The organism is Arthrobacter sp. ERGS1:01 (assembly GCF_001281315.1).
In the GTDB taxonomy this organism is placed as follows: domain Bacteria; phylum Actinomycetota; class Actinomycetes; order Actinomycetales; family Micrococcaceae; genus Specibacter.
Genome location: NZ_CP012479.1, coordinates 916,432 through 1,147,117, shown reverse-complemented (window position 1 = coordinate 1,147,117; position 230,686 = coordinate 916,432). Strand labels below are relative to the sequence as shown.

At 66.1% G+C, this 230,686-nt stretch carries 212 protein-coding genes, 7 tRNA genes, 2 pseudogenes and 1 riboswitch (2 of these 222 running past the window's edge); of the genes and pseudogenes, 110 read left to right on the top strand and 111 right to left on the bottom strand.

The features are described from left to right. From def to AL755_RS09050, 3 genes are all read right to left on the bottom strand, one after another. Positions 1-232: the 5' end (the start) of a peptide deformylase gene (gene def, locus AL755_RS09060; RefSeq protein WP_054012965.1), read on the bottom strand. Its footprint begins 332 nt before the window's first position; 232 of the gene's 564 nt are visible here — the first part of the coding sequence; its start codon is at positions 230-232; the stop codon falls past the left edge of the window. Positions 233-313: 81 nt separating this feature from the next. Then, complete coding sequence (locus AL755_RS09055; protein WP_054010726.1) at positions 314-1,156, bottom strand: PD-(D/E)XK nuclease family protein; 843 nt, start codon at positions 1,154-1,156, stop codon at positions 314-316. Between the two features lie 163 nt (positions 1,157-1,319). Further along, a tRNA-Val gene (locus tag AL755_RS09050) sits at positions 1,320-1,391 on the bottom strand. A gap of 510 nt (positions 1,392-1,901) precedes the next feature. Between AL755_RS09050 and AL755_RS09045 the strand changes: the two genes are divergently transcribed. The 5 genes from AL755_RS09045 (at position 1,902) to AL755_RS09025 (ending at position 2,465) form a co-directional block, all read left to right on the top strand. Beyond that, positions 1,902-1,974: transfer RNA gene (locus tag AL755_RS09045), tRNA-Gly, on the top strand. A 24-nt stretch (positions 1,975-1,998) separates the two neighbouring features. Continuing rightward, positions 1,999-2,072 (top strand) — tRNA-Cys (locus AL755_RS09040). Between the two features lie 48 nt (positions 2,073-2,120). After that, a tRNA-Val gene (locus tag AL755_RS09035) sits at positions 2,121-2,192 on the top strand. Between the two features lie 52 nt (positions 2,193-2,244). Beyond that, positions 2,245-2,317 (top strand) — tRNA-Gly (locus AL755_RS09030). 73 nt (positions 2,318-2,390) lie between these two features. Continuing rightward, positions 2,391-2,465: transfer RNA gene (locus tag AL755_RS09025), tRNA-Val, on the top strand. 45 nt (positions 2,466-2,510) lie between these two features. Here the strand turns inward: AL755_RS09025 and AL755_RS09020 are convergent. Next, positions 2,511-3,404 carry a helix-turn-helix transcriptional regulator gene (locus tag AL755_RS09020; protein ID WP_054010725.1) on the bottom strand — a complete coding sequence of 298 codons (894 nt, stop codon included), beginning with the start codon at positions 3,402-3,404 and terminating at the stop codon, positions 2,511-2,513. A gap of 139 nt (positions 3,405-3,543) precedes the next feature. On the opposite strand from AL755_RS09020, the gene AL755_RS09015 reads away from it, so the two are divergent. From AL755_RS09015 to AL755_RS09000, 4 genes are all read left to right on the top strand, one after another. Further along, positions 3,544-3,888 (top strand): carboxymuconolactone decarboxylase family protein, encoded by a 345-nt coding sequence (locus tag AL755_RS09015; RefSeq protein WP_054010724.1) that lies wholly within the window; start codon positions 3,544-3,546, stop codon positions 3,886-3,888. Between the two features lie 17 nt (positions 3,889-3,905). Continuing rightward, positions 3,906-4,892, top strand: a complete 987-nt coding sequence (locus AL755_RS09010; RefSeq protein ID WP_054010723.1) for an aldo/keto reductase — start codon at positions 3,906-3,908, stop codon at positions 4,890-4,892. A 64-nt stretch (positions 4,893-4,956) separates the two neighbouring features. Then, a complete protein-coding gene (locus tag AL755_RS09005) occupies positions 4,957-5,790 on the top strand; it encodes an SDR family NAD(P)-dependent oxidoreductase (RefSeq protein WP_054010722.1) in 834 nt (277 codons plus the stop codon). A gap of 11 nt (positions 5,791-5,801) precedes the next feature. Beyond that, positions 5,802-6,212 carry a (R)-mandelonitrile lyase gene (locus tag AL755_RS09000; RefSeq protein ID WP_054010721.1) on the top strand — a complete coding sequence of 137 codons (411 nt, stop codon included), beginning with the start codon at positions 5,802-5,804 and terminating at the stop codon, positions 6,210-6,212. Positions 6,213-6,250: 38 nt separating this feature from the next. On the opposite strand, the gene AL755_RS08995 is transcribed toward AL755_RS09000, so the two are convergent. Continuing rightward, entirely contained in the window at positions 6,251-6,565 is a 315-nt protein-coding gene (locus tag AL755_RS08995) for a DMT family transporter (RefSeq protein ID WP_054010720.1), read from the bottom strand. A 12-nt stretch (positions 6,566-6,577) separates the two neighbouring features. After that, a riboswitch (guanidine-III (ykkC-III) riboswitch) is annotated at positions 6,578-6,639 on the bottom strand. A 121-nt stretch (positions 6,640-6,760) separates the two neighbouring features. Here AL755_RS08995 and AL755_RS08990 point away from each other — a divergent pair. Next, positions 6,761-6,949, top strand: a complete 189-nt coding sequence (locus tag AL755_RS08990; protein ID WP_054010719.1) for an antitoxin — start codon at positions 6,761-6,763, stop codon at positions 6,947-6,949. Between the two features lie 87 nt (positions 6,950-7,036). On the opposite strand, the gene zapE is transcribed toward AL755_RS08990, so the two are convergent. Next, complete coding sequence (zapE, locus tag AL755_RS08985; protein WP_054010718.1) at positions 7,037-8,095, bottom strand: cell division protein ZapE; 1,059 nt, start codon at positions 8,093-8,095, stop codon at positions 7,037-7,039. A gap of 199 nt (positions 8,096-8,294) precedes the next feature. On the opposite strand from zapE, the gene AL755_RS08980 reads away from it, so the two are divergent. The 3 genes from AL755_RS08980 to ybaK are packed head-to-tail and all read left to right on the top strand — an operon-like array spanning position 8,295 to position 10,238. Further along, a complete protein-coding gene (locus AL755_RS08980; RefSeq protein WP_054010717.1) occupies positions 8,295-9,212 on the top strand; it encodes a sulfurtransferase in 918 nt (305 codons plus the stop codon). A gap of 42 nt (positions 9,213-9,254) precedes the next feature. Further along, entirely contained in the window at positions 9,255-9,713 is a 459-nt protein-coding gene (locus tag AL755_RS08975; protein WP_054010716.1) for a SufE family protein, read from the top strand. 21 nt (positions 9,714-9,734) lie between these two features. Next, on the top strand, positions 9,735-10,238 hold the full coding sequence (gene ybaK, locus AL755_RS08970) for a Cys-tRNA(Pro) deacylase (protein WP_054010715.1): 504 nt from the start codon (positions 9,735-9,737) through the stop codon (positions 10,236-10,238). A 10-nt stretch (positions 10,239-10,248) separates the two neighbouring features. Here the strand turns inward: ybaK and AL755_RS08965 are convergent, their stop codons facing one another. Then, positions 10,249-11,466 (bottom strand): alpha/beta hydrolase family protein, encoded by a 1,218-nt coding sequence (locus AL755_RS08965; RefSeq protein ID WP_054010714.1) that lies wholly within the window; start codon positions 11,464-11,466, stop codon positions 10,249-10,251. A gap of 122 nt (positions 11,467-11,588) precedes the next feature. Between AL755_RS08965 and AL755_RS08960 the strand changes: the two genes are divergently transcribed. From AL755_RS08960 to AL755_RS23605, 12 genes are all read left to right on the top strand, one after another. Further along, positions 11,589-12,080: a hypothetical protein gene (locus tag AL755_RS08960; protein WP_054010713.1), complete on the top strand. Its 492-nt coding sequence runs from the start codon at positions 11,589-11,591 to the stop codon at positions 12,078-12,080. A gap of 14 nt (positions 12,081-12,094) precedes the next feature. Further along, positions 12,095-12,514, top strand: coding sequence for a peptide-methionine (R)-S-oxide reductase MsrB (gene msrB, locus AL755_RS08955; protein ID WP_054010712.1), 420 nt, complete (start codon positions 12,095-12,097; stop codon positions 12,512-12,514). A gap of 161 nt (positions 12,515-12,675) precedes the next feature. Beyond that, the gene (locus AL755_RS08950) at positions 12,676-14,061 is read left to right on the top strand and encodes a DUF6421 family protein (protein WP_054010711.1); all 1,386 of its coding nucleotides are present in this window, start codon (positions 12,676-12,678) and stop codon (positions 14,059-14,061) included. A 19-nt stretch (positions 14,062-14,080) separates the two neighbouring features. Further along, positions 14,081-14,797 (top strand): SDR family NAD(P)-dependent oxidoreductase, encoded by a 717-nt coding sequence (locus AL755_RS08945; protein WP_054010710.1) that lies wholly within the window; start codon positions 14,081-14,083, stop codon positions 14,795-14,797. An 11-nt stretch (positions 14,798-14,808) separates the two neighbouring features. After that, on the top strand, positions 14,809-15,882 hold the full coding sequence (locus tag AL755_RS08940; RefSeq protein WP_054010709.1) for a threonine aldolase family protein: 1,074 nt from the start codon (positions 14,809-14,811) through the stop codon (positions 15,880-15,882). 50 nt (positions 15,883-15,932) lie between these two features. Further along, entirely contained in the window at positions 15,933-16,508 is a 576-nt protein-coding gene (locus AL755_RS08935; RefSeq protein ID WP_054010708.1) for a DUF3000 domain-containing protein, read from the top strand. Between the two features lie 65 nt (positions 16,509-16,573). Next, complete coding sequence (locus AL755_RS08930) at positions 16,574-17,983, top strand: HRDC domain-containing protein (RefSeq protein ID WP_082369035.1); 1,410 nt, start codon at positions 16,574-16,576, stop codon at positions 17,981-17,983. A 146-nt stretch (positions 17,984-18,129) separates the two neighbouring features. After that, positions 18,130-19,350, top strand: coding sequence for a thiolase family protein (locus AL755_RS08925; RefSeq protein ID WP_107503829.1), 1,221 nt, complete (start codon positions 18,130-18,132; stop codon positions 19,348-19,350). Beyond that, on the top strand, positions 19,347-21,488 hold the full coding sequence (locus AL755_RS08920; protein ID WP_054010706.1) for a 3-hydroxyacyl-CoA dehydrogenase NAD-binding domain-containing protein: 2,142 nt from the start codon (positions 19,347-19,349) through the stop codon (positions 21,486-21,488). The genes AL755_RS08925 and AL755_RS08920 overlap by 4 nt, the downstream gene beginning before the upstream one ends. Positions 21,489-21,589: 101 nt before the next feature. After that, on the top strand, positions 21,590-22,042 hold the full coding sequence (locus tag AL755_RS08915) for a Rieske (2Fe-2S) protein (protein WP_054010705.1): 453 nt from the start codon (positions 21,590-21,592) through the stop codon (positions 22,040-22,042). Next, positions 22,035-22,598: a GNAT family N-acetyltransferase gene (locus tag AL755_RS08910; RefSeq protein ID WP_192841661.1), complete on the top strand. Its 564-nt coding sequence runs from the start codon at positions 22,035-22,037 to the stop codon at positions 22,596-22,598. Before AL755_RS08915 ends, AL755_RS08910 begins: the two co-directional genes overlap by 8 nt. 369 nt (positions 22,599-22,967) lie before the next feature. Then, entirely contained in the window at positions 22,968-24,950 is a 1,983-nt protein-coding gene (locus AL755_RS23605; RefSeq protein ID WP_192841660.1) for an HNH endonuclease, read from the top strand. A gap of 112 nt (positions 24,951-25,062) precedes the next feature. Here AL755_RS23605 and AL755_RS08900 read toward each other — a convergent pair whose 3' ends face one another. Together AL755_RS08900 and AL755_RS08895 are read right to left on the bottom strand one after the other, a co-directional pair. After that, positions 25,063-25,722 (bottom strand): response regulator, encoded by a 660-nt coding sequence (locus AL755_RS08900; RefSeq protein ID WP_054012962.1) that lies wholly within the window; start codon positions 25,720-25,722, stop codon positions 25,063-25,065. Further along, positions 25,712-27,367, bottom strand: coding sequence for a sensor histidine kinase (locus tag AL755_RS08895; RefSeq protein ID WP_082369033.1), 1,656 nt, complete (start codon positions 27,365-27,367; stop codon positions 25,712-25,714). The genes AL755_RS08900 and AL755_RS08895 overlap by 11 nt, the downstream gene beginning before the upstream one ends. 302 nt (positions 27,368-27,669) lie before the next feature. Between AL755_RS08895 and AL755_RS08890 the strand changes: the two genes are divergently transcribed. The 4 genes from AL755_RS08890 to AL755_RS08875 all read left to right on the top strand — a co-directional run bounded on the left by AL755_RS08890 (position 27,670) and on the right by AL755_RS08875 (position 31,441). Then, positions 27,670-28,494 carry an ABC transporter ATP-binding protein gene (locus tag AL755_RS08890; protein WP_054010703.1) on the top strand — a complete coding sequence of 275 codons (825 nt, stop codon included), beginning with the start codon at positions 27,670-27,672 and terminating at the stop codon, positions 28,492-28,494. A gap of 11 nt (positions 28,495-28,505) precedes the next feature. Next, a complete protein-coding gene (locus AL755_RS08885; RefSeq protein ID WP_054010702.1) occupies positions 28,506-29,384 on the top strand; it encodes an ABC transporter permease in 879 nt (292 codons plus the stop codon). A 12-nt stretch (positions 29,385-29,396) separates the two neighbouring features. After that, the gene (locus AL755_RS08880) at positions 29,397-30,458 is read left to right on the top strand and encodes an ABC transporter substrate-binding protein (RefSeq protein ID WP_237762640.1); all 1,062 of its coding nucleotides are present in this window, start codon (positions 29,397-29,399) and stop codon (positions 30,456-30,458) included. Positions 30,459-30,556: 98 nt separating this feature from the next. Next, complete coding sequence (locus tag AL755_RS08875) at positions 30,557-31,441, top strand: hypothetical protein (protein WP_054010701.1); 885 nt, start codon at positions 30,557-30,559, stop codon at positions 31,439-31,441. 23 nt (positions 31,442-31,464) lie between these two features. On the opposite strand, the gene AL755_RS08870 is transcribed toward AL755_RS08875, so the two are convergent. From AL755_RS08870 to AL755_RS08835, 8 genes are all read right to left on the bottom strand, one after another. Beyond that, entirely contained in the window at positions 31,465-32,442 is a 978-nt protein-coding gene (locus AL755_RS08870) for an aldo/keto reductase (protein ID WP_054010700.1), read from the bottom strand. A 51-nt stretch (positions 32,443-32,493) separates the two neighbouring features. After that, on the bottom strand, positions 32,494-33,123 hold the full coding sequence (locus tag AL755_RS08865; protein ID WP_054010699.1) for a hypothetical protein: 630 nt from the start codon (positions 33,121-33,123) through the stop codon (positions 32,494-32,496). Then, a complete protein-coding gene (locus tag AL755_RS08860) occupies positions 33,120-33,692 on the bottom strand; it encodes a DUF402 domain-containing protein (protein WP_237762639.1) in 573 nt (190 codons plus the stop codon). The genes AL755_RS08865 and AL755_RS08860 overlap by 4 nt, the downstream gene beginning before the upstream one ends. Next, positions 33,689-35,677, bottom strand: coding sequence for a 1-deoxy-D-xylulose-5-phosphate synthase (gene dxs / locus AL755_RS08855; protein WP_054010698.1), 1,989 nt, complete (start codon positions 35,675-35,677; stop codon positions 33,689-33,691). The genes AL755_RS08860 and dxs overlap by 4 nt, the downstream gene beginning before the upstream one ends. A 168-nt stretch (positions 35,678-35,845) precedes the next feature. Further along, a complete protein-coding gene (gene acnA, locus AL755_RS08850) occupies positions 35,846-38,671 on the bottom strand; it encodes an aconitate hydratase AcnA (protein WP_054010697.1) in 2,826 nt (941 codons plus the stop codon). A 68-nt stretch (positions 38,672-38,739) separates the two neighbouring features. Further along, positions 38,740-41,298 carry an HAD-IC family P-type ATPase gene (locus AL755_RS08845; protein WP_107503828.1) on the bottom strand — a complete coding sequence of 853 codons (2,559 nt, stop codon included), beginning with the start codon at positions 41,296-41,298 and terminating at the stop codon, positions 38,740-38,742. Between the two features lie 8 nt (positions 41,299-41,306). Then, positions 41,307-42,713 carry a class I SAM-dependent RNA methyltransferase gene (locus AL755_RS08840; RefSeq protein ID WP_054010696.1) on the bottom strand — a complete coding sequence of 469 codons (1,407 nt, stop codon included), beginning with the start codon at positions 42,711-42,713 and terminating at the stop codon, positions 41,307-41,309. Positions 42,714-42,728: 15 nt separating this feature from the next. Beyond that, a complete protein-coding gene (locus tag AL755_RS08835) occupies positions 42,729-44,735 on the bottom strand; it encodes an APC family permease (protein WP_082369032.1) in 2,007 nt (668 codons plus the stop codon). A 126-nt stretch (positions 44,736-44,861) separates the two neighbouring features. Here AL755_RS08835 and AL755_RS08830 point away from each other — a divergent pair, with 126 nt between their 5' ends. Continuing rightward, positions 44,862-45,533 (top strand): potassium channel family protein, encoded by a 672-nt coding sequence (locus tag AL755_RS08830; RefSeq protein ID WP_054010694.1) that lies wholly within the window; start codon positions 44,862-44,864, stop codon positions 45,531-45,533. A gap of 1 nt (position 45,534) precedes the next feature. Further along, complete coding sequence (locus AL755_RS08825) at positions 45,535-46,209, top strand: potassium channel family protein (protein ID WP_054010693.1); 675 nt, start codon at positions 45,535-45,537, stop codon at positions 46,207-46,209. A gap of 10 nt (positions 46,210-46,219) precedes the next feature. Here AL755_RS08825 and AL755_RS08820 read toward each other — a convergent pair whose 3' ends face one another. The 4 genes from AL755_RS08820 to dut are packed head-to-tail and all read right to left on the bottom strand — an operon-like array spanning position 46,220 to position 48,602. Next, positions 46,220-46,921: a DUF3159 domain-containing protein gene (locus tag AL755_RS08820; RefSeq protein WP_445290498.1), complete on the bottom strand. Its 702-nt coding sequence runs from the start codon at positions 46,919-46,921 to the stop codon at positions 46,220-46,222. Then, positions 46,922-47,257, bottom strand: a complete 336-nt coding sequence (locus AL755_RS23475; protein WP_054010692.1) for an OB-fold nucleic acid binding domain-containing protein — start codon at positions 47,255-47,257, stop codon at positions 46,922-46,924. Positions 47,258-47,259: 2 nt separating this feature from the next. After that, a complete protein-coding gene (locus AL755_RS08810) occupies positions 47,260-48,042 on the bottom strand; it encodes a DUF3710 domain-containing protein (RefSeq protein WP_082369031.1) in 783 nt (260 codons plus the stop codon). Between the two features lie 35 nt (positions 48,043-48,077). After that, positions 48,078-48,602: a dUTP diphosphatase gene (dut, locus tag AL755_RS08805; RefSeq protein ID WP_054010691.1), complete on the bottom strand. Its 525-nt coding sequence runs from the start codon at positions 48,600-48,602 to the stop codon at positions 48,078-48,080. Between the two features lie 96 nt (positions 48,603-48,698). Here dut and AL755_RS08800 point away from each other — a divergent pair, with 96 nt between their 5' ends. Continuing rightward, positions 48,699-49,187 carry a DUF3093 domain-containing protein gene (locus AL755_RS08800; RefSeq protein WP_054010690.1) on the top strand — a complete coding sequence of 163 codons (489 nt, stop codon included), beginning with the start codon at positions 48,699-48,701 and terminating at the stop codon, positions 49,185-49,187. Here AL755_RS08800 and AL755_RS08795 read toward each other — a convergent pair. After that, positions 49,184-49,483, bottom strand: coding sequence for a DUF4193 domain-containing protein (locus AL755_RS08795; protein WP_054010689.1), 300 nt, complete (start codon positions 49,481-49,483; stop codon positions 49,184-49,186). The genes AL755_RS08800 and AL755_RS08795 overlap by 4 nt on opposite strands. A gap of 247 nt (positions 49,484-49,730) precedes the next feature. Here AL755_RS08795 and sepH point away from each other — a divergent pair, with 247 nt between their 5' ends. Further along, the gene (gene sepH / locus AL755_RS08790; RefSeq protein ID WP_054010688.1) at positions 49,731-51,065 is read left to right on the top strand and encodes a septation protein SepH; all 1,335 of its coding nucleotides are present in this window, start codon (positions 49,731-49,733) and stop codon (positions 51,063-51,065) included. A gap of 246 nt (positions 51,066-51,311) precedes the next feature. Here sepH and AL755_RS23215 read toward each other — a convergent pair whose 3' ends face one another. After that, entirely contained in the window at positions 51,312-51,590 is a 279-nt protein-coding gene (locus AL755_RS23215) for a hypothetical protein (protein WP_150117081.1), read from the bottom strand. A gap of 497 nt (positions 51,591-52,087) precedes the next feature. Here AL755_RS23215 and AL755_RS08785 point away from each other — a divergent pair, with 497 nt between their 5' ends. After that, positions 52,088-52,585 (top strand): hypothetical protein, encoded by a 498-nt coding sequence (locus tag AL755_RS08785; protein WP_054010687.1) that lies wholly within the window; start codon positions 52,088-52,090, stop codon positions 52,583-52,585. Positions 52,586-52,676: 91 nt separating this feature from the next. On the opposite strand, the gene AL755_RS08780 is transcribed toward AL755_RS08785, so the two are convergent. The 3 genes from AL755_RS08780 to AL755_RS08770 all read right to left on the bottom strand — a co-directional run bounded on the left by AL755_RS08780 (position 52,677) and on the right by AL755_RS08770 (position 57,305). Further along, positions 52,677-53,861, bottom strand: a complete 1,185-nt coding sequence (locus AL755_RS08780; RefSeq protein ID WP_237762638.1) for an alkaline phosphatase family protein — start codon at positions 53,859-53,861, stop codon at positions 52,677-52,679. A gap of 5 nt (positions 53,862-53,866) precedes the next feature. Continuing rightward, positions 53,867-54,553: a DUF5998 family protein gene (locus AL755_RS08775; protein ID WP_054010685.1), complete on the bottom strand. Its 687-nt coding sequence runs from the start codon at positions 54,551-54,553 to the stop codon at positions 53,867-53,869. A gap of 76 nt (positions 54,554-54,629) precedes the next feature. Then, positions 54,630-57,305, bottom strand: coding sequence for a bifunctional acetate--CoA ligase family protein/GNAT family N-acetyltransferase (locus AL755_RS08770; RefSeq protein WP_054010684.1), 2,676 nt, complete (start codon positions 57,303-57,305; stop codon positions 54,630-54,632). An 86-nt stretch (positions 57,306-57,391) separates the two neighbouring features. Here AL755_RS08770 and AL755_RS08765 point away from each other — a divergent pair, with 86 nt between their 5' ends. Both AL755_RS08765 and AL755_RS08760 read left to right on the top strand, forming a co-directional pair. Beyond that, a complete protein-coding gene (locus AL755_RS08765; RefSeq protein WP_082369030.1) occupies positions 57,392-60,010 on the top strand; it encodes a DNA gyrase/topoisomerase IV subunit A in 2,619 nt (872 codons plus the stop codon). 17 nt (positions 60,011-60,027) lie between these two features. Continuing rightward, positions 60,028-60,546 (top strand): DinB family protein, encoded by a 519-nt coding sequence (locus AL755_RS08760; RefSeq protein ID WP_054010683.1) that lies wholly within the window; start codon positions 60,028-60,030, stop codon positions 60,544-60,546. A 4-nt stretch (positions 60,547-60,550) separates the two neighbouring features. Here the strand turns inward: AL755_RS08760 and AL755_RS08755 are convergent, their stop codons facing one another. The 4 genes from AL755_RS08755 to AL755_RS08740 are packed head-to-tail and all read right to left on the bottom strand — an operon-like array spanning position 60,551 to position 67,647. After that, positions 60,551-61,534 carry a GNAT family N-acetyltransferase gene (locus tag AL755_RS08755; protein WP_054010682.1) on the bottom strand — a complete coding sequence of 328 codons (984 nt, stop codon included), beginning with the start codon at positions 61,532-61,534 and terminating at the stop codon, positions 60,551-60,553. 9 nt (positions 61,535-61,543) lie between these two features. Then, on the bottom strand, positions 61,544-64,957 hold the full coding sequence (gene cydC, locus AL755_RS08750; protein WP_054010681.1) for a thiol reductant ABC exporter subunit CydC: 3,414 nt from the start codon (positions 64,955-64,957) through the stop codon (positions 61,544-61,546). 1 nt (position 64,958) lies between these two features. Next, positions 64,959-65,999: a cytochrome d ubiquinol oxidase subunit II gene (cydB, locus tag AL755_RS08745; RefSeq protein WP_054010680.1), complete on the bottom strand. Its 1,041-nt coding sequence runs from the start codon at positions 65,997-65,999 to the stop codon at positions 64,959-64,961. Positions 66,000-66,045: 46 nt separating this feature from the next. Then, complete coding sequence (locus AL755_RS08740; RefSeq protein WP_054010679.1) at positions 66,046-67,647, bottom strand: cytochrome ubiquinol oxidase subunit I; 1,602 nt, start codon at positions 67,645-67,647, stop codon at positions 66,046-66,048. Positions 67,648-67,867: 220 nt separating this feature from the next. Between AL755_RS08740 and AL755_RS08735 the strand changes: the two genes are divergently transcribed. Together AL755_RS08735 and AL755_RS08730 are read left to right on the top strand one after the other, a co-directional pair. After that, on the top strand, positions 67,868-68,239 hold the full coding sequence (locus tag AL755_RS08735; RefSeq protein ID WP_054010678.1) for a BlaI/MecI/CopY family transcriptional regulator: 372 nt from the start codon (positions 67,868-67,870) through the stop codon (positions 68,237-68,239). A gap of 44 nt (positions 68,240-68,283) precedes the next feature. Next, positions 68,284-69,234 (top strand): M56 family metallopeptidase, encoded by a 951-nt coding sequence (locus tag AL755_RS08730; RefSeq protein ID WP_054010677.1) that lies wholly within the window; start codon positions 68,284-68,286, stop codon positions 69,232-69,234. A 9-nt stretch (positions 69,235-69,243) separates the two neighbouring features. Here the strand turns inward: AL755_RS08730 and AL755_RS08725 are convergent, their stop codons facing one another. Beyond that, positions 69,244-71,346 carry a DNA gyrase/topoisomerase IV subunit B gene (locus AL755_RS08725; protein ID WP_054010676.1) on the bottom strand — a complete coding sequence of 701 codons (2,103 nt, stop codon included), beginning with the start codon at positions 71,344-71,346 and terminating at the stop codon, positions 69,244-69,246. A gap of 216 nt (positions 71,347-71,562) precedes the next feature. Here AL755_RS08725 and AL755_RS08720 point away from each other — a divergent pair, with 216 nt between their 5' ends. Next, positions 71,563-71,787, top strand: a complete 225-nt coding sequence (locus AL755_RS08720; protein ID WP_054010675.1) for a DUF7455 domain-containing protein — start codon at positions 71,563-71,565, stop codon at positions 71,785-71,787. 182 nt (positions 71,788-71,969) lie between these two features. Next, positions 71,970-75,095, top strand: coding sequence for a helix-turn-helix transcriptional regulator (locus AL755_RS08715; RefSeq protein WP_082369029.1), 3,126 nt, complete (start codon positions 71,970-71,972; stop codon positions 75,093-75,095). Between the two features lie 41 nt (positions 75,096-75,136). On the opposite strand, the gene AL755_RS08710 is transcribed toward AL755_RS08715, so the two are convergent. The 5 genes from AL755_RS08710 to gcvT all read right to left on the bottom strand — a co-directional run bounded on the left by AL755_RS08710 (position 75,137) and on the right by gcvT (position 81,701). Further along, positions 75,137-76,396 (bottom strand): RNA polymerase sigma factor, encoded by a 1,260-nt coding sequence (locus tag AL755_RS08710; protein ID WP_054010673.1) that lies wholly within the window; start codon positions 76,394-76,396, stop codon positions 75,137-75,139. Between the two features lie 302 nt (positions 76,397-76,698). After that, on the bottom strand, positions 76,699-77,955 hold the full coding sequence (locus AL755_RS08705) for a DUF4192 domain-containing protein (protein WP_054010672.1): 1,257 nt from the start codon (positions 77,953-77,955) through the stop codon (positions 76,699-76,701). An 88-nt stretch (positions 77,956-78,043) separates the two neighbouring features. Further along, positions 78,044-79,414, bottom strand: coding sequence for an MFS transporter (locus AL755_RS08700; protein WP_054010671.1), 1,371 nt, complete (start codon positions 79,412-79,414; stop codon positions 78,044-78,046). A 58-nt stretch (positions 79,415-79,472) separates the two neighbouring features. Next, positions 79,473-80,444, bottom strand: coding sequence for a proteasome assembly chaperone family protein (locus tag AL755_RS08695; RefSeq protein ID WP_054010670.1), 972 nt, complete (start codon positions 80,442-80,444; stop codon positions 79,473-79,475). Between the two features lie 123 nt (positions 80,445-80,567). Next, positions 80,568-81,701, bottom strand: coding sequence for a glycine cleavage system aminomethyltransferase GcvT (gene gcvT, locus AL755_RS08690; protein WP_054010669.1), 1,134 nt, complete (start codon positions 81,699-81,701; stop codon positions 80,568-80,570). A 139-nt stretch (positions 81,702-81,840) separates the two neighbouring features. Between gcvT and AL755_RS08685 the strand changes: the two genes are divergently transcribed. The 4 genes and pseudogenes from AL755_RS08685 to AL755_RS08670 all read left to right on the top strand — a co-directional run bounded on the left by AL755_RS08685 (position 81,841) and on the right by AL755_RS08670 (position 87,313). Next, entirely contained in the window at positions 81,841-83,364 is a 1,524-nt protein-coding gene (locus AL755_RS08685; RefSeq protein ID WP_054010668.1) for a leucyl aminopeptidase, read from the top strand. A 263-nt stretch (positions 83,365-83,627) separates the two neighbouring features. After that, a complete protein-coding gene (lpdA, locus tag AL755_RS08680; protein ID WP_054010667.1) occupies positions 83,628-85,010 on the top strand; it encodes a dihydrolipoyl dehydrogenase in 1,383 nt (460 codons plus the stop codon). Positions 85,011-85,137: 127 nt separating this feature from the next. Next, a pseudogene (gene sucB, locus AL755_RS08675) lies at positions 85,138-86,858 on the top strand (2-oxoglutarate dehydrogenase, E2 component, dihydrolipoamide succinyltransferase). Positions 86,859-86,962: 104 nt separating this feature from the next. Next, entirely contained in the window at positions 86,963-87,313 is a 351-nt protein-coding gene (locus AL755_RS08670) for a hypothetical protein (protein ID WP_054010666.1), read from the top strand. Between the two features lie 89 nt (positions 87,314-87,402). On the opposite strand, the gene AL755_RS08665 is transcribed toward AL755_RS08670, so the two are convergent. Then, the gene (locus tag AL755_RS08665) at positions 87,403-87,750 is read right to left on the bottom strand and encodes a VOC family protein (protein ID WP_054010665.1); all 348 of its coding nucleotides are present in this window, start codon (positions 87,748-87,750) and stop codon (positions 87,403-87,405) included. A gap of 105 nt (positions 87,751-87,855) precedes the next feature. Here AL755_RS08665 and AL755_RS08660 point away from each other — a divergent pair, with 105 nt between their 5' ends. Beyond that, the gene (locus AL755_RS08660; RefSeq protein ID WP_054010664.1) at positions 87,856-88,287 is read left to right on the top strand and encodes an OsmC family peroxiredoxin; all 432 of its coding nucleotides are present in this window, start codon (positions 87,856-87,858) and stop codon (positions 88,285-88,287) included. 123 nt (positions 88,288-88,410) lie between these two features. Here the strand turns inward: AL755_RS08660 and AL755_RS08655 are convergent, their stop codons facing one another. From AL755_RS08655 to AL755_RS08645, 3 genes are read right to left on the bottom strand one after another with little or no spacing between them, the layout of a single operon-like run. After that, positions 88,411-91,932, bottom strand: coding sequence for a S41 family peptidase (locus AL755_RS08655; protein ID WP_054010663.1), 3,522 nt, complete (start codon positions 91,930-91,932; stop codon positions 88,411-88,413). 47 nt (positions 91,933-91,979) lie between these two features. Further along, the gene (locus tag AL755_RS08650) at positions 91,980-93,101 is read right to left on the bottom strand and encodes a hypothetical protein (RefSeq protein WP_054010662.1); all 1,122 of its coding nucleotides are present in this window, start codon (positions 93,099-93,101) and stop codon (positions 91,980-91,982) included. Beyond that, positions 93,098-93,616 carry a protein kinase domain-containing protein gene (locus AL755_RS08645; RefSeq protein ID WP_054010661.1) on the bottom strand — a complete coding sequence of 173 codons (519 nt, stop codon included), beginning with the start codon at positions 93,614-93,616 and terminating at the stop codon, positions 93,098-93,100. Before AL755_RS08645 ends, AL755_RS08650 begins: the two co-directional genes overlap by 4 nt. Positions 93,617-93,719: 103 nt before the next feature. On the opposite strand from AL755_RS08645, the gene lipB reads away from it, so the two are divergent. Genes lipB through AL755_RS08630 form a run of 3 tightly spaced genes read left to right on the top strand, consistent with a single transcriptional unit; the run spans position 93,720 to position 96,278 of the window. After that, complete coding sequence (lipB, locus tag AL755_RS08640; protein WP_082369541.1) at positions 93,720-94,448, top strand: lipoyl(octanoyl) transferase LipB; 729 nt, start codon at positions 93,720-93,722, stop codon at positions 94,446-94,448. After that, complete coding sequence (gene lipA / locus AL755_RS08635) at positions 94,445-95,461, top strand: lipoyl synthase (protein ID WP_054010660.1); 1,017 nt, start codon at positions 94,445-94,447, stop codon at positions 95,459-95,461. The genes lipB and lipA overlap by 4 nt, the downstream gene beginning before the upstream one ends. A 46-nt stretch (positions 95,462-95,507) precedes the next feature. Next, entirely contained in the window at positions 95,508-96,278 is a 771-nt protein-coding gene (locus tag AL755_RS08630; RefSeq protein WP_054010659.1) for a DUF4191 domain-containing protein, read from the top strand. A 110-nt stretch (positions 96,279-96,388) separates the two neighbouring features. On the opposite strand, the gene AL755_RS08625 is transcribed toward AL755_RS08630, so the two are convergent. Beyond that, positions 96,389-96,826, bottom strand: a complete 438-nt coding sequence (locus AL755_RS08625) for an RDD family protein (RefSeq protein ID WP_054010658.1) — start codon at positions 96,824-96,826, stop codon at positions 96,389-96,391. Positions 96,827-97,007: 181 nt separating this feature from the next. Here AL755_RS08625 and glnA (AL755_RS08620) point away from each other — a divergent pair, with 181 nt between their 5' ends. Then, a complete protein-coding gene (gene glnA, locus AL755_RS08620) occupies positions 97,008-98,432 on the top strand; it encodes a type I glutamate--ammonia ligase (protein ID WP_054010657.1) in 1,425 nt (474 codons plus the stop codon). A gap of 118 nt (positions 98,433-98,550) precedes the next feature. On the opposite strand, the gene AL755_RS08615 is transcribed toward glnA (AL755_RS08620), so the two are convergent. Together AL755_RS08615 and AL755_RS08610 are read right to left on the bottom strand one after the other, a co-directional pair. Next, positions 98,551-99,663 carry a tyrosine-type recombinase/integrase gene (locus AL755_RS08615; protein WP_054012955.1) on the bottom strand — a complete coding sequence of 371 codons (1,113 nt, stop codon included), beginning with the start codon at positions 99,661-99,663 and terminating at the stop codon, positions 98,551-98,553. Further along, positions 99,638-100,201, bottom strand: coding sequence for a helix-turn-helix transcriptional regulator (locus AL755_RS08610; protein WP_150117080.1), 564 nt, complete (start codon positions 100,199-100,201; stop codon positions 99,638-99,640). Before AL755_RS08610 ends, AL755_RS08615 begins: the two co-directional genes overlap by 26 nt. 95 nt (positions 100,202-100,296) lie before the next feature. On the opposite strand from AL755_RS08610, the gene AL755_RS08605 reads away from it, so the two are divergent. The 34 genes from AL755_RS08605 to AL755_RS08445 all read left to right on the top strand — a co-directional run bounded on the left by AL755_RS08605 (position 100,297) and on the right by AL755_RS08445 (position 129,528). Continuing rightward, complete coding sequence (locus AL755_RS08605; protein ID WP_237762637.1) at positions 100,297-100,494, top strand: helix-turn-helix transcriptional regulator; 198 nt, start codon at positions 100,297-100,299, stop codon at positions 100,492-100,494. 32 nt (positions 100,495-100,526) lie between these two features. Beyond that, the gene (locus tag AL755_RS08600; RefSeq protein WP_150117079.1) at positions 100,527-101,282 is read left to right on the top strand and encodes a hypothetical protein; all 756 of its coding nucleotides are present in this window, start codon (positions 100,527-100,529) and stop codon (positions 101,280-101,282) included. Then, positions 101,279-101,998 (top strand): hypothetical protein, encoded by a 720-nt coding sequence (locus tag AL755_RS08595; RefSeq protein ID WP_054010654.1) that lies wholly within the window; start codon positions 101,279-101,281, stop codon positions 101,996-101,998. The genes AL755_RS08600 and AL755_RS08595 overlap by 4 nt, the downstream gene beginning before the upstream one ends. Positions 101,999-102,580: 582 nt before the next feature. Continuing rightward, positions 102,581-103,216: a hypothetical protein gene (locus tag AL755_RS08585; RefSeq protein ID WP_150117078.1), complete on the top strand. Its 636-nt coding sequence runs from the start codon at positions 102,581-102,583 to the stop codon at positions 103,214-103,216. Positions 103,217-103,218: 2 nt separating this feature from the next. Beyond that, positions 103,219-103,620, top strand: coding sequence for a hypothetical protein (locus tag AL755_RS08580; protein ID WP_054010651.1), 402 nt, complete (start codon positions 103,219-103,221; stop codon positions 103,618-103,620). Further along, positions 103,617-104,876: a replicative DNA helicase gene (locus AL755_RS08575; protein WP_054010650.1), complete on the top strand. Its 1,260-nt coding sequence runs from the start codon at positions 103,617-103,619 to the stop codon at positions 104,874-104,876. Before AL755_RS08580 ends, AL755_RS08575 begins: the two co-directional genes overlap by 4 nt. A gap of 104 nt (positions 104,877-104,980) precedes the next feature. Continuing rightward, positions 104,981-105,541 carry a hypothetical protein gene (locus tag AL755_RS08570; protein WP_054010649.1) on the top strand — a complete coding sequence of 187 codons (561 nt, stop codon included), beginning with the start codon at positions 104,981-104,983 and terminating at the stop codon, positions 105,539-105,541. Further along, on the top strand, positions 105,538-105,783 hold the full coding sequence (locus AL755_RS08565) for a hypothetical protein (RefSeq protein WP_054010648.1): 246 nt from the start codon (positions 105,538-105,540) through the stop codon (positions 105,781-105,783). Before AL755_RS08570 ends, AL755_RS08565 begins: the two co-directional genes overlap by 4 nt. Positions 105,784-106,164: 381 nt before the next feature. Beyond that, a complete protein-coding gene (locus AL755_RS24535; protein ID WP_445290497.1) occupies positions 106,165-106,365 on the top strand; it encodes a helix-turn-helix domain-containing protein in 201 nt (66 codons plus the stop codon). A gap of 752 nt (positions 106,366-107,117) precedes the next feature. Then, positions 107,118-107,891: a hypothetical protein gene (locus tag AL755_RS08560; RefSeq protein WP_054010647.1), complete on the top strand. Its 774-nt coding sequence runs from the start codon at positions 107,118-107,120 to the stop codon at positions 107,889-107,891. Between the two features lie 728 nt (positions 107,892-108,619). After that, positions 108,620-108,955 carry a hypothetical protein gene (locus tag AL755_RS08555; RefSeq protein WP_054010646.1) on the top strand — a complete coding sequence of 112 codons (336 nt, stop codon included), beginning with the start codon at positions 108,620-108,622 and terminating at the stop codon, positions 108,953-108,955. A gap of 20 nt (positions 108,956-108,975) precedes the next feature. Then, entirely contained in the window at positions 108,976-109,275 is a 300-nt protein-coding gene (locus tag AL755_RS24530; RefSeq protein WP_445290496.1) for an HNH endonuclease, read from the top strand. Positions 109,276-109,426: 151 nt separating this feature from the next. Further along, positions 109,427-109,771 carry a terminase small subunit gene (locus AL755_RS08550; RefSeq protein ID WP_054010645.1) on the top strand — a complete coding sequence of 115 codons (345 nt, stop codon included), beginning with the start codon at positions 109,427-109,429 and terminating at the stop codon, positions 109,769-109,771. Then, complete coding sequence (locus AL755_RS08545; RefSeq protein ID WP_107503827.1) at positions 109,716-111,329, top strand: terminase large subunit domain-containing protein; 1,614 nt, start codon at positions 109,716-109,718, stop codon at positions 111,327-111,329. Before AL755_RS08550 ends, AL755_RS08545 begins: the two co-directional genes overlap by 56 nt. Before the next feature lie 19 nt (positions 111,330-111,348). After that, on the top strand, positions 111,349-111,549 hold the full coding sequence (locus AL755_RS08540; protein ID WP_054010643.1) for a hypothetical protein: 201 nt from the start codon (positions 111,349-111,351) through the stop codon (positions 111,547-111,549). After that, a complete protein-coding gene (locus AL755_RS08535) occupies positions 111,549-112,997 on the top strand; it encodes a phage portal protein (protein ID WP_054010642.1) in 1,449 nt (482 codons plus the stop codon). Before AL755_RS08540 ends, AL755_RS08535 begins: the two co-directional genes overlap by 1 nt. Beyond that, complete coding sequence (locus AL755_RS08530) at positions 112,978-113,703, top strand: HK97 family phage prohead protease (RefSeq protein WP_054010641.1); 726 nt, start codon at positions 112,978-112,980, stop codon at positions 113,701-113,703. The genes AL755_RS08535 and AL755_RS08530 overlap by 20 nt, the downstream gene beginning before the upstream one ends. A gap of 17 nt (positions 113,704-113,720) precedes the next feature. Further along, positions 113,721-114,962, top strand: coding sequence for a phage major capsid protein (locus AL755_RS08525; RefSeq protein WP_054010640.1), 1,242 nt, complete (start codon positions 113,721-113,723; stop codon positions 114,960-114,962). A gap of 2 nt (positions 114,963-114,964) precedes the next feature. Next, on the top strand, positions 114,965-115,120 hold the full coding sequence (locus AL755_RS23470; RefSeq protein WP_160318876.1) for a hypothetical protein: 156 nt from the start codon (positions 114,965-114,967) through the stop codon (positions 115,118-115,120). Between the two features lie 20 nt (positions 115,121-115,140). Continuing rightward, entirely contained in the window at positions 115,141-115,668 is a 528-nt protein-coding gene (locus AL755_RS08520; RefSeq protein WP_150117077.1) for a hypothetical protein, read from the top strand. Beyond that, positions 115,668-116,009, top strand: coding sequence for a hypothetical protein (locus AL755_RS08515; RefSeq protein WP_054010638.1), 342 nt, complete (start codon positions 115,668-115,670; stop codon positions 116,007-116,009). The genes AL755_RS08520 and AL755_RS08515 overlap by 1 nt, the downstream gene beginning before the upstream one ends. Beyond that, positions 116,002-116,256 carry a hypothetical protein gene (locus AL755_RS08510; RefSeq protein WP_054010637.1) on the top strand — a complete coding sequence of 85 codons (255 nt, stop codon included), beginning with the start codon at positions 116,002-116,004 and terminating at the stop codon, positions 116,254-116,256. The genes AL755_RS08515 and AL755_RS08510 overlap by 8 nt, the downstream gene beginning before the upstream one ends. Further along, the gene (locus AL755_RS08505) at positions 116,249-116,653 is read left to right on the top strand and encodes a hypothetical protein (protein ID WP_150117076.1); all 405 of its coding nucleotides are present in this window, start codon (positions 116,249-116,251) and stop codon (positions 116,651-116,653) included. The genes AL755_RS08510 and AL755_RS08505 overlap by 8 nt, the downstream gene beginning before the upstream one ends. A 64-nt stretch (positions 116,654-116,717) precedes the next feature. Beyond that, a complete protein-coding gene (locus AL755_RS08500) occupies positions 116,718-117,278 on the top strand; it encodes a phage tail tube protein (RefSeq protein WP_054010635.1) in 561 nt (186 codons plus the stop codon). A 99-nt stretch (positions 117,279-117,377) separates the two neighbouring features. After that, positions 117,378-117,671 carry a hypothetical protein gene (locus AL755_RS08495; protein ID WP_054010634.1) on the top strand — a complete coding sequence of 98 codons (294 nt, stop codon included), beginning with the start codon at positions 117,378-117,380 and terminating at the stop codon, positions 117,669-117,671. A gap of 390 nt (positions 117,672-118,061) precedes the next feature. Continuing rightward, positions 118,062-122,057 carry a peptidoglycan DD-metalloendopeptidase family protein gene (locus AL755_RS08485; protein ID WP_054010632.1) on the top strand — a complete coding sequence of 1,332 codons (3,996 nt, stop codon included), beginning with the start codon at positions 118,062-118,064 and terminating at the stop codon, positions 122,055-122,057. A 167-nt stretch (positions 122,058-122,224) separates the two neighbouring features. Next, positions 122,225-122,914 carry a hypothetical protein gene (locus AL755_RS08480; protein ID WP_160318875.1) on the top strand — a complete coding sequence of 230 codons (690 nt, stop codon included), beginning with the start codon at positions 122,225-122,227 and terminating at the stop codon, positions 122,912-122,914. Positions 122,915-122,977: 63 nt separating this feature from the next. Next, positions 122,978-123,946, top strand: coding sequence for a hypothetical protein (locus AL755_RS08475; RefSeq protein WP_054010630.1), 969 nt, complete (start codon positions 122,978-122,980; stop codon positions 123,944-123,946). 74 nt (positions 123,947-124,020) lie between these two features. Beyond that, the gene (locus tag AL755_RS08470) at positions 124,021-125,394 is read left to right on the top strand and encodes a hypothetical protein (RefSeq protein WP_150117074.1); all 1,374 of its coding nucleotides are present in this window, start codon (positions 124,021-124,023) and stop codon (positions 125,392-125,394) included. Next, positions 125,391-127,535 (top strand): hypothetical protein, encoded by a 2,145-nt coding sequence (locus tag AL755_RS08465; RefSeq protein ID WP_054010628.1) that lies wholly within the window; start codon positions 125,391-125,393, stop codon positions 127,533-127,535. The genes AL755_RS08470 and AL755_RS08465 overlap by 4 nt, the downstream gene beginning before the upstream one ends. 11 nt (positions 127,536-127,546) lie before the next feature. After that, a complete protein-coding gene (locus tag AL755_RS08460; protein WP_054010627.1) occupies positions 127,547-127,888 on the top strand; it encodes a hypothetical protein in 342 nt (113 codons plus the stop codon). Next, on the top strand, positions 127,885-128,355 hold the full coding sequence (locus tag AL755_RS08455; RefSeq protein ID WP_054010626.1) for a hypothetical protein: 471 nt from the start codon (positions 127,885-127,887) through the stop codon (positions 128,353-128,355). The genes AL755_RS08460 and AL755_RS08455 overlap by 4 nt, the downstream gene beginning before the upstream one ends. A gap of 34 nt (positions 128,356-128,389) precedes the next feature. Beyond that, entirely contained in the window at positions 128,390-129,211 is an 822-nt protein-coding gene (locus tag AL755_RS08450; RefSeq protein WP_054010625.1) for a CHAP domain-containing protein, read from the top strand. Further along, on the top strand, positions 129,208-129,528 hold the full coding sequence (locus AL755_RS08445; protein ID WP_054010624.1) for a hypothetical protein: 321 nt from the start codon (positions 129,208-129,210) through the stop codon (positions 129,526-129,528). Before AL755_RS08450 ends, AL755_RS08445 begins: the two co-directional genes overlap by 4 nt. A gap of 48 nt (positions 129,529-129,576) precedes the next feature. On the opposite strand, the gene AL755_RS08440 is transcribed toward AL755_RS08445, so the two are convergent. The 6 genes from AL755_RS08440 to AL755_RS08420 form a co-directional block, all read right to left on the bottom strand. Further along, positions 129,577-130,578 (bottom strand): Abi family protein, encoded by a 1,002-nt coding sequence (locus tag AL755_RS08440; RefSeq protein WP_054010623.1) that lies wholly within the window; start codon positions 130,576-130,578, stop codon positions 129,577-129,579. A gap of 240 nt (positions 130,579-130,818) precedes the next feature. Beyond that, positions 130,819-131,013, bottom strand: coding sequence for a hypothetical protein (locus AL755_RS08435; protein WP_054010622.1), 195 nt, complete (start codon positions 131,011-131,013; stop codon positions 130,819-130,821). Next, entirely contained in the window at positions 131,003-131,179 is a 177-nt protein-coding gene (locus AL755_RS23465) for a hypothetical protein (RefSeq protein ID WP_160318874.1), read from the bottom strand. The genes AL755_RS08435 and AL755_RS23465 overlap by 11 nt, the downstream gene beginning before the upstream one ends. Before the next feature lie 488 nt (positions 131,180-131,667). Continuing rightward, entirely contained in the window at positions 131,668-132,138 is a 471-nt protein-coding gene (locus AL755_RS08425) for a hypothetical protein (RefSeq protein ID WP_054010620.1), read from the bottom strand. Then, on the bottom strand, positions 132,131-132,529 hold the full coding sequence (locus tag AL755_RS22375) for a helix-turn-helix domain-containing protein (protein ID WP_082369026.1): 399 nt from the start codon (positions 132,527-132,529) through the stop codon (positions 132,131-132,133). Before AL755_RS22375 ends, AL755_RS08425 begins: the two co-directional genes overlap by 8 nt. Before the next feature lie 20 nt (positions 132,530-132,549). Then, entirely contained in the window at positions 132,550-133,023 is a 474-nt protein-coding gene (locus tag AL755_RS08420) for a hypothetical protein (RefSeq protein WP_150117073.1), read from the bottom strand. A gap of 228 nt (positions 133,024-133,251) precedes the next feature. Here AL755_RS08420 and AL755_RS08415 point away from each other — a divergent pair, with 228 nt between their 5' ends. After that, a complete protein-coding gene (locus tag AL755_RS08415) occupies positions 133,252-133,893 on the top strand; it encodes a helicase associated domain-containing protein (RefSeq protein ID WP_054010618.1) in 642 nt (213 codons plus the stop codon). 1,272 nt (positions 133,894-135,165) lie between these two features. Here AL755_RS08415 and AL755_RS08410 read toward each other — a convergent pair. From AL755_RS08410 to AL755_RS08380, 8 genes are all read right to left on the bottom strand, one after another. Further along, a complete protein-coding gene (locus AL755_RS08410; protein WP_150117072.1) occupies positions 135,166-135,669 on the bottom strand; it encodes a hypothetical protein in 504 nt (167 codons plus the stop codon). A 380-nt stretch (positions 135,670-136,049) separates the two neighbouring features. Continuing rightward, entirely contained in the window at positions 136,050-136,250 is a 201-nt protein-coding gene (locus tag AL755_RS08405; RefSeq protein WP_054010616.1) for a transcriptional regulator, read from the bottom strand. Positions 136,251-136,297: 47 nt separating this feature from the next. After that, positions 136,298-136,840 (bottom strand): GNAT family N-acetyltransferase, encoded by a 543-nt coding sequence (locus tag AL755_RS08400; RefSeq protein WP_054010615.1) that lies wholly within the window; start codon positions 136,838-136,840, stop codon positions 136,298-136,300. A 55-nt stretch (positions 136,841-136,895) separates the two neighbouring features. Next, positions 136,896-137,807 (bottom strand): glutaminase, encoded by a 912-nt coding sequence (locus AL755_RS08395; protein WP_054010614.1) that lies wholly within the window; start codon positions 137,805-137,807, stop codon positions 136,896-136,898. Between the two features lie 94 nt (positions 137,808-137,901). After that, positions 137,902-138,642 (bottom strand): amino acid ABC transporter ATP-binding protein, encoded by a 741-nt coding sequence (locus tag AL755_RS08390; protein WP_054010613.1) that lies wholly within the window; start codon positions 138,640-138,642, stop codon positions 137,902-137,904. Further along, positions 138,639-140,153, bottom strand: coding sequence for an amino acid ABC transporter substrate-binding protein/permease (locus tag AL755_RS08385; RefSeq protein ID WP_337589577.1), 1,515 nt, complete (start codon positions 140,151-140,153; stop codon positions 138,639-138,641). The genes AL755_RS08390 and AL755_RS08385 overlap by 4 nt, the downstream gene beginning before the upstream one ends. 145 nt (positions 140,154-140,298) lie before the next feature. Next, complete coding sequence (locus tag AL755_RS23460) at positions 140,299-140,454, bottom strand: hypothetical protein (RefSeq protein ID WP_160318873.1); 156 nt, start codon at positions 140,452-140,454, stop codon at positions 140,299-140,301. A 360-nt stretch (positions 140,455-140,814) separates the two neighbouring features. After that, positions 140,815-141,348: a hypothetical protein gene (locus tag AL755_RS08380; RefSeq protein WP_150117071.1), complete on the bottom strand. Its 534-nt coding sequence runs from the start codon at positions 141,346-141,348 to the stop codon at positions 140,815-140,817. A gap of 263 nt (positions 141,349-141,611) precedes the next feature. Here AL755_RS08380 and AL755_RS08375 point away from each other — a divergent pair, with 263 nt between their 5' ends. Next, positions 141,612-143,123, top strand: a complete 1,512-nt coding sequence (locus AL755_RS08375) for an arylsulfatase (protein ID WP_054010611.1) — start codon at positions 141,612-141,614, stop codon at positions 143,121-143,123. On the opposite strand, the gene AL755_RS08370 is transcribed toward AL755_RS08375, so the two are convergent. Both AL755_RS08370 and glnA (AL755_RS08365) read right to left on the bottom strand, forming a co-directional pair. Next, positions 143,120-146,161, bottom strand: a complete 3,042-nt coding sequence (locus AL755_RS08370; RefSeq protein WP_054010610.1) for a bifunctional [glutamine synthetase] adenylyltransferase/[glutamine synthetase]-adenylyl-L-tyrosine phosphorylase — start codon at positions 146,159-146,161, stop codon at positions 143,120-143,122. The genes AL755_RS08375 and AL755_RS08370 overlap by 4 nt on opposite strands. Positions 146,162-146,169: 8 nt before the next feature. Beyond that, positions 146,170-147,510 (bottom strand): type I glutamate--ammonia ligase, encoded by a 1,341-nt coding sequence (gene glnA, locus AL755_RS08365; RefSeq protein WP_054010609.1) that lies wholly within the window; start codon positions 147,508-147,510, stop codon positions 146,170-146,172. 163 nt (positions 147,511-147,673) lie between these two features. Between glnA (AL755_RS08365) and panB the strand changes: the two genes are divergently transcribed. Both panB and AL755_RS08355 read left to right on the top strand, forming a co-directional pair. Beyond that, positions 147,674-148,573 (top strand): 3-methyl-2-oxobutanoate hydroxymethyltransferase, encoded by a 900-nt coding sequence (panB, locus tag AL755_RS08360; protein ID WP_054010608.1) that lies wholly within the window; start codon positions 147,674-147,676, stop codon positions 148,571-148,573. 314 nt (positions 148,574-148,887) lie between these two features. Continuing rightward, a complete protein-coding gene (locus tag AL755_RS08355; protein WP_054010607.1) occupies positions 148,888-150,987 on the top strand; it encodes a hypothetical protein in 2,100 nt (699 codons plus the stop codon). A gap of 55 nt (positions 150,988-151,042) precedes the next feature. Here AL755_RS08355 and AL755_RS22850 read toward each other — a convergent pair whose 3' ends face one another. Beyond that, positions 151,043-151,207, bottom strand: coding sequence for an SPOR domain-containing protein (locus AL755_RS22850; protein ID WP_107503826.1), 165 nt, complete (start codon positions 151,205-151,207; stop codon positions 151,043-151,045). Positions 151,208-151,323: 116 nt separating this feature from the next. On the opposite strand from AL755_RS22850, the gene map reads away from it, so the two are divergent. From map to AL755_RS08340, 3 genes are read left to right on the top strand one after another with little or no spacing between them, the layout of a single operon-like run. Further along, the gene (gene map, locus AL755_RS08350; RefSeq protein WP_054010606.1) at positions 151,324-152,202 is read left to right on the top strand and encodes a type I methionyl aminopeptidase; all 879 of its coding nucleotides are present in this window, start codon (positions 151,324-151,326) and stop codon (positions 152,200-152,202) included. Between the two features lie 47 nt (positions 152,203-152,249). Further along, complete coding sequence (gene ppgK, locus AL755_RS08345; RefSeq protein WP_054010605.1) at positions 152,250-153,044, top strand: polyphosphate--glucose phosphotransferase; 795 nt, start codon at positions 152,250-152,252, stop codon at positions 153,042-153,044. Between the two features lie 23 nt (positions 153,045-153,067). Next, entirely contained in the window at positions 153,068-153,805 is a 738-nt protein-coding gene (locus tag AL755_RS08340) for an SDR family oxidoreductase (protein WP_054012952.1), read from the top strand. 44 nt (positions 153,806-153,849) lie between these two features. Here AL755_RS08340 and nrdR read toward each other — a convergent pair whose 3' ends face one another. The 26 genes and pseudogenes from nrdR to dinB form a co-directional block, all read right to left on the bottom strand. Continuing rightward, positions 153,850-154,326 (bottom strand): transcriptional regulator NrdR, encoded by a 477-nt coding sequence (nrdR, locus tag AL755_RS08335; protein ID WP_054010604.1) that lies wholly within the window; start codon positions 154,324-154,326, stop codon positions 153,850-153,852. Between the two features lie 121 nt (positions 154,327-154,447). Continuing rightward, entirely contained in the window at positions 154,448-155,746 is a 1,299-nt protein-coding gene (gene hisD, locus AL755_RS08330) for a histidinol dehydrogenase (protein WP_107503919.1), read from the bottom strand. 186 nt (positions 155,747-155,932) lie between these two features. Continuing rightward, entirely contained in the window at positions 155,933-156,526 is a 594-nt protein-coding gene (locus tag AL755_RS08325; RefSeq protein WP_054010603.1) for a hypothetical protein, read from the bottom strand. 35 nt (positions 156,527-156,561) lie between these two features. Further along, positions 156,562-160,074 (bottom strand): DNA polymerase III subunit alpha, encoded by a 3,513-nt coding sequence (dnaE, locus tag AL755_RS08320; protein ID WP_054010602.1) that lies wholly within the window; start codon positions 160,072-160,074, stop codon positions 156,562-156,564. A 314-nt stretch (positions 160,075-160,388) separates the two neighbouring features. Beyond that, positions 160,389-161,312, bottom strand: a complete 924-nt coding sequence (locus tag AL755_RS08315) for an RluA family pseudouridine synthase (protein ID WP_054010601.1) — start codon at positions 161,310-161,312, stop codon at positions 160,389-160,391. Beyond that, positions 161,305-161,826 carry a signal peptidase II gene (lspA, locus tag AL755_RS08310; RefSeq protein WP_445290507.1) on the bottom strand — a complete coding sequence of 174 codons (522 nt, stop codon included), beginning with the start codon at positions 161,824-161,826 and terminating at the stop codon, positions 161,305-161,307. The genes AL755_RS08315 and lspA overlap by 8 nt, the downstream gene beginning before the upstream one ends. 283 nt (positions 161,827-162,109) lie before the next feature. After that, a complete protein-coding gene (locus AL755_RS08305) occupies positions 162,110-162,802 on the bottom strand; it encodes a DivIVA domain-containing protein (protein WP_054010600.1) in 693 nt (230 codons plus the stop codon). 145 nt (positions 162,803-162,947) lie between these two features. Then, positions 162,948-163,238 carry a YggT family protein gene (locus tag AL755_RS08300; RefSeq protein ID WP_054010599.1) on the bottom strand — a complete coding sequence of 97 codons (291 nt, stop codon included), beginning with the start codon at positions 163,236-163,238 and terminating at the stop codon, positions 162,948-162,950. Positions 163,239-163,392: 154 nt separating this feature from the next. Beyond that, positions 163,393-163,919, bottom strand: a pseudogene (locus tag AL755_RS08295) (cell division protein SepF). A gap of 76 nt (positions 163,920-163,995) precedes the next feature. Beyond that, on the bottom strand, positions 163,996-164,745 hold the full coding sequence (locus AL755_RS08290) for a YggS family pyridoxal phosphate enzyme (RefSeq protein WP_054010598.1): 750 nt from the start codon (positions 164,743-164,745) through the stop codon (positions 163,996-163,998). Continuing rightward, the gene (locus AL755_RS08285) at positions 164,742-165,476 is read right to left on the bottom strand and encodes a polyphenol oxidase family protein (RefSeq protein WP_237762636.1); all 735 of its coding nucleotides are present in this window, start codon (positions 165,474-165,476) and stop codon (positions 164,742-164,744) included. The genes AL755_RS08290 and AL755_RS08285 overlap by 4 nt, the downstream gene beginning before the upstream one ends. 106 nt (positions 165,477-165,582) lie before the next feature. Continuing rightward, positions 165,583-166,758: a cell division protein FtsZ gene (gene ftsZ / locus AL755_RS08280; RefSeq protein ID WP_054010596.1), complete on the bottom strand. Its 1,176-nt coding sequence runs from the start codon at positions 166,756-166,758 to the stop codon at positions 165,583-165,585. A gap of 235 nt (positions 166,759-166,993) precedes the next feature. Continuing rightward, positions 166,994-168,082, bottom strand: coding sequence for a cell division protein FtsQ/DivIB (locus AL755_RS08275; RefSeq protein WP_082369022.1), 1,089 nt, complete (start codon positions 168,080-168,082; stop codon positions 166,994-166,996). Beyond that, positions 168,075-169,535 (bottom strand): UDP-N-acetylmuramate--L-alanine ligase, encoded by a 1,461-nt coding sequence (gene murC, locus AL755_RS08270; RefSeq protein ID WP_054010595.1) that lies wholly within the window; start codon positions 169,533-169,535, stop codon positions 168,075-168,077. The genes AL755_RS08275 and murC overlap by 8 nt, the downstream gene beginning before the upstream one ends. A 20-nt stretch (positions 169,536-169,555) precedes the next feature. Beyond that, positions 169,556-170,665, bottom strand: a complete 1,110-nt coding sequence (gene murG / locus AL755_RS08265) for an undecaprenyldiphospho-muramoylpentapeptide beta-N-acetylglucosaminyltransferase (RefSeq protein WP_054010594.1) — start codon at positions 170,663-170,665, stop codon at positions 169,556-169,558. Beyond that, complete coding sequence (locus AL755_RS08260; RefSeq protein ID WP_082369020.1) at positions 170,662-171,972, bottom strand: FtsW/RodA/SpoVE family cell cycle protein; 1,311 nt, start codon at positions 171,970-171,972, stop codon at positions 170,662-170,664. Before AL755_RS08260 ends, murG begins: the two co-directional genes overlap by 4 nt. Further along, on the bottom strand, positions 171,972-173,534 hold the full coding sequence (murD, locus tag AL755_RS08255) for a UDP-N-acetylmuramoyl-L-alanine--D-glutamate ligase (RefSeq protein ID WP_054010593.1): 1,563 nt from the start codon (positions 173,532-173,534) through the stop codon (positions 171,972-171,974). The genes AL755_RS08260 and murD overlap by 1 nt, the downstream gene beginning before the upstream one ends. Continuing rightward, positions 173,516-174,628 (bottom strand): phospho-N-acetylmuramoyl-pentapeptide-transferase, encoded by a 1,113-nt coding sequence (gene mraY / locus AL755_RS08250; RefSeq protein ID WP_054010592.1) that lies wholly within the window; start codon positions 174,626-174,628, stop codon positions 173,516-173,518. The genes murD and mraY overlap by 19 nt, the downstream gene beginning before the upstream one ends. After that, the gene (locus AL755_RS08245) at positions 174,625-176,124 is read right to left on the bottom strand and encodes a UDP-N-acetylmuramoyl-tripeptide--D-alanyl-D-alanine ligase (protein WP_054010591.1); all 1,500 of its coding nucleotides are present in this window, start codon (positions 176,122-176,124) and stop codon (positions 174,625-174,627) included. The genes mraY and AL755_RS08245 overlap by 4 nt, the downstream gene beginning before the upstream one ends. A gap of 6 nt (positions 176,125-176,130) precedes the next feature. Further along, complete coding sequence (locus tag AL755_RS08240) at positions 176,131-177,792, bottom strand: UDP-N-acetylmuramoyl-L-alanyl-D-glutamate--2,6-diaminopimelate ligase (protein WP_054010590.1); 1,662 nt, start codon at positions 177,790-177,792, stop codon at positions 176,131-176,133. A gap of 19 nt (positions 177,793-177,811) precedes the next feature. Continuing rightward, positions 177,812-179,620 (bottom strand): peptidoglycan D,D-transpeptidase FtsI family protein, encoded by a 1,809-nt coding sequence (locus AL755_RS08235; protein WP_337589576.1) that lies wholly within the window; start codon positions 179,618-179,620, stop codon positions 177,812-177,814. 64 nt (positions 179,621-179,684) lie between these two features. Continuing rightward, positions 179,685-180,386: a hypothetical protein gene (locus tag AL755_RS08230; protein ID WP_054010589.1), complete on the bottom strand. Its 702-nt coding sequence runs from the start codon at positions 180,384-180,386 to the stop codon at positions 179,685-179,687. Then, positions 180,383-181,381 (bottom strand): 16S rRNA (cytosine(1402)-N(4))-methyltransferase RsmH, encoded by a 999-nt coding sequence (gene rsmH / locus AL755_RS08225; RefSeq protein ID WP_054010588.1) that lies wholly within the window; start codon positions 181,379-181,381, stop codon positions 180,383-180,385. Before rsmH ends, AL755_RS08230 begins: the two co-directional genes overlap by 4 nt. A 209-nt stretch (positions 181,382-181,590) precedes the next feature. Continuing rightward, positions 181,591-182,022 carry a division/cell wall cluster transcriptional repressor MraZ gene (gene mraZ, locus AL755_RS08220; RefSeq protein WP_054010587.1) on the bottom strand — a complete coding sequence of 144 codons (432 nt, stop codon included), beginning with the start codon at positions 182,020-182,022 and terminating at the stop codon, positions 181,591-181,593. 456 nt (positions 182,023-182,478) lie between these two features. Then, complete coding sequence (locus AL755_RS08215) at positions 182,479-182,844, bottom strand: DUF3040 domain-containing protein (RefSeq protein ID WP_054010586.1); 366 nt, start codon at positions 182,842-182,844, stop codon at positions 182,479-182,481. Positions 182,845-183,054: 210 nt separating this feature from the next. Beyond that, a complete protein-coding gene (dinB, locus tag AL755_RS08210; RefSeq protein WP_054012948.1) occupies positions 183,055-184,269 on the bottom strand; it encodes a DNA polymerase IV in 1,215 nt (404 codons plus the stop codon). Positions 184,270-184,571: 302 nt separating this feature from the next. Here dinB and AL755_RS23985 point away from each other — a divergent pair, with 302 nt between their 5' ends. Together AL755_RS23985 and AL755_RS08200 are read left to right on the top strand one after the other, a co-directional pair. Next, positions 184,572-185,123: a hypothetical protein gene (locus tag AL755_RS23985; RefSeq protein ID WP_237762634.1), complete on the top strand. Its 552-nt coding sequence runs from the start codon at positions 184,572-184,574 to the stop codon at positions 185,121-185,123. A gap of 70 nt (positions 185,124-185,193) precedes the next feature. Continuing rightward, the gene (locus AL755_RS08200; protein WP_054010585.1) at positions 185,194-186,297 is read left to right on the top strand and encodes a polyprenyl synthetase family protein; all 1,104 of its coding nucleotides are present in this window, start codon (positions 185,194-185,196) and stop codon (positions 186,295-186,297) included. Between the two features lie 99 nt (positions 186,298-186,396). Here AL755_RS08200 and AL755_RS08195 read toward each other — a convergent pair whose 3' ends face one another. Then, positions 186,397-186,750 (bottom strand): Rv2175c family DNA-binding protein, encoded by a 354-nt coding sequence (locus tag AL755_RS08195; RefSeq protein ID WP_054010584.1) that lies wholly within the window; start codon positions 186,748-186,750, stop codon positions 186,397-186,399. A 174-nt stretch (positions 186,751-186,924) separates the two neighbouring features. Here AL755_RS08195 and AL755_RS08190 point away from each other — a divergent pair, with 174 nt between their 5' ends. Then, complete coding sequence (locus AL755_RS08190; protein ID WP_054010583.1) at positions 186,925-188,316, top strand: LysM peptidoglycan-binding domain-containing protein; 1,392 nt, start codon at positions 186,925-186,927, stop codon at positions 188,314-188,316. A gap of 80 nt (positions 188,317-188,396) precedes the next feature. Beyond that, positions 188,397-190,520 (top strand): Stk1 family PASTA domain-containing Ser/Thr kinase, encoded by a 2,124-nt coding sequence (locus tag AL755_RS08185; RefSeq protein ID WP_054010582.1) that lies wholly within the window; start codon positions 188,397-188,399, stop codon positions 190,518-190,520. 601 nt (positions 190,521-191,121) lie between these two features. On the opposite strand, the gene AL755_RS08180 is transcribed toward AL755_RS08185, so the two are convergent. Together AL755_RS08180 and AL755_RS08175 are read right to left on the bottom strand one after the other, a co-directional pair. Next, the gene (locus AL755_RS08180) at positions 191,122-192,510 is read right to left on the bottom strand and encodes a class II 3-deoxy-7-phosphoheptulonate synthase (RefSeq protein WP_054010581.1); all 1,389 of its coding nucleotides are present in this window, start codon (positions 192,508-192,510) and stop codon (positions 191,122-191,124) included. A gap of 115 nt (positions 192,511-192,625) precedes the next feature. Beyond that, a complete protein-coding gene (locus AL755_RS08175; protein ID WP_082369019.1) occupies positions 192,626-193,525 on the bottom strand; it encodes a lysophospholipid acyltransferase family protein in 900 nt (299 codons plus the stop codon). Positions 193,526-193,693: 168 nt separating this feature from the next. Here AL755_RS08175 and AL755_RS08170 point away from each other — a divergent pair, with 168 nt between their 5' ends. Next, the gene (locus AL755_RS08170) at positions 193,694-194,443 is read left to right on the top strand and encodes an alpha/beta hydrolase (RefSeq protein ID WP_054010580.1); all 750 of its coding nucleotides are present in this window, start codon (positions 193,694-193,696) and stop codon (positions 194,441-194,443) included. Further along, positions 194,433-194,978, top strand: a complete 546-nt coding sequence (locus AL755_RS23455) for a hypothetical protein (RefSeq protein ID WP_054010579.1) — start codon at positions 194,433-194,435, stop codon at positions 194,976-194,978. Before AL755_RS08170 ends, AL755_RS23455 begins: the two co-directional genes overlap by 11 nt. On the opposite strand, the gene AL755_RS08160 is transcribed toward AL755_RS23455, so the two are convergent. After that, positions 194,975-196,045: an ROK family glucokinase gene (locus AL755_RS08160; protein WP_054010578.1), complete on the bottom strand. Its 1,071-nt coding sequence runs from the start codon at positions 196,043-196,045 to the stop codon at positions 194,975-194,977. The genes AL755_RS23455 and AL755_RS08160 overlap by 4 nt on opposite strands. A gap of 161 nt (positions 196,046-196,206) precedes the next feature. On the opposite strand from AL755_RS08160, the gene AL755_RS08155 reads away from it, so the two are divergent. Further along, entirely contained in the window at positions 196,207-198,021 is a 1,815-nt protein-coding gene (locus tag AL755_RS08155) for an AMP-dependent synthetase/ligase (protein WP_054010577.1), read from the top strand. Here the strand turns inward: AL755_RS08155 and AL755_RS08150 are convergent. The 3 genes from AL755_RS08150 to gcvP form a co-directional block, all read right to left on the bottom strand. Then, the gene (locus AL755_RS08150; protein ID WP_082369018.1) at positions 198,018-199,580 is read right to left on the bottom strand and encodes a nucleotide-binding protein; all 1,563 of its coding nucleotides are present in this window, start codon (positions 199,578-199,580) and stop codon (positions 198,018-198,020) included. The two genes, AL755_RS08155 and AL755_RS08150, sit on opposite strands and share 4 nt — an antisense overlap. A 132-nt stretch (positions 199,581-199,712) precedes the next feature. Further along, entirely contained in the window at positions 199,713-203,111 is a 3,399-nt protein-coding gene (locus AL755_RS08145; RefSeq protein WP_054010576.1) for a pyruvate carboxylase, read from the bottom strand. Positions 203,112-203,399: 288 nt separating this feature from the next. Further along, entirely contained in the window at positions 203,400-206,264 is a 2,865-nt protein-coding gene (gene gcvP / locus AL755_RS08140) for an aminomethyl-transferring glycine dehydrogenase (RefSeq protein WP_202813572.1), read from the bottom strand. Positions 206,265-206,429: 165 nt separating this feature from the next. Here gcvP and AL755_RS08135 point away from each other — a divergent pair, with 165 nt between their 5' ends. Continuing rightward, entirely contained in the window at positions 206,430-207,266 is an 837-nt protein-coding gene (locus AL755_RS08135; protein WP_054010574.1) for a ParA family protein, read from the top strand. A gap of 98 nt (positions 207,267-207,364) precedes the next feature. On the opposite strand, the gene AL755_RS08130 is transcribed toward AL755_RS08135, so the two are convergent. The 5 genes from AL755_RS08130 to gcvH form a co-directional block, all read right to left on the bottom strand. Next, positions 207,365-207,958 (bottom strand): MerR family transcriptional regulator, encoded by a 594-nt coding sequence (locus AL755_RS08130; RefSeq protein ID WP_054010573.1) that lies wholly within the window; start codon positions 207,956-207,958, stop codon positions 207,365-207,367. Between the two features lie 258 nt (positions 207,959-208,216). Next, complete coding sequence (locus tag AL755_RS08125) at positions 208,217-208,720, bottom strand: bifunctional nuclease family protein (RefSeq protein ID WP_054010572.1); 504 nt, start codon at positions 208,718-208,720, stop codon at positions 208,217-208,219. Continuing rightward, positions 208,717-209,475 carry a transcriptional regulator FtsR gene (gene ftsR / locus AL755_RS08120; RefSeq protein WP_082369017.1) on the bottom strand — a complete coding sequence of 253 codons (759 nt, stop codon included), beginning with the start codon at positions 209,473-209,475 and terminating at the stop codon, positions 208,717-208,719. Before ftsR ends, AL755_RS08125 begins: the two co-directional genes overlap by 4 nt. Before the next feature lie 17 nt (positions 209,476-209,492). Then, positions 209,493-209,966 (bottom strand): FHA domain-containing protein, encoded by a 474-nt coding sequence (locus AL755_RS08115; RefSeq protein ID WP_054012944.1) that lies wholly within the window; start codon positions 209,964-209,966, stop codon positions 209,493-209,495. 114 nt (positions 209,967-210,080) lie between these two features. Then, on the bottom strand, positions 210,081-210,467 hold the full coding sequence (gene gcvH, locus AL755_RS08110; protein WP_054010571.1) for a glycine cleavage system protein GcvH: 387 nt from the start codon (positions 210,465-210,467) through the stop codon (positions 210,081-210,083). Positions 210,468-210,673: 206 nt separating this feature from the next. On the opposite strand from gcvH, the gene AL755_RS08105 reads away from it, so the two are divergent. Genes AL755_RS08105 through AL755_RS08090 form a run of 4 tightly spaced genes read left to right on the top strand, consistent with a single transcriptional unit; the run spans position 210,674 to position 212,797 of the window. After that, a complete protein-coding gene (locus AL755_RS08105) occupies positions 210,674-211,393 on the top strand; it encodes a hypothetical protein (protein WP_054010570.1) in 720 nt (239 codons plus the stop codon). Between the two features lie 50 nt (positions 211,394-211,443). Next, complete coding sequence (locus tag AL755_RS08100; RefSeq protein WP_054010569.1) at positions 211,444-211,959, top strand: universal stress protein; 516 nt, start codon at positions 211,444-211,446, stop codon at positions 211,957-211,959. A 38-nt stretch (positions 211,960-211,997) separates the two neighbouring features. Next, positions 211,998-212,423 carry a fluoride efflux transporter FluC gene (locus AL755_RS08095; protein ID WP_237762631.1) on the top strand — a complete coding sequence of 142 codons (426 nt, stop codon included), beginning with the start codon at positions 211,998-212,000 and terminating at the stop codon, positions 212,421-212,423. Then, positions 212,420-212,797 carry a fluoride efflux transporter FluC gene (locus AL755_RS08090; protein ID WP_054010567.1) on the top strand — a complete coding sequence of 126 codons (378 nt, stop codon included), beginning with the start codon at positions 212,420-212,422 and terminating at the stop codon, positions 212,795-212,797. Before AL755_RS08095 ends, AL755_RS08090 begins: the two co-directional genes overlap by 4 nt. A gap of 5 nt (positions 212,798-212,802) precedes the next feature. Here AL755_RS08090 and AL755_RS08085 read toward each other — a convergent pair whose 3' ends face one another. From AL755_RS08085 to AL755_RS08075, 3 genes are all read right to left on the bottom strand, one after another. Beyond that, the gene (locus AL755_RS08085) at positions 212,803-213,738 is read right to left on the bottom strand and encodes an urea transporter (RefSeq protein ID WP_054010566.1); all 936 of its coding nucleotides are present in this window, start codon (positions 213,736-213,738) and stop codon (positions 212,803-212,805) included. A gap of 1 nt (position 213,739) precedes the next feature. Beyond that, positions 213,740-214,012, bottom strand: coding sequence for a hypothetical protein (locus tag AL755_RS08080; protein WP_150117069.1), 273 nt, complete (start codon positions 214,010-214,012; stop codon positions 213,740-213,742). 317 nt (positions 214,013-214,329) lie between these two features. Further along, a complete protein-coding gene (locus tag AL755_RS08075; RefSeq protein ID WP_054010564.1) occupies positions 214,330-215,163 on the bottom strand; it encodes an SMP-30/gluconolactonase/LRE family protein in 834 nt (277 codons plus the stop codon). 165 nt (positions 215,164-215,328) lie between these two features. Here AL755_RS08075 and AL755_RS08070 point away from each other — a divergent pair, with 165 nt between their 5' ends. Beyond that, positions 215,329-216,108, top strand: a complete 780-nt coding sequence (locus AL755_RS08070) for an SDR family oxidoreductase (protein WP_054010563.1) — start codon at positions 215,329-215,331, stop codon at positions 216,106-216,108. A 27-nt stretch (positions 216,109-216,135) separates the two neighbouring features. Here AL755_RS08070 and AL755_RS23600 read toward each other — a convergent pair whose 3' ends face one another. Further along, positions 216,136-216,294 carry a hypothetical protein gene (locus tag AL755_RS23600; protein ID WP_192841659.1) on the bottom strand — a complete coding sequence of 53 codons (159 nt, stop codon included), beginning with the start codon at positions 216,292-216,294 and terminating at the stop codon, positions 216,136-216,138. Between the two features lie 218 nt (positions 216,295-216,512). On the opposite strand from AL755_RS23600, the gene AL755_RS08065 reads away from it, so the two are divergent. After that, entirely contained in the window at positions 216,513-216,719 is a 207-nt protein-coding gene (locus tag AL755_RS08065; RefSeq protein WP_054010562.1) for a TOBE domain-containing protein, read from the top strand. Positions 216,720-216,887: 168 nt separating this feature from the next. Here AL755_RS08065 and AL755_RS08060 read toward each other — a convergent pair. The 9 genes from AL755_RS08060 to AL755_RS08020 form a co-directional block, all read right to left on the bottom strand. Further along, positions 216,888-216,963 (bottom strand) — tRNA-OTHER (locus AL755_RS08060). 147 nt (positions 216,964-217,110) lie between these two features. Then, positions 217,111-218,667: a ribosome biogenesis GTPase Der gene (der, locus tag AL755_RS08055; RefSeq protein ID WP_054010561.1), complete on the bottom strand. Its 1,557-nt coding sequence runs from the start codon at positions 218,665-218,667 to the stop codon at positions 217,111-217,113. Positions 218,668-218,669: 2 nt separating this feature from the next. Continuing rightward, positions 218,670-219,398, bottom strand: a complete 729-nt coding sequence (locus AL755_RS08050; RefSeq protein ID WP_082369015.1) for a lysophospholipid acyltransferase family protein — start codon at positions 219,396-219,398, stop codon at positions 218,670-218,672. Next, positions 219,395-220,108 (bottom strand): (d)CMP kinase, encoded by a 714-nt coding sequence (gene cmk, locus AL755_RS08045; protein ID WP_054012942.1) that lies wholly within the window; start codon positions 220,106-220,108, stop codon positions 219,395-219,397. The genes AL755_RS08050 and cmk overlap by 4 nt, the downstream gene beginning before the upstream one ends. A gap of 5 nt (positions 220,109-220,113) precedes the next feature. Then, positions 220,114-221,217 carry a prephenate dehydrogenase gene (locus AL755_RS08040; protein WP_054010560.1) on the bottom strand — a complete coding sequence of 368 codons (1,104 nt, stop codon included), beginning with the start codon at positions 221,215-221,217 and terminating at the stop codon, positions 220,114-220,116. Between the two features lie 7 nt (positions 221,218-221,224). Further along, entirely contained in the window at positions 221,225-222,427 is a 1,203-nt protein-coding gene (locus tag AL755_RS08035) for a pseudouridine synthase (RefSeq protein WP_054010559.1), read from the bottom strand. Positions 222,428-222,505: 78 nt separating this feature from the next. Next, the gene (gene scpB, locus AL755_RS08030) at positions 222,506-223,120 is read right to left on the bottom strand and encodes an SMC-Scp complex subunit ScpB (RefSeq protein ID WP_107503916.1); all 615 of its coding nucleotides are present in this window, start codon (positions 223,118-223,120) and stop codon (positions 222,506-222,508) included. Between the two features lie 38 nt (positions 223,121-223,158). Next, on the bottom strand, positions 223,159-224,064 hold the full coding sequence (locus AL755_RS08025) for a segregation and condensation protein A (protein ID WP_054010558.1): 906 nt from the start codon (positions 224,062-224,064) through the stop codon (positions 223,159-223,161). Positions 224,065-224,080: 16 nt separating this feature from the next. Then, entirely contained in the window at positions 224,081-224,941 is an 861-nt protein-coding gene (locus AL755_RS08020) for a ParA family protein (RefSeq protein WP_107503915.1), read from the bottom strand. Between the two features lie 182 nt (positions 224,942-225,123). Here AL755_RS08020 and AL755_RS08015 point away from each other — a divergent pair, with 182 nt between their 5' ends. The 6 genes from AL755_RS08015 to AL755_RS07990 form a co-directional block, all read left to right on the top strand. Continuing rightward, positions 225,124-225,858 carry an ABC transporter ATP-binding protein gene (locus AL755_RS08015; protein WP_054010556.1) on the top strand — a complete coding sequence of 245 codons (735 nt, stop codon included), beginning with the start codon at positions 225,124-225,126 and terminating at the stop codon, positions 225,856-225,858. Between the two features lie 5 nt (positions 225,859-225,863). After that, positions 225,864-227,438, top strand: coding sequence for a DUF6297 family protein (locus AL755_RS08010; RefSeq protein WP_054010555.1), 1,575 nt, complete (start codon positions 225,864-225,866; stop codon positions 227,436-227,438). A 321-nt stretch (positions 227,439-227,759) separates the two neighbouring features. Then, positions 227,760-228,647, top strand: coding sequence for an ABC transporter permease (locus tag AL755_RS08005; protein WP_237762630.1), 888 nt, complete (start codon positions 227,760-227,762; stop codon positions 228,645-228,647). 9 nt (positions 228,648-228,656) lie between these two features. After that, the gene (locus AL755_RS08000; protein WP_054010554.1) at positions 228,657-229,454 is read left to right on the top strand and encodes an ABC transporter ATP-binding protein; all 798 of its coding nucleotides are present in this window, start codon (positions 228,657-228,659) and stop codon (positions 229,452-229,454) included. A 79-nt stretch (positions 229,455-229,533) separates the two neighbouring features. After that, complete coding sequence (locus AL755_RS07995; protein ID WP_054010553.1) at positions 229,534-230,547, top strand: aliphatic sulfonate ABC transporter substrate-binding protein; 1,014 nt, start codon at positions 229,534-229,536, stop codon at positions 230,545-230,547. 6 nt (positions 230,548-230,553) lie between these two features. Next, positions 230,554-230,686 carry the beginning of a sulfatase-like hydrolase/transferase gene (locus tag AL755_RS07990; RefSeq protein WP_054010552.1) on the top strand. Its footprint extends 1,403 nt past the window's final position, so only the first 133 of its 1,536 coding nucleotides appear in the window; the start codon lies at positions 230,554-230,556; its stop codon lies off the right edge, out of view.

Here is a 230,686-nt window from a genome sequence, read left to right as displayed (position 1 = left end):
TGGCTGCGATCACGGGGTTGATCACGTGTCCGGACTCCCCGTCCACGGAATACGTGAAGATCCGCTTGTTCACGCCGATCTGGGGTGCCGCCAGGCCGGCGCCGCGGACGTCTTCCATGGTCTCGGCCATGTCATCGATCAACTTGGCCAGCTCCGGGCCAAACTCGGTCACCTCCTCCGCCGTGGTGCGCAGGACGGGGTCGCCAATGATGCGAATGCTCAGGATGGCCATGGTGGGCACCTCACTTTGATAATGGTTGCGTTCCAGGCGCGGAGCGGAACTTGCGTAGGAAGTAAGTCTAGTTGGCGTTTGTCAGCCGGCGGGAGGAGCGATCGGCAGCAAGGGGGCCCCGGCCGCCGCCGCATCCTGCGTTGTCTGCCATACGCGGCGCAGGGAAGCGAACTTGAACCAGTGTTCCTTGAGCACGGCCGGGTTGGCGCGCAACGTGCGGACCTCCGTCTCACCGATGGCAACGCCGAGCAGGATGGGATCCTGCCCGTACTTCCAGGCCTCCCACGTACCGGCGGCCTCATCCACAATGGATTCCTCGGCCTTCATGCCGGCCACCAGCTGCATGACCACCTTCGCGTCGAGGCTCTTGACCTGGCCGTTCCTGTCGGTGCCCTTGGTCTTGTAGTCGATGATGCACAGCTTCCCGCCGATGGTCGCCACCAGGTCAAGGGTGCCGGCGTAGCCAACGGATTCGTTCCACACCGTGATCTCCGGTGCCAGCGGCTGGACCTTGTACTCCTCCCACCAGGCATCAAAGCGGTCGGCGAACTTTTCCTCACCGCGTCCGGCCAGGGCATCGCGAGCTTCCTCCACCAGGTGGGGCCGGTCAAGGACCCGCAGCGCCACCTGCTCGCAGTAGTGGTGCACCCGGTCCCCGCGGGCGGCCGCGGCGTCGCGGTATTGTTCCGCCGCGTTGGAGCTGTCGCGGACCACGGTGCGCAGCTGGCCGGGATTGCCGACGGCGGAGGCCAGATCCGGGTGTTTGGAGACGGCGGTGGCAGCCATGTAACCGATCCAGCCGTCGAGGCTGGTGGCCTGTTGGCCAATGACGGTGGTGATGGAGGGAACCTTGGGCGGATCCGTCAGGGAACGGGCGTACATGCGCCCCAGATCTGTGCTGTGTGCCAATGCCGGTGAACTCATGGTTCCACTATTTCATTACCCGCCGACACCGCACAGCCGCCGGCGGCGTCCATGTGGATAACCGCCACGATGGAGGGCGGAGGCGGGCACGTGCGGCGTCCGGGCATACAAAAAAGCCCTCCCGACCAGCATTTCTGCCGTCCGGAAGGGCTCCTTTAATATGTGGGCGATACTGGGTTCGAACCAGTGACCTCTCCGGTGTGAACGGAACGCGCTACCACTGCGCCAATCGCCCAAATCATGTTCAAAGACCCGCGGGCGGATCAACGATCATTCCTTGGTGCGCTCAAAACAATAGCCCAAACTTTTCCATGTTCATAATCGACCCCAATTCGGCGCAGGCGCACCCCATTGCTCCAACGACAGTCACCCGCCCCAGGCAACGCACGGTCAGGGGCGCAACGAAAGCAGTGCCGGCCGGACGCCACCGCAAGCAACTCCGTGAACGATGCCGGAAATCCACGGAAGACCCCACAAAAGGGCCCGAATGTGACGAGGGCCTCACAAGTACTTTTTGGCAAAAGTGGTCAAAACGGGCCAAAACGGCCCCGGAATCACATGGCTGTAATTCGAAGCCACGGCCCAAAAACCCCGCCAATTCAAGGATTTTCGCCGCCGGTACCAAGCCGGGCACGCCGCACCCGAGCCTCGATTTGGTGTTTGGGAAAAAGCTCGGGTAATGTTTTCACCGCAGCAACACGGACTACCGAAGCGGAAACGCAAACGGTAGGAAAATGTAGCTCATGCGGTTGTAGCTCAGCTGGTAGAGCACCACCTTGCCAAGGTGGATGTCGCGAGTTCGAATCTCGTCAACCGCTCGCATGACACCGTTCAGTTTTCACGGTGGGGTGGCCGAGAGGCGAGGCAACGGCCTGCAAAGCCGTGTACACGGGTTCGAATCCCGTTCCCACCTCCATTTGGCTGAACCAAGTGATTTTGCTGTATAGTACAGCGGGATGCATTTGGGCGATTGGCGCAGCGGTAGCGCGCTTCCCTGACACGGAAGAGGTCACTGGTTCGATCCCAGTATCGCCCACGGATGGACTTGTCCATCTAGCTGATGAAAGTCAGCGAAAGTAGTAGGAAATGCGGTTGTAGCTCAGCTGGTAGAGCACCACCTTGCCAAGGTGGATGTCGCGAGTTCGAATCTCGTCAACCGCTCGGATGCATGTTATGGAACTGCCGGAATCCCTTCATGGATTCCGGCAGTTCTATATCAATTTCCAGCCCAGATGGGCGATTGGCGCAGCGGTAGCGCGCTTCCCTGACACGGAAGAGGTCACTGGTTCGATCCCAGTATCGCCCACCACACAAAAAGGCACCCCTCACGGGGTGCCTTTTGCTTTAACTTCCTTCATTTGGCCCAAGCCTTGGAAGCCGCCTCCTCGCCGCCCGGTTGCTCGGCGGCCCAACCGGCCAGGAGGCGCAGGCGTTCCTGCGATGGCGACCCCGGTTCCGCCGCGTAGATGAGGAAGGACAAGTCGGGTTCGGTGGTCAGCTCGAGTCCCTCATAGGCCAAGGTGAGGTCGCCGACGATCGCGTGGTGGAAATTCTTGACCCCGGTACCGTGCCGACGCACATTGTGGGCACCCCACCGCGTCCTAAAATCATCGCTGCGGGTGGACAGTTCCCCGATGAGGTCCGCAAGTCCCTTGTCGTACGGGTTGCGTCCGGCCTCGGTGCGGAGGATGGCAACCGAGACATCCGCGGCCCCGTCCCAGTCGGGGTAGAAGATCTGGGACCGTTCCAGGTCGAGGAAGTTGAACCGGGCAAGGTTTCCGAGGCCGGGAGCCGCGAACACATCCTCGTAGAACGCCCTGCCCAGGGCATTGGTGGCCAGGATGTCCATGCGGCCGTTGCGTACAAAGGCCGGCCCGGCGGTGATGGTATCCAGGGCCAGTTGCAGGCCCCGCCGAATGGGCGCGTGCTTTTTGGCGGCCCGCCGCTGGAGTTTGGGGCCCGGGGACGCGGCGGCACGGGCGAGATCGCCCAGGTGCGCCCGCTCGGCGTCATCGAGTTGGAGCGCACCGGCAATGGCTTCCAGGACTCCGGCCGACGCCCCCGCGATATTGCCGCGCTCCAGCTTGGCGTAGTACTCCACGCTGAGGTCGGCCAGCATCGCGACCTCGGCCCGGCGCAATCCGGCGACCCGCCGGTGGCTGCCGCCGGAGGGAAGTCCCGCCTGTTCGGGACTGATGCGTGCCCGCCGCGATGTCAGGAATTCGCGAACCTCCGATTGATTCTCCACTCCTCAACGGTAAGCGCCAACGCAGCCGGAAGGGGTGCCCTGACAGTACACGTCTCATCAGGGACTCCCCCGCCCATGGGAAACAGCGTTGACTGGAGGAATCGAGACAAACCGGACACCTCAAGCAAGGGAGACACCCGTGACGGACAACGCAGGCAATAAATGGACCGGAGGCCGGCAAGCGTTTGGCGATTTCGCACCAGCTCTGGTCCACTACACCGATGAAGTGCTTTTTGATGAAGTCTGGGAACGCCCCGAACTCTCCAAGCGCGATCGCAGCCTGGTCACCGTGAGCGCACTCGTCGCAGGTGGCAATACCGAGCAACTTTCCTTCCATTTCTCCTTCGCCCGGGACAACGGCGTGACCGAGAACGAATTGATCGAAGCGATCACCCATCTGGCCTTCTACACAGGATGGCCGAAGGCCATGTCCGCCATGACCGTGGCAAAACGCGTGTTCTCCCCTACCCGGCAAGACACCTAGAAGAAGGGACCACCGCGATGCACACACGAACCCTCGGACAGGGCCTGCACGTCTCAGCGATCGGGCTCGGCTGCATGGGCATGTCCCAAAGTTATGGCCCCAACCCGGGCGACCGCCGAGCCATGATCGGCGTCCTGCGCGGCGCCGTCGAGGCTGGCATCACCTTCTTCGACACCGCGGAGGTGTACGGCCCCTTCGTCAACGAGGAGCTTGTGGGCGAAGCGCTCCGCCCTGTTCGTGAGGAGGTGGTGATCGCAACCAAGTTCGGCTGGGACATCCGCAACGGCACATCGCTCGGTCTGGACAGCTCACCGGCCCGCATCAAGACGGTCGCCGAGGAATCCCTCCGGCGCCTGGGCGTCGACTCAATCGACCTCTTCTACCAGCACCGGGTCGATCCCAACGTCCCCATTGAAGAGGTGGCCGGAGCCGTCGGCGAACTCGTCCAGGCCGGCAAGGTGCGCCACTTTGGCCTGTCCGAAGCGGCGGCCGGGACCATCCGCAAGGCACACGCCGTCTTTCCCGTCACCGCCGTCCAGAGCGAATACTCGCTGTGGACGCGGGACCCCGAACGGGAGGTGCTGCCCACCCTGGCCGAGCTGGGGATCGGGTTCGTCCCCTTCAGTCCCCTCGGCAAGGGATTCCTCACCGGAACCGTCAACCCGACCACCGCGTTCACGGACGGCGACATCCGGGCCACCATTCCACGCTTCACTTCCGAAAACCGTGCGGCCAACCAGGCGCTCGTGGACCATGTGGCCCGGCTCGCGGCGGCGAAGAACGCAACCTCCGGGCAAATCGCCCTGGCCTGGCTCCTGGCCCAACAACCGTGGATCGCCCCCATCCCCGGTACCCGGCGACGCTCCCGCGTGGAGGAGAATGCCGCGGCAACCTCCGTGCCGCTCTCGGCCGACGAGCTCGCCGACCTCAACACGATCGCGAACCGGATCGGCGTCTTCGGCGACCGGTACAACGAGGCCCAGATGGGATTCGTCGGCCGCTGATCCGGCACGGCGACGATCCACCCACGGACACACCACCTCACGAAGAAACGAGCACATCGCCATCATGAGCAAGGTCATTTTCATCACCGGGGCAGGGCGCGGGCTCGGCCCCGCCATCGCCCGACAGGCGCTCGACGCCGGCCACCGGGTCATTGCCACCGGCCGCCGGCCCGGGAAGATCAGCGAGCTGCTGGGCGAGAGTGGGAACCTCCTGGTCGCCGCCCTGGACATCACCAACCCCGACGACGCCGAAACCGTCACGGCCGCCGCGGTGGCCAAATTCGGGAGGATCGACGTGCTCGTCAACAACGCCTCCACGTTCCAGGCCGGCTTCTTCGAGGAAATCTCGCCGGAGGCCATGCGCCGGCAACTTGAGACGAACTTGTTTGGCCCGATGAACGTCACCCGCGCCGTCCTGCCTCAAATGCGCCGGCAACGATCCGGCCATGTCCTCACCATCTCCTCGACGGCGGGGATGATCGGCCAGGAGTTCTGCGCGGCCTATGCGAGCAGCAAGTTCGGTGTTGAAGGGTGGATGGAATCCCTCCGCTTCGACCTGGAACCGTTCGGCATCACGACCACGATCGTCGAACCCGGATTCTTCCGCACCGAACTCCTCGAGGAGGCCTCGACCACCTGGGCCGACACCTCCATTGCGGACTACGCCGCCCGCACCTCCGAGACCAAGGCCGGCTGGCAGTCGATGAACGGACGGCAGGCCGGCGATCCGGCCAAGCTGGCGAAGGCACTGATCCAGGTCATTGGACTGGACGAGCCGCCGTTGCGGTTCGTCGCCGGCGCCGATGCCATCCCGGCCATCATCGCCAAGGGCCGGGAGATCAGCCAACAGGCCGAAGACTCCCGCGCACTCGGCTTTGACCTCAATTTCAACAACTAGGGAGACCCCTCATGGAATTCACCACCACAGTCCCGACAGGCAAGGGACCGGCAGCACAGTTCACCGGCGACGTCTGGTACGACGTCATATACTCCGGCAAGGAACCCTCCAGAACGCGCACGAACATGGTCCGCTTCGCCCCCGGCGCCCACACCTTCTGGCACCACCACGTCCTGGGACAAACCCTGCACGTTGTTGCCGGAATTGCCCTGGTCGGTACCCGTGACGGTGTGGTCTTCGAGGCCCACCCCGGCGACACCGTAACGTGCCCTCCCGGTGAGGAACACTGGCACGGCGCCGCCGAGGACCGGTTCATGGAACACCTCGCCATCTGGGAAAGCGATGGCACCGGTGCACCGGAAACCACCTGGCTCGAAGAGGTCGCCGACGAACACTACGGTGCTCCGCGAACCCGCCGGTAACCCGGCAAAAGAGCCGAGTACGACGCCGGGACCTTCCCTTAGTGCGCGAGCTTGAGTCCCACGATGCAGGAGACCAAGCCCAGCAGCAGCAATACCTTCACCACGGAGACGGCCTCGGATCCGGTGGCCATCGCGTAGCCGACGGTGAGGGCGGCGCCAATCCCCACCCAGACGGCGTAGGAGGTTCCCGTGGGCAGCGTGCGCATGGCCCAGGCCAGTCCGGCCATGCTGGCGATGATCGCCACTGCGAAGGTGATGGTGGGGGCCAGCTTGCTGAAACCCTCGCTCTTGCCGAGGGCGGTGGCCCACACGGCTTCAAGCATTCCCGAGATAATTAAGACGATCCATGCCATGACAATTCCTCCATGGCGCCGTCTTGTCGCTGGCCGGGTACGGCGCACCTCGTCCGGGTGCCTAGCGGCTCATTCCATATTCGCACGCACGAATGTCCCGGCAAAATTCCTTTCGGCCCATTGACAACTTCAGAGCGCCGATTAGGCTGGAAGAAGTTGGGGCGCCAATAGCCCCCGAGCGAAGGGAGGTGCCTGTTGTCTATTTTTGACGATATCAAGGGCAAGGCCGAGGGACTTATCAGCGGCAAGGAAGACGCGATCAAGGACGGCATTGAGAAGGCCGGCGACTTTGTCGACGGCAAGACCGGTGACAAGTTCAAGGATCAAGTCGACGGCGTCCAGAAGGCAGCATCCGACTTTGTCGATGGTGCCGGGAACAAGTAGGCTCGCCCTTCGCCCTTAGATTATGGCGTCAATAGGGGCGTCGGTACCGTCGAGAGACGGAACCGACGCTTCTTGGCATTTAACGGCTTAAGCGACAGGCGCCGGCACTGCCGCGGCCTCCTGGGCCTCGCGGGCCAGTGCGGTCAGGCGGGACACGGCACGGAAGTACTTCTTCTGGTAGCCGCCGGTCATCATCTCCGGGGTGAACAGCTGATCCAGCGGGGCGCCGCTGGCCAGGATCGGCACGTCCTTGTCGTACAGGCGGTCGGCCAGCACCACGAAGCGCAGCGCCACGGATTGTTCGGTGATGGTGTGCACGTCGCGCCACACCACGGCGTCGACCCCGTCCAGCAACTGCCGGTAACGGGAGGGATGGACCCCGGCAAGGTGGTCCACGAGGGTGGCAAAGTCGTCCACGGCAACGGTCTTCTCACCGAACTCGCGGCGCATGGCGGCGTCGAGGTCGCTGTTGGCCAACGGCTGGGGCGGGGTGGGCAGTCCGCGGTGGCGGAAGTCCTCGCCGTCGATGTGCAGGATCTCGAACTGGTCCGCCAGCACCTGGATTTCCCGTTGGAAGTCGACGGCGGCAAAGCGGCCGTCACCCAGGGCGCCGGGCAGGGTGTTGGACGTGGCTGCGAGCTTCACGCCGGCGTCGGCCAGTTCACGCATGAGCCGGGACATCAGCACGGTGTCCCCCGGATCATCGAGCTCAAACTCGTCGATGCACACCAGCTTGTAGCTGCTCAAGGCCTCCACGGTCTTGCGGAACGACAACGCGCCCACCAAGTTCGTGTACTCCACAAAGGTGCCGATGGCCTTGGGCCCCTCCACCTGGTGCCACAGCGAGGACAGCAGGTGGGTCTTGCCCACGCCAAAGCCGCCGTCGAGGTAGATCCCGGCCCGCGAGTCCGTCTTCTTTGCCTTGCCGCCAAAGAACTTGCGCAGCCCCGACGCCGGTTTGCCGGCCACCGTGCTCCCGAACTCCGACAAAACCCGCACGGCCTCGGCCTGGGACGGTTGGGACGGGTCCGGACGGTAGCTGGCAAAGGACACCTCGCCAAAGCGCGGCGACGGGACGAAGCCTTTTAGCAGTTCCTCCACCGACACGGCCGGGCGGCGGGTGGAAAGTTGCTCTACGTGTACCAAGGACCTTGTCCATTCATCTGGGGAAAACAATAAAGTGTTGCGGCGGCCCAATATGGCCCTTGGCAAGTTTACCCACTCGGATATTGCCTTACGTTAACGTGCGGAAGTATTCGGCCCGCCGGATGGTTAGTGTAGATGGAAGAGGACCCGGCGCTGCGTCCTTTCGCCGCGCCACCACACCGAGTAAAAAAGGGACACCATGACTGTTGCAGTTGAAAGCAATGAGAAGTTTTCCGCCTACGCCCACCCGGAGCGGCTGGTTTCCACCGAGTGGCTTGCCGCCGCACTGGCCGGCGGGGCCAACGGCGGCCTGGTGGTGGTGGAATCCGATGAGGACGTGCTGCTCTATGAGACCGGGCATATCCCCGGCGCCGTCAAGATCGACTGGCACACCGACCTGAACGACGACGTCACCCGGGACTACATTGACGGCGCCGCTTTTGCCAAGCTCGCCGCCGCGAAGGGCATCTCCCGCGACACGACGATCGTGGTCTACGGCGACAAGTCCAACTGGTGGGCCGCGTACGCCCTGTGGGTGTTCACCTTGTTCGGCCACGAGGACGTCCGCCTGCTCGACGGCGGCCGCGACAAGTGGATCGCCGAGGGCCGCGAACTGACGACCGACGCCACCGACGTGACGCCGTCCGCCGGCTACCCGGTGGTGGAGCGCAACGACGCCCCCATCCGCGCCTACAAGGAAGACGTCCTGGCACGTTTGGGCAGCAACCCGCTGATCGACGTCCGCTCCCCCGAGGAATACTCCGGCGAACGCACGCACATGCCCGCCTACCCCCAGGAAGGCACGTTGCGCGGCGGCCACATCCCCACGGCCGCGTCCATCCCGTGGGCCCGCGCGGCCGCCGAGGACGGCACCTACCGCAGCCGCGAGGAACTCGAAGCCCTGTACCTGGGCGAAGCCGGGCTCAAGGCCGGCGACGACGTGGTGGCCTACTGCCGGATCGGCGAGCGTTCCAGCCACACCTGGTTCGCACTGAAGTACCTGCTCGGCTTTGACACGGTGCGCAACTACGACGGCTCCTGGACCGAATGGGGCAACGCCGTGCGCGTCCCGATCGTCAAGGGCACCGAACGCGGCGAATGGCCCGGAAACAACTAAGCGATTCACCGCCCGAGCCAAAAGAAACGTACGCTTTAGTTGATGACTACTTCACAAGCACTCCCGCCGGCGTTGGCGGAGATCGTCAATGATTTCCAGGAACTTGAGGAGCGTGAGCGGCTCACGCTCCTGCTGGAATTCTCACGGTCCCTGCCGGCGCTGCCGGAACGTTTAACGTCCCACCCCGAATTGCTCGAACAGGTGGTGGAATGCCAGTCGCCGCTGTTCCTGACCGTTGAATCGGAAATGACCGACCACGGCGAGGTCATTCGGTTGTTCTTCCAGGCACCCCCCGAGGCGCCCACGACCCGCGGCTTCGCCTCGGTCCTTTTTGAGGGGCTCGACGGGCTGACGGCGGAGGAGATCCTGGCCGTGCCCGACGACATGCCCGAGCAGCTGGGCCTGACGCGGGCCATCTCGCCGTTGCGCATGCGCGGGATGTCGGCCATGCTGGGCCGCGTGAAGCGCAAGATCGCCGGCGGCGTCCGCCCGGCAGCCTGACCGGCGCGCCGGAATCGTTTCATGGCAAAGAAGAAGGCACCCGCCCATGCGGGCACCCCTGCCACCGTGGCCCTGACCGCGGCCGGCGTGCCGTTCACGGCGCACGCCTACACCCACGACCCCGCCGCCGCCAGCTACGGCATGGAGGCGGCGGAGGTTTTGGGGGTGGCGCCCGGGCGGGTGTTCAAGACGTTGATGGCCGACGTCGACGGCACCCTCGCGGCCGCCGTCGTGCCCGTCAACGGGACCCTGGACCTGAAGGCCCTGGCCCACGCCCTGGGAAGGAAGAAGGCCGCCATGGCCGATCCCGCCCTGGCGCAACGGCGCACGGGCTATGTGCTCGGCGGCATCTCACCGCTGGGCCAGCGCCAGGCCTCCCCCACCGTGCTGGACGAGTCCGCCCTGGGTTTTGACAGCATCTACGTGTCCGGCGGACGCCGCGGCTTCGACGTGGAGCTGGCCCCAGCGGACCTGATCGCACTGACCAGCGCGATGACGGCGCCGATCGGCAACCCCGGCAACTAGCAACCGGCAGCTAGTCCCGCGGCAGGCCGTAGCGGCCCAGCCGCGGACGCAGCCAGGACTCCACGACGTTCTCCCAGCGTGCCGAGTCGAGGTTCCATTCCTTGGTGTGCCGGGCCTTGCTGAACGGCTCGAAGGTGACCATCTCGGGATTGAGTTTTGCCAATTTCGCGGTGGGCCCGTAGGGGACGAAGTCGTCGTCGATGCTGTGCAGCACCAGGGTGGGCGTGCGCAGCTCCACGGCCCGGGTCACCCAGTCCATGCTCTTGAGGTTGACGGGGGCGGCCAGGCCCGTGATGCGCCGGCCCAGCCGGTGGCTGAGCATGAGCTGGCCGTAGCGGCCAATGTAATCCGGGATCCTGTTCAGCTGCGCCTGGTGCGCCAACACGTTGACCCAGCTGATGACGGGCGCGTCAAGCACCATGGCCAGGATGTGCCGGCGGCTGCGGGAAAGATCGGCCGCCTGCAGGCAGATGGCCCCGCCCATCGAGAAGCCAAACAACACCACGTCCTTCGCTCCGCGGGCCACGGCGTAATCGATCGCGACCTCCACGTCCTGCCATTCGGTCACGCCCAGGCCGTAGCGTCCGTCCGCGGCCGCGGGAGCGTCGCCGTCGTTCCGGTAGGAGATCAGGAGCGAATTCATGCCCAGTCGCTGGGCGGCGGCCACGGCCCGCAGGCCCTCGGCCCGGGTGGCGCCGCGGCCGTGCACCATGATGGCCCAGGTGGGCAGGGCATGGGGCGCCGGCACCAGCCAGGCCGGTGCGGGGCCGTCGGGCAGCTCCAGGATGACGTCCTCGGAGTCGAGGCCCATCTCGGACGGGTGCGCGTAGATGCTCCCGGACCACCAGCCTGCCGTGGCCGTGCGCAAGTCCCCGCCCACCACGTCCAGCACCTCCCGGGTGACGCTTCCCTCGCGGGGAACATAGGAGACGATGTCCCCGATCACGGCGTGGGCGCGGGCGTTGTCGAAGTAGATCGCGTAGCGGCCCTCCACGATGGTGTCCGGGGTCGCCTCGAGGACCACCTGCAGATTGGGTCCGTTGGGGATCACGGCGAGGATCGCGACGTCGTCTATCCGGGCCTTTTCCGGCGTGACCACACGCCGGGCAAAGTAGGCGGCCAGTGCGGAGGTCGCCGTGACTACCGTGAATGCGGCGGCGCCGGCGGCACCGGCACCCAGCAGGCCCCACTTGAGCCAGGTGTTGGAGGAGTGCGCCGAAGATGCCATAGGACCATTCTGCCCACCCGCCGGGGGCGCGTCGAGCGGCGCACCGGGGCTGCGGCGTTTCTTTCGCCCCAACATGTGGCCATGGTGGCGGATTTGGCCGTGCGTGAGCCTATGCTGGTGCCATGAGCGACTCGATCATCATCCTGACGGAAGAACCCCTGAGCGCCGTCGACGCGGAGAACATCACCGATCTGTACGGCCCCGACGACGACGTGGAGCTGGTGCTGCTGGTACCCGCCGACACCAAAAGGCACCTGCTGGTGGACGTGATTGACCAGTTGACCATGCTCGACCTGCCCGGCGCGCTGCACGAATTCCGGGAGAAACCCGACACCGCAACGGTGCGCGCGGCCGCCCAGGAAACCCTTGACACCTCCCTCGCGGTCCTGGCCGCGGCGGGTGCCAAGGCCTCCGGCCGGGTTGCCGACGGCGACGCCGTCGCCTCCCTCGTCGCCCAGGTCACCGAGACCGGCGCCCGGCAGGCTGTGGTGGTCACCCGCCCGCATGCCGTGGCCGACACGTTCCGGCGGGATTGGGCCAACCAGGCCCAGCGCAAGCTGGGACTGCCCGTGCTGCATCTGTATGCCGGTTCGGGATTTATTGGCGACTCCTAAGCGTTGAGGACATTATGACTGCTTCCGAAAATCCATCCGTGGTGAAGACCGACGAGCAATGGCGGGCCGAGCTGACGCCCGATGAATACGCCGTGCTGCGCAAGGCCGGCACCGAACGCGCCTACACCGGCGAATACTGGGACTCCATGACGGAGGGCGTGTACGCCTGCCGCGCCTGCGGGGCCGAGCTGTTCACCTCCAAGGAAAAGTTCGCTTCCCACTGCGGGTGGCCTTCCTTCTTCGCGCCGCTGGCCGAAGGCACCGTGCGGTACCTGCACGACAACACGCTGGGCATGAAGCGGATCGAGGTGCGCTGCGCCGCCTGCGACTCGCACCTGGGCCACCTGTTCGAGGGCGAGGGCTACGACACCCCCACCGACCAGCGCTTTTGCATCAACTCCATCTCCCTGCGGCTCAAGGAAGCCGGGGAGTAACGGAAGGCGGCGCGCCGCAAGCATGGTCAATGCTGTGGCAGCGCCGCTTTTTCATGCCCCTGAGCACGCGGGTTGCTAATGCTTGGGAATATGGCACATTAGTTTTGCTGTTCCATTGCTACGCTCGAAAAAATGGTATTCGGCAGCAAAGGAAGACGCACATGACCAACACACTTGAGGCAACGGGCCCGCTCACCGGCATGGACGCAGCCGGCCTCGCCACCGACCCCGCATGGCTCTCCTTGAAGGCCGCGGCAACGGCGCTGCAGGGATTGCAGGTCAAGGATGGTTCCGTCCCCAATCCCGGGGACCATGGGCAGGCCCGTGAGCTGATCACTTCCATTACCGACGCCGTCGCGACCCTGGCCCCACACTTCCCGCACGACGCCGACTACCTGCGCCTGCTGATCGCCGACTTTGGCCGCTGGGCGGACTCCGGCCTGGGCGTGCCCGATTTCCTGGACTCCCTGCTCGCCTTCAACCCGCAGGAACACCGCGTCAACGGCCTGGGCCACCTGGTGGTGTTCCCCATGTACACCCAGAACGGTTCCACCTCCCGCTTCGTGGAGGCGGTGCTCGTGGAGGTCATCTGGCCCGAGTTCATTGGCGAACTCGAAGCCGGCAACTACTCCAACAAGCTTTTCGTGCCGCTGCGCTTCATCGACTTCACCCCCGGCTACGACAGCAACTCGGCCGTCCTGTTCCCGGAAAGCGTCGCCGTCCGTGAAACCCCCACCTTCACGTGGGGCGCCATCTTCCAGGACCGCGAAGCCGCCCGGTACCGCCGCGTGCTCCGTGCCGCCGCAGACGTCACCCGGCTGGAACTGCCCGCCGAGGCCGCCGAAATGCTCAACGACCAGGCGCTGACCCAGGAAACGTTCGTCATGTGGGACCTGATCCACGACCGCACGCACATGCGCGGGGACCTGCCCTTCGACCCGTTCATGATCAAGCAGCGCATGCCGTACTTCCTGTACTCGCTGGAGGAACTGCGCTGCGACCTGACCGCCTACCGCGAGTCCGTGGCCGTGGAACATGACGAATCCGCCTCCCCCGAGGCCCGCCGGCAGGCCAAGCTGGTCCAGTACGCCGTGATCTTCGACAGGATCTTCCGCTTCGCCATCACCGGCAGCCGGGTGCGCAACTACGACGGCCTGGGCGGGCAGCTGCTCTTTGCCTGGCTGCACCAGCACCACGTGCTGCACTGGACCGACACCAAGCTCACGATCGACTGGGCCGAGGTGCCCGACGTCGTGATCGCCCTGGGCCACGCCATCGAGGACCTGTACTGGCGCTCGATCGACCGGCCCAAGCTGGCACACTGGCTGGCCGCCTACGAGCTGGTCTCCGGCACCCTGACTCCCAACCCGGCCTCCACCTGGGCCAAGGGCCCGGACGCCCTGCCGCTCACGGCGCCGCTGCGCGAGATGACCGACCAGGTCATGGACGACGAATTCCCGCTGTCCATGTTCTACGAAGCCCTCTCCAAGAAGATGCAGGGCGTCATAGATTCAACCTCCGGAATCACCGGCGCCAGCGAAGCGTAAGAGGAGTACCTTGGAGTCCATGACCTCCACCTCCTTGTCCTCCGCACCCCTGGTCCTGATAGCCGGCGGCAGCAGTGCCGCCGGCGTCGCCGTGGCCGCCGCACTGGTGCAGGCCGGCCAGCGCGTGCTCACCGTGGGCTCCGACGCCGGCCGGATCCAGGCCGCGGCGGCGCCCACCGGGGCAACCCCCCTGGTGTGCGACCTCGCCGATCCCGACGCCGTCGCCGCCTTGGCGGACTCCGTGCACCGCGACTTTGGCCCCGTTGACGGCCTCATCCACCTGGTGGGCGGCTGGCGCGGCGGCAAGGACCTGGCAGCACAGTCGGACGCCGACTGGGACTTCCTGCACACTTCGGTGCTGACCACCCTGCGCAACACCAGCCGGGCGTTTTATGCCGACATTGCCGCCTCTCCCGCCGGGCGGCTCGCGATCGTCTCCTCGACGGCCGTGTCAGCCCCGACCCCCGGCAACGCCAACTACGTTGCCGTCAAGGCCGCCGCGGAGGCCTGGGTCCAGGCCATCGCCGCGGGGCTGGCATCTGCAGCCGGTGGCGAAACCGGGCCAGCCGCCGTCGTGCTCGCGGTGAAGGCCCTGGTAGATCCGGCCATGCGTGCCGCGTCCCCCGAACGCTCCTTTCCGGGTTTCACCGATGTCGCCGATTTGGGGCACACTGTGGTGGGGCTCTTTTCCACTCCCGCGAGTGCCCTCAACGGCTCGCGAATCGTACTCTCCTAGAAGGTTTTGCAGTGACTACTGACACGATTTCCACCTCCGCACGCCTGCACGACCCCGCCGTGCGCAGCTTCGCCTCGGATAACTACTCCGGCGTCCACCCGGAGGTGCTGGCAGCCCTGGCCGCCGCCAACGACGGCCACCAGGTGGCGTACGGCGAGGACGCCTACACCGCCCGCCTGCACGAGGTCATGTCCGAGCTGTTCGGCAAGAAGGTCGATGTTTTCCCCGTGTTCAACGGCACCGGCGCCAACGTCACGGCCCTGATGTCGCTGTTGCCGCGCTGGGGCGCCGTGGTCTGTGCCACCACGGCGCACATCAACTGCGACGAAAACGGCGCGCCGGAACGCGTGGGCGGCATGAAGCTGCTGTCCGTGCCGACCACCGACGGCAAACTGACCCCGGAGCTGATCGACAAGGAAGCCTGGGGCTTTGGCGACGAGCACCGCGCCCAGCCGCTGGCCGTCTCCATCACCCAGACCACCGAGCTGGGCACCTGCTACACGCCCGCCGAGGTCAAGGCGATCTGCGACCACGCCCACTCCCTCGGGATGAAGGTCCACATGGACGGTGCCCGGCTGGCCAACGCCGCCGCATCCCTGAACGTGCCCCTGCGCGAATTCACCTCCGACGCCGGCGTGGACGTGCTGTCCTTTGGCGGCACCAAGAACGGGATCATGTTCGGCGAAGCCATCGTGGCGCTGAACCCGGAGGCCGCCGACGGCCTGATCTACCTGCGCAAGATGAACATGCAGCTGGCCTCCAAGATGCGCTTCATCTCCGCCCAGCTGCTGGCCATGTTCGAGGACGATCTGTGGCTCAAGTCCGCCGGCCACGCCAACGCCATGGCCGCGAAACTGCGTGCCGCCGTCGACGAAATTCCCGGCGTCCGGGCCACCCAGCCCACCGAGTCCAACGGCGTGTTCGCGATCCTCCCCGAGGGGGTGGCCGACCGGCTGCGCACCGTGTTCCGCTTCTACGATTGGAACGAGGCCGCCCGCGAGGTGCGCTGGATGTGTTCCTTCGACACGACGGAGGCGGACATCGACGCTTTTGTCGCCGCGATCCGGGCCGAACTCGGCGCCTGAGCGGCGCGGCGCGCCTGCGGCGGAATGTGGCGTACACCCCATAATCTGCGATGGTGAGCTCACAACCGCAGCTTCCAGCTGACTTCCAGGCCGCCCTTGCCTCGCTTCGTGCCGCGCAAAAACGGACCGAATTGAAGCTTGAGGAGATCCCGGCACCGACCAGGCTGGCCCCGTACGGGGCCGCCCTGGGCGCCGAGGTGATTCTCGACGGCGAGGAACAGGCCACCGGACGCTTCATCCTGCTCCACGACCCCGACGGCTCCTCCCTGTGGGAGGGCACCTTCCGGATCGTCACTTACATCCGGGCCCAGCTGGAACCGGACATCGGCAACGACGCCCTGCTGGGCAATGTGGCGTGGGCGTGGCTTGTGGAGGCCCTGGATGAGCACGGCGCCGAGCACCGCTCCGCGGGCGGCACGGCCACCCGAATCCTGTCCGAAAGTTACGGAACCCTGGCCGCCCGCCCGGACGCCGTCGACATTGAGTTGCGGGCGTCCTGGACACCCGTGGGACCCTCCGTCCAGGCCCATCTTGAGGCATGGTCGCAGATGGTGTGCACCTTTGCCGGGCTGCCGCCGGTGCCCGACGGCGTGACGCTGCTGCCCCAGCGCCGCCGCCAGCCCTGACTCCCGCCGGACCCCCGACGCGTGGTCGACGCCAACCGGGGCCGGTTCGCTAGACTGGAGGCATCATGACCACGCCAGAAACCACCGCACACAGCCGCGCACGCAGTAAAAAGTCCACCGATTTGAAAATTCCCGGCCAAGCCAAGGGCGCCGCAGCCCTCATCACCACCCTCGACGACTCCCCCCTGACCCACGTGGTCATCGACGGCGTCCGCGTGGACCTCGAGGACCTGCCGACGCTCGTGGAACTGGACATGCCGCGCGAAGGCATCCCCGACGTCATCACCACCGAACCCGCACTCAAGCGCTGCGCCGCGGCCCTGGCCGCCGGCCACGGACCCGCCGGCGTGGACACCGAACGGGCCTCCGGCTTCCGCTACGGCCAGCGCGCCTTCCTGGTGCAGATCCGCCGCGAAGGCGCCGGCACCTGGCTGATCGACCCCGAGGCGTTCGAGGACCTGAAGATCATCGACGAGGCCCTGCGCGGGGTGGAATGGATCCTGCACGCCGCCAGCCAGGACCTACCCTGCCTGGCCGAGGTGGGCATGTGGCCGGATAAACTCTTTGACACCGAACTTGCCGCCCGCCTCGCCGGGCTTCCGCGCGTGGGCCTGGGCGCCGTCGTCGAATCGCTGCTGGGCTACCACCTGGCCAAGGAGCATTCGGCGGCCGACTGGTCCCGCCGGCCGCTGCCCGAACCGTGGCTGCGCTACGCCGCCCTGGACGTGGAGGTGCTGGCCGAGCTGGAAGAGGAGCTCGTGGCCCTGCTCGCCGCCGACGGGAAGCTCGACTACGCCGCCCAGGAATTCGCTCACCTGGTCGATTCCGGCGTGCCCGCACCCCGGGTGGACCCGTGGCGGCGTACCTCCGGCTCCCACGCGATCCGCAACCGCGTGCAGCTGGCAGCCGTCCGTGAACTTTGGCACACGCGGGACAAGCTGGCCCAGCACCGCGACATTGCCCCGAGCCGGCTGATCCCGGACTCGGCCATCATCGCCGCGGCAAAAGCCATGCCCACCACGGTTCCGGCCCTGTTGGGCCTGTCCGGATTCCACGGCCGGGCCGCCAAACGCGACGCCCCCAAGTGGCTCCATGCGCTGCAGACCGCCAAGAACAGCACCGACCTGCCGCCGTTGCAGGTGGCCAACAACGCCCCGCCGCCCCCGCGCATTTGGGCCGATCGCGACCCCGAGGCCGCCGCCCGCCTCGCCACGGTGCGGCCGCGGCTGGCGCAGCTCGCCGAGGACGTGAACATCCCGGCCGAGAACATCCTCACCCCCGACTTCCTGCGGCGGATCTGCTGGCGGCCGCCGTCGCCCATCACGGAGGAGACCGTGGCCGACGCCCTGGCCGGGCTCGGCGCCCGCCCCTGGCAGATCGAGATGACGGCGGCCCTGTTGACCGAGGCCATGGCGCATCCCGAGCCGCTGCCGCCCAAGGAGCCGCGGGCGCCCAAGGGCGACGACGGGGCGTAAGCCGCCGGCTACCTGCGGCGCGGGGCGCTGCGGCGTGTGGCCTTGAACTCTTTAGTTACTCACGAGTAACATGATGCACGACACAGTCGTCCCGTGCTTGGATGCGGGAACGACCCTTTTTGTTGTTTGCACTCAAGGAGCCACACGTGAGCCAGAATCGGCAGATCAGGGACGTCGTGTTTGTTGACGGCGTCCGCACACCCTTTGGACGGGCCGGGGAGAAGGGCATCTACGCCTCCACCCGCGCCGACGACCTGGTGGTCAAGTGCATCCGCGAGCTCATGCGCCGCAACCCGCAGCTCCCCGCCGCCCGGATCGACGACGTCGCCATCGCCGCGACCACCCAAACCGGCGACCAGGGCCTGACGATCGGGCGCACGGCCGCCCTTTTGGCCGGGCTGCCGCAGTCCGTCCCCGGCTTCGCCATTGACAGGATGTGCGCCGGAGCCATGACGGCAGTCACCACCACGGCCTCCGGCATCGGCTTTGGCGCGTACGACGTGGTCATCGCCGGCGGCGTGGAGCATATGGGCCACCACCCCATGGGCGCAGGCGCCGACCCGAACCCGCGGTTCATGAGCGAACGCATCGTGGACCCGGCCGCCCTGAACATGGGCAACACGGCCGAAAACCTGCACGATCGCTTCCCGGCCATCACCAAGGAACGCACCGACGCCTACGCCGTCGCCAGCCAAAACAAGCTCGCCGCCGCCTACGCCAGGGAACAAATCCAGCCCGACCTGGTGCCCGTGGCCACGCTCAAGCCCGGCGCCGGCTGGACCGTCAACACCGTGGACGAACCGCCCCGGCCCGGCACCACCCTTGACGACCTTGCAGCCCTGCGCACCCCGTTCCGTGCCCACGGCCGCGTGACCGCCGGCAATGCGGCGGGCCTGAACGACGGTGCCACCGCGGCACTGCTGGCCTCCGCCGACGCCGCCGCCGAACTGGGCCTGCCCGTGAAGATGCGCCTGGTCACCTACGCATTTGCCGGCGTCGAACCCGAGGTCATGGGCATCGGCCCGGTGCCCGCCACCGAGAAGGCGCTGCGCCTGGCCGGGCTCACGATCGAGGACATCGGCCTGTTTGAAATCAACGAGGCCTTCGCCGTCCAGGTGCTGAGCTTCCTTGACCACTTTGGGATCGCCGACGACGACCCCCGCGTCAACCGCTACGGCGGCGCCATCGCCGTGGGCCACCCCCTGGCCTCCTCCGGGGTGCGGCTCATGAACCAGCTGGCCCGCCAATTCGAGGAGGACCCCTCCGTGCGGTACGGCATCACCACCATGTGCATCGGCCTGGGCATGGGCGCCACCGTCATCTGGGAAAACCCGCACTTCACAACCACCGAAGGGAGCGCCGCATGAGCGCCAACGACTTCCACCAGCTGGCCGAACTGTTCCCGGATGAGGTGGTGACGCACTCCTACGTCCAGGACGTTCCACTGCCCGGCGTCGGCGGAGCCCCGAGCGCAGGCACTTTCGCCCTCATCACCCTCGACAACGGCCTCGACCACCGCCGGCCCAGCACGCTGGGCCCCACCACGCTGATCGAGCTGGGCACGGTCCTGGAAGCCCAGCGCGAACGGGCCGCCCGCGGCGAGATTGCCGGCGTCGGCGTGACCGGCAAACCGTTCTTCCTGGCCGCCGGCGCCGACCTTTCCGCCGTCAAGGGGCTCAAGGACCGCGAGGCCGGGCACCAAATGGCACAGCTGGGCCACGACGTCTACTCCACCCTCAACGAGCTGGGCGTCCCCAGCTTTGTCTTCATCAACGGCCTGGCCCTGGGCGGCGGTCTGGAGATCGCGTTGAACGCGAACTACCGCACCGTCTCCACCGGTGCCGGGGCGCTGGGCCTGCCCGAGGCCTTCCTGGGCCTGGTGCCCGGCTGGGGCGGGGTGTACCTGCTCCCCCGGCTGATCGGCCCGGCCAACGCCGTCACCGTCATGCTTGAAAATGCGCTGAGCAACAACCGCACGCTCAGCGGCCCCGCGGCCTACAAGCTGGGCATCGCCGACGCGCTCTTCGAGCCGGCGGACTTCCTCGAACAGTCGCTGAACTGGGCCGCCCGGGTGCTGGCCGGCGCCGAGGCCGTCCCCCGCCCGAACGCCGTGGCCGAGCCGCTCAGCGAGGAAAACAGCGCAGCCTGGGATGCCGCCGTCGAACGTGCCAAAGCGTTCGTGGAGGCCAAGACCTCCAACGCGGCCCCCGCGCCGGCCCGCGTGATCGAGCTGCTGGAAAAGGGCAAGCACTTCACGAAGGCGGAATCCTTCGCCGCGGAGAACGAGGCGCTGGCGGATTTGATGCAGACGCCGCAGTTCCGCGACACCGTCTATGCGTTCCTGGACCTGGTGCAAAAGCGCGGCAAACGCCCCGCCGGCGCCCCGGATGCCGGTTTGGCCCGCCCCGTCACCAAGGTGGGCGTGGTGGGCGCCGGGCTCATGGCCGGGCAGTTTGCGCTGCTCTTTGCGCAGCGGCTCAAGGTCCCCGTGGTCATGACCGACATCGACGCGGCCCGGGTGGAGGCCGGCGTGGGCCATGTGCACGCGGAGGTGGACAAGCTGCTCGCCAAGGGGCGGATCAGCCAGGATGCCGCCAACCGCACCAAGGCGCTCGTGACCGGTTCCGTGTCCAAGGAGGCGTTCGCGGACGCCGACTTCGTCATCGAGGCCGTGTTCGAGGAACTCAACGTCAAGAAGCAGGTGTTTGCCGAGGTCGAGGCCATTGTCTCCGCCGACTGCATCCTCGCCACCAACACATCGTCCCTGTCCGTGACTGCCATGGCCGAGGGCCTGCTGCACCCCGAGCGCCTCGTGGGCTTCCACTTCTTCAACCCGGTGGCGCTCATGCCGCTGCTGGAGATCGTGCGGGCCCCCAGGACCGACGACGCCGCCGTCGCCACCGCTTTCGCCACGGCGAAGGCGTTGCGCAAGACGGCGGTGCTGGTCAAGGACGCGGCCGCCTTTGTGGTGAACCGGGTGCTGCTGCGCATGATGGCCGAGGTCTCCGCGGCCTTCGACAACGGCACCGACGCCCACGTCGCGGACAACGCACTGCGCCCTCTGGGCCTGCCCATGACGCCGTTCAACCTGCTGGCCATGGTGGGCATCCCGGTGGCGCAGCATGTCACTGAGTCACTGCATGACGCGTTTGGCGAGCGGTTCCATGTTTCGGCCAACCAGCAGGCGCTCATTGACGGCGGCAAGGAGAGCTTGTGGGAAAAGGCCGCGGACGGCTCCGTTTCGATTCCGGCCGACACCCTGGCCCTGTTGTCCTTTGGCAATGCGCCCTCCACAGCCGAGGAACTGCTGCGCAACACCCAGGACGCGTTGGCCGAGGAGATCGGCCTCATGCTCGGCGAGGGCGTGGTGGCCGGACCCGAGGACATCGACCTGTGCATGATCCTCGGCGCCGGCTGGCCCATGCACCTGGGCGGAATCACGCCATACCTTGACCGGGTGGGCGCCTCCGAGCGGGTCAACGGCATCAAGTTCCACACCGCCTAGTTTCCTGTTCCACCGCACGACGCCGGCCGCGCACCCAAGGTGCGTGGCCGGCGTCGTGCGCTTTTGGCATTCACCCAGCCTTGGCTGGTAAGAATAGGCTCATGACCTTTGAGCCGTCCCTGACCCGCCGCAACATCCTCCGCGCCACCACCGCCGTTTCCGGCGGCGCCTGCGCCCTGGCCCTGGCCGGCTGCGTGCCCGCCGCCGCGCCCGGCGCCGATACGGGTGCCACGCCGCAGCCCATTGCCACGACGGGAAAGCCCGTGCGCGTCGGAAAGCTCTCCGAAGTGCCCGTGGGGTCCACTGCGTCGGGGTCCGGCAACGGCGTCAACCTGGTGATCTTCCGCCCTGACGAAAAAACCGTCCTGGCGTACAGCGACGTCTGCACCCACGCGGGCTGCCAGGTGGCCCCCTCCGGGACCGACTTCAAGTGCCCCTGCCACGGCTCCATCTTCAAGGGCGCCGACGGCACCGTGATCTCCGGGCCGGCCAAGATGGCGCTGCCGCGCTTTGCCGCCGCGATCGACGGCGAGTGGATCACCGTCAGTGTCTGACCCCGCCGAGGGCCCTTCCGTATTGCGCGACGGCGTGTCCATCCGGTTCGTGACCGAGGACGACGCCGGTGCCGTGGCGGCTGCCTACGTCCGCAACCGTGCATTCCTGCAACCGTGGGAGCCCGTACGGCCCGAAGCCTTCTACACGCCCGCCGGACAGCGCCCGCTGCTGGCCAACGCCGTTGCCGAACAGGCCGCCGGGCGCGGCTTGTTCTGGGTTTTGCTGGACGGACAGGCCGTGGTGGGCCGCATTTCGCTGAACGACATTGTCCGCGGTGCCTTCCAGAACGGGCACCTGGGCTACTGGATCGCACAGGACTACCAGGGCCGGGGCCTGGCCACGGCCGCCGCCAGTTTTGCCTGCTCGGCGGCTGCCGGATTGGGCCTCCACCGGCTCCAGGCGGGCACGCTTGTCCACAACACCGGTTCCCAGACGGTGCTCGGCCGGAACGGTTTTTCCCGGATCGGCCTGGCGGAAAACTACATCCGCATTGACGGCCGCTGGCAGGACCATGTGCTGTTCCAAAGGATCCTTCCGGATACGCTGGGCGGTTGATTCCTCCACAGCCGGGTGCCCGGGTTTTGTTCTCCACAGATTCACCTGCGGGGCCGTTTTTGGGTGGTTTGTGTCGGTGCCACGATCTAGAATTTATGTAGTAGGAAGATAAATCCTTCTCAAACATTGATTCTTATTCAGCATATTTTCTGGTCAAGCATTGCTTCTGTTTGAGGGGTTCTCAGGGTTTCTTTGGATTCGCGGGCGGTGATGAACATGGCGGCACCGGAGTGGTTGGACCCCTCCCACCTCACTACCCCTGCGTCGAGGCCCTCCAGCGCTGATGAAATGCCGGACCCTCTTCCCTCGCTTCCGGCCACGACCCTGAGGTTGGCTGGTATCCATTCCGCCGACTGCCAGGCGGATCCGGTGGACTGTGGCACCCTGGTCGTCGCAGCAACCGCGTTGACCGCCCGGTGTTCGGCGTTTTTTGATCCGGTGCTGGTGGCGCAGCTCGATGCGGCCCTCGCCCACGTGTTAGCGGACCGGGCGGCCGTGCGGGCCGGCGACGCTGACGATCTGCTCCAGGCGGCGTTGGGTGAGGGGCGGTCGTTGGAGGCGGTGGCTGATCTGGCCGGCCACGCCGGCGGCACCAAAACCGCCGCCACGAAGGCCGCGACCCGGGCCGGTGATGCCACGGCTGTCCTGGCTGCCCTGGGTGGGGTAGTGGAGGCGGGGGTGGGTTTTGACCCATTCGTGGTGGACCGGGTGGATCCCGGCGCCCTGGTCGATGTCATCTCGGCCGCTGAAGGGGCGAAGAACGCCCTGTGCGCGGTCCAAGCCCGGGCCGAAGTTCTCTTGATGGCCCAGCAACGCCTCACCCAGGCCCGGTCCGGGATCGAGACCAACAAACTCGGCCAGGGTGTGGGGACCCAAATCGGATTAGCCAGGTCGGAGTCGCCGCATCGGGGCCGACAACTCTGTGAACTCGCCCAAGTCCTGGTGCGGGAACTACCCCACACCCTCACCGCCCTAGGGACCGGAGCGTTGAATGAGTACCGGGCCGGAATCATCGCCCGCGAAACCGTCTTCCTCACCCAAGACCACCGAGCCGCTGTTGATAACCAACTCTGTACCGACCCGAGACAACTATCCGGGTGGGGGAATCGTGAACTGGCCGCCCGGGCCCGCAAAGCCGCCTACCGGTTGGAACCGGAAGTCTTCGTGCAGCGGTTGGAGAAAGCAGAAACCGACCGCTATGTTTCCCTGCGTCCGGCCGCGGACGGCATGACCCTGCTCACCGCACTCCTACCCCTCCGCCACGGCGTGAAAGTCCTCGCGACCCTGACCCGGATCGCCGACAACGCGAAAGCCGCCGGCGACGTGCGGGGCAAGGGCCAACTCATGGCCGACACCCTCCTCCACCGCCTCACAAACCACACCCCCTGCACCCCACACCCAAACCCAGACCGGACCCCTGACCCGACACTCGCAGGATCCTCAGACCCCTCGGAAACCCCGGGGGTGAGGGGCGACGGGACCCCTCCCACCCCACTCACCGGTACCACTCCGGCCACCGCTGACGGCCCCTACATCCCGGGCATCCGGAGTCCCCGGACCGGGGGCAGCGCGGTCACTGATGCGTGGGTCGCCTCGTGTACGCAGGTGGTGGAGCCGGAGATCCTGGTGGAGTTGATCATGACGGATAGGGCGCTCTTCGACGGTGCGAACGATCCCGCGATCCTGGCTGGCTACGACCCGATCCCAGCCCCGACCGCCCGCACCTGGATACTAGGCACCACCACCAATGCCACCAGTGAAAACAAGGCCCCTGGTGGAGGCTCCACAACGGAGGATAGTCCGGGCCTGGTTGGCGACAGCGACGATCGTGGCGGTGGCGGTGGTGCGCGTGGTGGTGGGGGCCGGGCGTCACGGGTGTGGTTGAAACGCCTCTTCACCCACCCCGACAACAACATACTGTTGGCCATGGATTCGAAAGCGAGGTTGTTTCCGGAGGGCATGAAGGAATTCCTGCGCCTGCGCGATCAACGCTGTGCGACGCCCTGGTGTGATGCGCCGATCCGTCAATACGACCACATCAAGGCCTACGCCGCCGGCGGCCCCACCACCGTATCCAACGGCCAGGGACTGTGCACCGCCTGCAACCAAATCAAGGAAACCCCCGGCTGGCACACCCACACACACCAGCCAGAAAACCCGGACCCCGACGTTGACCACTACGCCGACAACACCAGCAAGGCCAGCCCAACCCACCACGGCACCACCATCGATGACACCACCACCGACGGCACCACCACCGACGGCACCACCCTGCCCGGCACCCGAATCACCACCCCCACCGGCCACCACTACACCACCCAACCACCACCCCTCCCGGGCACGACGGGCTAAAGTCAGTGGCTCACCCGTCCGAATGGCTCTCCGTGAGCGGTTGCCGTCTGCGTTCCCGCCTTCCGCCCGGGCACGGAGGACCAGGCACAGTCGAGGCAGCCCACGCGGCTACCTATTCCGCCCGCACCCGATATTCGTGTTCCGGCCGGCCGGCCGCCCCATACCTCAGGGCCACCGCAACGGAGCCCTCCTCCACCAGCGAAGACAAGTACCTTTGCGCCGTGGCGCGGGACATGCCCACGGCGGCCGCTACCTCCGCAGCGGTCGACGCTCCCGGCACCCGAGTCACGGCCTCGAGCACCGCTTTCTCCGTGACCGTACGAGGCTTCGCGCCGGCGTTTCCCGGGCTGAGCTGGCGCAGCGCCCGGGAGACAGCCTCCTGGTCCAGGACTGCGTCGGTGTCCAGCAGCCGCCGGTAACGGGCGTAACCGCGAAGCCGCTCCGCAAGCATCTCCTGCGTGAACGGTTTGATCAGGTAGGCCAGCGCCCCGCGCCGGACCGCCTTGCGCAACGACTCGGCGTCGGCCGCGGCAGAAAGCACAAAGGCGTCAACATCCACGCCGCGCAATACGTCCAGGCCATTCCAGTCCGGCAGGTAGACATCCACGAGCAACAGGTCGGGGCGCAAAGACTGCACGGCCCGCAGGGCAGCCTCACCGCCACCCACCGGTTCGAGCGCCGCAAATCCCGGCACGGCATCCACATACGCCTTGTGCAGCTGCGCCACATGGAAGTCGTCGTCGACTATCAATACGCGAAGTTCAGCCGTCATGGCCTCCCCCTTCCCCATCAAGTGCGTTGTTCAGCCGCGCAGCAAACACCGCTCCGGCCCCGTCTCCCCCGTCGCTTAGCAGCCATACGTCGCCACCGCCAATACGCGCGATTTGCCGTGACAGTGCCAACCCAAGCCCCTCCCCGTGGCCGTCCGCATGCCCATCGGGCAGCTGCGGTGCCGTGGTGAAGCCTTCCCGGAATGCGAGTTCCCGGTGATCGGGTTCGACGCCGTTGCCGGAGTCGGCCACCGTCATGAACAGCTCGGTGCCGTCGCTGAGCAGCTCGACCTCCACCCAACGGTCCGTCGCAACACCCTGCACGGCGGCAACCACGGCGTTGTCCACCAGATTGCCCAGGACCGTGGTGACGTTTGCGGCGTCGCTGACGCCGCTGTGCAGCAGGGTCGCCGCGCCGAGCCGGAGCCGGACACCTTTCTCGGCCGCCTGCGTACTCTTGGCCCCAAGGAACGCCAGCAAATATGTGTCCGATAGCAGTGCCGCATTTTCCAAGGGGTACTTCAGCGGCCCCGATTCAAGGGTTGTGTGCAGATAGTCCGCTGCCTGGTCCGGACGACCAATGTCAAGGAGCCCGGATACGGTGTGCAGCCGGTTCGCGAACTCGTGGCGCTGCGCGCGCAGGGCCGTGGTCAGGGCGCCCACGGCATCCAACTGCCGGGTCAACGCCTGCACATCCGTCCTGTCCCGCACCATCAGCACCCAGCCAAGGTCGCGGCCGGCGCGCACCACTTTGCGTGCTGACACGAGCAATACGTGTTCGGAGACAACCACCTGGACCGCGGTTCCGTCGTCGTCGGCTCCGGCATCGAGCAGCAGGGGCACGGCGGCGGGGAGACCGAGCTCGGCCAGGGTGCGGCCCTCCGGTTCGTCCAGGTCCAGCAGCCGCCGCGCCTTGGCGTTGCACACCGTCACGCGTCGGTCCGGACCCACCCCGATCACGCCCTCGTCCACCCCGAACAGCACCACCTCCTGGTCCTGCACCAGCGTGCCGATCTCCACCGGTTCCAGCCCCAGCGTGTCCCTGCGCAGGCGGCGGCTCAGCATGGTGGATCCGACGGCACCCAGCACCATGGCCCCAACACCCACACCCACAATGGCCCAGCCGGAGGACACGACGCCGTCCAGGACCAGCTGGGTCGGGTAGCCGACGCTGACCTCGCCCACGATTTCCGTCCCATCGATGGAGCGGACGGGCACCTTTGAGCGCACTGACGGCCCAAGGCTGCCCACCTCGCTCGTGGTGACCTCCTGGCCACTCAGCGCGGCGTCGGGGCTGGTGCTGACGAGTCGCCCCAGCAGTGCGGGGTTGGGGTGTGCCCAGCGGATGCCGTCCCTGTCGGTCACGACGACGAACAAGGCGCCGGTGCGTCCGCGGACGTGTTGCGCCAATTGCTGCACGGGGCCGGTGGCAAGCGTTTCCGGTGAGAGTACCTTGGGCGGCGGAGCGGAGAGGACGGCCCGGAGGTCATCGTCCTCCGCAACGGTCTGGGCTACCGCCAGGGTCTTTCCGCCCACGGCCTCGTTCACCCGGTGGAAAGTCAGCCAGCCATAGACGACGGTGGCCAGCACCACCATGAGGGCAATGACCAGCAGTTGCTGGAGGAGCATGCGCGCGGAAAAGGACAATCCGCGCCGCCTTTGGCGCGGTCCTGCAAGATCTGGCACCGGCCGTTGCTCCATTCCGTCATCGGCACCCATTGTGACCCGCCGCACATCAACGGTAACCAGCCGGCGCCCATCGCGCCAATTCCCCATGAGCACAATGCGCAAAACAAGTTCAACGATTCCCATGCGGCATCAACCAGCTAAACCGGCCGCAGCCCACACAACCACCCGTAACGTCTTCTCCACCAACCAAACTGTGACCCGGATCACCAATTCACGGCACGGCCTCCACGAATTTCTTGCCACCACTCCAAGGAGCGAAAATGCGTTCAACGCTTGACCCGCCCGCCGCGCCGCTGATCGAACTGCGCGGCGCCACGAAACGATTCCCCAAAAACGGCGGGGGCATCCACACAGCCATCCACAACGTCACCCTCAGCGTGGCACCCGGGGAGTTCGTCGCCGTCGTCGGCCCCACGGGGTGCGGCAAGTCCACGACCCTTTCCCTGGTCTCGGGACTGGAGCGGGCCTCCGAAGGCGAGACCTACGTCCGCGGCAAGCTCGTCACCAGCATCCCCAAGGGCGTTGGCTACATGTTCCAGACCGATGCCACACTGCCGTGGCAGTCGGTGCTGGACAACGTTGCCTCCGGCCCCCGCTACCAGGGCCTTGACCGGGCCACGGCCCGTGAGAAGGCCCGCGTCTGGGTCGAAAAGGTGGGGCTGGCAAAGTTTGAAAAGTACTACCCACACCAGCTTTCCGGCGGCATGCGCAAACGCGTGGCACTCGCCCAAACCCTGGTGAACGAGCCCGAAATCATCCTGATGGACGAACCGTTCAGTGCCCTTGACGTCCAGACCCGGCAGCTCATGCAGACCGAATTGCTCCGCCTGTGGCAGGGCTCGAACGCCGCGATCGTGTTCGTCACCCACGACCTCGAGGAAGCCATTGCACTGGCGGACCGGGTGGTGGTCATGACGGCCAGCCCGGCCACCATCAAGGCCGATTTCCCGGTCACCCTCCCCCGCCCGCGCGATGTGGAGGAAGTCCGGCTCACCCCCGAATTCCTGTCCATCTACCGGGATGTGTGGAATTCCCTGCGCGAAGAAGTGGAACAGGCCCGCTCCGCGGCAAGCCTGGCCGGATAGGAACCGCAACCATGACAACCATCACCCCCGCCCCCGCCTACAAGTTGGCGCCCGAACGCGAGGCCGAACTGCTGGCCAACGCCCGCAAGTCGGTGCGCGCCACCACCGCCAAGGTATGGACGCTGCGCGCCTTGATCGTGGTGCTGTGGCTTGGCAGCTGGGAAATCGCCGCCACCTACTTCATCGACCCGTTCTTCTACTCACGGCCCTCGGAAATCTGGGCCAGGCTCGTCCAATGGTTCACCTCGGGAACCCAATTCGGCTCGGTCTGGGAAAACCTCGGCTACACGGTCCTTGAGGCGGTCCTTGGCTTCATCATCGGCACGATCGCCGGCATCGTCCTGGGCGTGCTCCTGGGCCGCAGCGACTTCCTGGCCAATGTGTTCTCCCCGTTCATCAAGGGCGCCAACGCCGTCCCCCGCATCGTCCTCGCCGCACTGTTCATCCTCTGGTTCGGCTTCGACATCAGCTCCAAGGTGGCCACAGTGGTGGTCCTGGTGTTCTTTGCCGTGTTCTTCAACGCGTTCACGGGGGCTCGCGAGGTGGACAAAAACGTGGTCAACAACGCCCGCATCCTCGGCGCCAGCGAGGGGAAGATCCTGCGCTCCATCGTGCTCCCCAGCGCCACCACCTGGATCCTGTCCTCCCTGCACACCGCGTTTGGCTTCGCCTTGATCGGCGCCATCGTGGGCGAATATGCCGGCGCCAAAAAGGGCATGGGCATGCTGATCGCCAATGCCCAGGGCACGTTCGACTCCGCAGGCATCTACGCCGGCATGATCATCGTCACCGTGGTGGCGCTGTTGGCCGAAATGCTCATCACCGGCGCCGAGAACAGGCTCCTGAAGTGGCGCCCCACCCAGTCCAAAACCCAATCACTCGGCATCTAAAGAAGGAATCCCGTGAAGAACAATTCCGTGCAACGACGCACGCTCCAGGCAGCCTCCCTCGTCATGACGGCAGCACTCGCCGTGGGGCTCAGCGGCTGCCGCACCAGCAGCAACGAGGTCAAGGCCGACGCCGCCGGCAAGCCCGAGGTGACCATCATCGTGGGCGGCCTGGAAAAGGTCATCTACATGCCGGCCAAACTGGCCGAAGGCCTCGGTCTCTTTGAAAAGGAAGGCGTGAAGGTCAACCTGCTGAACGAACAATCCGGCGCCAACGCCGAGAACTCCCTGCTGACGGGCGCCTCCCAGGGCGTTGTGGGCTTCTACGACCACACCGTGGACCTGCAGGCGAAGGGGCAGTGCATCGAATCAGTGGTGCAGCTGGCCAACATTCCCGGCGAGGCGGAGATGGTGGCCGCGAGCAAGGCCGCCACCATCACCAGCGCGAAGGACTTCGAGGGGAAGAACCTGGGCATCACGTCCCTGGGCTCCTCCACGGACTTCCTAACCCAGGCACTGGCCGGGCAGGCCGGCGTCAAGGCGTACACTCCCGCCAAGGTCGGTGCCGGGCAAACGTTCATTGCCGCCATGAACAACGGCGGGATCGACGCCGGCATGACCACCGATCCCACGATCGCCCAGCTCGTCAAGAGCGGCCAGGGCAAGGTGCTCATCGACATGCGCACGGAAGAAGGGACCAAGGCGGCCCTGGGCGGGCTGTACCCGGCGGCGTCCGTCTACATGTCCTGCGACTTCGTGAAGAAGAACCCCGAAACCGTGCAAAAGGTCGCCAACGCGTTTGTGGGCGCGCTGAAGTTCATCAACGCGCACTCCGCGGCGGAGATTGCGGCCAAGATGCCCAAGGACTACGCCAACGCCGGCCCGGAACTCTATGAGAAGTCCATCGATGGAACCAAGGCGATGTTCAATGCCGACGGCAAGATGGACGCCGACGGCGCCAAGAACGTGTTACGGATCCTTGACCTGTACTCCACGAACGTCAAAGGCAAGGGAGCCACGATCGATCTGTCCAAGACCTACACCACCGAGTTCGTCGACAAGGTCCCGGCCAAGTAGCGGCCCCTGACCTAGAAACGCAAGGGCGCACCCCACCCGGGGTGCGCCCTTGCGCGTGTCCGCCACCGGTGCTTAGCTTGGCCTGCAAGGGACTGCCATTGGACCGATCCGAACGGGCCCACGGCTTCCTGGCGGGGCGAGTTGGGGTGGTAGAGGTGTACAACCGCATGATGTGGACGGTTGCCGTCGTCATTGTCGCGGCCTTTGCCGTGACGGTGGCACTCTTGACCGCCAATGTCCCCTCCACGCAGTCCGGCAACCAGCTAGGGACCCAATCCGCGACGCAAGCAGCCAACCGGCCCGCCAGCTCCTACGGCAACGACATTTCGTGGCCCCAATGCCCCGCGGCACAGGGCGGCTACGGCTTGCCGCTGCCGGCCGCGTCGGCGCAATTCGTCGTCATCGGCCTCACCAAGGGCCTGCCGTTCACGGAGAACCCGTGCCTGACGTCCCAGGCCGGTTGGGCGAAAGACCACCAGGTACCGGCACAGGCCTACGCCATGGCGGCCTTCCCCACCCCCAAGCAGTTATCCGCCTACCGCAGCCAGGGTCCGTGGCCCGCAAGCACCAAGGCGGGCCAACTGTCCAACGCGGGCTACGCCGAGGCCATGGCCGCCACGGCGTCTCTGAAGCGCGTGGGATTCAAGCCCGCCATGGTGTGGATCGACGTCGAACCGCACATCGTCCAGCCATGGCCGGCAAAGGGCACCGCCTCCCAACAGGAGAACCGCTCTGTGCTCGAGGGCATGATGCGCGGGCTGCACGACGCCGGGTACCCCTACGGCGTCTATTCCTTCACCTCGAGTTGGCGGGCCATCACGGGTTCATGGCAGCTCCCGGCGGTGCCGGTGTGGGCCACTGCGGGCCAGACCGACCAGCCCGCTGACGCTGCAGCGCTCTGCAATAAGGCAAGCTTCTCCGGCGGACCCGTCAAACTGGCGCAGCGGTATGACGCAACTCGGGACTATGACATCGACTGCTAGCGCTGCCGTGGGCCCGGGCTTCGCTAGAAGAGGGCCACCTTGGGGGTGCGCGGGAAGATCGCGTCCAGCTCGGCCAGTTCTTCCGCGGACGGCTTCCAGTCGGCAGCCTGCGCGTTCTGGCGGATTTGTTCGGGCTTCGTGGCGCCGGCGATGACGCTGGCCACCGACGGCTGCGCGGCGAGCCAGGAGAACGCGACCTGCAGCTCGTTCAGCCCGCGCGCGGCGGCAAAGTCGCCGAAGGCCCGCAGCTGGTCATAGTCGGCATCCGCCACCAGGTTTTGCCGCACATGGCTTAGCCGGCTGCCTTCCGGGGCCACGCCGGCGCTGTACTTGCCCGTGAGCAGGCCGTTGGCGAGCGGGAAGTACGGCAGCACGCCCAGGCCAAAGGCTTCGGCGGCGGGGGTGACCTCCAGCTCGGCGCGGCGGTCCAGCAGGTTGTAATGGTTTTGGCTGGAAATGAAGCGGCTGCCGCCGGAGATGCGGGCCGTGAATTCGGCCTCGGCAATCTGCCAGCCGGCCATGTTCGAGTTGCCGATGTAGCGGACCTTGCCGGCCGTGACGAGCTCGTCCAGGGCCGCAAGGGTCTCGGCGATCGGCGTGAAACGGTCGGGCGTGTGGAACTGGTACAGGTCGATGAAGTCGGTGTTCAGGCGGCGCAGCGACGCCTCCACGGACTGCATGATGTACTTGCGCGAGCCGCGGCGGCCCCAGTCGACGCCGTTGGCACCCTGGGCGTCCATGCCGAACTTGGTCGCGACAATGACGTTTTCGCGTTCCTTGCCAAGCGCCTTGCCGAGGAAAGTTTCGCTGACCCCGGGCGCCTTGCCGTAGGTGTCGGCCACGTCAAAGAGCGTAATCCCGGCGTCCAGCGCGGCGTGCACGACGGCGTCGGACCCCTCCTGCGATTCGGTCACCGTGCCGCTGCGGCCCAGATTGTTGCAGCCCAGTCCTACGGTGGATACGGTCAGTCCGGAGGCGCCCACTTGGCGGTATTCAATCATGGTTCCACTGTACCCAAGCCAGGCAGGCGCCCGGACCGCGCCCCCAAGCGCCTAGAGCGAGAAGGCGGTTCCGCCGGACGGGCTGTGCCGGGCCTTGATGGCGGAGAGGTCGTTGGCGGGGGCCACGCCGATGCTCAGCTTCGTAAAGTCGAGCTTGTGTTCTCGGACGCACACCTTGACGTTGGCCACGGTGCGGGCAGCGTCGGGAGAGAGGATGTAGATGTTCAGCTTGCCCGTATTATGTGGGCCCTCAACGAATTCGCTCTTCTCCACCACGCCGCTGCCGCGCCAGGCCAGGTGCGCGGTGAGGGCCTCGAGGGCCTTCTCCTGAAGGTACTTGTCGCGGTCCGTCACCCGGGCGTTCTTCAGCGCGAACTGGGCCACCACGGTGCTCTGCTCATCGCGGGAGAGCTCGGCGTAGCCGTCCGCAATGCACTGTTCAGCGAAGGCGGCCAGCATGCCGTGCGCCTCCTCGAGCGAACCGGCTTCGGCGTCCTTGGACGTGCTTTGCTGGCCCACGGGGCCGTGGTTGAGGACAAAGTACACCTCGCCGTCGTCCTCGCCATCCCCCGCATCGACCCAGGCTTCACGGAAAACCATCACGCCGTCGTCGTCCGTCTTGTACATGCGCACAATGTTGGCGTCGGCCGCGGCCTCGGGGGTGTCCAGGGTGTCGCTCATGGCAGTGTCCTTCCTAGGGTGAACCAGGCCGCGTCGCGGCCGTCAAAGGGCGCCCGGCGGGACGCTACGGCGTCCACCAGTTCGGCGCAGGCCTCTTCCATGCGGGTGCACAGTTCGGCCGGGTAATTCATCAGCACGCGGTGGTGCGCAAACTCGTCTTCGTCGTCGACATACAGTCCCCGCTCCTTGGTGCGGACCACATCAAGGTCCATGTCGACCATGTGGAATTCCACGACGCCGGGCCGGATCCGCCGCCAACCGAAGTCGGTGGCGAGGTCGATGTAGAGTTCCACGCCGCCCGGGTGGGCGTCGTCGTAGAACGTCGCCACCCAGTCGCCGCCGTGCGGGACCAGCAGGACGGCGTCCGAGGCCGTGTACAGGGCGGCGCCTGGGCGCGAAATGAACTCGTTGGTGCCCTGGAAGATCCAGTGCCCGTGCTCGTCCTCGCCCAGATACCGCCCGGGCACCACCCAGTGGGCCAGCCCGTCGTATTTGCGGTTGCGGGCAACAATCAACTCGCCCTGCCGGGGGTTTGCCTCCGCCACGGTTCCGGTGTCCGGCGCCGTCACAGGATGGGCAGCTGGCCGGTGCGCGGTGCCGGGTGGCCGGGCAGCGGGCGGGCGAACGGCACCTTGGTGCCCAGGACCTGCTCGACGACGTCCTGCGCCACCCGCTGTCCGGTCAGCCCGACGCGTTCGAGGACCTCGCCGCGGGTGCCGTGGTCAAGGAACTCCACCGGCAGGCCCACCTCGTTCAGGGCGGTGTCGACGCCGGCGGCCCGCAGTTCCTGGCGGATCCGCGAACCGACCCCGCCGGCCCGCACGCCGTCCTCGATGACGATGACGATCCGGTGGTGGGAGGCCAGCTGCACGATCGAGGCGGGCACGGGCATGACCCAGCGCGGGTCTACGACCGTCGCCGTGATGCCCTGGGCCTTGATGCGTCCGGCCACGTCCAGGGCCAGTTCGCTCATGGCGCCGACGCTGACAATGAGCACATCGGAGTCGGGGTGCGTGCCGTTGGAGACGGCGTCGGAGGTGCGGGACAGGATGTCCACGCCGTCGCGCAGGCGCTCGATGGCCTTGATCTCCGGCCCCACGGTGCCCTTGGAGTAGCGGACCACGCTGGGGGCGTCGGAAATGGCCACGGCCTCGCGCAGTTCCTCCCGCAGCCGCACGGCGTCGCGCGGGGCGGCCAGGTGCAGGCCGGGGATGATCTGCAGCATGGACATGTCCCACATGCCGTGGTGGCTGGCGCCGTCGGGGCCCGTGACGCCGGCACGGTCCAGGACCACCGTGACGCCGGCCTTGTGCAGGGCCACGTCCATGAGCAGCTGGTCGAAGCCGCGGTTCAGGAAGGTCGCATAGATTGCCACCACTGGGTGCAGGCCGCCAAACGCCATGCCGGCGGCCATGGTCAGGGCGTGCTGTTCGGCAATGCCGACGTCGATCACGCGGTCGGGGAACCTGTCGGCGAACTTTTGCAGGCCCACGGGGATCAGCATGGCGCCGGTGATGCCCACGATGTCGGGGCGTTCGGCGGCGATCTGGGCGATTTCCTCGCCAAAAACGCCGGTCCAGGACTTGCCGCTGGGGGCCTCCACGGAGATGCCCGTCTCGGGGTCGATGACGCCCACGGCGTGGAACTGGTCGTCCTGGTGTGCGCGGGCCGGCGCGTAGCCGCGGCCCTTCTGCGTGAAGGCGTGCACGATCACGGGGCCGCCGTAGTTCTTGGCGGCGGTCAGTGCGGCCTCCATGGCTTTCTCGTCGTGGCCGTCCACGGGGCCCACATACTTCAGGCCGAGGTCGTCGAAGAGGCCCTGCGGCGCCCACCAGTCCTTGATGCCCTTCTTGGCGGCATGCAGGCTCTTGTAGACAAACTGGCCGGCGACATTGCCGTCCTGGAGCCGCTTCTTGCCCCACGACATGGAGGCCTCGTACTTCTTGTGCGTGCGCACGTGGTCGATCGCGGGCCGCAGCGACGCGAGGTAGTCGGCCAGGCCGCCCACCGTGGGCGCGTAGGAGCGGCCGTTGTCGTTGACCACGATGATCACGCGGCGGTCCTTGTCGGCGGCGATGTTGTTCAGCGCCTCCCAGGTCATGCCGCCGGTCAGGGCGCCGTCGCCAATGACCGCGACGACGTACCGGTCGCCTTCGCCGTTAAGCTTGCGGGCCCGGGAAATGCCGTCGGCCCAGGACAGTGAGGAGGATGCGTGGGAGCTTTCGACGATGTCGTGGACGGATTCGGCCCGGGACGGGTAGCCCGACATGCCGCCTTGTTGGCGCAGGGTGGAGAAGTCCTGCCGGCCGGTGACCAGCTTGTGCACATAGGACTGGTGGCCGGTGTCGAAGATGACGGAGTCCCGCGGGGAGTCAAACACGCGGTGAATGGCAAGGGTCAGCTCCACCACGCCCAGGTTGGGGCCCAGGTGGCCGCCGGTCTGGGAGACGTTGCTGATCAGAAATTCCCTGATTTCCGCGGCAAGCGCTTCCATCTGGGCGTCGTTGAGCTTGTTGAGATCCCGCGGATGCGCGATGGTTTCCAAAAGTCCCATTGGTACCTCCTTGGGTCCACTATCAACGTCTAACAATATCGCGTCCCGGCGCCGTGGCCGACTGCCTTGCTGCCCCGGGGGCCGATTCGGTGGCGGAAAGCACATTAAACGCCGCGAGGGCGGGTACCCGGAAAACCGGGTACCCGCCCTTGCGGACGTGCGTTGCTGCTAGGATCCGGAGATCTGGCGCAGCACGTACTGCAGGATGCCGCCGTTGCGGTAGTAGTCCGCTTCGCCTGGGGTGTCGATGCGCAGCACGGCGTCGAAGCTGACCGGCGTGCCGTCCTCGGCGGTGGCGGTGACCTTGAGCGTCTTCGGCGTGGTGCCGTTGTTCAGCTCGGTCACACCCTCGACGGAGAACGTCTCGGTGCCGCTCAGGCCCAGGGACTCGGCGTTCTGGCCGGCCGGGTACTGCAGCGGCAGCACGCCCATGCCGATCAGGTTGGAACGGTGGATGCGCTCGTAGCTTTCGGCCACAACCGCCTTCACGCCCAACAGTGCCGTACCCTTGGCAGCCCAGTCACGCGAGGAGCCGGAACCGTATTCCTTGCCCGCGAGGACCACCAGCGGGGTGCCCGCGGCCTGGTAGTTGATGGAGGCGTCGTAGACGTAGGCCTGCGGGCCGCCGGCAACCGTGAAGTCGCGGGTGAAACCGCCCTCCACGTTGTCCAGGAGCTGGTTGCGGATGCGGATGTTCGCGAAGGTGCCGCGAATCATGACCTCGTGGTTTCCACGGCGTGAGCCGTAGGAGTTGAAGTCCTTGCGTTCCACGCCGTTGGCCAGCAGGTACTGGCCGGCGGGGGTTTCGGACTTGAACGAACCGGCCGGGCTGATGTGGTCGGTCGTGACCGAGTCGCCCAGCTTGAGCAGGACGCGGGCGCCGGTGATGTCCTCAACGGGCTCGGCCTCGGCCTTCATGCCCTCGAAGTACGGGGGCTTGCGCACGTAGGTGGACTTGGGATCCCATTCGAAGGTGTTGCCTTCCGGGGTCTCCAGGGACTTCCAGCGGTCGTCACCGTCGAAGATGGTGGCGTAGGAGTTCGTGAACATCTCGCGGTCGATCGAGGCGTCCATGACTTCCTGGACTTCCACCGGGTTCGGCCAGATGTCGGCAAGGAAGACGTCGTTGCCGGCGTCGTCCTGGCCCAGGGCGTCGGTCTCGAAGTCGAAGTCCATGCTTCCGGCCAGGGCGTAGGCGATGACCAGTGGCGGGGAGGCCAGGTAGTTCATCTTCACGTCCGGGTTGATGCGGCCCTCGAAGTTGCGGTTACCGGAGAGCACGGCCGTCACGGAGAGGTCGTTCTCGGCGATGGCCGCGGAGATTTCGGTGTCCAGCGGGCCGGAGTTGCCGATGCAGGTGGCGCAGCCGTAGCCGACCGTGTAGAAGCCGAGCTTCTCCAGGTACGGCACCAGGCCGGACTTTTCGTAGTAGTCGGTGACTACCTTGGAGCCGGGGGCAACGGAGGTCTTGACCCAGGGCTTGGAGACCAGGCCCTTGTTGACGGCGTTGCGGGCCAGCACTGCCGCCGCCAGCATGACCGACGGGTTGGACGTGTTGGTGCAGGAGGTGATCGAGGCGATCGAGACGGCACCGTGGTCGAGTTCAAACTCGACGCCGGATTCGTTCTTCACGTGGATCGGGGCCGACGCGCGGCCGTTGGCACCGGCGGCGGCGGAAACCACTACGCGCTCGGTGTCGTTGGCGTGGTTGTCGGCATGCGTGAAGGACGGGGCGTCGGAGGCCGGGAAGGATTCTTCCAGCGACTCGTCCACCGTGTTGCCGTCGGCGTTTGCATCCGCTGCAACGTAGTTCTTCAGGTCCGAACGGAACTGGCCCTTGGCGTTCGTGAGCTCGATGCGGTCCTGGGGACGCTTCGGGCCGGAGATCGAGGGAACCACCGTGGAGAGGTCCAGCTCGAGGTACTCGGAGAACTTGATCTCGACGGAGGGATCGTGCCAGAGGCCCTGCTCCTTGGCGTACGCCTCGACCAGGGCAAGCTGGTCGTCGGAACGGCCGGTCAGGCGCAGGTAGTCGATCGTGACGGAGTCGATCGGGAACATGGCAGCCGTGGAGCCGAACTCCGGGCTCATGTTGCCGATCGTGGCGCGGTTGGCCAGCGGCACTGCCGCAACACCCTCGCCGTAGAATTCCACGAACTTGCCGACAACACCGTGCTTGCGCAGCTTCTCGGTGATGGTCAGCACGACGTCGGTCGCGGTGGCGCCGGCCGGGATGGCGCCGGTCAGCTTGAAGCCGACGACGCGCGGGATCAGCATGGAGACGGGCTGGCCCAGCATGGCGGCCTCGGCCTCGATGCCGCCAACGCCCCAACCCAGCACGCCCAGGCCGTTGACCATGGTGGTGTGCGAGTCGGTGCCGACCAGGGTGTCCGGGTAGGCGCGGAGCACGCCGTCGACCGTGCGGGTCATGACGGTACGGGCCAGGTACTCAATGTTGACCTGGTGCACGATGCCCATGCCCGGGGGGACGACCTTGAAGTCTTCGAATGCGGTCTGGCCCCAGCGCAGGAACTGGTAACGCTCGCCGTTGCGCTGGTATTCGATCTCCATGTTGCGCTCAACGGCGCCGGAGTTGCCGAACACGTCAATCTGCACGGAGTGGTCGATCACCATCTCGGCCGGAGCCAGCGGGTTCACCCGGGTCGGGTCACCGCCAAGTTCCTTCACGGCCTCGCGCATGGTGGCCAGGTCAACGATGCAGGGAACTCCGGTGAAGTCCTGCATGATGACGCGGGCCGGGGTGAACTGGATTTCGGTGTCGGGCTCCGCGTTAGGGTCCCAACCTGCCAATGCACGCACGTGATCGGCGGTGATATTCGCACCGTCTTCGGTGCGCAAAAGGTTCTCCAGCAATACCTTGAGGCTGAACGGAAGGCTCTTCGCGCCTTCAACCGAGTTCAGTCGGAAAATCTCGTAGTCGGTTCCGGCAACATTAAGTACGCCTTTGGAACCAAAACTGTCCACATTTGTCATCGATGGACTCCTCTCGCCACTACTTTTATCTTTGTCACGCAAAGGAATCGGTGCCAGTTAGGCACACCTTACTCGCGTTCGGAGACGGCCCCGTGCTTTTTCAGGAAACGGTACAGCAGTTCGACCGCCAGGCAACCTGTTGCAGTTACGCCAATCGTAACCGCTAGGAGGGGTCCGGACGGGATGTCGAGGGCAAAGAAATTCCGGGCGAACGGGATGGCCATGATCAACACCAGCCCGGCCACCATGGCTGCCACCAGCAGGGCCCGCCAAACGTCGAACGGCCGGGCCAGGGCGCCCAGCACCCACAGGGCCACCAGCAGCACCGTCATGGTCGTGGCGGTTTGGCCCGTGGTGACGGCTTCGGCGTCGGTAAGCAGCGGGTTGGGGAACGCCCGGGAGAATGCGTACACGGCCATGATGCAGCCGGCCAGGATGGCGCCGGCCGGGACGGAGAACAGCAGCGCCCGGCGCAGGAATCCGGGCTGGTAGCGCCGGGCGTTGGGCAGCAACGCAAGGAAGAACGCCGGGATGCCGATGGTCATGGAACTCACAATGGACAGCTGCCGCGGCAGGAACGGGTAGCGCCACAACAGGATGCCGATCACGATCGAGATGATGACGGCGTAGGCGGTCTTGGTCAGGAACAGGTTGGCCACGCGCTCCACATTGGCGATGACCCGCCGCCCTTCCGCCACCACGGAGGGCAGGTGCGAGAACTGGCCGTCCAGGAGCACCAGGCGCGAGACTGCCTTCGTCGCGGGTGCGCCCGTGCCCATCGCGATGCCGATGTCGGCGTGCTTGAGCGCCAGGGCGTCGTTGACGCCGTCGCCCGTCATGGCCACCACGTGGCCGCGGCTCTGCAGGGCCAGCACAATGGACTTTTTTTGCTCGGGTGTTACGCGTCCCAGAACGCTTTCGCGGGCCAGGACCTCCGCCATGGCGTCGCGCTCGGCGGGCAGTTCCCGGGCGTCGAAGCCGTCGCCGGAGAAGTCAAAGCCGACGTCGCGGGCCACGGCCGCCACGGTGCGCGGGTTGTCGCCGGAGATGATCTTCAGCGCCACGCCCTGGTCGCGGAAGTATTGCAGGGTGGCGGCGGCGTCCGGGCGCACCTTTTCCCGGAACGCCAGCAGCGCCACGGGCACCAGGCCGGCCAGCTCCAGCTCGCCTTCACCTTCCACGAGGTTCGACGCCGGCCGGTGGGCCAGGACGACGGCGCGCAGTCCGCGCCCGGCGAGGTCGTGGGAGAGCGTCAGCGCGTCGTCGTGGCCCGTCTCAAGACTGCCGTCGACGCTGCCGTCGAGGCTGCCCGCGGCCAGCACGATGTCGGGCGCGCCGAGCACCCAGGTGCCGGCCGCCGTCGAGCCGGTACCAAACGTGGCGGCGCTGTATTTGCGGGCGCTGCTGAACGGGACGATCCAAGCCGGCGCGTCCGTGGGCGGGGTCCCGTAGGCGGGGGCCAGGGCGGCCGCCGTCGCGTTGGCGTTGGGGTGGACGGCCGAGAACGCCAGAGCGCTTTCCCAGCCGGGCACGGCGGCCAGGACGGTGGTGTCGGCCAGCTCCATCCGCCCCTCGGTCAGCGTGCCGGTCTTGTCCAGGCACACCATGTCCACGCGGGCCAGGCCCTCCACGGCCGGCAGCTCCTGGACCAGCACGTTGCGCCGGGCCAGCGTCACGGCGGCCAGGCCGAAGGAAACACTGGTCAGCAGCACCAGGCCCTCGGGGATCATCGCCACGATGCTGGCCACGGCGCTCACCACGGCCTCTCGCCATTTGCCGGAGTTGATGGATTCGGCCCAGCCGCCGTGGGCGTTCATCTGGCCGTTGATGACGAGCAGGATGATGGGAATCAATGCCCAGGTGATGTACAGGATGATCCGGTTGATCGAATTGCGGATTTCCGAGTTGACCAGCGAGAACCGGCGGGCCTCGGCCGTGAGAGCGCTGGCGTAGGACTCGGCACCGACCCGGTGGACCCTCGCGGCGCCGTGTCCGGCCACGACGGCCGAGCCGGACAGCGCCAAGTCCCCGGGTCCCTTGACGACGGGGTCCGACTCCCCCGTCAGCAGCGATTCGTCAACCTCCAGCGACTCGGCGGAGAGGACGATCGCGTCCGCCGGGATCTGGTCGCCGGTGCGCAGCAGCAGGACGTCGTCCTGAAGGACCTCGGCCACGGCGATGTCGTGGTCGGTGCCGCCGCGGCGCACCCGGGCCTTGGGTGCGTGCAGCACGGCGAGTTTGTCGAGCGTGCGCTTGGCCCGGTATTCCTGCAGCACCCCGATCGCGGCGTTGGCCAGCACGATGAAGCCAAACAGGGCGTCCCGGGGGTCCCCGACCAGCAGCACCAGCACAAGGGCGCTGCCCAGCACTCCGTTGAACAACGTCAACACGTTGGAGCGCACGATCGCGGCAATGCTGCGGCTGCTCTCGTGCGCCACCACGTTGACGAGCTCGGCGTCCCGGCGTTCGGCCAGCTGGGCGGCGTCGAGCCCGTCCCGTGCCAGCACGACGGCGTCGACCGGCGCCAGCCTTGCCCGGGCCTCGGCCAGGGCGGCGCGACGGTGTTCGTCGCGCCGCTCAGCCAGGATGGTGCTTTTTGGTTTGCTGCGGGTCAGGTCCCGGTTCAAGGACGCGCCTAGACTGCCCGGGCCGCCGGGGTCAGCAGTGCCACCGTCTCCACGTGGTGGGTGTGCGGGTACAAATCGAACGCGCGCAGCTTCGAAACGGTCCAGCCGGCCGCGGCGAAGTAGGACACGTCGCGGGCAAAGGCTGCCGGGTCGCAGGAGACGTAGGCGATGGCCGCGGGCCGGGTGGCGATGAGCGCCCGGACGGCGATCTTGCCGGCGCCTGCGCGCGGCGGGTCAAGGACCACGGCGTCGAAGCGGCGGCGCCCGCCCTCGGGCAGCTTTTCGGCCAGCACGCGCTCGACGCGGCCCTGGACAATCTGCACCTGGCTCGCGGCGTGGAGGTTCTTGCGCGCGTCCCGGCTGGTGCCGGGTGCGCCCTCCACGGACAGGACGCTGCCCTCGGGGCCGACGGCGTCGGCCAGGGGTGCGGTGAACAGCCCGGCGCCCGCGTACAGGTCGGCGACGTTGGCGCCGTCGTTGAGGTGCCCGCCCGCAAGCAGGAAGCCGAGGGCGGCATCGGTGAGGACCTTGGGGGCGTTGCGGTGGATCTGCCAGAAGCCGTCGCCGGTGACCCGGAACTCGTGGTCGTCGGTGGTTTCCTTGACCCAGCCGCGGCCGTTGATGACCGAGATGGCCCCGGTTTCCGGGTTCCAGCCGGCAACCGACGGCGGCACGGGACGGCCGGCCAGGGCGCGGGAGATGCGCTTGAGCGCGTGCCCGGCGGCCTTCTCCCCCAGTCCGGGGGCCGGGGCCAGCAGCACCAGCACGCCGGAGCCGTTGGCGGGGGCCGCAACCTCCACGCGCTCGATGCCGGTGTAGTCAAGCTCCCACAGGCGGAGGTCGTCGACGACCGGGACGGCCAGCGGCATTTCATGGACGGGCAGCACCGTGTGGGAGCGGTGTGCGTGCATGCCCAGCTTGCCGCCGGGGGTGACCGCGAAGCCCACGCGGGTGCGCCAGCCCAGGCCGGCCGCCTGCGCTTCGCTGCCGTTGGCATCCACGTCCTCGACGCCGGCGAACACCGCGTCGATGTCGGCAGCAGCCATCTTGCCGAGGCGTTCGAGCTGTTCGCGGACCACTGCGGTTTTCAGGGCCAGCTGGCCCGGCCGGGAAATGTGGCCGAACTCGGCCCCGCCGATGGGGGACGCGCCGCGGGCACCGGCGCGCAGGGCGTCGGCCTCGGGCCAGAAGTGGTTGACGCGCTCGGGGGCCGCTTCGAGGACCTTGGTGACGTCGGCGCGCCAGAACTTGGCGTCGTCGTCGTGCTCGGTCAGCGCAATCTCCACGGTCTCGCCGGGGATGGCGTGCCGGACAAAGATGACGCGGCCCTCATGCCGGGCCACACAGTGGCCGCCGTGGGCCACGGGTCCCACGGTGACGGTGAGGCGGGACATGGTGCTGGGGGTATCGCTCATGGGCTTTATGCTCTTCTATTCTTGGTACTTCTTTGCGTCGGTGGAGGACTTGAGCTGCCAGGGCACGCTCGCCACCACGACGCCGGGTTCAAAATGCAATCGCGTCTTTATGCGCAGGGCCGTCTGGTTGTGCACCAGCTGCTCCCACCATTTGCCCACCACGTATTCCGGGATGTACACCACAATCAGGTCGCGCGGAGAGTCGCGCCGCATGGCCTTGATGTGGCTGATCAGCGGTGTCAGCGTCTCCCGGTACGGGCTCGCCAACACAGTCAACGGTACCGGGATGGAGAGCCTGTCCCAATCCGCGATGGTTGCCTCGGTCTCCGCGGGGTCCAAATCAACCGTGATGGCCTCCAACGACGACGGCCGTGACGCCCGGGCAAACGCCAGGGCCCGCATGACGGGCTTGCGGACGTGCGAGACCAGGATGATGGCGTGGATCCGGGACGGCAGGGCCCCCACGGTGGAGTCCGTCTCCACGGCCAGTTCCTTTGCCACGTTCGTGTAGTGGGCGTGGATGCTCCACATGATGGCGAACAGCACCGCCATGGCCAGCAGGGCGATCCAGGCGCCCTGTTCGAACTTGGTGATCAGCACGATGATCAGCACCGTCAGCGTCATGAAGAAGCCCACGCTGTTGATCACCCGTGAGCGCTTCATGCGGAACCGGACGGCCTTGTCCTTCACGGTGCGCAGTTCCCGCGTCCAGTGCCGGACCATGCCGATCTGGCTGGCAGTGAAGGAGATGAACACGCCCACGATGTAGAGCTGGATCAGCTTTGTGACGTCGGCGTCGAAGGAAATGATCAGCACCAGGGCGCCGATGGCCAGCAGGATCACGCCGTTGCTGAACGCCAGCCGGTCCCCGCGGGTGCGCAGCTGGCGGGGCAGGTAGCCGTCGCGGGCCAGGATCGAGGCGAGCACGGGGAAGCCGTTGAAGGCGGTGTTGGAGGCGAACACCAGGATCACGCCGGTGGCGGCCACGATGATGAAGAACGGGATGGAGCCGATGCCGAAGATGGTGCCGGCGATCTGGCTGATGGAGGGGTTTTGCACGTAGCCGGCCGCGGGCGGCTGGCCGTTGACGAGGAATTCGGTGGCGGGGTCGGCCACGATGTGCACGCCGGTGGCGTTGGCCAGGAACAGGATGCCGGCCATCATGCCGGCGGCCATGGCGCCGAGCAGCAGCAAGGTGGTGGCGGCGTTCTTGCTCTTGGGTTTCTTGAAGTTCGGCACGCCGTTGCTGATGGCCTCCACACCGGTCAGGGCCGCGGCACCGGAGGAGAACGCGCGCAGCAGCAGGAACGCCCCGGCAAGGCCCACCAGGCCCTGGTTGAAGGCCGCCTCCGGGACGATCGTGAAGTCGGCCGACGGCGCCCGCCCCAGGCTGCCGGTGGCGGCCTGGAACAGCCCCACGCCGGTCATGGCGAAGATGCAGAACATGAAGATATAGGTCGGCACGGCAAACACGCTGCCGGCCTCCTTGATGCCGCGCAGGTTCACGAGCGCCAGGACTATGACGCCGATGACGGCGACCACGGCCTGGGTGCCGTGCATGCCGGGCACCGCCGTGGCCAGGTAGTTGGCGGCCGAGGACATCGACACGGCCACCGTCAGCACGTAGTCGACCAGCAGGGCCGACGCCACCGTCAGGCCGGCCGACTTGCCAAGGTTGACGTTCGCGATCTCATAGTCGCCGCCGCCGGACGGGTAGGCGTGGACATTTTGCCGGTAGGAGGCCACCACCGTGAGCAGCACCACCATGACGGCCAGGCCCACCCAGGGCGCCAGGGCCACCGAGGCGACGCCGGCCAGGGCCAGGGTCAGGAGGATTTCGTCGGGCGCATACGCCACCGAGGACAGCGCGTCCGAGGCAAAAACGGGCAGCGCGATACGTTTGGGCAGCAGCGTATGGGCGAGCTTGTCGTTGCGGAAGGGCCGCCCGACAAGGACTCGCTTGAACGCGTTGAAGAAATTCAGCACGCGGGTAACGCTAGTCCCTCGCGGGGCTAAAGTCATGACGGACGCCGCCCGTGACAGACTTCCCTTGTAGGAACGTCCGCCGTCCCGACTTGACCGGCGGGCGCCCAACGCGTCAGATTAGTAGCCGCACTGCATTGCAGTGCCCTTAAACGAGGAGCATCATTGGCACACTTTGTGATCATGGGCTGCGGACGCGTGGGGGCCACCCTGGCCCACACCCTGGAAGATTCCGGCCATTCCGTGGCCATCATCGACCAGGACGAACGCGCCTTCCGCCGCTTGCGCACAGGCTTCGGCGGTCGCAAGATCACCGGCGTCGGCTTTGACCAGGCCACCCTGAAGCAGGCCGACATTGAGAACGCCTACGCCTTTGCCGCGGTCTCCAGTGGTGACAACTCCAACATCCTGGCCACCCGCGTGGCCCGGGAGACCTTCCATGTGGAGCACGTGGTGGCGCGGATCTACGATCCCGGCCGCGCCGAGATCTACCAGCGCCTGGGCATCCCCACGGTCGCGGCCGTGCGCTGGAGCGCCGACCAGGTGCTGCGCCGGATCCTGCCCGAAACCGCCATCAAGGGCGATTTCCGGGAGCCTTCCGGCCGGCTGATCCTGACCGAGCTTTCGCTCAATGACGGCTGGATTGGCCGGCACATTGACGACCTGGAAAATGCGGCGCCCCTGCGGGTGGCCTACCTGACCCGCTTTGGCGAGGGCATGCTGCCCGGACCCGACACCAGTTACCAGCAAGGTGACACCGTCCATGCCATGGTGCAGGGCACAGACACGGCGGAGGTGGCCCGGATCTTGGCGGCCCCGCCGGTAAAGGAGAATTGACGTGCTAGTTGTCATTGTGGGGGCCGGCAGCGTTGGCTGCTCCATTGCCCGCGAACTGCTCTCGCACGGCCACGAGCTGCTGCTGATCGACCCCAAGCCCGAGGTGATCGGCAAGAGCGGGCTGCGCGGCGCGCGCTGGCTCGTGGGTGATGCCTGCGAAATCAGCACCCTGCGGGAGGCCAAGCTGGAGGAGGCCGACGTCGTGGTCTCCGCCACGGGGGATGACAAGGTCAACCTGGTGGTCTCGCTGCTGGCCAAGACCGAATTTGGCGTGGGCCGCACCGTGGGGCGCGTGAACAATCCCAAGAACGACTGGATGTTTGACGACTCCTGGGGCGTTGATGTGGCAGTGAACACCCCGCGCCTGATGACGGCGCTGGTGGAGGAGGCCGTGGAGATCGGCGACCTGGTGCGCCTGCTGACTTTGCAGGCCGGTGTGGCCTCCCTCGTGGAGTTCACGGTCCCCGGGGAATCCCACGTAATTGGCCGCATGGTGGGTGCCGTGGACTGGCCGCAGGATGCCACCCTGGTGGCGATCCTGCGCGACGAGGCCCCCATAACGCCCAGCAACGACGACGTGATCGAGGGCGGGGACGAGCTGTTCTTCATCTCCACGATCGCCGCCGAGGACGAGCTTCGGGCGCTCCTGTCCTCCGATCCCGGCCTGGCGGGCTAGCCTCCTCCGGCTAGCCTTCGGTGGCCACGGGGCGGCTGAGCAGCCATGCCACCCACAGGCCCAGCGCGTACAGCGGCACGCCCATGATCAGGCGCATGGCGCCCAGGGCGTCCACGTTGTTGGTGAAGTACAGGGGCAGCTGCACGGCGAGCCGGGCGGCCATGACGGCCACGATGATCCAGGTGGCCACCCGGTAGGCGCGCAGCCGCTCGGGCTTGGCCCGCCAGCGCACGCCCTCGTTGCGGGCGTAGCCGAAGAGCAGGCCCAGGACGGGCCAGCGGACGGCGATCGAGACCACCATGGCCGCAATGTAGCCGGCGTTGGTCAGGAACCCCACCAGGTAGTAGTTTTCGGCCTTGCCCGTGGTCATGGCCAGCACCGCCGACAGCGCGACGCCGGCAATGCCGGCCAGTGCCTGGGTCAGCGGCGTCCGCTGGACCAGCCGCATCACGAGGAACACGAGCGCCACGGCCACCGAAGCCAGCAGCGACCAGTTCAGGTTGCGGCTGACCGTGAAGATCACCAGGAACACGAGGCCCGGCAGCACGCTTTCGGCGATGCCGCGCACTCCCCCGGCGGCGGCCAGCAGGTCGATGTGGCCATTGTCCTTGCGCACCAGGGCCGACTTTGCCGCCATTTCCTGGGCCAGCCCGGCGAAGCCGCCGGCTGCCGCGGGGGTTCCGGCGTCGTCTTTGTCCATGTTCGTGGCCAACTATGTCTCCTGCGTTCCAATAATTTCGTAGCGGGGGTTGTAGACGGTGGGCAGGCCGTCGCGGCGTGAAACCATGCCCTCGATGCGCAGGCGGGTGCCCACCACCACGCCGGGCACCCGGCGCCGGCCCAGCCACACCAGGCGGACCCGGTGGCTGCCGCCGTCGCCGGCAACCCGGTGGAACTCCCGGTCCGTCATGATGGCGGTGAATTCCGGGGCCGCTGATGCCGGGAGGATCGTGACGGCGTCGATCACGCCGCTGCATACGGCGCGGCCGCGCACCGGCAGCTCATTGATGGCCACCGATGCCGGCCAGGACCCCTGCTCAAGCGGCATGTTTAGCCGATCGCCGTGATTTCGGGGCCGCGGCGGAACGGTTCCCCACCCTGGGCGGGTGCGGCGTGGTCGCCGGGGACCATGCCCTCGGGGCCGGCCACGGCGTCCTTGGGCAGGCGCAGCACCAGCAGGTCGCGCGGGGGCAGCGGGGTTTCCCCACGCACCACCACTACGCCGCGGAACAGGTTTTCCAGTTCCTCCGCGGCTTCACGGTTCACCGCGGCGTCCCCGCCCAGCACACCGCGCAGGAACCAGCGGGGGCCGTCGACGCCGATGAAGCGCGCCACGCGGAAGCCCTTGCTGCCGTCGGCGGCCTGTGCCGGAACCTTGGCCAGGACTTCCTTGCCGAAGGTGCCGTCGAGGATCTCGATCTCGCCGCCCTGCGAACCGACGGACAAGCCGATCTGTTCGCGGATGTCACGCCACAGCTTTTCCGACCGCGACGCCGCAAAGGCCTGCAACTGCAGGCTTGAACCGTTCAGGTCAAGGGTGACCGCGATGACGCGCTGGGTGCTTTCCTCAACCTCCAGGCGCAGGGCCAGGCCTTCGCGCGGGGTGATGAGCAGGGCGCCAAGGTCGACGTAGCCGTCGGTCGTCTCAATTTCGGCGGCGTCGAACGGGCCGTGCAGGGCTCGGTCGTACGCGGTGTCGGACGGATCCGGAGGCAGTGCCACCACACCGTCGGCGGGCTGTGCCGCGTCGGATGCAGTGTCCTGCGGGGCGTCCTGCCCGGCCGCGTCGTCAACGGTGCCGGTGTTCTTTTTCTTGCCGAACCCAAAAGCCATGGGATGAAAACTCCTTGTGAATGATGGAACGGTGGTTAGCCGACGCCGGGCACGGTTTGCGGGGCTGCGGAGCCAAATCCGCCGGTGGAGCCAAACCCGCCGGTGCCGCGCTGGGAATCGGGCAATTCGGCCACCAGTTCAAACGCTGCCTGCTCGACGCGTTGAATGACCAGTTGGGCAATTCTATCGCCCCGGGACAACGTGATGGGGTGGTGGGTGTCGGTGTTCAGGAGCGTGACGGAGATTTCGCCACGGTACCCGGCATCGACCGTGCCCGGGCTGTTGACAATGGTGAGCCCGTGCTTGGTGGCAAGCCCGGACCGCGGGTGGACGAGCGCCACATAGCCGAACGGGAGGGCGATCGCGACGCCCGTGGGCACCAGCACGCGCTGCCCGGGGGCCAGTACGACGTCGATCCTGGTGCGCAGGTCGGCGCCGGCATCACCGGGGTGGGCGTAGCTGGGGGCCTCGATGCCGTCGTCGAGCATGCGCAGCTGGACCGTCAGCACGTGCGCGGCGTCGGCAGCTTCGGGGGAAGGGGGGAAAGTCTGATTGGTCACAACAACTCACTCTATCGCGAACCAACGCCGGGGCGCCCACCGCCCGGCAGGCGGGCCCAAGATGAATTAAGGGCCAAAAGGTGAAAAGCTTGACCCATGTCTTCCGAGTCGGCGCTCAACGCCACCCCCCTGTCCACAGCGACGTACACCGAAAAACTGTGGCCCAATGTTTGGGCCTGGGTGATCGTGCTGGGGTTGTCGTCAGCGGGCATCCTGATCCTGATCCCCATCAGCCCGCTGGCCGGCTACTTGGCGTTCGCCGGCCTGCTGGTGCTCCAGACCGTGCTGCTGGTGCTGTCGACACCGAAGATCGAGGTCACCGCCACCACCTTGCAGGTGGGGCGGGCCGTGATCGAACGCCAGTACATCGGTGAGGTCACCGCCTACCGCGGCGAGGACGCCACGGCGCAGCGCGGAACCAAGCTCAACGGCCTGGCCTACCTGTGCATCCGCGGCTGGATCAACCCCGTGGTCAAGATCGAGATCACGGACCCCAACGACGCCACGCCGTACTGGCTTGCGTCCTCCCGCAATCCCGAGCACCTGGCCGCCGCCCTGGGCGCAAACCCGGACCGCGCCAACTAGCCTTCGCAGTCCCGGCAGTACATCAGCCCGTCCTTTTCGCGGGCCAGCTGGGAGCGGTGCCGCACCAGGAAGCACGACGAACACGTAAATTCGTCGGCCTGGGCCGGCATCACCTCAACGGCGAGCTCCTCCCCCGACAGGTCCGCACCGGGAAGCTCATAGCTGTCGGCAAGATCGGTCTCGTCAAAATCGACGACGGCCGAGGACTGTCCCGACGGGCGCACCGTCTGGAGTTGGAAGCTCTCGCGGGCCGTTTCCTCCTCGGTCTTGCGCGGTGCATCATAATCAGTTGCCATTTTTACTCCACTACCTTTTTCGTTGACTTCACCACCAGGGCAAATACAGCCATTACCCTAGAGACGTCAACGATTGGCACGGCCACAAATATGCCCGCGTTCGCGGCAGGCGTAGCGGCCGGTCGCTCTGGCGGCGAATAGGCGGGAATTTCAGACCCGTTCACGCCACGCCTGCGCCGGTCGTAGGATTTGCCGGCGTTCAGTGGCAAAGTTTTTCAGTGTAACTAGAGGACCTTTGGAGGGCAGCATGACGGATCTACGTTTGGTGGGTGTCCATGAAGATGGCGAACACCTGCTTCTCAGTGGAACCGGCGGAGAAATTTTCCTGCTGCCCATTGACGAAGCGTTGCGCATGGCAACCACCCGGTCCCCGCGCCGGCCCTCGCAGGGCGGCTCCTCCGGGACCCGTTTGTCCCCGCGGGAAATCCAGGCCCAGATCCGTGGCGGTGCCACGGCCGCCGACGTGGCCGAACATTCCGGGCTTTCCCTGGAGCAGGTGCGCCGTTACGAGGGCCCCGTGCTGGCCGAACGCGAGCACGTCGCCGCGCAGGCCCGCAAGGTGGAGGTGGCTGGCGCCACTCCCGGCAATGACGGCTACCGTTCCGCCTTTGGAGAGAACTCGGCGACGCTGGATGAAATGGTCGTGCACCGCTTGGGCGCCTTTGGCATTGACCCGCGCACGCTGCGCTGGGACGCCTGGCGCGTCCACGACGGTTCCTGGACCGTCACGGCGGACTTTGAACCCGGCACCGAATGGGCCTCCACGAGCATTGGCGAGCCGGCCCCGGCCCGCTGGACGTACCACACCGGCCGGAAATCGCTGTTCAACGCCAACCGTTGGGCGCAGCAGCTCAGCGAGCTGGAACCGGTGGACGGCCCCGTCCCCGAACGCCGCCTCGCCGCTGTCGCGGACCGCCCCTTTGATTTTGAAACCGACACCTCCGAGCTGGACGATCCGGAGGCCGACGGCGTCGACGCCGGGGCCGCCGAGGACCAGGCCGACGACGAGTACCCGGGGACGGGCCTGCTGGACATGCTGCGTTCGCGCCGCGGCCAGCGCTTGGGCATCGACGAGGACGGCGACGACGAACTTGCCGCCATGCTGGGCACGCACGTGCCGGCCGCGCACCCCCGCGATGAGCAGGATGCCCCCGAGGAGGCGGCGGAGGCCGCTGCCGACGACGCCGCACCGGCCGACGACGTCGATCACACCGAGGCCCGCGCCACCGAACACGCCGCGCACGGCAAGAAGCGGCTGCGGTCCATCCCGTTCCTGTCCCTGGCGCCGAACCTGCACGGCCACGACCACGACGACCACCACGCGGTGGGCGTGAGCGAGGTCAGCACGGACACCCGCGAAATCACGCTTTCGGGCGCACCGTCGCTGCGCAGCACGGCCGACGAGCACGGCGTCGACACCACCCCCGCCCCGGCACAGACCCCGGCTCCGGCCCCCGTGGAGGCCGACGGCCCCTCGGACAGCGAGGTCGCTGCCCGGCTGGAACGCAAGGCTGCCGCCAAGCCCAAGCGCTCCAGCGTCCCCAGCTGGGACGAGATCGTGTTTGGCACCAAGGGCGACTAAAGGCGTTTGTCAGGTGGCAAGGCTAGGCTTTTAGGAATGGCCTGTGAAAAAGTGAAATATCCGACGATTGGGGCCGGATATTTCACTTTTTCACAAATCACCCTCGAACTCGATAATCAAATTTCGATGGCCATCAACCGTCGGTAAATAGCACCTGCGATTGCGTCCTTGTTGGGCATCAATTTCCTCGGGCCTGGAGTATTTGATGGTGTTCGGGACATTGGCTGTAACGAGCCCAGTCTGGCGTTAGTTGCTGTAGGTGCGTTCTGTCTTGTAGCAATACGAGTACCAGGCTGCGAGTCCACCCGTCAGGCTGCCGGCAGGCTTGGCGCAAAATGCTGACGTCCGCTTGTAGGTTTTTGTATATGTGCAGGATTCGCCCCAGCTAGCGTGAAAGCAGCTTTTTGTGCTGCTCTGGAGTGCCCAGCCAGTAGCGGCCTGCGCAGGCGCTACAGCCACGGCTCCTGCACCGGTAAGCAATCCGACCGTGAGCGCGACGGCGGCGAGTTTACGTTTGATATTCATAATTACTCCTTGGAATAGTCAGCCATCAGGCGAACCGTTACGGATAGTGTATTCATCTTCGCTATCTACAAATTCCACCGGGGTGCGAGGTAATGATGGTTTTGTTGTTTGACGAGATGGTGTCGATCCTATTGCAAGCAGGATAACTTTCCTCGCGACAAGGATGGATCGGCGTGTTGGTGACGTAATGGAACACGCCATGCGTTTTATCGCGGTGAGGGTCGTCAGTGCGTCAAAATGTGTCCACCCAAATACAAACCGCTAAGACACTCGACAAATCCTATGCGTTGGATATTTCACTATTTCAAAGGCCACACTTATTACCTTGCTGCGGGACGGGATCCGGGAGGGGCCGGGATCACGAGTAATGCCTGCCGAGCCAGGATGGGCATCCGCGCAGGGAATGGCCAGCTCCAGATGTCACCCGTTTGGGGTCTGGCCCCGTCACCGCCGGCCTTTCTCAAGTAGAACATCGGCTACTAACCAGGGGGTTTGAGATGTTCAAGAACTGGAAGACAGCAGTTCTTGCAGGCATGGTGGCGGCGAGTTTTGGGGTGCTGAGCGCGGTGCCGGCTCAAGCGGCAAGTAGTACGAGCTTTGGGGGCAATGGAGACCCATCCGGGTACTCGAACGCGATGACCGTGGAGTCCGTGAAGTCCGTGGGGATTTACGGCCAGCGCGGGGTCACGATGGGTAAGGAGATTGGCAAACTGGAAATTCGCTGGTCGCTCGGTTGCTACGGAAACTGGGCCAGGGTGGTTCTGTACAGTCAGTCGTTTCCGAGCCCGGTGACGATCGAACAGACAATCGCGGCGGAGGGACGCCAGGCCGGCTCCACGGCATTTGGGGTGAGTATCCGCAACACAACTGCCTCAGCCTGGACCCCGTACCTGCGTCTCGCGAACTCACAGAGCACCGCTTGCGCAAATGCGTGGTTGTCATCCGATTTCGGAACCCCGAACATCCACACCGTTAGAGCTGGTCTCTGTGCGTAGTTAGCCACTGGATCGCCGGAATCTTGGTATTGGGCTGCCGCAGCGCAGTGTTTCGCCCGTCAGGCACTAGCCCGGCGAACGAGGCAGTCCCCTAGCGGCGGCGCGGCTTGCCGGTGGCCGGAATGCGCAGCAGCGGAACCTCGCGTTCGGCCTTCGTGATGGAGCCGTGCTGGCCCACCACCTCGATGGCCTGCGGGCGGACCCGGCGCATGTCGTAGAAGGCGATCGTTTCGCGCGCCACCACCAGGACGTCGCCGATCCGGCCGGCCGCCTCGGGACGGACCTCGCCGAAGTACCCGGCGGCCACTGCCTCGTCCCGGGTGAGCACCCAGGCCTTCTTGCCAAAACGTTCCAGCCAGGCCTCGACGAGGCGGTCGCGGGCCGCAGCTCCGGCGTCGGGCTCCAGGTACAGGTGCACCATGCGCGGCTCGCCGGCTGTGTGCCGCACGCCCACCACCAGATCGGGGAACTGCGAGAAGTCGATCCGCGCCGAACGGGGCACATCCACCATGCCGTGGTCGGCGGTCAACAGAATCAGGGTATCCGTCGGAGCCGTGGCGGCCAACCGCTTCATGCCGGCGTCGAGCTCCTCCAGCTGGTGTTCCCACTGGGGGGAATCGGTGCCGTGTGCGTGCCCGGCCTTGTCCAGTTCGCTCCAGTAGAGGTACATGAGCATGCGGGGATTTTCCGCCAGCGTCTGTGCGGCCAGTTCAACGCGGGCCTGCGGGGATGTGGCGCCCAGGAACGTGCTGCCGCGCAGGGCCGCCTTGGTCATGGGTGAGTGTTCGAACTTGGGCAGGCTGACGGTAGCGGTGGGGATGTGTCCGGCCAATTGCTCGAACACCGTGGGGTTGGGCTGCCAGCTGTGGGGGTCGACGCCGGCATCCCAGTTGCCCAGCAGGTTCACCACCTTGTCCTGGTCAGGGTCCAGGACGTCGTAGCCGAGCATGCCGTGGCTGCCGGGGACCGTGCCCGTGCCCAGGCTGGCCAGCGAGGTGGCCGTGGTGCTGGGGAACGCGGCCTGGAGGGTGCGCGGGTGCTCACCGCTGCCGTCGGCCGCCATGACCCCGCGCAGGAAAGGTGCGTGGCCGGCGCGCTGCTTCAACAGGGCCTTGCCGAGCCCGTCCACGAGCACCACGCAAATGCGCTTGCTTGTTGGCAGGCGCAGGGCGTTGCTGAAGCGTTCGTCGCCCAGGGCCGCCGCGGCGCTGGTGAACACCTCGGCGACGGTGCCGCTTCCATAGGCGGGTGCTGCGGGCAGTGCCGGTTGTCCCACGCCCGTCAGCGCCGGTAGTGGGATCGGCCCAGGCGCTGGCCCAGGACGGGGAACTTGGGCCCCGGCGCCGGCGTGCCGGCGTGGACGGGGGCGCCCGTGGCCGTGTTGACGGCCCGCAGTGCCCGGGCAAAGGCCTTGGCGTCAGCCACGGCCTGCAGGCCCTCGGCCTCGGCGCTGATCCGCAGGGCGAGGTCCTCCTGGACAATGGTGCCGGTGTAGCCGTGGTCGGCGTCGCAGTTGGGGTCCCCGCAGGCAGCCGGCCCCATGTCGACGCGCTGCCCGCCGGACCAGGCGATCGAGACAGTCAGTTCACGGGCCGGGTCGGAGGGCTTGTAGTCCTGCGGCTGGGCGTAGGTGTAACTGAGCACCACGGAGCGGATCTGGCTGACCGGCACCGACTCGGTGGAGACCTGGGCCACCACCTGCTCGCCGGCGTCGTCGAGCTGCTGGTCGTCCACGTGGGTGATGACCAGCATGTCCTCGGTCAGCACCAGGACGGTGATGTGGCGGTGCACCTCGGTCCTGTCGAAGTGGGTTTCCAGGTGCACCAGATGGGCCAGGCACTCCTGTCCGTCCAGGGCGTCATTGACCACGTCCGCCACGAGCCGCGGGTAGAAGCCGGCGCGTTGAAGTGCAGATTCCAGGTCGCGGCCCTTGGTGTTGGCCGGGGCGCCGGCTCCGAAGCTGTTCATTCAACCATTTTGGCACTTTGCCACGACCGTTGCGAACCGGGCCGTGCCGTCCGGGCACCCCGGCGGCGGGCCCGGGCTAGGAAACCAGGGCCCGGCGGGCGCTGTCGGTGCGTCGTGCCGGGTTGCCGATGCGAAGTTCGACGGCGAGCACCGTCACCCGGCTGGGTCCCACCAGGATCGGGTTGAACTCCACCCACGCAATTTCCGGGTGTTCGTCCTTCATGAGCCCCACCCGGGCAACCAGGTCCTCGAGCGCCGCAACGTTTCCGGCCGGCAGCCCCCCGTAGCCAAACAGCTTCACGGCGGCCCGGGGTGAGCGGACCAGTTCGGCCGTGTCGCCCACGGACAGCGGCGGCACCCGGTGCGCCCAATCGTCGAGGAGGTTCACCGCATCCCCGGACAGCCCGAACGACACCACGGGACCCAGCAGCGGGTCCTCGATGGCGCGCAGGGTGCACGACTGGCCCACCTCGGCCATGGACTGGACCTCCAGTTCGACGTGGCCGTACTGTTCGAGCAGTTTGCGCATCTGGCCGATGTTCCGGCGCAGCGACGGGGCGTTTTCAATGTTGATGCGCACCCCGCCCAGGTCCAGCCGGTGCCGCAACGCCGGGTCAAGGGTCTTGATGGCCACCGGCCAGCCGAGCCGTTCGGCGGCCGCCACGGCCTCGTCGTCGCTGTGGAACGGCACGGATTCGAGCACCTCGATCCCGTAGTGGCCCAACAGCTCCCGGGTGCGGCCCGCATCCAGGCTCAGCAGCCCATCCCCCTCGATGCCCTCCAGCCATTGCTCCAAGAGGGCTGTCACGGCGTCGGTGTCCACGCCGGCGGGGCGGTCGAAGCTTGGCTTTTCCAGCGTGAGCCAGTGGGCGTAGCGCGTCACGGCTGCGAGCGCCGCGATGGCGGTGCCGGGGCTCGAATAGGACGGCAGGCCGCCGTCGAGCTGGCGGTTGACCTGGATGCCGGCGTCCACGATGCCGGTGAAGACGGCGATGACGGGTTTGCCCGCCGTCTCCGAGCAGGCCCTGAGCGTACCGGCGATCGCGTCGATGGTGAGCCCGGTGACGGGCAGCAGGGTCACGATGGCGGAATCGACGTCGTCGCGGGCCAGGGCCTCCCCCAGGGTGTGGGCCAACAACGGCAGGGCCCGTGACTGGCCGGTGTCCAGCGCCAGGGCGTTGTCCATGCTGGTGACCGTGAGGCCGAGTTGTTCGGCGGAGTCGGCGACCACGGTGCCAAGGGCCAGGGAGTTGCCCACGACGGCGAGCCTGGGCCCCCGTGGCAGCGGCTGGCCGACCACGATCTGTGCGACGTCGGCCAGCTCCTCGATCGTGTTGACGCGGATGACGCCGGATTGGCGCAGCATGGCGTCAAGCGCGCCGGCCGGTGCCTGGGTGGTGCGTACTGCGTGCCCCGGGGGCAGTCGCAGCCCCATGGTGTCGGACTTGGCGACGATGACGGGTTTGCTGCGGGCCAGCCGCCGGGAGATCCGGGAGAACTTGCGCGGGTTGCCGATGGATTCCAGGTACAGTCCGCATACGGTGGTGTGGGGGTCGTCCTCCCAGAACTGCATGAGGTCGTTGCCGGAAACGTCGGCTCGGTTCCCGGCGGACAGCACCGTGGACAGGCCGATCTCGCGCCGGCTCATGGACGCGTAGAGGGACACCCCCAGGGCGGCCGACTGGCTGAAGATGCCCAGCCCTCCCCGCAGGGGCAGGCCGGGCGCCATGGAGGCGTTCAGTGACACGGCGGGATCCGTGTTGGCCAGGCCCAGAGAGGCCGGTCCCACCAGGCGCATGCCGTTGGCCCGGGCCTGGCGCACCAGGGCGCGCTGGCGGGCCAGCCCGCGAGCGCCGTCGTCGGCGAATCCGGCGGTGACCACCACGATGCCCTTCACCCCTGCGGCCCCGCACTGGTCCACGACGGCGGGCACTTGGTCGTAGGGGACGGCGATCACGGCCAGGTCCACGGGTCCGGGGACCTCGGCGATCCTGGCGTGCGGCATCATGCCCGACACCTCCAGGGCGTCGTGGTTGACCGCGTGCACGGCGCCGGTGAACCGCCCCTCCACAATGTGCTCCAGGAGCTGCTGGCCCACGCTCCCCCAGGCCCGGCTGGCGCCGATGACGGCCACCGATGCCGGGGCCAGGAGACCGGCCACGCTGCGCGCCTCGGCGCGGTGTTCCCGGGATTCCATGACCGCCCGGGATTTTTCCGTCGGGTCGATCTGGAACTCCAGGGACACGACGCCGTCCTCGAAGTGCCGGTGCACCTCGTAGCCGGCGTCGGAGAAGACCTGGAGCATCTTGCGGTTTTCCGGCAGGACCTCGGCGGTGAACTTGTCGATGCCGTTCTCCCGGGCGGCCGCGGCCAGGTGCTCGAGCAGGATGGAGCCAAGCCCGCGGCCCTGGTTGGCGTCGGAGACGTTGAACGCCACCTCCGCCTCGGTGGGATCATCGAGGCGGTCGTAGCGGCCAATGCCGATGATCTCCGCACCACGGGTGATGACCAGCGCCACCCGGTCCCGATAGTCCAGTTCGGTGAAGCGGCGCAGCTCCTTGGCGGTCAGCTTGGACTTGTAGGTGAAGAAGCGCAGGTAGATGGAATTTTGCGACTGGGCCATGTGGAAGGCCTGCACGGCGTCGGCGTCCGCGGCCGTCATGGGCCGCAAATGGCCCGTTCCGCCGTCGCGCAGCACGACATCGGCCTCCCAATGCGCCGGATATTCGGGCACGTCCCCTGGCTTCACCATAGAATTACTGTACCGACATGATTGCCTTTAGCGCCCATGCCCGCCCGCAACACCCGCACCACACAAGGTAAGGAACCAACACCACCATGGCCAAGCGCCAACAACCCGCCAATGAAACGATGGGCGAAGACTTCACCGAGAACATCGTTGACATTGACGTCTCCAGTGAAATGGAAGGTTCCTTCCTTGAGTACGCCTATTCGGTGATCTACTCCCGGGCGCTCCCCGATGCCCGGGACGGCCTGAAGCCGGTGCAGCGGCGCATCCTTTACATGATGAGCGAGATGGGCCTGCGCCCCGACAAGGGACACGTCAAGAGCGCCCGCGTGGTGGGCGAGGTCATGGGCAAGCTGCACCCGCACGGCGACACCGCCATCTACGACACCATGGTGCGCATGGCCCAGGACTTCTCCCTGCGCCTGCCCCTGATCGACGGGCACGGCAACTTTGGCTCGCTCGACGACGGCCCCGCCGCCCCCCGGTACACGGAGGCCCGCATGGCCGCCCCAGCCCTGGAGCTGACGGGCAACCTGGGCGAAGACGTGGTGGACTTCGTGCCCAGCTACGACAACGAGATGATGCAGCCCTCGGTGCTGCCGGCCGCGTACCCTAACCTTTTGGTCAACGGCGCCAGCGGCATTGCCGTGGGCATGGCCACCAACATGGCCCCGCACAACCTGGGCGAGGTCATTGCCGCCGCCCAGCACCTGATCGCCAACCCCGAGGCAACCCTTGAGGACGTCATGGCGTACGTCCCCGGGCCGGACCTGCCCTCGGGCGGGCGCATCGTGGGCCTGCAGGGCATCCGCGACGCCTACGCCACGGGCCGCGGCTCCTTCAAGACCCGGGCCACGATGGCCGTCGAACAGCTCTCCCCCCGCCGGGTGGGCCTGGTCGTCACCGAACTGCCGTACCTGGTGGGCCCGGAAAAGGTCATCGAGAAGATCAAGGACGCCATCAACACCAAGAAACTGGTGGGCATTGCGGACCTCGTGGACCTGACCGACCGCAAGCACGGGCTGCGCCTGGTCATCGAGATCAAGAACGGCTTCAACCCGGCCGCCGTCATGGCCCAGCTGTACCGCTACACCCCCATGGAAGACTCCTTCGGCATCAACAACGTCTGCCTCGTGGACGGGCAGCCGCAAACCCTGGGCCTGCTGCCGCTGCTGCAGGTCTTCGTGGCCCACCGCATCGACGTGGTCCGCCGCCGCACCGCGTTCCGGCTGGGCAAGAAGCAGGACCGCCTGCACCTGGTGGAGGGCATGCTGCTGGCCATCGTCGACATCGACGAGGTCATCCAGATCATCCGCAGCTCCGACGAGGTCGCGGCCGCCCGCGAACGCCTCATGGCCATCTACGACCTCTCCGAAATCCAGACCAACTACATCCTGGACCTGCAGCTGCGCCGGCTCACCCGCTTCTCCATGGTGGAGCTGGAGGCCGAACGCGACGAACTCCGCCGCGAAATCGCCGCCCTCGAAGCCATCCTCGGGTCGAAGGAACTGCTCCACCAGCTGGTCTCCGACGAACTCGGCGAGGTCGCGGCCAAGTACTCCACCCCGCGCCGCACCGTGCTGCTGGAATCCGAGGCCATGGCCCCGTCCGTCGCCAAGGCGCTGGCGGCCGCCGGCCCCGCGGGCAAGGGCAAGGTGGCCCCGCTGGCCCTGGAGATCGCCGACGACCCCTGCTGGGTGCTGCTGAGCGCCTCGGGGCAGATCGCGCGCACCTCCACGGCGGAGACGCTGGTCGAGGCCGGCGGGCGCACCAAGCACGACGTGTTCACCTCCATCATCAAAACCAGTGCCCGGGCCGAGATCGGCGCCCTGACCTCACTGGGCCGGATGCTGCGCCTGCAGGTCGTGGACATGCCCGTGCTGCCGCCCACCAACTCGCTGCCCAATCTGGCCGGCGGCGTGGCGGCCAAGGAATTCATCACGCTCACCAAGGGCGAAACCCTCATCGGCTTCGTGCCGCTCAACACGGTCTTCGCCGTGGGCACGGCCGCCGGCGTCGTCAAGCGGGTCACCCCCGAGTACCCGCTGAACCGGGACGAGTGGGAGTACATCATGCTCAAGCCCAGGGACGTCGTGGTGGGTGCCGCCGTGGCCGTGAACGACGACGACGAACTCGTCTTCATCACCGAACGCGCCCAACTGCTGCGCTACAGTGCCGCCAACGTGCGCCCGCAGGGCCGCACGGCCGGCGGCATGGCCGGAATCAAGCTTGCCGCGGACGATTCCGTGCTCAGCTTCGGCGTAGTGTCCGTTGCGGACCCCGACGCCGTGGTGGTCACGGTGGCCGGCGGGCAGGACGCCCTGCCCGGCACGCCGTCGGGCAGCGCGAAGGTCACCGCGTTCACCGAATACCCGGCCAAGGGGCGGGCCACCGGCGGCGTGCGCGCACACCGCTTCCTGAAGGGCGAGGACCGGCTAATGGTGTCCTGGGCGGGGCACGGCCCGGCCAAGGCGTCCACTGCCACCGGCGTGGCCCGGGCATTGCCCGTGGAGCACGGGCACCGGGACGGTTCCGGCGTGGCCCTGTCCGCGGCCATCGAACTGGTGGGACCCAGCGTGGGCGGAGAAGGCTCGCACGCAGCCGAGCCGACACCCAAGGCTCCCCCGGCTGCCGTCTCGGCGCCGGCGTCGGATCCGGCGCCAATTCCGGAGGCAACCCAGGAAGCATTTGAGCTGCCCCTCCAGTAACCGCATACACTGGGCGCATGCCTATCATTCCGGATGACAAAGACTGGACCTGGGTGCTGTCCGCACCGTGCCCGGAGTGCGGTTTCGAGGCGGCCAAAACCACCCCGGCCGCCGTCGCCACCGCCATCCCGGCCCTGCTGCCGCGCTGGCAGGCGGCCCTGAACCGGGCGACGGCGGACCAGCGCCCCGACGACTCAACGTGGTCGGTGCTTGAGTATGCCGCCCACGTCCGCGACGTCTTCGACGTGTTCGAGGCCCGTCTGCAACTCATGCTCACGCAGGAGAACCCGGTGTTTGCCAACTGGGACCAGGACCAGGCGGCCCTCGATGGGAACTATGCGGGGCTTGACGCCCGGGAGGTCTACCACCAACTGGTGCAGGCCGGCAGCGACGTGGCGGACGCCTTTGGCTCCGTCACACAGGAGCAGTGGGAGCGGCGCGGGCTGCGCAGCAACGGCTCGGAATTCACGGTGCTGACCCTGGCCGGCTACTTCCTGCACGACGTCATCCACCACCTGCACGACATCGACGCGTAGGCGGCTACAGCACCTTGTCCCAGGCCATGCTGCGGCGCAGCGGCCGGTAGCCCAGGAACTCGTAGAGGCCCAGGGCACCCGAGGGATTTTCGGTGTCCACGTCCAGGCTGGCGTGGTCCATGCCGGCCGCCTTGTACCGGGCCATGGCGTCGGCCAGCAGGGCCTGGGCGATGCCGCGGCCCCGCCACGCGCGCCGGACGCCGAGGATCTCCGTGTAGCCCTCCCGGCGGCCCTCCCTGGCAAACCGTTCGGGGTCGTACATGGAGAGCTGGTAGCCGGCAACCTCGCCCGTGGCGGCGTCGAGCGCCACGGCCGACCAGTCGGGGCGCAGGTCCTCGTGTTTGAGCAGGAAAGCCCATTTTTGTTCGCTGCGCGGCGCCGAGCCCCAGTGGTCGGTGAACGCCTCGTTGTGGGCGAGCCTGACGGGTTCGGCCAGCTCGGGGGTGAACGGCACGAGCCGGATGCCGTGCGCCTCCCGGACCTCGGGGGCGTCCGTCAGCGGGCGCAGCATCTCCGAAAAATACCGCACGATGCCGTAGTCGGCACTGGTCAGCAGGGCGTTGCGGGCGGGGTTGCCCTCCTCGGTGTACGTGCGCACCATGGGGGTTTCGCTGCCGTCGGCCGCACAGCGCCGGCGCACGTGCGCCTCCTGCCAGGCCAGCACCGCCCTGCCGATCCCCCGCCGCTGCCAGGTGGGGTCGACGCCGCCAAAGGCATAGCCGTAGGCGGAGGCGGGGTTCTTGGCCACGAATCCATAGGCCCGGGGCGCGCCGTCGGTATCGACGCCAATCAGGGTGTTCTCGGCCACCGGGTCCTGCTCCGATTCCAGCACCTCCACCAGGTCCGAGCGCTGGTCGTGCCAGGGCGCCTTCTCGGCCTCGGCGATGCGCACCACGAGCTCCAGCCACCCTTGGAGATCGGCTTCCGAAAGCGGCCGGAAGTACAGTCCGTCGGCGGCGGGCAGGGCGATGGGGGCCTGGTTCGTCATTCCCCCAGCCTAAACGCCGGCCCCTGCCCGCACCACGGAATCGGCGGTGACGGCCTGTCGAGATTCAAGCACCAGGCGGGTGTCACCCTCCGCAGCCAGGGCGGAATCGTGCGTCACGAGCACCACGGCGGCGTCCTTGAGGGCACCGCGCAGCTCCACGACCAGCTCCACGGCCTCGTCGGCGCCCAAGTGTGCCGTGGGTTCATCGAGCAGCACGACGCCGGCGCCGGCCACGAGCGTGCGGGCCACGGCCACCCGGGTGCGCTGCCCGCCGGAGAGCGAGTGCCCGCCGGGGCCCACACGGGTTTCCAAGCCGTCCGGCAGGCCGGCCAACCAAGGGCCCAGGCCCACGGTTTCCAGGACTGACTCAAGTTCGGCGTCGTCCGGCGGCGACGTGGCCGGACGGGCCAGCGCCAGGTTTCCGCGCAGGGTGGAGTTGAACAGGTAGGCCTCCTGCGGGCACCAGGCGATGTTCCGCAGCGTCTCCGCGTTCGCGGCTGTGTCATTGAGCGTGTACCGTCCCGCCTCCGGGGCGAGGAAGCCGAGCAATACGGCCAGGAGGGTGGATTTCCCGGAGCCCGACGGCCCGGTCACGGACCACCACTGCCCGCGGCTTGTGCCCCCGCTGATGCCCGTGAAGACGGGCTCAGCAGCGTCCGGGTAGCGGGCCGTGACGTTGTCCAGCCGCAGCGTTTCCACCTCGGTGGTGGCGTCTGCCCCTGCACCCTCAAGCACGGCTCCGTCCCGTGCAGCTCCGGCACCCACGGTGGGCGGGGCGTCCAGCAGCGGCATGGTGCGGGCCAGCATGGCGCCCAGCACGGGAAGCTCGGCCACGGCGTCAACGTACTGGCCCAGGGGTTCGGCGAGGGCCAGCATGAGCAGGGCCGCCACGGCCGCGGCGCGCGGGTCGATCCCGGCGGCGATCGCGGCCGCCGTGACGGCAACGGCCGCCAATGAGGTCAGCACGGACACGGCCGACTGTCCCAGCCCGTTGGACCAGGCCAGCCGGCGCAGCGGGGCGGAGACGGCCAGGTCACGGCGGGCAAAGTCAGCCGCCTGCGCCTCCCCCACGCCGTTGGCGGACAGCTGCCCGGCCGCGGACAGCAAGGTGGTGGCCCGGCCGGCCAGCCAGGAGCGGTGCAGGGCGGCAGCGGCGGAGGCCCGGCGTTGTGAGCGGAAGACCACCACAGGCAGCACCAGCAGGGCCAGCACGCCCAGGACCACCACCACGCCGGTGGCCGGCGGAGCCAGCCAGAGAACGGCGGCCAGCACGGCCAGGAAGGAGATGGCGGCGGCCGGGATCGGCACCACGGCGCGCGGCAGGGCGTCGCGGAGTTCGTCGACGTCGGCCACGAGCGTGCCCAGCGAGCCGCCGGAGCGGGTCAGCCTGCCCCAGTGGCGGACGTTCGAGCCCAGCGCGTCCCACAGCTTCAGGCGCAGCCCGGCGGCCCAGCGGAACACGGCGTCGTGCGTGAGGAGCCGCTCGCAGTACCGCAGCACGGAGCGGCCCAAGCCAAAGGCTCGGACGCCAACAATGAGCGTCATGAGGTACAGCATGGGCGGGCGGTCGGCGGCCCACACGATCAGCCAGCCGGAGACCCCGGACAAGGCGGCGGCGCTTAGGGTCGCCAAGGCGGAAACGATGACGCCGGCCGCAAACCGCGGCGAGCGCCACGGCAACTGCCGCAGCCAGGACCATTTGAACCGTGCGGGCCCGGTCTCGGTGCCGTTCTGGTCGGCTGAGGACGGGGCTGCGGACTCTTGCGCGGACCCCTGTGAGTCCGGTAGGGGCTCCACGGTGGCGGGGTGGGACTGCGCGCCGTGGGACTGCGCGGGCGCCGTTTCGCCGCGAAGAAGGGCGGCCAGCACGGTGTCGTGGGTGGCCACCACCAGGGCCACGGTGCCGCGGAGTGCGGCCAGGGCCCGGCGGACGGCGTCGGCGGATTCCGGGTCAAGGTGGGCGGTGGGCTCGTCCAGGAGGGCCACGTCGAAGGCGGGATCGGCCGCTATGCGGGCCAGCGCCCGGGCCACGGCCACGCGGCGCAGTTCCCCCGGGCTGCAATCCCACGGTGACCGGCCCGCCAGGTGTGCGGCGTTGACGCGGACCAGCGCGTCCGCGACAACGGTCTCGGGGACGGGAATTCCGGCGGGGCCGGCCGCGTAGAGCGCAACATCGGCTGCGACGGTGTCCTCGGTGAAGGCCGGATGCTGGGCCACCCACACGGCGGTGCCCGGGCGGGCCGGCCGCAGTTCGCCGGACAGACCGGCGCCGCTGCCTGACAGGACTCCGGCGAAGGCTGCAAGGGCCGTTGACTTTCCCGTGCCGCTGGCACCGTCCAGGACCAGCACGCCGCCGGGCTCGACGGAGGCAGAGAAGTCGGCGAGCGCCGGTTCGGTCCGGTCCGGGTAGCTCACGGCCAGGTGAGCGGCCGCGACAACCGGATTGCCAGCGTCGAACGTGGCGGGCACGTCGGTAGCCGCCCCGTCGGCAAGGATTTCATTGACCCGGCGCAGCGCCTCGACGCCGTCCTCGCTGCCATGGTGGGCGGCGCCCACCTCGCGCAGCGGCCGGAAGCATTCGGGGGCCAGCATGAGGGCCAGCAGCCCGGCTTCCAGCGGCATGTCCCCGTAGACCAGCCGCACGCCGATGAACACGGCCACCACGGCCACGGAGATGGTGCTGATCAATTCCAGCGCCATGGAGGACAGGAATGCCGTGCGCAGTGTGGCCATGGTGGAGCTGCGGTAGCGTTCGGACACGTCGGCGAGCGCCTTGCGCTGGGCGCCGGCGCGGCGCAGGCCCACCAATACGGGCAGCCCGCGGGCCAGTTCCAGCAGGTGGTTGGAGAGCCGGTCGAGCCCCTTGGCGGCCAGTTCCACCCGTTCCTGGGTGTGGAAGCCGATCAGGATCATGAACACCGGCACCAGGGGGACGGTGAGGACCACGATGAGTGCGCTGACCCAGTCGGAGATGAGGATTTGCACGCCCAGCATGAGCGGCAGCACGGCGCAGCTGACGAGCGCCGGCAGGTAGGCGGTGAAGTAGTCGTCCAGGCCGTCCAGGCCGCGGCTGGCCAGCATGCCCTCGGCGCCGACGTCGCCCCGGCTCCCGGCCAGTCCGCGCGGGCTCAGCCGGTGGGCGATGAGTTTAGCGCGCAATTCCTCCTTGGTGCCGAGGGCGGCGCGGCGGGCCAGGATTTGCTGGCCCCACACGGCACCGCCCAACAACAGCGCGCCCACTCCGCCTTGCACGGCGAGCCTGACGGCGTCCGGGTTGGCGCCGCCGGCCCAACGGGCCAGGGCGTGGGCCAGGGCTGCCATGATCAGCACCAGGGCCACGGCCTTCAGGGCCGCGAGTGCCGCCAGGCCGGCCAGGGCCCGGCGGGTGCGTTTGCCGGCGGGGATGGCGGGGCGCGGGCTCATGCTAGGCGTTCCCTCCGGGGGCGACGGCGGCGGCAAAGTCGTGCGGTTCGGGCAGGTTCGCCACGGAGATGCGCTTGCGGAAGATCCAGTACGTCCATGCCTGGTAGGCCAGCACGAGCGGCACGCCGACGGCCGCCACGATGGACATGAGGCGCAGCGTATATGGGGAGGACGAGGCGTTGGACACCGTCAGGTTCCAGGCGTCGTTGAGCGTTGAGGGCAGCACCACGGGGAACACGGCGCTGAAGATGGCGGCACTGCCCACCACCAGGAACACGCCCATGGCCAGGAAGCTGAAGCCCTCCCGGTCCCGCCGGTTGGCCAGCCAGGATGCCGCGGCGGCTACGACGGCGACACCGATCAACAGCCAGCTGAACCATTTGCCGTTCATCACGGCCACGGACACGGCCCAAGCGGCCAGCGGCAGCAGTCCCAGCGGGAGCCACCGCCCCACGAGGCGGCGGGCACGGAGGCGCACGGCGCCGTCGGTCTTCAGGGCCAGGAACGCTGCGGCGTGGACCAGGGCAAAGCACACCACGGCGAGCCCGCCCAGCACGGCGTACCAGGTGAACCAGGCGAACGGCCCGCCCACGCGGTCGCCGTTGGCGTTCAGCGGCAGGCCCGTGGTGGTCAGGCCCAGCATGGCGCCGATGCCGAATGCGGCTACGAAGGAGCCCAGCGCGATGGCCCAGTCCCAGGCGGTCCGCCACCTGTCTGCGTGCACCTTGCCGCGGTATTCGAAGGCCACGGCCCGGAAGATCAGGGCCAGGAGTACGAACACGAGCGGAATGTACAGGGAGGAGAACAAGGATGCGTACCAGAACGGGAACGCTGCGAAGGTGGCTCCGGCGGCCGTCAGCAGCCACACCTCGTTGCCGTCCCACACCGGTCCAACCGTGTTCAGCAGGAGCCGGCGCTCCTTTTCATCCCGGGCGAAGGTCTTCATGAGCATGCCGACGCCGAGGTCGAAGCCCTCAAGGAACAGGTAGCCGGTCCACAGCACGGCGATGAGAATGAACCACAGGGTGGGGAGGAAGTCCATGGGTAGTCCTTAAATCCAGCGGGTCGGCGCGGGGTTGGCGGTGGGCTCAGTAGGCAAAGGCAAGGACATCGTCGCCGGCCTTCCCGTCATCGCCGGTGGCGTCGTCGTCGGCCCCGTCAGCGGGACCCTTGGGCGGATGGGCCAGCTCCGGCATGGCGGAAACGGCGCCGCCGCGGATGTACTTGGTCAGCAATACCACCTCCACCACCAGCAGCACGGCGTACACGGTGCCCAGGGCCGCGACGGAGAAGATCAGCTCCCCTGCCGAAACGCCGGGCGAGACGGCGGCCGCGGTGAACATGAACACCTGGTCGATGCCGCTCATCGACGGGTTGGGCGCCACCACGAATGGCTGCCTGCCCATTTCGGTAAAGATCCAGCCGGCCGCGTTGGCGCCGAACGGGGCCAGGATGCCCACCAGGGCCAGTCGCATGAGCCATTTGGGGCGCGGCACGGTCCCCTTGCGGGTGGCGTAGAGCGCCACGGCCGCGGCCAGGGCGGCAAGCCCGCCAAAGCCGATCATCATGCGGAAGCCCCAGTAGGTCACGGGCATGACGGGCACGTAGTTGATGGCCTGGCCGGCGCGGCTGCCGTAGATGGGGTTGTCGGGCAGGTTGGTGCCGTATTTGGCCTGGTATTCGGGCACCAGCGTGTTGACGCCCTTGACGTCGGTCGTGAAGTCGCTGTGGGCCAGGAAGGAGAGCAGGCCGGGGATCTCGATGACGGCCTTGACGTCGTCGCAGTTGCGGCTGCTGAGGTTGCCGATCGACAGCACCGAGAAGCTGGTGCCGTCGTGGCAGGCGGCCTCGGCGGCGGCCATCTTCATGGGCTGCTGTTCAAACATGAGCTTGCCGGAGAGGTCCCCGGAGATCGCGGAGCCGCCAAAGCCGATGATCGCCACCACGGCGCCGATCCGTAGGGACTTGATCCACAGGGAGTGGTCCTTCTTGTCCCTGCCCGGGATGGTGGCCGACTCCCCCACCACCACGCGTCCGTTCGCGTCTACGGTGTCGATGCCGTCGTGGCGGCGGCGCCACAGGTGGTACCAGGCGATGCCGAGCAGGAAGGCGCCGGCAACGGCCAGGGCGCCGGTGATGGTGTGGAAGAAGGCCACGAGGGCGGTGTTGTTCGTGAAGACGGCCCAGGCGTCCACCATCTGGGGGTGGCCGTTGTGCATTTCAACGCCCACGGGGTGCTGCATCCAGGAGTTGGCGACAAGGATGAAGTAGGCGGAGACGATGGAGCCACAGACGGCGATCCACAGGCAGGCCAGGTGGATTTTGGCGGGCAGTTTCTTCCAGCCGAAGATCCACAGGCCCAGGAAGGTTGATTCGACGAAGAACGCGAGCAGCGCCTCCATGGCCAGCGGGGCGCCGAAGACGTCGCCCACGAAGCGGCTGTATTCGCTCCATGCCATGCCGAACTGGAATTCCTGCACGATGCCCGTGGCGACACCCATGATGAAGTTGATGAGGAAGAGTTTCCCCCAGAACTTCGTCATGCGCAGGTATTCCTCCTTGCCCGTGCGCAGCCAGGTGGTTTGCATGATGGCCACCAGCGTGCCGAGCCCGATCGTCAGCGGAACCATCAAAAAGTGGTACACCGTGACGATTCCGAACTGCCACCGGGCAATGTCCAGAGCTTCCATCAACTTCCCTCAATCCGCGTATAGGCGCCGAGCCCCAAGAAACTTTCTACAACATGTAGAAGTTCAAGTTCTACCCCGTGTAGAACATTGCTGTCAAAACCTGTACATTTGTCGTAACGGCAAAACGTCGCCTGACCCACAGTTTAGGGTCGGGCCGTTCGTGCCGGACAGACTTTTGATGAAGTACGGCAACAAGAAAGACAGTGGGGAAGGATCTGACATGGCGACTCTTGGGGACCTTGAACGGGCCGTGATGGATCTCTTGTGGGAGCACCAGGAGGCCATTACGGCCAACATCCTGCGTGACCTGCTCTCGCAGCGGCCGTCCTCAACCGAGGCCGATTCCCGGCCGCTGGCCGTCACCACCGTCCTGACGGTGCTCTCGCGGCTGGAGAAGAAGGGGCTGGTGGAACGTGAGCGTTCCTCCCGCCCGCACCGCTACCGCGCCGTCACGAGCCGCGCCGACCACACGGCCGAGCTCATGCTCGAGGTGCTGGGCTCGGCGCCGGACCGGGAGGCGGTCCTGGCACGCTTCATCGGCACCGTCAGCGAGGGCGAGGCCGAGACCCTGCGCAAGCTGCTCGGGCACTAGCCGGGCCGCAGTACCGGCCGTCCCGACACGGTAGATTTGCTTATATGTTTTGGACCTCGTGGTTCCTTGCGGGCCTGGCCGTCGCCCTTGCGTGGCCGGTGCCCGTCTTCCTTTCGCGCGCGCACTGGCCGGCGCGCGCACCGTTCGCGGCGATGGTGCTGTGGCAGTCCATAGCCCTTGCCGGTGGGCTTTCCATGATCGGCGCCATGCTCTGCTACGGCCTGGTCCCGCTCGGGGCGAACCTTGTTGAGGGGCTGCACGGGCTCGTCGAGGTGGCTCTGGGCCAGGAGTCCCTGGACACTCTGGGCATCACCCACGCGTTTGCGCTCAGCGCCGCCGCCCTGCTCACGGCACACCTGTTGTTCACGCTGTGGCTGACCTACTTCCGCATCAACCGCCAGCGCCGCCGCCACCGCGAACTGCTGCACCTGCTCAGCTCCCCCTCCAGCGACCGGCCGGACACCCTGGTCATTAGCCACGAAGCGCCCGTCGCCTACTGCCTGCCGGGCGGTTCCCGCTCCGTCACGGTGCTCTCCGACGGGCTCATGACGCTCCTGTCCGAGGAGGAGCTGCGGGCCGTGCTGCTGCACGAGGAAACCCACCTGGCCCAACGCCATCACCTGTTGCTGTGGGCCTTCGCCGCCTGGCGGTCGGCCCTGCCGTGGCTGCCCACCTCCAAGCTGGCCCAGCGGGCCGTGTCCTCGCTGATCGAGATCATGGCCGACGACGTCGCCCTGCGTTCGGTGAGCAAGTCCACCCTGGTCACGGCGATCGCGCTGGTGGCCAGCGGTTCGGCCCAGCTGCCCGCCGCGGCGCTGGTGGGCGGGGATGCGGACAAGATTGACACTCCGGCGACGACGTCTGCCCGGCTGGGCCGGTTGCTTAACCCAACGCCCGCCCTGGGCACCGGACCCCAGGCCCTGATCGTGGCCGGCGCCGTGCTGGTGCTGGCTTTGCCGACGGCCCTGTTGATCGTGCCCGGCATCCTGCCCTAGCGGCGGGGATTACGCGTCAATGCGGTCGGCGTCGAGGTACTCGCTGCCGGCCACGATGAATTCCTTGCGCGGTGCCACGTCGGAGCCCATGAGCAGCTCGAAGGTGTGCTCGGCACGGTCGGCGTCGGCGCTGGTGACCCGGCGCAGCATGCGGTGGCGCGGGTCCATGGTGGTTTCGGCCAGCTGTTCGGCGTCCATCTCACCCAAGCCCTTGTAGCGCTGGATCGGCTTCTTGTACTGCTTGTTCGTTTTCTCCAGCTTGGCCAGGAGCGTGTGGAGCTCCTTCTCGGAGTAGGTGTAGACCATCTCGTTGGGTTTGGCTCCGGCGTTGACCACCTCCACCCGGTGCAGCGGCGGGACGGCCGCAAACACGCGCCCTTCATCGATCATGGGGCGCATGTAGCGGAAAAACAGCGTCAGCAGCAGGGTGCGGATGTGGGCGCCGTCGACGTCGGCGTCGGTCATCAGGATCACCTTGCCGTAACGGGCGGCCTCCAGGTCGAAGCTGCGGCCCGAACCGGCGCCGACCACCTGGATGAGCGCGGCGCATTCGGCGTTGGCCAGCATGTCCCCCACCGACGCTTTTTGGACGTTGAGGATCTTCCCGCGGATGGGCAGCAGCGCCTGGAAGTCGGAGGAGCGCGCCAGCTTGGCGGTGCCAAGCGCGCTGTCACCCTCGACGATGAACAGTTCGCTCTTCTTGACGTCGCTGCTGCGGCAGTCCGCCAGCTTGGTGGGCAGCGAGGAGGTCTCCAGGGCGTTCTTTCGGCGCTGGGTTTCCTTGTGGACGCGGGCGGAGATGCGCGATTTCATCTCGGACACCACTTTTTCCAGCAGCGTGGCGGCCTGCGCCTTGTCGGCGCGCTGGGTGGATTCGAGCTTCGCCTTCAGCTCCTTCTCCACCACCTTGGCCACGATGTTCTTCACGGCCGGGGTGCCCAGGATTTCCTTGGTCTGGCCCTCGAACTGGGGCTCGGCCAGGCGCACTGTCAGCACGGCCGTCAGGCCGGCCATGACGTCGTCCTTTTCGATCTTGTCGTTGCCGGCCTTGAGCTTGCGGGCGTTGGTCTCGATGACCTTGCGGAACGTCTTGAGCAGGGCCTGCTCGAAACCTTCCTGGTGCCGGCCGCCCTTGGGGGTGGCGATGATGTTCACGAAGCTGCGCATCGTGGTGTCGTAGCCGACGCCCCAGCGTAGCGCGATGTCCACCTCGCAGTCGCGGGCCACGGCGGTGCTTTCCATGTGGCCCTCGGCGTTGAGCACGGGCACGGTTTCGGTGAAGGAACCGTGGCCCTGGAGCCGCCAAATGTCCGTCACGGCCCCGCCCACGGCCAGGAAGTCCACGAACTCGGACAGGCCGCCGTCGTGGTGGAACACTTCCTCGTGTGCGGCGAACTCCCCCGGCGTGCCGGGGAGCCGGCGTTCGTCGCGGACGGTGATCTTCAGCCCCGGCACAAGGAACGAGGTCTGGCGGGCGCGGGCGGAGAGTTCGTCGTAGGAGAACTTGGCGTCGGCCGTGAAGATCTGCCGGTCGGCCCAGTACCGGATCCGGGTGCCGGTGACGCCGCGCTTGGTGGTGCCGACAATGTCAAGGCTTGAATTCTCGATGAACGGTTCAAAGTCCACGGTGGGGCTCAGGGTCCTGCCCGAGTCCTTGAAGTGGCCGGGCTCGCCGCGCCGGAAACTCATCTGGTAGGTCTTGCCGCCGCGGTCCACCTGGGCATCCATGCGGGCCGAGAGGGCGTTGACCACGCTGGCGCCCACACCGTGCAGGCCGCCCGAGGCGGCGTAGGAGGAGCCGCCGAACTTGCCGCCGGCGTGCAGCTTGGTCAGCACCACCTCCAGGCCGGTGAGGCCCGTCTTGGGTTCGACGTCGACGGGAATGCCGCGGCCGTCGTCGTGCACCTCGACGGAATTGTCCTTGTGCAGGATCACCAGGATGTTTTGGCCGTAGCCGGCAAGCGCCTCATCGACGGAGTTGTCGATGATCTCCCACAGGCAGTGCATGAGGCCGCGGGAGTCGGTGGAGCCGATGTACATGCCGGGGCGCTTCCGAACCGCTTCCAAACCCTCCAGGACGGAAAGGTGGCGGGCGTTGTAGTCGGAATTCATTCGTGCCACGGCTGGCGTGCTCCTTGTGACGGTGGGTCTGCGATGGGGACGGGCGGTCATTGGGCGCCCACTCAAGGTTAACGCGTCAACCATGCGGCCGCTGACAGGCGTGCCGGGCGCCACAGCTACGCGGTAAGCGAAAGTGGGGCCATCCAAGGATGGAACCGCTACGAATAATGGTTATATGGGTACCAAGATCTTACAAAGGAGGCCATCATGACTACCACCGCCATTGCCAGCCCCGAGCTGAACACGATGGATCGTTGCGACCGTTGCGGCGCACAAGCGTACGTCCGGGTTGTGCTGGAATCCTCCGGCGGCGAGCTTCTGTTCTGCGGTCACCACGCCCGCGCCGTTGAAGCCTCGCTCAAGCCGTTGTCTTCGATGTGGCACGACGAAACCGCCCGCCTGACCGAAAAGGCGCCGGTCCCCGTCGACTGATTGCACGCACGACACAGTGGGGCCCCGGATTTTCCGGGGCCCCACTTTTTTGTGCCCACGGGCCTAAGGCGCCTTAGGCTGCCGGGGTGCCTTAGCCCGCCGGGATACGGCAAAAGATAGGTCAAGCACCCGATGTTGGCACACCCCCGCCCGGACAAAAATGGAGTCATCCAAGGAAAGGGATGAGGACAATGAACGACTTCATGGTGCTGACGATCGCCCGGCAACGCGACACCGAACTGCAGCTTGCCGCGCAACGGCGCAGGCTCCTGGCGGAAATCAAGGCAAACAACCAACGGGCCCGCGTGACGCCCGGGCGCTGGCACCGGGCGTGGACCCGCACGTTCCACCAAGCCCCGGCCCTGCACGGCAGCACCCCATGGGCTGAGGCGATCGTGCAGGTGCCGGGACCCCGCGGACAGGGCCAGGCGTGGCAGGATTGGATGATGCAAACCCCGCAGGCAAGCGCCCGAATGATCGGCCGCGACGACGAGCTACGTGCCCTCAACGACTCCTACGGGCTCGCGGCCGCAGGCTCTCCCCAGGCTGTGGTCATTGGCGGCGAGGCGGGGCTGGGCAAGACACGCCTGCTGCACGAGTTCGTGGCCGGCGTTCCCGCGGAAACCCGCATCATCACCGGCCAGTGCGTGGACCTGGGCCAGCTGGCACCGCCCTACGCACCCATCACGGCGGTGTTGCGGTCCCTGGCCACCCAGGTGGGTTTGGAGGCCGTGGTCGACTTCGCCGGGCCGGGCGGCGACGCCCTGTCCCTGCTCCTGCCCGAGATTGGGCCGGGACCGGGCGGGCGGCCCAACGGCAACCGGATCCTTGAAGTGGTCGCCACGATCCTCGAGCATGCCAGCGCCACCCAGCCGACCGTCGTCGTCATTGAGGACCTGCACTGGGCAGACGACGCCACCCTGGCCGTGCTCCGCTTCATCCTGCGTGCCTTCGGCGGCGGGAAGTTCCTGCTGGCCCTGACCTACCGCAGCGACGACGTCGGTCGCGGCCATCCGCTGCGTGACTTCCTCTCCGAGGTCGAACGCGGCCGCTTTGCCAAGAACATCCGGCTCGGGCGGTTGGACAAGGACCACGTGCGCAGCCAGATCGAGGCCATCACGGGGCGCATGGCAAGCTACGGGCTCGTGGAAAACGTCTACATGCGCAGTGACGGAATCCCGTTCTTCGTGGAGGAGCTGCTGGGGCTCGGCGACGTCGAGGCGGCCGGGGAGCTGCCTACCAACCTGCGGGACCTGCTCCTGGCCCGGTATGAGCGCCTGGACGAGCCCGTCCAGTACTTCCTGCGCGTCGTCGCCGCCGGGGGTGTCAGCGTGCCGCACCCCCAGGCGCTGGGGGCCTACGACCGGGCCGCGGCGGACTTCGATTCCGCCGCCCGTGGGGCATTGCACGCCAACCTGCTGCACCTTGACGGGAGCTGCTACGCATTTGGCCATGCGTTGCTCCGGGAGGCGATCCACGCCGACCTGCTCCCCGGCGAACGCACCAGATTCCACACCCGCTATGCCGAGGTCATGGAGGACGGCGCCACCACACGCCGCGATTCGGCCGAAATCGCCTACCACTGGCATGCCGCCAACGTTCCGGAGAAGTCCTTCGGGGCCTCCATCGCGGCGATGGGCGACGCCGAATGCAGCTACGCGTATTCGACGGCCGCGCGCATGGGTGAGCGCGCCCTGGACCTGTGGGACAGGGTGGCCGACGCCGAGGGGGTGGCCGGCATGCCGCGCTTTGCCCTGATGGGCCGGACTGCCTCGGCCCACAACCTGGCCGGCGACGGCGAACGGTCCCTGGCCATGATCCGGCTGGCGGTGGCCGACGGCGGCGCCACCGGTCCGGCCCTCGCCAAGCTCCTGGCCGACCAGTCACGCTACCTGGCGTTCAACGCCCAAACCGGTTCGGTCCCGCTGCTGCTCCGCGCCCTTGAGCTGACCCCGCCGGGATCCGATGAAGATCTGCGCGCGTCCCTCCTGAACCGTTTGGCGGCCCGTTACATGTTGGAGGCCGATCTTGGCCTGGCCGTCGAGGTAGCCACCGAGGCCCTTGAGCTTTCGACGGCCATCGGCAACCCGGCCGAGCGCTCCGTCGCGTCCAATTTGCGCGGCGTCACCCGGATTATGTCCGGGGACGTCTCCGGCGGCCGGGAGGACATCGAGGCCGCCGAGGCCCTGGCGGAGGGAGATGCCGACGCGCTCCTGCGATTCCGGGTCAACTACTCCGACATCCTGCACCTGATGGGCCTCTACGACGAGTCCATCCGGGTTGCCGAGGACGGCATCGAGAGCGCCCGGGCACTGGGCGTGGAACGCACCACGGGCGCCCTGCTCTCCTCCAACGCCGTCGAACCGCTGTTTGCCCGGGGCGACTGGGCCCGGGCCGGTGAATTGCTCACGAGGATCCTGGCGCTTTCCCCGCCCCGGGCCTTTCACGGCTACCTGCTGCGCTCACGGATCTTTTCGCTGCTGTGGGGCGGGGACCTTCCCAGCGTCGAGGCGGTGTTGAACCGGTGGAGGCCGTTGTTGCGCAAACTGGCCGGGGTGGAGTCGCAGTCCAGCCTGCCGTTCATGGCGCTTGCGGGTGAGCAGGCGTGGGTCCGTGGCGACCTTGACGGCGCCTGGCACGAGGTAAGTTCCATCCTGGGCAAGGATTTCAAGTCACTGCCCGGCTACGACCTTCCGCTGCTGGCGGTCGTAGCCCGGATACTGGCCGCCCGCCGCGCCGCCGGCCTGGCCACCGCCGATGACGCCGAACCACGCATGCGTGAGTTGCTGGCCAACTGTTCGTTCTGGCCAACGTTTGCGGGCTGGTCGGCACTGTTCGAGGCCGAGTTGGGCGGGCCTGGCGGCGACGGCTCCGAGCCGGCCCTGTGGAAGCACGCGCTGACCGTGGCGGACACCTTGCCCGCCCATCTGCGGCTCTACATCTCGCTGCGCACGGGACAGGCCGAATACGGCGCCGGCAACCGCCAGCTCGCCACCGAGGCATTACGGGCCGCCCGCGACGGGGCCGAAACCCTCGGCGCCGGTCTTCTGGTGGGGATGGCCCGGGACTTTGCGCAGCGGAGCGGGCTGGTGCTGGACGGGCGCAACACCCGCCCCAACGACGACTCCCTCACGGGCCGGGAAGCGCAGGTGCTGGCCCTCGTGGCCGAGGGACTGACAAACAAGCAGATCGGCGAGCAGCTCTTCATCAGTGGCAAGACCGTCAGCGTCCATGTGTCGGCCATCATGCGCAAGCTCGGCGCCGCAAGCCGCACCGAGGCGGCCGCCCACGCCCTTAAACAAAACTGACCCGCAACGGCGAGGCCGCTGCGGGTCAGTTTAAGAGACTGTCAGTCCAGGTAGTCGCGGAGGACCTGTGAGCGCGACGGGTGGCGCAGCTTGGACATGGTCTTCGATTCGATCTGGCGGATGCGCTCGCGCGTGACTCCGTAGACCTTGCCGATTTCGTCTAAAGTCTTCGGCTGGCCATCGGTCAGGCCGAAGCGCATGGCAACCACGCCGGCTTCACGCTCGGAGAGGGTGTCCAGCACGGAGTGCAGCTGTTCCTGCAGCAGCGTGAAGGATACGGCGTCGGCGGGGACCACTGCCTCGGAGTCCTCAATGAGGTCACCGAATTCTGAGTCGCCGTCTTCACCCAGCGGGGTGTGCAGCGAGATGGGCTCGCGGCCGTACTTTTGGACCTCGACAACCTTTTCCGGGGTCATGTCCAATTCCTTGGCCAGTTCTTCCGGTGTTGGTTCGCGGCCCAGGTCCTGGAGCATCTGCCGCTGCACGCGGGCCAGCTTGTTGATGACTTCCACCATGTGCACGGGGATGCGGATGGTGCGGGCCTGGTCGGCCATGGCGCGGGTGATGGCCTGGCGGATCCACCAGGTGGCGTAGGTGGAGAACTTGAAGCCCTTGGTGTAGTCGAACTTCTCGACGGCACGGATCAGGCCCAGGTTTCCTTCCTGGATCAGGTCCAGGAAGAGCATGCCGCGGCCGGTGTAGCGCTTGGCCAGGGACACCACGAGGCGCAGGTTGGCCTCGAGCAGGTGGTTCTTGGCCCGCTTGCCGTCGTGCACGATGCGCTGCAAGTCGCGCTTGAGCTGGGCGTCCATGCTGCCGTCGTCGGCTTCAAGCTTCTCGTTGGCGAAAAGCCCGGCCTCGATGCGCAGGGCGAGGTCGACTTCCTGCTCGGCGTTGAGCAGGGCAACCTTGCCGATCTGCTTGAGGTAGTCCTTGACGGGGTCGGCGGTGGCGCCGGCGGACATGACCTGCTGGACGGGGGCGTCGTCGTCGTCGGAGTCGGAGTAGACGAAGCCGGTGCCTGTGGCGACGGGCTGTTCGGCCTTCTCGGCGGCGACGTCCTCGACGTCGGCTTCCTCATGGTCGGAGGAATCGGCGGACTCGTCGTCGGAGGACTTGGCCTTCGCGCGGCGGGTCGTTGCGGCCTTGGGGGCGTCGTCGCCCGAGGCCGTTGCGGCAGCCTTCTTGGCGGCGATCGTGGCGGCCCTCTTCTGCGCCGGGGTCAGCGTCTCCGCTGCTGACGTTGCAGGGTCCTTAAGCTCGTTTGTTGTGGAGTCTTTGCTCGTGGAAGTAGCAGACACAGAAAACCTTTCTTGCGGCGGTCTGTGGAGTCACCGTCGGGCAACACCACTATGACCCTGTCAAGTCCGTGTTGCTTTTACACATCACTGCCGCTTGGAGGGTCTTTCTGTATAACTCCCGACGTCCCGGCATTGTTCCCACCGGGGCGCACAGAGATTATTCAGAGATCCTGCCAACTCACTGCGCTGCGTAAAACACGGACCCAACCGGGTCTCGGCTTATATTGTCTCACGTTTTCACCGCCATTTTGGCACCGGCGGGACCGTGGCATGCCGGTCCCCCGCCCGGGATCTGAGGCGGCTCAGGCGGCCTCCAACCGCTCCTGGTAGCCGGGCCAGGCGGTGGCCTTGTCCTTGGCCCAGGCCGCGATGGCGCCCGCGTCCAGGAGCCGTTCCAGCAAGTAGGCGAGCTTGTAGCCGGGCACCGATTCCTGGGCGGCTTGGAAGAAGGTGCCGGCCCAGGTGCCGCGCCCCCGGCACCAGTGGATCCAGCCGAGCATGCACAAGACCGGTGCCTTTCCGGCTCCCTCGACGGAGCGGGCCAAGAAGAGCAGCAGTTCCTCGGCCCGGTCCAGCCGCGCCCACGAGGGTGCGCAGCATGGGTGGCCGGGGTCGGGCGAGCCGCCCACCAGGACATTGCTGAAGGTCTCCCCGGCCGCAACGATCGCGGCGTCGGATTCGTCGCCGATCACGATGTCGTAGCCGGCGGCCTGGTTGCCGCCAAACCAGGCTGCCGGCACCACGGGTTCGGGCACGTCCCGGCAGAGGTATCCGGTTCCCACCACCCCGGCCAGGGATTGCTCGGGCGAGGTGGCCAGGGAGACCAGGACGGCGTCGCGCACGCAGGTGGCACCGAGGCTGGCCAGCAGATAGGCCGTCATCGAGGCGTCGGGCGGCTCGGGCCAGTGGGCTAGGGCGCGTTCCCAGGATCCCAGCGTCACGCTCAGCTGGTTCTCGGCCAGGCCGTCCGCGCACAGTGGGGCCAGGACCGCCTCGATTCCTTTCGCCACCTTGCCGGCAAAGTCCCGGTCGGTGACGGCCGTCATGGCCGGAATCCGCTCCCGGGGGTCCCCGCCCACGGCGCTGCCGCGGAACACGAATTCGGCGTTGACGAAGCTGGCGTTGATGGCCGTGTTGCTTCGCCCCGGCCAGGGGCAACAAGAGGCGTTGGTGCACTCAATGGCGCGCCAGTGGTCCTTCCCCACATACCAGGCGTCGCGCACGGGCAGCCCGGCCCGGCCAAAGGCGTCCCGCAGTGCCGCGTACAACTCCTTGTGCGGGAAGGTGCGGGGTTCGTTCCAGTCGCTGTCGGCGAAGAAGGCGAGAAGGCAACCGTCGGCCTCGGCGTCGCTGGAGAGTTGGGCGGCGGCAAGCGCCGCGAATTGGGCGGGGTTTCCGGCGCCGGCAGGGGGCAGGTCCAGGCGCATGGTGGCCCGCAGCGCCTTCCCGGCCATGCCGATGCACACCACGCTGTTCCGGGGCCAGTAGCCCACAATGTGCGGGATGAATGCGAGCAGGTCCTCACCGGCACTGACCTTGATCTTGTCAATTTTTCTCATGCCCCAAGGCTGTCCCGCCGGACGCCGCGGCAACAGGCCAGATTGGCCGGCAGCCCCGATCTGTGGATAACGGGGCCCCGGATCCCGGCTAAGGCTTCGTAGAATCCTTGCGCTCGGCACGGTCGGCCCTCAGTTCGCGCCGGTACTGGGCCCGGCGGCGACGGTTGTCCGCCAGGGCCTCCCGCAGCGGCGGCACCGTCTCCCCCGTCAGCGCCATGCGCCGGCGCACCTCGCGGCGGACGGAGACGACGGCCGTGATCCCCACGGCCAGGACGATGAACTGGAAGGACAGCGCAATCCGGAAGGAGTCCAGCGAGTACAGGCCGCCGCCGGAAAAGCCGCTGTTGTGGAGCAGGTCAAGGATCAGGCCCACCACGTACATGGTCACGAGTGCCGCGAAGAAGCCGCCCACGTTCACGATTCCGGTGGCCGTGCCGATCCGGTGGGACGGGTTGAAGGTGCGGGCAAAGTCGAAGCCGATCATGGAGGCGGGGCCGCCCAGTGCCAGGGTCAACACCAGGAGCACCAGCAGCCAGAGGGGCGCCGGGCCCGGGTACAGGATCACGGCGAGCCAGGCGACGGTGATGGCACCCGTGACGGCCAGGACCATGGTGGAACGCCGCAGGGGATGCCGGCCCACCCAGCCGCCCAGCATGGGGCCGCAGACGATTCCCACCAGCACGAACAGGCTCAGCAGCACGCTGGCCTCGGCCGGGTCAAGGCCCTGCCCGGAGACAAGGAACGGGTAGCCCCAGGTCATGACGAACACGTTCCCGGCGAACTGGGTGGAAAAGTGGCTCCACATGCCCAGCCGGGTGCCCGGTTGCAGCCAGGCCCGGGCCAGGTCGGCGGCGGTTTCCTTCATGCCGGTGCCCGCCGCCGCCGGGATGGACGACGCCGGGGCGTTGCGGAGCAGGGCGACCGACAGGGCCGCGGCCAGCAGGCCCAGGGCGGCCAGGCCCAGGAAGGCCGGACTCCAGCCCCACACATGGAGCACGATCGCAAAGGGCGCAATCGAGATCAGCTGGCCAAACTGCCCGAGCTGGCCCGTGAGCTGGGTCAGCAACGGCACCCGCCGGGAGGGGAACCAGGCGGGAACCAGCCGGATCACGGAGATGAACGTCATGGCGTCCCCGGCGCCCACGAACACGCGGCCCACCACGCCGCCGGGCACCGAGGTGGCGGCGGCAAGCTGGAGCTGGCCGATCGTCATCAGGGCCGCCCCGGAGGCGATCATCAGGCGCGGGCCCAGCCGGTCCACCAGGACGCCCACGGGAATCTGCAGGACCGCGTAGACCAGGAGTTGGATGACGGTGAACGCCGAGAGCGCTGAGGCACTGGCGCCAAACCGTTCGGTGGCCTCCAGCCCGGCCACTCCGAAGGAGGTCCGCTGGGTGACGGCCACGAGGTAGGCGAAAACGCCCACGCTCCAAACTATCCATGCACGCTTACTGTCCACGCGCCCCAGCCTATGCCCGATGCGGCCCGGGACGGGGCCGCATCAGCGCACGCAACACCTAGATGTTGCTTGAATCACCCTCATCGGGGGCGCCCGGCGCGGAGTCGCGGCTGGCCAGGTATGCCTCCACGGCGGCCCCGAGCTCGTCGGCGTCGGGCAGTTCGTCGTTGTCGCCGGCCAGCAGCGAACGGCGGGACGTGCCGTCGGTGTGGTCGTCGTACTGCTTTTCCAGGTTGGCCACCACGGCGGCCACCTCGGCGGACCCTTCCACCTGTTCGGTGATCTGGCGTTCCACGGCCCGGCCGGCCTCGCGGAGCCGCTCGCTGGGCAGCATGAGCGCCGCGGCGGCACCCAGGTATTCCAGGCCGGCGACGGCGGCGGGCGGGTACTCGGCGTCGGCCAGGTAGTGCGGGACGTGGATGGCGTAGCCCACCACGTTCCGCCCCTCGGCGGCGAGCCGGAATTCAAGCAGGTGCCCGATCGCGGACGGGATTTCCAGGGTGGTCTTCCACGCCGAAATGCCCTCGATGAGTTCGGGCCGGTTGCCGTGCACGGTGGTGCCGATGGGCCGGGTGTGCGGGACCGGCATGGGCACCGAATGGACCCATGCGGTCAGGTTCACATCCAGGCGCCGCACCAGGCCCAGCACGGCCAGCGTGAACCGCTCCCATTGCAGGTCCGGTTCGCTGCCGGTCAAGTACAGGAACGGCTGGCCCAGCGCGTCAACCATCCTGTACAGCACCAGCGACGGGGCCGCGTAGTTGCTCAGGTGGTCCTCGCTGAAGGTCATGCGGGGCCGGCGGGAGCGGTAGTCGATGAGCTGGTCGATATCAAAGACCGCCACGGGCTCGGAGGCCAGGTTGTCGGAGAGTTCCCCGGCAATCTGGCTCACCACGTGGCCGGCGTCGGCGAAGCCGGTGAAGGACATCAACAGGTTCAGCCCGTGCAGGTCCTCGGCGTCCAGCAGTACCTCGTTGAGGGCGTAGAGGGATTCGGGGTCTTGGAACGGCGTGTACTCGATGTTGTTCATAGTCTTCCTCGCAAGCGTCAGTCTCTAGTGTGCACAACACCGTGGGTGCCCGGAATCATTCCGGACACCCACGGCAATTTTGTGCAGCTTGTGCCTTGGTGGCGGTTTTCCGCCGTCGAACCCCTAGCTGGAGACGCGCATCTGGACAAACGGCGGCTTGACCACGGTGACGCCCAGCCGGCGGCCGCGAATGTCAAGGGCCAGGGTGTCCCCCAGCTGCACCGACGGGTCCACCAGGGCCAGGGCGATTCCGTTGCCCAGGGTGGGCGAGAACGTGCCGGACGTCGTGGCACCAAGAACCGCGCCTTCGGCGCCCAGGACGTTGACGCCGGCCCGGGGAACGCCGCGCTCGGTGGCCAGCAGGCCCACCGACTTCCGGGGCGCGCCGGCCGCCTTCTGCGCGGCGAGCACGTCCTTGCCCCAGAACGACTCCTTCTTCCAGCCCACGGCCCAACCGACACCGGCCTCCACGGGGGTGATCGAGGTGGAGAGTTCGTGGCCGTGCAGGGCATAACCCATTTCGGTGCGCAGGGTGTCGCGGGCGCCCAGGCCCGCAGCCTTGCCTCCGGCGGCCTCGACGGCGGCGGCCAGTGCCTCCCACACCGTGAGCGCGTCGTCCCAGCGGGGCACGATCTCGTAACCGTGTTCACCCGTGTAGCCGGTGCGGCAGATGGTCAGCGGCAGCTCCACGCCGTTGATGACGGCCGTGGCGTCGACGAAGGACATGTACCCGGCCGGCTGCGGCAGGCCCAGGGCCGCCATGACGGCGGCGGATTCCGGGCCCTGCAGGGCGAAGACGCCAAAGTCCCGGTGCAGATTGGTGATCTCAAGCTCGGCGCCCTCGGCATCGCGGGCACCCTGGAGGGCGGCCACGACGGCGGCCGTGTTGGCGGCGTTGGGGATCAGGAAGAGGTCGTCGGCGGCGCGCAGGTAGGCGATCAGATCATCGGTGACGGTTCCCTCATCGGTCAGCGCCAGAGTGTACTGGGCGCTGCCGGGCCGGATGCGGCCCAGATCGTTGGACAGGCACCGGTTGGCGAAGTCGACGGCACCGGCGCCGCGGATTCCGGCCTTGCCCAGGTGGGAGACGTCGAAGAGTCCCACGGTGGTGCGCACCGCTGTGTGCTCGGAAACCACCCCGCCGCCGTCGTACTGCAGCGGCATCAGCCAGCCGCCGAACTCGGCCATCTTGGCCCCGTGGTCAACATGCCACTCGTGCAGCGGCCCATGCAGGACCCCTTCGGGAATTTCACTCATGGCTCATACGGTACCGCAGCGCCGGCCGACGAGGGCCGCCGGGCGGCGGGGCCCCGGCGCCCAAAGCCGCGGCGTTGAGACTACGATCGTTAGCAGCGTCACCTTATCTACCGTCTCCAAACGTGAGGAATCATTCACTGTGAATGCGAGCCAAAACATCACTTTCAACGTCATCGGCACGGACCTCAAAAAGGTCTCCGCCGATGCTCTCGTCATCGGCGTCGGCAAGGGTGCCGACGGTCCGGTCATCCTCGATTCCCCGCTGTCGGCCTCGGCTGTCACCTCGCTGAAGGCCTCCCTGTCCGCCCTGGGCGTCACGGGCGCCCCCGACCAGCTGCTGCGCCTCCCGGGCCTGCCCGACACCGGCGCGCAGATCCTGGTCCTGGCCGGCGTCGGCAAGCTCGCCGGCACCGAAATCACGGAGGAGTCGCTGCGCCGCGCGGCCGGTTCCGCCATCCGCCAGCTGTCCGGCCTGTCCCATGTGGTGCTGGCCCTGCCGACGACGACGGTGGGCCAGGTTTCCGCGATCGCCGAGGGTGCCGCGCTGGGCGCCTACCAGTACGCGAGCCTGCACACGGGCACGGGCTCCAAGAAGGACTCCGTTGCCACGGTGACGATCTTCTCCGCCCTGGCCAAGGACCCGGCCCTGGCCTCCGCACTCGACCGTGCCGCCATCGTCGCCCAGGCAGTGAACGCGACGCGCACCCTGGTCAACGAGCCCCCGAGCAAGCTGTACCCCTCCACCTTTGCCGACGCCGCGAAGGATCTGGCCAAGGGCCTGCCGGTCAAGGTCACCGTCATGGATGAAAAGCGCCTCCTCAAGGACGGCTACGGCGGCATCATGGGCGTGGGCCAGGGCTCCTCGCGCCCGCCGCGCATGGTCAAGCTGGAATACAAGTCGGACAAGGCCGTGGCCGACCTGGCCCTCGTGGGCAAGGGCATCACCTTTGACTCCGGCGGCATCTCCATCAAGCCCGGCGCCGGCATGGTCACCATGAAGTGCGACATGGCCGGCGCGGCCGCCGTGCTCAACACCGTCCTGGCCGTGGCCGGCCTCGGCCTGCCGGTCAACGTCACCGGCTGGCTCTGCATCGCCGAGAACATGCCCTCCGGCACGGCCATCCGCCCCTCCGACGTACTGACGATCTTCGGCGGCAAGACCGTCGAGGTGCTCAACACCGACGCCGAGGGCCGTTTGGTCATGGCCGACGGCCTCGTGGCCGCCTCGCAGGAATTCCCCGACGTCATCATCGACGTCGCCACCCTCACCGGTGCGCAGGTCGTGGCCCTGGGCCACCGCACCGCCGGCGTCATGGGCGACGACGGCGTCAGCGCGGCCCTGAAGGCCGCCGCGGACCGCTCGGGCGAGCTCGTGTGGCCCATGCCGTTGCCGGAGGAGCTGCGCCCGTCGCTGGACTCCCCCGTGGCCGACATGGCCAACATCGGTGAGCGCATGGGCGGCATGATGACCGCCGCCGTGTTCCTGCAGGAATTCATTGGCAAGGGCAAAGACGGCGAAACCATCCCCTGGGCCCACCTGGACATCGCCGGCCCCGCCTTCAACGAGGGCGCGGCCTACGGCTACACGCCCAAGCAGGGTACCGGCATGGCCGTGCGCACCCTTGTCAGCTACGTCGAGGACGTCGTGGCCCGCAGCGTCTAACGGACGCCGCCCCGGAAGCGGCACTGTGGGAATGGCACCGGGTTTCCGGTGACCATTCCCACAGTGAGTATGACCACAATGCCCTTTCATGTGACAACCCCGTGGTGGAGCATGGAAGAACTGGCAGCTAAGGTAAATGCTGAAAGTATTTATCTTTTACTTGGCAGAGCCGCCACGGATTATCAATCCACCCGGCCTTGCCACGACAATTGATGAGATGGCGCGCGATCCCGTGCGCCACCCGAACGCGAGGGAGCGTCTAAGTGGCCGATCAGGCAGCTGGGCAAGAATTCGACATCCTGATTCTCGGTGGTGGCAGTGGCGGTTACGCCGCAGCATTGCGTGCCATCCAATTGGGCATGACCGTTGGACTGGTGGAAAAGAACAAGTTGGGCGGCACCTGCCTGCACAACGGTTGTATCCCCACCAAGGCCCTTCTGCACGCCGCAGAAGTCGCCGACCACGCCCGTGAGGGCTCCAAGGTGGGTGTCAACGTTGAGCTGACCAGCATCGACATGAATGCCGTCAACGCGTACAAGGACGGCATCATTGCCGGCAAGTACAAGGGCCTGCAGGGTCTCATCAAGGGCAAGGGCATCACCGTCATCGACGGCGAAGGCAAGCTCACCGCCCCGAACACGATCACCGTGAACGGCGTGAACTACACGGGCAAGAACATCGTGCTGGCCACGGGTTCCTACTCCCGCAGCCTCCCCGGCCTGGAAATTGGCGGCAAGGTCATCACCTCCGACCAGGCCCTGACCATGGACTACGTGCCCAAGAGCGCAATCGTGCTCGGCGGCGGCGTGATCGGCGTCGAGTTCGCTTCCGTCTGGAAGTCCTTCGGCGTGGACGTCACCATCATCGAAGGCATGGCCTCCCTGGTCCCCAACGAAGATGCCTCCATCATCAAGGTCCTTGAGCGCACGTTCCGCAAGCGCGGCATCAAGTTCAACACCGGCACCTTCTTCCAGGGCGTGGAGCAGACCGCCGACGGCGTCAAGGCCACCCTCGTGGACGGCAAGACGTTCGAAGCGGACCTCATGCTCGTGGCAGTCGGCCGTGGCCCGTCCACCGCAGGCATGGGCTTCGAGGAAGCCGGCGTCACGATCGACCGCGGCTTTGTCATCACCAACGAGCGCCTGCACACCGGCGTCGGCAACATCTACGCCGTGGGCGACATCGTCCCCGGCGTCCAGCTGGCCCACCGCGGCTTCCAACAGGGCATCTTCGTGGCCGAGGAAATCGCCGGCCTGAACCCCGTAGTGGTCGAGGACATCAACGTCCCGAAGGTCACCTTCTGCGATCCCGAGATCGCCTCGGTCGGCTTGAACGAAAAGCAGGCCAAGGAAAAGTTTGGCGACGCCAACGTCGAAAGCACCGAATACAACCTTGCCGGCAACGGCAAGAGCGCCATTCTGGGCACCGGCGGCATCATCAAGTTCGTCCGCGAAAAGGACGGCCCCGTGGTGGGCGTGCACATGATCGGCAGCCGCGTTGGCGAGCAGATCGGTGAGGCACAGCTCATCGTGAACTGGGAAGCCTACCCGGAGGATGTTGCGAGCCTGATCCACGCACACCCCACCCAGAACGAAGCCCTCGGGGAAGCGGCCATGGCATTGGCCGGCCGCCCGCTCCACGGCTAGCAAACGTTTTTTAGTGCACCCGGCGTTCGCGCCGGGTGCACTAAGCTCAAATACACATCATCATTACTCATGAATTTCATGTCTGGTGCACAGAAATGCACTGCACAAAAAGGAGAACGGGGACGAAATGTCTGAATCCGTGAACTTGCCCGCCTTGGGTGAAAGCGTCACCGAAGGTACCGTCACACGATGGCTCAAGCAGGTAGGCGACCGCGTCGAAGTTGACGAGCCCCTGCTGGAGGTTTCCACCGACAAGGTTGACACCGAAATCCCCTCGCCCTTTGCCGGCATCCTGGAGCAGATCCTGGTCCCCGAGGACGAGACCGCAGAAGTTGGTGCACCGCTGGCCCTGATCGGCAGCGGAGACGGTGCCGGCGCTGCCGCATCCGCACCGGCCGCCGAGCCGGCTCCCGCAGCCGAGCCCGCCCCGGCAGCACCGGCAGCCGCCCCCGTCGAGGCTCCCGCCGCACCGGCTGCCGCGCCCGCCGCAGCCCCCGCCGGCGACACCTTCGAGGTCAAGCTTCCCGCCCTGGGCGAGAGCGTCACCGAAGGCACCGTCACGCGCTGGTTGAAGGCCGTTGGCGAGAGTGTTGAGGTTGACGAGCCGCTGCTGGAGGTGTCCACCGACAAGGTTGACACCGAGATCCCGTCCCCCGTGGCCGGCACCCTGCTGGAAATCCGCGTACCGGAAGACGAGACCGCTGAGGTTGGCGGCGTCCTGGCATTGATCGGCTCCGGCGCACCCGCCGCCGCTGCTCCCGCCGCCCCGGCTGCTCCGGCTCCCGTTGCCGCGCCCGCCCCTGTTGCTGCCCCCGCTCCGGTAGCTGCTCCGGCTCCTGTTGCCGCTCCGGCTCCCGTTGCTGCTCCGGCTCCCGTCGCTCCGGCCGCGGCTCCGGCTGCACCCGCCGCAGCCAGCGATTCAAGCTACGTCACTCCCCTGGTGCGCAAGCTTGCCAACCAGCACGGCGTGGACATCACCACCGTCACCGGTTCCGGCGTCGGCGGTCGCATTCGCAAGCAGGACGTCCTGGCTGTGGCCGAGGCCGCCAAGGCAGCTGCCGCACCGGCTCCGGCCGCCGCAGCCGCAGCAGCTCCCAAGGCTGCACCCGCCGTCGTACCGTCCTCCCTGCGAGGCACCACGGTCAAGGCTCCCCGCATCCGCCAGGTCATCGCCCGCCGCATGCGCGAGTCGCTGGACATCTCCACGCAGCTCACGCAGGTGCACGAGGTTGACATGACGCGCATCGTGAAGCTGCGCAACTCGGCCAAGAACCAGTTCCAGGCCGTCAACGGCACCAAGCTGACGTTCCTGCCGTTCATTGCCAAGGCCGTCACCGAGGCGCTCAAGCAGCACCCCGCGGTCAACGGTGAGTACAACGAGGAAACTCAGCAGATCACGTACCACAACGCCGAGCACGTGGCCATCGCCGTGGACACGGACAAGGGCCTGCTGGTTCCCGTCATCTCCAACGCCGGTGACCTGAACCTGGCCGGCCTGGCCGGGAAGATCGCCGATGTTGCCTCACGCACCCGCAGCGGCAAGATCGGTCCGGACGAGCTCTCCGGCGGCACGTTCTCGATCACGAACATCGGTAGCGTCGGCGCACTGTTCGACACCCCGATCATCAACCAGCCCAACGTGGCGATCCTGGGCACCGGCGGCATCGTCAAGCGCGCCGTCGTGGTCACGGACGCCGACGGTGACGACACCATCGCCATCCGTCACATGATGTACCTGTGCCTGACGTACGACCACCGCCTGGTGGACGGCGCGGACGCCGGCCGCTTCCTGCAGACCTTGAAGGCCGCCTGGAAGACGGCGCGTTCGAGGCCGACCTGGGCCTCTAACACGGCCCTTGCGGTAACCCGCTTGAAATGACCAATGGGTCGCCTTCCTCACAGGAAGGCGACCCATTGGTGTTTTGCGGACACTTTGTCGCTAAACTGGTGGCATGACTGTACTCACGAACATCCTGGTATTCCTGCACGTGCTCGGCGCAGCCGCGATCGTTGGCGGCTGGTTCGCCTCGTTCAAGAAGCCCACCGTGCTTCCCATCCAGCTGTGGGGCGCCATTGCCCAGCTCGTCACCGGCCTGGCCCTGGTGGGCATCCTCGGCGCCACACACGCCGACGTCAACTACGCGAAGATCACGGTCAAGCTCATCATCGCCATCGCCGTGCTGATCCCGGCCATCATCGGCTACCGCAAGGCCAAGGCCGGCCAGGAGGTCCCCACCGGACTGGCACACGCCGTCGGCGGCATGGCGCTGATCAACATCGCCGTGGCCACCATCTGGTCCTAAGCGGTTTCACGACATAACGGCGCTTTCTTCGCTTGCAGGGGGTTCCTTACTCCCCTGCAAGCGAAGAAAGCGCCGTTATGTCGTTTGAGCTAGCCGTGGTTGGGCGAGATGCAGAACTCGTTGCCGTCGGGATCGGCCAGCACCACCCAGGCAAAGTCGCCGATCGAATGCTCCTCCAGGCGTTTGGCGCCCAGCGACACAGCCCTGGCGGCCTCGGCCACCATGTCGGCGGCCGCGAAATCCAGGTGCAGCCGGCGCCGGCCCGCCGTGGGGGCGGCCACCTCCTGGATTGCCAGGCGCGGCATCCCCTCACCCAGGGAGAGCCAGGTGAAGCCGCTGCCCGATGCGGCGACCTCCGTTTCAAGGAAAGCCGACCAAAAACCAACAAGTTCGGCCGGATTGGCGGAATTAATGACCACTGAGGAAAGTTTGACCATGCCGACAGTGTAATCCGCGACACCCGGAGCCGCTACGGCATAGGGTGGAGGGGCGTGCCCGCTGTTCGAAGGGTACGCACCACTGATATTTCATAAGGAGTGAACATGGCTACAATTCGCAACGCCCACACTGGATGGGTTGGCGATCTTCCCACGGGTGCCGGACAGGTTACCCTGGACAGCTCGGGACTGGGCACGTTCGACGTCACCTGGAAGGCCCGCGCCGAAGCGGCCGAAGGCAAGACCAGCCCCGAAGAGCTCATCGCGGCCGCCCACTCGTCCTGCTTCGCCATGGCGTTCAGCAATGCACTGTCCGAAGCCGGCAAGGCCGCCGACTACGTCAACACCTCCGCCGCCGTCACGTTCGTGCCCGGCACCGGAATCACCGGCAGCCACCTGACCCTGGCCGCCCGGATCCCCGGCATCACCGCGGAAGAGTTCGCCACCATCGCCGAGGGCGCCAAGGCCGGCTGCCCCGTCTCCGCTGCCCTCGCCGGCATCGAGATCACCCTGGACGCGACGCTCGACGCCTCGTAGTCCCCACCCGCTCCCAAACCTCGTACCTCGGTTCGGGGCCCTCGCGGGCTAGGTGTTTGGGTCCGGATTGCAGATATGGCCGCCTCCCCGTCGGGTAGGCGGCCATATCCTTTTTACAGGGCCTTACGGACGCGGCGGGAGCGCTCCCGGTGCCACGTTGCGGTAACCGGCCAGTGCGGGCGGTTGCACGGTGGGGATCTCCTGGAGCATCTCCAGGAGCACACCCACGGCGGCCTCCAGCTGGGGATCGTTGCCGGCCATGTGGTCGTGCGGTGCGAACGGCACCTCAATGTCCGGTTCCACGCCGAAGTTTTCCACGTGGAAGCCCTGGCCGTCCCGGAACCAGAAAGCGTAGCGCGGCTGGGTCACTTCTGTTCCGTCGGCCAGCGAGAAGCGCCCGTCGATGCCCACCACGCCGCCCCAGGTGCGCATGCCCACCACGGGGCCGATCCCCCGCAGTTTCGCCACGGCCGTAATGATGTCCCCGTCGGAGCCGGCAAATTCGTCGGCCAGGATCACCACGGGTCCCCGGGGCGCCTGCGACGGGTAGATCTGGGGTCCTTGTCCACGGGCCAGGCACCAGGCGTCCATGCGCCGGCTGATGACCTCGGCCACGAGTTGCGAGGTGTGGCCGCCGCGGTTGCGCCGAATGTCGATGACCAGGGCGTCGGCCGCCGTTTCGGTGTCGAGGTCGCGGTGCAGCTGCGCCCATCCGCGCGGCATCATGTCCGGGACGTGCAGGTAGCCGAACGCGCCCTTGGAGGCCTTGCGCACCATGGCCCGGTTGGCGCCGACCCATTCCTGGTAGCGCAGGCGTTCCTCGCTCTTGAGCGGGACGACGGCGACCCTGCGGCGGGTGGGTGCGCCGGCGTCGCCCGCACCGCTGCCGGGGGCGCTGCGCAGGGTCAGTTCGACAATCTTTCCGGCAGTTCCGGCCAGCAGCACCGCGGGGCCCTGTTCCGGCACTGGGATGCCGTTCACGGCTTCGAGGATCTCGCCCTGGCGGACGGCGACGCCGGCCGCAGCCAGCGGGGAGTATGCCTGCGGGTCGGAGGAGTCCCCCGCCATGATGTCCGTGATGGCGAAGCCGTCGGGAGTCGCGACAAACCCGGCGCCGAGGTATCCCTGGCCTGCGGCGTCGTCGTTGCTCGTTGCCGGGGTCACATAGGCGTGGGAGGTGCCCAGCTCGCCGTGGAGTTCCCACAGCAGGTCCATGAGGTCGTCGTGGCTGCCCAGCCGTTCCACGATGGGGCGGTAGCGGGCGTGGACGGCGTTCCAATCGGTTCCCGCCATGTCCGGCGTGTAGTAGAAGTCGCGCTGGAGCCGCCAGGCCTCGTCGAAGGCCTGGCCCCAGACGCGCACGGGGTCAAGCATGAGGACGATCCGCTCCAGGTCGACAGTGACGGTGTCGGCGGCGTCCTTGGCGGGCTTGGACCCGACCGGCAGCACCGAAACGGCCTCGTCGTGGACCGTGACGATCCATTTGCCGTCGCCGCTGAGCCGGAAGTCGTCCAGTTCCTCAACGACCCGGCTGACCTTGCCGGTGGCAAAATCGAAGCGGTCAAGGCGTGCCGGCGCCGCTTTGTCGGCCGTGGTGGCCAGGCCGTCCCCCGTGGCTCCGTCGCCGCGCTCCACCAGCCACAGCAGGCCGCCCGCCGTTGCGGACAGCGCCGTGTAGCGGTCCTGCGGCACGGGCACGGCAATGATGCGTGCGGCCAACCCGGCAACGTCCACTGCGACCGTGGGAACGGGTGCGTCGTGGTGGTCCTTGGCGTGCTCGGGGTGCGGGGCGCCGTCCACCGAAGGCCCGAAGGGCGACGGCGTCGTGGCGGCCATCGCGATCAGGAACGGTTTTGTTGCGACCGGGAACGAAAGGTCAAAGGAGTGGGTGTCATAGACCGGATCAAAGCTGCGACGGGACAGGAACGCCACGTACTTCCCGTCCGGGGTGAAGTCGGCGCCGAAGTCGGCGAAGCGGCCGTCGGTGAGCTCGATGATGCGTTCACCTTGGTGCTTTTCGGCGTCCACGGCGGCCATCCGGAGCCGTGAATGCCGTTCGTCGGAATCCAGCGGCTCCACCCACAGCAGCCACGCCGAGTCGGGGCTGAACACCAGTTCCTCCACCGCGCCCGCGTCGGTGTGCGCCACGAGTTCCATGGATCCATCATGCACATCCACCAGCAGGACCTCGCCGGATTCCGTGCCGATCGCGATCTTGGTGCCGTCCGGGCTTGCCACGGCCTCGGCGGCCCGGGTGCGGGCCGGGTAGTCAAGGCGCCGCAGCTCGCGGGCATCCTGCCCGGAATCAGCTTGGGCGGCTTCGGGCTGGCCCGCCGTTGCGGCCGCGGGTGCCGCTGCAGCCTGGTCCGCGGTGGCCTGGCTTGCGGGGGCGGCGGCCTGGGCCGGAACGTCGAACACGGCACCGTTGACGGCGTGCGCCGAGACCGGGCGCGGCAGTTGCGCGGCGTCGCCGTCGGATTCGCCCTCGGGGTCGGCGGGTGCGGGGGCGGTCAAGGGCGCCGCGTCGGCGGGGGCCGGCGGAGCGGACTGCGGCGACGGATCGGCCAGGGCCCGGATGTACAGGGCCTCCTCGCCGCCGGCGTCGGCAACGTAGAAGACGTGGCCGGCATCCAGGGGCCGGGCAAGCCGGGCGCGGACGCCGGGCTCGGCGGCGATGACCCGTGCGGGGCCGTCGCGGTGCGTGATCCAGTGGACGGTGCCGTGCGATTCCACCACGCTGGCGCGGCCGTCGCGGCTGGGCACAACCTCGTTGAGGTGCTTGCCCACGTCCAGCTTCCGGGGACTGCGGGCCTGGTTTGTGGCGCCGAGGGTGATTTCCAGCTGGACGGCTTCGTCGTTGAGGCTGTTCAGGACGAACAGGTTTCCGGCCGATTCAAACACGATCCTGGTGCCGTCGGTGCTGGCGTGGCGGACGTAGAAGCCCTCAAAGTCGGTGTGGCGCTGGAGGTTGCCGCCGTCCGGGAGCACCGAGTACAGGTTGCCGTGGCCTTCATGGTCGGAAAGGAAGGCGATCCGGCCGGAAACCCACATGGGGTCGCAAACATTGCCGTCCACCTCCGGCAGGAGCCGGGCAAATTCGCCCGAACCGTCGGCGTCGATCCACAGTTTTCCCGCGGTGCCGCCGCGGTACCGCTTCCAGGCGGCGGGCTCCCGGGAGAGCACCGAGGACAACACAACGGGCCGCTCGTCACCGACGACGGTGCCAAAGGCGACGCTGTCCACCGGGCCGTAGGGCAGCCGGCGGCGCTGCCCGTCCCCGACGGACACCGCATACGCCCAGGTGAGGCGTGCGTCGGGCTGTTCAAAGGCGCTCGTGACCACCACGTCGCCGTCGGCGGTGAAGCCCTTGACCTTGGTGCCGGCATGGCCCCAGTGGGTCAGCTGCTTCAGCGCACCGCCGTCCACGGGGGCAGTCACCACTTCGGGCACAGCCCCCCGCGTCACGGTCCAGACCAGGTTTTTCCCGTCGGGGGTGAAGCGCGGATTGCGCGGGGGCGAGGTTTCTGCCGAGACCCGCCACGCACGGCCGCCGGCCAGCGGGGCAACCCAGACGTCGTCCTGGGCCACAAATGTCAGCAGGTCTTGGTGCAGATGCGGGTAACGGAAATAGCTCGAGGAGGTCATTACCGTATCTTAGCCACACAGTTTGCCGGTGCGGCGGGGACCGGCCGCTATCTTGCACCGTTTCCCCCGGCCGGGAGGATTTCCTGGATCACCCACCTTCCCTGGAGCAGCACGAGCACGATGCGCAGCTTTTGTTGCTGTTGGCGTTGTTGCTGGTACACCACGGCACCGGCGGCATCGTTTTCGGCAAACGGGCTGGTGGTGACGGTGGCGGCCACCGTGGCCGTGACGGGAGTGGCACCGGCGGGCGTGCTCCGGCTTTGTTCCCTGGCCGCGGTGACCGTGGTCTCAAGTCCGGAGTAGGAGTGTTTGGCGCCGGTCAGCGCACGGAGCGTCGCGGTGTCCGCTTTCACGGCCGGCGAGCCGGGTGCGTTCACGGCCGCCAGCAATGCTGCGTCGGCAGTCGAGAGCGCGTAGGACCTCAACCAGGCAAGCGCCGGCAGGACCTTGGCGGGGTCCTCCGACACGAGCCCCTTCCGGATCTCCCCCGGCACCCGACCCGCCACCGGGCCAAGGGCTGCCAGTGCTGCCGCGGATCCGCCGCCCGTCGACGGCGGGACCGTTACGGCAGTGGGAGCGCCTCCCCCGGCTTGATCGGGCACCCCTGCCTGCACGGATCGGGCCACCAGTTGCCACCCCACCAGGAGCGCCGCGACGACGGCTACGCCGGCTAGCAGGGGAATCCAGCGGCTGGGCAGCCGGCTGGGCACGCGACGGGGAACACGGCGGCGCATCCACGAAGGAATGCCCCGGACTCGCGGGCGGTCGCCCCTCGGAAACAGCCGACCCAGGCCGCGGCGCGGCGGCTGATGCGCGCGCCGCCGGGTGAGCAGGTCCGGGAGCACGCTGGGATGGACGGCCAGTGCCAGGGCCACGGGTTCGGCCCGGGCACTGCGGAAGACGGCCTGGGCCAGGGCGGCCGGCGTCGGGCGTTGGGCGGCGTTGTCGGCCAGCCCCGCCTCCAGCGCCGCGGTTAGTTCGGCCGGAACTCCGGGGACAGACAAGGAAAGCGGCATGCGGTCCCGGGTGGGCGGCGGTGCCGAACCCGTGAGCGCATACCAGCCGACGGCGGCCATCGCGTAGACGTCCGAGGCCGCCGTGGCCTGGTCATCCTGCGCGCAGAAAAAGCCCGGCGTGCCACCCGGGGAATCATGGGTCTGGCCCGTCATGCGGCCGCAGCCCAGGTCCCCAGGAGCGGCTTGCCGTGCGCAGTCAACAGGACATTGCCCGGCGAAACATCCCCATGCACCACCCCGCGCCCGTGCAAATACGACAACACCTCCCCCAGCGGGGTCAGGATGGTCACCACCTCGCCCGGGGTCAGCGGGCCTCGGGCCGCCACGATATCCCGCACCGAACCGCCCGCGGCGTAGTCCATGAGCAGCGCCCAGCCGCTGCCACCATCCCCGTCCAGGGGCACCACGTCGTGGACCCGGATCAGATGTTCATGGTCATATTGGGCCAGAATGCGCCATTCTTGTGTGATTTCGCTTTCATTGTGACACCCGGCGCCGGAGCCGGCAGGGCCCGGCAGCAGGCACTTGGCCGCCAGCGGCACGGTGCCGTCCCGCGGCTGCACCAGCCAGACAGTCCCGGAGGCGCCGCCGCCCAGCCTGCGCACCGGATCACAGCCCGGAATGTCCGGGGGCCGCCCATTGCCGTGGTCATCGCTGAAAGTCTCCATAGGTCAGTGATAGTCCAATTCGCCCGATCCCGCTTGAAGTTATCCACAGGCCGGCCGGTTTTCGGATTTAGGCGAAATTGCAACGTCAACTAAAGTGGCCTACATGACTGTTGAGTTCAAAGAAGTCGGTTTTGCCCCGGATTTCATCGACTACAACGGCGCTTGGAATCATCAACGCGAAGTGCACGACGCCGTCGTCGCTGGCACCGCGGTGAATACAGTGCTGTTGCTCGAACATTCCGCTGTCTACACGGCCGGAAAACGCACCGAAGACCACGAACGCCCCTTTGACGGAACACCCGTCATCAATGTTGACAGGGGTGGAAAGCTGACCTGGCATGGTCCGGGGCAGCTTGTCATGTACCCGATCGTCCGGCTCAAGGACGCCCACGGCATCCGCCAGTACGTCACGGTGTTGGAGGACATCATCATCGAGACGCTGGCCGCCTTTGGCGTGGACGGCGTCCGCGTGAAGGGACGTGCCGGCATTTGGCTGCTGGCCGATGAAAAGGGACCGGACCGCAAGATTGCCGCCATCGGCATCCGCGTCCACGAGGGCGTCACCATGCACGGCATTGCCATCAATGCAAACAACGATCTCGCCCCCTACGCCCAAATCATCGCCTGCGGCATCAACGACGCCGGCACCACCACCATCGCCGCCGAAACCGGCAACAACGTAACCCCCACCGAGCTGGCCCCGGTCGTCATCGCGGCGACCCGCCGCCACCTGACCCCGATCATCACCGATTCGCTCCCCGGCGAATCCCACCCTGAACAAGAATTGACCGGCACCCGCGAACAGCGCCCGGTAGAAGGAGCATCGCTGTGACGCTGGCACCCGAGGGACGCAAACTGCTGCGGATCGAACAACGGAACGCCGCGGTTCCGGTGGAGCGCAAGCCCGACTGGATGAAGGCGAAGGTGACGATGGGCACCGAATACATCGCCATGAAGAACCTGGTCAAGGGCGAGGGCCTGCACACGGTGTGCGAGGAGGCCGGCTGCCCCAACATCTTCGAATGCTGGGAAGACCGCGAAGCCACCTTCCTCATCGGCGGCTCCGAGTGCACGCGCCGTTGCGACTTCTGCCAGATCGATACCGGCAAGCCCTCCCCGATCGACCGCTTCGAGCCGACCAAGGTGGCCCGTTCCGTCGTCAAGATGAACCTGCGCTACGCCACGGTCACGGGCGTGGCCCGTGACGACCTGGAGGACGAGGGCGTCTGGCTCTATGCCGAGACCGTCCGCAAGATCCACGAGCTGAACCCGAACACCGGCGTCGAGCTGTTGATCCCGGACTTTTCCGGCAAGCCGGAGAACATTGCGGCGATCTGCGAGTCCGCCCCCGAGGTGTTCGCCCACAACGTGGAGACCGTGCCGCGCATTTTCAAGCGCATCCGCCCGGCCTTCCGCTACGAGCGTTCACTGGATGTCATCAGCCAGGGCCGGGACCACGGCATGGTGACCAAGTCGAACCTGATCCTGGGCATGGGCGAGACCCGTGAGGAGATCTCGGTGGCCCTGCAGGACCTGCACGACGCCGGCACCGACCTGATCACGATCACCCAGTACCTGCGCCCCTCCGAACGCCACCTGCCGGTGGACCGCTGGGTCAAGCCGCAGGAATTCCTGGAACTGAACCAGGAGGCCGAGGAGATCGGTTTCCTGGGCGTCATGTCCGGACCGCTGGTGCGTTCCTCCTACCGTGCCGGCCGCCTGTGGGCCACGGCCATGCGGAAAAAGGGCCGCGACATCCCCGAGCACCTGGCGCACATCGCCGAAGGCATCGAGGATTCCGGGCACACCCGCCAGGAAGCCGCCTCACTGATCGCAGCCCAATAGGATTCGCGCAGTAAACCCGCCCAACAACCGGTAGAATTGACGTACTATGGCCAAAACCTCTGACTCCGCCCAGCCCGCCGCTGAGAAGCCCAAGCGTTCCCTCTTCAACCGTGCCCCCAAGGACGGTGCACCGAAGAAGGAAAAGAAGCCCGGTCGCCTCAAGCAAATGGTGGACATCTTCAAGATGACCCGCCGCCACGACCCCATGGTGGTCTGGTACATGCTTGGCGCATTCCTTGGCCTGATCCTGGTCTCACTCCTGGTGACGGTGCTGGTGTCCCCCGGCAACTGGATCACCGGCCTGCTGGTGGGCCTGCCGCTGGGTTTGTTGGGCGCATTGCTGATCATGTCGCGCCGTGCCGAGCGTGCCGCGTACTCCCAGATTGAGGGCAAGCCCGGCGCAGCCGGCGCCGCCCTGAGCTCGCTTCGCCGCGGCTGGATCTTCGACGAACAGCCCGCCGCCGTGAACCCGCGCACCCAGGACGTCGTGTTCCGTGCCATCGGCAAGCCGGGCATCGTGCTCGTCACCGAGGGTCCGTCCACCCGGGTCAAGGGCCTGGTGGATGCCGAACGACGCCGCCTGAACCGGATCCTGCCCAACGTCACCGTCACCGTGATCGAGACCGGCAAGGGCGAGGGCCAGGTGCCGATCGCGAAGATCACGAAGAAGATGAACAAGCTCAAGGGCGAACTGACCAAGATCGAGGTTGGCGCCGTCAACAAGCGCATCTCCTCCATGGGCAACAAGCTGCCGATCCCCAAGGGGATCGACCCGTACAAGGCGCGCCCCGACCGCAAGGCTTCACGCGGACGCTGACGCCGGCACCACCGGTTAGCCGCAAAAAGGCCCCGTTCCCAAGTCCAACCGGACTCGGGAACGGGGCCTTTTCGTTTGCCGTCCCGGTGGAGACAGCCGAAGCCGTTTGCCTAGCGGCGAACGAGGATTGTCTTCATGGCCTTGTCGTGCAGGCCGCGATGGTCGGCGTCGACAATCACCACGGGGATCACCAGGCACACCAGCACGGCGCGGACGACGCCGGCGAGCAGGCCGGCGGGGCCGCCGTCGAGCCTTTGGACCTGGATGCCCATGATCCGGTGGCCGATGCTGTAGCCCAGCGTGCCCACCAAAACCATCTGTTCCAGCGCGAAAACGGCCAAAATGGCGTTCGGGTTCGCGTTGAAAAAGGCGATGGCAATGAGGTAGCTCAGGCCCCAGTCAATGCAGATGGCCAGGATGCGCCGGCCGGCACGCGCCATGGAACCGCGCCCGGAATCGGGTAATCCCAGCCGTTCGCCAGGGTAGTTGGATATATTGGAAGTGTCCGGGCCGCTGAGCCAGGACCCGATGTCTTTGCGATCTACCACCCTCCAAGCCTACCGGTGGAGTGCCAAGACTCGGTCACCGGAACAAACCCAGGGCAGCTGTAACGTGCCGGAAACATTTCGGACACTCTCGAGTAATGGCACCGCCCTACGCTTGTAAACGTTGCAGTTGCACGAGCGGCCGCGAAGCACCGGCCGGAATCCAGAACGCCAAGGAGCGTAGATGTTCAAGAACGCGGAAGAAGTCCTCCAGTTCATCAAGGACGAAGATGTAAAGTTCGTCGATATCCGATTCACCGACCTGCCCGGCGTGCAGCAGCACTTCAATGTCCCCGCCAAGACGGTTGACCTGGACTTCTTCGTCCACGGCCAGCTCTTCGACGGCTCATCGATCCGCGGCTTCCAGGGCATTGCCGAGTCGGACATGCAGCTGGTCCCGGACCCCACCACCGCATTCGTGGACACGTTCCGCAAGGAGAAGACGCTTGCGCTGAACTTCTCCATCGTGAACCCCCGCACGGGTGATCCCTACCACCGCGACCCCCGCGGCGTGGCCGAAAAGGCCGAGGCATACCTGGCCTCCACCGGCATTGCCGACACCGCATTCTTCGGTGCCGAGGCCGAGTTCTTCGTCTTCGACAACGTCCAGTACGAGTCCTCCCCGCAGGGCTCCTTCTACAAGATCGATTCCGAAGAGGCCAACTGGAACACCGGCCGCGAGGAAGCCGGCGGAAACCTCGGCTACAAGACCCCCGTCAAGGGCGGTTACTTCCCCGTGGCCCCGATCGACCACCAGGCCGATCTGCGCGACGCCATGTGCCTGGAACTGGATGCCGCCGGCCTCGAGGTCGAGCGCTCCCACCACGAGGTTGGTGCGGCCGGCCAGGCCGAAATCAACTACACGTTCAACACCCTGGTCCACTCGGCCGATGACCTGCAGAAGTTCAAGTACGTCATCAAGAACACCGCCTGGGCCTGGGGCAAGTCGGTCACGTTCATGCCCAAGCCGGTCTTTGGCGACAACGGTTCCGGCATGCACTGCCACCAGTCGCTGTGGAGCAACGGCAAGCCGCTGTTCTACGACGAGAAGGGCTACGCCGGCCTGTCCGATCTTGCCCGCTGGTACATTGGCGGCCTGCTCAAGCACTCCTCCGCCGTTTTGGCATTCACCAACCCGACGGTGAACTCCTACCGCCGCCTGGTCAAGGGCTTCGAGGCCCCGGTCAACATGGTGTACTCACAGGGCAACCGCTCCGCCGGTATCCGCATCCCGATCACCGGTTCCAACCCGAAGGCCAAGCGCCTGGAGTTCCGCGCACCGGACCCCTCCTCCAACCCGTACCTGGCGTTCTCCGCCCAGCTGATGGCCGGCCTTGACGGCATCAAGAACCGGATCGAACCCCCGGCTCCCATCGACAAGGACCTCTACGAGCTGCCCCCCGAGGAAGCCAAGGACATCCCCAAGGCTCCCGAGTCCCTCGAAGAGGCGCTCATCGCCCTGGAGAACGACAACGAGTTCCTGCAGGCCGGCGGCGTGTTCACCCAGGACCTGATCGACACCTGGATCGACTACAAGCGCGAATACGAGATCAAGCCGCTCTCCTTGCGCCCGAACCCGTACGAGTTCGAGCTCTACTACGGCTGCTAGCTAGAACATGCGGATTTTGCGGGGTTAGTCCGCAAGCAGTCCGCAAGAGAAAAACTTTATGACAGAAAAATGGGGCCGGAACGCAATGTTCCGGCCCCATTTTTCGATGCCCAAATTCTTATGGGCCAGCCTTTTCGACTTGTCCGCCGAGCGACTTTTTGCGGGCTGCAAGGACGCCAGCGACGGCTGTCCGCGACGCTTCATCCTTATCGGGCCACATGTGGCTATAGGTGTCCAGGGTGGTCTTCGCAGAAGCGTGCCGTAGCCGGGCCTGTACCACCTTCACATCAAGGCCTTCGGAAATCAGTAGGGACGCGAAGTAGTGGCGGAGGTCATGGAAACGAAACCCTTTAGGTAGGCCCTTGATGGTTTCCCTGGCTTCCCTAAACCTCGTCTCGAAAGTGTATGGGGCAATGGCGCGGCCATGCTCCGCGGCGATGATCGTTTCGGAACCGAGAATTGATGGGTTGCGGTTCAGCATCACGGCGAGCTCACGCGGAATCGGGATTGGGGTCTTCGACGTGTCAGACTTCAGCGGTTCGTCTGGGTATTGGATGGCCGGCGAGATTACGCCGCGCATAAAGTCGATGTCTTTGACACGCAGGGCGACGGCTTCGGCCACGCGCAGGCCGGCAAACGCACCCAGGAGGATGCCGGGACGGGTCCAAGCGTCCATGGCGTCATAGAGCGCCCAGACCTGCTCAGTGGTGGCTACAAAGGGGCGCTGCTTGCCCATGGGTGGCGATGTCCGCCGACTCAAAGGTGACTTCGGCAGTATCCCGTCATGGACTGCGTCCGAGAAGATGTGTGACAGGCGGCTGTGCAGCGCGTAGATCGTGGAGTCGGCCAGCCCCTCATTCTTGAGTTTCGCCGTCCATGCCTTGACCTCGGAGGGACGCACGCTGACCAACGTCCTCTTCCCGAACGCGGCATCGATCCGCTTGACATGTGACTTGGCTTGCTTCACTGATGACGGTCTATTGTTCGCGTAACCGTTCAACCAGATCTCACACCACTCCCCCACAGTCAGTTTCGCCTTCTTCGGGTCTACATAGTTCCCAGTGACCATCGCAGCTGTGACTTCATCCAGCCACTCCTGCGCACTGATCTCACCAGGCTTCGCAGTGTCGCTCTTGTTCTTCAGTCGAAAATGACGCGAGTGCTCCTGCCCATCAGCGTCCCTATACCGGGCCCGCCATTTGCCGTCAGGGCGCTTCTTGATCGACGCCATGGCCATCTACCTCGGCTTCAAAAGTCTCCCGCTCCAAGGCCTCTAGTTCTCCCTCAACGAGGTCTAGTGTGCTGCGGGTCAAGATGATTTCAGCGTTTGAGAGAGTCTTGTTCATGGTTTCGCTGACCTTTCCCGAGCCTCCGGCTAGTTCAATCTCTTCTCTCAACAGCTGGGCGTTCACGCTTACGAAAATACGGCGCTCTTCAACGTCATCAACAGCAAGCCGAAGTGTGGACACTGCATTCGAGTAGTCATCGATGAAGAATCTGAGCTTCAGCCAGCTATCAAGGACATCTTCAGGATCAAGTAGGTCCTGAAGTTTTCTGTCAAATAGCTTCGCAAGAGCCACCGCTTCATCCAGGCGAACGGACCGCGACCCCTCCTCGGTGCGCGACACGGCAACCTGACTGTATTTTGGCCAACCTGACTCCTGCATTCTGCGGGCAAGCTCAGACTGAGACCACCCATAAACTTCGCGAAATCGCTTCAAATTTGCGGCGAACAACGCCACCGGCATATCTGCCCTTGATTCATCCATGTATAGATACTCCCACAGCAATGTTGCACATTCCAAGATTCCCAACTACAGTCTTCATTGTTGGACTTCCCCAACAGGAATGAATAGGAGACAAGATGAACGCCATAACAGCCATGAAGCTGCTGACGATTGATGAAGTGGCAGAACTGCTGCGAAAGTCCGCAGCCCAGCTCCGATGGATGCGTCACAACGGCAGTGGCCCGAAGTCCGCCAAGCTCGGTGGCCGAGTTATGTACCGCGAGCAGGACGTCATCGACTGGGTAAACGCCGCATTCGATTCGGCTAGCAGTTAGTGGGGTTCAGCCCTGGGGACCGAGTCCACTGGTTGCCACACGGACTCGAAGGAACAATCATTGACGATCGCAGTGCAGACTGGCCGGATTTCATCGGTGTCCAGTGGGACAACGGCGACAGGACGTTCGCAGCCCCAACGCACATCCGTATTGAGAAAAAAGAAGACCGTGACGCTCTCGCCAAAGAACACGCCACGGCCGTAAAACCAGCACCCTCTAAGGAGCAGATTCACTTGAAGTGTAGCAACATCACGATCCCCGCAGGGTACGCGCAGGCAGAGCCCGGTTCGCCGGTATTCATGGCCGATGTCATTGAGGGGCGTGGGCACCATATCTACCGCGAGTTCGACCGCAGCACAAACGAATACAATCTCCATTTTGAGTTGGATCTGGACCGGGACCTGTCGCCGTCTGAATCAATCGTCCTCGCTCAGAACATTCTGAAGCTCGCTGTTCCAATGCAGGAGGACCAGCAGTCGCGAGCCGAAGCCGGTACGCCGACTATCCCTGCCTGGGCCGACACCGCTCACTACGACGCGGAAACAGATACCCTCTCCGGTCGCGGGCCCAGCATCCATCTCAATGACGGGCGCCAGAAATGGGATATCCATTCGAGTTGGTTCGAAGGTGGCGATGAACAGTTCACAATGGCCAAGCGGTTCATGGACCAAGGCGAATTCGCCAATTCACCTGACGAGTGCTTTTCATTCTCATCCCGAGAGGAAGTCATGACTGTCATGGCCAGCCTCGTCAGCCTCGTTGCCGCAATTACGGAGGGCGCCAAGTGAACGCTTCAACACTCGCGGCACCCACTCAGCTCCACGAACACATTGCCGTACTTTCCACTGTTCCTGTATGCGACTTGGCCGCCGAGATGGAGAACCGCGTCCGGGCCAAGTTTGGCGTCCCGGGTGGCTTCCATTTGAACCTCACTGTCAATGATGTCCAAGAAATGCTTGCCGATCCTGACTGGCACGGAGACTGGACCGGCCCAACGATCGAGCTCAACGGCGGTCAGATCACGACACATTGGGCACCGGACACGGGTGTTGATTTCTACCTTGACTATGAAGGTGACAACCCGTGGCCCATTAGCCAGGCCAGCGCTCTGGGAGCAGCCATCCAATCACTCGCTACACGCTTCACGCCGGACTACGGCACCAGCGGTGAGGGGACAGGAATGCAGCCAGGTGCACCAGTTGCAGCCCCGATCAAGTGCGAGCCTTGGTGCAGCGACGGCGATGGACATCCGGAAGAAGCCCTCATGACAGACAAGCACTGCTGGTCAGAAGGCAAGATCGTGCCACTGGCAACCAACAACGCAACAGCACCTGTCGACGAGCCGGACCTCCTGGAACTGTACATGCACCGCCCTGAAGAGCACAGGGATCCCGTCGTCGGCATCAACCCGGATCGAGTTCACACGCGAAGTCTTGAATTTACAAAAACGGAATGGGACCAGTTTGTCATCAGTGGCAATGAACTCTGGGAGGCAGTCAAATGAGCCTTATGCCACCGAAGGGCTACAGCAAGGTAAAAGGGCGCCAAGATCTATGGACTGGAGTCGAGTCCATGGACCGCGGATGGATTGTCACGCCAACTTGGAACTCAGCTACGGGCAATCACGCGCTCGAGGTCTGGACACCGAGACTCAACTTCCTGACGCCCGCTGAAGCGCGCCGCCTGGCCCAAGTGCTACTTGCCGCTGCGGATGCCGCGGAAGCAGCCAGCACGGCCATGAAAGCGCAGACTACGGGAGGTTCTCAGGACGATGGCTAGGGACCGCGCAAACATCCGTGTCGATATGCTCTCAAATACCGACTACCGGAGCCTTAGTATGGCTGCTCAGCATCTCTACAAGCTACTTCTCATCCACCCGACTCTGAATTACGCAGGCGTAGCCGACTGGCGGCCAGGGCGCCTGGCAAAGATCACCCGGGGCGTGACTGCGAGCGCCATTCGAGAAGCCGCTGCGGAGCTCCAGGCAGGCTCATACGTCTACGTAGATGAAGACACTGAGGAAGTCCTGATCAGGTCGTTCGTCCGGCATGACGGCCTACTCGCTAGGTACAGGATGCCAATCGCTATGGCCAACGCCTACGCTGACATCTCATCGCCGAATATTAGACGCTACTTCGTTCATGAGCTCAGACGTCTATGCAACGACAATCCGGCGATGGAGTGCTGGAAGGAACCACGCGTAGCCGGGATCCTTCGCGAGCCATCAGAAGATCTCAAAGCTATTGCTTATGTCGACACAAGCACCACCGGTAGCCCTATCGAAAACGCCATCGGTAACAGCGTCGGTTATGGCGTAAACGCTGATGAGACTACCCCAGGTGCTACTACTACCCCTACTACTACAACTACTACTTCTAACGAAGTAGTTAAAAGAGAGACGCCGCAAAAACGCGGCATCCGCATCCCAGTCAATTTCAGCATCACCGCCGAAATGGCCCAGTGGGCATCCGTCAACGCACCAAACGTGGACTTCAACCTCGAAACCATCAAGTTCAAGAACCACTGGGAATCCAAGCCCGGCCGAGATGCTACCAAGCTCGATTGGGTCAAGACCTGGCACAACTGGATCCTCAGTAGCCGCCCATCAGGAGCAGCAGGTGCACGACCCACCACTTCCGATAAGATCCGCGACACGTTTACCAGGGGCCAAGCACTCCAGGCGCAGATCACACAAACGCATCAGCCCGAGTTAGGAGCATGACCATGGAGATCCAAGAAACGGCAGCGGTGCTCGCCAAAATTCAATCCTTCGACAACCGCAACGTCGACAACCCAAACATCATGGCCTGGCACGAAGTCCTGGCACCGTACACGCTCAACGACTGCCTGAAGGCGGTCAGCCAATACTTCGCCAAGTCGGCGGACTGGATCATGCCAGCCCACGTCGTTGAACGAGTCCGGGCCATTGAGGAATGCCGCAGGAACAAGTTCCATAGCGGCGTGTACCCCACCCAGAACGACGAGCAGTCCGGCAACTGGATAGAAGTAACTCGGCGCTTGAATCGGGCTGTAGCGACCGGAACCCTCACCCCAGCGGCCTACCAGCGCTACCATGACCAGAACCTCACTTTGGGCGCTGCGCTCGGTCTGGTGGCCATCCAGTGACCCCGGCAGAAGAAGAGATCCTCAGCGCCGCGATCATCACCAGCGGCGAATGCCTGGCAGGTGTCAATCTGACAGGGCGGGACTTCAGCACCATGGCAGGTGGGCTGCTGTTCGACCTGATCAAGACCATCGCTGAGTCAGGTGGCCATGCCGACCTCATCACCATCACCAAGGCGATCAACGGACTGCCTGCAGATGAAAAACGCGGATATCCCGCCGTCTCGGTCATAAACGCATTGTTCGCGATTGGCGCGAGCGGATCAGCAAGCCCGTTCCATGCTGAGGTGATTGCCGAGGAAGCGGCAAGACGACGGCTGATTGCCGCTGGCCAGTGGCTGGTCCAGTACGGCACCGAGGGAATGGACGTCGATTCACTGGCAGACAAGGCTCTGGAAGCCGTGCAAGGCGCCGTATCTGGGGTCTCAACAACCGTGGACGCTATCGGCGCAACCCTTGCCGACACGATCAACTCCTTCGGTGAACCAGTCACCTACTCCGAGACGCCATGGGACAGCATCAACCAGCTCATCCAAGGATGGCGGCCGGGCGGGCTCTACATCATCGGAGCCCGCCCCTCAGTCGGCAAAACCATCGCCGGACTACAAGCAGCTATCAAGCTCACAGCGCTCGGCCCGGTGGCATTCATCTCCCTCGAGATGTCCGAAGTCGAACTACAGAAACGGATGATCTCCCTTGACGCGAAGATCGACATCGGCCACATCACCAGGAACAACATCACCGAGGATGACATGCAGCGCATGAGCCCGGCCATCAAACGCTGGGAAACCATGCCGCTGTACGTCGACAAGACCCATGGCGCCAAGTTCTCCGACATCAGCCGACACGTCTGGTCTGTAAAGCGGCAGCACGGTCTGGCTGCCGTCGTGATCGACTACCTACAACTCATGGAATCTTCGGACCCCAAGAAACGCGAGTACGAAGTCGTGACGGAGAACTCGAGGAAGTTGAAGCTCCTGGCCCAGCAGCTCGACGTCCCAGTGATTGCCCTGTCACAGCTGAATCGCAGCTCTGAACAGCGCGATGGGAAAGTTCCGCAACTGTCCGACCTCCGCGCCTCAGGCGGCGTGGAACAGGATGCTGACGTCGTGATCCTGCTCCACCGCGACCTCATGAAATCGCCACACGAAATTGATCTGATCGTCGCCAAGAACCGGCACGGAATCACCGGGACCGCAGACATGGACTTCTGCGGCCACTACTCCGAAATACGCGACCGCTACCAGCAAGCGGCATGACCCCTGGGGGTACTCACTTCTGGGTACCCCCAGCCAAACAAGCACACGACAGGCTGACCCGAACCGGTGTCCAGCCATTCAACCAACCCAGAAAAGAGCTCACAATGACTTTCCGACACAACGGCAATACCTATGACGAAGCCGACCTATTACCTCTAGGTGACCGAGTAAACCCCGAAGCCATCGCGGCGGGACTCATGAAAGAGATCACAGTGAAATTCAACGGCCAAGAACGCCACCTGCCGCTCATCAGTGAGGCGGGAATAACGAAACTCAAGGAAGAATTTGATCGCAATGACGCCTCCGAGTGGACACGCCCCACGCCTGAGAGTGATGAAACCTCGGGCATGTACATCATCCTCGATGACAACGGGATGCCTACCGCGACTATGGACATCGATCAGATCCAGACCGACGCCATGGGCCTAGTTTTCAGTCTCGCCGCTCACTGCGGTGACGAAGCCAAGACTGAGGAAATTCTGGCCGAGCAGGTCACCCTCCACACCACCCACGGGCTCAGTCTCGTCTTCATTGCTGCTCTCAAATCCATGACCAACGACATCCTGGCCGGAGCGTTCGACGTCATGGAAGCGACGACCGGCGCCAAGCCTCGAGAGAAAATGGCCGAACTCGGAGGCACACCCTTTCAGGATCTCTCGGCATGAGCGGCTCCAAGCTGTACATGATCAAAGATGAAGAACCCATGCTGAGTCTGAAAGCTATAGCACTGCTCATGGGAACAACTGAAGAGGTCATCGCAGAGCTCCCCTGGATCAACGGCAACCCGCAATTCCCTAAGCACCTTGAACAGGCCGGCAAGCGGATCACTCGCGAAACAATAGCCCTCCTTGGATCAGACTCCATGTGGGACTGCATCGACTACCTCGCAACGAAAGAGAACCCATGAGCACCGTTACTACAGCACCCCCAAGCCTCTCCTCACCAAAGCATCACGTGTCTGTGAGCCTTGTCCGGGTTATCAAAACTGCATGAACGCAAAGCAAGTCACCGAGGCCGACATCGCGGCTTGCACCCATCTAAATGCCCGCACCGTAGGCGAGAAACTGAAATGCCAAAGCGTGTTGAACATTAGAGACTTCCCTGCCATCGCGAGAGTCCTCGACGTTAGCCCCGACACACTGATCGCCGCGGCAGACAGTCGCTAGGCCCGATTGCAGGAGGCGGGGTGCGACCAACAATCCGCCCCGCCTCACTGCGAAAGCCCAGCCGCTATGGGACGATTCCAGCATCCACAAGAACTCAACACCAGCTCTCAGGAGGTCAACGGATGCTCGAGAACGAAGATGTTGCCCAGTACCTCACTCCCGCCGACCTGTCAGTACACCTGCAAATTTCACTCAGCACGCTTGGCACATGGCGCTCACTTCGAAAAGGGCCGCCGTTCTACCGAATGGGCGGCCTCATCCGATACCACCCTGAGGAAGTTGCTACGTGGGCCAGAGAACAAGCGACTTCGCTGAAGACATGAGGACCGGGCGATTGCGCCAATTGTGGAACTGCGGACAGGACGGTTCGACATGACCTTTCAGGTGGGAAATTTTCCCACCTGAATCAGTTGAGGTGTTCAACACCACAGCTGACCTGCGCGGTGTTGAACGCTGTCCAGCCCGTCCGTTGATTTCAACTCAACGCACGGGCTGGACAGCAAGAGCTATCAGCTTCCGGTAGTTAGGGATAGCCCGACCTCGGATGAACACACCCCCTAGTGAATGGAGACAGAATGACAAACCAAAAGATCCACTATGCCGCTGGACTCTCGAATTACGTAGTAACCAAGGATCCGTTGACCGGGCATAAGGCGCCACGCCTCAAAGACAACCCCGGGCAAGTCCACGCGGTCTACAACGACGCACGCAGGCCGGCAATGCAAGCACCCTTTTTCGTCGAAGACACTTGGGACTACAGAGCCGCGGTATGCGGAAAGCTGATTCGGGTCATCATGCCGCTGTCATTCAAGGAGACCGAAGAAAACGTCTGCCAGAAGTGTGTTGCAAAAATGGCAACCGTTGATAAGTCTCAGCCCCTTCGACATGAAGGAATCCTATCGGAACGGTTCCATCTGGGCTGGCGACCACGCTGGGCTCGGCGCGCAACACAACAGCAACCAACCCGACCCAACAAGGACGCCAAAACCCCTAGAAAGCGGGGAATATACACCTAGATCGAACGTATGTTCGTGTTAATATTAAGTCAACCAAACAAGTCTATGGAGGACGCCTGATGCAGACCGCGGACTACGAGCACACCCAGCTGAAGAATCGGCTCACAACCCACCTCAATCGGATCCCAGAACTCCTCAAAGACCTCGACATAACACTCACCATGCAAGCCAAGACAGGCGGAGTTGGCAATGGCGGAGTGTCACCAAAGGAACGTAACGCCTTCCACATCGGCGCCAGCGAAGTCCGTAGTAACTACCACTCGCTGCTGTCCAGACTCTGCACCATCATTGATAAGGATCTAGGGCGATTCGAGTACGTCACCGACACGGCCAAGCTAGCCACCAAGGCCAAGGCGCACGCCGGATGGCTAGCAACCCATGAAGAAGCAAATGACTGGGCACAGGAGCTAGATGACTTAGCCAGGGCCCGCAATCGAATGGTAGACCGCCAAGCCGAAGGAAAAGTGTTCGCCGGCACCTGCCCAACCGACAGCCAGGGGCAGGACTGCGGGACTCAGCTCTACACGAACCCCGGCAATTCAACGGCTCGATGCCCCAATTGCAAAGCTACCTGGGACGCCCGCACCTGGCGCCGCGACGCACTTCAAGCCGCAGGAATTCACCAAGGCACAGCAACCGAAATCAGCCGAGCAATCTCCGACCCCGTCACCATGGACGTCATCGCACCAGCCACAATCCGCCAATGGGCATGCCGTGGGAAGCTCGCACCAATCGGACAAAACCACCTGGGCAAGCCCCTCTACCAAATCCGAAAAGTCCGCAACCTCTGGGCCCGGACTAAGGCCAACACCTACGCCAAGGCAGCTACGTAGACACGTTCGGCAAATAGTTTGACTATGGGAACACTGTCACGTAGTTTTGACATAGCGTCGAAAGACGTGACGAAAGGCTCGAAGCGTCCCCCCAAGGGCTTCGAGCCTTTCTCTTTGCCAGCGGCAATGAACCTAAAGGCACGGCGTCCAATCCAACCGTCCACAGCTTGGCCGAGATTCTCCTATTCGATGTTCTTCACCCAATCTATCGAAAGGTTGCGCGGGTCACTGTTCGGGCATTTAGAGTTACTGCACCTCGCGGCAACAGATTCGAACCTCCGAGTCGAGTCTGCGATCGAGGTGACATCGACTTTCCGATAAATCGGTTTGCCTCCACAATCTGAACAGACTTCACGCATAATATTCCCCTTTGACCTGGATCGAATTTGATGACTTGAAGCTACGTGCTCGTCGGTGGAGATGCAAGGCTGTTGCGCTGCGACCCAACCATCTAGAGCCCGTGCGGCACCCCATCAACTCCACCGAGGACGCGAACCCCATACGCGTAACGGCCTGGCCCGCAGCCACTCAGCAGGGGGCACATCTTCCCAGCTAAGCGTGGCCGACGAAAGCCGGACATACCGCCGATGCGCTGGGTGAAAGACCTTGGAACGTCGGCAAGCAAAGCACCACTCGTTCCCGCGAGCCGCAAGCCAAGGCACACAATCACCGCCCACCAGCTCAGGCAAAGCGGAAGCAATAACCAGGGCGAACACTTAGGAGACACCATGACCCTTCCAACATTCATCGCACGGGAAGCCGTGCAGGTAGCCAACGAAGGCGGACACGTCGTCATCCTCACCCAGCAACCACACGACGTACTCACCGACCTGCTGAACAACAGCGGCGAAGAACTGGCCCGCACCATTCGCCGCACCAACGGCAATGAAGGACTCGACTTCCACGCAGGCGGAAAGATCAGGCTCGTCCGCAGAGCAGACGAGTTCCGCGGACACTCGGCAGCACTCGTCATCATCCCCATCGGCACCAGCCACGACGACATGATCACCGTCCTGCCCAGCCTCGCAGACACCCATGACAGTGCCATCGTCGGATACCACTAACCACACCAGGCGGTGACACCATGGCCGGCGACGGACAAACCAGCAGACGCTACCGCCAACAACGCGCCACCTTCCGCACCCAATGCGCCGAAGCCAACGAACCCTGCTGGCTCTGCTCCCAAGCCATCGACTACCGCATCAAATGGCCCGAAGAAGACGCCTTCGAACTAGACCACCTCTACCCACGATCAACACACCCCCAACACGCAGAAGACCCCACAAACTTCCGCGCCTCGCACCGGCTCTGCAACCAAAAACGCTCCAACAAAATGCCAACCGGCGGACTCGGAACACTCTCCAGGCAATGGCTCAAGAGCTGACCAGCCGACGAACCACAGGGGGTAGGGGCGGTCAACTCTCAAACCGTCCCCAGGGTGGACAGATCCCGGGGCGAAGCTGTTCTCTCCCCCCGCGAGCTCGGCCCGGGGTCGCCCGCACGCCCGCGGGCGTGATTATACCTAAGGATGTGCGATGGGAGTTTATGAGGCCACTTTGGTAGCCATTGCTGCTGCCCCTTACGTGGACCGTGTGGGGGCTGATGCTGGCACTGTGGAGGCCGCTCTTGCCTTGGCGAGGAAGATCGACGCTTGGGACGAGATTGTGGAGCTTGCCATGGAGCAGGCCGCCGAATCGGAACGTAAGCCGACGGTTCCGGTCCACGACAACACGTCCCTTCCAACTTTCTTGAGGTACTGCGAGGCACTGGGTCTAACCCCGGCCACGCGCAGGGCACTTGCTGCCGAGGTGAAGGCGGAGGGTGATGCTGTTGACGAGCTCAAGAAGCGCAGAGGCCGGAAGCAAGCGGCTTCTGGGTAAAACCGTTCCGCGGATCCACACGAAGCCGTTGCGTGAGCTGACGCCTGATACCTCGCTGGGGTTTGAGGCGATCGAGGCGGCGAAGATCGCCGGCCGTCGTCTGCATCCTTGGCAGGAATGGTTCCTGATTCATTCCCTTGAGTTGGCGTTGGGTTCGTTCTCTTATGACGAGTTCCCGAAGCTGCGGTTCAAGACGGTGTTGCTGCTGGTGTCCAGGCAGAACGGCAAGTCGTTCATCATGTCCACTCGCTTGTTGTGGCGGATGCTGATGTGGGACGGGCCCGAGGTTGAGTCTCCGCTGATTCTTGGCGCCGCGCACAAGCTCTCTGCGGCTGAGGAGATCCTTGACCTGACGACGATGGCGCTGCGTCGGTCGGCGGCCCGCAAATACATCGCCCATAAGTCGAACGTGAACGGCAACAAGTACTTGGAGCTCACGAACGGTTCCCGGTACAAGTGCGAGGCCGCCTCGGATGACGGTGGCCGTGGGCTGTCCGTGACGGATCTGGCCTTTGATGAGCTCCGCCAGCAGCGCGATTGGGAGTCCTGGTCGGCGCTGACGAACACGACGAACGCCCGGTACTCCTCGCAGACGCTGGCGGTGTCCAATGCCGGCACTGGTAAGTCGGATGTGCTGCGCGGCTTGCGCAAACAGGGCTTGGACCGCATCGCGGACTGGGAAAAGTATGTTGATGGCGGCCTCATGGACGCTGAGGCGTTCGCGAACCAGCACGACACCACACTGGCCCTGTTTGAGTGGTCGGCCCCTGATGGCTGCGATATCTGGGACCGTGACGGCTGGGCCCAGGCTAATCCGTCGATGGGGCATGAGGATGAGAACGGTATCGCCCTCATTACTGAGGAAACGCTCGCTTCCAAGGCCTCCTTGGTGGGTAAACCGGGTGAAGACGGTGTCCCCGAGTACGTTTTCCGGACAGAAAACCTGTGCCAGTGGGTGACTGCTGATGTTGAGGGGCCGTTCCCGCCCGAGAAGATCGAGGCTTGCACCGACAATTTGTCGGTTTTTGCGGACGATTCGCCACTGGTTTTGGCGGTTGATACCTCTCATGACCGGGGAAAAACCTATTTGGCGGTGGCCGGGTACCGCCCGGACGGGATCCCGATGGTTCAAGTCATCGCTCAGCGCGATGGCACCGAGTGGGTGGCTAAGACGGTTGCCTCCGGACTGGATTTCACACCGGATGCGGTGATTGTTCAGGGCCGCGGCGCTCCCGCGTCGTCGTTGATTGAGTATCTGCGTCAAGAGGGCGTGGAAGTCACCGAGTGCCAGGGGACGGACCTGACCTCGTCGTGTTCCCAGTTCTCTGACCGGGTCATGAACGGGTCCTTGCGGTTCACGGATCAGCCGGCGCTGATGTTGGCGCTCAAGGACGCGGTGAAGAAGGACCTGGGCGAGGTGTGGGTATGGAACCGTGCCAAGTCCCCGGTCGATGTCGCCCCGCTGTGTGCTGTGACGGAAGCCCTCTGGGGTTTGGAGACACTGCCCTCCGATGACCACACATCCGCTTATGAAGACCACGACTTGTTGGTCCTGTGATTTGAAGGAGGCTCGCTGAATGCGTGAACTCAAAGTTCTGACCGGCAAACGGGTCATCGTCGTGACGGCTGATACGGCCCTCGCCGGTGTCCTGGAGTCCGCGACGCGTGCGGCGGTCACCTTGTGTGACGCTGCGGCCGTGGACGGCCCGCAGCCGGTCCCGGTGGATGGTTTTGTCATCGTTCCGGTGTCGCGGATCAGTTATGTGCAGGTGCCCTGATGGCGGTCTTTCAAACACTGGGGGAACTTGGGTCCTGGGCTGCGTCGAACAATGTGGAGATCGTGGACGCCGGCGTGCCGTTGCTGGAGTGGGATGGCCAGTCAAGCTACGGGCCCGCCTGGAAGAATCAGCCTTCCATTCGCAAGGTCGTGGGCTTCATCGCCCGAAATACGGCGTCCACCCCGCTGCATCTCTACGAACGCAAGTCGGATCAAGACCGCGTCAGGGTCCGAGACGGAAAACTGGCCCAATTGCTGGACAGGCCCTCCCGGGCGCCAGGCGTTACCGCATACCGATTCTGGGAGTCCTTGCTCATTGACGGGCTGCTCCACGATAAATACTGCGCCCAGATCGTCCAACATGCCGACGGCTACGAGCTGGTGCGCATTCCCGCCCAACAGGTGAGGTTCAAGGGCGACTTCCTGGGCCGCATCACCACGGTGCTGATCACCAGGGACGACGGGACGATCCTTGAAGGGGATCCGGCCGATTACCTTCTGGACGCCGGCTACTCCACCCGCGGCGCGAACGGCACCTCGTCACTGCTGACCCTCAAAGAGCTCCTTGACGAATACCGCGAAGCGATCAGCTACCGCCGTTCGGTGTGGAGCAACGGGGCCCGCATCCCGGGTGTTTTGGAGCGAGAAAAGCCCTGGTCTTCGGATGTGGCCCGCGATCGGTTCGCCACCTCCTGGAAGACGTTCACCCGCGGCGGCGGCAAGGAGGGCGGCACCCCGGTCCTTGAGGACGGCATGACGTACAAGGAAGTCAACGCGTTCCGCCCGCGAGACACCCTCGACCTTGAAGGGCGGCGCCTGACCGACATTGAGGTCGCATCCTCCTACTACATCCCGCCGGAACTCGTCGGGGCCCGTGAGGGCACGTTCGCGAACATCAAGGCGTTCAAGCAGATGCTCTACGGTCCCGCACTGGGACCCTACATCGCAGCTTGGGAACAACTACTCAACTTGGTGCTTGTGCCGATGCTTGAACCGTCCCGGGACGTCTACGTCGAGGCCAATATCGAGTCGAAGCTGCGCGGATCCTTTGAGGAACAAGCAGCGGTCATGTCAACGGCCATCGGCGCCCCCTGGATGACCCGCAACGAGGGCCGAGGCAAGCAGAACCTTCCCTCGATCACTGGTGGCGACGAGCTGATCACGCCACTGAACGTCCTGATCGGCGGGCAGGCATCCCCCCAAGACGGCAAGGCAGCGCATCCGGTGTTCGCCAAGTTCGCCGAACGCCAAAACCAAGTCGTCGCCTCACAAAAGTCAGCCGGCGTCCTGGACTGGTGGGACCGGGCGCGGTGGGATCGCGAACTCACCGAGGACTTGAAAGCCGCCGGCTTAGACGATACCTCCGCCACACACCTGGCACTGCAATTCAACGACGAGGCCGAATCACGGCACCTCAAGGAGGGGAACCATGAAGACCAAGACCATTGAGATCGCCGTGAAGGCCGTCGATGACGGCGCCGAAGGCAGCTTCACCGCCTACGCTTCCGTCTTCGGCAACGTAGACAGCTACGGCGACATGGTCATCAAGGGAGCCTTCGCGGAATCCTTGGCCGAATATGCCGCCGCCGAGGCGCCAGTGCCCCTGTATTGGCGACACCGCATGGATGACCCCTTCATGAATCTGGGCGCCGCCGCCGGCAGCGAAGACGATCACGGCCTGTTGGTGAAGTGCCAGCTGGACCTTGATACCGAGGCCGGCAAGCACACGCACAAGCTGTTGAAGGAAAAGCGCGTCCGCCAGATGAGTTTCGCCTATGACGTCCTTGAAGGCGCGTGGGTGGACCGGAAGCCCGAAGACGGCGGCTCCTACTACGAGCTGCGCAAACTTCGCCTTCACGAAGTGTCCATCGTCCCCGTGGGGGCGAATCAAGACACCGAAATTCTCGCGGTCAAGACGGCAGTCGATGTCGTCAGGGCCGGGATCAAAGCTGGCCACGATTTGTCGGCCAGCGACCGGGAAGAAGCCCAGGCCGCCTACAAGGCGCTGGGGGAAATTCTCACCACCGATCAGGAACCGGATGCCGGTACTTCTGACGCCAAGACCGAGGAACCGGAAACGGTCAAGGTCGAGGAGCCGAAGGCAGCCCCGTCTAACCATGCCCTGGCGCTCAACCAGCTCATTCAATCCCTCTAAACAGGAAGGTCACTCACGTGAACCTCAAAGAACAGCTGCTCGCCCTCCAGAAGGCGATGCAGGCAACCATCGACGGCGCGAAAGCCGCCGGCCGCGACCTGACCGCAGAAGAAGCGGCGGACATCGAGTCGAAGGGCTCCGAGGCCCTTGAACTGAAGTCGCGCATCGAGTCCATCACGAAGTCCGAGAAGGCTCTCGCGGATCTTGTCGAGTTCGGCAAGTCCGACGAAGTCGCCGTGAAGAACGAAGACGGCTTCGGCGACACTCCGCTGGGCGAGCGGTTCATGAAGTCCGCCCCGTACCAGGAATTCACCAAGGCCAACCCGTCCGGCGTCGGCCAGGGCACGCCGATCAACATCGGCACCGTCCGCATCGGTTCGATGAAGGACTTCTTCGTCAACCGCAAGGCCCTCACGTCCCCCCAGGCCCGCATTCAGGACATTCGTGTCCCGATGGTTGACCAGGTCGAGCGCCCGCAGCTGACCTTGCTGGATCTGATCAGCCGCGGCCAGACCGGCGGCAACTTCGAGTACGTGCAGGTCACCGCGGTGACCCGCAATGCCAAGGTCGTTCCCGAAGCGACCTCGGGCACGGATGCGGCGGCCCTCAAGCCGATCTCCGAGATCAGCACCGAGCTGGCCGACGCGAAGGTCTACACCTACGCTGACGGCTACGACGTCACCAACCAGCTGCTCTCGGACGCCCCGGCGTTCGCCACGTACATGAACGGCGAGCTGAAGTACTCGCTGGACTCGGTCCTGGAGGACAAGCTCCTCAACGGCTCCGGCGTCTCCGGCGAGCCCAAGGGCATCTTGCACACCACCGGCATCCAAGACCACTCGTTCACGGGCACCGCCCCGATGGACATGGTCAAGGCCGTCCGCCGCGCCATCACCCGGGTGACTCGCCTCAACGGCGGCCGCGTGGACGCGATCCTCATCAACCCCGAAGATGAGGAAGAGATCGACCTGATGCAGGACGCCAACGAGCGTTTCTACGGTCAGGGCCCGTTCAGCCTGGCACCGGGCACCCTGTGGGGGCGCCCGCGCATCACGTCCGAGCGCATCGAGGCCGGCACGTTCCTGCTCGGCGACTTCAAGCAGGTCGCCCTGCTCGACCGTGAAGGCCTGTCCATCCAGGCGTTCAACCAGCACAAGGACTACGCCCAGCGCAACATGACCTACGTGCGTGCCGAGCTGCGCGCCGCCCAGGTCATCTGGAAGCCGTCCCGCCTGGTCTTCGGCCACCGAGGAGCATAGCCATGGCTGACGTGGACATTGTCGTCATTGACGGCATCCGCTACCGCAAGGACGATGCCAAGCGCCGCGGCCTGCTGGAACCGGAGCCGGAAGCCAAGGCCGAGGAGCCCAAGGCCAAGGCTGTTTCGAACAAGGCCGCCAACCCGGCCAGCAAGTAGACCCGAAGGGAGGGAGCGCCATGGGCATTCCCCCGATAGTAGAACTCGCCGGTGACTCCCTCCCTCTGGATCCACAGTTTTGGCTTGATGCTGCAACCGCGTCAGTGCGAAGGTACTGCGGCTGGCACATCACCCCGGAAATTGAGGAAACGATCATCCTCGACGGGCGCGGCGGGGAAGATGTGCTCATCCCCACCACGAACCTGGTGGCACTGATCGCTTGCACCAGCGACGGTCAAGACGTTCTCGCAGACGTGGACCCTTCAACGAAGGGAATCCTGAGCCGGCGCACCGGCCACTGGTCGCTGCGAAACTCCGGGATCAGCATCACCATCAAGCACGGGTATGAGTCGGCGCCCGATGTGGCCGGACTCATTGCGTCCATTGCCTCACGGGCTGTCATGAACCCTGGCGGAAACATCGTGAACCAGCGCGCCGGCACACAGTCCTTGACCCTCGCCACTTCCGGGGGAGCCTCAGCGTCCATCCCCTTGATGGCCACCGAGAAGGAGCTCCTGGAGCCCTACCGACTGAATTGGGGGCCCTAATGCTGGGACTTGCTGGCGGTGAAACTGTTCTGCATCGCGCCTATGTGGGCGTGGTGCGGGACAGCCACGGAAACGCCATCGCCCAGTACGCGGCCGCGGTCCCCATCCCCGGGGTCGGTGTTGACGTTCCGGACGCTCAGGAACCCCGAGACGGGGCCTCTCAACGGCAAACGACTGATGCCGTGCTGTTCTTCCCACCGGGGTTCAACTGCGGACGCAGAGACCTGTTTACGATTCGCGGGGAGGAATACGGTGTCGAGGGCAACGCGCCACCGATTTCCAACTTCTTCACCGGAACCTTGTTCCGCACCGAGGTGAAAGTGAGGCGCGTGGATGGCTAAGAAGCTGAAGTTGAACCTGAAGGGCTTCGAAGATGTCCGCACCAGCCACAAGGTCCGGGACGAGCTGCGGAAGCGCGCAAAGAAGGTTGCGGCCGCTGCCGGCGGCGAGGCCAAGGGCTTCAAAGTCACTGACCTTGTTCTGGAACGCAACCGGGCGGCCGTGTCCGTACTGGCGACCGGGCACGCGTTGAACAGCAACCGCAAGCATCATTCGTTGATCCGGGCCCTGGATGCTGGTCGTGACTGAGGTCATCCTGTTCCCGGATCCTGTCGCCCGCGCCATCTCCTTTCTGACGGCCTACCTGCCGGTCGATGTGTGGGTGAGTCAAGACATCCCCGCGGATCGACCCGAGGAGCTTGTGACCGTCACGGACACGGGCGGTGCCGGCGTCCATGACCATGTGTTGGACGAAACCCGGTTGACGTTGGATATTTGGGCGCCGAACAGCCCCCGCGCATCGCAACTGGCACGCACCATCTACGCGTTGATGCGCGCCTGGCCCGGCGCCGAGCCGGGCGTCTATCTCCGGAAGGGCTGGTCCAGGCCAGCCTATTTCCCGGACAGTGAAACTCGCATACCCCGGTATGTGTTGACCGTGACGTTCTCCTTCAGGGGGGAAGCGGTCGAAGTACGCCCCGTCTGATCTGACGGGGCTTTTCCTTTGAAACGGGCCGACGCAATCACCCTCTGAAAAGGATGTACTCATCATGACCACTGGAACAAACGCAGTCCTCGTCGGCGCCCCCATCACCGCGACTGGCGGGTTGCTCTTTGGCGATCTGTCCGTCGCCCTGCCCACCGACGCCAAGACCCCTCTCGACCCGGCCTGGGTCAAGGGCGGCTACATCGGCGAAGACGGGGTGACCCGCACGACGGACGCCTCCGACGACAAGATCAAGGCCTGGGGCGGCGATGCGGTCAAGATCGTCCGCACCGAGCACTCCATCACCTACAAGTTCTCCTTCCTGGAGTCCGCGAATGCGGCGGTGCTCAAGCTCATCCACGGCGAAGCAAACGTCACCGTCACCGCCGGCTCCGTCAAGGTCAAGCACACCTCCCGCATGCCCGCCCGAAAGGCGTACGTGCTGGACATGAAGGACGCCGCCTCCTCGATCCGCGAGGTTGTCCCGGACGGTCAGATCACCACTTCCGGTGATGTCACCTTCGTCCACTCGGACGTGATCCGGTACGAGGTCACCATCGAAGCGTTCCCGGACGATTCCGGCGTCAAGGCCGTCTCCTACATGGACGACGGCACGGGCGTCTAAGCCCCCAATCTCCTGTGCCCCGGTTTCACCATGCGTCGGCTCGCCGGGGCACAGGCCTTTCCCTTTCCCAGAGCCGACATTCTCACCAAGGAGCCGACGATGCCCGTTTCAAAGACCCGCAAGAATGCCCGCAAGACCACCAAACTTTACCGGATGGTGACGTTCACCAACGAGCTGTTCACCGATGACTTCACCTTCCCCGACTTTGGCCAGTTGTCCATCGGCACCATTGAGGCACTGAACAATGGCGACGTCGGCAAGGTGTGCGCCTGGTTGAAGGAAGCCAACGTCGATGACGATTCCATCGACGCGTTCCGCACCCTGTCCCAGGATGAACTGCAGGACTTCATCGGCGACTGGACCGACGGAAACTTGGCCGACCTCCCAAAATAAATGGGCTGATCAACGCCCGAAAAAAACATCCTGAAGCGTTCGAAGCGACGTTGATAGAGCGGGGCCTGCGCTGGCGTGATATCGGGTCCCGCTCGTTCACCTGGGACGACTGCCACGCCATCATCTCCACCCTGCCCTTTGACGCGCCACTGGTGCGTGCTGGGGGCCCTGAGTGGGTTTGGTATCACCCGCTGGCGGACATGGTGGCCGGCATCTACGACAACACCGGCGCCATCGGCGCCACTCAAGCGCGCCGATCCCACATCAAGAAATCCGAGGTCCCGAAACCGTTGGTCCGCCCATGGATGAAGGACGAGCACGTGGACAAACTCGGAAACACACCACGGCCCATTGACGAACTAAATGAACTTCTAGGATGGTAGGTGCGCTTTGGCTACTGGTGTTGAACTGGCCGTTGGTTATGTAACTCTGACCACCGAAACCAAGGGCTTGGCCCGCGACGTGGCCCGCGCCTTCACCGGCGTGCAGACCCAGGCCGGGCGCGCCGGCCAAGCCATGGGCACGGCCATGACCCGCTCATTCAACACCGCACGCCCCGACATGGCCGCCCTGGGCCGCCAGGTCGAGGTCGCCCAGCAGCGCATCACGGCCTCGGCCGAGCAGTCGGCCACCAAGCAGGAGGCGGCTACCCGCAAGGTAGCCATCGCCCAGGCCAAGCTCACCGAGGCCACCCAGAAGCACGGCACAACCTCCTCACAAGCACTCTCCGCCGCCGATCGCCTGGCCACCGCCCAGCAACGGCTGGAAGCTGAAACGCTGGGGGCCGCCTCGTCACAAGACCGGTTGCAGCGGGAATTGAAGGAATCACAGGCCGCCGTGGAGCGCGCCGCGGGGGCATCTGAGACCGCATCACGCACCTACGCGGACGGCTGGAAAGGCGTTGGCCAGCGCGTCAAAGAACACCTCTCTCGCGGCGTCCACGATGCCACCCAGGACGCGGAGACTCAGGCGAAACAGGGCGGCACCCGCGGCGGATCCGTGTTCGCCACCGCCTTCAAAGCAGGCCTTGGCCTCATGGCCGCCAAATTCTCCGTTGACGCCGTCGTTGGTGGCATCAAAGACGCCATCGGCGGCGCCGGCGACATCGAGCAGTCCATTGGGGCCATCGGCTCCGTCTTCAAAACCTCCGAAGGCCAAATGCTGGCCTGGTCCCAGACGGCGGCGAAGACGGTGGGCCTGTCCTCAAACGACTACAACGAACTGGCCACCGTGCTGGGCGCGCAGCTGAAGAACGCTGGCGTGAGCCTGGACCAGGTCGGGTCGAAAGCCAACGGCCTGATCACCACCGGCGCTGACCTGTCCTCCATGTTCGGTGGCACCGCAGCGGAAGCCGTCGGGGCACTCTCCTCAGCGCTCAAGGGCGAAATGGACCCGATCGAGAAGTACGGTATCAGCCTCAACGAGGCGGCACTGAAGGCCCAAGCCATGTCCATGGGCCTGTTGAAGCCCGTCAAGGACGCCGGCAAGATCGCCGTCGCCACGGGCAAGATGGAACTCGCACAGCGCAAGTACAACGACGCGGTAGCCAAGTCCGGCGCCGACTCGGACAAGGCTCTCGCAGCCAAAAACACCTTGACCGCGGCCCAGAACGCCTTCGACTCGGCCACAACCGGATCCTTGCCGCCCCTGGATGCCCAAACCAAGGCGATGGCCGTTATGGCTGCCATCGAAAAGCAGTCCGCTGACGCCAAGGGCAACTTCGCCAAGGAAGAGGACACGTTCTCTCACAAGCAGCAAGTAGCCGCCGCCCAGTGGGAGAACATCTCCACCAAAATTGGCGGGTTCTTCCTGCCGGCCGCCACCGCCGCCTTCGGCTTCATCGGAGATAAGGCGATGCCGATCCTCGACTCGGTCATTGGCGGGCTACAAGCATTCGGCGCCGCCTTCTCCTCTGCCGACAACGACATCACCTCCGCCGGATTCGCCGGCCATATGGAGCGATTTGGGCAGATCGTCCGCGACAACAGCGGCTGGATTACGGCACTTGCCGCTGGCGTTGCGGGGTACGTCGTAGCGGTAAAGGCGATCATGGTCGTCGAGGCCGTCGGAAAGGCAATTAAGTCTATGGCTGCGGCCCAGTGGGGCTTGAACGCCGCCATGTCCGCTAACCCGATTGGCATTGTCGTGGCCATTCTGGTGGCCCTTGTCGCTGGCTTCATCCTTGCTTACAACAAGATCGGCTGGTTCAAGGACTTTGTTGATGGCGCCCTGAAGGCTGTTGGCGGGTTCTTTACCTGGCTCTGGCAGTACGCGATCAAGCCCGCCTTTGACGGGATTATGGCCGTCGTCGGTGCCGTGGTGAATTGGTTCCAAACAACCGCGATGCCGATCATCAAAACTGCCGTGGACGTCATTGGTGGAGTGTTCGCCTGGCTGTGGAACTACATTGTGAAGCCGTATTTCGGTTTCATCCAGACGTACATCAGCGTGGTCTTCACCGTCATCAAGGCAGTATTTCAGCTGATCGTGGCTGTGGTGACGTACGTCCTCGCCCCCGTCTTTATGTGGCTTTGGCAGAACATCATCCAGCCCGTATTCAAGGGCATTGGAAACTACATTGGCTGGGTATGGAACACCATCATCACGCCCATCTTCAACGCCATCAAGTGGTACATCAACAACATCCTGGCTCCCGTATTTACGTGGCTGTGGCAGAACATCATCAAACCCGCCTTTGACGGGATCAGTTCAGTGATCAAGTTCGTGTGGGAGAAGGGCATCAAGCCGGTCTTCGATTTCCTCTCGAACGCCATCAAGAACGACGTCCCGGCTGCGTTCAAAAAGGGTGTTGACGCAGTCAAGGCGGCTTGGGAATCAATCCAGGCTGTGGCCAAAAAGCCCGTGCTGTTTGTCATTGAGAAGGTCATCAACGAGGGACTGATCGGCGCGTTCAACTCCGTGGCCGGTTTCATCGACCCCAAGGGCGCGATCGTCAAGCCGCTCGGGACGGTTAAGCCGCCTGCGGGTTGGGCTACTGGTGGTTGGACTGGGCCGGGAGCGCGTCTGCAACCTGCCGGCATTGTGCATGCTGACGAGTTCGTGGTCAAGAAGTCCTCGCGCCGATCGATTGAAGGCCGGGCGCCTGGGCTGTTGGATGCTTTCAACCAGCACGGCGCCGGCGCCTTGGGCATGCTCGGCTTCGCCAACGGTGGCCGGGTGTGGCCAACCAAGTCGAAGACACTCACACAGGGTTACAGTGCCAGCCATGACGGCATTGACATTGGTGTCCCTGTGGGCACCCCGGTCTATGCCACGGGCCCGGGCGTCGTGGACTTCGCAGGTGTCAGCCCGAACCTTGGCAATGTCTGGGGAGGTAACGAGATCCGCGTGATGGGCGATGGCCTGGAACGGTGGTTCTCGCACCTGTCCCAGATCATGGTCAGGGTTGGCCAGAAGGTCAGCCCCGGCCAACAGATCGGCCTCTCCGGCAATTCGGGCATCACCTCCGGCCCGCACCTTCACTTTGGTGTGTACCAGGGCGGCTACCCGAACTCCATGAATCCGCTCAGTTACCTGGCCGGGGCATCCGCACCCTCCGGTGGCGGCGGCGGGTTCAACCCGGTTGCGGCATTGGTCGGCATGGCCAAGGCCAAGCTCACCGCAGCGTTCCCCGGCGGCGGTTCCGTGGTCAACATGGCCATCGGGGCCGGAGAGAAGCTAATCGGTGGAGTCGGCGAGTGGGTGAAGGACAAGCTCGGCTCAGTGGTGTCGGGCGCCGTCAATGGCGTCAAAGCTGTTGCCGGCGATGTTGGCATGCGGGCACGGTGGATGCCCATGATCAACGCGGCTCTGATCCAAACAGGCCACGGCGATCTTGGGCTGATCGGCAATTCTGCCTCCATGTACCGGCGGATGATGCAGGAATCGGGCGGCGACCCGAATGCGGTCAATAACTGGGACTCCAATGCCGCGGCGGGGCAGCCCTCCAAGGGCCTGATGCAGCTCATCCCGTCCACGTTCGAGGCGTACAGGGACCGTGGCTTGTCAGCGGATATTTTCAATCCGATGGCGAACATGGTTGCCTCCATCCGGTACACCCAGGACAGGTACGGTGATCTCCGCACGGGCTGGGACCGGGCGGGCGGATACTCCAAGGGCGGCCTGGTCACCCCGACGTTGTTTGACGGCGGTGGATGGCTGACCAACACGGGCGCACCGCAAATCATTGATCACCAGCGGCGCAAGCCTGATGCGGTACTGACCAATGAGCAGTGGCGCGACGTGCACACGCTGGTATCAGATCCGGTAGACCGTGCCCCTGTCATTTGGAATGTGCAGCTCCCGCCGAAGGCGGGCGTCAATGAATTCATGGACGCGGTATCCCATGTGGAACGCGTCAAGGCTCGTGGAGGTGCACGCCGATGATGTTCAAGTATCGAGGGGTGGAATTTGGTGGCGGGGTTGGTCCTTTGATCGTGACGGGATTCGTTCCCGGCGCGGCAGAGATCCGCGGCGATGACGTGCCCCGCCCTAACGGTGACGGGACGATTGCTGGCCGGGACTTTCTTGGCTCATCGACCTGGGCGTTTGACTTGTCCACCATCGGCGATGACCTTGCCGAGGCATTGGCGGCCGCCGGCGCTCTGGAGTCTGCTTGGAAAGACCCGACTGTACGGTTGGCGCCGTCCGTCATCGTCCCGCTCTCCTACGAGATCGCGGGGCGGTGGCGGCGCGTGTACGGCCGTCCCGGTGCGTTCACCGGCATCGACGGCGGCATCCATGCCGTGCAGGGCGCCGGGCAGCTTGTGTGCGACTTCAAGGTCCACGACTACCGGCACTACGACGACGCCGAGACGAGCGTCGTCCTGACCATTGTGCCGGCGACGACGGGCGGGCTGATGGCCCCGTTGGTTGCGCCCTTGTCCACGGTGCGCAGCAGCGCGCCACGGGCCGGGCGCGTCACCAATACCGGGGACACTGCAACACCACTGAAGGTGACCTTCAAGGGCCCGATAATCGACCCGTGGGTGCGCTCACCCTCAGGCTGGGAAGTCGCGTTGACAGGAACCCTGGCCTACGACGTGACCGTGACCGTGGACCCGCTGGCCGGGAAGGTGACCCGCAATGATGGTGCATCGGTGGCCGGGATGCTGACCCGCAAAACCCGGCTGTCGGGAACGCTCCTGCCCTCGGGGTCCACGGATCTGACCTTTGGCGGGACGGACCTGACCGGGACCGCGACCGCCACTCTGGCCTGGCGCAACGCCTACTCATCTATCTGACCAATTCTCATCTTGACGCTCCACCGTGTGGTGGGGCGTTTCTTCTTGCCCTAGGAGGCTCGCATGGCTTTTGACTCGACCCCATGGTTTGTCGGTGGCGGTGCTCAGCATTCCCCGGAAGTGGCCCGTGGGTTCGCGTATTCGGCGACGTCCGGGCTGGAAGGCATTTCGGGGGTCACGGATCTGCGCGTGCAAGCGCAGAGCGTTCCCAACGGAACGGTGCGAATCTTGCCGGGCAATGCCGTGATCTTGAACCGGTACCCGGGCGCCGCGGGACAGTCCTACACGTTGCAGAGCCGGACGGCGACGGATGTCCCCATTGCCCCGACCGGGTCCTCCGGCGGCCGCACGGACCTGGTGGTGGCCCGCGTCCTTGACCCCCAGTACGAAGGGGCAGCACCGACGGATCCGACAGCCTTTGAATATGCGCGCCCCTTCGTGATCCAGGGCGTGCCGGCCTCGATCAAAACGTTCAAGGAATTGGGCCTGAATTATCCGGCGATCGCGTTGGCGAAGGTGACCATCCCGGCCAACACGGCCACGATCACCGCGGCCATGATCACCGGGTTGCGGCGGGTGACGCAGGCCTTCAAGGACGGGGACACGCTCGTCATCTTCCCGACCGCGGAGAACGTGATGCCGGTGGCCGGGTATGGGTCATGGCCGCTGACGGCCGCACAGAAACCCACCGTGTCGGTGCCTGTGTGGGCCACAAGTGTCACGATCCAGGCCACGGTCACCGGCGTCGTGTACACCAAGGGCACCAACGGTACGGACTCCAAGGCCGGGGCCCGCACCGGCTTCGGGTCCTCTGATCCGTCCGAGAATGGCATCATCATCCAGGACGCCGAAGACAGCGGCGGCCGGTACACGTACTCCTGGCTCGGCAAACACCTCATTGACGCATCAATGCGAGACACCGATCAGGTCATCAATCTCCAGGCCACCCGCTCCGCCGGGACCGGGAACTGGAAGATCGATAACCAGTCGCAAATCATGATCCGCTACGAATTCAGGGGCGGCGCGCAGTGAGCTGGCGTTTCCACCTGATGTCGTTGCCCTCCCGAGCCTGGATTGACCATGAGCTCCCACTGGGGGGTGCACAGGTGACGGAATCGGTCAGCGCCCCAGCCTCCATCACCGGTTCAATCCCGCTCGGCTATGCGGACCGTGACCAGATTCGTGAGTGGGGGGCCATGATTGTCGCCGAGCAGGACGGCCGTGACCCCGTGGCGGCCATCGTGGACGCCATCACCACGGACGGCGACAACCTCAGGATCGAGGCCGGCGGCTTCTCCATGTACCCGACCGGGATGCCCTGGACGGACGCCGAATTTTCAAGCACCAGCGTGGACCCGCTGGACGTGGTCCGGCTCATCTGGATGAACCTTCAGGCGAAGCCGGCCGGCGCGCTGGGCGTTGTCGTGGACGGCGCGAAGTCCACGGTCCGCCTGGGAGTGCCGGAGGACCCGAAGCTCACAGCGGCGAAAGCGGCCGTGGCCATGGCCACGACGGCGGAAAGGGCGGCGAAGGCCACTTACGAAGCGGCCGTGCGCACCCAGGCCGTGGCCAAGAAGTCACTGCTGGCCACGACAGGGCGCCCGACCAGTGGCCTGATCCTCAATCAGGACAGCGCCCCATCCGGCGACAAACGGTCAGTGAAGAACCTTTGGCTGGACAAGAACGACGGCAACAAGGCCTACATCTGGAACGCCAAGACCAAGAAGTGGGCGATGATCACCACGCCGCCGCAGGCCATCATCAACAGCCGTTTCGCGGAGCTCCAGAGTGCAGGGACGGTCGTGGCCAACACGAAAAAGGGCTACGACCTTCGCAAAAAGGAGACCTCGGCGGCGAAGTCCAAGCAGTCCGACATTCAAGGCGGCGAGGCGAATCCGTTCATGCTGACCTGGTGGGATACCCACGACCTCGGCGGCGTCATTGACGATCTGGCCAGGAACACTCCCTTCGAGTACCGGGAAAAGTCCGAATGGTCGGGCGAAGCGCTCACGCACCGCCTTGAAATCGGCGTCCCCGTGCTGGGGTCCCGGCGGTCCGATCTGCGCTTTGAGATCGGCGTCAACGTCACAGCCCCGCCGCCCCTGAATGAGCGCGATTACGCGTCCGAGGTGTTGGTGCTGGGCGCCGGCGAGGGCCGGGCCATGGTCCGGGCAACCACCACCGGGAACCCTGGCCGGGTGCGCCGGGCCGTGGTGGTGGAACGCAAAGACCTCACCAAGACCGCGGCCGCCTCGATTGCGTCCAAAGCCGCCATTGCGGCAAGGAAGGCCGAATGGGACTTCGATTCCCTGCAAGTCCTGGACCACGAGCTGGCACCCTATGGCTCATTCCGCGCCGGGGACCAGATCCCCGTGGTGGGGGACGCCGGATGGAAGCAGCTGGACACCTGGGTGCGGGTCTTGGACATCACGACTGACTGCGTCACAGGCGCAATGGATTTGAAAGTGGAGGCTACGTGAGCAAATTACACGATGATGCGCGCTGGCTGGTCGATCGAATCACCGCCGGCGACGCCGCGATCAAAGCCTTGTCGAAGCCGCAGCTGGGCACGAGCTCGATCGAGACAGGCAGCATCGAAGAATACGACGTCGAGGGCACGCTCATGTCCGTCACGGGCCAGCAGTTCGACGGCACCCACGGGACAGTGACAGTGGCCGGGCCCATCCCGCCGGAACCGGCGCCACCCTCCCTGACGGTGGGTACCGGCCAAGTCGAGGTGCGCTGGTCCGGGAAGTTCCTCGACGAGGCCACCTCGCCGATGGATTTCTCCCATGTCTCGGTGCACGTCTCCGAGCTGGAGGTCTTCACCCCGGACAATGACACGCAGCGGGCGACGATCACGGGCGAGTCCGGAGACCTCGCCACGGTTCTTCTGGACTCTGGGGAGTGGTATTTCCTGCTCGTCGCCGTCTCGAAGGCCGGCAAATGGTCGGACCCGTCCGAAACCGTCTTGGCCGAGGTCGCGGACGTCCTCAGCCCGGACGCGATCCTGGACGAACTGATCAACATTGACGAGAAATTCACAGATGTTGACCGCACCCTGGCAGAGGTCCAGATCAGTGTGGACGGCAAGACCAGCATCCACAACTCGATCGAGGACGCGCCCGCGGGCGAGTTCGCCGAGGGCGACCATTGGCAGAAATGGACGACCCTCGACGTCGGCGGCAAGCTCCTCGCCTCCTGGCGGTACACGGCCGGGGCCTGGGTGGCCGAGTCCATGGACCCCACCTACCTGCCCAAGATCGACATTGGCGCCGGCACCTTCGGCCAGCTCGTGGGTGGACGCCTTGTCGCGGGCACCATCACAGCACCCCTGCTGGAAACCAAGCTGGTACTGACCACGGACATCATCGCCGGCAACCCGGCAGGGACCCACGCGAAGATGAACGCCAGCGGCTTCCGGGCCCTGGCCAGCACCGACGGCAACGCCCCCACGGAAGTAATCCGCATGGGCACCGACACCGATGACTACTTTGGCGTCGTCAACGCCGGTGGCAAGCTCGTCGCCTCCATCACCAGCGGCGGCGACTTCTCCGGCCAGTCCGGCGACTTCGCCAACGACATCTCCATCGCAGGAACATCCATCTTGGAAACCATTGCGGCACTGCCCAAGGGCCTTGCCGCCTGGGCGTCCAGGGCCACGAACTCGCTGTACTGGGCCGGCACCGCCGCGCAACCGTACCTGCACCTGCAATTCGATGCCGAGCCGGGCCGGGCCTACATGGTCCAGACCAACCCGATCAGCATCGACTCGGACACGGCCAACGTCGAGGCAGTCGTCTACCTCCAATATGAGGAGGACGGGTCACCGGCCACGAACTCATCCCCGGTCATCGCCCGCGGCACCTCGGCCCAGGCCTCGGCGTCCACACGGCGCACCCCCGTGGTCATCAACCGGCTGATCACACCCCCGCCGGGGCCGGTCTCGCTGCTGATCTCCTACGGGACGATCTCCACGGGCCGGGCCAAAATCGTAGCAACCCCGGCCGGCCAATCCGTGGTCATGACCGTCACCGACATTGGCGCATCCCCGCCCATGACGGGCGAGATCCGCAACGGCACCTCCGACGCGGCCACGGGAGGCACCGGCGGCGGGTCAACCGCCCCGCCACCCACCCCGGTCAAGAACTACGACAAAACCTGGTCCGCCACCGGAATGCGGTCCTTCATCGGCTCCGGAGCCGTCTACGACTACAACCCTCAATACATGTACTCCGGACAATCACCGGCCGGCTACGGGGACCTGTCCTCCATGGCAATCTTCCCGAACCTCACCGGGGAACTGTCCGGGGCCACGATCACCGCCATGTGGGTCTACGTCTACTACGACTTCTGGTACCAGGGATCCGGCGGCGCAGCCTACATCGGATTCCACGGCCAGACCGGCCTCACCGGCTCACGGCCAGCCAAAACATATTCGCATGCACTCTCCGCGAATTGGCCCCGGGCCGCCGGGCGGTGGGTGCCCATCAACAGCAGCACCTTCGCCGGCTGGAAAGCAGGCACACACCGCGGCATCACCCTCGGCGGATCCGGCGGCGGGTACGAACGCTACGGCTACGCCCACGACGCCCGCATCCGCATCAAATACACCAAGTAAGGAGGCCACCTTTGGCCGATTCAGAACTGCTCAAATACGCCCGCGCCCGCGACGACCAGGAATTCGTGTGGCGGGTCTCCGCGGCCATGACCGTGGAGGCACAGTACAAGCTCGGCGCCCAACCCGACATGAGCCTCGAAGCGCACAAGCTCATGGACTGGACGCTGGATAACCCATTGACGCCGGATGCCCTGATGATCTCCTTCGCGTCCACGGATCAGAACGTGGCCAAAGACATCACCGTGACCGAGGGCGCCGTGAACACCTCCGCGGTTACCGATGCAGCGATCCGCGCCGTCGTCGGGGCCCGCTGGGACATCGTCGCCAAACGACGATTCGAGATCGTCAAATGACCCTCCACGGACTAGCTGCCATCGCCCACTACGGTGCAAAGGTGGTGACGGACGGCAGCGAAACCCGGGATCTGACATGGGTATTGCCGGTCGCCGTACAGATCGGCCTCCCCATCGTCCTCGCTCTCATCACCAGCCTGGTGACGTGGGGAGTCTCCCAGACGAAAGCGAAAAACGACCGCGCCGCCCAGCTCGCCGACTTTGACGGAAAGAAAAAGGCCGCGGCCCTGGCCCGCGACAAACAGCTGTTCGACACGCAGCAAGCCATCATCGACAAACTACAGGCCGCCAACACGACCGCCGGCGAGCGCGAAGAACGCATGGATCGCAAGTTTGATCAGCTCTACGCCTCGCTCGGCTTTGAACGGGCCTACTCCATGGAGTGGGAGGAATGGCATAGCAATGGCATGCCCAACCCGCCCGGGATCCCCAAGCGCCGGCACCTCGCACAACCACCAGCCACCTAACCCGGGTGGCCTTTTCTTTGCCCAAGGAGGGCGCATGACAACTCCCAAACAGGAGGCATGGTTTGCTACCGCGATTGGCCGTGCCACTGACCCCGACAATGTCGGCGGCTTGCAGTGCGTGGACGCGGCCAAGGACTACGCGGAACACATCTTCGGCATCGGTTGGAAGTCCGCATGGCCAGGCGCCGGCAACGCCAAGGACATGCTCTACACATACAACCCTGACTACTTCGACCGGATCCCCAACGACCCCAGCAACCCGGGCCTGATCCCGCGGCGTGGCGACGTCATCATCTGGGGCGGCACCGCAGACGACGGCATCAACCCCTACGGCCACATCGCAGTCGTTGTTTCCGCGAACACGGCCGGGGTCGATGTCATCCAGCAGGACGGGTTCCTCCAAGTACCCATGTACGCCGGCACTCTGCCATACAGCGGCCCGGGCACCGGCGTATGCACAGGCTGGCTCCGGCCGAAGCTCTCCGCCAACCTCACCCCGCAAAGCAACTCCACCACACCCACCGCACAGAAAGACTGGTTTGATATGGCAGAGCCCGCAGACCTCCGCAAGATCATCAAGGAAGAAATCGCCGCAGCCAACCCGTGGGCGTACAAGAACCCCAAGCTGGAGAAGGACGACGCCTACGCCCTGCTCCGGGCCACCCGCACCTACGTGGTGAAGAACGCCGGCGCCATTGCCGGGCTCACCTCGCTGGTGGGCCAGCTCGCCAAGGGCCAGGGTGTTCCCATCGACCTGGCCGCAGTCGAGGCAGCCGCCGCAAAGGGCGCCGCCGCCGCACTGGCCGCAGGCGTCGACCTCGACGCCACGGTGACCATCAAGGGTGCCGCGCAGTGACCGGCCAGCACGCCGCTCTGTCCACGCAGGCCCAGTATCCGTGGAAGGCAGTAGCGCGCACGGTGCTGCAGATCGTCATCGGCCTGGCAGTCTCGGCACCTCTCATCGTTGCAGCGATCACGGGCGATTCCGCAGAAGCCGCAGGGGGCGCGCTGGCGGTCTTCCTAACCGTCGCAGCAGCGATCACCCGCCTCATGGCTGTTCCGCTCGTCAACGGCTGGCTGACGACTGTAGGACTTGGCGCCGCACCTAAGCCCGCGACGCCGCCCGGTGACCCGAACCTGACCGACGAATACCACCCCGCCGACTCTCCCTGACCCCACGAAAAAGCGCCCCCGAACTCGTCACGAGTTTGGGGGCGCTTTCTATTTGATACCCGGCTTCTGGGGCGAATAATTCCACAGGTCTAGGTCTCTCCAGCCGGAAGGGAACCCCATGGCATTCTCAGGGGTGATCGCTTCCAATCCCGGAAACTTCTGGCTTACCTTAGTTTTCAACGCACGCGGCCAGTTCGTTGTCGGGTCTATCCGGGTGATTATGTAGGCCATGATTGCCAAGGGGGCGTAGATCTTGTTGTTTGGAAGGGTTGCGCGCAAATGCCGCAGTTCTGGCTCAACGATTGAAGGATTGAAGCTACCAATGTTGTAGGTCAAGCTTCGGTTCCACAACCGCGAATGGTGAGCGCTGGTATTTCGGACGACGCCTAGGCTGAGCAGCCAGGTGCGCAGTGATTGAGCATTCTTGACTCCCAAGTAACTGGCCACTTCATTCTGATCAGCCTTGTTCAGGAGACTGTATAGGCGGATGACTCCACCGAAGTCTAAAACCTCGACCGCAACCCAAATAGGAAGTACTCCGTCGTACTTCAACGTGTAGTGGCGGACGAAATCCTCAGAGTTAGCCTGACGCTTCAGCGAGTCGTAGCGAGCAGTCCAAGCATCAAATGCAGTATTTCCCTCTGGGAGCAGGCGCCCACAAGCGTCCTGGTCTAAAGATTCAATCTTGAGGTGGCCAAAACGATCACGCCTCCCAAGAACGTAGGCAACGTGCACACGGAGTCCAATTTCGATCGTTTTCAGCGCCTCCATGCAAAGGAGGCGCAGAGAGCCGTCGAACTCGTAGAGCTTGAGTGCATCAGTGAGTTTGTAGCCAAGTTCAAAGTCTGGCTGACGGTATTGGTATGGGGTCTCGCCATCGTCCCCAGGCTCTAGTGTTTTGCGAAATGGATAGGTGTACGCGGACAGCCGGTAGTAGCCGATTCGCGACAACGCCGCGGGAGCGTCACAACCTGAGCAGTCCAGGCCGCGGGACTCAAGTACTTCAGCTTGCTCGGCAAAGCTCAGGTGTGGCCGGTCGTACTCAGTCATCTACTCCCCAAGGAACAAGAAAACCGACCCTTGATAGCAAGAAGCTAACAGCGGGGCCGGTGTTTATGTTGCAACCATATCAGGGATTCTTGTGGCCGGATGTAACGATTTGCCTCATATATGAGCAAAAACACCACTTCAGCCAACCACCCCAAACCGCACCATCTCCCCGCACGCCACCAGCTCTCGGTGCCCCACGAAAAGCGCCCCACCCGGTGACGGGTGGGGCGCTTTTCGTGGTTAACGCCGGCCGTCTCGGATCTGGTAGATCCTGGGGCGAGATAAGCCGGTGGCATCGGCAATCTGGGCCGCCTTCATCCCGTCGGCAAGGGCGGCCCGGATCCCATCGCGGAAGGCCGCGTCCGCCTTCTCAAAGGCATCTTCTGCCGCCGCCCGTTTCTGCCGGAGCTTCACCAGGTCCCGCTCACTGGCCACGACGCTCCCTCACCCCCAACGCGATGACGATTCCGGCGACGATGAACCAGACCAGGGCGAGCGCCAAATAGGCGATCTTGAAGCGATCCGTGTACAGCGCACCCAGCAAGATGATCAGTCCTGATAGCGCCGTGATGAGGATTCGGGTTCTCTGTTGTTTGCTCATCTTGATTCCCATGTGGAGTAGTGTTGTGGTTCCGGGAACCGGGCTAGTTGTGATAGCCCGGTTCCCTTTCTCACTTCCGGTGTTTACCTTTTCCCTTGGTGGGTAGCTTGTCGATCAAGGTGATGATCGCGGTTGCTAGGGTGACTACCGCAGTGGCTAGAACCACTATGTCATCCACATGTTTACCTCCTTTCTGCTCATGTAAGAATTATAGCGCGCTTATGCGAGAGGTGCAAGCGAGCTATAAAACATGGATCGAATGAAGGCCTGCCACCCCACCACTTACCGACCTAAACCGCACACCCTCCGACAACGACCCACACAGCTACTCGACGCCCACGTAATAGTCCTGGCACTCCAATAACGTGGTCTCGATGGTGCCAGTGTCAATGGTTTCCAACGTCCCGAAAATCTGCTTGGCTCAAGGATACGCAGCCCGGGCAGCACAAAGCCCCGCCCATGGGTATGGACGGGGCACAGCGATGTTTCTAAGTATTTGCTTCCGCATCCGGAGGAGGAAAAGTAAGCTCGCCTTGACGATACATAGGCATCACGAGCGGGACCTCAAACACTCTTGCTGTCAAATCTGACACGGACTGTCGAATGTATGGAATGAGTGTCATCATCGCAACTTTGTTGACAAAAGCCACAAGTAAGTCATCTGTTACGTCAGCCACCTGACTATCCTGAAGCTCATACTCAGACGCAATATCGACAACGATCGCCCCAATGGGCATCTGGATTTCAGTCTTGACCCTAATTTGGAATCGCTCAGCCGTGTTCGCTTTGGCAAATCCAAGCGTGAACTGTGGCTCAATATCAAGTTCTTCACCATCGCCCGGCCTTTCGCCGTCCGATTCGGGAGCGCCTTCCGAACGGGAAGCCGAAAGCTCGAAATACGATATACCGAGTAACTTTACTTCATCCAAAAGGGCTACAACGTCACTGTCGCTAGCCATTTGCTTTGATCATTACTTTCGGTGAAGCCCAGGAATCAACCCGAAGATCTATCCTACGCGGCATAAACACTGGAGTTGAAGTTCGGTTTGCGTACGATAGCTTGACGATAGCGGCAAACTGATGGTCATCCTCAAGGCAGTCATCGGAAATCGTATTTTGAACCCGTGCATGAACAGCCAGAGCGTAGCGGCGAATAGATGACAGCGTCGGATTACTGTCGTATCGTTCAAATGCGGCCACGGTGGGTTGGCTTACGCCCATTCGCTCAGCGACCAGTTCTTGAGTCAAACCATGATGGTGACGCATTTCAATGAGTTCTCGCATGAGTTGTTCGTGACTTGCAACCAAAGCTGCTGCTCGAGCTTCAAGCATAGAGAAGTCTTCGTTCATAGATCAAACTCTATAGACGCTTACGAGTTGCTGCAATCGTGTACAATGCCCCAATTGCTGTTTTCGCCCATTCGGTAGTACCCAGCAGCTACATGGATCTCTTCGGACTGAAGTTCCCAAGTTTCGCGTCCATCGATGATCTTTTCATGCGCATGGTGTCCAATGAAGTACCCCGGCTCCGCAGCTGGTTCAGAATGATACAACCGCACCAAAACCTCATGATAGGTCTGCAGTTCGGTATCGGTGGCAGCGTCCGTGACGGCAATGTCCTGCCAACGAATTTCATACAATGGCTCGCTAAGCGGGCTATCCCCTACGTCCTTGACCTCTTCCACGGGCTTGAGAAGCCCCTGTGTCGCAAGAATGATCCGGCGCCGAAATTCGGCCTGCACCATTGCCTTTGCAAACGGATTCCACAGACGATTGCCTTTGGATACGGCCGCCATGCATATGTCAACCGCAACCTCGACTGGATCTTTGCCATTTTGGCTCACCCCGTCGAACCAATGAAACTTGACCTCTGAAGCGGCCGAGCATCGAGACGGGATAGGAGGCGGGAGCATATACGTAGTCTAATCGAGAGTTCGATAGCAAGACGCGTACTAGGCTCACCACTTGGCCCCTGTGGATAACCCGCGTTCCAACCCCAACTACTCAGCACCCATAGTCATTGCGATGTCTAGTCTTGAATCTCTGTATCGTCAACGGGTAGCCTTTCGGCCATGGTCGGTTGGGAAGTGTCCAGGCACCCGGAATGGGATCTGATGTTTGCCGCGGGCCTCAACATCCCGGAGATATCCGCCCACTGCCATGCCCAGCGCAATACAGTCTGGCGGCACTTCCAGATACGGGAACGGCTCGAGCCTGGGACACGAGCCCGGCACGACGCAGCTGCTGCCACCCGCACCACCTACGACGGGCCAGCCCAAACTTGGGTTCAGCACCTCGCCGATGCACTGACTTTCAAGGCCGCCCACGGTCGACTGCCCGATGCCTCGGACTGCGGGAATGCGAAAAAGGTCCACAAATGGATTCAGACCCAGCGCCGCGGCCACGAGGCCGGCACCCTAAAACAGGGCATGGAGGCGGCGCTTGATCTCTTGGGCGATTGGATACCCAACACTGCAGCGATCGCCCGGCAGGAAGCCCTTGACGGCCTTTGGCGTACACGCCTCGCCGAGCTGGTCACCTTCGTCAACAACACCGGCCATGATCCCCGCTACAAGCGGTTCGCCAGCGACCACGAACACACCCTCGGAGTGTGGCTCCACACCCAAACCCAACACCGGGCCCATCGAACACTCCCCACCTGGCGCATGGCGGCCCTCGACGCCGCGTTACCCGGATGGCACAGCCACCAATAGCCAGGGAGTTTTCAGGGAGTTTCAACCCTGACAGAGTCCTCAAGAACCCCTAAAAGACAACAAACCTGCCTAGTAAGTATTTGGGGGATTTTCAAGCAATGGCGGCACCCAAAACACTCGGACACACAGGCAAGTAGCCCAACCGGGCGCTTAAACTAGGACGACCCGCACAGCAACGGCGAGCCGTGAAGCGGGCCAGCATCCCAGATAGACATCCACCGCCATGAGCGCATCTCTCCACTAACACGCTACGACCCAGGATACGACGTCTAAAGGCCGCCTCTATCGCTTCAATGCCGCTTAACACGAGGTACTAGCGCAAATCAAAGCTTTTGGTCGAAGGCAAGCCTATGACGGCAGTCAGATCGCCGCAGCGCTTGCCAGCTTTCAGAACAGGGACCGCAGGGGGACTTACCGGCCCGTGAACCTCTACGACGTCCTCCCGACCGTTCGCCTGACTTCGCCTCGCAATCGCGCTGCATGGTATTTCTTGTCTGTATTCTCAAGTTGGGCCAAGGCTCTTTCCAAGATCTCCATGAGGCGAGCATTGTCACCTCTCACGCGGGCCAACTCTGACCACTGATCTAGCGCAGTTTCGCCGCACCAGTTTCGGACCACGTCCCATGCAAGTTTTTGCGTCTCATATTCGGGGAATGGTTGTTCAAGGTCTATGGTTTGGCGGTTACCGAATGGCCTGTAGTATCCGAACCCCGCTGCCATTTCGCCCCATGCATTTGCGTCACGTTCAACCATGTCTAGTACGACTGCAGGACTACTCCTGCACTTGGCAACCGCAATTGTTTGCATGGCCGGCCACGGCAGGTAGGTATATTCCGCTTCCTCGAACCCGCCACTGGCGAGCAATACAGATGGCGCGACCTGAGCGAATTCTCCAAGGGCTTGGAGATTGCTCGTTCGCAGGATCCCGTGTGAACGGTCGTAAGCCAGGGCCCCATCCATGGTTTCCGTGATTACAAGTGCTGCAGCTTCTCGAACGCTGGCTGGTTCATTCCATGCGCAACTCTTCGCTCGATCCCACCGCTGCTCACGCTCAACGAACGCCGCTCTTTGATCCCACGGCGCTTTCAGATATTGACGCCCTACCCATTCAACTTCGCCCGCGCTCGGCCCGTCCTCAAACTGAACCCGCACTTTACGATGCCCACTCTGCGAAACGACCTTTAGCACAGTTATTTTCTCGAATGGAAGACGGCCCTTACGGTATGCCCACCTCTCGCCCTCAGCTATTGGCGCCATTGCCATGAGGGCGACCTAGTCGCTCAATTTTTGATAGAAGGATGCGACGAGACCTGTCATCTTCTCTATCCCGGAGGCAGTCAGCGCTTCGTGACCGACGGGGAGCTCAACTGAGCTTCCATCCGTGAATGAGATTGCAATATTGTGGTGGGCGGCAGTAGTGCCATCGCTCCGAATGGTGCCTGGTCCCGCAAGTTTTGAGACTCTCCCGAGGTTCTTGATCGCATAGGTCTGCGTAGCTTCCGGGTGGACAGCATCAAGCGATCCGCTGATACACCCCCACGTTTGTACGATCAATTTTTCGGTGACAACAATTGCTTCATACGAATTGGGAAACCACGGCGCCTTCTCCCGCACAGGGGCCTCGTCCCAAAGTAGCCTCGGCTTCCCCGCTTCGTCCCACTCGTTGATGTCGTGACTAATTGCCCCAGTACAAAGCCGAGTTTCTTGTGTCCCAAGAATCTCAGCAAGATCCCCCATGACTTCGAGAAGGATTGGCTCCAATTTCCATTTGGTCACTGTGTCTTCCCATTCGCGAGAGTCTAGGCTGAACTGCCGGAGGAGCCGCACTGCAGGGGCTTCATGAGATGTGGTCATACTTGCAACATATCGGCCTGGCCCCTTACCGTCTACGACGCGTCGGCTATCCAGTCCGCAAACAGTCCGCAAGAGGTCCGCAACTGCCCGGTTAAAGCCAATCGCCCCCAACACCAAAAAGCCCTAGAACACGCGGCCGTCGGCTGTTGCCAACCAAGTTCAACCACCCTTTGGGACTTCGAGCTCTACTACGGCTGCTAGCAGCCACAAATTGAGGGGCGGATCTCCACCAGATATTTGGTGGGGATCCGCCCCTCAACTTTTTAAGGCAACTGCACGACGACGGCCCCTAAGCATGTTCCTTAGCGTTTCCCGAACTTCCTGTGCACGGCCTGCTTGCTGACCCCCAGGCACAGCGCAATTGCTTCCCAGGACAGCCCGGCAGCCCGGGCCCGGGCCACCATTTCCGATTCCGTGCGGGCCAGATCCTTGCGCGCCTCGGCCACGGCATACAGCGCCTCCGCGGGTCCCTTGCCGTCCATCGATCCCACCACAGTGTTCATTTCCACGCGCCTCCTGGCGTCAACAATAGTTGACGCCAGGAGGCGCGTCAATGTTTGTTGACGAACGGACGGAACATGATGTGTTGCGGACCGGACCGGCCGCCATGGAAGGTTCCGCGGGGCGCAAAACCCGCTTTTGTGTAAGCCGCGTAGCCGGCCAGGTTGCGCTCGTTGACACCCAGCACGACGCCGGCCGCCGGAAGCGCCAACTCCCGCGCCAGTTCCTCGGCGAGCCCGACGGCGGCCGCGGTAGCCTCCCTGCCGTACCCGCGGCCCTGATGGCGGTGGTCTATCAGGAATCCGCGCAACAGCACGGCGCTGTCCCTATCCGGCCAGCCAGTGTCGGTGGCCGCGTCCACATGGAGCACGCCCATGCCCACCACTTCGTCGGGCGTGCCCGCAACGATGGCGAAGGGATGGCGGGAGGGGTCTGCCAGGGATGCGTCGACCATGCCGACAGGGTCGCCCACGAAGGCGTCCTGGCCGGGAGCCAGCTCCAGGGCGGCAATGCCGGCCAGCAGCCGCTCCCGGTGGACGCCGTCGGACGCTTTGAGGGGCTGCAGGGTCACGGAGCCGGCGGTAGTGGTCATGGATAAATCGTAGCCGGGTGCCGGCCCGGGGTTTCGACAGGCTCAACCACCGAGACTAGAAGACCGACCAGCCGGTGCGGGTGGTGAACTCATCGAGGGCGGCCGTACCAACCACCGAGTTTCCGTTGGCATCCAGCTCGGGCCCCCAGACCGCGATGGAACAGCGGCCCGGAACAATGGCGACGATGCCGCCGCCCACCCCGCTCTTGCCGGGCAGCCCCACCCGGTAGGCGAACTCCCCCGCCGCGTCGTAGGTTCCGCAGGTGAGCATGACGGCGTTGACCCGCTTGCTCTGGTTGGGGCTCAGGAACGGCGACCCGCCCGTGGATACTCCCTGGCGGGCCAGGAACCTCGCCGACAGGGCCAGGTCTTCGCAGCACATGGCCAACGCACATTGGTCGAAGTAGTTGGCCAGGACGTCGTCGACGGGGTTTTCCAGGTTGCCGAAGCTGGCCAGCAGGTGCGCCATGGCGGCGTTCCGGTGCCCGTGCCGGGCCTCCGAGGCGGCCACCGTGGCGTCGATGTCGATCGTGGGGTTGCCGGCCTCCTGGCGGAGCAGGCCGCGGATGGAGCCGGCGGCGTCGCCCGTGAGCGTCAGCAGCCGGTCGGTGACCACAATGGCCCCGGCGTTGATGAACGGGTTGCGCGGGATCCCCTTGTCGGCCTCCAACTGGACCAGTGAGTTGAACGGCGTGCCGGAGGGTTCACGGAACACACGCTTCCAGATGGAGTCGTAGTCGCGGGCCATGACCAGGGCCAGCGAGAACACCTTGGAGATGCTTTGGATGGAGAACGGCTCATGCCAGTCCCCCGCACCGTACACGGGGCCGTCGGCCATGGCCACGCAGATCCCGAACTTTTCCGGCGGGACGCCGCCCAGGCTGGGAATGTAGGACGCCACGGTGCCCTGGCCCTTCAGCGGCGCCACGGCTTTCACGATCTCCTCCAGGGTGGCCTGCATGTCCATGCGATTCCTCGTCCCGTTGGGAGTGTTGGGGCGGCCGCACGCCGGACGCTGCGGCCGGGGGTGGCCGCCGGCGACGGCCACCCCCTCAAGCAGGCTAGAGGACCTTGGCCAGGAAGTCCTGCAGGCGCGGCTGCTGTGCGTTGGAGAAGATGGCCTCCGGGGTGCCTTCCTCGCAGATGAAGCCGTCCGCCATGAAGATGACCCTGTCGGAGACTTCGCGGGCGAAGCCCATCTCGTGCGTGACCACCACCATGGTCATGCCTTCCTTGGCCAGGTCCTTGATGACCTGCAGGACCTCCCCCACCATTTCGGGGTCCAGGGCGCTGGTGGCCTCGTCGAAGAGCATGATGCCGGGGTTCATGGCGAGGGCGCGGGCAATCGCCACACGCTGCTTCTGGCCGCCGGAGAGCGACGCCGGACGGGCGTCGGCCTTTTCCTCCAGGCCCACCCGCTTGAGGAGTTCCAGGGCCTTGGCCCGGGCCCCCGCCTTGTCGGACTTCTTCAGCTCCACGGGTGCCAGCATGATGTTCTGGATGACCGTCATGTGCGGGAACAGGTTGAAGTGCTGGAACACCATGCCGATGTTCTGCCGGACCGCGTTCAGGTCCACCTTGGGTTCGGTCAAATCGAAGCCGTTCACCACGACGGTGCCGCCGGTGATGTCCTCGAGCTTGTTCAGGCAGCGCAGGAACGTGGACTTTCCGGAACCGGAGGGGCCGATCACACAGACCACCTCACCCTCGGCGATGTCGACGTCGAGGCCCTTGAGCACCTCGTTGGAGCCGAAGGACTTCTTCAGGCCCTTGACACTGATTTTGGGGTTCGGCTGGCTCATTTGTTGAACTTCCTGTCCAGGACGTTGGAAAGCTGGGTCAGCAGCGTGATCACGACGAAGTAGATTGCGGCAACGATCAGCAGCGTTTCACCGGTGCGGAAGTTGGACGCGTAGATCTGCTGGCCCTGGTAGGTCAGTTCCGCGAAGCCGATGACGGCCAGCAGGGACGTGTCCTTGAGCGTGATGACGAACTGGTTGATGAACGACGGCGTCATGATCTTGATGGCCTGCGGAACCACTACGCGGCGCATCGAGGTCGCATAGCTGAGCCCAAGGCTGCGGCTGGCTTCGAGCTGGCCGGGATCAACCGACTGGATGCCGCCGCGGACGATCTCCGTCATGTAGGCACCGGCGTTCAGGCTCAGTGTGAGCACGCCCGCGGTCAGCACGGGCAGCGGGACTCCCGTCAGCTGCGGCAGGCCGAAGTAGAAGAAGAACGCCTGGACCAGCAGCGGGGTGCCGCGGAAGATGGCTACGTAGATCGTGGCCACGGCACGCAGGATCTTGTTCTCGCCCACCTTGAAAAATCCGAACAGGACACCCAGGACCAGGGCGATCACGAGGCTCAGGGCCGTGGCCAGCAGGGTCAGGCCCAGGCCCTTCATGAGCGCCGGGAAGCTGTTGGTCAACAAGCTCCAGAAGCTGGTGTTGGCCGCGGCTTCGGGGGCGGCCAGATACTTGTCCAGGATCGCCTGGTATTGGCCGTCGGCCTTCAAATGGGCCAGGCCGGTGTTGAACGCGGCGAGGAGATCGGCGTTCTGGCCCTTGTTGACGGCGAAACCGTACGAGCTGCCCTGCTCCTTGGGCGTGACGATCTTCAGGCCGTTGTTCTGGCTGATGCCATAGGCCAGGACCGGGTAGTCGTCGAAGACGGCCACGGAGTTGCCGGCCTTGACGTCGTCGTACATGGTGGCGGACTGGTCCAGTGCCTTGACCGTGAAGTCGTACTTGGCCTTGATCGAGTTGGCAAACGTCTCGCCCTCGCTGCCGCGCTTGACGGCAACCGTCTTGCCCTTGAGGTCGGCGTAGGACTTGATGGAGTCGTTGCCCTTCGCCACGGCCATCTGGATGCCCGAGGTGAAGTAGGGGTCCGAGAAGTCGAAGACCAGTTTGCGCTTGTCCGTAATGGACATGCCGGCAATGACGCCGTCCACCTGGTTGGACTGCAGCGCCTGGAGGGCCGCGTCGAAGCCGAGGGACTTGATGTTGACGGAGAAACCCTGCTCCTTGGCAATGGCCCGGATCAGGTCCATGTCGATGCCCACCAGGTCGCCGCTGCCGTTGTGGAATTCAAACGGTGCGAACGTGGTGTCGGTGCCGATGGTGAAGGTCTTGCCCTGCACTCCTGCGGCCGGTGCGACGACGGGTGCCACAGCGGGTGCCGCGGATTGGCTGGCGGGGACCACGGCGGTGGCTGAGGCCATGCCCAGGAACAGGGCCATGACGGTCAGTGCGGCGCCGAGCGCGGCCCTCCCACGTCTGGTGGCCAATCGGTAAGTGTTCAAGATCAAGAACCATCCTTAGATTTTTGGTGCGGTTCGCGGCGGCATGCCAGGGCTTTTTGGCATGTTTTCACGGCACTGTGCGGCGTGGACAGTGCCCCCACACGCAGCGGTCAAAGGTAAATTCTATGCGTATCGCGGGACGGAACGGCGTTTAGTCGGTTTCCGGGCCCCAGCAGTAGGGGCATTCGTCCTCACAGGTGGCGAAGTGGTCCGTCACTTTGACCGGGGTTTGGACGATGGGGCGCGGGCCGGGATCGGTGCGGATCGGGGTAACGACTGGACGGCTGGCGGTGAGTGTGGACGGCATGGCAGGGTCTCCTTTGACTCCTGGACCGAAGCCGCCGCCGGCACGGGCGCGCCGGTGGCGGAATTCGAAAATCTGGCGGGACAAAACTTTTCGCCATTCCCGTCATTGGTGGTGCGGGCCAGGATCCAAGTGGTTCATCGTGCCCTCAGCGGGGTTGCGCGGCACATTCTCAAATATAGTGTGATCCACGCCTCATTGCTTTGGTCATGATCACAATAATCAGTCACCTAAATTGTGGGCCTTGCCAACGACTCCCTCCCGCCAACCACTATCGACGACGCCGCTGATGGGCCGTGCTGACATGAAAAAGGTGGCCGGCCAGGAATCCCGGCCGACCACCTTCACCACATACTGTGGTGGCTAGGCGCTGGTGAGCGTGCCACCCTTGGCTGCGTTGGGCCAGATCCACGGCACCAACTGGGTCGACGTTCCACCCTTGGCGGCGTTCGGCCAGATCCACGGCACCAACTGGGTGCCCTGGTCAGCCTTGACCGCGTTCGGCCAGATCCACGGCACCAACTGGGTGCCCTGGTCAGCCTTGACCGCGTTCGGCCAGATCCACGGCACCAACTGGGTGCCCTGGTCAGCCTTGACCGCGTTCGGCCAGATCCACGGCACCAACTGGGTGCCCTGGTCAGCCTTCACGGCGTTCGGCCAGATCCACGGCACCAACTGGGTGCCCTGGTCAGCCTTCACGGCGTTCGGCCAGATCCACGGACCCTGTGCGGCCGGCGCCGCAACAACCGCCGAATGCGGCCAGATCCACGGGCCCTGCGGGGTCGTTGCCGCCGAAGCGCCACCAACTCCGAAGAACATGGCAAAAATAGCGAAAAGGGCACCGAACGCGGCAGCAATGCCGATCCGAGCGTGCCCCACTGGTTGACGTCTCTTCATGGAAACCCCTCAAGAGTAATTTTCGACCGGCCATTTGGCCCCAAACGACCGCGCGCTAGCGCGGATTGGCAGGCATATATGAGAACTACGCACTTGTCTTCTTTAGTTTCGTCCACCCGGCGCACTAAAGTCCACCCCCTGTGTCACGTAACTTTTGCCGGTTTCACAAAGGGAAAACGCATCCCGCCATCGTGCCGCACTAGGCTGAAGCGATAATGTCCTACAAGTTCCCGCCACGGGGAGTGACTGGAAGGGAACCACACATGGGCCGAGCCAATGTGATCCTGATCTGCGCCGACGAGTGGCGCGGCGACTGCCTCGGCGCGGAGGGGCACCCCCATGTGCAGACCCCGCATCTGGACGAGCTGGCCGGCAAGGGCGCCCGTTTCCGGCACGCCTATTCGGCCACGCCCACCTGCGTGCCGGCCCGGGTCGCCTTGTTTACCGGCCAGTCCCAGGAACGCCACGGGCGGGTCGGCTACCAGGAGGGCGTCCCCTTCGACGTTGCCCACCCCGTGACATTGCAGGGCGAGTTCCGCAAGGCCGGTTACCAGACCCAGGCCATCGGGAAGATGCACGTGTACCCCGAACGCAGCCGGGTGGGCTTTGACGACGTCGTGCTTCACGACGGTTTCCTGCACGCGGCCCGGGCCGAACACAAGCTGAACTTCAAGTACTTTGACGACTATGTGCCGTGGCTGCGCCGGCAACCGGGCGTCAGCCCCGACGAGGAATACTTTGACCACGGCGCCGGCTGCAATTCCACCGTGGCCCGGCCCTGGGACAAGGCCGAGCGCCTGCACCCGACGTCGTGGACGGGTTCGCAGGCCGTGGAATGGCTGTTCCGCCGGGACCCCACCGTCCCGTTCTTCCTCTACCTGTCCTTCCACCGCCCGCACCCGCCCTACGACCCGCCCGCCTGGGCCATGGAGATGTACCTTGACCTGCCGGCCTTCAAGCGCAGGCTCGGCGACTGGGAACACCACTATGAATCCGTGCGGACCAACGGCAACCACCAGCTGGCCTTCGGCACCTTGTCCGAAGCCGTCACGCACCGCGCCCGGGCCGGCTACTACGGGCTGATGACCCATATCGATTTGCAGCTGATGCGGCTTTTTGAGGCGCTGAATGAGTTTGGCCTGGCCCGGGACACGATCGTTGCGTTCACCTCCGATCATGGCGAGATGCTGGGCGACCACGATTTTTATCGCAAGGCCGTCGGTTACGAGGGCTCGGCCCGGGTGCCGTTCATCGTGGCCCCGGCCCCGTCCGACGCCGACGCCGTCAGGGGTGCCGTGGTGGATGAGGTGGTCGAGCTGCGCGACCTCATGCCAACCCTGTTGGAGCTGGCGGGCGTGCCGATTCCGGAAAGCTGCGACGGCCGTTCCCTGGTGCCGTTCCTGCGGCCGACGCCGGCCCCGGCGCCCGCCGAGGCGGCGCCGGCAGTTCCGTGGCGTAAGTGGCTGCACGGCGAGCACGTCTACTTTGGCCAGTCCCTGCAGTGGGTGACCGACGGCCATGTGAAGTATCTGTGGGCTTCGGAATGGGGCACCGAGGAGCTTTTCGACCTCGACGCCGACCCCGGCGAAATGCACAACCTCGCCCCGCTCCCCGAATACGCCGAACTGCTGGCCCTGTGGAAGGGCCGGCTGGTGCGGGACCTCGCGGGCCGCGAGGAGGGCTTCGAGCGCGACGGCGAGCTTGTCACGGGCGCGCCCGTGACGGGCATCCTGGCCCACACCCGAGCCCTGCTGGACGCCCAGGGACTGCCCTAGCCGTAGAACAGCCGTTCAAACACGGCCCGGCAGCGGCGGGTCAGGCCAAGGTAGTCCTCCTCGAAACGGGCCGCGTGGCCGGGCTCGTAGCCGCACCAGCGGGCCACGGCCTCCAGATCGCCGCGTGCGGAGGGCAGGAGGTCGGAGGTTTTCCCGGTCCAGATGACGTTGGCGTTGCGGATCTTCCCGGCCAGCCGCCATGCGGCTTCGAGCAGTTCGGCGTCGTCGGCCTCCACCAGTCCCAGCTCCGTGGCCGCATGCAGGGCCGGGAGGGTCGCGGTGGTGCGCAGTCCCTCGTGGTGGTGGGCGTGTTGCAACTGCCACAGCTGCACAAGCCATTCGACGTCGCTGAGTCCGCCGCGCCCCAACTTCACGTGCCGGGCCGGATCGGCCCCGCGGGGAAGCCGCTCGGACTCCATGCGAGCCTTGAGCAGCTTGATTTCCCGGAGCGCGGCGTCCGGCAGCACGGCCGGGTACCGGATGGGGTCCGCCATGGCCACGAAGTCGGCGGCGAGGTCATCGGAACCGGCCAGCGGCCGGGCGCGCAGCAGGGCCTGCGCCTCCCAGGGCGAGGACCAGCGCGAATAGTATTCCCGGTAGGCCTCGAGGGAGCGCACCAGGGGCCCGCTCTTGCCTTCGGGCCGGAGATCGGCGTCGACGCTGAGCACCCGTTCGGCCTGGATTGCCGGGCGGACGGGCTGGGTCAGCATGGCCGTCAGCTTGGCCACGATGGCCCGCGCCTGCTCCCCCGCAGCCTCCTCCGCGCCGGGCCCGTCCTGGACGGGGCGGTGGACAAAGAGGACGTCGGCGTCGGAGCCGTAGGCGATCTCCCGGCCACCCTGCCGGCCCATGGCCACCACCAGCACGCGGGTCAGCGGCGGCTCCCCGGCATAGACGGCCGATTCCGCCACGAGCAGGGCGCCCAGCACGGCGGCCCGGTCGGCGTCACTGAGTGCGGAGGCGACGTCGTCCTGGCCCAAGAGCCCCGAGCAGTCGGCGATGGCGATGCGCAGGATCTCCCGCTGCCGGATCAACCGGATCAGCCGGATGGCCTCCCCCGGTTCGGGGTGCCGGGACATCTTGGACTGGATCTCGGCCCACTGCGTCTCAAAGGACAGCGGGACCAGCTCCTTATCGTTGCCAAACCAGGCCGTGGCCTCCGGGGAGACCTCCAGCAGGTCGGTGACGAGCCGGGAGCTGGAGAGGACGTGGCAGAGCCTTTCGGCCGCGGCCTGGTGGTCGCGCAGCATGCCCAGGTACCAGTGCGAGGTGCCCAGGGCCTCGGACACCCGGCGGAAGGCGAGCAGCCCGGCGTCGGGGTCGACGCCGTCGGCCAGCCAGTTCAGGAGCACCGGCAGCAGCTGGCGCTGCAGCGCGGCCCGGCGGCTCACCCCGGCCGTGAGCGCCTCGATGTGGCGCTGCGCCCCGGCCGCGTCCCGGTAGCCCAGGGCGGCCAGCCTGGCCCGGGCGGCGTCGGTGGTCAAGGCGGCGTCGGCGGCACTCAGATGCGCGGCCGTGGCAAGGATGGGGCGGTAGAAGATGCGTTCGTGCAGGGAGCTGACCTGCCGCTTGACCTTGGCCCAGTCCGCCAGCAGGGACTCCGCGCTGGGGCGCTTGATGCTCAGCGGCCCGGCCACGGCCCGGGCCAGGGCGCGCAACTGCTCGGGAGCCGTGGGCATGAGGTGGGTGCGGCGCATGTGCACCAGCTGGATCCGGTGTTCCAGGACGCGCAGGTACCTGTACGCCTCGTCAAGGTGTGCGGCGTCCGTGCGGCCAATGTAGCCGGCCTTCATGAGCGCGCCGATGGCGGCGGTGGTGGCCTTCACCCGGATGGATTCGTCATTCTTCCCGTGCACCAGCTGCAGCAGCTGGACGGTGAATTCGACGTCGCGCAGCCCGCCCTTGCCCAACTTGATCTGGCGGCCGGCCTCGGCGTCGGGGATGTTCGCGGTGACCCGCCGGCGCATGCCCTGCACCGAGGCGACAAAGCCCTCCCGTTCCGAGGACGTCCAGATCAGCGGCGAGACGGCCTGTTCAAAGCGCCGGCCCAGCTCACGGTCGCCGCCAAGGGCCCGGGCCTTCAGCAGTGCCTGGAATTCCCAGCTCTGCGCCCACCGCCCGTAGTAGTTCAGGAAGGAATCGAGCGTGCGTACCAGCGGGCCGTCCTTGCCCTCGGGGCGCAGGTTGGCATCCACCTCCCACAAGCCGGGTTCGCGTTCCGGGGCGTAGATGGCCTGGGACACGGCGGACGCCAGCGCATTGCCGATCGCGACGGCATCGGCGTCGTCCGGGCCGCCGTCGGCCGTTTCAATCACGTACATGACGTCGACGTCGGAAATATAGTTCAGCTCCCGGGCCCCGCACTTGCCCATGCCAATGACGGCCAGCCGCACGCCCGCCACCGCGTCGGGGGCGAAGACGGCGGCGACCTCGGCGCGAGCCACGGCCAGGGCCGCGTCGAGGGCGGCCGCGGCCAGGTCCGCCAGTTCCGCCCCCACCAGGGGCATGACGTCCTGCGGGGACGCGGCGCACAGGTCCCGGATGGCCAGGACGGCCAGGTGCCGCCGGTACCGGGTGCGCAGGGCCAGCCGCGCCGCCGTCCCGGTTTCCGCCGCGACGGGCATGGCCGACGCCGGGTCGGCACCGACCGCTGACAGCAGCGAGGCCCGCAGCTCCCCGGCGTCGACCGGCGCCGGCTCGGGCGAGGTGGGGGTGTCCAGCACGTCGACGTGTTCCGGGTGCCGGATCAGGAAGTCGGCCAGCGCCTCGGAAGCGCCCAGGAGCCGGAACAGCGCCTCGTTGGGTTCCTGCCGCCCCGACTCCTTGTCCGTCACCGTGAGTTTGGCGTAGACGGCGGGGGCGGCGCTGAGCAGGCGCACCAGGGACTGGACCGCCAAATCGGGGTTGTTGGCAACGCGCAGGGCGGCCAACAGCTCCGCCTGGTCCAGTTCGGCCAATTCCGCGAAACCAAGGAACCGCTCGGTTTTTTCCAGGTCGGAGAACCCGTTGGTGATCAGGGCTCTGGTGAGGGAACTCATCGCGGCCCTTACAGCACCCCGAGGTAGCGGTTGATCTCGAAGGGGGTGACCTGGAGGCGGTATTCCTGCCATTCCGCGCTCTTGTTGCGCAGGAAGTGCTCAAAGACCTGTTCGCCGAGGATCTCGGGCATCAGCTCGGACTCCTCCATCTGGCGGATGGCGTCGTGCAGGCTGGAGGGCAGCGGGTGGTGGCCCAGGGCGCGGCGCTCGGTGCTGTTCAGGGCGCCGATGTCCTCCACGGCGGCCGGCGGCAGCTCGTAACCTTCCTCGATGCCCTTCAGCCCGGCGCCCAGGAGCACGGCGTAGGCCAGGTAGGGGTTGGCCGCGGAGTCGATGCCGCGGTACTCGAGCCGGGACGCCTGGCCCTTGCCGGGCTTGTACAGCGGCACGCGCATCAGCGCCGAACGGTTGTTATGGCCCCAGGAGACGTAGCTGGGCGCCTCCCCGCCACCCCAGAGCCGCTTGTAGGAGTTCACGAACTGGTTGGTGACGGCGGTGAATTCGGGGGCGTGGCGCAGGATGCCGGCCATGAACTGGCGGGCGGTCTTGGACAGCTGGAATTCCGCACCGGGCTCGTGGAAGGCGTTGGTGTCGCCCTCGAACAAGGAGAAGTGCGTGTGCATGCCCGAGCCCGGGTGGTCGGAGAAGGGCTTGGGCATGAACGTCGCGTAGGTGCCCTGCTGGATGGCCACCTCGCGGATGACGGTGCGGAACGTCATGATGTTGTCGGCCGTTTGCAGGGCATCGGCGTAGCGCAGGTCAATCTCGTTCTGGCCGGGCCCGCCCTCGTGGTGGCTGAATTCCACGGAGATGCCCACGTCCTCGAGCATGGTGACGGCAGTGCGGCGGAAGTCCTGGGCCACACCTCCCGGCACATGGTCGAAGTAGCCGGCCTGGTCCACCGGGATCGGGATGCCGTCCGGCCCGGGCTGGGAGGACTTGAGCAGGTAGAACTCAATTTCCGGGTGGGTGTAGCAGGTGAAGCCCATGTCCGCGGCCTTGGCCAGGGTGCGCTTGAGGACGTTGCGGGGATCCGCGGCGGACGGTTCGCCGTCGGGGGTCAACACATCGCAAAACATGCGCGAAGTTTGTTCGGTCTTCCCGCGCCAGGGCAGGATTTGGAAGGTCGACGGGTCCGGCTGGGCCAGCATGTCCGACTCAAACACCCGGGCCAGGCCCTCGATGGCCGAGCCGTCAAAGCCCAGGCCCTCCTCGAACGCGCCCTCCACCTCGGCCGGCGCCAGGGCCACCGATTTCAGGCTGCCCACCACATCGGTGAACCACAGGCGGACAAACCGCACGTCGCGCTCTTCAATGGTGCGCAACACAAATTCCTGCTGACGGTCCACTTTGGGCCCCTTTTCGTCTACGCTCGTCGCTCGCTACAACACGTGCGCGGGCGCCCGCCACGCGTGGATTTCCTCTCTGCGCCGGGCCCGCAATCCTTACTCTACTAAGGACTTCCGGGCACGATTGACGTTTTCGCGTGCAGACTCGTAATAAGCTCGTACCATGGCTCCAACTAGCTCACCCAACCCTGCCGTGCCCGCCAACCCCGCATCTCCTGCGGTGCCCGCCGAAGTGGCGGCCCCCTACGGTTCCGCGATCCCCGCCACGGCGGCCCGGGTCCGCACCCACCACCTGCAGGCGGCCAAGGCAAACGGCCAAAAGTTCGCCATGTTGACGGCATATGACCAGTACACGGCGCAGATTTTCGACGAGGCCGGCATCGAGGTATTGCTGGTGGGCGATTCCGCCTCCAACAACGTCCTGGGCAACGAGACCTCGCTGCCCATCACGCTCGATGAGATGATCATCTTCTCCCGCGCCGTCACCAAGGGCGCCAAGCGGGCCCTGGTGGTCGCGGACTTGCCGTTTGGCAGCTACGAACAATCCCCCGAACAGGCCATCGCCTCCTCGGTGCGCCTCATGAAGGAGGGGCTGGTGCACGCCGTGAAGATGGAGGGCGGCGCCTACTACGCCCCCACCGTCCGGGCGCTCACCCAGGCCGGCATTCCCGTCATGGCGCACATCGGCTTCACGCCCCAGAGCGAGCACATGCTTGGCGGCTACCGCGTCCAGGGCCGCGGCGAGGCTGCCGCCGGAATGGTCGAGGACGCCGTGGCATTGGTCGACGCCGGCGCGTTCGCCGTACTGATGGAGATGGTGCCCGCCGCCACGGCGATCGCCGTCGAGGAGGCCGTGGGCGTGCCCACGATCGGCATCGGCGCCGGCAACTCCACCACCGGCCAGGTGCTGGTGTGGCAGGACATGGCGGGCCTGCGCACCGGCAAGATGGCCAAGTTCGTCAAGCAGTACGCCGAAATGCGCACCATCCTCTCCGACGCCGCCAAGGCCTACGGCGACGACGTGCGCACGGGCGCCTTCCCCGGCCCCGAGCACACCTTCTAAACCATCCCCTTCCGGAACCTCCCGACGGCGCACCACCGGCCGGTCCGCGCACTGCGGCCCCGCCCGTGGTGTGCCGTCTTTTTTGTTGACACTCCCGGCGGCGGGGTCCACCATTGGCGTTTAACGGCACTGTTGCACGCAACACGGCACCGGTGCCCCGACCCGCCGCGCGGCGGGCCCTGCGCCGAGGGGGCATGGGGATGCGAACGGTCTCGAGGGGATCAGCCGGACCTACACCCTTGCGCGCCCTCCATGCCGCGCCCCGGCCCCCGGCCGTCCCACCCTTCACGCGACAGCAAACAAGGAGGCAGGTCATGAACGGCAACGACGAGGTCCTCACACCCGGGGGCATGCGGCCACGGGAGATGGTCCACAGGGTCGAACCCGGCCAGACGGTCACGGGTTCGGGCGACATCACGCCAAGCAGCGCCGATCCTCCGGAGTCCATGTTCCCGACGGCTCCCGCCGACGCCGGAACGGCCGACGTTGGCGGAACGGCCGGTGGGCCGCCGGCCGGCATGGCACCCCGCGAGGTGCCGGGGGCGCCGGCCGCCGCGGGCGAGCCCATGGCCGAGGGTGCCACGGACGATCTTGTGCTGACCCCGGGAGGCTACCGCAGGAGCTCGCTGGTCCACCAAATTCCGCCGGACCACTATCTTGAGGCCGGTGGCGGATCGCTGAAGGCCCTGCATGCCTCCGGCGCGGAGCTTGCCGACTTTGGCGTCGTCGAGCCCCGCACGGGCGGTCGCCCGCTGATGCCGCACAACGTCGCCGCCCACCCCGGCCTCGTCCCGGCGCTGGGAACCGGCTGGATCGCCTATGCGAGCTGGAGCAACGGCACCGGCAGCCCCACCACCCGCTTCGCCACGACATGGGTGGTTCCGCCCGTGCCGGCAAGCAGGGACAACCAAACGATCTTCCTGTTCAACGGGATCCAAAATTCCACCATGATCTACCAGCCGGTGCTCCAGTGGGGGCTGTCGGCCGCGGGCGGCGGCAACTACTGGTCGGTGGCCAGCTGGTACGCCGACGGCCAGGGCGGGCAGGCCTTCCACACCACGCTCGTGGCCGTGAATCCCGGGGACGTGTTGGTGGGCGTCATGACGTTGACCGGCCGGTCCGGAAACCAATTCAGCTACAACTGCCAATTCCAGGGCATCGCCAACACGTCCCTGCCCATCAGCAACGTCGACGAGCTGACCTGGAACGTGGAAACCCTGGAGGCCTACGGGCTGGCGCAGGCATCGGACTATCCCACCACGAATTTCACGGCGTTTGGCGGCATCGACCTGCAAACCGCCAACGGCCGGCCCGTCCTGGCCTGGGCCCCGGTCGACGCCGTCACCGACTGCGGCCAAAGCGCCCTGGTGGTCAGCAACGCCAACCCCGGCGGCGCCGTGGATATCTACTACCGCCCCCGGTTGACCGCAACGGCGGTCACGGCCGCCGTCAACAGCGACGGCCGTTTGGAGGCGTTCCTGCGCGGCACCGACGGGTCCGTCTGGTCAATGTGGCAGACGGTTCCGCACTCGGGCCCGTGGAGCCCAACCGGCACCCTGGGCGGGGTGGTCAAGACGCCGCTGAGCACGGCACTGAACACCAACGGCCGGCTGGAGATCTTCGGCATCGGCACGGACAACGCCGCGTACCATGACTGGCAGACGGCGCCCCACGCCGGGCCCTGGAGCGGCTGGAGCGGGCTGGGCGGGGTGGTTTCGGAGCTCGATATCGCCGTCAACACCGACGGCCGGCTGGAATTGTTCGGCATCGGCGGCAACAACGCGCTGTACAGCAACTGGCAGACGGCCCCGCATGCGGGGCCGTGGAGCGGCTGGTACAGCCTGGGCGGCTGGATCTCCCAAGTGTTCGTGGCCCGCAACGCCGACGGCCGGCTCGAGGCGTTCGGCATTGGCGCCGACCATGCCCTCTACAGCACGTGGCAGCCTTCCGCGGGCGCCGGGCCGTGGAGCGGCTGGCACAGCCTGGGCGGCTGGGTCTCCAAGGTCGCCGTGGCCTGCAATACCGACGGCCGGCTCGAGGCCTTCGGCATCGGCGCCGACAATGCGCTCTACCACGCCTGGCAGCCCTCGGCCGGGGGCGGACCGTGGAGCGGTTGGAGCAAGCTGGGCGGCTGGATCTCCGATCTGACGGTGGCATGCAACTCCGACGGCCGGATGGAGGTCTTTGGCATCGGCTCGGACGGCGCACTCTATGACATCTGGCAGACCGTGCCGCATGGCGGGCCCTGGAGCGGCTGGAACAGGCTGGGCGGCTGGGTTTCCCAGATTTCCGCGGACCGCAATTCCGACGGCAGGCTGGAGGTCTTTGGCATCGGCTCGGACGGCGCACTCTATGACATCTGGCAGACCGTGCCGCATGGCGGGCCCTGGAGCGGCTGGAACAAGCTCACGTAGGAGTCCGGAAGCAGAGCCCTAAAGACAAAGCTCGACGGCGGCCGGCCCTGGCGGGTCAGTCGTCGTCGTTCGCTTCCCAGGCCTGGTTGCGCTCCTGGACCTTGTCCAGGGCGGTCTGGGCCTCCTCGCGGGTGTCGTAAGGGCCAATGAGCTCCCGCCACCCCGACTGGGCGTCCTCCTCGATCTGGTGGGTATTCACGTTGTACCAAAACTGCGGCATGGTTCCTCCACTTGGCTAGACGGTTCTGCGCCCATCCTAGGCCCGGAAGCGGTCCACCGCGCGGTCCGCGGCCGGCCCGACGCAAAAAGCCGTGGCGAAACTTATAGGATGGTGGTATGTCTTCCATTGCACAAAGCGCCCCGCTCGGCACCCTGGTTCCGGGCACCATCAGCCCGCAACGTCCCGTGCCGGCTTCGATCCCCCGCCCCGAATACGTGGGCAAGACGGGGCCGTCGCCGTTCACCGGCTCCGAGGTCAAGGACGCCGAAACACTCGAGAAGATCCGCATTTCCGCCAAGATCGCCGCGCAGGCCATCGTGGAGGTCGGCAAGCACATCGTTCCCGGCGTCACCACCGACGAACTGGACAGGATCGGCCACGAGTTCCTGCTGGACCACCAGGCGTACCCGTCCACCCTGGGCTACCGCGGCTTCCCCAAGTCCCTGTGCTCCTCCCTGAACGAGGTCATCTGCCACGGCATCCCCGACTCCACCGTCGTGGCGGACGGGGACATCATCAACATCGACATCACCGCGTTCAAGAACGGCGTCCATGGCGACACCAACTGGACGTTCTGCGTGGGCGACGTCGACGAGGAGTCCCGCCTGCTGGTGGAGCGCACCCAGGAGTCCCTCAACCGTGCCATCAAGGCCGTTGCGCCGGGCCGGGAAATCAACGTGGTCGGACGCACCATCGCCTCCTATGCGAAGCGTTTTGGCTACGGCGTGGTCAGGGACTTCACGGGCCACGGCGTGGGCGAGGCGTTCCACACCGGGCTGATTATTCCGCATTATGACGCCGCCCCCGCGTACAACACCGTCATGGAGGAGGGCATGGTGTTTACTATCGAACCTATGCTCACACTGGGCGGAATCGAATGGGACATGTGGGCCGACGACTGGACGGTTGTCACCCGCGACCGGACCCGCACCGCCCAATTCGAGCACACCATGGTTGTCACGGCAACGGGCGCCGAAGTCCTCACCCTGCCCTAGCGGCACCGCACCGCACACCAGCCACACCACTACGTTTGGAGACCTGCATGTCCAAGAAGCACTCGTCCACCGAAAACGTCATCGGCATCGACATTGGCGGAACCGGCATCAAGGGCGGGATCGTGAACTTGAAGACCGGTGAAATGGTGGGCGAGCGTTTCCGGATCGACACGCCGCAGCCGTCCACCCCGCAGGCCGTCGCCAAGGTGGTCAAGCAGATTGTGGACGAGCTCATGGGCCGCGCCCACGCCCCGGCCAAGGACGCCCCCGTGGGCATCACGTTCCCGGCCATCATCTCCCACGGCGTGGCCCGTTCGGCCGCCAACGTGGACAAGTCCTGGATCGACGCCGACGTGGACAAGATCTTCGGCGACGAGCTGGGCCGCGACGTGCAGGTCATGAATGACGCCGACGCCGCGGGCCTCGCCGAGGCCCGCTACGGCGCCGGCGAGGGCGTCAAGGGCACCGTCCTGGTCATCACCCTGGGCACGGGCATCGGCTCGGCCTTCATCTACAACGGCAAGCTGATCCCGAACGCGGAACTCGGCCACCTGGAAATTGACGGTTTCGACGCCGAATCCAAGGCCTCCGCCAGCGCCCGCGAACGCGACGGGCTCGACTGGGACCAGTACGCCGTCCGCCTGCAACGCTACTTCTCCGCCGTGGAGTTCCTGTTCTCCCCGGAACTGTTCATCATTGGCGGCGGCATCTCCAAGCGCAGCGAGGACTACCTGCCGCAGCTGAAGCTGCGGACCCCGATCATCCCGGCCAAGCTGGCCAACAACGCCGGCATTGTGGGCGGCGCCCTGCAGGCCGCCGTGCACTTCAAGATCACCAAGTAACAGTGGGTGTTTCCGGGCGCGGGGTGGCCATTGTAACCGGGGCCAGCCGCGGCATCGGTGCGGCCGTGGCCGCCCAGGCTGCCGCCGCGGGGTATGCGGTGGTGGTGAACTATTCGGCCGACTCCGACGGCGCCCGGGACGTGGTGGCTGCCATCACGAACGACGGCGGCACCGCCCTCGCCGTGCGGGCCGACGTCAGCGATCCGGCCGACGTCGAACGGCTTTTTGACGAGGCGGCCACCCTGGGACAGCTGACGGCCGTGGTCAACAACGCCGGCATCACCGGCAACCTGATCGGGTCCCTGGTCGACGTCCCGGCGCAAACCATCAAGCGCGTGCTTGACGTCAATGTGGCCGGCGTTGCGTACATGTGCCAGGAGGCGCAACGGCGCATGTCCACCGTTTCCGGCGGTCCGGGCGGGAGCATCATCAACATCTCCTCCACCGCCACGAAGGCCGGCTCCCCCGGCACCTGGGTGCATTACGCCGCGTCCAAGGGCGCCGTGGACGTGCTGACGCTGGGCTTTGCCACCGAGGCGGCCGCGCACGGGATCCGGGTCAACGCCGTGGCCCCGGGCAGTACCAATACCTCGCTGCATGCGGCGGCCGGCATGCCGGACAGGGTGGAGCGGCTCAACCCGACCATTCCGCTGGGCCGCGGCGCCGAGCCGTCCGAGGTGGCCGCCGCCGTGCTGTGGCTGCTGGGCCCCGAAGCCTCCTACATCACAGGGGTCGTGCTGCCGGTCGCCGGCGGCCGGTGACGCCGGCGGCATCCGGGCTTCCCCTCCCGGACGCCACCGGAGATTTACGGCCCGTGCGGGGCGGAGGTGCCTGCCGGGTATTCGCGGCGCAGTTCCTTGATGGAATCCTCGAAGTCTTCCAGGGAATTGAACGCCTGGTAGACGCTGGCGAAACGCAGGTAGGCCACCAGGTCTAGGCGTTGCAGCGGCGCCAAAATGGCCAGGCCGACGTCGTTTGCCTCGATTTCGGCGGCTCCGCTGGCCCGGATGGATTCCTCCACTTCCTGGGCCAGTTTTGCCAGGTCGTCGTCCGTGACGGGCCGGCCCTGGCAGGCCTTGCGGACGCCACTGATAACCTTGCTGCGGCTGAACGGTTCCGCGACGCCGGAGCGCTTGCTGACGGACAGGCTGGCCGTTTCGACCGTGCTGAAGCGCCGCCCGCATTCGGTGCACTGGCGGCGCCGGCGAATCGATGAGCCGTCGTCGGACAGGCGCGAATCAACGACGCGCGAGTCGGGATTACGGCAAAACGGGCAGTACATCCAGGTCCCTCCAGGAAAGCGGTTAAGGCCAGTCTATGGCTACATATGGGGAAATTACAATCAGGTAATTACCACATATAGTGGTTGCCGTCCATAGCCGCGCGCCGGCAGCGCCGGTACCTCAGGCAAACCGCACGGCCACGGCATCCCCGTGCGCCGGCAGGCCCTCGGCGCGCGAGAGCGCCACGACGTGGCCCGCCACCTGGGACAGCGCATCCTTGTCGTAGTTGATGAACTGGACGGCGCGCAGGAACGTGGTCACGTTCAGGCCCGAGGAGAACGCGGCCGTGCCACCGGTGGGCAGCACGTGGTTGGAGCCGGCGCAGTAGTCGCCAAGGCTCACGGGGCTGTAATCGCCCACAAAGATGGCGCCGGCATTCGTGATCCGGGAGGCGACCTCGACAGCGTTCTCGGTGACCACCTCGAGGTGTTCGGCGGCGTAGGCGTTGCACACGGCGACGCCCTGGTCGATCCCGTCCACGAGCACGATCCCCGACTGCGGTCCGCTCAACGCCGTTTCCACCCGTTCGCGGTGGGTGGTTGCGGCCACCTGGGCGGCCAGTTCAACCTCGACGGCGGCGGCCAGCTCCTGGGAGGTGGTCACCAGGACTGCGCCGGCGTTGGGATCGTGTTCGGCCTGGCTGATCAGGTCCGCGGCCACGAACACGGGGTTGGCGGTGTGGTCGGCCAGCACGGCGATCTCGGTGGCGCCGGCCTCGGAGTCGATGCCCACCACGCCCTTGACGAGCCGCTTGGCGGTTGCCACGAAGATGTTGCCGGGGCCCGTGACGACGTCGACGGGTTCCAGCACCTCGCCGTCACCGGCGGCCGTGGTACCGGCGGGGACGCCGTAGGCGAAGGCCGCGATGGCCTGGGCGCCGCCCATGGCGTAGACCTCGTCGATGCCGAGCAGCGCCGCGGCGGCGAGGACCGTCAGGTCCGGCAGCCCGCCGAATTCCTTTTGCGGCGGGGACGCCAGGGCCACGGAACCGACGCCGGCTGCCAACGCCGGGACAACGTTCATGATGACCGAGGACGGGTAGGCAGCCAGCCCACCTGGCACGTACAGGCCCACGCGGCGTACGGGAATCCAACGCTGTGAGATGACGGCGCCGTTGGCGATGGGAAGTTCGACGTCGGCCGGGCGCTGGGCCGTGGCGAAGGCCCGTGCCCGGGCAATCGATTCCTCCAGGGCTGCCCGCACCGTGGGGTCGAGCCCTTCCAGGGCCTCGGCCAGCGCCTCGGCCGGCACCCTGGGGTGGTCCTGGGCGACGCCGTCGAACTTCTCCGCCAGCTCACCCAGGGCGGCAAAACCGCGGGTCCGCACGTCGGCGATGATGGCCGTGACGGCGGTCTCGGCCGTGGTCACGGTGGCCGTGGCCGTGCGCGGCACGGCGTGCTTGAGCTCGGTCAGCGTCATGGTGCGGCCGCGAAGATCGGTCCGGCCCAAGGTGAAGCGGGTGGCGCCGCCATGCCCGGGTGCCGGGGTGGTGGCGGGAACGGTGGACGCGGAAGTTTCAAGGTTGCTCACGGGAACAAGTTTACAAGCTGGCGCTGCGGCGCACGGCCGCAGCCGTCACAAATGCGCGGGCAGCAATCCCGGTGCTCAGTCGGCGGAGCGGGACGGCACGAATGCGTAGGAAACGAAGGTGTGCACGAAGACGACGGCGGCTGCGGCAAGCGGCCACAGGAGCAGGATTGATGAGGATCGCAGCGAAAACACGATGCTCGGGTTGGGCATGTTGGCCGGCGGGGTGTGGAACAAATCCCCCGCGAAGACACCTATCCGCCAGGCGATCACCGAACCCAGCAGGCCGCCCACCGTTGCTGCCAGCAGGCGGGTGACGGCGCCGGCCCTCCCGCCGGGACGGTCCGCGGCCCGCACGAGCAGCACGCCCATGGCAAAGCCGGCGAGGACGCTGATCGCGCCCAGCATCAGGTCCCGCGGCAGCCAGACTGCGTAGTCGGTGCCGTTGCCATAGAACGCCCCGCCCGGTGCGGCCAGCCACCACACGACACCCCAGCCGATCCCGGCAAGGGCCGAACCCAGCAGCCACCGCTGCCAGGTGCCGGCCGTCGACAAAGGCGCGTGCACACCGCCGGGCCGCGCATGGCGGCGCGGCACGGGCGCGGCGGCACCCGTGGCCTGACCGGCGTCGAACCCTGGGTAACCGGTGCTTTCGGGCAGCTTTTCACTCATGGCACCACCCTAACCCGTCAACCCGCGCCTTCCGGCTATCCCTCAAGGCAGGTGGGGCCCAGCAGGACCTTCAGGTCGCCAAAGAGTGCCGGCGTGGGGTTGACCCGGTGGTGTAGCGGCAGCTTCATGACCTTGATGCTGCGGGTTCCGCTCAGGTGCATCTTGACCTCGGTGTTGCCCCGGTGGGTGCCCAGCACGTCCTTGAGCGCCAGCAGCACCGGTTCTGTGGCCTTGTGTTCGGGCATGGAGATCACCAGCGGGCCGGCCAGTCCCTCGGTCAGATCCGGCACCGAGAGTTCCATGGCGTTGAGCGTGATGGCGCCGTCGTCGCGCTTTTGCAGCCGTCCCTTGATGACCACGATCAGGTCCTCGGCCAGGATGGTGGCGATGGGGCCGTAGACCTGGCCAAAGAACATGACCTCCACCGAGCCGCCCAGGTCCTCCACCTCGCAGCGCGCATACGGGTTGCCGCTGCTCTTGGCGATGCGCCGCTGGAGGCTGGTGATCATGCCGGAGATCGTGATGATGTGGCCGTCCTGGGGGCCGTCATCCGCCAGCACCTGGGTGATGGACATGTCCGCGTTCTGGCTCAGGATCCCTTCCAGGCCCTGCAACGGGTGGTCGGAGACGTACAGGCCCAGCATGTCGCGCTCGAAGGCGAGCTTGTCCTTCTTTTCCCACTCGGGCAAATCCGGGATGTCGGTGACGAGCGCGGACTCTTGTTCGGCGTCGTCGCCCCCCAGCCCGGCGAAGAGGTCGAACTGACCCACGGCCTCGTTGCGCTTAAGGGTGATGACGGAGTCGATGGCCTCCTCATGGATCATCGCCAGGGCCCGGCGCGGGTGGCCCAGGGAGTCGAACGCACCGGATTTGATGAGGGATTCAATGGTGCGCTTGTTGCAGACCACGGCCGGGACCTTCATGAGGAAGTCGGAGAAGCTTTCAAAGTTCCCCTTTTCCTTCCGGGACTCGACCAGGGCGTTGACCACGTTGGAGCCGACGTTGCGGATGGCGCCCATGCCGAAGCGGATATCCTTGCCGACCGGGGTGAAGTTCAGCGCCGACTCGTTGACGTCGGGGGCGAGCACGGTAATGCCCATGTGGCGGCACTCGTTCAGGTACAGCGCCGACTTGTCCTTGTCGTCACCGACGGACGTCAACAGGGCTGCCATGTACTCGGCCGGGTAGTGCGCCTTCAGGTAGGCGGTCCAATAGCTGACCACGCCGTATGCCGCCGAGTGGGCCTTGTTGAAGGCGTAGTCGGAGAACGGCAGCAGGATTTCCCACAGCGTCTTGACAGCGGCGTCGGAGTAGCCGTTGTCGAGCATGCCCTGGTGGAAGCCGGCGTACTGCTTGTCCAGCTCGGACTTCTTCTTCTTACCCATGGCGCGGCGCAGGATGTCGGCCCGGCCCAGCGAGTAGCCGGCCAGCTTCTGCGCGATCGACATCACCTGCTCCTGGTACACGATCAAACCGTAGGTTCCGCCCAGGATCTCCTCCAGGGGCTCCTCAAGCTCCGGGTGGATGGGGGTGATGGGTTGCAGGCCGTTTTTGCGCAACGCATAGTTCGTGTGGGAGTCCGCACCCATGGGACCGGGCCGATACAGGGCCAGGACGGCCGAGATGTCCTCGAAGTTGTCGGGGCGCATGAGTTTGAGCAGCCCGCGCATGGGGCCGCCGTCGAGCTGGAACACGCCCAGGGTGTCGCCGCGCGCCATGAGTTCATAGGAGCCGGGGTCATCGAGCGCCAGCCCCTCCAGGTCAAGCTCAAAGTCCTGGTTGGCCTTGATGTTCTCCAGCGCGTCCGTGATGATCGTGAGGTTTCGCAACCCCAAAAAGTCCATTTTGATCAGCCCCAGGCCCTCGGCCGTGGGGTAGTCGAACTGGGTGATGACCTGGCCGTCCTGGAATCGGCGCATGATCGGGATGACGTCGATGATCGGGTCGGAGCTCATGATGACGCCGGCGGCGTGCACGCCCCACTGGCGTTTGAGCCCCTCCAGGCCCTTGGCCGTCTCAAAGACCTTGGCGGCTTCCGGATCGGTCAACAGGAGCTGGCGGAAGTCCCCGGCCTCGCCGTAGCGCTTGGACTTGGGGTCCTCGATGTCGTGCAGCGGGATGTCCTTGGCCATGACGGCCGGCGGCAGCGCCTTGGTGAGGGACTCGCCCATGCTGAACGGGTAGCCCAGCACGCGGGAGGAATCCTTGAGCGCCTGCTTGGACTTGATGCTGCCGTAGGTGACGATCATGGCCACACGCTCGTCGCCATACTTTTCGGTCACGTACTTGATGACCTCATGCCGGCGACGATCATCGAAGTCGACGTCGAAGTCGGGCATGGAGACGCGTTCCGGGTTCAGGAAGCGCTCAAAGATCAATCCGTGGTGGATCGGATCCAGGTCGGTGATGCGCATGGCGTAGGCCACCATGGAACCGGCACCCGAACCACGGCCGGGTCCCACCCGGATGCCGTTGTCCTTGGACCAGTTGATGAAGTCGGCCACCACCAGGAAGTAGCCGGGGAAGCCCATCTTGTTGATGACGCCCAGCTCGTAATCGGCGCGCTCACGAACGTTGTCGGGGATGCCGCCCGGGTAGCGGTAACGGAGCCCCGTATCGACCTCCTTGACCAGCCAGGACGTTTCGTCGTCGCCGGGCGGGCAGGGGAACTTGGGCATGTAGTTGGCGTTCTCGTTGAACGAGACCTCGCACCGCTCGGCGATGAGCAGCGTGTTGTCGCAGGCCTCGGGCAGTTCGGAGAACAGGGCGCGCATTTCCGCCGGCGACTTCAGGTAGTAGCCGCTGCCGTTGAACGCGAAGCGGGAGCCGCCGTTGTCATAGGTGGGTTCGAGCAGCGTGGAGCCCGACTGCAGGGCCAGCAGGGCCTCGTGGGCCTTCGCGTCATGTTCGTGCGTGTAGTGGAGGTCGTTCGTGGCGACAAGGGGAATCTGCAGTTCCCGGGCCAGCTTGAGCAGGTCCTTCGTGACGCGGCGCTCAATGTCGAGCCCGTGGTCCATGAGCTCGCAGAAGTAGTTTTCCTTGCCGAAGATGTCCTGGAATTCGGACGCGGCGGCCTTGGCCTCGTTGTATTGGCCCAGCCGGAGCTTGGTCTGCACCTCGCCGGACGGGCACCCGGTGGTGGCGATCAGGCCGGGGTGGTACTCGTTGAGCAGTTCGCGGTCCAGGCGCGGGTACTTGCCGAACACCGAATCCAGGGAGGCCAGGGAGGACGCGCGAAACAGGTTGCGCATGCCCTGGTTGTTGTAGCTGAGCAGCGTCATGTGCGTGTAGGAGCCACCGCCGGAGACATCGTCCTTCCGCTGGCTCTCGTCCGTGCGCCACTTCACGCGGGTTTTGTCGGTGCGGGCCGTGCCCGGGGTGACATAGGCCTCCACGCCGATGATGGGCTTGACGCCGGCGTCGGTGGCCTTCTTCCAAAAGTCGAACGCCCCGAAAAGGTAGCCGTGGTCGGTGGTGGCCAGGGCCGGCATGCCCAGCCGGTTGGTCTCCTCGAACAGCTCCGTCAGGCGCGCGGCACCGTCAAGCATGGAGTATTCGGTGTGCGTGTGAAGATGGACAAAACTGTCAGTCGATGAGCTAGCCACCGCACCATTCTACGGTGGCCGCCTGAGTGCCGACGCCCAAGTTCGGGTGCCCCTCCCCTACCCCGACGCGGTATCACCTTTGGCACCTTCCCGCCCAACGCGGTATCACCTTTGGCGCCAAATGGCGGAACGCCCTCCCACCAGGTGAGAGAGCGTTCCGCTCCATTGCGCCAAAGCTGATACCGGGTCGCGGGAAATCGAACCAAAGGTGATACCGCGTCAGTGGAAATCGAGCCAAAAGTGATACGGCGTTGGGTCTAGTGGTCTCCGCGGAGGTGGCCCAGGGCGTAGTCGAGGTCCTGCGGGTAGGGGCTCGTGACGCTGACCCACTCCCCTGACGACGGGTGGGTGAAGCCGAGCTTGTGGGCGTGCAGCCACTGCCGGGTCAGGCCGAGTTCGGCCGCCAGCTTCGGGTCCGCCCCGTAGGTGAGGTCACCGGCGCACGGGTGCCGCAGCGCGGAGAAGTGGACGCGGATCTGGTGCGTGCGCCCGGTTTCCAGGTGGACCTCCACGAGGGAGGCCTTCCCAAACGCCTCAAGGACCTCGTAATGGGTCACGGAGGGACGGCCGTCCTCGATGACGGCGAACCGCCAGTCGTGTCCGGGGTGCCGGCCGATCGGGGCGTCGATGGTGCCCTCCAGCGGGTCCGGGAGTCCCTGGACCACGGCGTGGTAGATCTTTTCCACGGTGCGTTCCCGGAAGGCCTGCTTCAGCACGGTGTATGCGTGCTCGGTCTTGGCGACCACCATGGCCCCGGAGGTGCCGACGTCGAGCCGGTGCACGATGCCGGCCCGTTCCTGGGCGCCGGAGGTGGAGATGCGGAAGCCCGCCGCGGCAAGGCCGCCCACTACGGTGGGACCCACCCAGCCCGGGGACGGGTGGGCGGCGACGCCGACGGGCTTGTCGATCACGACGAATTCCTCGTCGTCGAGCAGGATCTCGAGCCCTTCCACGGGCTCCACCACGACGGCGAGCCGGTCCGGGCGTTCCGGGATGGTCACCTGGATGCTGGCGCCGGCCCGGAACTTCTCCGATTTGCCGACGGCGGCACCGTCCTGGAGCACATTGCCCTCCGTGCACAGCAGGGCCGCGGCGGAGCGGGAGATGCCCAGCAGGGCGGCCAGGGCGGCGTCGATCCGGAGTCCGGCGGCGTCCTCGGGAACGGTGAATGTCTCAGTCATTGTCGGTCTCCCCCGCGGTTGAGTCGTCGTCGGCCTTGGCGGCAGCTGCCTTGGCAGTCTTCCGCCCGCCCAACGGAATGCCGATCAATGTCAGGATGCACACAGTGATGACCCCACCCACTACGCCCATGTCGGCCATGTTGAAGATCGCAAAGTGCGGGAAGGAGATGAAGTCCACCACGTGGCCCATGCCGAACGACGGCGGCCGGAACAGCCGGTCGGTCAGGTTGCCCAGAGCGCCGCCCAGCAGCAGGCCCAGGCCGATGGCCCACCAGAAGGATCCAATGCGCCGAGACAGCCAGATGATGAAGACGGCGACGGCGGCCATGACGAGGGTGAAGAACCAGGTGAAGTTCTCCCCGATGGAGAAGGCGGCACCGGAGTTGCGGATGTAGTACCACTGCAGGATGCCGGGGATCACCGGCGTCGTCTGTCCCTCGACCATGGTTGAGGTGACCCACAGTTTGGTCAGCTGGTCGCAGACATAGGCCAGCGCGGCAAAGCCAAGCCACATCCACAGATAGGACCGGCTGCGGGGCGCCCGTGCGGTTTGGTCGGTGCCGGGGTCGACGGCGGGTTCGTTCGCGGGGTCCTGCTGGGAGTTCTCGCTCATGGCACTTTCATTTGTCCGGTGGATCTTGCACAGCATCCCAAAGGGACGTTTCAATCATAGGCGTCGCGGCGGCCCCTGCCGTCCCGCACGCGGGGCGGACGGGCGGGTCGGGGCACGGCAACCGGGCGTTAACGTCAAAAGCCGGCGGTGCGGGTTTCCCCACACCACCGGCTTTGCGCTGAGCCTAGGACTCGGAAGAGCCTTCCGAGAAGTCCGGAGCCGCGACGGAGCCGCGAACATCCAGGTCACGCAGCTGGCCTTCGATGTACGTCTTCAGGCGTGAACGGTAGTCACGCTCGAAGCCGCGCAGCTGCTCGACCTTGCGCTCGAGCACCGAACGCTGCTGCTCCAGGGCACCGAGCGTCTTACGGCTCTTCTCCTGGGCGTCGTTGACCAGCGAGCTGGCCTCGATCTGGGCTTCGGCGATGATCTTGTCACGCTGCTCGACGCCGGCGTTGACGTATTCGTCGTGCAGCTTCTGGGCCATGGCGAGCACGCCGGCGGCGGACTCCACACCCGAAACGGCGGCGGCCGGGGCGGCTGCGGCGGCGGGAGCCTCAACAACCGGTGCCTTCTCGACTACCGGGGCAGCCTCGACGACGGGCTTGGCAACTTCGGGTTCGGCCGGTGCAGCCTGCACGGGCTCGACAACCTCGGGAGCCTTGGAAGTCAGCGGGGCGGCGGTTGCAGCGCTGGTCGCGGGGGCTGAGCCGCCGTCGGCCAACTGCTTGCGCAGCTCGTCGTTTTCCTGGTGAAGTCGGCGCAGTTCAACGACGATCTCGTCAAGAAAGTCGTCGACTTCGTCCTGGTCATAGCCTTCACGGAACTTCGTCGGCTGGAACCGCTTGTTGACAACATCTTCTGGCGTAAGCGCCATCTAGTCACCTCATTGGTCTTAGTGAGTCCGGGACAGGCGTTGGCCGCCCGTACTACGGTACCGAATACAAATCATGCGATCTGCACTTGGGTTCTATCGTTTTTTACAATATAACTTTTCCACTGCGAAAACTAACGGCGCGACGTTAGTTGACAAAACTTTGTGTGACACTCATCCCAATACCCACTGCCACCAGCAGCAGCAGGAAGCCGATGTCAAGGGAAACACTGCCGATTCGCAGCGGCGGAATCAGTGCGCGCAGCTTGCGCAGCGGCGGGTCCGTGAGCCGGTAGATGAAGGATGCGCCCACCAGGGCGACGCCGCGCGGGCGCCAGTTGCGGGCGAACACCTGGATCCAGTCAAAGACGAGCCGGGCCATGAGCGTCAGGAAGTAGAGCAACAACAGGAGGTAAAGAAGACCGAAAACAATTGGCACGCGAGTGTACACATTCCCTAGACGGAGGATGAAAAGACTGTCTTGACACATTCAAAATAGCAGCACCGGTTTTCCACCGACACCCCATATAACGCATTGCCCGGACACATAGTGCCCGGGCAATGCGGATAAAGACTGTCAGCGGGTGCTGGGCCTAGCTCTGGTTGAAGAAGCTGGCCTGCGTGTCCGAGAGCTTCTTGTCGTCGCCCAGGACCTCGATGTAGGACGGCGAGAGCAGGAAGACCTTGTTGGTGACCCGTTCGATCGAGCCGCGCAGGCCAAAGACCAGGCCGGCGGAAAAATCGACGAGGCGCTTGGCGTCGGCTTCACCCATGTCGGTGACGTTCATGATGACGGGGATGCCGTCACGGAAGCTTTCACCGATGATCTTGGCGTCGTTGTACGAGCGGGGGTGAACAGTAGTGATTTGACGCAAGCTTGCAGCCTCTTCCCGATTTGATGCGGCACGCTTGATGGGAGTCACAGGTGCACGGTATTCTTCGTCGCCCGCCTTTGGCGCAGCGGGTTCGGCAACGGGTGCCGGAGCCTGGGGGGCCTCGCGCTCATACTCCGCGGGGGTTCCTCATTCTTGGGCACTGACGGAGCGAGCTCAGCGTCATAGTGCTCGTCACCATCGGCGAGCCCAAGATAGATCATTGTCTTGCGCAGAGCGCCAGCCATGGTTAGCTCCTCTATTGGTCTGCTAGCTGCGGGGTGGGTAGTACGAGCCTACATGTTGTTGCCAACACCCAAAACGCTACCCCACGGCGGGACGCGGGCCGAGTATATCGGAACCGACACGCAGGTGTGTCGCACCGGCGTGGATGGCGGCTTCAAGGTCGTGGCTCATGCCGGCGGAGATCGCCGCGGCTTCGGGGTGGTCGGCGACCACCCGGGCGGAAACGCCGGCCAGCAGTTCGAAGGCCGGTTCGGGCGCGGCGCCCAGCGGGGCGACGGCCATGACGCCGGCCAGCCGCAGGCCGGGGGTCGAGGCGATCAGTTCGGCCAGTGCGGGGACTTCCGACGGCGCGGCCCCGCCCCGCGCGGCGGTCGCCCGGGTGCCGCTCCCCTGGGCCGTTGGGGCTTCGGGAGCCGACTCGGACAGGTCCACCTGGATGAAGCATTCCAGGGCGTTCCGGCCGTCGAGGTCCTGCTGGGCGGCGACGGCGCGGCCCAGGGCGCCGACCAGGGACGCCCTGTCGATTGAATGGACGGAGTGCGCGTACTGGGCCACCGAGCGGGCCTTGTTGCTTTGCAGCTGGCCGATGAAGTGCCAGCGCAGGGCGGCGTCGGCCACGTCCGCAGCCTTGGCGGCCGCCTCCTGGTCGCGGTTCTCCCCCACGTCGGCAACCCCCAGGCGGCGCAGTCGCAGCACGTCCTCGGCCGGGTGGAACTTGGTGACCACGATCAGGGTGGGTTCGGCGTTGCCGGCGGCGCGGCGGATCCGGTCCCTGACGGCGGCCAGGTTTTGCTCCAGTTGGATGGATCGGGCGTCGGGGGTGTTCATGGCCGTGGTTCTTTCGCTGTGCTGAGGGGGTTGGGGGCCAGGAGCGCCGCGAATCCGATGAACCGGCCTTCGGCCTCGCCGTCGCGCACGGCGCGGCGGTGGGAGAAGAATTCGGGATGTTCCAGGGTGCAGACGCCCACGTTGCGTGCGTTGACGCCCAGCTGCCCCAGCTGCCATTCGACGGCGGCCGGCAGGTCAAGGGCCGGCGTTCCCCAGGAGGTGGTGGCGAAGGCCGCCGGCGCGACGGCCGCTACGGCGTCGCGCATCGCGGCGGGGACTTCGTAACAGCGTCCACAGACACTGGGCCCGATCCATGCCTGGAGGGACTGTGCGCCGGCAAGCCGGAGCTCGCGGACGGTGGCCTCGACGACGCCTTTTTCGACGCCGGGGCGGCCTGCGTGCGCCACACCCACCATGGGCGTGCCATCGGCATCGACGCCGGCCAGGACCACGGGCACGCAGTCGGCGACCATGACGGCCAGGCTGGCCGACCGCGACACGAGTGCGTCGGCGGTCGGGGCCTCGGCGGCCGGAGTCTCGGCGTTCGGTGCCGCCAGCACGGCGACGTCGTTGCCGTGGACCTGGTTCATATAGTGCAGCGTCGTCGGGGTGCCGCTGCCGCCCAGGGCGCCGATGCCGGCGTCGAGGGCGTCGCGGTTGTGCCGCACGCGGGCGGGGTCGTCGCCCACGTGAAAGGCCAGGTTGCCGGCGTCGGAGTTGGTGAAGCCCACCCACAATCCTGGGCGGAACTCCTGCGAAAACCACAACACGGGCAAACTGGCCTTTCGGTGCCGCCCCGAAGGGGGCGGCGGAATCGCTGGCGGTACGGGTACGTGCCTACTTCAGGAAGTCGGGGACATCCAGGTCGTCGGCGCGGTGGCCCGTGAGGTCGGGCTCCACGATGGCCGGGAGCTCCACGTCAAAACCGCCGTCGGCCGGAACGTGCGAGACCGACTGCTGGCCCCACTGGTTCAGGTTCGTCACGGTGGCGCCCGTGCTCGGCACGGCGGCCGGTACGGGGGGTGCGGCCGGGGCGGAAGCGGCTTCCTTGGTCTCGGAGGCGGTGTCCGGGGAATCGAAGCCGGCCGCGATCACGGTCACGCGGGCCTCATCGCCCAGGGCGTCGTCAATGACGGCACCGAAGATGATGTTGGCTTCGGGGTGGGCAACTTCCTGCACCAGGCGGGCTGCCTCGTTGATCTCAAACAAGCCCAGGTCGGAGCCGCCCTGGATGGACAGCAGCACGCCGTGGGCGCCGTCGATCGAGGCCTCCAGCAGCGGCGAGGCGATGGCGAGCTCGGCGGCCTTGACGGCACGGTCCTCGCCACGGGCCGAACCAATGCCCATGAGGGCCGAACCGGCACCCTGCATGACGGACTTGACGTCGGCGAAGTCGAGGTTGATCAGGCCGGGAGTGGTGATCAGGTCGGTGATGCCCTGGACGCCGGAGAGCAGCACCTGGTCGGCGGAGCGGAACGCGTCAAGGACGGACACGTTGCGGTCGCTGATGGAGAGCAGGCGGTCGTTGGGGATCACGATGAGCGTGTCGACCTCGTCGCGCAGCGCCTCGATGCCGTTGTCGGCGCTCGTGGCGCGGCGGCGGCCCTCGAAGGTGAACGGGCGGGTGACCACGCCAATGGTCAGGGCACCGAGGGTGCGGGCGATCCGGGCCACGACGGGCGCGCCGCCGGTGCCGGTGCCGCCGCCTTCGCCGGCGGTGACGAACACCATGTCGGCGCCGCGGAGGACCTCTTCGATTTCTTCCTGGTGGTCCTCGGCCGCCTGGCGTCCGACGTCGGGGTTGGCGCCGGCGCCAAGTCCGCGCGTCAGCTCCCGGCCGACGTCGAGCTTGACGTCGGCGTCGCTCATCAACAATGCCTGGGCATCGGTGTTGATGGCAATGAACTCAACGCCGCGCAAGCCCACATCGATCATGCGGTTCACTGCGTTTACGCCGCCGCCGCCGATGCCGACGACCTTGATGACGGCCAAGTAATTCTGGGGTGCTGCCACGTTAAGTGTCCCTTGTTCGTATCTTGCTACATGTTCTTTGGGGGTCTTGCTGCGCCGCGATGGTTCAACCGGTGCTTGAAACTTCGCAGCTTAACCTTCAGGTTGAAGGTTATAGTTATGTCAACTAACTCTTCCCAGTGACGCTATGGTGCATCGCTGCCGCATGCAATAACCGCCCCCGCGTGTCGTGCATATCCGGTGAAAAAAGTCCTCTGCCGCCCATGAGTGGGTACCTCTAGCGTGTCACAGGATGGCGGGGTGCGCTGACGTCGTACACACGTACGGGAGGCGGAGGCGGGGTTCCGTCGACCGGCGTGGGTACCGGGGCGTTGATGAGCGCGTCCAAAACCTGCGCCTTGAGCTCCATGTCGGAGGCATTGCCCCAGATCACGGTCTTGCCGTCGGTCAGCTGCAGTTGCACGGCATCCGGCGACTTGGCCGTGGCGTTGGCCAGCTTGCCCAGCACGGACTGCGGCAGGGTGGCCAGCACAGCCGTCATGGCGCTGAAGGTGGACCGCCCGATCGCGGCCCGGCCCCCGTCAATCTGCGGCAGCGGCACGGTGGACGGGTTCCTGGTGGAGCCAAGCTGCACTCCGTCCTGGTCCACCAGCAGATAGTCCTTGCCGTTCTTGAGCAGGGCGACGGGAATGCGTTCAACCACCTGGATGTCAAGGGTCGACGGCGGCTGGGCCACGAGGCGCGAACTCTTGATTTGCGGCACCTTGGCCAACAATTCGCTGACATCGCCCTGAGTCACCTGCGGCAGCGGCTTCGACAGCAGTGGCTCCAAAGCCGCTTGCAACGTCTTCTCCGCGACCAGCTTGTTCCCCTTGAAGGTGATGGTTTTCACGGCCAGCACGGGCGAATACAGGGCCACGACCATGACGATGGCAAGCACGACGGCGACGCCGGCCACTCCCAGCCACACGTGGCGCCGACGCCGCTTGTGGGCGGGCTCCGGGAACGCAAGGACCTGCGCGCCGGAAGTTACCGACGCGGGGGCCGGGACCTTGGCAGACTTGGCGGCCTTGGCGGCTTTGGGTACCTTGGCCTGTTTGGGGGCCTTCTCCGGTTTGGGCGCCCTGGCGGGCTTGGCCGGCTTGGGCGCCTTGGCAGCCTTGGGCAGCTTGGGAGCCCACGAGGCCTTGGCCGGTGCGGGGTCCTCGGCCGGGACCGGGGCAACGCTCACTTTTCCGCTGACGGGCCGTGCCGTGGCGGCGTCGGGCACGTCGGTGTGCCCCGCCTGTCCCGGGCGTTCCGGAGCGGGCTCCGGCGCCGGGCCGGGCCGGGATGTGATGATGCGTGGCCGCCGCGGCTCAGCCATGGGTGCCGCCGTCGTTGCTGTTGGCGTTGGTGTCGGCGTTCAGGGCCGCCACGAGCACGGTGCCGTAGCCGGTGACGTCGCCCGCGCCGACGGTGAGGATGATGTCGCCGGGTTCGGCGGCGGCCACGAGGGCCGCGACGGCTGCGTCGGGCACGGGTGCGTAGCCGATGGGTGCGGCCAGCTGATCGGTGATCAGCGTGCTGGTGACCCCGGGGATGGGGTCTTCCCGGGCCGGGTAGATGTCCAGCACGGCCACGGTGTCGGCCAGGTCCAGGGCGTGCGCGAACTCGGCGGCGAACTCCCGGGTGCGGGAGAACAGGTGGGGTTGGAACAGCACGTGCACCTTGTGCCCGCCGGCCACGGTGCGTGCGGCGGTCAGGGCGGCGGTGACCTCGGTGGGGTGGTGGGCGTAGTCGTCAAAGACGCGCACGCCGCGCCCCTCTCCCTTGGCCTCGAAGCGGCGGGCCGCGCCGTTGAACGTGGCCAGCGCCGCCGTGGCGGCATCAACGTCGACACCGAGCTCCAGGGCGACGGCCACGGCGGCCGCCGCGTTGGCGGCGTTGTGGGCGCCGGGCACCTGCAGGCGCAACGGCACCCGCAGCTCCCCGCCCGTGCGGCCGGCCAATGCGGCCGGAATCACCAGGGTGGTCTCGCTGTTCAGCCCGGCACCGGCGACCGGAACCAGGCGGATGTCGGCCCCGGCGGCGAAGCCGTAACTCAGGGTGCGAACACCGGCGGCCGCGGCCTGGGCGGCGAGCTGGGCCGATCCGGCGTCGTCGGCACACGCAACGAGCAGCCCGTCCCGCGGCAGCAGCGACACGAAGTCGGCAAAGGCGGCATAGACGGCCTCGGCGGTGCCGTAGTGGTCCAGGTGGTCGGCTTCCAGGTTGGTGACGACGGCGATCCGCGGCCGGTAGTTCAGGAAGGAGGCGTCGGATTCGTCGGCCTCGGCCACGAACACGTCCGCCGTGCCGTGGGCCGCGTTGACGCCGAGCGCCTGCACGGTGCCACCGACGGCAAAGGATGCGTCAACCCCGGCGCCGCGGAGCATCACGGTGATCATGGAGGTCGTGGTGGTCTTGCCGTGCGTGCCGGCCACGGCCACCACCTTGTCCCCCGCCATGGCGGCGGCCAGGGCCTGGGAGCGGTGCAGCACGCGGAGACCGGCGGCCTGCGCGGCCACGAGCTCGGCGTTGTCGGCGCGGATGGCGGTGGAGACCACGATGGTGTCCACGCCGTCCACGTTGCCGCCGGCATGGCCCAGGTGCACCCGGGCTCCCAGCGCGGCCAGCTCGTCGAGGCCGGCGGAGGCCTTGGCGTCGGATCCGCTCACGGGCACGCCCTGGCTGAGCATGATGCGGGCAATGGCCGACATCCCGGCCCCGCCGATGCCAATGAAGTGCACGCGTCCAAGCTGTTGGAGGGTGGGCGCCTCATAGGGTGTTGGCGTCATAGTCACGTTTACCTGTCCCGTCATTTTCCGGCGGCCGCAAGGACCATGTCAGCCATGCGCGCGGCGGCGTCGCGAATGCCCAGCGCGGAGGCCCGTGCGGACATCTCGGCACGCCGCCCGCCGTCAAGGACCAGTTCGATGAGGTTGTCCTTGATCCAGTCGGCGTCCAGGGATGAGTCGTTGACCAGCAGGGCGGCGTCGGCCTCCACGAGCCCGGCGGCGTTGCGGGCCTGTTCGCCGTTGCCCACGGGCAGCGGCACGAAGACGGCGGGCAGCCCCACGGCGGCCACCTCGCAGACGGTCCCGGCGCCGGAGCGGCACAGCAGCACGTCGGCGGCGGCGTAGGCGTCCTCCATGGCGTCCACGTACTCCACCTGCCGGTAGCCCGGCGCGGTGAGCTTGGCGCCGTCGTCGGCGGTGACCGCCTTGCCGTTGCCCGTGATGTGCAGGGTCTGGATGCCGGCGGCCGCGAGTGCGTCCACGGCGCCGGCCACGGCCTTGTTGATGCGCAGGGCGCCCAGCGAGCCGCCCGTGACGATCAGGGTGGGCAGGCCCGGCTCCATGCCCAGGCGTTCGCGGGCACCGGCCTGTGCGGCGGACCGGTCCAGGCCGGCCACGGCGGCGCGCATCGGCATGCCGACGACGTGAGCGTGCCGGATCTTCGTGGCGGCAAACGCGGTGCCCACGTAGCTGGTGTACCGGGCGCCGACCTTGTTGGCCAGCCCGGCCTTCGTGTTGGCCTCGTGGATGACGATCGGCACGCCCAGCGACTTGGCCGCCAGGTAGACGGGCGTGCAGACATAGCCGCCCACCCCCACCACGACGTCGGCGTTGGCGCGGCGGAGCATGTCCTTGGCGTCGGCGATGGCGCGGCGCATGCGCCCGGGCAGCTTCAACAAATCCGGGGAGGGCTTGCGCGGCATGGGGATGCGGGCAATCGTGGCCAGTTCAAAACCGGCGGCGGGGACCAGGCGGGCCTCCAGGCCGTCGGCGGTGCCAACGGCCAGGATGGCCGCCTGCGGGACGCGGTCGCGGATGGCGTTGGCGATGGCCAGCAGCGGGTTGACGTGACCGGCCGAGCCTCCCCCTGCCAGGACCACGGAGAGAGCCTCGTTGTTGTTGTTCGTCATGATTCTTGTGAGGCACTTTCTGGTATGGCACGGTCTGGTTCAGCACGGGCAAAGGAGAGGACGACGCCGATGGCGGCGAGGGTCACCACCAGGGCGGTGCCGCCATAGGAGATCAAGGGTAAGGGGACGCCGATGACGGGCAGCAGGCCCGCCACCATGGCGATGTTGACGAAGGCCTGGCCGATGATCCAGGCGAGGATGGCCCCGCACACCACGCGGGCGAACGTGTCGTTGCGCTTCATGATGACGCGGAAGATCGCGAAGGCGAGCACGCCGTACAGGGCGATGATGACGAGCGTGCCGAGGAGGCCCAGCTCCTCGCCGAGGATGGCGAAGATGAAGTCGTTGTGGGCCTCGGGGATCCAGCTCCACTTTTGCCGGCTCTGGCCCAACCCCACGCCGAACCAGCGGCCGGAGGCCAGGGCGTAGAGCCCGTTCTGGGCCTGGTCGCACAGGCCGGAACTGCATTGGCCCATCCAGCCGGCCAGGCGGGAGGTCCTGTTGCCGCTGATGGCGGCCAGGAGCACGGCGGCGCCGATGCCGCCCAACAGGGTCGGGACGAGCACCTTCAGGCTGGCGCCGCCAAAGAAGAGTCCGGCGCCGATCACGGTCATGACGATGACGGCGGTGCCGAGGTCGTGCCCGCCCAGGACCAGCCCCACCATGATGGCGCCCACGGGGACCACGGGCATCAGGGTGTGCCGCCATTGCCGCACCAGCTCGCCCTTGCGGGCCAGGATCATGCCCATCCACAGGGCCAGGGCCAGTTTCGCGGCCTCGGAGGGTTGGAACTGCACGCCGCCGCCGAAGTTGATCCAGTTTTTGTTACCGCCGATTTCCACGCCCAGGGGGGTGAAGTCGACCAGGAGCAGGAGCAGGGCCGAGAGCCCCAGTGCGGGCCAGGCGAGTTTTTTCAGCCCGGCCGGGCGTACGAAGGACAGCACCATCATGATCACCAGCCCGGCGACGGCGAAGGTGCTTTCCTTGATGAACAGCGAATACGGGTCGACGCCGGCGGAAATGGATTCCGCGGCGGAGGCCGAAAGCACCGTCATCAAACCGACGCAGGTCAGCGCCACGGTGGTGCCGATGATCCAGTAGTAGGAGGCGCTGGGCCGGCCCGCTCTGGCGTCGATGCGATGACGCAGCGTCTGCCAACGGCTCGTGGAGGCGTTTTCTGCGGGGCCGTACTCAGTCCGGGAGTCCGGGGTGTCGGTCACCTCGTCGGTGTCCGCCTGGTTGCCGGCGGCCGCTGCCGCCGGGGCGCGCTTGGCGGACGTTCCGGGTAATGCCGGCGTTCTGGCCATTATGACTCCTTATTGGCGCTCGCCCGTCGTTCCAACAGCTCCCGCACCGCGTCGATAAATGCCTGGCCGCGGTGGGCGTAGGACGTGAATTGGTCCATGGATGCCGAAGCGGGTGCCATGAGCACGGTGTCGCCGTCGCCGGCAAGCTGTGCCGCGGCGGCAACCGCCTGGGCCATGATGACGTCCCCAAAGATGGGTGTTTGGCCCATCCCCTCCTTGCCAGTGTGAGCCCTGCCGGTCTCGATGACTGGCACATTCGGCGCGTGTCGTGCCAATGCACCGGCTAGGGCGCTGCTGTCCTCGCCGATCAACACCACCGCCTTCAGGCGTCCGGCATGGGCGGCCACAAGGTCGTCGTACTCCACGCCCTTGGACAGTCCGCCGGCAATCCAGATGACGGGCTTGAAGGCCGCCAGGGATGCCGAGGCGGCGTGCGGGTTGGTGGCCTTGGAGTCGTTGACCCACAGCACGCCGTCGGCCTTGGCCACGGCCTGGATCCGGTGTTCGCCGTTCTCGTAGGCGATGAGGCCGTCACGGACGTTGGCGGGCGTGAGCCCGTAGGCCCGGACCAGGGCGGCCGCCGCGGCGGCGTTGGCCACCAGGTGGCGCGGGACCAGGTCAGCAATGTCGCTGACGTGGGCCAATTCGACGGCGGAATCCTTGCGTTCGGCGATGAAGGCCCGGTCCACGAGCAGCCCCTCGACGACGCCGACCATGCTGATGGCGGGCATGCCGGTGGTGAAGCCGACGGCCCGGCAGCCCTCGCGGACGTCGGCCTCCTCGACCATGCGCTCGGTCTCAAGCTGTTCGGCGTTGTAGACGCAGGCCACCTTGGTGTTGGCGTAGACCTTGGCCTTGTCGGCGGCGTAGGCGGCAAAGCTGCCGTGCCAGTCCACGTGGTCCTCGGCCAGGTTCAGGCAGACGCTCGAGACGGGCTCCACCGATGCGGTCCAGTGCAGCTGGAACGTGGACAATTCCACGGCCAGTGCATCATAGCCCTCGGGGTCGCGCACGGCGTCCAGGATGGGGGTGCCGATGTTGCCGGCCGCAATGGCGCGCAGCCCGGCGGCCTGGAGCATGTGCTCCACCATGGTGGTCGTGGTGGTCTTGCCGTTGGTGCCGGTGATGGTGATCCATTCGGCGGTCTTCCGCCCGGCCTTCGTGCGCACGCGCCAGGCGAGCTCCACGTCGCCCCAGATGGGGATGCCGGCGTCGGCCGCTGCGGCCAGCAGCGGGTGGCTGGGCTTGTAGCCGGGGCTCGTGACCACCAATTCGGCGGCTTCCCCGTCCACGCGCGGCAGGACGGTGGAGGTGTCCTCTCCGAGGATGACGTCGCTGACGCCCACGATCTTGAGGGTGTCGGCGTCGCGCCTGGCGATGTCGTCGTCGGAGGCGGCCACCACCACCACCTTGGCGCCGAGTTCGGCGAGGGTGTCGGCCACGGAGAAACCGGTTTTGCTGATGCCTGTAACCACCACCCGCAGGCCGGTCCAGTCGGCATCCCAGCTGGTGAGCGTTGCGAGGCGGTGTGCGGGGGTCAGTGTCACAGTCGTACTATCCATTCAGCATAAAAAGCGCCCAGTCCCAGGGCCACCATGAGCCCGGCCAGGATCCAGAACCGCACCACGACTGTCACTTCGGCCCAGCCCTTGAGTTCAAAGTGGTGTTGGAGCGGGGCCATCAAGAAGACCCGCTTGCCCTTGGAGAGCTTGAAGAAGCCGATCTGGATGATGACCGAGAGCGTGATGAGCACGAAGAGCCCGCCGATGATGAACAGCAGGATTTCGGTGCGGGAGAGGATCGCGAAACCGGCGATCGCGCCGCCGATGGCCAGTGAGCCGGTGTCGCCCATGAAGATCTTTGCCGGGGACGTGTTCCACCACAGGAAGCCGATCAGTGCAGCGAAGATGATGACGGCCAGCAGGGACAAATCCAACGGGTCGCGGACTTCGTAGCAGACGGCCTCGGACGGGACCTTGCGGGATCCGCAGCCCTGGCTGCTCTGCCACAGGCCGATGAGCGTGTAGGCGCCAAAGACCAGGATGGCGGCACCCGTGGCGAGGCCGTCCAGGCCGTCGGTGAGGTTCACGCCGTTGGTGGTGCCGGCGATGATCAGGTTGGACCAGATCACGAACAACACCACGCCGAGGCCGGCACCGGCAAATGCCAGGTTCAGCGAGGGAATGTCGCGGGCGAAGGAAATGAACGTGCTGGCCGGCGTCCTGCCGGAGCTGTCCGGGAAGCCCAGGGCCATGACCGCGAAGGCGATGCCGATGACTGCCTGCCCAATCAGCTTCCCCTTGGCGTCCAGGCCGAGGCTGCGCTGGTTGGAGATCTTCAGGAAGTCATCGAGGAAGCCGACCAGGCCCTGGCCCACCATGAGGAAGATCATGAGCAGGCCGGAGGCCGTGGGCCCCTGCGCGTCGGGGTTCAGCAACCAGATGATCAGGTGCGTGAGGAAGTAGGAGGCCACCACTGCGCCGACCACCACGGTGCCGCCCATGGTGGGCGTGCCGCGCTTGACCTGGTGCGTGGTGGGGCCGTCGTCGCGGACGATCTGCCCGTACCCCTTTTTCACGAGGAGGCGGATAAACAGCGGCGTGCCGATCATGGCAAAGGCCAGGGCCAGGCCGGCGCCAATAAGCAATGCGATCATGGCTGCTGGGTCCTTTCACCGGAGTTTTGTTCGTTGGTTTCAGCGGGGGCGGGTCTTCCGGGTAATGCTATCCGATCGCCCAGGAACCGCAGCCCGGCGCCGTTTGATGACTTGACGAGCACGATGTCGCCGGGGGCAAGTTCGCGTTCCAGCAGCTCGTAGGCGGCCTCGGCGTCGGGGACGAACATTGATTCCTCGCCCCAGGAGCCTTCCATGACGGCCCCGACATGCATGGCGCGGGCGGGTGTGCCCACCACGATCAGCCGGGAAATGTTAAGCCGGACGGCCACGCGGCCCACGGCGTCATGCTCCAGGACGGAGTCCTCGCCGAGTTCGAGCATCTCCCCCAGCACGGCCCAGGTGCGCCGGGTGCCGCCGGCACCAAGTTCGGCCAGGGTCCGCAGCGCGGCGCGCATGGATTCGGGGTTGGCGTTGTAGGCGTCGTTGATGACGGTGACGCCGTCGGGCCGGTCGGTGCGTTCCATCCGGTACCGGCTCGCGGCACTTTGCGTGGACAGGGACGCGGCAATATCCGCCGGTGTCGCCCCGGCCGCGTGGGCGGCGGTTGCGGCCGCCAGCAGGTTGGTCACGTGGTGCAGGCCCAGGAGCTTGCTGCTGACCGGGAAACTGTCGGGGGCGCCGGGGAAGCCGAGGTCAAATTCCGGGTGTCCGTCGGTGGTGCGCACAGCCCGGGCCTGGACGGTGGGTACCGTCGAGGCTTCATTGGCGTCGGCGCTGGAGAAGAACGTGACGGGCGCATTGGCGCGGGCGGCCATGGCACGGACGCGGGCGTCGTCGTAGTTCAGGATTGCGGTGCCGTGGGCGGGCAGCGCCTCGACGAGCTCACCCTTGGCGACGGCGATGTTGTCGATGGAGCCGAATTCGCCGGCGTGGGCGCTGCCCACGCACAGGACCACGCCGATGTCGGGGTTGACCAGTGACGAGAGGTAGGTGATCTGGCCCATCTTGGTGGCGCCCATCTCGATGATGAGATAGCGGGTGGCTTCCACGGCACGGAAGACCGTCAGCGGGACACCCACCTCGCCGTTGTAGGAGCCAACGGGGGCCACGGTGGGTGCCAGCGGGGCCAGGATGCCGGCCAGCAGGTCCTTCGTGGTGGTCTTACCGGCGGAACCGGTGATGCCGATGACCGTCAGGGGTGAATGCGCGCGGATGCGGCGCACCACCTCGGCGGCCAGGGCGCCCATGGCGAGCACGGCGTCGGCGACGATCACGGCGGGGTGCAGGGTGCCGGCGTCGTCCGCGGCAACCTCGCGCTCGGCCAGGGCCAGGATGGCGCCGGCGGCAAACGCGGCGGCCATGAAGTCATGGCCGTCGGCGTTTTCCCCCGCTTTGGCAACGTACATGCTCCCGGGCACGGCGTCCCGGGAATCGGTCACGATGTGGGCGACGTTGATGGGGGTTGCCGGGTCGGTGCCGGCGGACAAACGGCCATTGCTAAGTGCGGCAACCTCGGCCGCGGTAAGTTCAATCATGTCGGTTTATGACTCTATCCTGCTTGCGGAGGCGACGGGGAATCCATGGTGCGCCAGGGCCGCCCGCAGTTCCACCCTGTCGTCAAGGGCGATATTGACGCCCTTGACCTCTTGATAAACTTCATGGCCCCGCCCGGCCACCAGGATGGTGTCCGCCGGTCCGGCCAGTGCCACGGCGCGGCGGATGGCGTCCGCGCGGTGGTCGAATTCCTCGATGACCCGGCCCAGGGCCTGCCCGGTATTCGCGGCCTCGGCACCGGCCAGGACGCCGGCGCGGATGGCGGCCGGGTCCTCGTCGTGGGGGTCGTCGTCGGTGACAATGACCACATCGGCGCCCTGCGCGGCGATGGCGCCCATGATGGGGCGCTTGGTCACGTCGCGCTCACCCGTGGCCCCGAACACCACGATGACCCGGGAGCCGGGTTCGGGGGAACGGACAGCGTCCAGGGCGCGCTGCAGGGCGTCGGGGTTGTGCGCAAAATCGACAATGGCCACCGGCGCCGTGCCGACGAGCTGCATGCGGCCCGGGACGTCGAGCGTGAACGGGTCGTGGGCGTCCAGGGCGTCCTGGAGGGCGGCCAGAGCCTGCCCGCGGGCATCGGGCTCCCCCGCTGCGGCCAGGAGCGCCGTGGCCACCATGACGAGGGCCAGGGCTGCGTTGGAGACATTGAAATCACCCGGCAGGCCGGTGTGGACGCGCAGCGCCGCTCCGTCGGGTCCGTGCAGTTCAAAACGTGAGCCGACGCCGTCGCGGCGGATCGCCGACACCTGCCAGTCGGCGGGTGCGCCGCCACTCGGGGCCTGGTGCGTGGACAGCGTGCGGGTGGGGACGGTTGAGGCGGCGGCCATCTTCACGCCCCAGTCGTCGTCGACCGTGATGACGGCGGCACGGGCACGGGCCGGGGTGAACAGCTGCGCCTTCGTCGAGAAGTAGCCGTCCATGCCGCCGTGCAGGTCCAGGTGGTCCTGGGTGAGGTTCGTGAATCCGGCCACGTCAAAGACCACGGAGTCCACGCGTCCGAACGCCAGCGCGTGGGATGAGACCTCCATGGAGGCGGCGTCGAGCCCGCGCTCGGCCATCACGGCGAGCAGGGCGTGCACGTCGGTGGATTCCGGCGTGGTCAGCTTGCTGGGGATGGGTTCTTCGCCGGCCAGGATCTCGATGGTGCCGATCAACCCGGTGGTCTTTCCCAGGGCGCGCAGCAGCGAGTTGAGGAAGTATGTGGTGGTGGTCTTGCCGTTGGTGCCTGTCACGGCGAACAGCGGCATGCCGATCCCGGCCGTGCCGTACACGAGGGCCGCCACGGCGCCGGTGGCCCCGCGGGGGTCCTCGCAGCGGAGCACGGGCACGGTTGCGGCGTCGGCGAGCAGCCCGGCACCGGCGTCGTCCGTCAGCACTGCCACGGCGCCGGCCGCCACGGCGGCCGGGGCAAACTGGGCGCCGTGTGCGTGGGCGCCGGGCAGCGCAATGTACAGGTCACCGGGCCGGATGGTGCGCGAATCCAGGCTGACCCCGTGCACCACGACGTCGCCGGAGTAGGACGTTCCGGCCAGGGCGGCAATGCGCTCAAGCGCCGTGCTGCCGTGGTGAGCGGGCCGGACCGGGCCCGTCAAGGGTGTTGAAGCTGGGCCGGAGGCGGGTTCTAGCACTGAATCGTGTTCTTTCATCGTTTGTTGGTCCGCCGGTCTACTTGTAGAACTTCGGCGGCATGACGCTGGGGGTCGTGGACGGCGGCACGTTGAATGTGCGCAGCACCTGTCCCATCACCTGGTTAAAGGTAGCCCCTTGCGTGACGCCGTAGATGCTTCCCTTGGGGCGTTGGACGGTGATTGCCACCACATACTGGGGATCATCCATGGGCGCCATGCCGATGAACGAGGACGTGTACCCGTCAAAGCCTACGCCGTTGTCGGCCGGAGCCTCCGAGGTGCCGGTCTTGCCGCCCACCCGGTAGCCGGGAATGCCGATCGCGTTGTAGTGGGACATGGTCACGACGCCTTCGAGGAGGTCGCGGGCCTGCTGTGCGGTCTTCGGGCTGATGACCTTGATGCCGGACGCCTGCTTGACGGTGTCCACCTTGCCGTCGGCGGCCGTGACGGAGTCGATGATCTGCGGGGGCAGCCGGACGCCGTCGTTGGCCACGGTCTGGAAGACGAAGGCGGTCTGCAGCGGGGTCTGTGCAACGCCCTGGCCAAAGAGCACCGTGTAGCGCTGGCGGCCGTCCCAATTGCGCCAGTCGGCCAGGATGCCGGGGCTTTCGCCGGGCAGGTCGATGCCCGTCTTTTGCCCCACGCCGAACTTGCGAAGGTAGTCGTAGCGTTGCTGCATGGTCAGCTTGGACCCGGCCATGACGGTTCCGGTGTTCATGGAGTCGGCGATGATGCCGGCCAGGGTGCGTTGCTCGGTACCGTGCACGAAGGAGTCGTCGAAGGTCTGGCCGTCGATGGTCAGCGTGGGCGGCACCAGGAAGTGGCTCGACGGCGTGAACAGGCCTTCCTGCATGACGCCGGAGGCGGTGATGATCTTATCCGTGGACCCGGGCTCTACGACGGAGCTGACGGTGCGTGAACCAATGTTCTTGGTCTGCGAGGCGCCGGGGTTGTTGGGGTCGTAGGAGTCGCTGTCGGCAATCGCAATGACCTTGCCGGTCTTGGCCTCCAGCACCGTGATGCTGGCCCAGTCGGCGCTGTACTGCTGCTTTTGCTGCTGCGCGGCCTGTTGGGCGTAGTACTGGATGTCCTCGTTGATGGTCAGCTTGACGGTTTGGCCGTCGACGGCGGGCACGGTCTTGACAGGGGCAGTGGGGATGATGATCCCGTTCTTGCCCATTTGGTAGGTGCGTGAGCCGTCGGTGCCGGTCAGCTTGGCATTCATGGTCTGTTCGATGCCGGCCAGGCCCTTGCCGTCGGCGCCGAGGAAGCCCACGATCGGGCCGCCCACCTCGCCGAGCGGGTAGACGCGCTTCGTGACGGCCTCGGAGTAGATGCCGGGGACGCCCAGGGCGGCCACCTTCGCCTCCACGGCCGGGCTGACGTCGCGGACGATGTAGTTGAAGTTCTTGGTGCCGGTGGCGTTCTTCTTCACGGTGGCGAAGTTCATGCCCAGGACGTCTGCCAGCTGTTGGAGGCCCTCGTCCCGCGTGTACTGGACATCCGTACCGGACACGGTGTCATAGTGGTCGTACTTGGGGAACAGGGCGCTGTTGACTTGGGAGACCGTGATGTCGTACCGCATGATGCTTTCGGCCAGGACCTTGCCGTTGGCGTCCACGATCTTCCCGCGCACGGCCGGCAGCACCTGTTCGACGGTGCGCTGGTGCTCGGCGGCCTCGGCCATGTTGCCCACGTCCATGCCCTGGATCATGACCAGTTTCCCGGCAATGACCAGCAGGAACGCGAGCATGATCACGAACCCGATGCGCATTCGGCCGCGGCCCACCTTGTTCAGCTGGTGTGCAGTTGCACCGCGGTTTGCCTTGGTGTTCTCTTCTGCCACTGCGTTTCCTTGCCGTCTAGCCCCGTGAATGGGCGATGCCCGAGATCTTGGTTAAAAATGGACCCTAGTTGTCCTTCTGCGCCGGAGCGGGGATGGTGCCGCCGTTGAGTTCGGCCGCGTTCGGGGCGGCCGCCAGCGGGGCCGGCGCAGCCTTCGTGCCGCCGGCCTTCGCCGCAGCCTTCTCGGCCGCAGCGACGGCGTTGCCGTCCTGGGCCGCGGAGCCGGCGTCGGCGGCGTTGGGGTTGACGGCCGCATCGGGGGTGGGCGGGTTGACCTGCGCGGGGGCAAGGGCCACCAGGCCCTTGGTTTCCGGCACGGCCGGCTGCGGGTTGCCCGTGACCTTCTTGGTGCGTACGTCGATCTGCCCGGTGGTTGCCGCCGGGACCATGCCCATGCCTGCGGCCCGTGCGACGAGGCTTTGCGGTGCCTCCTCGGCGCTCAGCTGAAGCTCCAGGGCCTGGTTGGATTTTTGCAGGGCGCTTTGCTGATCCTTCAACCCGACCAGGTCGTACTGGCCCTGTGAGACGGAGACGCTCATGATCAGCACGGCGGACAGCGCGGCCACCAGCAGCAGGAACAAGGAGACCAGCAGGGGCGTCTTGTTTTTGCGCGGGCTGGAAACCACCAAGGACAGCGGCGTGCGGGGACGCGGCGCGGGAGCTCCGGTGGCGGGGAGGGGCGCACCAAGCTCTTCCAGGGGCATGGACAGCGCACGGGCATTGTTACCCACGGTTATCGGGGCAATGCGGGTTGCAAGCTGGCTCATGCGGCGCTCCTGACTCTGACTTTTTCCACTGCCCGGAGCCGCGCCGATGCGGCCCTGGGGTTTTCTGCGATTTCCTGATCGGTGGGGATTTCGGTTCCCTTGGTCAGGCGTTTAAGGGTTGCCTTGTGCTCCTCAAGCTCCACGGGGAAGCCTGCCGGAGCCGAGGAACTGGAGCCGGCGGCAAAGACGGCCTTGACGATCTTGTCCTCCAGCGAGTGGTAGGACATCACGACGGCGCGGCCGTGCAGGACCAGCGCGTCAACGGCGGCCGGGACGGCGCGTTCCAGGACGCTCAGTTCCTCGTTGACCTCGATCCGCAGCGCCTGGAAGGTGCGCTTGGCGGGGTGTCCACCGGTGCGTGCGGCACCGGCCGGGACCACGTTGCGGATGATCTCGACAAGTTCGCCCGTGTGGGTGAGCGGTTTGCGGTCGCGGGCCGCCACGATGTGGTTGGCGATGCGCCCGGCAAACTTTTCCTCACCCCACTTGCGGATGATCCGGACCAGGTCCTCTTCGGAGTAGCTGTTGACGACGTCGGCCGCCGTCTGGCCGCGGCTCGTGTCCATGCGCATGTCCAGGGGCGCGTCAAAGGAGTAGGCGAAGCCGCGGTCGCGCTCATCGAGCTGCAGCGAGGAGACGCCCAGGTCCATCAGGATGCCGTCCACGGCGGGAACGCCCAGGTCATCCAGGACCGATGCGATTTCGTCGTAGACGGAGTGGACCAAGTCGGTGCGGTCGGCGAAGGGCGAAAGCCGCTCCCCCGCCAGGCCGAGCGCCTCGGTGTCCCTGTCGATGCCGATCAGGTGCAGGTCCGGGTAGCGCTGGAGCATGGCCTCGCTGTGGCCGCCCATGCCAAGTGTTGCGTCGATGACGATGGGGGTGCGGCCGGCCTGGCGTGCCACGTCGAAGGCGGGGGCCAGGAGGTTGATGCAGCGATCCAAAAGAACTGGTGTGTGGCGGGCGGACGTAGGTGGCGTGGGGTTCTCCGACGTCATCACGCCTCCGTTTCTGCTGGGCTTCGCTGGTGTTCATGCTGCATGTGTGAACGGTTGGTGCGTTCTTGGATCAGATCCCCCTCCGCGCCGAGCCGCGTCCCGCCTGGCACCGGGGAAGGTGAGCCAGGTTTGACGCTGCCGGGCGGCTGGAGATCTCATCCAAGACCCGCCATGGGTGCCACGTGCATAAAACTGTGGAACTAAAGGTGCTAGGTGTTGCCGGGGATGGAGTCCTCGTCAAGTTCCGAGAACGCCTTCTCCTTTTCTTCCAGGTAGTCGTTCCAAGCCGTGGCATCCCAGATCTCTGCCCGGTTGCCGGCGCCAATGACGACCAGCTCACGGTCAAGACCCGCATATGCCCGGAGTGTGGCCGGAATGGTCACACGCCCTTGCTTGTCGGGGACTTCGTCGGAGGCTCCAGAGAGAAAAACGCGGATATAGTCGCGGGCTTGCCGGTTCTGCATTGGCGCACCCACCATGTCCGCGTGGACTTTTTCAAATTCCCTGGCACTGAAGACGTAAATGCAGTGTTCCTGCCCCTTGGTCAGGACAAGTCCGCCGGCCAGTTCCTCCCGGAACTTGGCGGGAAGGATGATTCGGCCCTTTTCGTCCAGGCGCGGTGAATGAGTTCCGAGAAACATCCCCCACCGCCTTCGAAACCAAGGTTCCTAGAACAACCCTTCACCAATTCCCTCTTACGCGCTCCACATTACTCCACAATCCTCCACCGTCAACGCCATGCAAGGAATTTTTGCGTGCGTGTCGCCGGGGCGTGCCGCGCCACTGCTGGGAAGCGGGCCGGTGGGGCGTGGTGGAGGGATTTCTTCGCCCGTGGCGGCCGGTCACGGCCGATTGCGGGTGCCAGGCACGCAAAAACCGCCGCGGGGGCTTCCCGGGGCGGTTGCGGGGAGGGTGTGTGGTGGAAAGTGGAGCGTCCTTGACGTTTCGGCACACAACGCAAAAAAGGCCCGCAGCGCGGACCTTTTGCAGGGTGGATCATCCGTGGAGCCCGGAGCGCACGCACTATACGTGCCGCACACCCCGAAGGTGGCTCTGTGCATCACACCGGCATCGAACCGGCCGCAGGGCCGGACGGGCTATTGTTCCCGGCGCCGTTCTTCCCAGCGCTCTTCGAGGCTGTTCATGAAGCCGCTCTTGGTCTTGGCACCCGACTTGCCGGTGCCACCGGAGGCCTTGCCGAACTTGGGCCGCGAGATGGCAATGTAGACGCCGCCGCCCATGATGAGGAATCCCAGGACCCCCACCACAATCAGCTGGCTGGCAACACCGCCCAGCAACACCATGATGCCAACGATCATGACCAACACGCCGATGACGATGTGGCGGGTCGACAGCGAGTGTGCCGGGTCCGAGGCCAACGCGTTGGCAAATTTCGGGTCTTCGGCATGCAGTTGCTGTTCCAGCTGGTCAAGCAGTCGCTGCTCGTGCTCGGAGAGGGGCATGACGACCTCCTTCAGGTCAGGGCCATGGGCGTCTTGACTCATTAACGATTTCGCGGGCCCTTTTGGTTCCCGGGGATCGTTGCCGGATTCCTCCGGGTGTCCCAGGTCGTCGTAGAGCTGCGAAGTTGTCTTTGAGAGAACTCCTACTACTAACAATAGGCTTGATTTTGCCGAACTGAAACCCACCACGAAACAGGTCACAGGAAGTCGTCAGGATCCGCCCTGCGCAGGTCCCCGCCGCCCCGATTCGGGGCCGGATTCACCGGGGGTCGTGGTGCGCCGGGCCGCCAGGAGACGGGCCGGGACAATCTTGGCGCCGCCGAACTTCGCGGCGATGGCGTCCCCCACCACTTCGGCGCTGCGCCCGTTGTCATCGCGACGGTCCAGGGTGAACTGCAATGGCGTTGATTCAATGGATTCAAGTTGTTCCACCCGGACCCCGATCAACCGCACGCTTTGGGGCCGCGGGCCCAGCACCTTCAGCAGTCCCACGGCGCCGGAGTAGATGGCACCGGCGCTGTCGATGCCGGCCCCCATGGCCTTGGAACGGTTGATGACGGAGAAATCCGAATACTTGATCTTCAGGGCCAGGGTCCGCCCCGCAAGCCGGCCTTCGCGCAATCGCCCCGCCACCCGGTGCGAGAGCCGCAGTAGTTCCCGGGTCAGGACGTCGTCGTCGAAGGTGTCCACGGCAAACGTTTCCTCGGCGCCGATGCTCTTTTCCACGCGCACGGGGGTGACCGGGCGGGGATCGATCCCCCAGGAAAGGTCATGCAGGGCCCGGCCGCTGGCCCCGAGGGTTTTTTGCAGGGCTGCAACGGGGGTGGCGGCGACGTCGGCCACGGTAAAGATGCCCAGGCGTTGGAGGACTTCAAGGGTTTTGGCTCCCACGCCCCACAGCGCCTGGACGGGCAGCGTGTGCAGGTATTCCACGGTGCGGTCGCGCTCAATGAGCATGATGCCGTTGGGCTTGCAGCGGGTGGAGGCGATCTTCGCCACAAACTTCGACGCCGAGATCCCCACCGACGCCGTGATGCCGAGCTCGGACTCGACCCGCCGGCGCACCAGCGCGCCAATGTCCAGCGGCTCCCCCAACCGGCGCAGTGCCCCGGAAATGTCCAGGAACGCCTCGTCCACGCTCAACGGCTCCACCTTGTCGGTGATGGAGTTGAACAAGGCCATGACTTGCCCGGAGACCTCGCGGTAAACATTGTGCCGGGGCTCAATGACGACGGCGGTCGGGGCCATGCGCATGGCCGTCGCCATGGGCATGGCGGACCGTACCCCAAAGGCCCGGGCCTCGTAGGAGGCCGACAGCACCACCGAGCGGCCACCCGGAAAGCCGACGATGACGGGCCGGCCCACCAGTTGCGGGCGCTCCCGGAGTTCAACGGAGACAAAGAAGGCATCCATGTCCACGTGCATGATGGTGCAGCCGGTCTGGTCAAGGACCCGGCCGAGCTGTTGGCTGCGCAGCGCGCGTTCCCGCGGCCCCGGTTCCGGCGCGGCGCGGCGCTCTGGTATTTTCCGGGGCTGTTGTTCCACGGTCCAAGTCTAGTTTCCGGCACCGACATTGCCGCCATGCACATTCCCCGGCCAACGCGTCCCTGACGGGGCACAGCATTGACTGAGGTGCCGCACGAAGAACCCGGCACCCGGGAACAAACGGGACGTGGGTAAACTGGAGGCGACCCGTTGCACGGCCACTGGCAGCTAAGGAAATCGTGATGACCAACACCACTGTTCAGCGTTTGCGCCCCCCGGCGTCGTTCCGTCCGCAACGCGGGGCGCTGGCGGCGATTGCAGCCGTCGTGCTTTTGGCCGGCTGCTCCGGCGGAACCGGCACACCGGCCGCCACCAGCCCGTCCGTTTCCCAGTCCGCGACGGGGTCCGCCATGGCATCGGCAACGACGCCCGGTGCCACGCCGACCGCCGAGGCCGCCGTGAAGGAACTCGTGGCCGGATTCCCGTCGAAACTGATCCCGCTGATGCCCGGCGCCGACGTCCAGGCGTCGAGCCTGCAACGGTCAACGCCCCTGTCCGTGGCCGCACTGACCGCCACCGTGACGGCAAAACCCGCCGACGTCCTGGCCTTCTATACAAAGTCGCTGACCAGCCAGGGCTTCACGGCCCAGCCCGGCAACTCCGTCGAGGGCGTGCCGCTGAAGACCTTCGTGCGCGCCTCCGGGCAGGAAATCGTCACGGTGTCGGTGGTCCAGACCGGATCGACGTCCACCGTGACCATTGGGGCCAATGTTCTGCCCGCGTCGCTGAAGTAATCCGGCGCTTGCGCACCACCGCACCGGGCCGTTCCCCGGAGCCACCTTTCACAGCAAGGAATCCACCCGCATGACCGCATTTGCCGCCGCCCCGGCGGAGTCCCCCGCCGCCGAGCAAGTTGCCTACGTCGCCGCGGTGGCGGACGCCCTGGCGTCGTTCCTGGCGGAGAAACGCGAACTGCTGGCCGGCATCTCGGCCGACACCCTGGTTTTGGTTGATTCCATCAAGTCCCTGGTGACCGGCGGCAAGCGCATGCGCGCCCTGCTGTGTTACTGGGGTTGGCGCGGGGCCGGCGGATCCGCCGATGCCGCGGAGATCATCATGGCAGGCGCGGCGCTGGAACTGTTCCAGGCCGCGGCCCTGATCCACGACGACATCATCGACCGCTCCGACACCCGCCGCGGCGGGCCCAGCGTGCACCGCCAATTCGGCACCCTGCATTCGGGGAGCGGCTGGGCCCTTGACGAGGAGCGCTTCGGGCACGCCGCCGCCATCCTCACGGGGGATTTGTGCCTGTCCTTCAGCGAGGAGATGTTTGCCTCGATCGGCACCTCCGCCGGGAGCCGCGCCCGCGCCGTGTTCAACCTGATGCGCACCGAAGTCATGGCCGGGCAGTACCTCGACATCCTCGAGGAGGTCTCCGGCCCGTCCAAGCCGCACAGCACCGCCGTCGCCCGGGCCTCGGCGATCATCCGCTTCAAGAGCGCCAAGTACTCCTCCGAACACCCGCTGGTACTTGGCGGCGCCCTTGCCGGGGGCGGCCCGGAACTGTTGGACGGCTACAGCGCGTTCGCCCTGCCCCTGGGTGAGGCGTTCCAGCTGCGCGACGACGTCCTGGGCGTCTTTGGCGACCCCGCCGAAACGGGCAAGCCGGCCGGCGACGACCTCCGGGAAGGCAAGCGGACCGTTTTGGTGGGCCTGACCATCGACGCCGCGTCCGACGCCGACATCGAGTTTGTTGACGCCCACCTGGGCCGGCAGGATCTCACGGACGATCAAATTGCGCGGATGTGCGCCATCATGGTTGATTCCGGCGCCCTGGACCGCACCGAGGAAATGATCACCGAATTGAGCGGCACGGCATTTGCCGCATTGGCGGCCCTGCCCATTAATGGCGGAGTCGGCGCGGCATTGACGGCCCTGGGCCGCGGAGCCGTGTCGCGCACCTCCTAGCGACGGCCGCCGGGAAACTAAATACACGGCAATTAAACAAACAAGATCCCCGCACCGGCATGGGCCGGTGCGGGGATCTTATTGGTGTTGGGGGGTGCGTTACCAGCCGAGGGCTGCCGCGCGGCGGCGGATTTCGGTCTTGCGGCCTTCATGGAGGGCGTCGATGGGCCGGCCGGGCAGGGATTCGTCGGCGGTGAACAGCCACGTGATGGCTTCTTCGTCGTCGAAGCCGGCGTCGTGGAGCACCGTGATGGTGCCGCGCAGGCTGTCGACGATGTGGTCCTCGATGAAGAACTCGGCCGGAACGGCGCGGATTTTGCGCTCCCCGACCCGGGCTGCCAGCAGGGATCCGTCCTTAACCAGGGCATGGACCCGGGTAATGGAAATATCAAGCTTTTCGGCGACGTCCGGCAGGGGCAACCATTCACTGACTACGTTTTCAACTTTACTCACGTGTTATAGGTTCCCACATAGTTCGAGCGCCCGCGAAACTACACGGTTGTGTTTTTCCTTTAATGGCGCGCGGGGGCTTCCCGTTGTGAACATTTGGTGTAAATTCACATTAGTCACACAAGAAACTCCAACACCATGAGCATCATCAGTATCGGAAACTCGAGGATTGCATCTATGACTTCCCAACGCCCCTCTCGCCCCATGCCGTCAGGCAGCAAGCAACTGGCGGCTGTTGCCACGGCCGCCATTCCCGTTGTCATGCTGTCCTCGCTGGCGCTCGCCCAGCCCGCAGCCGCGGCTCCCGCCCCGGCCGGGCCCAAGATCCTTCCGTCCGCCGTCACCCACGGCGCACTTGGCACGGCCGTCAAGGTCGCAGCACGGCAGGCCGGCGTTCCGACGTCGGTCGTGGCCGGTTCCCTGCCGTCGCGCATCGCCGCCCAGGGTCCCGCCGTCCCCAGCTCCTACAAGGTGGTGCCCGGCGACACCATCTCGGGCATTGCGTCCCGTTACGGCCTGTCCACCAATTCCGTGCTCGCGCTGAACAAGCTCAGCACCAGCAGCATCATCTACCCGGGCCAGCAGATCAAGCTTGGCGGCAAGGCCGCCCCCAGCCAGGGCGCACCCGCAAAAACCGCGGCGAAGACCACTGCCACGGCAACGGGTGGCCGTTACGTGGTGGCCAGCGGTGACACCATCAGCGGCATTGCCTCCCGCCACGGCCTGAGCACCTCCTCGGTGCTGGCAGCCAACGGCATGAGTGGAAGCACCATCATCTACCCGGGCCAGGTCATCAGGCTCGGCGGCGGCCAGTCCGCCCCGGTCGCTGCTGCCCCGGCCAAGACCCCCGTGAAGGCCTCGAGCACCAAGCCCGTCGCCGGCGGCAAGTACGTCATCAAGAGCGGCGACACGCTCTCCGGGATCGCCGCCCGCCACGGCGTGGGGCTGTCCGCCCTGGCCGCCGCCAACGGCATCACGGTCAACGGCACCATCTACGCCGGCAAGACGCTGACCATCCCGGGCCTGAACGCGGCCTCGAGCGGCGTCACCCCCATCACCACCCCGAGCCTGACGCCGGACCAGCAGGTCCCCAACACCTTCCTCAACTACACCTACCCGGATGCCGTGGTGGCCGACGCCAACAAGAACAAGGCGGCACTGTTGGCGGCACCGGCACCCAGCCGGGCACAGATGAAGGAAATGGTGGCCCGCACGGCCGCCGCCATGGGCGTGGACCCGTCCCTGGCCATGGCGTTCGCCCAGCAGGAATCCGGCTTCAACCACCAGGTGGTCTCCCCCGCCAATGCGATCGGCACCATGCAGGTCATCCCCGACGCCGGCACCTGGGCGTCCGGGCTGGTTGGCCGCAAGCTGAACCTGCTCAACCCGCAGGACAACGTCACCGCCGGTGTGGCGATCATCCGGGCCCTGCTCCGCGACGCCCCCAACGAGGACCTGGCCATCGCCGGATACTACCAGGGCCAGTACTCGGTGAGCATCCACGGCATGTACCCGGACACGAAGAACTATGTGGCCAGCGTCAAGGCGAACCGAAAGATGTTCCGCTAGGACCGCACCATGATCGAATGAAGGGCCGCCGGCGAGTGTTGCTGGCGGCCCGATTTCGTTTGAGAGAATAAGCTGGTTGAGTGCAAGATCTGCCCCACGACCCCCTGATCGGGTCCACAATCGATGACCGCTACCTGGTTTTGTCCAAGGTGGCGCGCGGTGGCATGTCCACCGTCTACCTGGCCAAGGACATCCGGCTCAACCGCAACATTGCCCTGAAGATCCTGCATCCGCACCTGGCCACCGACAACGCCTTCATCGAACGCCTGCAGCGTGAGGCGTGGAGCGCCGCCAGCCTTTCACACCCGCACGTGGTGCAGATCCACGACCATGGCGTCGGTGCCGCCCACGCATACCTGGTGTTGGAATACATCGACGGGCACACGCTCCGCGACGTCATCAACCAGGGCAGGCCGCTGACGCCCCGCCAGGCCCTGGACATGCTCGACCCCATCGTGGAGGGCCTGGCAGCGGCCCACGCCGCCGGCCTGGTGCACCGGGACGTCAAACCCGAGAATGTGCTGATTTCCCGCTCGGGCTGGGTCAAGATCGGCGACTTCGGGCTCTCCCGGGCAGTCACCACGACGACGAACACCGCCACGCTGTTGGGCACCGTGGGCTACATCGCCCCGGAACTGGTCAACGGCGAGGGCGGCGACGCCCGCAGCGACATCTACTCCGCCGGCATCATGCTCTACGAATTGCTGACCGGCGCCCAACCGTTCCAGGGCAAGGTTCCGATCGCCGTGGCCATGGCGCATGTCCGCGACGCCGTCCCGACGCCCTCGGCGGCAGTTCCCGGACTGCCGTCCGAGATGGACGAGCTGGTCCGCTACATGACCGAGAAGGACCCCGACAACAGGCCCGCCAACGGCGCATCCCTGCTGGAAGACCTGCGCCACATCCGGCGCACGCTGACCCCGGAGGAACTTGACTTCGCCGCTCCCGGGGCGGATTCCATTGGCCGGCCCGGAGCCGGCGCCACCGAGGTCATTGGCGCCCAGCCCGCCCTGGACACGGGCGCCCTGACGGCCGCGATCGGGCAGCCGCCCGCGGCACCGGCCGGCGGCTGGCCCGGAGCCACCACCGTCATTGCCGGCCCCAGCTACCCCACGTCCGTCCTGCCCTCGGGCAGCGGACTCTACGTCAACGACGCCGACCGTGACGTCTCGGCCTACAGCCCAGACTATTCCGGCGGGGACGACGAGACCGACGACGACGGCGTCGCGCTGTCCAAGCGCGAAGCCCGCGCCGAGGCCAGGGCCCGAGCAAAGGCGGCGGCTCAGCCGACCACCACACTGGGCCACGGACACCCGCGGCGTCGTGCCCTGGTCTGGGTGTTGGTGGTGCTGGTGCTGGGATTCCTGGTCGCCATGGCCGGCTGGTTCCTGGCGCTGGGGCCGGGCGCCCTGGCCACCGTGCCCGATGTGCACAACAAGACCGTGGCGCAGGCGCAGGCCCTCCTCCATGCCCAAGGCTTTGACAAGTCGGCAAGCCGTGACGTCTTTGACGAAAAGGTTGCCGCGGGATTGGTGGTGGATACGGACCCGGCCGCAGGTTCGTCCCTGCGCCGGTTTCTAGGCGTCACGATCCTCGTATCCAAGGGACCGGTGCTGTACCCCGTCCCCGAGCTCACCGGCAAGGACCTGGCGAACGCCAAGTCCGCGCTCAGCGACGGCAGCCTTGCCCTGGGCACGGTAACGGAGGCCTTCAACGAGAAGATCCCGGCCGGCACCGTGATCTCGCAAAACCCCAAGGCGGGCGCCGAGTTCCGCGGCAACACCAAGGTTGACGTGGTGGTCTCCAAGGGGCCCAAGCCCATCCCCGTCCCCTCCGTGGTGGGCAAGACCGGCGCCGACGCCCAAGCCTCACTCAAAGCCGCCGGCCTGACGCCCGCCATCGCTCCGGAACAGCTCAACAGTGCCACCGTCCCCGCCGGCTCCGTGCTGTCCCAGGCACCGGATTCCGGCACCCTCACGGCCGGAGGCACCGTCACGATCACGCTGTCCAAGGGCCCCAGGATGATCGCGGTCCCCGACATGATCGGCAAGCAGGTGGGCGTCGCCACGGCCGAGCTGAAGGCCCTCGGGTTCAAGGTGGAGGTGGAGAACCTGCTCGGCGGATTCTTCGGCACCGTCCGCTTCCAGTCCCCCCAGGGCGTGGACGCACCCGAAGGCAGCACCATCATCCTGAAGGTCATCTAACCGGCCACAGGTCCGCGGCGCCGGAACCGGCATTTTCTCGCCGACTATCCGCCCCCTCGGCCGCGGGCGGCCTTGGGGCCGCCTTTACGTCGGCTACGAAAACACCGTCTCCGCCGCCCTCGGCTTGCGGCAACGATGCGGGTGTCATGATGAGGTCCAGTCCCGACGACCTCGAGGACTGCAATTCACACCGAGAACTGGTGCCAGGAACGCGTTGCGGGCCACAAGACCAGTTCTCGGCACCAATACCAGTTCTCGCGAAGGCCGTACCCCGCCCTGAAGGGACCCTCCGAGTAGGCCGCGTCTTTTTTGCACCGGAGTCATTGGCGGGTGAGGCACAAGGCGGCGGAGCCGGCGTTTTTTATAGTCCGGCGTAAAGGAGACACCAAAGGCCGCCCGCGGCCGACGTGTCGGATAGCCGGACGGAAAAACGTCGGGCCGCCGCCGAAGGTGGGGAAAGGCGCCGCCGAAGGTGGGGAAAGGCGCCGTCGACGGTGGGACAAAAACGGGCGGGGCCCACGCACAATGCGCGGACACCGCCCGTTAGGAGGCTGTCCATCCGGGTCTCGACGAGCTCGACCGCCGATGGCACGCCCGGGTGTTACTTCTGGCCGAGCGCCCCGGCAACGAGGAACGCCATTTCCAGGGACTGCTTGTGGTTCAGGCGGGGGTCGCAGACGGACTCGTAGCCGGTCAGGAACGCCTCCTGGTCGATCGGGTCGGCGCCGCCGAGGCACTCGGCCACGTCGTCGCCGGTCATTTCCACGTGCAGGCCGCCCGGGAACGTGCCCAGGGACTGGTGGACCTCGAAGAAGCCGCGGACCTCGTCGATGACGTCGTCGAAGTTGCGGGTCTTGTAGCCGTTGGGCGAGGTGACGGTGTTGCCGTGCATGGGGTCGGTGACCCACAGGACCTGCGCGCCGGAGGCGGTGACCTTCTCGACCAGGTTCGGCAGCTTTTCGCGGATGTTCGTGGCACCCATGCGGGTGATGAACGTCAGGCGGCCGGGTTCGCGGTTCGGATCCAGCTTCTCGATCAGGCGCAGCGCGTCGTCCGGGGAGGTGGTGGGGCCGAGCTTGACGCCGATCGGGTTGCGGACGCGGGAGAGGAAGTCCACGTGGGCCTGCTCGAGGTCGCGGGTGCGCTCCCCGATCCACAGGAAGTGCGCGGAGGTGTCGTAAGGCAGGCCGGTGCGTGAGTCGATGCGGGTCAGCGCACGCTCGTAGTCCAGGAGCAGGGCCTCGTGGCTGGCGAAGAATTCAACGGTTTTCAGGGCCTCGAAGTCGGCGCCGCAGGAGGCCATGAACTTGATGGCCCGGTCGATGTCGGTGGCCAGCTTCTCGTAGCGGCTGTGGGCCGGGTTGGAGGTGAATCCGCGGTTCCACTCGTGCACCGAGCGCAGGTCGGCGAAGCCGCCCTGCGTGAACGCGCGGATCAGGTTCAGCGTGGAGGCGGAGGTGTGGTACGCCTTGAGCATGCGTGCGGGGTCGTGCAGGCGCGACTCCGGGGTGAAGTCGTAGCCGTTGACGATGTCGCCGCGGTAGGCCGGCAGGGTGACGCCGTCGCGGGTTTCATCGTTCGAGGAGCGCGGCTTGGCGAACTGGCCGGCCATGCGCCCCATCTTGATGACGGGCAGCTGCGCGCCGTAGGTGAGCACCACCGCCATCTGCAGGATGGTCTTGACGCGGGCGCTGATCTTGTCGGCCGTGGCCGCTTCAAAGGTCTCGGCGCAGTCGCCGCCCTGCAGCAGGAACGCCTTGCCCTGGGCCGCCTGGGCCAGACGGGAGCGGAGCACGTCCACTTCACCGGCAAACACGAGCGGCGGGAGCGTGGAAAGCTCCTTGACGGTGGGGGCGAAAGCAGGCGAATCGGACCACGTGGGCTGCTGGGCGATGGGCAGGCTGCGCCAATCGTCAAGGCCGGGATAGACCGCCGCACCGGGAACGGAGATGCCGGGTACGGGCGTGGTGGGAGAAGTTAGATCAGTCACCCCCAAGCCTATCCCCGTAGCCGGGCACGGGGGAACGAGTCCAAGTCATGAGATGCGCCCGTTCGTCATGAACGACGCCGGAGCCTCCGGCCGCCGCCGTCCCGCCCCTTGATTCCTAGCCTTGCGTTCCCTGCGCGTCGGCCGCACCCAAATCGGGGTCTCCGCGTTCGTCGTCGGCCTTGATCTGCGGCGCCTTGGGCTCGCTCGGGGATCCGATGACCGTCACGGTGCCGGGCGCCACGGTGGCGCCGGGGTCCACGCGGACGGCGTCGCCGGCCTTGCGCGGCGCCTCGGCCGGTGTGCCGGCGTCGGGCTTTGCGGTCTTGCCGGCCTTCTCCGCGGCGATCTTGTCCTTGATGGTGCTGGCGTAGGAGTCCACGTATTCCTGGCCCGAGAGGCGCATGAGTTCGTACATGATCTCGTCGGTGACCGAACGCTGCACGAATCGATCGTCCTGCAGGCCCTGGTAGCGGCTGAAGTCCATGGGCTCGCCAAAGATGATTCCGAGGCGGCGGATGGTGGGGATGCGCCGGCCGATGGGCTGAACCTTGTCGGTGCCGATCATGGCCACCGGAATCACGGGGACATTGGCGGTGAGCACCAGTTTCGCCACGCCCACCTTGCCCCGGTACAGCCGTCCGTCGGGGCTGCGGGTGCCTTCGGGGTAGATGCCGAGCAGGCCGCCTTCGTTGAGGACGTCGATGCCGGTCTGGAGGGAGTTGGCCGAGGCCGCGCCGCCGGAACGGTCCATGGGCAGCTGGTTGGTGAGCTTGAAGAACGCCGCCGTGAGCCGTCCCTTGATGCCGCGTCCGGTGAAGTAGTCGCTCTTGGCCAGGAACACCACGGGGCGGGGCACCATCAAGGGCATGAAGATGGAATCCGAGAAGGACAGGTGGTTGCTGGCCAGCACGGCCGGACCGTCGACGGGGATGTTGTCCAGCCCCTTGGTCCAGGGCCGGAACAGCACTTTCAGGACGGGTCCAAGGAAGATCTTCTTAAGCACCCAATAAATCACTGTTCGGTTCCTCTCCGGCGCCATGAACTTCAGCGAAGCTGCGTTCATGGCGTTACCCCGCTACGAACGTATCAACAGTAGTCTAGTGAGAGAGGCACCCGTGAGCGGCGCAATGACCGCAACAACCGTGGGTGTTTTGAGGCAGGTCGAAAAACCCACGGAGGGCTAATGGCAACGGCGCAATCGTACCGCTCGGATGGACACGGCCCCCTGGCCCGCGTGGGCGTGGCGGTCTGCCACGGCTTCACCGGCTCCCCCGTGAGCATGCGCGGCTGGTCGGAGTACCTGGCCGGCGAGGGGTACGCCGTGAACATGCCGCTGCTGGCCGGCCACGGCACCACCTGGCAGGACCTTTCCCGCACTCCGTGGGAGCACTGGTACCGCGACTTCGAGGCGGCCTACCTGGAACTGGCCGCCCGCTGCGACACCGTCTTTGTGGCCGGCCTGTCCATGGGAGGGGCCCTGGCCCTGCGGGTGGCCGCCCATCATGACGTGGCCGGGATCGCCGTGGTCAATCCGGGCCTGACGTTTGACGACAATCGGGCCAAATACGCCGGGCTCCTCAAATACGTGCTCAAGAGCGTTCCGGCGATCGGCGACGACATCAAGGCCCCCGGCATCACGGAGGGCGCCTACACGCGCACCCCGGTGGCGGCCGTGCACCAGCTGTCCACGCTGTTCACCAACACGATCGAACTGTTGCCGCAGGTTACGGCCCCCACCCTGGTTTTCCGCTCCACCGTGGACCACGTGGTGCCCGATTCCAGCATTGACCTGATCAAGGCCGGAATTGGTTCACAGGACCTCCAGGTGGTGCCGCTGACCAACAGCTATCATGTAGCCACCATGGACAATGACGCCGCGCAGATCTTTTCCCAATCCAACGAGTTCTTCCGGAGACACACCGGTGCAATCTGACCACGGCCAGGACCAGCCCGCCACGGGTGGGAACGACGGCGACAATGGCGACGACGAAGTTTGGCGGGACCTGGTGGCCAGGTTGCAGGAACCGGAGTTCATGGACGGGCTCGACGACGACGCCCCCGACGATTTCCAGGACGCCAAGGGCGTGGGAGACTTCGACCCGCTGGGCGTGTGGCAGCGGCAAAGCAGTCCGGCACCGTCCGAGCCCGTCTATGGCCAGGGCACACAGGCCGGATCGGCCGCCGCGGGGCCGCGCGACTATGAGGCCGGCGATCCCGACGGTCTCGACGAGGAGTTCGTGCCGGAGGAGCTGCCCAGCCTGGCCGGCGCGGACCCGGCCATTATGGCGTCCTGGATCGGCGCGGCCGGCGGGCCGATCTTCCTGGTCATTGCCGCGATCTTTTGGCGGGGCATCCCGCTGTTTGTGGTGCTCGGCGTGATCGCCGCGTTCCTGGCCGGGACCGGTTACCTACTGTACCGGCTGCCCAAGAACCGTGACCACGACAGCGGCGACGGCGCCGTCGTCTAAGCGGTTCCGGCGATCCTCGAGGCGGCCCGCCCGCGCCCCCGGGCGCCAAGCCGCCGCGCGTGGCGGACCCGGGAGAGGTCCGCGGCGCCGATGAGTCCGGCGGCCGGCCCCAGTTGGGCTGCGACAATCACGGCTTCGTTGCGGAATCCGCGGCCGGTCAGGTTTTTCGCGTAGGCGCGCCGGGCCGGTTCCAGCAGCAGCTCCCCCGCCACCGACAGCCCGCCGCCGATGATGAACAATTCCGGATCGAGCGCCGCCGCCAGGTTGGCGATGCCCAGGCCCAGCCACTCGCCCACTTCGCCGACAAGTTCGGCGCAGGTGGCCTCCCCCGCCTGCGCCAGCTCGGTCACGACGGTCCCGGTGATGTCCTTGGTGCGGCCGTTCACGGCCTCCAGCAGGGCCGCGGCCATGGGCGACTTGGCCCGGGCCAGTTCGCGGCCCTCCCGGCCCAGCGCGTTGCCGGAGGCGTACTGTTCCCAGCAGCCGCGGTTGCCGCATTCACAGCGGTGCCCGCCGGGCATGATGATTTGGTGGCCAAACTCCCCCGCCATGCCAAAGCTTCCACGTTCCACCCGGCCGTCCATGACGAGGGCACCGCCAATCCCGGTACCCAGGGTCAGTGCCACCAGTCGGCCGTGGCCGCGGCCGGCCCCGAAACGCCATTCGGCCCAGCCGGCGGCGTCGGCGTCGTTGGCCAGCGTCACGGGCCGGTTCAGCAGCCCTTCGAGGTTGCGCCGCAGCGGCTCGTTGCGCCAGGCAAGGTGGGGGCTGAACATGACGGTGCCGCCGGCCAGGTCCATCCAGCCCGCCGCGCCGATCCCCACGCTGCGGATGTCGTGCCGGTTGGACAGTTCCCGCACCAGCTCGACAATGACGTGTTCGACGGCGCGCGCGTCGCGGCCCGGCGTGTCCCGGCGCAGTTCCTCGCGGATGGTCCCGGCGGCGTCCACCACGCCGGCGGCCACCTTGGTTCCGCCGATGTCGATGCCGAGTGCCAGCTTGCCGGCGCGGGGCGGGCGGCCGGGAAATCGCAGGGTGGGCCGGAAGACCGGGCGGGGTTGGTGCATGCACCGATTCTAGCCATGGACGGGTCCCCGGCAGTGAATTGAAAGTGTGACGCAAACAACATAATGTTACTGATGAGTAACTTTATTGGCGTCCCGTCAGCGGCGTGTGCCCGATAGAGTTAGGCAAAGCCCAATCGGTGCCACATATCGAAGGAGCCACTGTGCGAGAGATTTCCGTTCCGGCCAAGGTGGTCAGCCCGCGAAGCATGAACACCACCGACTTTGTGCTGCGGCAGGCGAAGCTGGCCACCAACCCGGCACTGTTTTCCCGTCGCAATGCCGACAACGTGTGGATAGACGTCAGCGCCAAGGAGTTCCACGCCGATGTGTGCGCCCTGGCCAAGGGCCTGATCGCCTCCGGCATCAACGTGGGCGACCGGGTCGGCATCATGGCCCGCACCCGCTACGAGTGGACGCTGGTGGATTTCGCGATCTGGTTCGCCGGCGCCGTCTCGGTGCCGATCTACGAAACCTCCTCACCGTCCCAGGTGGCCTGGAACCTGGGCGACTCGCAGGCGGCGGCCGTCATCGCCGAAACCGCCTCGCATGAGAACGTAATCCGCCAGGCCGCCCATGCAGAGGACCTGACGTCCCTCAAGGACGTCTGGCAGATGGACGGCGACGGCCTGGACCTGCTCCGTACGGCCGGCAAGGACGTTGGCGACGACGTCCTTGAGGCCCGCCGCACCGCCAACGGCCTCGACGACGTCGCCACCATCATCTACACCTCCGGCACCACGGGCCGGCCCAAGGGCTGCATGCTCACCCACCACAACTTCGTGGAACTGAGCGAAAATGCACTGGATGTGCTGGGCAGGGACGTGGTCCCGCCGGGCTCCCAAACCATCATGTTCCTCCCGCTGGCCCACGTCTTTGCCCGCTACATCTCCGTGCTGGCCGTGGCGGGCGGTGCCAAGGTGGGCCACACTCCCGACATCAAGCACCTGCTGGAGGACCTGCAAAGCTTCAAGCCCACGTTCATCCTGGCCGTGCCGCGCGTCTTTGAAAAGGTCTACAACTCCGCCGCGCTCAAGGCCGAGGGCGACGGACGGGGCAAGATCTTCGCCACCGCCACCCAGACGGCCATCGACTACTCCCGCGCCAGCCAGGCCGGGAAGGTGCCGGTCCTGCTGGCCGGCAAGCATTTCGTGTTCGACAAGCTCGTCTACGGCAAGCTGCGTGCCGCCATGGGCGGCAACGTCCGCCACGCCGTCTCGGGAGGCGGCCCGTTGGGCGAACGCCTGGGTCACTTCTTCCAGGGCATCGGCCTGCAGATCCTCGAGGGCTACGGCCTGACCGAGACGACGGCGCCCGTCACCGTCAACCGCCCCGAACGGATCAAGATCGGCACGGTGGGCGCCCCGCTGCCGGGCAACTCGGTCAAGATTGCCGACGACGGCGAGATCCTCGTCCAGGGCGTCTGCGTCATGAAGGGCTACTTTGGCCGCGACGACCTCACCGAGGAGGCCTTCGCCGACGGCTGGTTCCGCACCGGGGACATCGGCGAACTCGACGACCAGGGCTTCTTGAAGATCACCGGTCGCAAGAAGGAAATCATTGTCACCGCGGGCGGCAAGAACGTGGTCCCGGCCTTCCTGGAGGACCAGATCCGGGCCGACGCGATCGTCTCGCAGTGCCTGGTGATTGGCGACAACCGCCCGTTCATCGCCGCGATCGTCACCCTCGACGAGGACGCCCTGCCCCAGTGGGGAAAACACCACGGCCTGCCCGAGGGCATCTCCGTGGCGGATGCGGCCCAGCACCCGTCCGTTCTGGCCGCCGTGCAGGGCGCCATCGACAAGGCCAACGAGAGCGTCTCGCATGCGGAGGCGATCAAGGCGTTCCGGATCGTCGACACCGACTTCACCGAGGGCTCCGGGCACCTCACGCCGTCCCTGAAGGTCAAGCGTGCGCAGGTGTTGAAGGACTTCGACGCCGTCGTGGAGGACATCTACACCGCGAAGAAGCCTGCCTAGCCCTTCCGGGGCTGGCCCTTCTGCAGCTCGGTGACCACCAGGGACGCCAGCTCCTTCACGGCGGCCAGGGTGGCCGGGCGCAGTTTGGCCAGTTCCACCCGGGAGCCCTCGGCCAGGTGCTTGTCGTAGGGAATGCGCAGGACGTTCCGCACGCGGGACTTGAAGTGCTCCTCGATCTGGTCGATGTCCACCTGGGTCTCCCCGCCCGACATGTTGATGACCACCGTCGCGTTGGACACCAGGTCGTGCCGGCCGTGGGCTTCCAGCCAGGACAACGTCTCCGACGCCAGCCGGGCCTCGTCGACGCTGCCGCCGGAAACCAGCACCACGGCGTCGGCCTTTTCCAGCGTTCCCTTCATGACCGAGTGCACCATGCCGGTGCCGGAGTCGGTGAGGACCACGGAGTAGTACTTGCTCAGGATGTCGGTCACGGCACGGTAGTCGGAGTCGTCAAAGGCCTGCGCGATCGCGGGGTCGGTGTCGCTGGCCAGCACGTCCAGGCGTGAGCCGTCCCGGGCCACGTAGTCGGAGAGCTGCGAGAACGTGGTGACGGTGAAGCGGTCGCGCACCAGGTTGCGTGCCGTGAAGTCGGCGCTGCCCGGTGAGCGGTCCGAGAGCGTGCCCCTGTCCGGGTTGGCGTCCATGGCGATGACCCGGTCCTCGCGGATGTCCGCCAGCACCATGCCCAGCAGGGTCGTGACCGTGGTCTTTCCCACCCCGCCCTTGCGGGAGAGGACCGGCACGAAGCGGGTGTGGTCGCCCAGCCGGGACGCGATGACGTTTTCCCGCGCACGTTCCAGCCGGACCTTGTCCGAGTCCCCCAGGTTGACCGTGCCAAAGGTCAGCGTATATAGCCAGCGGCGCCAGCCGGCCACGGGCGGTGCCGCGACCTTGTTGAGCAGGCGGTCGCTGGTCAGGGCCGCGGCGGGCTCGGGCCCGTCCTCGCGCTGCCGGCGCGGGCTGCCGGTGGGCGCGCCGGCCGTGGGCGGTTCCCAGCCCGGGGCCGCCTCGGGAACGGGCGGCACCTCGGGAAGCGGCGGCACCTCGGGAACCGGCGGGACCGCCGCCTCCTGCACCAATGCCGCGTCCGCCGTTTGGACCGGTTCGGTAACGGGCTTGGGTCCGGCGGTGTTCGTCGGCATGGGGAAGGCTCCGGGGGCCGACGCCGGCTGGGCCGGGATGGGGCCCGTGGTGACCGGCGTGATGGTCTGGACTGCGCCGGTGAAGGCGGGATCGGTGGAGGCCGCGGGCACCTTGAGGCCAAGGACGTCGACGTCTGGGGCCGCAGGTCCGGCAATGACGGTCACCGTGGGCGTTGCGTCCGGAACGGCAACGGCGGGATCGTCGTTGGTGGTCTCGTGGTCGACCGCCGCGGGGGCGCCGTCGCTGTCGGCCTCGGTTTCAGGAGCGTCGGTCCCGGGTGCGCCGGTCGATGCCTCGTCGTCGCCGTTCCCGGCGTCCGCAACAGCCTCGGGCACGGTTGATTCCGCGGCGTCGGCGGCGGCGCCGTCCTCCTCGGGCGTGTCGTTCTCTGTCGGCTTGCTGATTCTATTGGCCATGGTCTCCACTACCGAAAATGCCACCGCGGCCGGAAAGGAATTTTTCCGGCCGCGGCAGCGGTGCTAAGTGATTGTTAGTGTAGCGCAGGGGTGAGGTGCAGCCACAGGTCCGCGGGGGCGGAATCCGTGGGTTTAGCCGCCCACCACCACCAGCAAATCGCCGCCCTGCACCTGGGCCACGCCGCTGACGGCCAGCCGGGATACCGTGCCGGCCACGGGGGTGGTGATGGAGGCCTCCATTTTCATGGCCTCGATCGTGGCGATCGTGGCGCCGGCCGCCACGACGTCGCCCACGGCCACCTTGACGCTGACGGCGCCGGCAAACGGTGCCGCGACCTGGCCCGCCACGGACGGATCGGCCTTCTCGGCGGCCTTGACGGTGCTTTCAATGCTGCGGTCGCGCACGGTCACGGGCCGGCTTTGGCCGTTCAGCGTGCACATCACGGTGCGCATGCCCTTCTCGTCGGCCTCGGAGACGGCCTCCAGGGAGGCGATCAGGCGTACGCCCGGCCCCAGCGGCATGACGTGTTCGGTGCCGCGCTGCAGCCCGTACAGGTAGTCGCGGGTGTCCAGCACGGATACGTCGCCGTAGCTGTCCCGGACCTTGGCGAACTCGCGGGTGGGCCCGGCAAAGAGCAGCCGGTTCAGTGCTGCCCGGCGGGTTGCGCTGTCCGCGGCCAGCTCGGAGCTGTCCGCGGCCGTCAGCTCGCCGACTTCACGCACCACGTTCCGGCCCTGCAGGGCCTTGGTGCGGAACGGTTCGGGCCAGCCGCCGGGCGGGGTGCCCAGTTCGCCGCCCAGGAAGCCCACCACGGAGTCCGGGATGTCGTAGTTTTGCGGGTTGGCCTCAAAGTCGGCCGGGTCGGCCTTGATCCCCACCAGGTGCAGGGCAAGATCGCCCACGACCTTCGAGGACGGCGTGACCTTCACCAGGTGCCCCAGGATCCGGTCCGCGGCCGTGTACATGTCCTCGATTTCCTCAAAACGCTCACCCAGGCCCAGGGCAATGGCCTGCTGGCGCAGGTTGGAGAGCTGGCCGCCGGGGATCTCGTGCTGGTAGACGCGCCCCGTGGGGCCGGCAAGGCCGGACTCGAACGGTGCGTAGACGCGGCGCACAGCTTCCCAGTACGGTTCCAGCGAGCTGACGGCCGCCAGGTCAATTCCGGTGTCCCGCTCGGTGTGGGCCAGGGCGGCGACGAGGGCCGACGCCGAGGGCTGGCTGGTGGTGCCGGCCAGCGAAGCGGAGGCGACGTCGACGGCGTCGACCCCTGCATTGATGGCCGCCATCAAGGTGGCGAGCTGGCCGCCGGCGGTGTCGTGCGTGTGCAGGTGCACGGGCAGCTCAAAGCGTTCGCGCAGGGCCGTGACCAGCTTGGCCGCCGCGGCCGGGCGCAGCACGCCGGCCATGTCCTTGATGGCCAGGATGTGGGCACCGGCGGCCACGATGCGGTCGGCCAGCTCCAGGTAGTAGTCCAGGGTGTAGATCTTCTCGGCCGGGTCAAGGAGGTCACCCGTGTAACACAGGGCCACCTCGGCGACGGCCGTGCCCGTGGCGCGGACCGCCTTGATGGCCGGTTCCATCTGGTCGACGTCGTTGAGCGCGTCAAAGATGCGGAAGATGTCGATGCCGCTGGCGGCCGCCTCCTGCACGAACGCGTCCGTCACCTCGGCCGGGTACGGCGTGTAGCCCACGGTGTTGCGGCCGCGCAGCAACATCTGCAGGCAGATGTTCGGCAGTGCCGTGCGGAGCTTGGCCAGGCGCTCCCACGGGTCCTCGCCCAGGAAGCGCAGGGCGACGTCGTAGGTGGCGCCGCCCCAGGCCTCCACGGAGAGCAGCTGCGGGGTCAGCACGGATACCGCGGGTCCGGCGGCCACGAGGTCGCGGGTGCGGACCCGGGTGGCCAGCAGGGACTGGTGGGCGTCGCGGAAGGTTGTGTCGGTGACGGCCACGGCGGTCTGGGCGCGCAGTGCGGCCGCAAAACCTTCGGGGCCAAGCTCGGCCAGCTTTTGGCGGGAGCCCTCCGGGGCGCTTGCCAGGTCGACGGCGGGCAGCTTGCGGGCGGGATCCTCATGGACCGTCAGCTCGCCGTTGGGCTTGTTGACGGTGACGTCGGCGAGCCAGGTGAGCAGCTTGGTGCCGCGGTCCGCGGAGATGCGGGCCTTGAGCAGTTCGGGGCGTTCGTCGATGAATGAGGTCGCAATGTCGCCGGCGATGAATGCGGGGTCCTCCATGACGGCCTGCAGGAACGGGATGTTGGTGGAGACGCCGCGGATCCGGAACTCGGCCAGGGCGCGCCGGGTGCGCGAAACCGCGGTGGCGTAGTTGCGCCCGCGGCAGGTGAGCTTGACCAGCATGGAGTCGAAGTGCGGGCTGACCTCGGCGCCGGCGTAGATGGTGCCGCCGTCGAGCCGGATGCCCGCGCCGCCGGCGGAACGGTAGGTGGTGATCTTTCCGACGTCGGGCCGGAAGCCGTTGGCCGGATCCTCCGTGGTGATGCGGCACTGCATGGCCGCGCCCTTGACGAAGACGGTGTCCTGGCTCAGTCCAAGGTCCGCCAGGGTTTCCCCGGCGGCGATGCGCAGCTGCGCCTGGACCAGGTCGACGTCGGTGATTTCCTCGGTGACGGTGTGTTCCACCTGGATGCGCGGGTTCATTTCGATGAAGACGTGCTGGCCGGCGCGCTCCCCCACGGTGTCCACAAGGAATTCGACGGTGCCGGCGTTGACGTAGCCCATGGCCTTGGCGAACTTCACGGCGTCGGCGTGCAGGGCCTTGCGGATGTTGTCATCCAGGTTCGGTGCGGGGGCGATTTCGACCACTTTTTGGTGGCGGCGCTGCAGCGAACAATCGCGTTCGAACAGGTGGATGACGTTGCCTTCGCCGTCGGCCAGGATCTGGACCTCGATGTGGCGGGGGCGCAGCACTGCCTGCTCCAGGAACATGGTGGGGTCGCCGAACGCGGCGTCGGCCTCGCGCATGGCGGCGTTGAGGGCCTCGGGCAGTTCCTCACGGGTGTCCACGCGGCGCAGTCCGCGGCCACCACCGCCGGCCACGGCCTTGGCGAAGATCGGGAAGCCGATCTCCTCGGCCGCGGCGATCAGGGTGTCCAGATCGGAGCTGGGCTCGCTGGATTTCAGCACCGGGATGCCGGCCTTGCGGGCGGCGTTGAGGGCATGGAACTTATTGCCCGTAAGCTCCAGCACTTCGGCGGGCGGGCCCACGAACGTGATGCCGGCGTCGCGCGCGGCCGCGGCCAGGCCCGGGTTCTCGGACAGGAAGCCGTAACCGGGGTAGATGGCATCGGCCCCGGATTCCTTGGCCACGCGAATGATCTCGGCAACATCCAGGTAGGACCGGACCGGGTGGCCCTCCTCGCCGATCAGGTAGGCCTCGTCGGCCTTTTGCCGGTGGAAGGAGTTCCTGTCCTCATGCGGGAACACCGCGACGGTCTTCGCGCCGAGCTCGTAGCTTGCACGGAAGGCCCGGATGGCAATTTCGCCGCGGTTGGCAACCAGAATCTTTGAAAACATGTCACTCCTGTGTGAACGCTGGTCAGGCGTCCACCCGCCGGGGTGGCCGGGGGCGGACTCGGGAAGGTGGCGGTACTGGTGGAGGCGGGCGCCACGGTGATGAGCGTGAGGCCCTGCGGTGGAGACAACGTTGAAGTGGTGTCAGTTTCGCCCCACGGCGGCGCCGCCGCCAAATTGATGTGCGGGAACTCACAGGGCGTGCACGTAACAATACCGCCCCGAACACGGATATGGCTGCGGGGAGCCGCCAGGTTTCCAGCAACTCCCCACAGGGCCAAACGGGTCCTCCTAGAAGACTTCGGCGAGTTCCTCGATGGACGGGCAGGAGCACACCAGGTGGCGGTCGCCGTAGGCCTGGTCGATGCGGCGCACGATGGGCCAGTACTTGGCGCGCGGGTCCACGCCGGCCGGGAACACGGCGTCTTCGCGGCTGTACGGGTGGTCCCAGTCCTGGGTCAGGCTCTGGGCGGTGTGCGGTGCGTTGACCAGGGGGTTGTCCCCGGCCGGCCACAGACCGTCCTGGACGGCGGCGATTTCCTTGCGGATGGAGATCATCGCGTTGATGAACCGGTCCACCTCGCCCGGGTCCTCGGATTCGGTCGGTTCCACCATCAGGGTGCCGGCCACCGGGAACGACATGGTGGGCGCGTGGAAGCCGTAGTCGATCAGGCGCTTGGCGACGTCGTCGACCGTCACGCTGGAGTCGGCCGTGATTCCGCGCAGGTCCAGGATGCATTCGTGCGCCACGAGGTCGTGGGCGCCCGTGTACAGCACCGGGTAGTGCTCGCTGAGGCGGCGCGCAATGTAGTTCGCCGACAGGATCGCGGTCTGGGTTGCGCGGCGCAGCCCGTCCGGACCCATCATGCGGATGTACGCCCAGGAGATCGGCAGGATCGACGCCGAACCGTAGGGAGCGCTGGAGACCAGGCCCACGGAGGAGTCCAGGCCCAGTTCGCGGGCGGGCAGGTGCTTGGCCAGGTGTGCGCCCACGGCAACGGGGCCCACGCCGGGGCCGCCGCCGCCGTGCGGGATGCAGAACGTCTTGTGCAGGTTCAGGTGGCTGACGTCGGCACCGAACTTGCCGGGCTGGGCCAGGCCCACCAAGGCGTTGAGGTTGGCGCCGTCGACGTAAACCTGGCCGCCGGCGTCGTGGATCATGGCGCAGATGGTGCTGATGGAGGTTTCGAACACGCCGTGCGTGGATGGGTAGGTGACCATGATGGCCGCCAGGTCGTTCTCGTGGATGGAGATCTGGCGCTTGAGGTCATCGATGTCGATGTTGCCGAAGCCGTCCGTGGCCACGGGGACCACCTTCAGCCCCGCCATGACGGCGGAGGCTGCGTTGGTGCCGTGCGCCGAGGTGGGGATCAGCACGATGTTCCGGTCCGGGTTGCCGTTTTCCACGTGGTAGGCGCGGATGGCCATGAGCCCGGCAAATTCGCCCTGCGAGCCGGCATTGGGCTGCACCGAGACGGCGTCGTAGCCGGTGATCTCGGCGAGCCAAGCTTCCAGCTGGGTGGCCATCTCCACGATGCCCACGGTGTCCGACGCCGGTGCGAACGGGTGGAGGTTGGAGAATTCGGGCCAGGTCACGGCCGCCATCTCGGCGGTCGCGTTCAGCTTCATGGTGCAGGAGCCCAGCGGGATCATGCCGCGGTCCAGCGCGTAGTCGGCGTCGGAGAGCTTGCGCAGGTAGCGCAGCATCTGCGTCTCGGAGTTGTGCGCATGGAACACGGCGTTCGTCATGAACTCGGTGGCGCGCGCCGGAACCGGCAGGACGACGCCGGCGGCATCGGCGGGCAGCCCGTAGGAGCCGGTGCCGCCCAACAGGGCAGCGAGGGCGGCGACGTCGGCCTCGGTGGTGGTTTCGTCCACGGCGATCTGGAGGTGGTCGTGGTCAACCTGGCGCAGCAGGTAGCCGGCCGTGTGGGCGGCGGCGACAAGCTCGGCGGCCGCGTGGCCGCTGCCGGCACCGATGCGGATCTTGACGGTGTCGAAGAAGTTCGCGTGCACCACCTGGTGGCCGGCGTCCGTTGCGGCGCCGGCGACGGCCTGGGCCAGGGCGTGCACGCGGGTCGCGATGCGGCGCAGGCCCTCGGGGCCGTGGTAGACGGCGTACATGCCGGCCATGACGGCCAGCAGCACCTGGGCGGTGCAGATGTTGGACGTGGCCTTCTCGCGGCGGATGTGCTGTTCGCGGGTCTGCAGGGCCAGGCGGTAGGCCTGGTTGCCGGCGGCGTCCTTCGACACGCCCACGAGGCGGCCGGGCAGTGCGCGCTCCAGGCCCTGGCGGACGGCCATGTAGCCGGCGTGGGGTCCGCCGAAGCCCATGGGTACGCCGAAGCGCTGGGACGTGCCCACGGCAAGGTCCGCGCCGAGGGCGCCGGGAGATTCCAGCAGGGTCAGGGCCAGCAGGTCGGCGGCAACACCGACAACGGCCTTCACCTCGTGGGCTGCGGCGATGATCGGGGCGATGTCCCGGACCAGTCCGGAGTCGCCCGGGTACTGCAGGAGCACGCCAAAGTACGGCACGTCCGGCAGGCCGGCGCCGTTGCTTGAAGAATCGAAGTCGTGGACCAGCACGGGGATGCCCATGGCCTTCGCGCGGGTGTTGATGACGGCCAGCGTCTGCGGGAACACGTCGGCGTCGACCAGGAAGACGGCGTCGGCCGGAGCGGTTCGGTTGGTGCGGCGCATCAGGGCCATCGCCTCGGCGGCGGCCGTGCCCTCATCAAGCATGGAGGCGTTGGCGGTGACCATGCCGGACAAGTCGGAGACCACGGTTTGGAAGTTCAGCAGGGCCTCGAGCCGGCCCTGGGAGATTTCGGGCTGGTAGGGCGTGTACGCGGTGTACCAGGCGGGACTTTCCAGGACGTTGCGCTGGATCACGCCGGGGGTGTGGGTGCCGTAGTAGCCCTGGCCGAGGAAGGATTTGTTGACGGTGTTCTTGGCGGCCAGGGCCTTCAACTCGGCGAGCATGGCTTCCTCGGAAACAGCTGCCTGGAGGCTCATCGGCTCGGTCGTGTAGATCGATTCCGGCAGGGCCGCGGCGGAAAGCTCCTCCAAAGAGCCAAATCCGAGGGCGCTCAACATATGATGAACGTGGGGCTGTGCACCAACCCCAATGTGTCGATCACTAAATGCGGCCGACACATAGCTGTCAAGGTGCCGGCTGCCGGTCAAATTGTCTGGGGTGTTTGTCAATGGGTTCTCCAAGTCGCGAACGTTCCACAGCTATTGTATGTGTCAGGGGCAAAGGGCACAGAACAGCAAACAGCCCATGATTTCGGTACGCAACGCAAAGGTAATGGTTCATCCGTGCAAGTAGTGAGCATCAGCAGCCTCAAGGGCGGCGTCGGCAAGACATCAGTCACGCTCGGCCTCGCATCGGCCGCGCTGGCCGCAGGCATTCCCACCTTGGTGATCGACCTTGATCCCCATGCGGACGCCACCACGGGATTGGGCGTCCATGCCAGCGGTCAGCTCGACATTGGCCGGATGATCAAGGGCTCCCGCAAGGCCGATCTTGCCGCCAATGTGGTGCCCAGCGGCTGGCTTGCCGCGCACAAGCACGACGGCGCCACCCCGCCCATCCTCGACGTCGCCATGGGTTCGGCGTTCAGCGGGATCTACGACCGGCCGGACCTTGGCAAGCGTGATTTGCGCCGCCTCTCCACGGTGCTGGCCAATGCCGACCGTGACGGTTCGGCCCCGTACCAGCTGGTGCTCATCGACTGCCCGCCGTCCCTGAACGGGCTTACCCGCATGGCGTGGACGGCCAGCAGCAGGGTGCTGCTCGTGGCCGAGCCCGGTTTGTTCTCCGTGGCCGGCACCCAGCGCACGCTGCGCGCCATTGAACTGTTCCGCACCGAGTTCGCCCCCGCCCTGGTCCCGGCCGGCATCGTGGCCAACCGGGTGCGCAGCGGCTCCAACGAGCACACGTACCGCCTGGCGGAAATGAAGACCATGTTTGGCGAGTTGCTGCTCTCCCCCACCATTCCGGAGCAGGCCAACTGGCAGCAGATCCAGGGCGCAGCGCACCCGATCCACCAGTGGCCCGGGGATTCGGCCAAGAACGCCTCGGCCCTGTTCGACAAGCTGCTGGATTCGGTGCTGACGCAAAGCGCCACGCGCAGCCGCCTTTACCGGGGCTGACCGCCGGACCACCGCCCACAACGAAAAATGCGCCCGGTTCCGCATTTCGCATTCCGATTATTCGGGAGCGGAATGCGGAACCGGGCGCCTTTTTGCGGCTAGGAGATCTTTCGCTCGGCGCGGCGCTTGCTGAGCTCGTCGTCCGGGAAGGTCTGGACGGGGGCGTGTTCGCTGGGCAGGGAGGCCAGGCTGCCCTCGACCTCGCGCCAGACCCGTCCCACGGCAATGCCGAAGACGCCCTGGCCGCCCTGGACCAGGTCGATGACCTCGTCGGCGGAGGTGCATTCGTAGACGGAGGCGCCGTCGCTCATGAGCGTGATCTGGGCCAGGTCCTCCACCCCGCGCTCGCGCAGGTGGTCCACGGCGGAGCGGATCTGCTGCAGGGACACGCCGGTGTCCAAAAGGCGTTTGACGACTTTCAGGACCAGGATGTCGCGGAATCCATAGAGTCGCTGCGAGCCGGAGCCGGCCGCGCCGCGCACGGCGGGTTCCACGAGGCCGGTGCGGGCCCAGTAGTCGAGTTGGCGGTAGGTGATCCCCGCAGCCTTGCAGGCCGTGGGGCCGCGATATCCGGCGTCCTCGTCAAGAACCGGCAAATCCTCGGTGAAAAGCAAGCCCTGCGCACCTGCCGTGATGGCTGCACTGGGGACGGCTGCGGCGTTGAGCTCGCCGGCGTCACTCTTGGGACTCACGTGGATCCTCCTGTTCACAGTCCCCTTCAACGGATGGTTGCGCACCGGCTGCCGGGCGCAACATTCAAGGCGGGGACCAAGGGCCCTAACCTCAAGTGTGACCGCAGCAGGCACAGCTTGCAATGGGAACTAACTACTTCGACGTTAGAACGGCTGGGGACCAAGGTCAAAGACGCTTGAAAAACAATTTGAGCGTGTCGAAACTTTCAGCCTCAGGTTTAAGGTTAGCCGAGGTCCCGGATTCCGCGCGGCGCCGGGTTATTTGTCGAAATCCTCGGGTTCCACGTCGTTGAGGAATTCGCGAAACTGGCGCACCTGGCGTTCCTTCGCCTCGGCGTCGGCGTCGGTGGTTTCGGCGTCGTCGTCATGGTCGGCGATCAGCACCCCGGCCTCCTCCACGAGGGCCTCGGCGGCCCAGATGGAGCAGTCCGCACGCTGGGCGACGGCGATGGCGTCGGAGGCCCGGGAGCCCACGGTGGTGCCGTCGTCAAAGACGAGCTCCGCAAAAAACACCCCGTCCTCGACCTTCGTCAGGTTGACCCGGACAATCCGGTGGCCCAGGGCGGCAACGACGCCGCACAACAGGTCATGGGTGAGCGGGCGCGGCGGCACCACGCCTTGTTCGGCCAGGGCGATGGCGGTGGCCTCGGAGGCACCGATCCAAATCGGGATGTGCCGCTCCCCCAGTTGTTCCTTCAGCAGCACCAGCGGCTGGTTGGAGGGCATCTCGATGCGCACGCCGACGATCTCAACCTGGATCACTGGGCTTCCATCTCCGAAATCCGGGACTGCACGAGGGCGCTGTGCAGGCTCAGGCAGAGCTCGGCGATTTCCCGTGCGGCCTCCGCAGCCCGGGCCGCAGCCATGCCGTCCTTGCGGGAGGACAGCGGCGCCACGGCGCGTTCCACCAGCCCGAACTCGCGGTCGGCCGCTGCCTGGAACGGGCGCAGGTGCCGAGGCTCCAGGCCGTGCACGGATAAATCGGTGCACGCCTTGGCCACGCGCAGGGCATGGTCGTCGAAGAAACCGCCCCGCTGTTCCACCAGGCCGTAGCTGACCATGGCGTCGAGCAGCTCGGCGCTGGCACCGCATTCGGCGCGGAGCTGGTCCGGCGTCAGGCGGCGTGAGCGGCCCTTCATCTCCAGGGCCAGATCGTCGGAGACCATGCGGGGGGCAATGGAAACCCCCGGCGGCAGGTTTGCCGGGGTCAGGCCGGCGTCGATCGCGTCCAGGTACTCGCGGATGACCTTCAGCGGCAGGTAGTGGTCGCGCTGGAGGGCCAGCACGAAACGCAGGCGTTCGACGTCGGACTCACGGAACTGGCGGTAGCCGGCGGGAGTGCGCTGCGGGCTGATCAGGCCCTTTTCCTCGTAAAAGCGGATCTTTGACGCCGTCACGGTGGGAAAGTCCTCGGTCAGCTGGCCCAGGACTTCGCCGATGTTGAAGATGACGGCGGCAGCCGGACGCCTGCCGGCGGACTGTACGTCCACCAGCCGGCGCCCGGCGCTGTGGTTCATGCTCGCCACGGACGCCCTCAGGAACTCGGGGCGGCGTCTGCGGGGCTGATGTAGAACGTCAGGCGGAACTTGCCGATTTGCACCTCGTTGCCGTTGTGCAAACGGACCGAATCCACCCGGTCGCCGTTGACATACGTGCCGTTGAGGCTGCCGGAATCGGTGAGCTCGAAGCCGCCATCGACCCGGAAGAACTGCACGTGCCGGCGGGAGACCGTCACGTCGTCCAGGAAGATGTCCGCATCCGGGTGGCGTCCCACTGTTGTGACATTGCTGTCCAGCAGGAAGCGCGCCCCGGCGTTGGGGCCGGTGTGCGCAATCAGCAGTGCCGATCCGGCCGGCAGCGACTTGACGGCGCTTTGCTCATCCGGCGCGAGGGCCGGTGTTTGCAGCGGGCCTTGCTGGACGGGAGGCAGCTGGATCGACGTGGTGTCTGAAGCACCCGGCTGATCCTGGGATTGCGCCTGACCATTCACTCCGGCGTCGTTACCCATGTCAACCATTGGTACTCCTCCTTTGAACTCTTCTACGAACGGGTTTCGTGGTGAAAGAAAATATTAAGTCCCACAGCTGGCAAGCGGCTGGGACTTTTGGGCCTTGCTTGTAACCTAGCCTACCTTTTCCTGGTAGTCGGCGGCGCTGAGCAGGGTGCCGTAGCTGGCAACATCGGCGACGGCGATCTCCACGAGCCAGCCGGCACCGTACGGATCGGAGTTGATCAGGGCCGGATCGGAATCCAGGGCTTCGTTGCGGGCGCTGATCCGGCCTGTGAGGGGGGCGTAGATGTCGCTGACGCTCTTGGTGGATTCCACCTCGCCCACCACGGTGTCCGCGGTGACGTCGCTGTCGGCCTCGGGCATCTGAACGTACACCACATCGCCCAGGGCGTCCTGCGCGAAATCGGTGATGCCAACACGGACGACGCCGGTGGCGTCGGGGGCGGTGACCCACTCGTGTTCGGCGGTGTAGGACAGGTCTGCGGGAATGTTGCTCATGGGGACGCCTTTCATGGTTCAACGCCGCTGGCGAGGAATTTTGAAGTTAAAGTAAAACACGGTCAACGAGGTGTTGCCCCCACCGGCCATGTCCAGTCTTTAGTGTGTAGGCCTTCTTGACAAGTCGAAGGTGAATTCGAGCGATTTTCGGCTTAAACCGGCGATTGTTCTAACACAGTTCGCGGCAGTGGTGACATGATTCATCCATGACTGATTCCGCAGCCCCCACACCGGAAAATGCGCGCCCGTCCAACCTGGCGGAGACCGAGGGTGCGCCCAAGCCGCGGCGGAAGATGCCGGCCTGGCTGCTGCGCACGATCGTGGTGATTGCGGCCCTGGTGATCCTTGTCATCGCCTATCTGATCGCCTCCGTGACGGTGCCGCTGACGTGGGCCCATGCCATCCGCAACCAGGTGGGCGGGCAGCTGGGCAACAGTATTCCGTTGGGCATGTTCTACGGTTTCGTCTTTTCCTTTGTCCCCGTGGTGGTCGGATGGCAGGCGCACTATAAGAAAATGCACAAGTGGGTGCGGGTGGGAATCCTGGTGGTGGCCCTGCTGCTGACCATCCCCAACCTGCTCACCCTCGCCGTCCTGCATGGGAACAGCAAGACCGCCGCCGACGCCCGCGCCATTTGGGCCACGAGCGCCAACTGGTTTGGCACCTGGAGCCAGATCTTCATGGTGGTCGGTGTGGCCTGCGCCGTGGCCCTGATAGTGCTGACCCGCATCTGGCTGCGCCGGGGCAAGCGGGTCCGCCAGGTCAAGGCGGCCGAGAAACTTGTCCGTGACAACGATGCCGCCAAGGCCCGGGCCGACGCCAACGCGGCACGTGCGGCGGAAAAGCAGGCCCGCGACGACGCCCGGGCCGCCGAGAAGGCCGCACGCCAGTCGGCCCGCGACGAGCGCCGCAACGGCCCCGCCTAGCAGCCATTGCCCTCTTCATCATCGTCCGCTGCGCGCGCTAGGCTCCCTTTATGAGCGAAAAGCCGCACAACCCCGGGCCCGTGATCGTTGGCGTCTCCCCCGGCCAGCCGTCCCATGTGGTGGCGCAGGCCGCCCACTTTGCCGCCCGCTTCGGCTCCGAGTTGGTGTGCGCATTCGTCAACCAGGGCCGCGTGGCGGTTTCCGAGGGCCCGGACGGCTCGGTCGCCTCGGCCTCGCTCGATCCGGACTTCACGGACGACGGCGAGGACCAGTTCGATCCCCGCCTGGCCGCGGGCTTGGAACAAGTCCTCGACGGCATGGGGGTGTCGTGGCGAACACTGGTGCTTGCGGGAGAAGTGTCGGCCGCCCTGGGCCGGCTGGCCGATCGGCTGGACGCGTCCATGATCGTGGTGGGCACCCATGAGAGGTCCGTGGGCGGGAACCTGCAGGAGTTCTTCAACCGCTCGGTGGCAACACATCTGGCGCACCGGCAAAACCGGCCCATCGTGGTGATCCCGGCCCGGGCACCGGGACTGGGCTCCCCCATGCCGTGGCGGGAGGCCTGATGGCGGGGCGGGCCCGGCCCAACCATTTGAATTGGCGGATGTGGCTGCTGGTCGCCGTCGGTGGCGCCCTGGGCGCGGCCGCCCGCGAGGGGTTGACCCTCGTCATCCCCACCGTGGGCGGCGTGCCGCTGGCAATTGGCCTGATCAACCTTGCGGGCGCGTTCGTGCTGGGCTGCCTCTATGAGGCACTGACCCGGCCGGGCATCGGGGCCGTGGCGGCGGGCCGGCTGAGGCTGCTGCTGGGCACCGGTTTTTGCGGCGGCTTCACCACCTACAGCTCGCTGGCCACCGACACGGCGGTCTTGGGCACCCACGGACACCTTGGGACCGCCCTGCTGTACGTGGTGGGGACGGTGCTCCTGGGGGCGTGCGCCACCGTGGCCGGCATTGCCGCCGGGGCACGGCTGGCGCGCCGGCACGGGCCGATTTCCGGACCGGTTTCCGCGCCGGAGTCGGGGCGATGACGCCCCTGGTCTTCGTGCTGGTTGCCCTGGCCGGCGGCGTGGGCGCCACGGCCCGGTACGTCCTGGACGGTGCGATCCGTGCCCGGGTGCCGGCCGGGTATCCGTGGGCCACCACCATCATCAATGTCTCGGGGTCGGCCGCGCTGGGCTTCCTGGCGGGCCTGGCCATGGGTTCGCTGCTCCCCTCCGGCCTGTCCACCATTCTGGGCGCCGGCTTCCTGGGCGGCTACACGACGTTCAGCACGGCCAGCTATGAGACGGTGCAGCTGGCCAGGGACCGTCGTTATGCGGCGGCATTGGGCAATGGGTTGGGCATGGCTGCCGCAACCGTCGCAGCGGCGTTGCTGGGCCTGCTGCTGGGCACTGCGCTCTAAGCGCGTTAGAGCGCCCGTCGAAGTCCCGGAACGAGGTCCACGAAGACCAGCCCGGCCCAGGTGCTCAGAATGTACGGCCACGTGTAGGTGGGGCCCACCACCTGCTCCATGAGCAGGGTCGCGAAGGCGGTGACGGTGGCGCCCCAGGCGGCCAGCAGCCACGGGGTCCAGGTACCCCGCACAAAGACCACCGCGAAGGCGATGGCCGTCAACACGCCGGAGTAGCCGGTCAGCCCGTTGACGGTGCGCTCAAGGCCCAGGTTCAGCACGATCGCGGCAACGCTTCCCACCGTGCTGCCAATGAGCGCCGCGACGCCCACCTTCCAATTCGCCACGAACAGGGCGAGCAAAATCAGGGCACCGCCCCACACGCTGTCCACCAGGACCACCTGGGAAATGTTCGTCAGCAGGGACTCGAAGAACGCGCTCGGCCGTGATTCCGCCGCCAGCCCCAGGGGTTCATGGACGTGCAGCCACGGAGTGCTGACCAGGATCACGGTGGCGACGATGCAAAACGGTGCCGTCGTCGGGGGCAGCCGCAGCGGCGCCAGCGGCTTGTGGGTGAAGAGCCACTGCACGCACCACGTCACGGGGGCGCAGAGCAGGCCGCCGACGACGGCGATCGGGAAGGAGGCCGCCTGCCCGCCCAGTGCCGCGAATGTTGCGGCACCCACGAGCGCCCCGCAAAATCCCTGGAAGCCGTTGTGGACGCGGGCGGTCGATTCACCCAGGAGCCGCCCGCCCGCCGAGGATGCCAGGCTGCCCAAGACCACCAGGATGGGCATGCGCCAGTCCTCAGTGAAGAATGCGGCCAGGATGAGCAGGCCGGTGAAGCCGTTGATCTGGAAGAAGATCTGGGAGATTCCGTGGATCAGGGCCGAGCCCCAGAGCGTCCACATTCTCGCCAGGAAGGGCCTGGTGTTGATGGCAGTGCTGCTCATGCTAGCTCACCGTCTTCATGGTGCTTGCGGAATCCCCGTCCGGGTTTGCCCACAGTTCCTCGACCTTGCCCAACTTCCAATAGGCGCTCCATTCCAGCCAGGTCAAGGCAAGTGCGGCAACCATGATGTACCCGGCGCTCTCCATGGTGATGCCGTTGCCGTCCGAGGCCGGCCCCACGGCCCAGGACACCCCCAGCGCCAGCAGTGCCGCGAGTAGGAGCACGGGGACAAACACCCGCATCATTTGGCGCGGAGAGGAACGGGGAGCTTTCATGGGCCTGGCACTTTCGAATCAGCGGCGCCGCCGCCCCGGTATGGGGGTGCCGTGAAGACTCCACCGGCCACCCGCAAGGTTCCCATGGAGCGAGCATATAAGCCTGTTGCCGGGTTGGGGAGACATTGGCGGAAATTCCTTCGGAGCCCCGCCGCGCGAACCAACCGGGCGCTTAAACGAAGACGACCCGCACAGCAACGGCGAGTTACTGTACGGGCCTAGCCGCCGCTAACTTTGAGAAAAGCGCCTTGGCTACCTAGAACACTACCGTTCGTGACGTCAATCGCCGGCATCGGACGCCCCCGATGAGCGCAAGGTCACGCCCCGCTGCCCCGGCCGCGCAGGGACACCGCAACGACCCGCCCGCCCGCCGGGGCCGTGGGGTCCATGGCCTGGGGCCAGTCGCCGGTCATGACGAACAAGGTGTCGCCGTCCTCCCCGCCCACCACGCAGGAAAAACAGCCCTGATCCAGCTGGATAGTTTGGCGGACTTCCCCGCCTTCGGCCACCAGTGTGCAGCATTTGTTGGGTACGTCGGCGTACCAGATTCCGCCGTCGCCGCGACAGATCCCGTCCGGGGCGCTGCCGGGGACGGCCGCCCAGATGCGGCGGTTGGCCAGCGAACCGTCGGCCGTGATGTCGAAGGCCGTCAAGCGGGAGGCGTGGGATTCGGCCACCACCAGGGTGCCGCCGTCGTCCATCACAACCATGCCGTTGGGGAAGGCGAGGCCGTCCGCCACCACCCGGGTGCCGCCGTCGGGCGTCAGCAGGGCAATGAGGCCCGCCACCTCGGCCGGACCGGGGAAGGTGAAGCCGATGCCGTTGATGTAGGCGTTGGCGCCGTGGGTGACCACCTCGTTCCAGGGCGAGGTTGAGAGCCCGTGGAGGTCGGCGGCCGGCTCCAGCGTGCCCAGCGGCGTGAGGCTCAGCAGGCGGCAGTCAGAGCCCGAGACGATGAGCAGGTGGCCGTCCGGCAGCCAGTCGAAGGAAATGGGAAAGGACGGCACGGGGATGGATTGGTGCTCGGTGCCGTCGGGGTCCATCGCATGGATGTGGCCCTTGATCCAGTCGGCATACCAAAACCTGCCGCCATGCCAGCGCGCCGACTCCCCCAGGCCGATGCCCGACGCCACAACACCCACTTCATCCATGCCGACTCCCGAGAATTTTGCCCGCCCCAGCAGTCTAGTTGGGGCCGGGACCCGTGGGAATGGCTGGCCCAGCCCTTCCTGCCCGGGCGCCGCGAACGTACGCTGGGGAGCACAGCAACCACGCGGCCCGGCGTCGGCGCGCCGCCAAAGGATTGGGGAGCAGCCATGGGATCGACGGTCCTGGTCACGGGCGGCACGGGCCGGCTCGGCAGCCTGGTCGTGGCCCGCCTCGCGGCCTCCGGTCGCCAGGTGCGCGTGTTGAGCCGCCAACCCCAAGCCGGGAACGACGGCGTTGCCCAGGTGCGGGGCGACCTCACCACCGGGGCGGGCGTCGAGGCCGCGGTGGCAGGGGTCGAAGTCGTGGTCCACTGCGCCGGGAACGCGAAGGGCGATGAGCGCATGACGGCCACCCTTGCGCAGGCGGCGCTGCGGGCCGGCGTGGGGCATCTGGCCTACATTTCCGTGGTGGGTGCTGAGCGGGTGCCCGTGGTGAGCGGATTCGACCGCATGGCGTTTGGCTACTTTGCCGCAAAGCTGGCCGCCGAACGGGCCCTTTCCGCTTCCGGGCTGCCGTATTCGATCCTGCGGGCCACGCAATTCCAGGAATCCATGCTGGCGCTGGCCCGGCAGCTGGTGAAGTCGCCGGTGATTCCCGCACCCACGGGGTCCCGTTTTCAACCCGTTGCGGTCGATGAGGTGGCGGCGCGGCTCGTGGAATTGGCCATGGGTGAACCTGCGGGCCTGGTTCCCGAGCTGGGCGGGCCGCACGCCTATCTGTTGGACGAACTCATCCGCAGCTTCCTGGCCCGCACCGGTCGGCGCCGGTTGTTCGTGCCGCTGCACATGACGGGGAAGGCTGCCGCCGGAGTCCGTGCGGGGGCGAACCTGACGCCGGATCACGCGGTCGGCGTCCAAACGTGGGAACAGCTGCTGGCAAACGGGTAGGCGGGCCCTCACCAACGGTCCGGGTGGCTATTTGTTGATGGAATTACGCCGGATCCAGCCAATGGCGGCCGTGCCGACAAACAACACAATTCCAATGACGGCCAGCCACAGCAATCCCTTGATCACGACCCCCAGGATCGCAAAGACGAGCCAGATGACAAGTAGTAGAACGATGATCCCAACCATGGGGCCAAGCTACTCCCGCTGGCTGCAAAAACCTAGGGTGCGGGGTCCTGCCGGGGTGCATGGCGGCGGCCCTGCCCGCACGGGGCACCCGGTTCCGGATTCGGCGACCGTGGGCCGGGCGCCCCGACCGGAAACGGGCGCGGTGCGTTACGCTGGTTCTCATTCGAAGGCGGGTGCGAAAATATCCCGCCAACCGGAGCGACCCGAGGAGAACATCAATGAAGATCAGCGCCCGAAACCGTCTCAAAGGCACCATCACGGAGATCACCAAAGGGGCAACGACCGCCCACGTCCGCATCCAGATTGAGGGCTCGGTGGTCACCGCCTCCATCACCAATGAAGCAGTCGACGAGCTGGAGCTCGTGGTGGGCGGCGAGGCCTATGCGGTCGTCAAGGCCTCCGACGTCATGATCGCGGTCGACTAGGCCGGATCCGATCCGCGAAACAGACCCGCGCCCGCGAAACAGCGCCCGAGCAACGCCTGTTTCGCGGTCCAGGGTCTATTTCGCGCCGCGGGGTCGTTCCCGCGAAAAGGGCAACAAAAAATCCGCTCAAGCACCGGGATGATTCCCAGTGTTTGAGCGGATTTTCTTTGGTCGGGCTGACAGGATTTGAACCTGCGACCCCTTGACCCCAGTCAAGTGCGCTACCAAGCTGCGCTACAGCCCGAAAGTTCGCGCCCGGAGAAGATATCTTCACCGGCTGAACCAACGGAAAAAGCTTACCCCATATTTTGGGGCGCTTTGACCAAACTTGCAGTGACGGCCATCTCATTTCCCGGCCGGGGTGAAATCCGGCCGGGAAATGGGAGGTTTGCTACTTCTTGCGGCTGCGCTTCTCGCGGACGCGCATGCTGACCTCGATCGGAGTGCCCTCGAAGCCGAACGTCTCGCGCAGGCGGCGCGTGATGAAACGGCGGTATCCGGGGTCCAGGAAGCCGGTGGTGAACAGCACGAACTTCGGCGGGCGGCTGGAGGCCTGCGTGCCGAAGAGGATGCGCGGCTGCTTGCCGCCGCGGACGGGGTGCGGGTGCTCGGAGACCAGCTCGCCCAGGAACGCGTTCAGGCGGCCCGTGGGGATGCGGCGGTCCCAGTTTTCCAGGGCCAGGTCAAGGGCCGGAACCAGCTTGTCCTTGTGCCAGCCGGTCTTGGCGGACATGTTCACGCGCGGGGCCCAGGCCACGTGGGCCAGGTCCTGGTCGATTTCGCGTTCCAGGTACTTGCGGCGTTCGTCGTCGAGCAGGTCCCACTTGTTGAACGCGAGCACCAGTGCGCGGCCGGATTCGATGGCCAGCTGCAGGATGCGCACATCCTGCTCGCTGAGGATCTCATCCACGGCCAGCAGCACCACGGCCACCTCGGCCTTTTCCAGGGCACCCTGGGTGCGCAGGGAGGCGTAGAAGTCGGCACCCTGTGCCATGTGCTGGCGGCGGCGGATGCCGGCGGTGTCCACAAAGCGCCAGGTGCGGTTGCCCAGTTCGATGAGCTCATCGACGGGGTCGCGGGTGGTGCCGGCGACGTTGTCGACGACGACGCGCTCGGAGCCCACGAGCTTGTTCAGCAGCGAGGACTTGCCCACGTTGGGGCGGCCGATCAGGGCCACGCGGCGCGGGCCGCCCGTGCGCTCAACACCGGCGACGGCGGAGAACTCGGGGAGGACGTCCATGACGCGGTCCAGCATGTCGGCCACGCCGCGGCCGTGCACGGCGGAAACCGGGTACGGCTCCCCCAGTCCAAGGCCCCACAGGGTGGCGGCGTCGGCTTCCTGGACGAGGTCGTCAATCTTGTTGCCCACCAGGATGACGGGCTTCTTGGCCTTGCGCAGCATGCGCACGATGGCTTCGTCGGAGGCGGTGATGCCCACGATCGCGTCCACCACGAGCAGCACGGCGTCGGCCATTTCCACGGCGATCTCGGCCTGCTCGGCAACGCGCAGGTCGATGCCGCGGGCGTTGCTTTCCCAGCCGCCGGTGTCCACCAGCGTGAAGTTGCGGCCATTCCAGGTCGCCGGGTACTGCACGCGGTCGCGGGTTACGCCGGGAGTGTCCTCCACGACGGCCTCGCGGCGGCCCAGGATGCGGTTGACCAGCGTGGACTTGCCGACGTTGGGCCGGCCCACGATGGCAAGCACGGGGTCCTGGCGGAGGGCATCCTCGCTGGTGCCGTCGTCGAACTCGCCGGCAAGCAGCTTTGCGTCGTCCTCGTCGAGCTCGTAGCTGGCCAGGCCGGCCAGCAGCCCGGCGGCGCGTGCCTCGGCGTCCTCGTCGGAGATTTCCGCCAACCGCTCGGCAACATGGTCAGTACCCGCGGGTACATAGTCCTCGTGACTAAACTCACCCTCATCGGGGTGCGTGGCAGACTGTGAGTCGCTCATGGTTACTGTCCTTTATGCTTTGAAGTAAGGTGGTCATCCGCAGGTAAATCCTGGCCTGTAGCGGCCGTGGCGGCCTCAATATGGGCTGCCAGCCGACGGCGGATTTTTTCGGTTGCCCTGTCCATTGAAACACGGCCGGAAACTCCGGGCTCACGCTCAATTTTCAGGGGCTCCCCAAACACCACGTGCAGATGGCGGCGCGGCTTGGGAATTGTGTCACGATGTTCGTTGCCCACCCGGGTGCCCAGGATGGCGACGGGAACGACGACGGCGCCCGAGTTCAGCGCCAGCCACGCCACTCCGCCGTTCATGGCGGCGGCGTCCCCGGTTCCCCGGGTGCCCTCCGGCAGGATGCCCACGCAGTCGCCACGGTCAAGGACCGTTTTTGCCTGTTGCAGCGCGGCCCTGTCCCCGGCCCGGTTGACGGGGATCTGCCCCGAGGCGGCCAGCACCCAGCCAAGGAAGCCCTTGAACATGTCATGGCGGACCATGACGTGCATGTAGCGGTTGGCGGCGCCCACCATGACCGGCCCGTCAAGGTAGCTCAGGTGATTTCCGGCAAAAATGACGGGACCGTCGGCGGGCACATGCTTGCGCCCCACCACGATGGTGCGGTACACCACGTGGTCAAGGACGCGACCCAGCGGCCGGCTCCAGCGTGTCTTCCAGCGCGGCGGCGCCGCGGTTACCACACGCAGTGCCGGGGCGGCCGTTGGATCTTTTTTGCTCATGCAGCCGGGCCCTCATTGACGGCCCGGCGCACCACGTCGATGACGGCGTCGACGGTCTGCTCAAAATCCAGCTCCGAGGAGTCCACCGTGTACACGCCGTCGGCCGCACGCTGGAAATCAACCACCGTGGAGTCCTTCGCGTCGCGGGCCAGCACCTGTTCGGCCAGTTGTGCGGCCGTTTGGGTGCCGCCAAGCTGGAGTCCGCGGCGCCGCATCCGGGCCTCCTCGCTGGCAGTCAGGATCAGGCGTGCCTCGGCGTGGGGGGCCACCACCGTGGTGATGTCCCGGCCCTCCACCACGATGCGATGGTTGCAGTCGGCGATGATGGCCTGCTGGCGGCGGACAAGTTCCTTGCGGGCACCGAGGTTGATGGCCACCGCGCTGACGGCCTTGGAGATTTTGGGGTCGCGGATGGGACCGGTGACGGTGATGCCGTTGACCTTCACGAAGTCGACGTCGGGCGTCAGGCCCTGCTCGAAGCCCATCGTCCGGGCGGCGGCTTCGACGGCGGCGGCGTTTTCCAGGTTGATCCGGGCGTTGAGGCAGTGCCAGGTCAGAGCCCGGTACATGGCTCCCGTATCAAGGAACGCCAGGCCCAAACGGCGCGCAACGGCCTTGCTGACGCTGGACTTGCCCGATCCGGAGGGCCCGTCAATGGCGACCACCAGGGGCTTGCCCACGCGCAGCCGCTCGGGGAATGTAACAAACATGTCCGTCACAATATGACCTTCCATCCGCGTTCCGTCAGTTCCTCCACCAGTGCCGCGCGCTTGGCCGGCACCACGGAAAGCTCCACCATGCCCACCTGCAGCCCGGCCGAATGGTCCAGCCGCAAATCTTCGACGTTGACGCCGATGGCACCGATTTCGGTGAGCAAGTGGGCGATCTGCCCGGGTTTGTCGTCCACGAGCACCGTCAGCCAGGTGTACTGCTGCGCCGGCCCGCCGTGCTTGCCGGGAACGCGCATCTGGCCGGCGTTGCCCTCGGCCATGAGCTGTGCCAGGTCAAGGCGCGCGCCCGGCGCCGTGGGGGCGCTGAGCGTGTTGATCAGCCGGTCCAGGTCCGCCCGGACCCCCTGCATGATCTCCAACAGCTTGGGTGCGTTGGCGCCCAGGATCTGCACCCACAGGGCCGGATCACTGGCGGCAATCCGGGTCACGTCGCGCAGCCCGTTGCCGGCCAGCGACAAGGCGTGCGCGGGGGTTTCCTGCAGCCGGCTGGCCACCAGCGAGGACATGACCTGCGGCAGGTGGCTGACCAGGGCCACGGCGGCGTCGTGCTCGTCGGGGTTGAACCTGAACACCACGGCGTTCAGATCGATGGCCAACGAGTGCGCCACCTTGACGGCGTGCTTTGAGCTGGCCGGCGAGGCGCACAGCACCCACGGCATGGCGTTGAACAGTTCACCGCGAGCCGCAACCGGACCGGAGCGTTCCCGCCCGGCCATGGGGTGCGTGCCCACGTAGCGGGACAGCAGTTCATTGTCGGCGCCCAGGATTTGGGCCAGCTCGGCGGCGATGGCCACCTTGACGCTGGCAATGTCGACGACGACGGCGTCCGGGTACCTTTGCAGGGCACCGGCCACCACCTGTGCGGTCACATCCGGCGGGGCCGCGACGACCACAAGCTCCGGGTGGAGTTGTTCGGCCGCGTCAAAGGCGCGGCCGGCGCCGATGTCCACGGCCACGGCCTGGGCCGAGGGCGAAGGATCGGAGACGACCACGTCAATGCCATGGGCCCGCAGTCCCAAACCAATGCTGGCCCCCAGCAGTCCACTGCCAAGAACCAGCACGGGCCCCACCAAATGCGTTGGATTCATCCGCTGCCTACATTCCCACTTCTGCCATCAGGTGGCCCACCTCGTGACGGCCCAGGATGCGAATGCTGCCCTGGCGCTGGTCGCCCAACGCGATGGGGCCGAACTTGACGCGCACCAGGCGCTCCACGGGGTAGCCGACGGCCTCGAACATGCGGCGCACGATGCGGTTCTTGCCGGAGTGCAGGACGACCTCGGCCAGCACGTGGCCGGGGGTCGAGTCGACCAGGCGGAAGGAGTCGACCTTCTGCCAGCCGTCCTCGAGTTCCACGCCGTCCTTGAGCTGGGCGCCGATGCCCTGGGCCATGGGTCCGCGGACCTGCACCAGGTAGGTCTTGGGTACACCGTACTTGGGGTGGCTCAAGCGGTTGGCAAGCTCGCCGTCGTTGGTCAGCAGCAGCAGGCCCTCGGTGTTCGTGTCGAGGCGGCCCACGTGGAAGAGGCGCTCTCGGGTCTGGCGCACCTTCAGGAAGTCCTTGATGCACGGACGGCCTTCGGGATCGTCCATGGTGGAGACGACGCCCTTGGGCTTGTTGAACACCATGTAGATCATGGATTCGTTGGTCTGGATGGTCATGCCGTCCACCGCGATGTCGGCGGTCTCCGGATCAACGCGCAGTCCCAGCTGGGTGACGGTCACGCCGTCGACCTGGACACGGCCTTCGAGGATCATGTCCTCGCACAGGCGGCGCGATGCCACACCCGCCATGGCCATGACCTTCTGCAGGCGCAGGCCCTCGGGGTTGTGCACGTCCACGTCGTCGGAGGTGGTTTCCGGGCGGCGGTTCTGCTCGGTGGGACGGTTCTTGACCGGGCCCATGCTGCGGCCGTACTGCTCGTTCTTGTACGGCTTGGCGCCGCGCTGTGAAGGCTTCTGGGCGCCGTTGCCGGCGCGGGCGGCTGCCCGGGCGCCGAAGGAGCTGGCTCCCGTGCGGGGTCCGCCGAACTTGCTGCCCGATTTGGGGGCGCCGGTGCCGCCGGTGCGCGGGGCACCGGAACCCGGGGCGCGCTGGACGCCGGAGCCTTCGGAACCGGCCGAACGCGGGGCACCCGAGCGGGGCGAGCCGAAGCCGCCGCCACCCTTGTAGCCGCCGGACTTGGGCGCGCCGGAGCCGCCCTTGAATCCGCCGGACTTGGGTGCACCGGAGCGCGGCTTGCCGCCTCGCGGCTGGTTTTGCCCGGAAGAGCTCCCGGAACGGGGCGACGGTGTCATGATTTTGTCCTTAATGCTAAGAAAAGTTGCGGTACTGAAAGTGGGTGGTCCTGAATGCTTCAGGGGCGGTGCATGGGGCTAAAGGTGTGCGTCGTGGAAATCGTGGAGGTTTTCCAGACCAGGCAGGTGCTGTGCAATTTGCGGCAACTCATCCACGCTTCCAATCCCCAGCCGTTCCAAAAAGTACGCTGTGGTGCGGTACAAAAATGCCCCTGACACCGGGTCGGTGCCCACTTCCTCGATCAGGCCGCGCTGCGCCAACGTCCTCACCACCGAGTCCACGTTCACGCCACGAATGGCGGAAACCCGGGCCCGCGAGACCGGCTGGCGGTAAGCTATCACCGCCAGTGTCTCCAAGGCCGCCTGCGTGAGCCGGGCCGTTTGGCCGTCCACAACAAACTGTGACACGATCCCGGAATAGGCGGGGCGTGAATAAACACGCCAACCCCCGGCAAGTTGCCGAAGCTCAAAGCCGCGCACCGGTACAGTGTCACCGTCTCTAGTATAGCCGTCGTACTCCCTTGCCAGTTCGTGGAGTAGCTCACGTACCGCGGCTGTGGGCAGGCCCACCACGGCGGCCAGCGCTTCCTCGGCCACGGGCTCGTCCACCACCATCAGCACGGCCTCCAGCGCCGCACGGACACCACCGGGTTCGGCCAACACCGCCTCCGTGTCCGGATCCGCCCCCATCATGGGCTGCTCCGGGGTGGATTGGGCATCCTGTTCGGCGTTCATACTGTTCCCTCCGCAGGCTCGTGTTCGTCGTCAAAGTCACTGTCGGTGTGCACCGTGTGCCGGGCCCCGGCACTCCAGCGCACCAGCAGCTCCCCCAGCGGGCTGGCCTGGTCGAAGGAGACCACCATGTCCCGGAACAGTTCCAACAGGGCCAGGAACCGGGCGATCACCACCATGTTGTTTTCGGCGTCGGCCGTCAGGGCGCGGAAGGACAGCGGGTGTCCCGTCCAATTCGCCGCGGCGGGGTCGCCGTCGTCGGGCATGCCGGCGGTGAGCATGGCAGTGACGATGGCGGCCTGTTCGCGGACGCTGACGGGTTGGACGTGCAGGTGGGCCAGCCCCACCTCGGTGGGCGCGGCCTCCTTGGGGACCATCGCCAGGGAGGCGAGTTCGGCGAACTGTTCGGGGGTGTGCCGCCAGACGAGCTCGGGCAGCAGGGCCGCAAAGTGCGGTTCCAGGCCCACCAGCCGGGGGAAGCGCCTGGCTTCGCGCTCCAGCTCGGCGCCCATCAGCCCGGCCACTTCCTTGAACGCCTTGTACTGCAGGAGCCGGGCAAAGAGCAGGTCCCGGGCTTCGAGGAGGGCAAGGTCGTCCTCGCTCTCGACCGCTCCGGCCGGCAGCAGGCGTGCGGCCTTCAGATCGAGCAGGGTTGCGGCGAGGACCAGGAATTCGCTGGCTTCATCGAGCGCCCATTCCTCGCCGAGTTCCTGCAAAGCCTTGAGGTAGCCGATGAACTCGTCGGTGACGGTGGCGATGGCGATGTCGGTGATGTCCAGTTCGTGCTTGGAAATCAGCCCAAGGAGCAGGTCGAAGGGGCCCGTGAAGTTCGCCAGGCGCACCTCGAAGCGCTGCCGTGACGGTCCTGCGGCCGGTGTTGCGTCCGCCGCGATCCCCGCGGCCATAGTTGCGTCGTCCAGTTTAGGGTGCGCCGCCACGGGCGATCAGCTCTTTGGCGAGGCGGCGGTACGAATCGGCGCCCTGGTGGTTGGCCGCGTAGGTGGTGATGGGTTCGGCCGCCACGGAGGCGTCGGCGAACTTGATGGTGCGCTTGATGACCGTCTCGAAGACCTTGTCGCCAAACGCCTCGACCAGCCGGGCCAGCACTTCGCGGGCGTGCAGGGTGCGGGCGTCGTACATGGTGGCCAGCACGCCGTCCACCTGCAGGCGCGGGTTGAGCCGGTCCTGGACCTTGTCGATGGTCTCCACCAGCAGGGCCACGGCGCGCAGGGCGAAGAACTCGCAAATCAGCGGGATGATGACGCCGTGCGCGGCGGTGAGCGCGTTGACGGTCAGCAGGCCCAGGGAGGGCTGGCAGTCGATCAGGACCACGTCGTAGTCGTCCTCGACCTTGCGCAGGGCGCTGGCCAGGACTTGCTCGCGGGCCACCTCATTGACCAGCTGCACCTCGGCAGCGGACAGGTCGATGTTGGCCGGCAGGATGTCGATGTTCTCGATCTCGGTGTGCAGGATGGCGTCGCGAATGTCCACCTTGCGGTCCATGAGCACGTTGTAGACGGTCAGGTCGAGCTCGTGCGGGTTGGTGCCGAGCCCGGCGGACAGGGCGCCCTGCGGGTCGAAGTCGACCAGCAAAACCTTTCGCCCGGCTTCGGCCAGCGCGGCACCCAGGTTGATGGTCGACGTCGTTTTACCCACGCCGCCCTTTTGGTTGACCATGGCAATGACGCGGGCCGGGCCGTGGGATGAAAGAACCGGGGGTTCGGGGAACTCCGTCAGGGGCCGCCCGGTGGGTCCCACAATGTCCTCGTTGACGAGTGTCATTGCACCCTGCTCGTTGCTCACCTATCAGTCCACACTTTCGCCGCTTTGTTGATTCACCGCTACCACGCTCTACGTTACCGGGTGCCGGCGGGATGTTTTGAACATTTGGCCGTCTTGGGTTTTGAGCCTTGACCCTCAAGCTGAGGCTGAATGTTCGGGCTGCGAGCATATACTTCGAAGCGATGAGCAAACCAACAAAACCCTCCCCCGCCACGTCCGATCGACGCAAGGATGTGGTGCGCGCCGAGAAGCTGCAGGCCGGCTACGGCACCAAGGCCGTGTGCGGCGTGGTCAGCTTCAGCCTCCACTCCGGCCAGGCCCTGGCCCTGGTGGGACCCAACGGCGCCGGCAAGTCCACGGTGGTCAAGACAGTGGTGGGCCAGCTTTCCGCCGTTTCCGGCACCACCTTGATCAACGGCACCGCCGTGGATGACCGGACCCTTGAGTTCCGCCGCGAGGTGGCCGTGGTGTTCGACGACGACGCGTTCTTCCCCGCCCTGACCGTCGAGGAACACCTGGCCATCGTCTCCGCCGGCCACGGCGTGGACGACGTGGAGGAAGTGATTGCCGCCGAGCTTGAGTTCTTCGGGCTGAGCTCCCTGGCCAAATCCCGGCCGTACAACCTCTCCTCGGGACAGCGACGGCGCATGCTGCTGGCATCGGCTTTCGTCCGGCCCCGGTCACTGCTGGTCCTGGACGAGCCGGAACAGCGCCTGGACACCGCCATGCGGCACCGGCTGGCAACCCGCCTGAGTGAGGAAGTCGCCAACGGCCTGGCCCTGCTGGTGGTCACCCACGATCCCGACTTCCTCTCCACCGTCGCCACGAAGGCGTTGTTCATCGCCGACACGATCCACACCATGACCCCGGCGCAGGCCGCCGTGGCCATCTCCACCGAGAACCCGCACGCGGACTGAACGCCATGACCCTGCAGACCAGTGAGCGCTTCAGCGCCAAGGAAATCCGGCAGTACACGTTCAAGGTGGGGCTCAGCCGCACCGAGGGCGGCATCATGGAGCTCATCTCCGAGGCCTACACCTTCGTCTTGGGCGGGCTGGTGCTGCTCACCATGGCCGGCGCCATCATCGTGGGGCTGCGCAACAGCCTCGGCGTGGGCCACGAGTCCGCGCTGGCGGCCTCCGTCCTGGGACCGGGATTCCACTCGGTGACCCTGTTGCAGGCCAGCGCCACCGTGTTGCTGACGCTGGCTGCGGCGCTGCTCGCCGTGGAAATGACGGTGGGGCCGATCACCATGACCATCCCGCAAACCGCCTGGTGGCTGGGACTGCCCGTGCGGCGTCGCGGTTTCATCCAACCCGGCTTCCTGAAGTCGCTGATCTGGCCGGCCGCGGCCGCCGTCGTCGTCGTGGTGCCCATGGCGCTGGGCATGGCGTCGGCCCCCACCCCCGGGCGGATCGGTCTGGCCACGTTGTGCGGGATCGGGCTGGGCTGGCTGCTGTACGCGGTGGCCGGCTGGTGCCAAATCACCAACGCGGGCAAATGGCTCAAAAATCTGGTGGGCATTGTGACGCTCGTGGCGCCGCTGACCCTCGTGGCCACCGCCCTGTACAACAATGCGGCGGGCGAGCGTCCCATCACCGGCGCACAAACCGCCTGGCTGGAGTACCTGCCCACAAGCTGGCCGCTGCTGGTGGCCGACGGCGTGCTGTGGCCGCTGATCCTGGTGCCGATCTCCCTGCTGGCGCTTGCTGCCGTGTATTGGAACCTGGAAAGAATCACCACCGCGCAGCTGAAGGAGGCCGCTGCGGCCGGCGCCTACGTTGCCGGCTCGCTCATGTCCATGGACGCCTCCGAGCTGTCCCGGTCGCTGGGTGGCGGCACCTCCCAGGGCACGTCCCGGGTGCGGCTGCCCCTCGTTTTCCGCGGCGGCAGCGCCGCCTCCCGCAGCATCAAGACCCTGCTCAGCACCCACGCAACCATGGCCCTGCGCTCCCCCGTGTCGCTGCTGCGGGTCCTGGTGCTGGCCGCCATTCCGGCATCGGTTGCGGCCGTCGAATTCCTGGGCAACTCCGTACTGATCGCCGTGGTCCTGTACCTGTGTGCGCACTTTGCCGCCACCTCACTGGGCGCCACCGCCCGTTTTGCCGCCGGCAACCCCGCCGTCGACATGCTCATGCCGCTGCCCTCACGCACGGTCCGCCGGGTGCACTACGTATTGCCGGCCGTTGGCATGACGGCGTGGGCACTGGTGTGCTTCGGCCTGCTGCTGGCGTTGGGCGTGGGATCGCCGGCCTTGTTGATCTTGGCAATCTTTGCCGGCCCCGGGCTGGGAGCGGCCACTTTGCGCGCCGCCTTCCGCCCCACTCCCGACTGGAACATGCCGGCCATCGCCTCGGCGTCGGGCCCCATCCCCACCGGCGCCGTCCGGGCGTTCCTGGTGGGCCCGGATTTGTCCCTGATCGTCCTGCTGCCGGTGCTGATCTGCCTGATCTCCGGCGGCGTCCCGCCGGCGGCCTTCCCGCCCAGTTGCTGCTGACATTCCTGGCCTTCCTGTGGGGTACGCACGTGCGCAAGCCCAAGTCGGCCAAGGACGGCGGCCTGTTCGGCCTGCCGCCCGTCCCCGTCGCCAAGTAGCACCACCCCGAGCGCCCCGCGCGCCGAATCTGACGCTGACGCACCGAGTCCGACGACGCCCAACCGTCATCTCGCAACGCTCGGTCAGACTCGGCGCACGGGGCCTTCGGGCGGCATTTCACAAGGTAGGATGTCTTCCGTAACAACGTCATATCGAGTAACGCAAGACTATTTACATAAATACTCTTGACGACGAAGTGACCCGCGCCATACGGTTCTACCCATGGCACCAAACTCCTCCCTCTCCCCATCTCAATCCGCGCTTGCACCCGCGGACCACCCGACGCACGGCAACTCCCCCGGACACCTGTCCCCGGCAGGGAAGCCGGCACGGAAGAAGCCCCGCACCGGACGCGGCAAACTCTCCCGCAAGGCCATGCTGGCCATCAACGCCGCATCGGTCGCCGCGGGCATCGGCGCATGGGCCCTCGTCTCCGGGACCGGGCTCGTGGGACTGCCCGGACCGGGGGAAGTCGCCACCCGGGCCGGTGAACTCATTGCCGACGGCACCCTGGCCGATGACATCGGCGCCTCACTGGCCCGCGTCCTGACAGGTTTCGTGATCGGCAGCCTGCTGGCCGTGCCGATCGGCTTCCTCATGGGCTGGTACTCCATCGGCCGGGCCATCATCGAGCCCTATGTGCAGTTCTTCCGCACCATTCCCCCGCTGGCCATCATTCCGCTGGCCATGGTGACCATGGGCATCGGCGAAACCCCGAAGATCTTCGTCATCTTCCTGGCCGCGTTCCTCTCCTGCGTCATCTCCACCTACCAGGGCGTGGTGGGCGTGGACAAGACGCTCATCAACGCCGCCCGCGTGCTCGGGGCCAACAGCTTCGTGATCTTCACCCGCGTGGTGGTGCCGGCGTCGTCGCCCTTCATCCTGGTCGGCATGCGCATCGGCCTGGGCGCCGGCTGGGCCACGGTGGTGGCCGCCGAACTCATCGCCGCCCCCAACGGCCTGGGCTACCGCATGCAACAGGCCCAGCAGTTCTACGACATGCCCACCATCTTCGTCAGCCTCATCACCATCGGCATCCTTGGCCTGATCATGGACCGCCTGCTGCTCCTGGTTGAGGCCCGCCTCACCCGTTGGCAAGAACGACGCTAAGGACTCCCCATGACCACCGTTACCCAAAACGCCATGATCCGCTTTGAAAACCTGCGCCAGGAATTCACGCTCAGCGGCTCCACCTTCACCGCGCTCGACGGCGTGAGCCTCGACATTGCCGACGGCGAGTTCGTCACCGTCGTGGGCCCCTCCGGCTGCGGAAAATCCACCATGCTCAACGGCGCCGCCGGCCTGCTCGAACCCACGAGCGGCCGCGTCATGGTGGACGACCGCGAGGTGGATGGCCCCAGCCCACGCACCGGCGTCATCTTCCAGCAATACGCGCTCTTCCCCTGGCTGAGCGTGCGCAAGAACGTCGAGTTCGGCCTGCAGTTGAAGAAGGTGCCAGCCGGCGAGCGCCGCCGGATCGTAGACCACTACCTGGAGCTGGTGGGGCTGAGCCGCTTCGCCGAGGCCCTGCCCAAGGAGCTTTCCGGCGGCATGAAGCAACGTTGCGCCATTGCCCGGGCCTACGCGGTCAACCCCGAGATCCTGCTCATGGACGAACCGTTCGGCGCGCTGGACGCGCTGACCCGCGTCCACATGCAGGAACAGTTGCTGGACACCTGGACCAAGGAACGCCGCACCGTCATGTTCGTCACCCACGATGTTGACGAGTCCGTGTTCCTTGCCTCCCGGGTCATCGTCATGGCCGCCCAGCCGGGCCGGATCTACAAGGAGATCAAGGTGGACCTGCCGTTCCCACGCACGGAGGAGATGCGGCTTTCCGACGAGTTCGCCCGGCTTCGCGCCCAGGTATGGGAAGCGGTCTACCACCAGCCCAACGCCAAGGGCGCCGACGAATAGGCAATCCCCAGCATTTGCCCTTCTTCATCACCGCATTGCCCCGCTTCCGGGGAAAACCACCCACTTTGAGGAGACCACCATGTCCAAAACCGTGTCCCGCCGCAATGCCCTCCAGCTCTCCCTCGGAGCCGCAGCCATCTCGCTGCTGGCTGCCTGCGGTGCCAAGGACCAGGTTGGCGCCGACGGCAAGAAGACCGTGGAGATCAAGGTCGGCTACATTGCCGACTACAACGGCGCGGGCCTGATGGCCGTTGCCGACCAGCAGGGCTACTGGGCCAAGGCCGGCCTGTCCCCCAAGTACGTGCCGTTCACCAACGGGCCGTTGGCCATCCAGGCACTGGGCACCAACAACGTCGACGTGGCCTACATCGGTTCCGGCGCACTGTGGCTGCCGGCGTCGGGCAAGGCGGAAATCTGGGCCGTGAACTCCGTCTCCAATGCGGACAGGATCATCGCCCAGCCCGGTATCAAATCCCTGGCGGACCTCAAGGGCAAGAAGATCGGCATCCCGGCCGGCACCTCGGGCGACCAGCTGTTCACCCTGGCGCTGGAAAAGGAGGGACTCACCCGTGGGGACTTCCAGATCACCTCCATGGACCCGCCCACGATCGTTGCCGCCTTCGCCTCAGGCCAGATCGACAGCGCCGCCCTGTGGTACCCGCTGATCGACAGCGCCAAGAAGGGCAAGCCGGACCTCGTGGAACTGTTCTCCAACGCGGACTTCATCGACCAGCTGACGTTCCCCTCCACCTTTGTGGCCGGTCCCGGCCGGGCCGCCAAGGACAAGGAGCTGGCCACGGGCTTCATCTCCGTGGTCAAGAGCGCCAATGACTACCGCCATGCAAACCAGGACGCCACGGTTGCCGTGACGGCCAAGTTCCTCAAGCTCAAGGAGGAGGACATGAAGGCCCAGGCCGGCGTCGCCAAGCTGTTCACGTCCGCCGAACTGGATGAGCTCTCAGCCAAGGGCGCCATCTACACCTGGTTGACGGGCCTGCAGGAACAGTTCAAGGCGGCGGAGAAGATCAAGGAAGTCGTCGACCCCAAGACGTTCTACAACGCCGAGCTCTACGTGAGCACGGCGACGGTATAGGCAGCGATGACATCCCAGGCACCAACCCCCGCACGGCCGGATTCCGGTTCCACCGGCACCCGTCGCAACATGCTGTTCCTGATGACCGACCAGCAGCGCATCGACACGCTGGGCTGCTACGGCAACACCTCCCAGCACA

Excerpts from the sequence above, each read along its gene's own strand:
- AL755_RS09055 (WP_054010726.1), bottom strand. The coding sequence starts at position 1,156 with ATGAGTTCACCGGCATTGGCACACAGCACAGATCTGGGGCGCATGTAC.
- AL755_RS09010 (WP_054010723.1), top strand. The coding sequence starts at position 3,906 with ATGCACACACGAACCCTCGGACAGGGCCTGCACGTCTCAGCGATCGGG.
- AL755_RS09005 (WP_054010722.1), top strand. The coding sequence starts at position 4,957 with ATGAGCAAGGTCATTTTCATCACCGGGGCAGGGCGCGGGCTCGGCCCC.
- AL755_RS09000 (WP_054010721.1), top strand. The coding sequence starts at position 5,802 with ATGGAATTCACCACCACAGTCCCGACAGGCAAGGGACCGGCAGCACAG.
- AL755_RS08995 (WP_054010720.1), bottom strand. The coding sequence starts at position 6,565 with ATGGCATGGATCGTCTTAATTATCTCGGGAATGCTTGAAGCCGTGTGG.
- AL755_RS08980 (WP_054010717.1), top strand. The coding sequence starts at position 8,295 with ATGACTGTTGCAGTTGAAAGCAATGAGAAGTTTTCCGCCTACGCCCAC.
- AL755_RS08975 (WP_054010716.1), top strand. The coding sequence starts at position 9,255 with ATGACTACTTCACAAGCACTCCCGCCGGCGTTGGCGGAGATCGTCAAT.
- ybaK (WP_054010715.1), top strand. The coding sequence starts at position 9,735 with ATGGCAAAGAAGAAGGCACCCGCCCATGCGGGCACCCCTGCCACCGTG.
- AL755_RS08965 (WP_054010714.1), bottom strand. The coding sequence starts at position 11,466 with ATGGCATCTTCGGCGCACTCCTCCAACACCTGGCTCAAGTGGGGCCTG.
- AL755_RS08960 (WP_054010713.1), top strand. The coding sequence starts at position 11,589 with ATGAGCGACTCGATCATCATCCTGACGGAAGAACCCCTGAGCGCCGTC.
- msrB (WP_054010712.1), top strand. The coding sequence starts at position 12,095 with ATGACTGCTTCCGAAAATCCATCCGTGGTGAAGACCGACGAGCAATGG.
- AL755_RS08950 (WP_054010711.1), top strand. The coding sequence starts at position 12,676 with ATGACCAACACACTTGAGGCAACGGGCCCGCTCACCGGCATGGACGCA.
- AL755_RS08945 (WP_054010710.1), top strand. The coding sequence starts at position 14,081 with ATGACCTCCACCTCCTTGTCCTCCGCACCCCTGGTCCTGATAGCCGGC.
- AL755_RS08935 (WP_054010708.1), top strand. The coding sequence starts at position 15,933 with ATGGTGAGCTCACAACCGCAGCTTCCAGCTGACTTCCAGGCCGCCCTT.
- AL755_RS08930 (WP_082369035.1), top strand. The coding sequence starts at position 16,574 with ATGACCACGCCAGAAACCACCGCACACAGCCGCGCACGCAGTAAAAAG.
- AL755_RS08920 (WP_054010706.1), top strand. The coding sequence starts at position 19,347 with ATGAGCGCCAACGACTTCCACCAGCTGGCCGAACTGTTCCCGGATGAG.
- AL755_RS08915 (WP_054010705.1), top strand. The coding sequence starts at position 21,590 with ATGACCTTTGAGCCGTCCCTGACCCGCCGCAACATCCTCCGCGCCACC.
- AL755_RS08900 (WP_054012962.1), bottom strand. The coding sequence starts at position 25,722 with ATGACGGCTGAACTTCGCGTATTGATAGTCGACGACGACTTCCATGTG.
- AL755_RS08890 (WP_054010703.1), top strand. The coding sequence starts at position 27,670 with ATGCGTTCAACGCTTGACCCGCCCGCCGCGCCGCTGATCGAACTGCGC.
- AL755_RS08885 (WP_054010702.1), top strand. The coding sequence starts at position 28,506 with ATGACAACCATCACCCCCGCCCCCGCCTACAAGTTGGCGCCCGAACGC.
- AL755_RS08870 (WP_054010700.1), bottom strand. The coding sequence starts at position 32,442 with ATGATTGAATACCGCCAAGTGGGCGCCTCCGGACTGACCGTATCCACC.
- AL755_RS08865 (WP_054010699.1), bottom strand. The coding sequence starts at position 33,123 with ATGAGCGACACCCTGGACACCCCCGAGGCCGCGGCCGACGCCAACATT.
- dxs (WP_054010698.1), bottom strand. The coding sequence starts at position 35,677 with ATGGGACTTTTGGAAACCATCGCGCATCCGCGGGATCTCAACAAGCTC.
- acnA (WP_054010697.1), bottom strand. The coding sequence starts at position 38,671 with ATGACAAATGTGGACAGTTTTGGTTCCAAAGGCGTACTTAATGTTGCC.
- AL755_RS08840 (WP_054010696.1), bottom strand. The coding sequence starts at position 42,713 with ATGAGCGATACCCCCAGCACCATGTCCCGCCTCACCGTCACCGTGGGA.
- AL755_RS08835 (WP_082369032.1), bottom strand. The coding sequence starts at position 44,735 with ATGACTTTAGCCCCGCGAGGGACTAGCGTTACCCGCGTGCTGAATTTC.
- AL755_RS23475 (WP_054010692.1), bottom strand. The coding sequence starts at position 47,257 with ATGCCGCTTGAGCAGGGGTCCTGGCCGGCATCGGTGGCCATCAATGAG.
- AL755_RS08810 (WP_082369031.1), bottom strand. The coding sequence starts at position 48,042 with ATGGCTTTTGGGTTCGGCAAGAAAAAGAACACCGGCACCGTTGACGAC.
- AL755_RS08800 (WP_054010690.1), top strand. The coding sequence starts at position 48,699 with ATGTCTTCCGAGTCGGCGCTCAACGCCACCCCCCTGTCCACAGCGACG.
- AL755_RS08795 (WP_054010689.1), bottom strand. The coding sequence starts at position 49,483 with ATGGCAACTGATTATGATGCACCGCGCAAGACCGAGGAGGAAACGGCC.
- sepH (WP_054010688.1), top strand. The coding sequence starts at position 49,731 with ATGACGGATCTACGTTTGGTGGGTGTCCATGAAGATGGCGAACACCTG.
- AL755_RS23215 (WP_150117081.1), bottom strand. The coding sequence starts at position 51,590 with ATGAATATCAAACGTAAACTCGCCGCCGTCGCGCTCACGGTCGGATTG.
- AL755_RS08785 (WP_054010687.1), top strand. The coding sequence starts at position 52,088 with ATGTTCAAGAACTGGAAGACAGCAGTTCTTGCAGGCATGGTGGCGGCG.
- AL755_RS08775 (WP_054010685.1), bottom strand. The coding sequence starts at position 54,553 with ATGAACAGCTTCGGAGCCGGCGCCCCGGCCAACACCAAGGGCCGCGAC.
- AL755_RS08770 (WP_054010684.1), bottom strand. The coding sequence starts at position 57,305 with ATGGTGAAGCCAGGGGACGTGCCCGAATATCCGGCGCATTGGGAGGCC.
- AL755_RS08765 (WP_082369030.1), top strand. The coding sequence starts at position 57,392 with ATGGCCAAGCGCCAACAACCCGCCAATGAAACGATGGGCGAAGACTTC.
- AL755_RS08760 (WP_054010683.1), top strand. The coding sequence starts at position 60,028 with ATGCCTATCATTCCGGATGACAAAGACTGGACCTGGGTGCTGTCCGCA.
- AL755_RS08755 (WP_054010682.1), bottom strand. The coding sequence starts at position 61,534 with ATGACGAACCAGGCCCCCATCGCCCTGCCCGCCGCCGACGGACTGTAC.
- cydC (WP_054010681.1), bottom strand. The coding sequence starts at position 64,957 with ATGAGCCCGCGCCCCGCCATCCCCGCCGGCAAACGCACCCGCCGGGCC.
- cydB (WP_054010680.1), bottom strand. The coding sequence starts at position 65,999 with ATGGACTTCCTCCCCACCCTGTGGTTCATTCTCATCGCCGTGCTGTGG.
- AL755_RS08740 (WP_054010679.1), bottom strand. The coding sequence starts at position 67,647 with ATGGAAGCTCTGGACATTGCCCGGTGGCAGTTCGGAATCGTCACGGTG.
- AL755_RS08735 (WP_054010678.1), top strand. The coding sequence starts at position 67,868 with ATGGCGACTCTTGGGGACCTTGAACGGGCCGTGATGGATCTCTTGTGG.
- AL755_RS08730 (WP_054010677.1), top strand. The coding sequence starts at position 68,284 with ATGTTTTGGACCTCGTGGTTCCTTGCGGGCCTGGCCGTCGCCCTTGCG.
- AL755_RS08725 (WP_054010676.1), bottom strand. The coding sequence starts at position 71,346 with ATGAATTCCGACTACAACGCCCGCCACCTTTCCGTCCTGGAGGGTTTG.
- AL755_RS08720 (WP_054010675.1), top strand. The coding sequence starts at position 71,563 with ATGACTACCACCGCCATTGCCAGCCCCGAGCTGAACACGATGGATCGT.
- AL755_RS08715 (WP_082369029.1), top strand. The coding sequence starts at position 71,970 with ATGAGGACAATGAACGACTTCATGGTGCTGACGATCGCCCGGCAACGC.
- AL755_RS08705 (WP_054010672.1), bottom strand. The coding sequence starts at position 77,955 with ATGAGAAAAATTGACAAGATCAAGGTCAGTGCCGGTGAGGACCTGCTC.
- AL755_RS08695 (WP_054010670.1), bottom strand. The coding sequence starts at position 80,444 with ATGAACAACATCGAGTACACGCCGTTCCAAGACCCCGAATCCCTCTAC.
- gcvT (WP_054010669.1), bottom strand. The coding sequence starts at position 81,701 with ATGAGTGAAATTCCCGAAGGGGTCCTGCATGGGCCGCTGCACGAGTGG.
- AL755_RS08670 (WP_054010666.1), top strand. The coding sequence starts at position 86,963 with ATGACTGTACTCACGAACATCCTGGTATTCCTGCACGTGCTCGGCGCA.
- AL755_RS08665 (WP_054010665.1), bottom strand. The coding sequence starts at position 87,750 with ATGGTCAAACTTTCCTCAGTGGTCATTAATTCCGCCAATCCGGCCGAA.
- AL755_RS08660 (WP_054010664.1), top strand. The coding sequence starts at position 87,856 with ATGGCTACAATTCGCAACGCCCACACTGGATGGGTTGGCGATCTTCCC.
- AL755_RS08655 (WP_054010663.1), bottom strand. The coding sequence starts at position 91,932 with ATGACCTCCTCGAGCTATTTCCGTTACCCGCATCTGCACCAAGACCTG.
- AL755_RS08650 (WP_054010662.1), bottom strand. The coding sequence starts at position 93,101 with ATGACGGGCCAGACCCATGATTCCCCGGGTGGCACGCCGGGCTTTTTC.
- AL755_RS08645 (WP_054010661.1), bottom strand. The coding sequence starts at position 93,616 with ATGGAGACTTTCAGCGATGACCACGGCAATGGGCGGCCCCCGGACATT.
- lipB (WP_082369541.1), top strand. The coding sequence starts at position 93,720 with ATGACTGTTGAGTTCAAAGAAGTCGGTTTTGCCCCGGATTTCATCGAC.
- AL755_RS08630 (WP_054010659.1), top strand. The coding sequence starts at position 95,508 with ATGGCCAAAACCTCTGACTCCGCCCAGCCCGCCGCTGAGAAGCCCAAG.
- glnA (WP_054010657.1), top strand. The coding sequence starts at position 97,008 with ATGTTCAAGAACGCGGAAGAAGTCCTCCAGTTCATCAAGGACGAAGAT.
- AL755_RS08615 (WP_054012955.1), bottom strand. The coding sequence starts at position 99,663 with ATGGCGTCGATCAAGAAGCGCCCTGACGGCAAATGGCGGGCCCGGTAT.
- AL755_RS08610 (WP_150117080.1), bottom strand. The coding sequence starts at position 100,201 with ATGGATGAATCAAGGGCAGATATGCCGGTGGCGTTGTTCGCCGCAAAT.
- AL755_RS08605 (WP_237762637.1), top strand. The coding sequence starts at position 100,297 with ATGAACGCCATAACAGCCATGAAGCTGCTGACGATTGATGAAGTGGCA.
- AL755_RS08585 (WP_150117078.1), top strand. The coding sequence starts at position 102,581 with ATGGCCAACGCCTACGCTGACATCTCATCGCCGAATATTAGACGCTAC.
- AL755_RS08580 (WP_054010651.1), top strand. The coding sequence starts at position 103,219 with ATGGAGATCCAAGAAACGGCAGCGGTGCTCGCCAAAATTCAATCCTTC.
- AL755_RS08570 (WP_054010649.1), top strand. The coding sequence starts at position 104,981 with ATGACTTTCCGACACAACGGCAATACCTATGACGAAGCCGACCTATTA.
- AL755_RS08565 (WP_054010648.1), top strand. The coding sequence starts at position 105,538 with ATGAGCGGCTCCAAGCTGTACATGATCAAAGATGAAGAACCCATGCTG.
- AL755_RS24535 (WP_445290497.1), top strand. The coding sequence starts at position 106,165 with ATGCTCGAGAACGAAGATGTTGCCCAGTACCTCACTCCCGCCGACCTG.
- AL755_RS08560 (WP_054010647.1), top strand. The coding sequence starts at position 107,118 with ATGCAGACCGCGGACTACGAGCACACCCAGCTGAAGAATCGGCTCACA.
- AL755_RS08555 (WP_054010646.1), top strand. The coding sequence starts at position 108,620 with ATGACCCTTCCAACATTCATCGCACGGGAAGCCGTGCAGGTAGCCAAC.
- AL755_RS24530 (WP_445290496.1), top strand. The coding sequence starts at position 108,976 with ATGGCCGGCGACGGACAAACCAGCAGACGCTACCGCCAACAACGCGCC.
- AL755_RS08550 (WP_054010645.1), top strand. The coding sequence starts at position 109,427 with ATGGGAGTTTATGAGGCCACTTTGGTAGCCATTGCTGCTGCCCCTTAC.
- AL755_RS08545 (WP_107503827.1), top strand. The coding sequence starts at position 109,716 with ATGCTGTTGACGAGCTCAAGAAGCGCAGAGGCCGGAAGCAAGCGGCTT.
- AL755_RS08540 (WP_054010643.1), top strand. The coding sequence starts at position 111,349 with ATGCGTGAACTCAAAGTTCTGACCGGCAAACGGGTCATCGTCGTGACG.
- AL755_RS08535 (WP_054010642.1), top strand. The coding sequence starts at position 111,549 with ATGGCGGTCTTTCAAACACTGGGGGAACTTGGGTCCTGGGCTGCGTCG.
- AL755_RS08530 (WP_054010641.1), top strand. The coding sequence starts at position 112,978 with ATGAAGACCAAGACCATTGAGATCGCCGTGAAGGCCGTCGATGACGGC.
- AL755_RS23470 (WP_160318876.1), top strand. The coding sequence starts at position 114,965 with ATGGCTGACGTGGACATTGTCGTCATTGACGGCATCCGCTACCGCAAG.
- AL755_RS08520 (WP_150117077.1), top strand. The coding sequence starts at position 115,141 with ATGGGCATTCCCCCGATAGTAGAACTCGCCGGTGACTCCCTCCCTCTG.
- AL755_RS08515 (WP_054010638.1), top strand. The coding sequence starts at position 115,668 with ATGCTGGGACTTGCTGGCGGTGAAACTGTTCTGCATCGCGCCTATGTG.
- AL755_RS08510 (WP_054010637.1), top strand. The coding sequence starts at position 116,002 with ATGGCTAAGAAGCTGAAGTTGAACCTGAAGGGCTTCGAAGATGTCCGC.
- AL755_RS08500 (WP_054010635.1), top strand. The coding sequence starts at position 116,718 with ATGACCACTGGAACAAACGCAGTCCTCGTCGGCGCCCCCATCACCGCG.
- AL755_RS08495 (WP_054010634.1), top strand. The coding sequence starts at position 117,378 with ATGCCCGTTTCAAAGACCCGCAAGAATGCCCGCAAGACCACCAAACTT.
- AL755_RS08475 (WP_054010630.1), top strand. The coding sequence starts at position 122,978 with ATGGCTTTTGACTCGACCCCATGGTTTGTCGGTGGCGGTGCTCAGCAT.
- AL755_RS08455 (WP_054010626.1), top strand. The coding sequence starts at position 127,885 with ATGACCCTCCACGGACTAGCTGCCATCGCCCACTACGGTGCAAAGGTG.
- AL755_RS08450 (WP_054010625.1), top strand. The coding sequence starts at position 128,390 with ATGACAACTCCCAAACAGGAGGCATGGTTTGCTACCGCGATTGGCCGT.
- AL755_RS08440 (WP_054010623.1), bottom strand. The coding sequence starts at position 130,578 with ATGACTGAGTACGACCGGCCACACCTGAGCTTTGCCGAGCAAGCTGAA.
- AL755_RS23465 (WP_160318874.1), bottom strand. The coding sequence starts at position 131,179 with ATGAGCAAACAACAGAGAACCCGAATCCTCATCACGGCGCTATCAGGA.
- AL755_RS08425 (WP_054010620.1), bottom strand. The coding sequence starts at position 132,138 with ATGGCTAGCGACAGTGACGTTGTAGCCCTTTTGGATGAAGTAAAGTTA.
- AL755_RS22375 (WP_082369026.1), bottom strand. The coding sequence starts at position 132,529 with ATGAACGAAGACTTCTCTATGCTTGAAGCTCGAGCAGCAGCTTTGGTT.
- AL755_RS08415 (WP_054010618.1), top strand. The coding sequence starts at position 133,252 with ATGGTCGGTTGGGAAGTGTCCAGGCACCCGGAATGGGATCTGATGTTT.
- AL755_RS08405 (WP_054010616.1), bottom strand. The coding sequence starts at position 136,250 with ATGAACACTGTGGTGGGATCGATGGACGGCAAGGGACCCGCGGAGGCG.
- AL755_RS08400 (WP_054010615.1), bottom strand. The coding sequence starts at position 136,840 with ATGACCACTACCGCCGGCTCCGTGACCCTGCAGCCCCTCAAAGCGTCC.
- AL755_RS08395 (WP_054010614.1), bottom strand. The coding sequence starts at position 137,807 with ATGGACATGCAGGCCACCCTGGAGGAGATCGTGAAAGCCGTGGCGCCG.
- AL755_RS08390 (WP_054010613.1), bottom strand. The coding sequence starts at position 138,642 with ATGAGCCAGCCGAACCCCAAAATCAGTGTCAAGGGCCTGAAGAAGTCC.
- AL755_RS23460 (WP_160318873.1), bottom strand. The coding sequence starts at position 140,454 with ATGCCGTCCACACTCACCGCCAGCCGTCCAGTCGTTACCCCGATCCGC.
- AL755_RS08380 (WP_150117071.1), bottom strand. The coding sequence starts at position 141,348 with ATGAAGAGACGTCAACCAGTGGGGCACGCTCGGATCGGCATTGCTGCC.
- AL755_RS08375 (WP_054010611.1), top strand. The coding sequence starts at position 141,612 with ATGGGCCGAGCCAATGTGATCCTGATCTGCGCCGACGAGTGGCGCGGC.
- AL755_RS08370 (WP_054010610.1), bottom strand. The coding sequence starts at position 146,161 with ATGAGTTCCCTCACCAGAGCCCTGATCACCAACGGGTTCTCCGACCTG.
- panB (WP_054010608.1), top strand. The coding sequence starts at position 147,674 with ATGGCTCCAACTAGCTCACCCAACCCTGCCGTGCCCGCCAACCCCGCA.
- AL755_RS08355 (WP_054010607.1), top strand. The coding sequence starts at position 148,888 with ATGAACGGCAACGACGAGGTCCTCACACCCGGGGGCATGCGGCCACGG.
- AL755_RS22850 (WP_107503826.1), bottom strand. The coding sequence starts at position 151,207 with ATGCCGCAGTTTTGGTACAACGTGAATACCCACCAGATCGAGGAGGAC.
- map (WP_054010606.1), top strand. The coding sequence starts at position 151,324 with ATGTCTTCCATTGCACAAAGCGCCCCGCTCGGCACCCTGGTTCCGGGC.
- ppgK (WP_054010605.1), top strand. The coding sequence starts at position 152,250 with ATGTCCAAGAAGCACTCGTCCACCGAAAACGTCATCGGCATCGACATT.
- nrdR (WP_054010604.1), bottom strand. The coding sequence starts at position 154,326 with ATGTACTGCCCGTTTTGCCGTAATCCCGACTCGCGCGTCGTTGATTCG.
- hisD (WP_107503919.1), bottom strand. The coding sequence starts at position 155,746 with ATGACGCTGACCGAGCTCAAGCACGCCGTGCCGCGCACGGCCACGGCC.
- AL755_RS08325 (WP_054010603.1), bottom strand. The coding sequence starts at position 156,526 with ATGAGTGAAAAGCTGCCCGAAAGCACCGGTTACCCAGGGTTCGACGCC.
- dnaE (WP_054010602.1), bottom strand. The coding sequence starts at position 160,074 with ATGCTTGACGGTGCCGCGCGCCTGACGGAGCTGTTCGAGGAGACCAAC.
- AL755_RS08315 (WP_054010601.1), bottom strand. The coding sequence starts at position 161,312 with ATGACTGAGACATTCACCGTTCCCGAGGACGCCGCCGGACTCCGGATC.
- lspA (WP_445290507.1), bottom strand. The coding sequence starts at position 161,826 with ATGTGGCTTGGCTTTGCCGCGCTGGCCTATGTCTGCGACCAGCTGACC.
- AL755_RS08305 (WP_054010600.1), bottom strand. The coding sequence starts at position 162,802 with ATGGCGCTTACGCCAGAAGATGTTGTCAACAAGCGGTTCCAGCCGACG.
- AL755_RS08290 (WP_054010598.1), bottom strand. The coding sequence starts at position 164,745 with ATGAACACCCCCGACGCCCGATCCATCCAACTGGAGCAAAACCTGGCC.
- AL755_RS08275 (WP_082369022.1), bottom strand. The coding sequence starts at position 168,082 with ATGGCTGAGCCGCGGCGGCCACGCATCATCACATCCCGGCCCGGCCCG.
- murC (WP_054010595.1), bottom strand. The coding sequence starts at position 169,535 with ATGACGCCAACACCCTATGAGGCGCCCACCCTCCAACAGCTTGGACGC.
- murG (WP_054010594.1), bottom strand. The coding sequence starts at position 170,665 with ATGACGAACAACAACAACGAGGCTCTCTCCGTGGTCCTGGCAGGGGGA.
- AL755_RS08260 (WP_082369020.1), bottom strand. The coding sequence starts at position 171,972 with ATGGCCAGAACGCCGGCATTACCCGGAACGTCCGCCAAGCGCGCCCCG.
- murD (WP_054010593.1), bottom strand. The coding sequence starts at position 173,534 with ATGGATAGTACGACTGTGACACTGACCCCCGCACACCGCCTCGCAACG.
- mraY (WP_054010592.1), bottom strand. The coding sequence starts at position 174,628 with ATGATCGCATTGCTTATTGGCGCCGGCCTGGCCCTGGCCTTTGCCATG.
- AL755_RS08245 (WP_054010591.1), bottom strand. The coding sequence starts at position 176,124 with ATGATTGAACTTACCGCGGCCGAGGTTGCCGCACTTAGCAATGGCCGT.
- AL755_RS08240 (WP_054010590.1), bottom strand. The coding sequence starts at position 177,792 with ATGAAAGAACACGATTCAGTGCTAGAACCCGCCTCCGGCCCAGCTTCA.
- AL755_RS08230 (WP_054010589.1), bottom strand. The coding sequence starts at position 180,386 with ATGAGCCAGCTTGCAACCCGCATTGCCCCGATAACCGTGGGTAACAAT.
- rsmH (WP_054010588.1), bottom strand. The coding sequence starts at position 181,381 with ATGACGTCGGAGAACCCCACGCCACCTACGTCCGCCCGCCACACACCA.
- mraZ (WP_054010587.1), bottom strand. The coding sequence starts at position 182,022 with ATGTTTCTCGGAACTCATTCACCGCGCCTGGACGAAAAGGGCCGAATC.
- AL755_RS08215 (WP_054010586.1), bottom strand. The coding sequence starts at position 182,844 with ATGCCCCTCTCCGAGCACGAGCAGCGACTGCTTGACCAGCTGGAACAG.
- dinB (WP_054012948.1), bottom strand. The coding sequence starts at position 184,269 with ATGCACGTGGACATGGATGCCTTCTTTGTCTCCGTTGAACTCCGGGAG.
- AL755_RS23985 (WP_237762634.1), top strand. The coding sequence starts at position 184,572 with ATGACCAACACCACTGTTCAGCGTTTGCGCCCCCCGGCGTCGTTCCGT.
- AL755_RS08200 (WP_054010585.1), top strand. The coding sequence starts at position 185,194 with ATGACCGCATTTGCCGCCGCCCCGGCGGAGTCCCCCGCCGCCGAGCAA.
- AL755_RS08190 (WP_054010583.1), top strand. The coding sequence starts at position 186,925 with ATGACTTCCCAACGCCCCTCTCGCCCCATGCCGTCAGGCAGCAAGCAA.
- AL755_RS08170 (WP_054010580.1), top strand. The coding sequence starts at position 193,694 with ATGGCAACGGCGCAATCGTACCGCTCGGATGGACACGGCCCCCTGGCC.
- AL755_RS08160 (WP_054010578.1), bottom strand. The coding sequence starts at position 196,045 with ATGCACCAACCCCGCCCGGTCTTCCGGCCCACCCTGCGATTTCCCGGC.
- AL755_RS08150 (WP_082369018.1), bottom strand. The coding sequence starts at position 199,580 with ATGGCCAATAGAATCAGCAAGCCGACAGAGAACGACACGCCCGAGGAG.
- AL755_RS08145 (WP_054010576.1), bottom strand. The coding sequence starts at position 203,111 with ATGTTTTCAAAGATTCTGGTTGCCAACCGCGGCGAAATTGCCATCCGG.
- ftsR (WP_082369017.1), bottom strand. The coding sequence starts at position 209,475 with ATGAACCACAGCGCCGGGCGCCGGCTGGTGGACGTACAGTCCGCCGGC.
- AL755_RS08115 (WP_054012944.1), bottom strand. The coding sequence starts at position 209,966 with ATGGGTAACGACGCCGGAGTGAATGGTCAGGCGCAATCCCAGGATCAG.
- gcvH (WP_054010571.1), bottom strand. The coding sequence starts at position 210,467 with ATGAGCAACATTCCCGCAGACCTGTCCTACACCGCCGAACACGAGTGG.
- AL755_RS08105 (WP_054010570.1), top strand. The coding sequence starts at position 210,674 with ATGACTGATTCCGCAGCCCCCACACCGGAAAATGCGCGCCCGTCCAAC.
- AL755_RS08100 (WP_054010569.1), top strand. The coding sequence starts at position 211,444 with ATGAGCGAAAAGCCGCACAACCCCGGGCCCGTGATCGTTGGCGTCTCC.
- AL755_RS08095 (WP_237762631.1), top strand. The coding sequence starts at position 211,998 with ATGTGGCTGCTGGTCGCCGTCGGTGGCGCCCTGGGCGCGGCCGCCCGC.
- AL755_RS08090 (WP_054010567.1), top strand. The coding sequence starts at position 212,420 with ATGACGCCCCTGGTCTTCGTGCTGGTTGCCCTGGCCGGCGGCGTGGGC.
- AL755_RS08085 (WP_054010566.1), bottom strand. The coding sequence starts at position 213,738 with ATGAGCAGCACTGCCATCAACACCAGGCCCTTCCTGGCGAGAATGTGG.
- AL755_RS08080 (WP_150117069.1), bottom strand. The coding sequence starts at position 214,012 with ATGAAAGCTCCCCGTTCCTCTCCGCGCCAAATGATGCGGGTGTTTGTC.
- AL755_RS08075 (WP_054010564.1), bottom strand. The coding sequence starts at position 215,163 with ATGGATGAAGTGGGTGTTGTGGCGTCGGGCATCGGCCTGGGGGAGTCG.
- AL755_RS08070 (WP_054010563.1), top strand. The coding sequence starts at position 215,329 with ATGGGATCGACGGTCCTGGTCACGGGCGGCACGGGCCGGCTCGGCAGC.
- AL755_RS23600 (WP_192841659.1), bottom strand. The coding sequence starts at position 216,294 with ATGGTTGGGATCATCGTTCTACTACTTGTCATCTGGCTCGTCTTTGCG.
- AL755_RS08065 (WP_054010562.1), top strand. The coding sequence starts at position 216,513 with ATGAAGATCAGCGCCCGAAACCGTCTCAAAGGCACCATCACGGAGATC.
- der (WP_054010561.1), bottom strand. The coding sequence starts at position 218,667 with ATGAGCGACTCACAGTCTGCCACGCACCCCGATGAGGGTGAGTTTAGT.
- AL755_RS08050 (WP_082369015.1), bottom strand. The coding sequence starts at position 219,398 with ATGAGCAAAAAAGATCCAACGGCCGCCCCGGCACTGCGTGTGGTAACC.
- cmk (WP_054012942.1), bottom strand. The coding sequence starts at position 220,108 with ATGTTTGTTACATTCCCCGAGCGGCTGCGCGTGGGCAAGCCCCTGGTG.
- AL755_RS08040 (WP_054010560.1), bottom strand. The coding sequence starts at position 221,217 with ATGAATCCAACGCATTTGGTGGGGCCCGTGCTGGTTCTTGGCAGTGGA.
- AL755_RS08035 (WP_054010559.1), bottom strand. The coding sequence starts at position 222,427 with ATGACACCGTCGCCCCGTTCCGGGAGCTCTTCCGGGCAAAACCAGCCG.
- scpB (WP_107503916.1), bottom strand. The coding sequence starts at position 223,120 with ATGATGGGGGCGGATCCGGACACGGAGGCGGTGTTGGCCGAACCCGGT.
- AL755_RS08025 (WP_054010558.1), bottom strand. The coding sequence starts at position 224,064 with ATGGCCGCGGGGATCGCGGCGGACGCAACACCGGCCGCAGGACCGTCA.
- AL755_RS08020 (WP_107503915.1), bottom strand. The coding sequence starts at position 224,941 with ATGACACTCGTCAACGAGGACATTGTGGGACCCACCGGGCGGCCCCTG.
- AL755_RS08015 (WP_054010556.1), top strand. The coding sequence starts at position 225,124 with ATGAGCAAACCAACAAAACCCTCCCCCGCCACGTCCGATCGACGCAAG.
- AL755_RS08010 (WP_054010555.1), top strand. The coding sequence starts at position 225,864 with ATGACCCTGCAGACCAGTGAGCGCTTCAGCGCCAAGGAAATCCGGCAG.
- AL755_RS08005 (WP_237762630.1), top strand. The coding sequence starts at position 227,760 with ATGGCACCAAACTCCTCCCTCTCCCCATCTCAATCCGCGCTTGCACCC.
- AL755_RS08000 (WP_054010554.1), top strand. The coding sequence starts at position 228,657 with ATGACCACCGTTACCCAAAACGCCATGATCCGCTTTGAAAACCTGCGC.
- AL755_RS07995 (WP_054010553.1), top strand. The coding sequence starts at position 229,534 with ATGTCCAAAACCGTGTCCCGCCGCAATGCCCTCCAGCTCTCCCTCGGA.